Annotated in this window: 204 protein-coding genes, 5 pseudogenes and 2 riboswitches (1 of these 211 running past the window's edge); of the genes and pseudogenes, 109 read left to right on the plus strand and 100 right to left on the minus strand. The window is 73.6% G+C overall.

What is annotated here, in order from left to right:
* Positions 1-153: 153 nt before the first annotated feature.
* Entirely contained in the window at positions 154-735 is a 582-nt protein-coding gene (locus CFP65_RS31705; protein WP_104819403.1) for a GNAT family N-acetyltransferase, read from the plus strand.
* A gap of 43 nt (positions 736-778) precedes the next feature.
* Here CFP65_RS31705 and CFP65_RS31710 read toward each other — a convergent pair whose 3' ends face one another.
* Together CFP65_RS31710 and CFP65_RS31715 are read right to left on the minus strand one after the other, a co-directional pair.
* Positions 779-1432 carry a hypothetical protein gene (locus CFP65_RS31710; protein WP_104819404.1) on the minus strand — a complete coding sequence of 218 codons (654 nt, stop codon included), beginning with the start codon at positions 1430-1432 and terminating at the stop codon, positions 779-781.
* 52 nt (positions 1433-1484) lie between these two features.
* On the minus strand, positions 1485-2291 hold the full coding sequence (locus tag CFP65_RS31715) for an SDR family NAD(P)-dependent oxidoreductase (protein WP_104819405.1): 807 nt from the start codon (positions 2289-2291) through the stop codon (positions 1485-1487).
* A gap of 121 nt (positions 2292-2412) precedes the next feature.
* On the opposite strand from CFP65_RS31715, the gene CFP65_RS31720 reads away from it, so the two are divergent.
* Positions 2413-3024, plus strand: a complete 612-nt coding sequence (locus CFP65_RS31720) for a TetR/AcrR family transcriptional regulator (protein WP_254552668.1) — start codon at positions 2413-2415, stop codon at positions 3022-3024.
* A 95-nt stretch (positions 3025-3119) separates the two neighbouring features.
* On the opposite strand, the gene CFP65_RS31725 is transcribed toward CFP65_RS31720, so the two are convergent.
* Together CFP65_RS31725 and CFP65_RS31730 are read right to left on the minus strand one after the other, a co-directional pair.
* On the minus strand, positions 3120-3491 hold the full coding sequence (locus CFP65_RS31725; protein WP_104821269.1) for a VOC family protein: 372 nt from the start codon (positions 3489-3491) through the stop codon (positions 3120-3122).
* Positions 3492-3553: 62 nt separating this feature from the next.
* Positions 3554-3883, minus strand: a complete 330-nt coding sequence (locus CFP65_RS31730; protein WP_104819406.1) for an adenylate cyclase — start codon at positions 3881-3883, stop codon at positions 3554-3556.
* Positions 3884-4131: 248 nt separating this feature from the next.
* Positions 4132-4275, plus strand: a riboswitch (cyclic di-AMP (ydaO/yuaA leader).
* A 2-nt stretch (positions 4276-4277) separates the two neighbouring features.
* Here CFP65_RS31730 and CFP65_RS41410 point away from each other — a divergent pair.
* On the plus strand, positions 4278-5468 hold the full coding sequence (locus CFP65_RS41410) for a glycoside hydrolase family 16 protein (protein ID WP_104819407.1): 1191 nt from the start codon (positions 4278-4280) through the stop codon (positions 5466-5468).
* A 3-nt stretch (positions 5469-5471) separates the two neighbouring features.
* Here CFP65_RS41410 and CFP65_RS31740 read toward each other — a convergent pair whose 3' ends face one another.
* Entirely contained in the window at positions 5472-5933 is a 462-nt protein-coding gene (locus CFP65_RS31740) for a hypothetical protein (protein ID WP_158702451.1), read from the minus strand.
* A gap of 101 nt (positions 5934-6034) precedes the next feature.
* On the opposite strand from CFP65_RS31740, the gene CFP65_RS31745 reads away from it, so the two are divergent.
* A complete protein-coding gene (locus tag CFP65_RS31745) occupies positions 6035-6346 on the plus strand; it encodes a hypothetical protein (RefSeq protein WP_104819409.1) in 312 nt (103 codons plus the stop codon).
* 15 nt (positions 6347-6361) lie between these two features.
* On the opposite strand, the gene CFP65_RS31750 is transcribed toward CFP65_RS31745, so the two are convergent.
* The gene (locus CFP65_RS31750; protein WP_158702452.1) at positions 6362-7150 is read right to left on the minus strand and encodes an IclR family transcriptional regulator; all 789 of its coding nucleotides are present in this window, start codon (positions 7148-7150) and stop codon (positions 6362-6364) included.
* A gap of 191 nt (positions 7151-7341) precedes the next feature.
* On the opposite strand from CFP65_RS31750, the gene aceB reads away from it, so the two are divergent.
* The 4 genes and pseudogenes from aceB to CFP65_RS31770 all read left to right on the plus strand — a co-directional run.
* Positions 7342-8994, plus strand: coding sequence for a malate synthase A (gene aceB, locus CFP65_RS31755; RefSeq protein ID WP_104819411.1), 1653 nt, complete (start codon positions 7342-7344; stop codon positions 8992-8994).
* 142 nt (positions 8995-9136) lie between these two features.
* Positions 9137-9523, plus strand: coding sequence for a gamma-glutamylcyclotransferase (locus CFP65_RS31760; RefSeq protein WP_104819412.1), 387 nt, complete (start codon positions 9137-9139; stop codon positions 9521-9523).
* Positions 9524-9570: 47 nt separating this feature from the next.
* On the plus strand, positions 9571-10107 hold the full coding sequence (locus CFP65_RS31765; protein ID WP_104819413.1) for a DinB family protein: 537 nt from the start codon (positions 9571-9573) through the stop codon (positions 10105-10107).
* A 6-nt stretch (positions 10108-10113) separates the two neighbouring features.
* Positions 10114-10392 (plus strand): annotated as a pseudogene (locus CFP65_RS31770) (ADP-ribosylglycohydrolase family protein); the annotation flags it as partial.
* A gap of 29 nt (positions 10393-10421) precedes the next feature.
* Here CFP65_RS31770 and CFP65_RS31775 read toward each other — a convergent pair.
* Together CFP65_RS31775 and CFP65_RS31780 are read right to left on the minus strand one after the other, a co-directional pair.
* Positions 10422-10715 (minus strand): putative quinol monooxygenase, encoded by a 294-nt coding sequence (locus CFP65_RS31775; protein ID WP_104819414.1) that lies wholly within the window; start codon positions 10713-10715, stop codon positions 10422-10424.
* Between the two features lie 29 nt (positions 10716-10744).
* Positions 10745-11551 carry a helix-turn-helix domain-containing protein gene (locus CFP65_RS31780; RefSeq protein ID WP_158702453.1) on the minus strand — a complete coding sequence of 269 codons (807 nt, stop codon included), beginning with the start codon at positions 11549-11551 and terminating at the stop codon, positions 10745-10747.
* 237 nt (positions 11552-11788) lie between these two features.
* Here CFP65_RS31780 and CFP65_RS31785 point away from each other — a divergent pair, with 237 nt between their 5' ends.
* Entirely contained in the window at positions 11789-11992 is a 204-nt protein-coding gene (locus CFP65_RS31785; RefSeq protein ID WP_045694210.1) for a cold-shock protein, read from the plus strand.
* On the opposite strand, the gene CFP65_RS31790 is transcribed toward CFP65_RS31785, so the two are convergent.
* Entirely contained in the window at positions 11943-12845 is a 903-nt protein-coding gene (locus CFP65_RS31790; RefSeq protein ID WP_104819416.1) for a PhzF family phenazine biosynthesis protein, read from the minus strand. The genes CFP65_RS31785 and CFP65_RS31790 overlap by 50 nt on opposite strands.
* A gap of 171 nt (positions 12846-13016) precedes the next feature.
* Between CFP65_RS31790 and CFP65_RS31795 the strand changes: the two genes are divergently transcribed.
* On the plus strand, positions 13017-14222 hold the full coding sequence (locus tag CFP65_RS31795) for an acyltransferase (RefSeq protein WP_104819417.1): 1206 nt from the start codon (positions 13017-13019) through the stop codon (positions 14220-14222).
* 6 nt (positions 14223-14228) lie between these two features.
* Here the strand turns inward: CFP65_RS31795 and CFP65_RS31800 are convergent, their stop codons facing one another.
* Positions 14229-14717 carry a GNAT family N-acetyltransferase gene (locus tag CFP65_RS31800; protein ID WP_104819418.1) on the minus strand — a complete coding sequence of 163 codons (489 nt, stop codon included), beginning with the start codon at positions 14715-14717 and terminating at the stop codon, positions 14229-14231.
* Positions 14718-14986: 269 nt separating this feature from the next.
* Here CFP65_RS31800 and CFP65_RS31805 point away from each other — a divergent pair, with 269 nt between their 5' ends.
* Positions 14987-16156 (plus strand): alpha/beta hydrolase, encoded by a 1170-nt coding sequence (locus tag CFP65_RS31805; protein ID WP_104819419.1) that lies wholly within the window; start codon positions 14987-14989, stop codon positions 16154-16156.
* Positions 16157-16223: 67 nt separating this feature from the next.
* Here the strand turns inward: CFP65_RS31805 and CFP65_RS39345 are convergent, their stop codons facing one another.
* From CFP65_RS39345 to CFP65_RS31855, 10 genes are all read right to left on the minus strand, one after another.
* On the minus strand, positions 16224-17222 hold the full coding sequence (locus CFP65_RS39345) for a hypothetical protein (RefSeq protein ID WP_158702455.1): 999 nt from the start codon (positions 17220-17222) through the stop codon (positions 16224-16226).
* A gap of 27 nt (positions 17223-17249) precedes the next feature.
* Complete coding sequence (locus CFP65_RS31815) at positions 17250-17759, minus strand: SigE family RNA polymerase sigma factor (RefSeq protein ID WP_104819420.1); 510 nt, start codon at positions 17757-17759, stop codon at positions 17250-17252.
* A gap of 75 nt (positions 17760-17834) precedes the next feature.
* On the minus strand, positions 17835-19250 hold the full coding sequence (locus CFP65_RS31820) for an amino acid permease (RefSeq protein WP_104819421.1): 1416 nt from the start codon (positions 19248-19250) through the stop codon (positions 17835-17837).
* Between the two features lie 211 nt (positions 19251-19461).
* Complete coding sequence (locus CFP65_RS31825) at positions 19462-20844, minus strand: 8-oxoguanine deaminase (protein ID WP_104819422.1); 1383 nt, start codon at positions 20842-20844, stop codon at positions 19462-19464.
* Between the two features lie 120 nt (positions 20845-20964).
* Entirely contained in the window at positions 20965-22359 is a 1395-nt protein-coding gene (locus CFP65_RS31830; RefSeq protein WP_104819423.1) for a nucleobase:cation symporter-2 family protein, read from the minus strand.
* 187 nt (positions 22360-22546) lie between these two features.
* Complete coding sequence (gene pucL / locus CFP65_RS31835; protein WP_104819424.1) at positions 22547-23467, minus strand: factor-independent urate hydroxylase; 921 nt, start codon at positions 23465-23467, stop codon at positions 22547-22549.
* 28 nt (positions 23468-23495) lie between these two features.
* A complete protein-coding gene (uraH, locus tag CFP65_RS31840) occupies positions 23496-23831 on the minus strand; it encodes a hydroxyisourate hydrolase (RefSeq protein WP_104819425.1) in 336 nt (111 codons plus the stop codon).
* Positions 23832-23879: 48 nt separating this feature from the next.
* Entirely contained in the window at positions 23880-24398 is a 519-nt protein-coding gene (gene uraD / locus CFP65_RS31845; protein WP_104819426.1) for a 2-oxo-4-hydroxy-4-carboxy-5-ureidoimidazoline decarboxylase, read from the minus strand.
* Between the two features lie 193 nt (positions 24399-24591).
* Complete coding sequence (locus CFP65_RS31850; RefSeq protein ID WP_174805588.1) at positions 24592-24972, minus strand: helix-turn-helix domain-containing protein; 381 nt, start codon at positions 24970-24972, stop codon at positions 24592-24594.
* Positions 24969-25247 carry a thiamine-binding protein gene (locus CFP65_RS31855; RefSeq protein ID WP_174805672.1) on the minus strand — a complete coding sequence of 93 codons (279 nt, stop codon included), beginning with the start codon at positions 25245-25247 and terminating at the stop codon, positions 24969-24971. The genes CFP65_RS31850 and CFP65_RS31855 overlap by 4 nt, the downstream gene beginning before the upstream one ends.
* A 171-nt stretch (positions 25248-25418) precedes the next feature.
* Here CFP65_RS31855 and CFP65_RS31860 point away from each other — a divergent pair, with 171 nt between their 5' ends.
* The 11 genes and pseudogenes from CFP65_RS31860 to CFP65_RS31910 all read left to right on the plus strand — a co-directional run bounded on the left by CFP65_RS31860 (position 25419) and on the right by CFP65_RS31910 (position 37257).
* Positions 25419-26285, plus strand: a complete 867-nt coding sequence (locus CFP65_RS31860) for a TIM barrel protein (protein WP_104819428.1) — start codon at positions 25419-25421, stop codon at positions 26283-26285.
* Between the two features lie 30 nt (positions 26286-26315).
* A complete protein-coding gene (locus tag CFP65_RS31865) occupies positions 26316-27212 on the plus strand; it encodes a 2-hydroxy-3-oxopropionate reductase (RefSeq protein WP_104819429.1) in 897 nt (298 codons plus the stop codon).
* Between the two features lie 404 nt (positions 27213-27616).
* Positions 27617-28759, plus strand: a complete 1143-nt coding sequence (locus CFP65_RS31870) for a glycerate kinase (RefSeq protein ID WP_104819430.1) — start codon at positions 27617-27619, stop codon at positions 28757-28759.
* Positions 28760-28920: 161 nt separating this feature from the next.
* Positions 28921-30261: an allantoinase AllB gene (gene allB / locus CFP65_RS31875; RefSeq protein ID WP_104819431.1), complete on the plus strand. Its 1341-nt coding sequence runs from the start codon at positions 28921-28923 to the stop codon at positions 30259-30261.
* A 13-nt stretch (positions 30262-30274) separates the two neighbouring features.
* Positions 30275-31321: pseudogene (gene alc, locus CFP65_RS31880) on the plus strand (allantoicase); the annotation flags it as partial.
* A gap of 255 nt (positions 31322-31576) precedes the next feature.
* Entirely contained in the window at positions 31577-33034 is a 1458-nt protein-coding gene (locus tag CFP65_RS31885) for a catalase (protein ID WP_104819433.1), read from the plus strand.
* A gap of 247 nt (positions 33035-33281) precedes the next feature.
* Positions 33282-34061, plus strand: coding sequence for an IclR family transcriptional regulator (locus CFP65_RS31890; protein WP_104819434.1), 780 nt, complete (start codon positions 33282-33284; stop codon positions 34059-34061).
* A gap of 28 nt (positions 34062-34089) precedes the next feature.
* Entirely contained in the window at positions 34090-34470 is a 381-nt protein-coding gene (locus tag CFP65_RS31895) for a VOC family protein (RefSeq protein WP_254552670.1), read from the plus strand.
* A 55-nt stretch (positions 34471-34525) separates the two neighbouring features.
* Positions 34526-35368 (plus strand): annotated as a pseudogene (locus CFP65_RS31900) (alpha/beta fold hydrolase).
* Between the two features lie 89 nt (positions 35369-35457).
* Positions 35458-36354: a DUF6528 family protein gene (locus tag CFP65_RS31905; protein ID WP_104819436.1), complete on the plus strand. Its 897-nt coding sequence runs from the start codon at positions 35458-35460 to the stop codon at positions 36352-36354.
* 87 nt (positions 36355-36441) lie between these two features.
* A complete protein-coding gene (locus tag CFP65_RS31910; RefSeq protein ID WP_254552671.1) occupies positions 36442-37257 on the plus strand; it encodes a metallophosphoesterase in 816 nt (271 codons plus the stop codon).
* A gap of 139 nt (positions 37258-37396) precedes the next feature.
* On the opposite strand, the gene CFP65_RS31915 is transcribed toward CFP65_RS31910, so the two are convergent.
* Together CFP65_RS31915 and CFP65_RS31920 are read right to left on the minus strand one after the other, a co-directional pair.
* Positions 37397-38092, minus strand: coding sequence for a response regulator (locus CFP65_RS31915; RefSeq protein ID WP_174805589.1), 696 nt, complete (start codon positions 38090-38092; stop codon positions 37397-37399).
* Between the two features lie 59 nt (positions 38093-38151).
* A complete protein-coding gene (locus CFP65_RS31920) occupies positions 38152-39771 on the minus strand; it encodes a sensor histidine kinase (protein ID WP_104819438.1) in 1620 nt (539 codons plus the stop codon).
* A 267-nt stretch (positions 39772-40038) separates the two neighbouring features.
* Between CFP65_RS31920 and CFP65_RS31925 the strand changes: the two genes are divergently transcribed.
* Both CFP65_RS31925 and ftsX read left to right on the plus strand, forming a co-directional pair.
* Positions 40039-41337 (plus strand): cation:dicarboxylate symporter family transporter, encoded by a 1299-nt coding sequence (locus CFP65_RS31925; protein WP_254553180.1) that lies wholly within the window; start codon positions 40039-40041, stop codon positions 41335-41337.
* A gap of 507 nt (positions 41338-41844) precedes the next feature.
* A complete protein-coding gene (ftsX, locus tag CFP65_RS31930) occupies positions 41845-42753 on the plus strand; it encodes a permease-like cell division protein FtsX (protein ID WP_104819440.1) in 909 nt (302 codons plus the stop codon).
* 261 nt (positions 42754-43014) lie between these two features.
* On the opposite strand, the gene CFP65_RS31935 is transcribed toward ftsX, so the two are convergent.
* Positions 43015-44238, minus strand: coding sequence for an MFS transporter (locus CFP65_RS31935; RefSeq protein WP_104819441.1), 1224 nt, complete (start codon positions 44236-44238; stop codon positions 43015-43017).
* Positions 44239-44399: 161 nt separating this feature from the next.
* On the opposite strand from CFP65_RS31935, the gene CFP65_RS31940 reads away from it, so the two are divergent.
* The gene (locus CFP65_RS31940; RefSeq protein ID WP_104819442.1) at positions 44400-44660 is read left to right on the plus strand and encodes a hypothetical protein; all 261 of its coding nucleotides are present in this window, start codon (positions 44400-44402) and stop codon (positions 44658-44660) included.
* Here the strand turns inward: CFP65_RS31940 and CFP65_RS31945 are convergent.
* From CFP65_RS31945 to CFP65_RS31955, 3 genes are all read right to left on the minus strand, one after another.
* Positions 44630-45289: a DUF6000 family protein gene (locus CFP65_RS31945; RefSeq protein ID WP_158702456.1), complete on the minus strand. Its 660-nt coding sequence runs from the start codon at positions 45287-45289 to the stop codon at positions 44630-44632. The genes CFP65_RS31940 and CFP65_RS31945 overlap by 31 nt on opposite strands.
* A gap of 170 nt (positions 45290-45459) precedes the next feature.
* The gene (locus CFP65_RS31950; protein WP_104819444.1) at positions 45460-46125 is read right to left on the minus strand and encodes a hypothetical protein; all 666 of its coding nucleotides are present in this window, start codon (positions 46123-46125) and stop codon (positions 45460-45462) included.
* Positions 46126-46307: 182 nt separating this feature from the next.
* Positions 46308-46889, minus strand: a complete 582-nt coding sequence (locus tag CFP65_RS31955) for a DinB family protein (RefSeq protein ID WP_104821272.1) — start codon at positions 46887-46889, stop codon at positions 46308-46310.
* 224 nt (positions 46890-47113) lie between these two features.
* Here CFP65_RS31955 and CFP65_RS31960 point away from each other — a divergent pair, with 224 nt between their 5' ends.
* The 4 genes from CFP65_RS31960 to CFP65_RS31975 all read left to right on the plus strand — a co-directional run bounded on the left by CFP65_RS31960 (position 47114) and on the right by CFP65_RS31975 (position 51852).
* Complete coding sequence (locus tag CFP65_RS31960; protein WP_104819445.1) at positions 47114-48004, plus strand: metal-dependent hydrolase; 891 nt, start codon at positions 47114-47116, stop codon at positions 48002-48004.
* Between the two features lie 220 nt (positions 48005-48224).
* Positions 48225-49295 (plus strand): PDR/VanB family oxidoreductase, encoded by a 1071-nt coding sequence (locus CFP65_RS31965; protein ID WP_174805590.1) that lies wholly within the window; start codon positions 48225-48227, stop codon positions 49293-49295.
* Between the two features lie 11 nt (positions 49296-49306).
* Complete coding sequence (locus CFP65_RS31970; protein WP_104819447.1) at positions 49307-50152, plus strand: M24 family metallopeptidase; 846 nt, start codon at positions 49307-49309, stop codon at positions 50150-50152.
* Positions 50149-51852: an SDR family oxidoreductase gene (locus CFP65_RS31975; RefSeq protein WP_104819448.1), complete on the plus strand. Its 1704-nt coding sequence runs from the start codon at positions 50149-50151 to the stop codon at positions 51850-51852. Before CFP65_RS31970 ends, CFP65_RS31975 begins: the two co-directional genes overlap by 4 nt.
* 30 nt (positions 51853-51882) lie before the next feature.
* Here CFP65_RS31975 and CFP65_RS31980 read toward each other — a convergent pair whose 3' ends face one another.
* Complete coding sequence (locus CFP65_RS31980; RefSeq protein WP_104819449.1) at positions 51883-52320, minus strand: PIN domain-containing protein; 438 nt, start codon at positions 52318-52320, stop codon at positions 51883-51885.
* Positions 52317-52565: a CopG family transcriptional regulator gene (locus CFP65_RS31985; protein WP_104819450.1), complete on the minus strand. Its 249-nt coding sequence runs from the start codon at positions 52563-52565 to the stop codon at positions 52317-52319. Before CFP65_RS31985 ends, CFP65_RS31980 begins: the two co-directional genes overlap by 4 nt.
* Positions 52566-52668: 103 nt before the next feature.
* On the opposite strand from CFP65_RS31985, the gene CFP65_RS31990 reads away from it, so the two are divergent.
* Both CFP65_RS31990 and CFP65_RS31995 read left to right on the plus strand, forming a co-directional pair.
* Positions 52669-52872 carry a cold-shock protein gene (locus CFP65_RS31990; protein ID WP_104819451.1) on the plus strand — a complete coding sequence of 68 codons (204 nt, stop codon included), beginning with the start codon at positions 52669-52671 and terminating at the stop codon, positions 52870-52872.
* Positions 52873-52884: 12 nt separating this feature from the next.
* Complete coding sequence (locus tag CFP65_RS31995; protein ID WP_104819452.1) at positions 52885-53505, plus strand: LysE family translocator; 621 nt, start codon at positions 52885-52887, stop codon at positions 53503-53505.
* Positions 53506-53535: 30 nt separating this feature from the next.
* Here CFP65_RS31995 and CFP65_RS32000 read toward each other — a convergent pair whose 3' ends face one another.
* On the minus strand, positions 53536-53838 hold the full coding sequence (locus tag CFP65_RS32000) for a hypothetical protein (RefSeq protein ID WP_104819453.1): 303 nt from the start codon (positions 53836-53838) through the stop codon (positions 53536-53538).
* Positions 53839-54025: 187 nt separating this feature from the next.
* Entirely contained in the window at positions 54026-54427 is a 402-nt protein-coding gene (locus CFP65_RS32005; protein WP_104819454.1) for a RidA family protein, read from the minus strand.
* A gap of 118 nt (positions 54428-54545) precedes the next feature.
* Here CFP65_RS32005 and CFP65_RS32010 point away from each other — a divergent pair, with 118 nt between their 5' ends.
* Together CFP65_RS32010 and CFP65_RS32015 are read left to right on the plus strand one after the other, a co-directional pair.
* Positions 54546-54983: a hypothetical protein gene (locus CFP65_RS32010; RefSeq protein ID WP_104819455.1), complete on the plus strand. Its 438-nt coding sequence runs from the start codon at positions 54546-54548 to the stop codon at positions 54981-54983.
* A 9-nt stretch (positions 54984-54992) separates the two neighbouring features.
* Positions 54993-55646 carry a trans-aconitate 2-methyltransferase gene (locus tag CFP65_RS32015; protein ID WP_254552672.1) on the plus strand — a complete coding sequence of 218 codons (654 nt, stop codon included), beginning with the start codon at positions 54993-54995 and terminating at the stop codon, positions 55644-55646.
* Between the two features lie 5 nt (positions 55647-55651).
* Here the strand turns inward: CFP65_RS32015 and CFP65_RS41415 are convergent.
* Together CFP65_RS41415 and CFP65_RS32025 are read right to left on the minus strand one after the other, a co-directional pair.
* Positions 55652-55759: pseudogene (locus CFP65_RS41415) on the minus strand (XRE family transcriptional regulator); the annotation flags it as partial.
* Between the two features lie 132 nt (positions 55760-55891).
* Complete coding sequence (locus CFP65_RS32025; protein WP_104819456.1) at positions 55892-56875, minus strand: GNAT family N-acetyltransferase; 984 nt, start codon at positions 56873-56875, stop codon at positions 55892-55894.
* 189 nt (positions 56876-57064) lie between these two features.
* On the opposite strand from CFP65_RS32025, the gene CFP65_RS32030 reads away from it, so the two are divergent.
* Positions 57065-57421 carry a barstar family protein gene (locus CFP65_RS32030; protein ID WP_256387289.1) on the plus strand — a complete coding sequence of 119 codons (357 nt, stop codon included), beginning with the start codon at positions 57065-57067 and terminating at the stop codon, positions 57419-57421.
* A 48-nt stretch (positions 57422-57469) separates the two neighbouring features.
* On the opposite strand, the gene CFP65_RS41900 is transcribed toward CFP65_RS32030, so the two are convergent.
* The 6 genes from CFP65_RS41900 to CFP65_RS32055 all read right to left on the minus strand — a co-directional run bounded on the left by CFP65_RS41900 (position 57470) and on the right by CFP65_RS32055 (position 64484).
* Positions 57470-57598, minus strand: a complete 129-nt coding sequence (locus tag CFP65_RS41900; protein WP_256387290.1) for a hypothetical protein — start codon at positions 57596-57598, stop codon at positions 57470-57472.
* A 156-nt stretch (positions 57599-57754) separates the two neighbouring features.
* Positions 57755-58936: an XdhC family protein gene (locus tag CFP65_RS32035; RefSeq protein ID WP_104819458.1), complete on the minus strand. Its 1182-nt coding sequence runs from the start codon at positions 58934-58936 to the stop codon at positions 57755-57757.
* Between the two features lie 80 nt (positions 58937-59016).
* On the minus strand, positions 59017-60498 hold the full coding sequence (locus tag CFP65_RS32040; RefSeq protein ID WP_104819459.1) for an NCS2 family permease: 1482 nt from the start codon (positions 60496-60498) through the stop codon (positions 59017-59019).
* A 259-nt stretch (positions 60499-60757) separates the two neighbouring features.
* Complete coding sequence (pucD, locus tag CFP65_RS32045) at positions 60758-63118, minus strand: xanthine dehydrogenase subunit D (RefSeq protein ID WP_174805591.1); 2361 nt, start codon at positions 63116-63118, stop codon at positions 60758-60760.
* Positions 63115-63600: a (2Fe-2S)-binding protein gene (locus CFP65_RS32050; protein WP_104819460.1), complete on the minus strand. Its 486-nt coding sequence runs from the start codon at positions 63598-63600 to the stop codon at positions 63115-63117. The genes pucD and CFP65_RS32050 overlap by 4 nt, the downstream gene beginning before the upstream one ends.
* A complete protein-coding gene (locus CFP65_RS32055; RefSeq protein ID WP_104819461.1) occupies positions 63597-64484 on the minus strand; it encodes a xanthine dehydrogenase family protein subunit M in 888 nt (295 codons plus the stop codon). The genes CFP65_RS32050 and CFP65_RS32055 overlap by 4 nt, the downstream gene beginning before the upstream one ends.
* 409 nt (positions 64485-64893) lie before the next feature.
* Here CFP65_RS32055 and CFP65_RS32060 point away from each other — a divergent pair, with 409 nt between their 5' ends.
* A complete protein-coding gene (locus CFP65_RS32060; protein WP_104819462.1) occupies positions 64894-66486 on the plus strand; it encodes a PucR family transcriptional regulator in 1593 nt (530 codons plus the stop codon).
* 64 nt (positions 66487-66550) lie between these two features.
* Here CFP65_RS32060 and CFP65_RS32065 read toward each other — a convergent pair whose 3' ends face one another.
* Entirely contained in the window at positions 66551-67525 is a 975-nt protein-coding gene (locus CFP65_RS32065; RefSeq protein WP_158702457.1) for a glycoside hydrolase family 16 protein, read from the minus strand.
* A gap of 233 nt (positions 67526-67758) precedes the next feature.
* On the opposite strand from CFP65_RS32065, the gene CFP65_RS32075 reads away from it, so the two are divergent.
* The 7 genes from CFP65_RS32075 to CFP65_RS32105 all read left to right on the plus strand — a co-directional run bounded on the left by CFP65_RS32075 (position 67759) and on the right by CFP65_RS32105 (position 77873).
* A complete protein-coding gene (locus CFP65_RS32075; RefSeq protein WP_104819464.1) occupies positions 67759-68202 on the plus strand; it encodes a hypothetical protein in 444 nt (147 codons plus the stop codon).
* Positions 68203-68311: 109 nt separating this feature from the next.
* A complete protein-coding gene (locus CFP65_RS32080) occupies positions 68312-70387 on the plus strand; it encodes a bifunctional polysaccharide deacetylase/glycosyltransferase family 2 protein (RefSeq protein ID WP_104821275.1) in 2076 nt (691 codons plus the stop codon).
* Between the two features lie 62 nt (positions 70388-70449).
* Positions 70450-71652 (plus strand): acyltransferase, encoded by a 1203-nt coding sequence (locus CFP65_RS32085; protein ID WP_104821276.1) that lies wholly within the window; start codon positions 70450-70452, stop codon positions 71650-71652.
* 277 nt (positions 71653-71929) lie between these two features.
* The gene (locus tag CFP65_RS32090; RefSeq protein WP_104821277.1) at positions 71930-73471 is read left to right on the plus strand and encodes a glycosyltransferase family 2 protein; all 1542 of its coding nucleotides are present in this window, start codon (positions 71930-71932) and stop codon (positions 73469-73471) included.
* Positions 73468-74508, plus strand: a complete 1041-nt coding sequence (locus CFP65_RS32095) for a glycoside hydrolase family 26 protein (protein ID WP_104819465.1) — start codon at positions 73468-73470, stop codon at positions 74506-74508. The genes CFP65_RS32090 and CFP65_RS32095 overlap by 4 nt, the downstream gene beginning before the upstream one ends.
* A 503-nt stretch (positions 74509-75011) precedes the next feature.
* Complete coding sequence (locus CFP65_RS32100; protein ID WP_254552674.1) at positions 75012-77132, plus strand: glycosyltransferase family 39 protein; 2121 nt, start codon at positions 75012-75014, stop codon at positions 77130-77132.
* 75 nt (positions 77133-77207) lie between these two features.
* Positions 77208-77873, plus strand: coding sequence for a dihydrofolate reductase family protein (locus CFP65_RS32105; RefSeq protein ID WP_104819466.1), 666 nt, complete (start codon positions 77208-77210; stop codon positions 77871-77873).
* 103 nt (positions 77874-77976) lie between these two features.
* Here CFP65_RS32105 and CFP65_RS32110 read toward each other — a convergent pair whose 3' ends face one another.
* The 3 genes from CFP65_RS32110 to CFP65_RS41905 form a co-directional block, all read right to left on the minus strand.
* The gene (locus CFP65_RS32110) at positions 77977-78375 is read right to left on the minus strand and encodes a hypothetical protein (RefSeq protein ID WP_104819467.1); all 399 of its coding nucleotides are present in this window, start codon (positions 78373-78375) and stop codon (positions 77977-77979) included.
* A gap of 562 nt (positions 78376-78937) precedes the next feature.
* Positions 78938-79210, minus strand: coding sequence for a hypothetical protein (locus CFP65_RS32120; protein WP_158702458.1), 273 nt, complete (start codon positions 79208-79210; stop codon positions 78938-78940).
* Between the two features lie 101 nt (positions 79211-79311).
* Positions 79312-86760, minus strand: a complete 7449-nt coding sequence (locus tag CFP65_RS41905; RefSeq protein ID WP_104819470.1) for a DNRLRE domain-containing protein — start codon at positions 86758-86760, stop codon at positions 79312-79314.
* Between the two features lie 391 nt (positions 86761-87151).
* Between CFP65_RS41905 and CFP65_RS32130 the strand changes: the two genes are divergently transcribed.
* A complete protein-coding gene (locus CFP65_RS32130; RefSeq protein WP_158702459.1) occupies positions 87152-87523 on the plus strand; it encodes a hypothetical protein in 372 nt (123 codons plus the stop codon).
* 111 nt (positions 87524-87634) lie between these two features.
* Here the strand turns inward: CFP65_RS32130 and CFP65_RS41430 are convergent, their stop codons facing one another.
* Together CFP65_RS41430 and CFP65_RS42645 are read right to left on the minus strand one after the other, a co-directional pair.
* Positions 87635-88210: a hypothetical protein gene (locus CFP65_RS41430; RefSeq protein WP_254552675.1), complete on the minus strand. Its 576-nt coding sequence runs from the start codon at positions 88208-88210 to the stop codon at positions 87635-87637.
* 354 nt (positions 88211-88564) lie between these two features.
* Positions 88565-88999: pseudogene (locus CFP65_RS42645) on the minus strand (helix-turn-helix domain-containing protein); the annotation flags it as partial.
* On the opposite strand from CFP65_RS42645, the gene CFP65_RS39350 reads away from it, so the two are divergent.
* The 3 genes from CFP65_RS39350 (at position 88998) to CFP65_RS32145 (ending at position 90196) form a co-directional block, all read left to right on the plus strand.
* Positions 88998-89360 carry a hypothetical protein gene (locus tag CFP65_RS39350; protein ID WP_158702461.1) on the plus strand — a complete coding sequence of 121 codons (363 nt, stop codon included), beginning with the start codon at positions 88998-89000 and terminating at the stop codon, positions 89358-89360. The pseudogene CFP65_RS42645 and the gene CFP65_RS39350 overlap by 2 nt on opposite strands.
* Positions 89361-89474: 114 nt before the next feature.
* On the plus strand, positions 89475-89798 hold the full coding sequence (locus tag CFP65_RS32140) for an alpha/beta fold hydrolase (RefSeq protein ID WP_104819473.1): 324 nt from the start codon (positions 89475-89477) through the stop codon (positions 89796-89798).
* An 11-nt stretch (positions 89799-89809) separates the two neighbouring features.
* Positions 89810-90196 (plus strand): hypothetical protein, encoded by a 387-nt coding sequence (locus CFP65_RS32145; RefSeq protein WP_254552676.1) that lies wholly within the window; start codon positions 89810-89812, stop codon positions 90194-90196.
* A gap of 51 nt (positions 90197-90247) precedes the next feature.
* Here CFP65_RS32145 and CFP65_RS32150 read toward each other — a convergent pair whose 3' ends face one another.
* Positions 90248-91381: an esterase family protein gene (locus CFP65_RS32150; protein ID WP_104819475.1), complete on the minus strand. Its 1134-nt coding sequence runs from the start codon at positions 91379-91381 to the stop codon at positions 90248-90250.
* A 289-nt stretch (positions 91382-91670) separates the two neighbouring features.
* Here CFP65_RS32150 and CFP65_RS32155 point away from each other — a divergent pair, with 289 nt between their 5' ends.
* From CFP65_RS32155 to CFP65_RS32170, 4 genes are all read left to right on the plus strand, one after another.
* Positions 91671-92678 (plus strand): sugar ABC transporter substrate-binding protein, encoded by a 1008-nt coding sequence (locus CFP65_RS32155; RefSeq protein ID WP_254552677.1) that lies wholly within the window; start codon positions 91671-91673, stop codon positions 92676-92678.
* Positions 92675-93694: an ABC transporter permease gene (locus tag CFP65_RS32160; protein WP_104819476.1), complete on the plus strand. Its 1020-nt coding sequence runs from the start codon at positions 92675-92677 to the stop codon at positions 93692-93694. Before CFP65_RS32155 ends, CFP65_RS32160 begins: the two co-directional genes overlap by 4 nt.
* Before the next feature lies 1 nt (position 93695).
* Positions 93696-94520, plus strand: coding sequence for an ATP-binding cassette domain-containing protein (locus CFP65_RS32165; protein ID WP_104819477.1), 825 nt, complete (start codon positions 93696-93698; stop codon positions 94518-94520).
* A 68-nt stretch (positions 94521-94588) separates the two neighbouring features.
* Entirely contained in the window at positions 94589-95641 is a 1053-nt protein-coding gene (locus tag CFP65_RS32170) for an ROK family glucokinase (RefSeq protein ID WP_254553186.1), read from the plus strand.
* 112 nt (positions 95642-95753) lie between these two features.
* Here the strand turns inward: CFP65_RS32170 and CFP65_RS32175 are convergent, their stop codons facing one another.
* The 3 genes from CFP65_RS32175 to CFP65_RS32185 all read right to left on the minus strand — a co-directional run bounded on the left by CFP65_RS32175 (position 95754) and on the right by CFP65_RS32185 (position 97875).
* Positions 95754-96473 (minus strand): TauD/TfdA family dioxygenase, encoded by a 720-nt coding sequence (locus CFP65_RS32175; RefSeq protein ID WP_158702462.1) that lies wholly within the window; start codon positions 96471-96473, stop codon positions 95754-95756.
* A gap of 237 nt (positions 96474-96710) precedes the next feature.
* A complete protein-coding gene (locus CFP65_RS32180) occupies positions 96711-96989 on the minus strand; it encodes a DUF3761 domain-containing protein (protein ID WP_104819479.1) in 279 nt (92 codons plus the stop codon).
* 79 nt (positions 96990-97068) lie between these two features.
* Positions 97069-97875, minus strand: coding sequence for an FHA domain-containing protein (locus CFP65_RS32185; protein ID WP_254552678.1), 807 nt, complete (start codon positions 97873-97875; stop codon positions 97069-97071).
* A gap of 239 nt (positions 97876-98114) precedes the next feature.
* Between CFP65_RS32185 and CFP65_RS32195 the strand changes: the two genes are divergently transcribed.
* The 8 genes from CFP65_RS32195 to CFP65_RS32230 all read left to right on the plus strand — a co-directional run bounded on the left by CFP65_RS32195 (position 98115) and on the right by CFP65_RS32230 (position 107420).
* Positions 98115-99293, plus strand: coding sequence for an AAA family ATPase (locus tag CFP65_RS32195; protein WP_104819480.1), 1179 nt, complete (start codon positions 98115-98117; stop codon positions 99291-99293).
* Positions 99290-100150, plus strand: coding sequence for a hypothetical protein (locus CFP65_RS32200; RefSeq protein ID WP_104819481.1), 861 nt, complete (start codon positions 99290-99292; stop codon positions 100148-100150). Before CFP65_RS32195 ends, CFP65_RS32200 begins: the two co-directional genes overlap by 4 nt.
* 147 nt (positions 100151-100297) lie before the next feature.
* Positions 100298-102058 carry an alpha/beta fold hydrolase gene (locus CFP65_RS32205; RefSeq protein ID WP_104819482.1) on the plus strand — a complete coding sequence of 587 codons (1761 nt, stop codon included), beginning with the start codon at positions 100298-100300 and terminating at the stop codon, positions 102056-102058.
* 86 nt (positions 102059-102144) lie between these two features.
* Positions 102145-102849 carry a hypothetical protein gene (locus CFP65_RS41435; protein ID WP_254552679.1) on the plus strand — a complete coding sequence of 235 codons (705 nt, stop codon included), beginning with the start codon at positions 102145-102147 and terminating at the stop codon, positions 102847-102849.
* A gap of 21 nt (positions 102850-102870) precedes the next feature.
* Complete coding sequence (locus CFP65_RS32215; protein ID WP_104819483.1) at positions 102871-103767, plus strand: serine hydrolase; 897 nt, start codon at positions 102871-102873, stop codon at positions 103765-103767.
* An 81-nt stretch (positions 103768-103848) separates the two neighbouring features.
* Positions 103849-105639: a gamma-glutamyltransferase gene (gene ggt / locus CFP65_RS32220; RefSeq protein WP_104819484.1), complete on the plus strand. Its 1791-nt coding sequence runs from the start codon at positions 103849-103851 to the stop codon at positions 105637-105639.
* A gap of 173 nt (positions 105640-105812) precedes the next feature.
* On the plus strand, positions 105813-106613 hold the full coding sequence (locus tag CFP65_RS32225) for an exodeoxyribonuclease III (protein WP_104821283.1): 801 nt from the start codon (positions 105813-105815) through the stop codon (positions 106611-106613).
* Positions 106614-106745: 132 nt separating this feature from the next.
* Positions 106746-107420, plus strand: coding sequence for a hypothetical protein (locus CFP65_RS32230; protein WP_104819485.1), 675 nt, complete (start codon positions 106746-106748; stop codon positions 107418-107420).
* Between the two features lie 24 nt (positions 107421-107444).
* Here the strand turns inward: CFP65_RS32230 and CFP65_RS32235 are convergent, their stop codons facing one another.
* Positions 107445-108146 (minus strand): lysoplasmalogenase, encoded by a 702-nt coding sequence (locus CFP65_RS32235; protein ID WP_254552680.1) that lies wholly within the window; start codon positions 108144-108146, stop codon positions 107445-107447.
* On the minus strand, positions 108143-109003 hold the full coding sequence (locus CFP65_RS32240; protein WP_104819486.1) for a sterol desaturase family protein: 861 nt from the start codon (positions 109001-109003) through the stop codon (positions 108143-108145). The genes CFP65_RS32235 and CFP65_RS32240 overlap by 4 nt, the downstream gene beginning before the upstream one ends.
* Positions 109004-109149: 146 nt before the next feature.
* On the opposite strand from CFP65_RS32240, the gene CFP65_RS32245 reads away from it, so the two are divergent.
* Positions 109150-110520: a DUF2398 family protein gene (locus tag CFP65_RS32245; protein WP_158702463.1), complete on the plus strand. Its 1371-nt coding sequence runs from the start codon at positions 109150-109152 to the stop codon at positions 110518-110520.
* Between the two features lie 12 nt (positions 110521-110532).
* On the opposite strand, the gene CFP65_RS32250 is transcribed toward CFP65_RS32245, so the two are convergent.
* The 4 genes from CFP65_RS32250 to CFP65_RS32265 form a co-directional block, all read right to left on the minus strand.
* On the minus strand, positions 110533-110718 hold the full coding sequence (locus tag CFP65_RS32250; protein ID WP_104819487.1) for a hypothetical protein: 186 nt from the start codon (positions 110716-110718) through the stop codon (positions 110533-110535).
* Positions 110719-110753: 35 nt separating this feature from the next.
* Positions 110754-111923: a hypothetical protein gene (locus CFP65_RS32255; RefSeq protein WP_104819488.1), complete on the minus strand. Its 1170-nt coding sequence runs from the start codon at positions 111921-111923 to the stop codon at positions 110754-110756.
* 157 nt (positions 111924-112080) lie between these two features.
* Positions 112081-113721 carry a BCCT family transporter gene (locus CFP65_RS32260; RefSeq protein ID WP_104819489.1) on the minus strand — a complete coding sequence of 547 codons (1641 nt, stop codon included), beginning with the start codon at positions 113719-113721 and terminating at the stop codon, positions 112081-112083.
* A gap of 58 nt (positions 113722-113779) precedes the next feature.
* Positions 113780-114568, minus strand: a complete 789-nt coding sequence (locus CFP65_RS32265; protein ID WP_104819490.1) for an alpha/beta fold hydrolase — start codon at positions 114566-114568, stop codon at positions 113780-113782.
* 173 nt (positions 114569-114741) lie between these two features.
* On the opposite strand from CFP65_RS32265, the gene CFP65_RS32270 reads away from it, so the two are divergent.
* The gene (locus CFP65_RS32270; protein WP_104819491.1) at positions 114742-116010 is read left to right on the plus strand and encodes a sulfite oxidase; all 1269 of its coding nucleotides are present in this window, start codon (positions 114742-114744) and stop codon (positions 116008-116010) included.
* Positions 116011-116089: 79 nt separating this feature from the next.
* Positions 116090-116707 (plus strand): TetR/AcrR family transcriptional regulator, encoded by a 618-nt coding sequence (locus CFP65_RS32275; protein WP_158702464.1) that lies wholly within the window; start codon positions 116090-116092, stop codon positions 116705-116707.
* A gap of 80 nt (positions 116708-116787) precedes the next feature.
* Here the strand turns inward: CFP65_RS32275 and CFP65_RS32280 are convergent, their stop codons facing one another.
* The 5 genes from CFP65_RS32280 to CFP65_RS32300 all read right to left on the minus strand — a co-directional run bounded on the left by CFP65_RS32280 (position 116788) and on the right by CFP65_RS32300 (position 121181).
* Positions 116788-117492, minus strand: coding sequence for a DUF2510 domain-containing protein (locus CFP65_RS32280; protein WP_104819493.1), 705 nt, complete (start codon positions 117490-117492; stop codon positions 116788-116790).
* Positions 117493-117565: 73 nt separating this feature from the next.
* Entirely contained in the window at positions 117566-118480 is a 915-nt protein-coding gene (locus CFP65_RS32285) for an acyl-CoA thioesterase II (protein WP_254552681.1), read from the minus strand.
* A 177-nt stretch (positions 118481-118657) separates the two neighbouring features.
* Positions 118658-119893, minus strand: a complete 1236-nt coding sequence (locus CFP65_RS32290; protein WP_254552682.1) for an MBL fold metallo-hydrolase — start codon at positions 119891-119893, stop codon at positions 118658-118660.
* A gap of 252 nt (positions 119894-120145) precedes the next feature.
* A complete protein-coding gene (locus CFP65_RS32295) occupies positions 120146-120601 on the minus strand; it encodes a MaoC family dehydratase (protein ID WP_104819496.1) in 456 nt (151 codons plus the stop codon).
* A gap of 145 nt (positions 120602-120746) precedes the next feature.
* Entirely contained in the window at positions 120747-121181 is a 435-nt protein-coding gene (locus CFP65_RS32300; protein ID WP_104819497.1) for a pyridoxamine 5'-phosphate oxidase family protein, read from the minus strand.
* Between the two features lie 220 nt (positions 121182-121401).
* Here CFP65_RS32300 and CFP65_RS32305 point away from each other — a divergent pair, with 220 nt between their 5' ends.
* The 13 genes from CFP65_RS32305 (at position 121402) to CFP65_RS32360 (ending at position 135642) form a co-directional block, all read left to right on the plus strand.
* Positions 121402-122223 (plus strand): hypothetical protein, encoded by an 822-nt coding sequence (locus CFP65_RS32305; protein ID WP_104819498.1) that lies wholly within the window; start codon positions 121402-121404, stop codon positions 122221-122223.
* A 437-nt stretch (positions 122224-122660) separates the two neighbouring features.
* Positions 122661-123020, plus strand: coding sequence for a hypothetical protein (locus CFP65_RS32310; protein ID WP_104819499.1), 360 nt, complete (start codon positions 122661-122663; stop codon positions 123018-123020).
* The gene (locus CFP65_RS42235; RefSeq protein ID WP_104819500.1) at positions 123014-123982 is read left to right on the plus strand and encodes a hypothetical protein; all 969 of its coding nucleotides are present in this window, start codon (positions 123014-123016) and stop codon (positions 123980-123982) included. The genes CFP65_RS32310 and CFP65_RS42235 overlap by 7 nt, the downstream gene beginning before the upstream one ends.
* A gap of 198 nt (positions 123983-124180) precedes the next feature.
* On the plus strand, positions 124181-124924 hold the full coding sequence (locus CFP65_RS32320; protein WP_104819501.1) for an SAF domain-containing protein: 744 nt from the start codon (positions 124181-124183) through the stop codon (positions 124922-124924).
* Positions 124924-126351: a hypothetical protein gene (locus CFP65_RS40055; protein WP_174805592.1), complete on the plus strand. Its 1428-nt coding sequence runs from the start codon at positions 124924-124926 to the stop codon at positions 126349-126351. Before CFP65_RS32320 ends, CFP65_RS40055 begins: the two co-directional genes overlap by 1 nt.
* Complete coding sequence (locus tag CFP65_RS32330) at positions 126341-127966, plus strand: CpaF family protein (RefSeq protein ID WP_254552683.1); 1626 nt, start codon at positions 126341-126343, stop codon at positions 127964-127966. The genes CFP65_RS40055 and CFP65_RS32330 overlap by 11 nt, the downstream gene beginning before the upstream one ends.
* A gap of 28 nt (positions 127967-127994) precedes the next feature.
* A complete protein-coding gene (locus CFP65_RS32335; protein WP_104819502.1) occupies positions 127995-128999 on the plus strand; it encodes a type II secretion system F family protein in 1005 nt (334 codons plus the stop codon).
* A complete protein-coding gene (locus tag CFP65_RS32340; RefSeq protein WP_104819503.1) occupies positions 128996-129883 on the plus strand; it encodes a hypothetical protein in 888 nt (295 codons plus the stop codon). Before CFP65_RS32335 ends, CFP65_RS32340 begins: the two co-directional genes overlap by 4 nt.
* A 60-nt stretch (positions 129884-129943) precedes the next feature.
* The gene (locus CFP65_RS32345; RefSeq protein WP_158702465.1) at positions 129944-130225 is read left to right on the plus strand and encodes a hypothetical protein; all 282 of its coding nucleotides are present in this window, start codon (positions 129944-129946) and stop codon (positions 130223-130225) included.
* A gap of 71 nt (positions 130226-130296) precedes the next feature.
* The gene (locus CFP65_RS39355; protein WP_158702466.1) at positions 130297-130659 is read left to right on the plus strand and encodes a TadE/TadG family type IV pilus assembly protein; all 363 of its coding nucleotides are present in this window, start codon (positions 130297-130299) and stop codon (positions 130657-130659) included.
* 47 nt (positions 130660-130706) lie between these two features.
* Positions 130707-131120: a TadE/TadG family type IV pilus assembly protein gene (locus CFP65_RS39360; RefSeq protein WP_158702467.1), complete on the plus strand. Its 414-nt coding sequence runs from the start codon at positions 130707-130709 to the stop codon at positions 131118-131120.
* A 68-nt stretch (positions 131121-131188) separates the two neighbouring features.
* Positions 131189-131626: a hypothetical protein gene (locus CFP65_RS32355; RefSeq protein ID WP_104819505.1), complete on the plus strand. Its 438-nt coding sequence runs from the start codon at positions 131189-131191 to the stop codon at positions 131624-131626.
* Complete coding sequence (locus tag CFP65_RS32360) at positions 131626-135642, plus strand: LysM peptidoglycan-binding domain-containing protein (RefSeq protein ID WP_104819506.1); 4017 nt, start codon at positions 131626-131628, stop codon at positions 135640-135642. Before CFP65_RS32355 ends, CFP65_RS32360 begins: the two co-directional genes overlap by 1 nt.
* A 61-nt stretch (positions 135643-135703) precedes the next feature.
* Here CFP65_RS32360 and CFP65_RS32365 read toward each other — a convergent pair whose 3' ends face one another.
* The 8 genes from CFP65_RS32365 to CFP65_RS32400 form a co-directional block, all read right to left on the minus strand.
* Positions 135704-136549, minus strand: coding sequence for an alpha/beta fold hydrolase (locus CFP65_RS32365; RefSeq protein WP_104819507.1), 846 nt, complete (start codon positions 136547-136549; stop codon positions 135704-135706).
* Between the two features lie 78 nt (positions 136550-136627).
* Positions 136628-138286, minus strand: a complete 1659-nt coding sequence (locus CFP65_RS32370) for a thiopeptide-type bacteriocin biosynthesis protein (RefSeq protein ID WP_104819508.1) — start codon at positions 138284-138286, stop codon at positions 136628-136630.
* Between the two features lie 27 nt (positions 138287-138313).
* Entirely contained in the window at positions 138314-140215 is a 1902-nt protein-coding gene (locus CFP65_RS32375; RefSeq protein WP_104819509.1) for a TOMM precursor leader peptide-binding protein, read from the minus strand.
* Positions 140212-141966 carry a hypothetical protein gene (locus tag CFP65_RS32380; protein ID WP_104819510.1) on the minus strand — a complete coding sequence of 585 codons (1755 nt, stop codon included), beginning with the start codon at positions 141964-141966 and terminating at the stop codon, positions 140212-140214. The genes CFP65_RS32375 and CFP65_RS32380 overlap by 4 nt, the downstream gene beginning before the upstream one ends.
* Positions 141963-143138 carry a lantibiotic dehydratase C-terminal domain-containing protein gene (locus tag CFP65_RS32385; protein WP_104819511.1) on the minus strand — a complete coding sequence of 392 codons (1176 nt, stop codon included), beginning with the start codon at positions 143136-143138 and terminating at the stop codon, positions 141963-141965. Before CFP65_RS32385 ends, CFP65_RS32380 begins: the two co-directional genes overlap by 4 nt.
* Positions 143135-145843 carry a lantibiotic dehydratase gene (locus CFP65_RS41910; protein ID WP_104819512.1) on the minus strand — a complete coding sequence of 903 codons (2709 nt, stop codon included), beginning with the start codon at positions 145841-145843 and terminating at the stop codon, positions 143135-143137. Before CFP65_RS41910 ends, CFP65_RS32385 begins: the two co-directional genes overlap by 4 nt.
* Before the next feature lie 172 nt (positions 145844-146015).
* On the minus strand, positions 146016-146192 hold the full coding sequence (locus tag CFP65_RS32395; protein WP_104819513.1) for a thiazolylpeptide-type bacteriocin: 177 nt from the start codon (positions 146190-146192) through the stop codon (positions 146016-146018).
* A gap of 37 nt (positions 146193-146229) precedes the next feature.
* Positions 146230-146412 (minus strand): thiazolylpeptide-type bacteriocin, encoded by a 183-nt coding sequence (locus CFP65_RS32400; RefSeq protein ID WP_104819514.1) that lies wholly within the window; start codon positions 146410-146412, stop codon positions 146230-146232.
* 270 nt (positions 146413-146682) lie between these two features.
* On the opposite strand from CFP65_RS32400, the gene CFP65_RS32405 reads away from it, so the two are divergent.
* The 3 genes from CFP65_RS32405 to CFP65_RS32415 all read left to right on the plus strand — a co-directional run bounded on the left by CFP65_RS32405 (position 146683) and on the right by CFP65_RS32415 (position 151275).
* Entirely contained in the window at positions 146683-147558 is an 876-nt protein-coding gene (locus tag CFP65_RS32405) for a hypothetical protein (RefSeq protein ID WP_104819515.1), read from the plus strand.
* Positions 147559-147650: 92 nt separating this feature from the next.
* On the plus strand, positions 147651-148700 hold the full coding sequence (locus CFP65_RS32410) for a S66 peptidase family protein (RefSeq protein WP_104819516.1): 1050 nt from the start codon (positions 147651-147653) through the stop codon (positions 148698-148700).
* A 262-nt stretch (positions 148701-148962) separates the two neighbouring features.
* Positions 148963-151275, plus strand: a complete 2313-nt coding sequence (locus CFP65_RS32415; RefSeq protein WP_158702468.1) for a tetratricopeptide repeat protein — start codon at positions 148963-148965, stop codon at positions 151273-151275.
* Positions 151276-151285: 10 nt separating this feature from the next.
* Here CFP65_RS32415 and CFP65_RS32420 read toward each other — a convergent pair whose 3' ends face one another.
* Positions 151286-151939, minus strand: coding sequence for a hypothetical protein (locus tag CFP65_RS32420; protein WP_104819518.1), 654 nt, complete (start codon positions 151937-151939; stop codon positions 151286-151288).
* A 156-nt stretch (positions 151940-152095) separates the two neighbouring features.
* Here CFP65_RS32420 and CFP65_RS32425 point away from each other — a divergent pair, with 156 nt between their 5' ends.
* Entirely contained in the window at positions 152096-153094 is a 999-nt protein-coding gene (locus tag CFP65_RS32425) for a GlxA family transcriptional regulator (protein ID WP_104819519.1), read from the plus strand.
* 111 nt (positions 153095-153205) lie between these two features.
* Positions 153206-153946, plus strand: coding sequence for an MBL fold metallo-hydrolase (locus tag CFP65_RS32430; protein WP_104819520.1), 741 nt, complete (start codon positions 153206-153208; stop codon positions 153944-153946).
* A gap of 59 nt (positions 153947-154005) precedes the next feature.
* Here the strand turns inward: CFP65_RS32430 and CFP65_RS32435 are convergent, their stop codons facing one another.
* The 4 genes from CFP65_RS32435 to CFP65_RS32450 form a co-directional block, all read right to left on the minus strand.
* Positions 154006-155391: a S8 family serine peptidase gene (locus CFP65_RS32435; RefSeq protein ID WP_104819521.1), complete on the minus strand. Its 1386-nt coding sequence runs from the start codon at positions 155389-155391 to the stop codon at positions 154006-154008.
* Positions 155392-155616: 225 nt separating this feature from the next.
* A complete protein-coding gene (gene fabG, locus CFP65_RS32440; RefSeq protein ID WP_104819522.1) occupies positions 155617-156375 on the minus strand; it encodes a 3-oxoacyl-ACP reductase FabG in 759 nt (252 codons plus the stop codon).
* A 47-nt stretch (positions 156376-156422) separates the two neighbouring features.
* The gene (locus tag CFP65_RS32445; RefSeq protein WP_104819523.1) at positions 156423-157610 is read right to left on the minus strand and encodes a thiolase family protein; all 1188 of its coding nucleotides are present in this window, start codon (positions 157608-157610) and stop codon (positions 156423-156425) included.
* Positions 157611-157691: 81 nt separating this feature from the next.
* Positions 157692-158843 (minus strand): acyl-CoA dehydrogenase family protein, encoded by a 1152-nt coding sequence (locus tag CFP65_RS32450; RefSeq protein ID WP_104821288.1) that lies wholly within the window; start codon positions 158841-158843, stop codon positions 157692-157694.
* A gap of 168 nt (positions 158844-159011) precedes the next feature.
* Between CFP65_RS32450 and CFP65_RS32455 the strand changes: the two genes are divergently transcribed.
* Entirely contained in the window at positions 159012-159644 is a 633-nt protein-coding gene (locus CFP65_RS32455) for a TetR/AcrR family transcriptional regulator (RefSeq protein ID WP_104819524.1), read from the plus strand.
* Positions 159645-159646: 2 nt separating this feature from the next.
* Here CFP65_RS32455 and CFP65_RS39365 read toward each other — a convergent pair whose 3' ends face one another.
* The 10 genes from CFP65_RS39365 to CFP65_RS32500 all read right to left on the minus strand — a co-directional run bounded on the left by CFP65_RS39365 (position 159647) and on the right by CFP65_RS32500 (position 169818).
* Positions 159647-159811 (minus strand): hypothetical protein, encoded by a 165-nt coding sequence (locus CFP65_RS39365; protein WP_158702469.1) that lies wholly within the window; start codon positions 159809-159811, stop codon positions 159647-159649.
* A gap of 47 nt (positions 159812-159858) precedes the next feature.
* Positions 159859-160590 carry a hypothetical protein gene (locus CFP65_RS32460; RefSeq protein ID WP_104819525.1) on the minus strand — a complete coding sequence of 244 codons (732 nt, stop codon included), beginning with the start codon at positions 160588-160590 and terminating at the stop codon, positions 159859-159861.
* A gap of 5 nt (positions 160591-160595) precedes the next feature.
* Entirely contained in the window at positions 160596-161240 is a 645-nt protein-coding gene (locus tag CFP65_RS32465; protein ID WP_104819526.1) for an RNA polymerase sigma factor, read from the minus strand.
* A 338-nt stretch (positions 161241-161578) separates the two neighbouring features.
* A complete protein-coding gene (locus tag CFP65_RS32470) occupies positions 161579-162772 on the minus strand; it encodes a phosphotransferase family protein (protein ID WP_104819527.1) in 1194 nt (397 codons plus the stop codon).
* 64 nt (positions 162773-162836) lie between these two features.
* On the minus strand, positions 162837-163934 hold the full coding sequence (locus CFP65_RS32475) for a nitric oxide synthase oxygenase (protein ID WP_254552684.1): 1098 nt from the start codon (positions 163932-163934) through the stop codon (positions 162837-162839).
* A gap of 228 nt (positions 163935-164162) precedes the next feature.
* Positions 164163-165137, minus strand: coding sequence for an L-histidine N(alpha)-methyltransferase (egtD, locus tag CFP65_RS32480; protein WP_104819529.1), 975 nt, complete (start codon positions 165135-165137; stop codon positions 164163-164165).
* A 25-nt stretch (positions 165138-165162) separates the two neighbouring features.
* Positions 165163-165906, minus strand: coding sequence for an ergothioneine biosynthesis protein EgtC (egtC, locus tag CFP65_RS32485; protein ID WP_104819530.1), 744 nt, complete (start codon positions 165904-165906; stop codon positions 165163-165165).
* Positions 165906-167240: an ergothioneine biosynthesis protein EgtB gene (gene egtB / locus CFP65_RS32490; RefSeq protein ID WP_104819531.1), complete on the minus strand. Its 1335-nt coding sequence runs from the start codon at positions 167238-167240 to the stop codon at positions 165906-165908. Before egtB ends, egtC begins: the two co-directional genes overlap by 1 nt.
* Positions 167237-168547, minus strand: coding sequence for an ergothioneine biosynthesis glutamate--cysteine ligase EgtA (egtA, locus tag CFP65_RS32495; RefSeq protein WP_254552685.1), 1311 nt, complete (start codon positions 168545-168547; stop codon positions 167237-167239). The genes egtB and egtA overlap by 4 nt, the downstream gene beginning before the upstream one ends.
* 161 nt (positions 168548-168708) lie before the next feature.
* Entirely contained in the window at positions 168709-169818 is a 1110-nt protein-coding gene (locus CFP65_RS32500; RefSeq protein ID WP_104819533.1) for an aminotransferase class I/II-fold pyridoxal phosphate-dependent enzyme, read from the minus strand.
* A gap of 178 nt (positions 169819-169996) precedes the next feature.
* On the opposite strand from CFP65_RS32500, the gene CFP65_RS32505 reads away from it, so the two are divergent.
* On the plus strand, positions 169997-170608 hold the full coding sequence (locus CFP65_RS32505; protein ID WP_254552686.1) for an antibiotic biosynthesis monooxygenase: 612 nt from the start codon (positions 169997-169999) through the stop codon (positions 170606-170608).
* 12 nt (positions 170609-170620) lie between these two features.
* Here the strand turns inward: CFP65_RS32505 and CFP65_RS32510 are convergent, their stop codons facing one another.
* Together CFP65_RS32510 and CFP65_RS32515 are read right to left on the minus strand one after the other, a co-directional pair.
* Positions 170621-171778: a winged helix DNA-binding domain-containing protein gene (locus tag CFP65_RS32510; protein ID WP_104819535.1), complete on the minus strand. Its 1158-nt coding sequence runs from the start codon at positions 171776-171778 to the stop codon at positions 170621-170623.
* 23 nt (positions 171779-171801) lie between these two features.
* Positions 171802-173583, minus strand: coding sequence for a glycoside hydrolase family 15 protein (locus CFP65_RS32515; protein WP_104819536.1), 1782 nt, complete (start codon positions 173581-173583; stop codon positions 171802-171804).
* A gap of 129 nt (positions 173584-173712) precedes the next feature.
* On the opposite strand from CFP65_RS32515, the gene CFP65_RS32520 reads away from it, so the two are divergent.
* The 11 genes from CFP65_RS32520 (at position 173713) to CFP65_RS32570 (ending at position 187791) form a co-directional block, all read left to right on the plus strand.
* On the plus strand, positions 173713-174519 hold the full coding sequence (locus CFP65_RS32520; protein WP_104819537.1) for an SAM-dependent methyltransferase: 807 nt from the start codon (positions 173713-173715) through the stop codon (positions 174517-174519).
* Positions 174516-176615, plus strand: a complete 2100-nt coding sequence (locus tag CFP65_RS32525; RefSeq protein ID WP_254552687.1) for a bifunctional diguanylate cyclase/phosphodiesterase — start codon at positions 174516-174518, stop codon at positions 176613-176615. The genes CFP65_RS32520 and CFP65_RS32525 overlap by 4 nt, the downstream gene beginning before the upstream one ends.
* Positions 176616-176843: 228 nt before the next feature.
* Complete coding sequence (locus CFP65_RS32530) at positions 176844-177653, plus strand: glycosyltransferase family 2 protein (RefSeq protein WP_104819538.1); 810 nt, start codon at positions 176844-176846, stop codon at positions 177651-177653.
* Positions 177653-178972, plus strand: coding sequence for a glycosyltransferase family 2 protein (locus CFP65_RS32535; protein WP_104819539.1), 1320 nt, complete (start codon positions 177653-177655; stop codon positions 178970-178972). Before CFP65_RS32530 ends, CFP65_RS32535 begins: the two co-directional genes overlap by 1 nt.
* Positions 178969-180144 carry a glycosyltransferase family 2 protein gene (locus CFP65_RS32540; RefSeq protein WP_254552688.1) on the plus strand — a complete coding sequence of 392 codons (1176 nt, stop codon included), beginning with the start codon at positions 178969-178971 and terminating at the stop codon, positions 180142-180144. The genes CFP65_RS32535 and CFP65_RS32540 overlap by 4 nt, the downstream gene beginning before the upstream one ends.
* Positions 180144-181502: a lipopolysaccharide biosynthesis protein gene (locus CFP65_RS32545; RefSeq protein WP_104819540.1), complete on the plus strand. Its 1359-nt coding sequence runs from the start codon at positions 180144-180146 to the stop codon at positions 181500-181502. The genes CFP65_RS32540 and CFP65_RS32545 overlap by 1 nt, the downstream gene beginning before the upstream one ends.
* On the plus strand, positions 181499-182482 hold the full coding sequence (locus CFP65_RS32550) for a glycosyltransferase family 2 protein (protein ID WP_104819541.1): 984 nt from the start codon (positions 181499-181501) through the stop codon (positions 182480-182482). Before CFP65_RS32545 ends, CFP65_RS32550 begins: the two co-directional genes overlap by 4 nt.
* Positions 182479-183291, plus strand: a complete 813-nt coding sequence (locus CFP65_RS32555) for a polysaccharide deacetylase family protein (protein WP_104819542.1) — start codon at positions 182479-182481, stop codon at positions 183289-183291. The genes CFP65_RS32550 and CFP65_RS32555 overlap by 4 nt, the downstream gene beginning before the upstream one ends.
* Before the next feature lie 41 nt (positions 183292-183332).
* The gene (locus tag CFP65_RS32560; protein WP_104819543.1) at positions 183333-185231 is read left to right on the plus strand and encodes a glycosyltransferase; all 1899 of its coding nucleotides are present in this window, start codon (positions 183333-183335) and stop codon (positions 185229-185231) included.
* Complete coding sequence (locus CFP65_RS32565) at positions 185228-186535, plus strand: glycoside hydrolase family 16 protein (RefSeq protein WP_104819544.1); 1308 nt, start codon at positions 185228-185230, stop codon at positions 186533-186535. The genes CFP65_RS32560 and CFP65_RS32565 overlap by 4 nt, the downstream gene beginning before the upstream one ends.
* Positions 186536-186561: 26 nt before the next feature.
* Complete coding sequence (locus CFP65_RS32570; protein ID WP_174805593.1) at positions 186562-187791, plus strand: ATP-grasp domain-containing protein; 1230 nt, start codon at positions 186562-186564, stop codon at positions 187789-187791.
* On the opposite strand, the gene CFP65_RS32575 is transcribed toward CFP65_RS32570, so the two are convergent.
* Positions 187755-188948: an FAD-dependent oxidoreductase gene (locus CFP65_RS32575; protein WP_104819545.1), complete on the minus strand. Its 1194-nt coding sequence runs from the start codon at positions 188946-188948 to the stop codon at positions 187755-187757. The genes CFP65_RS32570 and CFP65_RS32575 overlap by 37 nt on opposite strands.
* A gap of 215 nt (positions 188949-189163) precedes the next feature.
* Here CFP65_RS32575 and CFP65_RS32580 point away from each other — a divergent pair, with 215 nt between their 5' ends.
* Positions 189164-190336 (plus strand): family 16 glycosylhydrolase, encoded by a 1173-nt coding sequence (locus CFP65_RS32580; protein WP_104819546.1) that lies wholly within the window; start codon positions 189164-189166, stop codon positions 190334-190336.
* Positions 190337-190460: 124 nt separating this feature from the next.
* Positions 190461-191141, plus strand: a complete 681-nt coding sequence (locus tag CFP65_RS32585) for a family 16 glycosylhydrolase (protein WP_104819547.1) — start codon at positions 190461-190463, stop codon at positions 191139-191141.
* A 17-nt stretch (positions 191142-191158) separates the two neighbouring features.
* Here CFP65_RS32585 and CFP65_RS39370 read toward each other — a convergent pair whose 3' ends face one another.
* The 3 genes from CFP65_RS39370 to ribA all read right to left on the minus strand — a co-directional run bounded on the left by CFP65_RS39370 (position 191159) and on the right by ribA (position 194282).
* Positions 191159-193018 carry a DUF4157 domain-containing protein gene (locus CFP65_RS39370; protein ID WP_217368207.1) on the minus strand — a complete coding sequence of 620 codons (1860 nt, stop codon included), beginning with the start codon at positions 193016-193018 and terminating at the stop codon, positions 191159-191161.
* A 183-nt stretch (positions 193019-193201) separates the two neighbouring features.
* Positions 193202-193531, minus strand: a complete 330-nt coding sequence (locus CFP65_RS32595; RefSeq protein ID WP_104819548.1) for a hypothetical protein — start codon at positions 193529-193531, stop codon at positions 193202-193204.
* Positions 193532-193655: 124 nt separating this feature from the next.
* The gene (gene ribA / locus CFP65_RS32600) at positions 193656-194282 is read right to left on the minus strand and encodes a GTP cyclohydrolase II (RefSeq protein WP_104819549.1); all 627 of its coding nucleotides are present in this window, start codon (positions 194280-194282) and stop codon (positions 193656-193658) included.
* A gap of 285 nt (positions 194283-194567) precedes the next feature.
* Here ribA and CFP65_RS32605 point away from each other — a divergent pair, with 285 nt between their 5' ends.
* Positions 194568-195488, plus strand: a complete 921-nt coding sequence (locus CFP65_RS32605; RefSeq protein WP_104819550.1) for an NADP-dependent oxidoreductase — start codon at positions 194568-194570, stop codon at positions 195486-195488.
* Between the two features lie 52 nt (positions 195489-195540).
* The gene (locus tag CFP65_RS32610) at positions 195541-196302 is read left to right on the plus strand and encodes a VOC family protein (protein ID WP_104819551.1); all 762 of its coding nucleotides are present in this window, start codon (positions 195541-195543) and stop codon (positions 196300-196302) included.
* Between the two features lie 15 nt (positions 196303-196317).
* Here CFP65_RS32610 and CFP65_RS32615 read toward each other — a convergent pair whose 3' ends face one another.
* From CFP65_RS32615 to cobN, 7 genes are all read right to left on the minus strand, one after another.
* The gene (locus tag CFP65_RS32615; protein WP_104819552.1) at positions 196318-196758 is read right to left on the minus strand and encodes a VOC family protein; all 441 of its coding nucleotides are present in this window, start codon (positions 196756-196758) and stop codon (positions 196318-196320) included.
* Positions 196759-196801: 43 nt separating this feature from the next.
* A complete protein-coding gene (gene lnt, locus CFP65_RS32620) occupies positions 196802-198427 on the minus strand; it encodes an apolipoprotein N-acyltransferase (protein WP_104819553.1) in 1626 nt (541 codons plus the stop codon).
* 97 nt (positions 198428-198524) lie between these two features.
* Complete coding sequence (asnB, locus tag CFP65_RS32625; RefSeq protein WP_104819554.1) at positions 198525-200366, minus strand: asparagine synthase (glutamine-hydrolyzing); 1842 nt, start codon at positions 200364-200366, stop codon at positions 198525-198527.
* A gap of 50 nt (positions 200367-200416) precedes the next feature.
* Positions 200417-201682, minus strand: coding sequence for a nucleotide sugar dehydrogenase (locus CFP65_RS32630; RefSeq protein WP_104819555.1), 1266 nt, complete (start codon positions 201680-201682; stop codon positions 200417-200419).
* 85 nt (positions 201683-201767) lie between these two features.
* Positions 201768-203237 carry an MFS transporter gene (locus tag CFP65_RS32635; protein WP_104819556.1) on the minus strand — a complete coding sequence of 490 codons (1470 nt, stop codon included), beginning with the start codon at positions 203235-203237 and terminating at the stop codon, positions 201768-201770.
* On the minus strand, positions 203234-205108 hold the full coding sequence (locus tag CFP65_RS32640) for an NAD(P)-dependent oxidoreductase (protein WP_254552689.1): 1875 nt from the start codon (positions 205106-205108) through the stop codon (positions 203234-203236). The genes CFP65_RS32635 and CFP65_RS32640 overlap by 4 nt, the downstream gene beginning before the upstream one ends.
* Before the next feature lie 506 nt (positions 205109-205614).
* On the minus strand, positions 205615-209235 hold the full coding sequence (gene cobN / locus CFP65_RS32645) for a cobaltochelatase subunit CobN (protein WP_104819558.1): 3621 nt from the start codon (positions 209233-209235) through the stop codon (positions 205615-205617).
* A 217-nt stretch (positions 209236-209452) separates the two neighbouring features.
* Positions 209453-209526: riboswitch (cobalamin riboswitch) on the minus strand.
* A 147-nt stretch (positions 209527-209673) separates the two neighbouring features.
* Here cobN and cobG point away from each other — a divergent pair.
* The 10 genes from cobG (at position 209674) to CFP65_RS42240 (ending at position 219984) form a co-directional block, all read left to right on the plus strand.
* Positions 209674-210921 carry a precorrin-3B synthase gene (gene cobG, locus CFP65_RS32650; protein ID WP_254552690.1) on the plus strand — a complete coding sequence of 416 codons (1248 nt, stop codon included), beginning with the start codon at positions 209674-209676 and terminating at the stop codon, positions 210919-210921.
* Complete coding sequence (locus CFP65_RS32655) at positions 210918-211544, plus strand: precorrin-8X methylmutase (RefSeq protein ID WP_104819560.1); 627 nt, start codon at positions 210918-210920, stop codon at positions 211542-211544. Before cobG ends, CFP65_RS32655 begins: the two co-directional genes overlap by 4 nt.
* Positions 211541-213076, plus strand: coding sequence for a precorrin-2 C(20)-methyltransferase (locus CFP65_RS32660; protein ID WP_104819561.1), 1536 nt, complete (start codon positions 211541-211543; stop codon positions 213074-213076). Before CFP65_RS32655 ends, CFP65_RS32660 begins: the two co-directional genes overlap by 4 nt.
* 237 nt (positions 213077-213313) lie before the next feature.
* Complete coding sequence (gene stsA / locus CFP65_RS42650) at positions 213314-213433, plus strand: StsA family sactipeptide RiPP (RefSeq protein ID WP_371682485.1); 120 nt, start codon at positions 213314-213316, stop codon at positions 213431-213433.
* A gap of 122 nt (positions 213434-213555) precedes the next feature.
* Positions 213556-214974: a StsB family radical SAM/SPASM domain sactipeptide maturase gene (gene stsB, locus CFP65_RS32665; protein ID WP_104819562.1), complete on the plus strand. Its 1419-nt coding sequence runs from the start codon at positions 213556-213558 to the stop codon at positions 214972-214974.
* A 10-nt stretch (positions 214975-214984) separates the two neighbouring features.
* Complete coding sequence (locus CFP65_RS32670; RefSeq protein ID WP_104819563.1) at positions 214985-215296, plus strand: PqqD family protein; 312 nt, start codon at positions 214985-214987, stop codon at positions 215294-215296.
* Complete coding sequence (locus CFP65_RS32675) at positions 215289-215978, plus strand: S24/S26 family peptidase (RefSeq protein ID WP_158702471.1); 690 nt, start codon at positions 215289-215291, stop codon at positions 215976-215978. The genes CFP65_RS32670 and CFP65_RS32675 overlap by 8 nt, the downstream gene beginning before the upstream one ends.
* On the plus strand, positions 215975-216916 hold the full coding sequence (locus tag CFP65_RS32680) for an ABC transporter ATP-binding protein (RefSeq protein ID WP_254552691.1): 942 nt from the start codon (positions 215975-215977) through the stop codon (positions 216914-216916). The genes CFP65_RS32675 and CFP65_RS32680 overlap by 4 nt, the downstream gene beginning before the upstream one ends.
* Positions 216906-217784, plus strand: a complete 879-nt coding sequence (locus CFP65_RS32685; protein ID WP_254552692.1) for an ABC transporter permease — start codon at positions 216906-216908, stop codon at positions 217782-217784. Before CFP65_RS32680 ends, CFP65_RS32685 begins: the two co-directional genes overlap by 11 nt.
* A gap of 100 nt (positions 217785-217884) precedes the next feature.
* Positions 217885-219984 carry a tetratricopeptide repeat protein gene (locus tag CFP65_RS42240; protein ID WP_104819565.1) on the plus strand — a complete coding sequence of 700 codons (2100 nt, stop codon included), beginning with the start codon at positions 217885-217887 and terminating at the stop codon, positions 219982-219984.
* 38 nt (positions 219985-220022) lie between these two features.
* Here CFP65_RS42240 and CFP65_RS32695 read toward each other — a convergent pair whose 3' ends face one another.
* On the minus strand, positions 220023-220478 hold the full coding sequence (locus CFP65_RS32695) for a HEAT repeat domain-containing protein (protein WP_104819566.1): 456 nt from the start codon (positions 220476-220478) through the stop codon (positions 220023-220025).
* A gap of 169 nt (positions 220479-220647) precedes the next feature.
* Here CFP65_RS32695 and CFP65_RS32700 point away from each other — a divergent pair, with 169 nt between their 5' ends.
* Together CFP65_RS32700 and CFP65_RS32705 are read left to right on the plus strand one after the other, a co-directional pair.
* Positions 220648-221223: a hypothetical protein gene (locus CFP65_RS32700; protein ID WP_158702472.1), complete on the plus strand. Its 576-nt coding sequence runs from the start codon at positions 220648-220650 to the stop codon at positions 221221-221223.
* Between the two features lie 60 nt (positions 221224-221283).
* Positions 221284-221766 (plus strand): DUF4231 domain-containing protein, encoded by a 483-nt coding sequence (locus CFP65_RS32705; RefSeq protein ID WP_104819568.1) that lies wholly within the window; start codon positions 221284-221286, stop codon positions 221764-221766.
* Between the two features lie 3 nt (positions 221767-221769).
* Here the strand turns inward: CFP65_RS32705 and CFP65_RS32710 are convergent, their stop codons facing one another.
* From CFP65_RS32710 to CFP65_RS32725, 4 genes are all read right to left on the minus strand, one after another.
* Complete coding sequence (locus CFP65_RS32710; protein ID WP_104819569.1) at positions 221770-222747, minus strand: alpha/beta fold hydrolase; 978 nt, start codon at positions 222745-222747, stop codon at positions 221770-221772.
* Between the two features lie 82 nt (positions 222748-222829).
* Positions 222830-223690 (minus strand): oxidoreductase, encoded by an 861-nt coding sequence (locus CFP65_RS32715; protein ID WP_104819570.1) that lies wholly within the window; start codon positions 223688-223690, stop codon positions 222830-222832.
* Entirely contained in the window at positions 223687-224334 is a 648-nt protein-coding gene (locus tag CFP65_RS32720; protein WP_158702473.1) for a TetR/AcrR family transcriptional regulator, read from the minus strand. Before CFP65_RS32720 ends, CFP65_RS32715 begins: the two co-directional genes overlap by 4 nt.
* Positions 224335-224402: 68 nt before the next feature.
* On the minus strand, positions 224403-225239 hold the full coding sequence (locus tag CFP65_RS32725) for a cobalt-precorrin-6A reductase (protein ID WP_104819572.1): 837 nt from the start codon (positions 225237-225239) through the stop codon (positions 224403-224405).
* A gap of 95 nt (positions 225240-225334) precedes the next feature.
* Between CFP65_RS32725 and CFP65_RS32730 the strand changes: the two genes are divergently transcribed.
* Positions 225335-226050, plus strand: the 5' portion of a protein-coding gene (locus CFP65_RS32730; protein ID WP_104819573.1) for a cobalt-precorrin-5B (C(1))-methyltransferase. It continues 421 nt past the right edge of the window; 716 of the gene's 1137 nt are visible here — the first part of the coding sequence; the start codon lies at positions 225335-225337; the stop codon falls past the right edge of the window.

Raw genomic sequence — 226050 nt, forward strand, 5'->3', positions numbered from 1 at the left:
GCCGTTCCGGTTGCACCCCGGCTCCCAGCACGTGCCCGGCGGCTCCCACCGGGGGCTAAGTATGCACCGGTTCGGTGAAGCCCCGACGGCGGGTGCGGGCGGCCCGTTCGGTGCCGGGAAACGCGGTTGACGAGCGTCCGTATCCTCAAGCTCATGATCAACGGCACCCTGGTCCGGCTGCGCGCCCTGCGTCCCGAGGACCTCGAACAGCACCTGGCCTGGCGCAACGACCCCGAGGTGGTGCACTGGGCCACCGGTGGCGACCCGTTCTTCGGGCCGGTCACCCGGGAGGCGTTGGAGATCGCCTTCGCGGCCAAGCTCCGTCTGGTCCCGCACCAGGCCGGGGTGCTGACGGTCGAGAGCACGGCCACCGGGCAGCCGATCGGCCTCGTCGACTACCGGGACATCGACCCGCTGGTCACCCGGGCCACCCTGGGCATCACCATCGGCGACCGCCCGCACTGGGGCCGGGGCCACGGCACGGAGGCGCTCGGACTCCTGGTCGGCCACCTCTTCACCACCATGGGCCTGCACCGGCTCGAACTCGACACCTGGGCCGGCAACGAGCGGGCCCAGCGGACCTTCCGCCGGCTCGGCTTCCGGGAGGAGGGCCGCCGCCGCTCGGACGCGCTGGTGGCGGGGGAGTGGCAGGACCGGGTGCTGTTCGGGCTGTTGCGCTCGGAGTGGGCCGGCGAGGCTGCCAAGGTCGCCGTGGCCGCCGAGTCCGCCGGGTGAGGACCGGGCGGGCGGACGCCGCAGGGCCGGCCCGGCAGCGTGGTCAGCCCAGGGCGGCGGCCAGGATCAGCAGGGCCACCATCGCCGCGCCGACCCCGGCGGCCGTCCAGCCCGCCGCCTTGCGCAGGCCGACCCGGCGGCGGGCGAACCAGCCGAAGGCCCCGGGCCAGCGGTGGTAGGCGGCCCCGAGCGGGGCGCCCACGCCCACGGCGTAGAGGCCGATCATCACGTAGACCAGGGCCACCGCGCCGACCAGCGCGTGGCTGCCGGTGCGCACGCAGTCGTCCCCGGCGGCCGGGCAGTCCACCGCCACCGTGCGCCCGCGCAGGTCGTCGCGCTCGCCGCCGATCCAGACCACCCCGCGGACCGCCCCCGGCGCCGCCGAGGCCGGCTCCACCGGGCCCGAGCAGGTGTAACTCACCGCGCCCTTGGGGCTCTTGTGCGGCTGGCAGTCGGTCACCCGCAGGGTGCCCTCGGCACCGGACCAGCCGGCCGTGGCGGCCAGGTGGTCGAGGTTGCCGGGGGTCCACTGCCAGGCGCCGATCACCAGCACGCCCCCGAAGAGCAGCGCCAGCAGGAAGGTCAGCGGCCCGAGCCGCCCGGGCACCCGGGGCGGCTTGCCGCCCCGCCGGGGCGTCGGGCCGGTCTTGGTCCGGTCCCGCGCCCCGCTCTTCCGCTTCGCGTTCTTCCCGGTCATCCGCCGCCCCCCGTCGATCGGCGGCCAGCGTACCGGGCGGCTCCGTAGCCGCTCAGGCGTGGGTGCCGCCGTCGATCCGGATCTCGGTGCCGGTGACGAAGGCGCCGTCCTCGGAGGCCAGCATCGCCACCACGCCCGCCACGGCCTCCGGGCCGGCGAAGCCGTAGGCGCTGTCGGCCGGCTTGAGGGCCGGGCTGAGCTTGGCGAAGAGGGACATGTCGGCGTCCTCGGGGATGCCCGGGCCGCGGTTCTGGCCGCTGGCGCCGGAGGCGTCCGTCATGCCGCTGCTGATCGAGCCGGGGGCGACCGAGACCGCACGCAGGCCCTGCGCGGCGTACTCCAGCGCGATCGCGTGGGTGAAGGACTGGATGCCGCCCTTGCTGGCCGCGTAGGCCGCCATGTACGGGTGGGCGAAGGTGGCCGAGGTGGAGCTGAAGTTGACCACCACGCCGCGGCCCGACGCGAGCAGCGCGGGCAGCGCCTCGCGGGTGACCAGGAAGGTGCCGGTCAGGTTGACCGTCAGCACCCGGTTCCAGAACTCCAGGGTGGTCCGCTCGGTGTGCGCGGAGCGCAGGATGCCGGCGGCGTTGACCACCGCGTCCAGCCCGCCGAGCACCCGCACGGCCTCGGCCACCCCGGCGACCACGGCGGCCTCCTCAGCGATGTCCAGCACGGCGGTGGTCAGCCGCTCGGCGGTGCCGTCCTCGGCCGCCAGCTTCGCCGTCGCGGTCAGCCCGGCCTCGGCCACGTCCACGCCGACCACCCGGCCGCCCTCGGCGAGGATCCGGCGCACGGTGGCCTGGCCGATGCCCGAGCCCGCGCCGGTGATCAGTACGCGGCGGCCCTCGAAGCGGTTCATGGTGCTCTCCTGCAGGTTCTGTGCGGCTGGGGCGGATTGCTGCCGCTCCTGCACCGTACGCCTGAATGACACGTCGTGCCACTTCTGCACCGGGCGTCGATCTGACGGTTAGACTGCAGTCGTGCCAGAGACCACCCAGCGCCCCTCCCTGACCGAGCGCCGCAAGGCCGCCACCCAGCAGGAGATCGCGCTCGCGGCCGCGATGCTCTTCGCCGAACACGGCCCCGAGGCGACCACCGCCGAGGACATCGCCCGGGCGGCCGGGATCTCGCTGCGCACCTTCTACCGGTACTTCCGCACCAAGGAGGACGCCGTCGCCCCGCTGCTCTCGGCGGGCGTGCGGGACTGGATCGAGGAACTCGCCGCCGCCCCGGCCGAGTCTGGCCTCACCGAGGCGCTGGAGCAGGCCGCCGGGCGGGCTCTCACCCCGGCCCCCGGCCGCCCGGCCGAGGCGCTGGACTGGGTGCGCGGGCTGCTCCGGGTGATGGCGGACGCCCCCGATCTGCTGGCCGTCTGGCACCGCGTCCACCACGCCTCCGAGCTGGCCCTGATCCCGGTGCTCGCCCCGCGCACCGGCGCCGACCCGCTGGAGGCCCGCCTCGCGGCGGCCGCCGCCAACACCGCCATGCGCGTCGCCCTGGAGACCTGGGCCGCCTCCGAGGCCCCGGCCGCCGAGGCCGCCGCCCTCGCGGCCCGCTGCCTGCGCGAACTCACCGCCGGCCTGAAGCCCTGACCCCGGGGCACGAACCCGCAGTCTTGACCCCGGTCAACGAAGAAGCGCCGCCCATCGACGGCAGGTCGAAGGGCGGCGCTCAGGCGTGCGGGGGTTCAGAGGCTCTCGGGTGTGACCAGGCAGAACGGGTGGCCGACCGGGTCGGCGTAGACCCGGTAGCCGACCGGCTTGTCCGAGCCGTCCAGCAGGGTGGCACCCAGGGCGAGCACCTTCGGCTCGGCCACGTCCAGGTCGGGCACCAGGACATCCAGGTGCAGCTGGGCCGGGTGGGCCGCCTCCGGCCAGCGCGGCGGGTGGTACTCGGGCACCTGCTGGAGCGCGAGCACGGCCCGGCCCGCCGGGTCGGCCAGCACCACGTACTGGCCGGTGTCCACGGTCGGGGCCAGCCCGAGCAGCTCGCGGTAGAACCCGGCCAGCGCGGCCGGGTCGGGGCAGTCGACGGTGACGACGTGCAGTTCTCCGATCATGGGCAGCACTCTGCCCGAACCGGTGATCACCGCACCAGGGCCGCTCCGGGCCCGACGGCCCGTCAGGCCAGCTGCTCCAGCTTGCCGGTGTGCAGCTCGCCGACCCGGCCGCCCTCGCCCTCGTACGTCCAGAACGCGCGCACCGTCATCTCGTTCAGGTCCATCAGGTGGCTCACCGTGATGCCGCCCGCCTCCGTCCAGCTGACGAAGTACAGCTCGGGGCCGACCTGGGCCACGTGCAGCGCCACGTCCTCCCACTGGCCGGCCGACTCGCCGAGGCCCTCCCAGCGGAGCCGGGTGCCGTCGGCGGAGTAGGCGTTGCGGAAGGCCGCGCCGTTGTCGACCTGGAACAGGTAGGTGTGTCCGGCGAAGCCGGGCAGGGGCGCGGTCATCTGCGGGGTGTCTCCGTCTCGGGCGGTGGCGGCCTGCGCCGGTGTGGTCGGACGCAGGCCACCAACTTATCCGAACCGGCGGTGTGAGGTGCGTCGCTTCGCCATCGAACTCCTTGGCCGGGCTCCGACGAGCTGCGTACCTTTCACAGGTCGTCCGCCTCCAGCGGACCCTGCCGCCGGGACGCCGAATCCCACCCACCCGACGGCCGGTACCCGAGCACAGAGAAGAGCGGGCGGGAGCGGGGGAACCAGGTAAGTCGCCGTATCCCCCTGCCCCGCTGCCAGCGGGCGCCGCCGGGCCGGCTAGGGGTGAAGCCGCTCCCACACGCGGCCGGGCTACCCGTGTGCCCGAACCCGACAGCTCACCTCGCAGGCGTTCACAGGGCTGACCACCATGCGCATATCCATCACCCCTGCCCGCTTGGCCGCCGTGGCCGGCACCGCCGCCCTCGTGGCCGTCCCGCTGGCCGGCCAGGCCCAGGCCGCCGTCGGCGTCTCCCCGGACCGGCTGACCCCGACCGCGCTGACGGCGGGCCGGGCCGGCACCGCCTCGCTGACGGTGCACTCCACCTCCTGCTTCACCGCCAAGACCCTCGGCGTCGGCGTCCGCGACGCCGCCGGCCAGAACCTGGACTTCCCCGGCTCCGCCTCGAACGTGCGGATCTGCCCCGGCGGAGTCTCGATCACCACCGGCGCCCGCGCCCTCCCGGCCGGCAGCTACACCGAGTTCGGCTTCTGGCAGGACCTGTCCGGCGGCTGGCACAACCTGCCCGCCCGCACCCTCACCGTGTCGGGCGCCACCGTGGCCCCGACCCCCACGCCCACCCCGACGCCCACCCCGGCTCCCGCGCCCACGCCCACCCCCAGCCCGACCCCCACGCCGTCCACCGGCTCGCCCGTCCCGGGCAAGCAGCTGACCTGGTCGGACGAGTTCAACGGCCCGATCGGCTGGGGCTCGCGCTGGGTCGGCGACAAGACCAGCGCCTACCGCTACGGCAACCACAACCCGGACGACAACAAGCTCGACTGGCTGGCGCCGAACAACGTGAGCGTGGCCGGCGGCGTGGCCACCTTCACCGCCACCCCCTCCAGCCACACCCTGGAGAACGGCAGGCAGGCCTGGGACACCGGCTTCCTCACCACCGAGGGCTCGACCGAGGGCTTCCAGGTGAAGACCGGCGACTACGCCGAGACCCGGGTCAAGCTCTCCGACGGCCTCGGCGCCTGGCCCGCGCTCTGGACCTGGAAGAACGGCAACGGGGAGATCGACTCCTTCGAGTACCACCCCGACAACCCGAACCTGCTGGAGCTCACCAACCACGTGAAGTCCGGCCAGAAGTACTACACCGACGCCAGCGCCATCGCCAAGGACCAGTGGGTCACCGTCGGCACCTACTACGGCGCCAACTCGGTGGACTGGTACGTCAACGGGGTCAAGGTCTTCTCGGACCAGACCGGGGTGGGCGCCGACTGGTCGGCCTACCTCAACCTCAACCTCTCCGTCGGGGCCGGGGAGTACCACCCCGGCCCGTCCGGCTCGGCGCCGCTGACCATGGCCGCCGACTACGTGCGGGTCTACCGCTGACCGTCAGCTCACCCGCAGGGTGAACGGCGTGGTGTTGTTGCCGGGGTGCCGGTCGTCCGCGCTGATCACCCGGACGTGCCCTTGGGTCACCGTGCCCGGGGGCACGCTCGCACCCGCCTCCACCGGGACGAGGGCGGTGGCGGTGCGGCCCTGGGCGAGGCCTGGCCCGAAGGTGCAGCTCACCAGGAGCGGGGTGGTGGTGCAGCCGGCCGGGAAGGTCGGGGGCAGCAGGGTGAACCCGGCCGGCACCTCCACCTCCAGCGTGAACGGGGAGGCCGTGGTGGCCGGCCCGTCGTTGGCGACGAAGGCGTGCACCACCGTCTGCCCGCCGGGGGCCACCGCATCAGGATCGATCCTGACCACTTGGAGGTCGGAGTTCGAGGGCAGCGCCTGCGCCCCCGCAGGGCCGGCGCCGAGCGCCGCCAGGGCCAGCGCCGCCGCTGCCGCCATCGCCAGACGGACCATGCCGTTCACCTTTCACTTCCAGCACCCGATCGACTACCCAGTGTAGCGGCGTAGGCTGGTTCGTGTCCGGTTTTTTCCGTGGACCGGTGGAGGTGGGCGACATGGGCGGACAGGTGTTGAGCGAGGTCAGCGCGGTGGTGCCGAACGACCGCGAGGCCGAACTGGTCACCTCCTACCGGGAGCTGATCGCGGGCCCGCTGCCGGACGGCCTGGTCCGCACCGAGCTGCTGCGCGGCGCGGACGGGGCGTGGCGGATCCAGAGCCTCTGGCGGGACAAGGCGGCGCTGGAGGCCGTTCGGGCGAACCCGAAGCTGGCCGCCGCGCCCAAGCTCTTCCGGGACGTGGGCGCGGAGCCGCAGCTGTCCGTCTACCAGGTGACGGCCACCCAGACCGGCGCCCTGATGATCTCGTAGCCGCCCGGCCCGGCCTCAGGGGGCCAGGACCTGACCGAGTCTGGTCGCGATGTGCCGCATCACGGCGACCAGCCCGGCGCTGCCGGACTGCTCCTCCAGGGCCTGGATCCGGGCCTCCGGGCCGGAGACCGAGAGGGCGGTCGGGGTCGGCGCGCCCGGCACCGCGACGGCGATGCAGCGCACCCCGATCTCCTGCTCCTGGTCGTCCACCACGTACCCGCGCTCGCGGGCCACGGCCAGCTGGGCGAAGAGCGCGTCCGGGTCGGTGACGGTGTAGGGGGTGTGCGACTGGAGCGGCTGGGTGCCGAGCACCGCGCGGGCCTCCTCCTCCGGCAGCTGGGCCAGCAGCGCCTTGCCGACCCCGGTGCAGTGCGGCTGCACCCGGCGGCCGACCTCGGTGAACATCCGCATCGAGCGGCGCGACTGCACCTGCCCGACGTAGACCACCTCGCCGCCCTCCAGCACCGCGAGGTTGGCCGTCTCCCCGGTGGCCTCCATCAGCTCGGCCAGGTACGGCCGGGCCCAACTGCCCAGCAGCCGGCCCGAGGTCTCGCCCAGCCGGATCAGCCGGGGGCCCAGGGTGTACCGCCGGGCGGTGTCCTGGCGGACATACCCCTGCTGCACGAGGGTACGGATCAGACGGTGGATGGTCGGCATCGGCAGGCCCGAGACGGTGGAGAGCTCGCTCAGGGTGGCGACCCCGGCCGAGTCGGCCAGCGCCTCGAGCAGCAGGAAGGCGCGCTCGACGGACTGGACGCCGCCGGTGGCGCGGTCGGTGCCTGGGGTTCCGGAGGTGCTGGACACCGGCGTTCCCTTCACTGTCGGGGGAGGAGTACAGTCCCAGCGATCACTCTCAACAAACCGTTGAAATTCTGTATCGCGGAAACTAGTCTCCACCTTACAGAACAGAACCCGCCAGTAGGTGGGTTCGGATCAAGGAAGTTCCCACCGGAGCTGCCTTCGCTGGCTCGAACCGTCCAAGGAGTGTCCTGCCCATGGCTACAGATCAGGGACCTGACGCCGCTTCCGCCGCTGCGCCGGTCGTCACTGTCGCCGGTCCGCGCGTCCCCCGCGCCGAGGAGGTGCTCACCCCGGAGGCGGTCGCCTTCGTCGTGGGTCTGCACCGCGCCTTCGAAGGCCGCCGGCAGGAGCTCCTGGCCCGACGAAAGACCCGGCGCGCCGAGATCGCGGCCGCCGGCACCCTCGACTTCCTGCCCGAGACCGCCGCCGTGCGGGCCGGCGACTGGAAGGTGGCCGAGGCGCCGCGCGCTCTGCAGGACCGCCGGGTGGAGATCACCGGCCCCACCGACCGCAAGATGGTCATCAACGCGCTCAACTCCGGCGCCAAGGTCTGGCTCGCCGACTTCGAGGACGCCACCGCCCCCACCTGGGAGAACGTGGTCAGTGGCCAGGTCAACCTGATCGACGCCTACGAGGGCCGGATCGACTTCACCACCTCGGCCGGCAAGTCGTACGTGTTGAAGCCGGCCGCCGAGCTGGCCACCGTGGTGGTCCGCCCCCGCGGCTGGCACCTGGACGAGAACCACCTGCTGGTCGACGGCGTCCCGGTGGCCGGCGCCTTCTTCGACTTCGGCCTCTACTTCTTCCACAACGCCGCCCGGCTGCTCGCCCGCGGCGCCGATGACCCGAACTCGGGCCCGTACTTCTACCTCCCGAAGACCGAGAGCCACCTCGAGGCGCGCCTCTGGAACGAGGTCTTCACCCACGCCCAGGCCGCCCTCGGCATCCCGCACGGCACCATCCGGGCCACCGTGCTGATCGAGACCATCACCGCCGCCTTCGAGATGGACGAGATCCTCTACGAGCTGCGCGACCACGCCGCCGGCCTCAACGCCGGCCGCTGGGACTACCTCTTCTCGATCGTCAAGAACTTCCGCGACGCCGGTGAGGCCTTCATCCTCCCGGACCGCAACAGCGTCACCATGGCCGCGCCGTTCATGGCCGCCTACACCCGCCTGCTCGTGCAGACCTGCCACAGGCGCGGCGCCCACGCGATCGGCGGCATGGCCGCCTTCATCCCGTCCCGGCGCGACGCGGAGATCAACGCCGTCGCCTTCGAGAAGGTGCGCACCGACAAGGACCGCGAGGCCGGCAACGGCTTCGACGGCTCCTGGGTCGCCCACCCTGACCTCGTCCCGGTCGCCCGCGCCTGCTTCGACGCCGTGCTGGGAGAGCGCCCGAACCAGAAGGACAACCCGGGCCCGACCACACCCGTCACCCCGGCCGAGCTGCTCGACATCGCGGGCGCGGGCGGCAGCTGCACCCAGGCCGGCCTGCACAACGCCGTCCAGGTGGGCGTCCGCTACATCGAGGCCTGGCTGCGCGGCCTGGGCGCCGTCGGCATCTTCAACATGATGGAGGACGCCGCCACCGCCGAGATCTCGCGCTCGCAGATCTGGCAGTGGATCCACAACGGCGTGGTGCTCGCCGACACCGGCGAGAAGGCCACCGCCGAGCTGGTCCGTCGGCTGGTGGCCGAGGAACTCGCCGCTCTGCGGGCCGAGTTGGGTGCCGAAGCATACGCCGGTGGGCGCTGGGCCGAGGCCGCCAAGCTGTTCGAGCAGGTCTCGCTCGCGGAGGACTTCGCGGACTTCCTGACGCTGCCCGCGCTCGCCCTCCTGGGCTGACACCCAACCTATCCGTCCGGCCCGCGATCGCCGTCTGCCGTCCTGGAGCACTGGCGGCGGCGATTGCTCCGGTCCGTACGTCGCGGCCGAGCGGGTCCGCCCGCTCGGCCGCACCCCTTCCCCCCCTCTGGAGCACTCCCTGATGACCCGTATCTTCTTCAACGGCCAGGCCATGGTCGGCGGCCCGTTCCACGCCTCCGTCGCCGACGCCCTGATCGGCCCGGTCACCACCGCCCCCGGCTACCGCTTCTTCTCCATCCGCGACGTCTGCCCGGGCCTCCTCCCGGACCCGTCCGTCAGCACCGCCATCGAGGGCGAGCTCTACGACATCACCCTCGACCACCTGCGCGACGTGATCCTCCCCGGCGAGCCCGCCGAGCTCGAACTCGGCGTCATCAAGCTCGCCGACGGCACCGCCTGCCTCTCCATGCTGCTCGCCCGCGGCGAACTCGACCGCGGCGTCCACCAGGAGATCACCACTTACGGCGGCTGGCGCCCCTACCTCGCCACCCTCGGCCGCACGGCCTGACGGAAATCTGCTCGCCCCACCCCGGCCGGCCCCGGCAGGATGACCCGATGGACGATCATCAGCCCGTACCGGATCAGGCCGTACCGGACCAGCGCACCGAACCACCCCGCCTGGCCGGCGACCGCGAGTCCCTCGCCGCCTTCCTCCAGTACCAGCGAGACACCCTCGCCTGGAAGTGCGCCGGCCTGACGGAGGCCCAGCTCAAGCAACGGGCCGTCGCCCCTTCCGGCCTCTCCTTGCTCGGCCTGGTCCGCCACCTCGCCGAGGTCGAGCGCAGCGCCTTCCGCAACGTGATCGCCGGCGCCTCGGCCCCGGCCCACTGGCCCGGCCCCGAGCCCGGTTCCTTCGCCGAATTCGACGTGGACGGGGCCGACCCGGCCGAGGCCTTCCGCATCTGGCACCAGGAGTGCGACCGCTCCCGCGCCATCGTCGCCGCCGCCGACTCCCTCGACACCCCCGTCCACTGGCGCGACCAGGTCTTCACCCTCCGCTACCTCCTCACCCACATGATCGAGGAGTACGCCCGCCACAACGGCCACGCCGACCTGCTCCGCGAGTGCATCGACGGCACGACGGGGGAGTGACGGCAGATGGACCGAGGCGAGCGGGCGGTCGGCGCCGTGGTCGGCTCGGCGGTCGGGGACGCCCTGGGCGCCCCGTTCGAGTTCGGGCCGGCAGGGCAGTACTCGGCGCGCTTCCCGGACGGGCACGGCGAGCCGGCCGGGGGCGGCGGCTGGGATCCGGGGGAGGCGACCGACGACACGCAGATGGCGGTGCTGGTCGGCCAGTCGCTGGTCGAGTGCGGCGGGCTCGACCCGGCGGACCTCTTCGCCCGCTTCCGGCAGTGGGCGGCGGCCGAGCCCAAGGACCCAGCTGACCGGCCTGCCCGTCCGCGGGCTCAGCTGACGAAGCCGGTGACCACCTCGCTGAGGTCGACCTGGGGCTCGGCGGCCAGGAGTTCGGTGAAACGGGCCAGCAGGTCGGTCACGTAGAAGGACGCGAAGTGGGTCTCGCAGGCCTCCCGGTCGAGATAGCGCTCGGTGACCAGGAAGCGGCCGCCCGCTTGGCGGCCGACGGTGTAGGTCAGGACGCCCGGCTCCTCCCGGGTGCGTTCGGCTACCTCGGAGAGGGCCTCCTCGAGGGCCTCCTCCTGTCCGGCCCTGGCCTGTAGGACCGCCACCACCATCGTCATCGCTCTGCCCTTCCACTTGGTCGTCGGAGTCAGGGCCCAGCCTGGCCAGGGGCGGGCAGCTGCGGATAGTAGAAATGCGACAGGCCCTGCCCCAGTACGGCGGTCGGGCGCCGGCCGGTGAAGCTGCGGAACTCCCGGATGAAGTGGTTCTGGTCGTAGTAGCCCGCCGCCAACGCCTCGGGGAGGTACGTGCGTTGGTCGGCCAGCAGCAGGGCACGGGTGAGCCGCTGGAACCTGGCCAGCCGCTGGAACTCCTTCGGGCCCACCCCCACCGCCGCGGGGAAGGCCCGTTGCAGCCGCCGGGGCCCGACGCCGAGCCGCTCCGCCAACCGATCCACCCGCAGCCCACCGGGACGGCGGTACACCAGCTGTACCGCCGCGTCCACCCACGGGTCCACGGGCGGCCGTCGGGCGAGCAGCCCGGTGAGGAACCGGTCGAGCACGGCCACCCGCGCCCCCGCACCGCCCGCCAGCCCCACCTCCTCGACCAGCCGCCGCCCGTCCGGCCCCCACAACTCCGCCGCACTCACCACCCGGTCGGTCACCTCCACCACGCCCACGGGCAGGAAGTGCCGCAGCGCCCCGGCCCTGAACCGCACCGCCACCAACCCGACGGCCCCCGGCGCGCTCAGCTCCCACCGCGCGCGCCGCAGACAGACCAGATGCGCAGCAGGCAGGGCCTCGGCCAGCTCCACCCCACCACCCCAGTGCACCCACAGCTCCGCCCCCGTCCCGGGCAGCACCGCCGGCAACCCGCCACCCTCGCCCTCAGCCCACCAGTACCGCTCGACGAACGCCCGCAGCGCCGGCGCCGGTGAGGCGTGCTCGATCCGCATGCGCTTCCTCCGTCTCGTGACCTCACGGTCGAATCGGTCGAGGATGTCCGTCCGTTTCGGATCCGGGCCTGTTACAGTCGTTGTAGTTGCAGTAGTGGTTCCCATGAACTTCGTGTGCTCCTGCTGATGTATCGCAGGCATATTTTTGTTTCCCGGCTCGTCCCGGGTGGGTGCTCATCGCGGCGACTCGGAGCTCGCGCAGTGTGAGTTCCGGACAGCCTCTGAAGGAGATTTTTAATGGCTAATGGCACCGTGAAGTGGTTCAACTCGGAAAAGGGCTTCGGCTTCATCGAGCAGGAGGGTGGCGGCCCGGACGTCTTCGCCCACTACTCGAACATCAACGCCAACGGCTTCCGTGAGCTGCTCGAGGGCCAGAAGGTCGAGTTCGACGTCACGCAGGGCCAGAAGGGCCCGCAGGCGGAGAACATTCGCCCGCTGTAGTTCTTACTGCTGAAGGCACCCGCCTGGCAGCGAAGGGCCCGCACCGCGTATCCACGCGGTGCGGGCCCTTCGGCGTGTCCGCCACCCGGGCGGTGGCGGTGATGGTGGTGGGGGTGGCCGTGAGGGTGGCGGGGGCGGAGAGGGAGTCGCCCATCTGGACGGTGAGGGTGGGGAGGCCGAGGTGGGCGGCCAGGCAGGCGGTGCTGTTGGCGTTGGCGATGTCCTCCGGGACGCCGATGGCGGGGGCGAACATGCGGGCGGCGAGGTGGTGGCGGGGGTCGGGGGCGGTGTGGAGGTAGCACCCGAGCAGGCCCAGGCGGTGGGTGGCGGCGCCCAGCGCCGCGAAGTCGGGGGAGAGGGCGGCCAGTCGGGCGCGGGAGTGGAGGGGGAGCAGCAGGCGGGGGCGGCCGAGGGTGGCGAGGCGGGCGCCCGGGGCGAGGTCGGCGGGGGCGAGGCCGAGGGCGGCGAGGACCGGGGTGAGCTCGGCCGGGGTCGGCGGGCGGAGGGTGACCGGGCCGGGGGTGAACTCCACGGTGTGGTGGTCGCCTTGGCGGCGGACGCGGCTGCCGGGCAGCGACCGGTGCCCCGGCCGGGTGGCGAGCCAGGCGAGGGCGGCGACGGTGCCGTGGCCGCAGGCGGGGAGTTCGCCGGCGGTGGTGAAGAACCGCAGCCGGGCGGTGGCCGGTTCGACGAAGACGGCGTGCGAGGTGCCGGCGAGGGCGGGGACGCGGCGCCGCTGCTCGTCGGTGAGGGACGGATCCTCGGGCAGCACGGCCGTCGGGCTGCCGCCGCGACCCTCGCGCAGACAGGCGTGCACCAGGGTCACGGACGGGCCGGAGGCGGAGGCGGGCATGCGGCCAGCGTAGGGCGAACGGGTGCAAGAGGCGTGACGGATGTGGGAGGAGGGGGTGAAGGGGCTGGGGAGGTGAACATCTCCTGGTAATGGAATATGACTTCGGCAAAATCGGACCGGATGTGACGGCTGCTCACTACGGTGACGGCCAGTCGGATTCGGAGGCCGAACATGAGCAATGTCGTACCAGCCGGTGGGCCGTGGGGCCCCTCGGCGGGAGTGCTGTCAGCAGGCAGGTCCGTCCGGGCGGCGCTGTCGTCGAGGCTCACGCCGCGGCGGGGGCGGCCCGGGCCGGTGCCCGCGGGTGGGCGGCTGCCCTCGCTGTCGGGGGCCAGGGTGCCGGCCGCGATCCTGGTCTTCGGGTTCCACATGCAGATCGCCGGGCTCTACGCCAAGGGCTCGGCGGCGGACGCCACTTCGGCCGAGCTCTTCGAGCACGGCACGATGCGGGTCTCGTTCTTCTTCCTGCTGAGCGGCTTCGTGCTGGCCTGGGCGGCCCGGCCGGGCGAGGCCAAGCGGCGGACCTGGCGCAAGCGGGCGGCCCGGGTGTTCCCGATCCATGCCGTCACCGCGCTGGTCGCGCTGGCCGGTGCGGCGGGCGCCTCGGCGGCAGCGGGGGCCCATTCGCTGGGAGTGGTGCTGCCGGGGCTGTTCCTGGTGCAGTCCTGGGTGCCGGACCAGCGGGTCTACTTCGGGCTGAACACCGTCTCCTGGTCGCTCTCCTGCGAGGCGTTCTTCTACCTGGTCTTCCCGTTCGCGATGCGGGCCCTGACCCGGCTGGACCCGCGCCGGCTCTGGCCGGCGGCGGCCGCGCTGGTGGCCGTGGTCTGGTCGCTACCGGTGCTCACCAGCGGCTGGTCGCAGCCGCTGGCCTACTGGTTCATCTACGTCTTCCCGCCGGTCCGGGCGCTGGAGTTCGTGCTCGGGATGGTGATGGCGCAGATCGTGCGGCAGGGCCGCTGGGTGCGGCTGCCGGTCTGGGTGCCGACCGTCACGGTGCTCGCCGTCTACCTCGGGGTCGGCTACCTGCCCGTCCGGATCGGGTACGTGGCTGCCGCGCTCGTCCCGCTGGCGCTGCTGGTGCCGGCCCTGGCCCAGGCCGACCTGGACGGTCGGCGCTGGATCTGGGCCCACCCGAGGATGGTCTGGCTGGGCGAGCTGACCTTCGCCTTCTACCTGGTGCACCAGCTGGTCATCCGGTTCACCCTCAAGCTGCTGCACGTGCCGCCCACCGGCACCGTCGGCTGGGACACCGCGCACTCGGCGACCGTGGAGCTGGCGGCGCTGCTCTGCGCCTTCACGGCCGCCCTGCTGCTGAACCGGGGCGTGGAGCTCCCGCTCAACGACCGGCTGCGCGGCAGGGCGGCCCCTGCGTAGCGGCGGTCACGGGAGCCGGAGGCACCAGTCGTTGGACTGCTTGAACGAGCCCTTGGGGTACTCGAACTCGACCACGCCGAGCAGGGTGAAGCCGGCCTTGCCGGCCACGGCGTTGGAGGCGGGGTGGTCGACGCCGGGGTAGGCGTGCAGCGGGCGGTGCAGGCCACGGCTGCGGAGGTGGTCGACGAGGGCGGTGACGGCGAGGGTGGCCAGGCCGCGGCCCTGGTGGGCGGGCAGGACGCCCCAGCCGAGCTCGTAGACGTCCTCGCCCTGCCAGTGGCGGTGCCAGTAGCCGACCGAGCCGACGGTCTCCGCGCCCTGGTGGACGGTGAACATCCGCCCCACGGTCTCGTCCGTCATCGCGACGTACCGCTCCTGGCGGGCCAGCACCTGCTCCCGGGTCTCCGGGCCACCGAGGTGCTCGGTCATCTCGGGCAGGTTCTTGGCCTCCAGGACCCACAGGTCCCCCGCCGACCAGGGCTTCAGTTCCAGCATCCCGCCGCTCCTCCCGTGACTGTCACGTCCCGGGACTCTGCCAGCAGCGGGGCCGTAGTGACAAACGATTACCCGCTGCTCGGCAGGCGCCTGGGCCGCCCGCCCGGCGGTGGCGAACATCCGGGCCCGGTGGCGGCGGGTGGGGGCCGCCTCAGGGGTGTCCACCGAGCGGAGTACATCCCCGGGTGGAGGGGTGCTAACCCCGGGGGTGGAGGTGGTCGTCCGCTGAGGTGATGTCAGGAATACGGCTGTTCCTTAGCGTTGGGGGCATGAAGACGAACATGGTGCGACGCGCCGCAGCCGCCGCTGTCCTGGCCCTGATCCTCCCGCTGCCCCTGGTCGTGGCCGGCGCCGCCCAGGCGGCCGAGGCCGCGCAGCCGAAGAGCTCCGCCACCGCCGCCCCCTCCACCCAGCTGCCGAAGCCGACCGGGCCGTACGCCGTCGGCCGCCAGATCCTGCACCTGACCGACACCGCCCGGACGGACCCGTGGGTGCCCGCCGCCGGGGCACGGCAGCTGATGGTGTCGATGTACTACCCGGCCCGGCCGGGCACCGGCGGGCCGGCGCCGTACATGACCGATGCCGCCGAGAAGGCGATGATCACCTTCAAGGCGCCGGGGTACCCGGTGGACCCGCTGCCGCAGGTGGGCACCTGGTCGCACACCGACGCCCGCCCGGTGGGCGGGAAGTACCCGCTGGTGCTGCTCTCGCCCGGCTTCACCATGCCGCGCACCGAGATCAGCGGCCTGGCCGAGGACCTGGCCAGCCGGGGGTACGTGGTGGCGCTGGTCGACCACACCTACGAGAACTCGGGCACCACCTTCCCGGACGGGCAGACCCTGACCTGTGCGATCTGCGACGCCCCGCCGCCCGGCGGCCCGGCCGTGATCGAGCAGAGCCGGGCCAAGGACATGTCCTTCGTGCTGGACGAGCTGACCGGCCCGGGCAAGCGGGCCTGGGGCTACGCCCACCTGATCGACGCCAAGCGGATCGGCATGGCCGGCCACTCGATCGGCGGCGCTGCCACCGTGAGCACGATGGCGGCCGACCAGCGGGTGCGGGCCGGGGTCAACCTGGACGGCACGATGTTCGACCCGGTGCCCGCCGCCGGGTTGGGCGGGCGGCCGTTCCTGCTGATGGGCCACCCCAGCGACCTCGGTGAGGACCCGAGCTGGACGGACGGCTGGGCGCACCTGGACGGCTGGAAGCGGTGGATCACCTTCGCCGGCTCCAACCACAGCTCCTTCACCGACGTGCCGCGCCTGGCCGAGGTGCTCGGGGTGCCCAACCCGCCCGGCACCACGCTCTCCACGGCCCGTGGCGAGCAGCTGACCCGCACCTACGTCGGCGCCTTCTTCGACGAGCAGCTGAAGGGCGAGGCGGAGCCCGTCCTGGACGGCCCGTCGGCGGCCGACCCCGAGGTCAGCTTCCACTCCTGAGGCGGGCGCTTGGGAGGGGCGGAGCAGCGCAGGGGAGTGCTCCGCCCCGAGGGCGGCCCCGCCAAGGTCAGTCGATCACGCAATCGGCCGGCTTCACGTCCTCGGGGCAGGGGAAGCGGGGCACGGACGGTGCGAAGGCCAGGCCCGCGTCCACCACCGACTGCGGCACCTTGAGCTGCCACTGCGGGCTCTTGACGATCGCCTCCCAGCCGTCCAGGCCGAGCGGCGGCCGGTCGCGGGTGACGGTGATGGCCGGGCCGGTCTGGCCTGGGTGGTTCTGGTCGAGGGTGGCGTTGGCGGCGATGACCGAGACCGTGACGCCGTCCGCCCGGTAGAGGTCGACCCGCTCGTCGTAGAGGCCGACGACATCGGTGCCCGTCACCGTCGACATCAGCTTGCTGCCGTCGGGCAGGGTACTGGACCGGCAGGTCGGGGCCTCGTACCCCGGCTTGCGCGGGCCCTCGTCCCCGAGGGCCGTCCAGCCGGTGCAGTCGGTGCGCGGCTGGAACTGCGAGCCGCTCGCCCCGGGGGAGGGGTGGCCCTGGCCGTTCTTGAGCACGGGGATCCTGGTCGGTTCGACCATGACCATCAGGGTCGAGGCGCCGCCACCGTCGTCGTACTGGAGCTCCAGGTAGCCGCCGCCGAGCTGGGCGCGGAACTTGATCGCGTACGGGTCGAGGTTGAAGAGCCTTCCCCCGGCGGGCAGTTGGCCGTGCAGGATGCCGAGCATCGCCTGCCAGCTGAGGCGCGCCGTGGCGGGCTCGGTGGGTGTCGGGGTCGGCGTCGGGGTGGGTGTCGGCCGCATGGAGGCGGTGGCCGCGGAGGTGCCGGTGGCGGCCGGGGCGGTGGTGGTGCTCGGCCGGCCGTGGCCGGTGGTCAGTACGGCGGCGGTGCTCAGCACGGCGGCCACCGCCACCGCCGCGCCGGCCGCCCGGCCGGCCCGGCGCAGGCGGCGCTTGCGCAGGCCCGTCCGGCCGCCCTCGGCGACCAGGGTCTCCACCGAGGGGTGGAGGTCCTCGGCGCCGGCGGTGAGCAGCCGGCTCAGTTCCTGTTCGAATTCGTCCATGGGGGTGCCCCCTTCCTCCGCTGCCGGTCAGTCCCGGAGCAGGAGCTCGCTCTCGGATCCCAGCACTTCGCGCAGCTTGGCCAGCGAGCGCACGCTGAGGCTTCTGACGGCGTTCGGAGTGGCTCCCAGGGCCTCGGCGGTGGCCTCGACGCTGTAGTCCTCCAGGTACCGGAGCACCACCACGGCCCGGTTGCGCGGCGGCAGCTGCCGCAGCGCCGCGACCAGGGTGAGCCGCAGCTCGCTGGCGGTGACCGGCTCGGCCACCCGCTCGGGCAGCTGAGCCACCGTCAGCTCGCCGGAGCGGCGGAGCCGACGGTGGCTCAGGTAGGTGCGGAGCAGTGCCTTGCGGGCGTACGCGTCCAGGTGCTCGACCTGGCCCTGGCGGCGGAGCCGGGGCCAGACCGCGAACAGGTTGCCGAGGGTGGTCTGCACGAGGTCGTGGGCCTGGTGCCAGTCCCCGCAGGTCAGGTAGGCGACCTGGAAGAGCTTCCGGGCCCGCGAGGAGGCGAACTCCTCGAAGGTCGGCACCTCTGACATACGTTCCCCCTGTGTCCGGTCAGCTGATCCGATCAGCCGTCACAGGTAGGAGACGCACCGTCAGCGGAGGATGTGTCACCCGGATTTGCCGAGATCCACGGGAGTGGCCGCCTGGCGCCGGCGGCCGACCACCCAGGAGGCGACCAGGGCCACGGCGGCGGCCACCAGGGAGAGGGCCATCTGCTCGCGGCCGTCGTGGTCGGTGCACATGTAGATCATCACGAAGGCGATCAGGCCGATGGTGGCCCAGGTCAGGTAGGGGTAGAGCCACATCCGCACGGTCAGCCGCTCGGGGGTCTCCCGCTCCAGCACCCGGCGCAGCTTCAGCTGGGAGCAGCAGATCACCAGCCAGACGAAGAGGGCCACCGCGCCGGAGGAGTTGAGCAGGAACTGGAAGACGGTGTCCGGCCACTGGTAGTTGAAGAAGACCGCGAGGAAGCCGAAGGCCACCGAGGAGAGGATGGCGATGCGGGGCACGCCGCGATCGGTGACGGTGGCGAAGGCGCGCGGGGCGTCGCCGCGGCGGCCGAGCGAGAAGGCCATCCGGGAGGCGGTGTACATCCCGGAGTTGAGGCAGGAGAGCACGGCGGTCAGCACGATGACGTTCATCAGCTGGGCGGCGCCGGGGATGCCGACGTGGTCGAGCACGGCCACGTACGGGCTGGCCTTGACCTCGGCGGAGTCCCAGGGCAGCAGGGTGACCACCAGCAGGATCGAGCCCAGGTAGAAGATGCCGATCCGCCAGATCACGCTGTTGGTGGCCTTGGTGACGGCCCGCTCGGGGTCGGCGGATTCGCCGGCGGCCAGGGTGACGATCTCGCTGCCCATGAAGGCGAAGACCACGGTCAGCATGCCGGTGAAGACGGCGCCCACCCCGTGCGGCAGGAAGCCGCCGTGGCCGGTGAGGTTGGTGGCGCCGACGGCGTGGGTGCCGGGCAGCAGGCCGAAGACGGCCAGCGCGCCGATCACCAGGAAGGCGGCGATGGCGACCACCTTGATGCCGGCGAACCAGAACTCGAACTCGCCGTAGGAGGCGACCGAGAAGAGGTTGGTGGCGGTCAGCACGGCCATCACCAGCAGGGCGAAGGCCCACTGCGGCACGCCGGGCAGCCAGCCGTGCAGGATCTTGGCCCCGGCGGTGGCCTCGACGGCGAGCACCACGACCCAGAAGAACCAGTACAGCCAGCCGATGGTGAAGCCGGCCCAGCGGCCGAAGGCGCGGTCGGCGTAGGCGGAGAAGGAGCCGGACTGCGGGTCGGCCGCGGCCATCTCGCCGAGCATCCGCATCACCATGACGACCAGCACCCCGGCCAGCAGGTAGGAGAGCAGGATGCCCGGACCGGTGGAGGCGATGCCCGCGCCGGAGCCGACGAACAGGCCGGCGCCGATCACGCCGCCGATGGCGATCATCGAGAGGTGGCGGTTCTTCAGCCCGGCCTGGAGCTGGGCACCCTCGGCCGGAGGTGCACTGGTGGGGGGTTCGGTCTTCATGCTCATGCGGAGCAGGTAACCCGGATTGCCACCGATATGTAACCCCATGGCCGATTTCAAGAGCTTCTTTTGAGGGTTACCCGTCAGTATGGACACAGAGTGACAGCCCCGGACTCTCGCCGTGAGTCCGGGGCTGCCCTCCGCCCCCGGTGAGCGGGGGCGGAGTCCGGGTGGCGCGTCGTCCCTGACGCGGCCCGGAGTCTTCGGCCGGTCACCCGCGGGCGGCGAGCTCCTTGGCGGCCTTGGCGCAGGCCTGGGCGATCCGGTCCTCGTTGACGGTGGTCAGCTGGCCCTTCTCGACCACCGGGTTGCCGTTGACCAGCAGCAGGGCCAGCGGCGGGAGGGCGCCGAGGGTGAGGGCGGCCACCGGGTCGGCGATCGAGGAGTGCATGATGCCGTCGATCTTCCAGAGCGCCAGGTCGGCGAGCTTGCCCACCTCGATCGAGCCGATCTCGTTCTGCCGGCCGAGCACCCGGGCGCCGCCCATGGTGCCCAGGCGCAGCGAGGAGCGGGCGGTCAGCGCGTCCGGGCGGCCGTGCAGGCGGTTGATCAGCAGCGCGTTGCGCAGCTCGGTGCCCAGCTCGCCGCTCTCGTTGGAGGCGGTGCCGTCCACGCCGAGGCCCACCGGTACGCCGGCCTTGAGCATGTCCGGCACGCGGGCGATGCCGGCCGCCAGACGGGCGTTGGAGGAGGGGCAGTGGGCGACACCGGTGCCGGTCTCGGCGAACTTGGCGATGTCGGAGTCGTTCATGTGGACGCAGTGCGCCATCCAGACATCCTCGCCCAGCCAGCCGGTGGACTCGAAGTAGTCGGTCGGGCCCATGCCGAAGAGCTCCTTGCAGAACTGCTCCTCCTCGGCCGTCTCCGAGCCGTGGGTGTGCAGCCGGACGCCCTTGCGGCGGGCGAGGAGGGCGGCCTCGCGCATCAGCTCGGTGGAGACCGAGAAGGGCGAGCAGGGGGCGATGGCGATCTGCAGCATCGAGTCGAAGGAGGAGTCGTGGTACCGGTCCACGGCCGCCTCGGAGGCGATCAGGATGTCCTCGGTCTTCTCCACCGCGTGGTCCGGCGGCAGGCCGCCGTCCTTCTTGCTGCGGTCCATCGAGCCGCGCAGCGCGGTGAAGCGCATGCCGAGCTCCTGGACGGCCTCGATCTCGGCGCCGAGGATGTCGCCGCCGTCCTTGGGGAAGACGTAGTGGTGGTCGCTCGCGGTGGTACAGCCGGACTTGAGCAGCGCGGCGGTGGAGCCCTGGGCGGCGGCGTGCACCAGCTTGTCGTCGATCCGGGCCCAGGTCGGGTAGAGCGCGACCAGCCAGTCGAAGAGGATGTTGTCCTGGGCCAGCCCACGGGTGATCCACTGGTAGAAGTGGTGGTGGGTGTTGACCAGGCCGGGGGTCACCAGGTGGCCCTCGCCGTTGATCCGGCGCACCACGTTGTCCAGCCACTGCGGGGCCGGGCCGTTGCCGACCGACTCGATCTTGTTGCCGAGCACGACCACGTGGCCGCGGGCGTACTCGGTGTCGTTCGCGTCGACCGTCGCGATGGCGACGTTCTCGATCACGATCCGCTGGTCGGCGGGCGGGGGCTGGACTGCCATGGTGTGACTCCTATGGGGGAGAGAGGTGTCGCGCGCAGCGCGTCGTACAAGGGTGGCGGCGGGCGACGGGTGGGCCGCCAGGGAGCGCGCATTGAGCGGAGCGCGCTCCCTGACAACCGGTCAGGACGGTGTCGCCGTTGGCACCGTCGAGCTCGGTGCCGTTCCGGTTGGGGACCGGCGGGCGGCACCGACGTGGTGGAACAGCAGGTTGAGCAGGACCGCCGTCACGCAGCCGGCCGAGATCCCCGAGTGCATCAGGGTCCGGACGGTCTCCGGGAAGGCGTTGTAGAAGTCGGGGGCGGCGATCGGGATGATGCCGACCCCGAGCGAGACGGAGACCAGGATGGTGTTGCCGCCGGACTCCATCCCGGCCTCGGCGAGGGTGCGAATGCCGCTGGCCGCGACCGTGCCGAAGAGCACGATCCCGGCCCCGCCCAGGACGGGCTGCGGCACCAGCGAGACCAGCGACCCGAGCACCGGGAAGAGGCCCAGCAGGATCAGGATGCCGCCACCGGCCGCCACCACGTACCTGCTGCGGATGCGTGTCAGCGCCACCAGCCCGATGTTCTGGGCGAAGGCACTGCAGGCGAAGCCGTTGAAGACCGGGCTGAGCGCGGTGGCCAGCCCGTCGGCCCGCAGACCCGCCGTCAGCACCCGCTCGTCCGCCTCGCGTTCGACGATCCGGCCGAGCGCCAGCATGTCGGCGGTGGACTCGGTCATCGAGACCACCATGACGATGCAGAAGGAGGCGATCGCACCGGCGTCGAACATCGGGGCGCCGAAGTGGAACGGGGACGGGAGCGCGAACACCTCCGCGTCCCGCACCGCCCCGAAGTCGGCCAGGCCGAGCGGGAAGGCGAGCAGGGTGCCCAGGGCCAGGCCGACCAGCAGCGCGAGCTGCTGCCAGAAGCCGCGGAGCAGCCTGTTGCAGAGCACCACCGCGACCAGGGTGAACGCGGCGAGGCCGACGGCCCGGACGGAGCCGAAGCCCGGAGCGGTGGGTGCGCCACCACGGGCCCAGTTGACCGCGACCGGCAGCAGGGACACCCCGATGAGGGTGATCACGGTGCCCTGCACGACGGGCGGGAAGAACCGGATGAGCCTGGAGAAGTACGGTGCCGCGAGGAGACACAGGACCCCCGCGACGATCACGGCGCCGAAGATCACCGGGAGGGCGGTCTTCGGTCCGTGCTCCTTGGCGATGGCGAGCATCGGGGCGACCCCGGCGAACGACACGCCGTTGACGAAGGGGAGCTTGGCGCCTATCCGCCAGAGCCCCAGCGTCTGGAGCAGGGTGGCCAGGCCCGCGGTGAACAGGCTGGCCGAGATGAGCAGGGCGAGTTCGGTGGGGGAGAGCCCCACGCCGGCGCCGACGATGAGCGGGGGAGCGACGACTCCCGCGTACATCGCGGCGACGTGCTGCAGACCGGTGCTGACGAGCTTCACCGGGGGCAGCAACTCGTCCACGGGATGGATGGAACCGCCGTCAGGCTTACGGGTAGAGCGCAGTGCCATGTCGAGCTCCTCTTGTGCTCGTGGCTCCGGCGCGCCCGTGGCGCTGGAGATCCCGGGGGCGGGGACGGCGGTGCAGAGGTCCCCCGGGGGGTTCCTCCAGCTCCCCGGGCCGGCCGTGCCGTGAGCACGATCTCCGGAAGGTGGGGGATGGAGAAACGGGTGGAGCGGGTGCGGCCGTGGGCAGGGGTCAGGCGACCGGGATGACCGGGGTGACGCCCTCGCGGTGCACGGTGCCCTCGATCAGGCCGTACATGCGGTCCGCCGCGTAGTACACCTCGTTGTCGTTCTCCAGCCCGAAGGGGGAGAGGTCGACGAGGAAGTGGTGCTTGTTCGGGAGCTCCAGGCGGACCTCGTCCACCTCGGCCCGGTTGTTCAGCACCCGGGTGCCCATCGCGTGCAGGGTCTGCTGCAGCGAGTAGGAGTAGGTCTCGGCGAAGGCCTCCAGGAGGTGGCGCTTCACGTGCTGGTAGGAGCGGTTCCAGTTCGGCTGGGCCTCGCCGTCACGGCCGCTGAAGCCGTACTTCCAACGGGCCGTCACCTGGGTGGCCAGGATCCGGTCGTACGCCTCCTGGAGGGTGGTGTACTTGTCCTTGATGTAGCCCCAGAACTCCGAGTTGGTGGAGTTCATCACGACCAGGTCCTTCAGGCCCGAGACGACCTGCACGTTCGTGCCGTCGTAGACGATCTCGCTGGTGCGGGTCTCCTGGCCGGTGCGGACGAAGGAGTGGCCGACCTCCTCCGAGCCGATGAAGCGCGCGCTGCTGTCGGGCGTGCGGATCCGGTCCCAGGAGTACTCCTCGATCCGGATCCGGGCGCTGTGCACCACGCCGCGCTCGGTGTCGTCCACGAAGTGGCGGGCCAGCAGGATGCCGAAGGCCTCCGCCGACTCGATGCCGTACTCCTTGGCGAAGGCGTACACGGTGTTCTTGGTGGTGTCGGTGGGCAGGCAGTTGGCGTTCGACCCGGTGAGGTGCACGTCCTCGAACTCGCCCTGGAGCGAGACCGAGACGTTGAGGTCTTTGATCTCGTGGCGGGTCGAGTCGCGGTAGACGCGGACGATGCGGTTCTCCGCCTTGCCGTACTGGTTCTGACCGAGCACGTGGGCCATGGCTGGCTCCTAAAGCTGTCGAGCGGTCTTAGCTTCCGCGGTAGACCGAGTAGCCGAACGGGTTGAGCAGCAACGGCACGTGGTAGTGGTGCTGCGCGGGCGCGACCGTGAAGACGATCGAGACCTCGGGGAAGAACGGCGCCTCTTCGGACTTGCGCGCGTAGTAGGCCGCGGTGTCGAAGAGGAGCCGGACGACCGAGCCCGCCTCCACGGCCGGCAGGTCCTTGGCCCGGCCGTCGGAGTCCGTGGCGGAGGTGCCGAGCACCTGCCAGCCACCCTCGGTGTGCAGTCCGAGCTCGACCGGCACACCCTCGGCCGGGCGGCCGAGGCTGGTGTCGAGCACGTGCGTGGAGATGCCAGTCATGGGTGAAGTGACCTTACTGATGGCAGGGGTGACGCTTGCTCAGGGAGCTCAGCCCTCGTCGAGCAGGCGGTTGATGCGGATGTCGTTGATCTTGCGCAGCTCGCCCCGGACGATCTCCGCCTCGGTGGCGGCGTCGTTCGGGTACCGCTCCTGGAGCGAGGCGAGCATGGTGCCGGCCGTGCGGCCGGTGGCGCAGATCAGGAAGACGTGGCCGAACTTCGCCTCGTAGGCGGCGTTCGCCTCGGCCAGGTCGGCCAGGAGAGCGGAGCTCACTCCCTGGATGCCGGCCTGTTCGCGCTCGGAGGTGGCGTCGCCCGCCTTGGGCGTGCCGATCCGGGCGTGCCCGGCCATGGCGTCGGCCAGGTCGGCGGTGGAGAGCGAGGCCATCGCGGCCTCGTTCGCCGCGAGCAGTGCCGCCCGGTCGGCCCAGGGTCGGGCACCGGCGACGGCCGTCGCCCAGCTGGGGCTGGAGCAGATCTCCAGCAGGGTCTCCGTCAGGTCGGCGGCGGGAGCCGCCGCCAGGGCCTCGAGGGCCGCCTGGGGAGACGAATGGGGGTGGTTGGCCACGGGTGGACCTCCTGAAGAGTGGTGCCACCCGCAAAAGCTAGATCGACCACCCCCGGCCGTCAACAGTTTGTTGAACGGTTGGTTGTTACGTTTTGAGTCAACCCCGCTGACCGGCCGTTTTCGTGTGTGATTCGCCAAATGTGCCCGAAGAGTCCGTCAGGACAGACTGGGCACCACCGGCGGGGCCGCCCGCTCAGCCGGACTTCGACCCGTCCTGGCGGTTCAGATAGTTGTACACCGTGAACCGGCTGACGCCGAGGGCCGAAGCCACCGTCTCGACTCCGTGTCGGACGGTGAACGCGCCGCGCTCCTCCAGGAGCGCGACCACGCGCTGCTTCTCCCACCGGTCCAGCTCGGTCAGCGGCCGACCCTCGAACTGCCGGGTCATCTCCGCCAGCAGGCGGTCCAGGGCGCTGCTGAGGTGCGGGAGGCGGACGGCTATCGCCGGGGCGCCCTCCCACTCCAGCACCACGTCCTCGGGGCGGGCCTCCGCCACCGGGAGCGGGGTCGCGCCGACCGCGTCGAGCAGCGGCTTCATCGCTGCGGCGAGCGGGTGCTCCAGGTACTCGCTCACTGCTTATCCACTCCTTCGGGCCCGTCCGGGCGCACCTCGTCGGCCTTCTCGTCGAGGACGCTCACCTGGACGGAGATCCGGGTCGCCCCGGCGGCCAGGGTCTCGTGCAGCAGCTTGGACACCGCCGCCAGGATCTGCTCGGCCTCGCCCTCGGCGCCCGTGCCGAACGGGCCGACGGCGACGGCCAGGCCGGCCTCGTCGACGACCCGCTGCGCGGCCACCGCGTGCTCGGGGAACGTGTCCAGCTCGAACGGTTCTGTCGTGAACTCCACCATCAATCGCACTCGCTCACTGTAGCGAGAGCTCCCACCAGGGCGTTCCGCGCCGTACTCGTTTCAACAGATTGTTGCAGCGGCCTTGACACTCGATCGAGTGGCGGAGCAAGCTTCCACCAGACAGAATCTCGCTTCCGGATCGTGGAAGTGGGATCGTCGAAAGAGTGAAAGGTGACGCACGTGAGTGCCGCTTCCCAGCACAGCTACACGGTCAACCTGTCGATCCTGTTCAGTGAGCTCCCGCTCCTGGAGCGGCCCGCCGCCGCCGCGGCCGCCGGGTTCACCGCCGCCGAGCTGTGGTGGCCCTTCGGGGAGAACCACACCCCCTCGCAGGCCGAGCTGGACGAGCTCCGCAAGGCCTTCACCGACGCGGGCGTGCAGCTCACCGGGCTCAACTTCCTGGACGACCTGAGCAAGGGCCAGCGCGGTACGGTCTCCGTGCCCAGCCAGCGCGAGCGCTTCCGCGAGAACATCGCGGTGACGGTCTCGCTCGCCGAGTCCCTCGGCACCAAGGCGCTCAACGCGCTCTACGGCAACCGGGTGGCCGGGGTCGACCCGGCCGAGCAGGACGAGCTCGCCCTGGAGAACCTGACGCTGGCCGCCCAGGCCGCGCACTCCATCGGCGCGATCCTGCTGGTCGAGGCGCTGAATCGGCCCGAGTCCCCGGACTACCCGCTGGTCTCGGCCGCCGCCGCCGTCGAGGTGGTGGACAGGGTCAACGCCGCCACCGGCCTCGGGAACGCCAAGTTCCTCTGCGACCTCTACCACCTGTCGATGAACGGCGAGGACCTGGCCGCCGTGATCGACACCTACGCCGACCGCTTCGGCCACGTGCAGATCGCCGACAACCCGGGCCGCAACGAGCCGGGCACCGGCTCGCTCGACTTCGAGGACCTCTTCGCCCGCCTGACGGCCGCGGGCTACGGCAAGGCGGGCGGCTCCGCCGCTGGGGGCCGCATCGGCCTGGAGTACCGCCCCGCCGGCGGCGTCAGCGCCGACAGCTTCGAGTGGCTCCCGCGCGACCTCCGCGCCAACTGATCATTTTTTAGACCCTAAGGACGTAACGCGATGAGCGACTCCCGCAAGATTGCCTTCATCGGCCTCGGCATCATGGGCAGCCCGATGGCCGCCAACCTGGTCAAGGCCGGCCACCACGTGACCGGCTTCAACCTGCAGCAGGCCGCGATCGACGCCCTGGTGGCGGCCGGCGGCCACGGCGCGACCTCGATCGCCGACGCGGTCAAGGACGCCGAGGTGGTCATCACGATGGTGCCCGCCGACCCGCAGGTCGAGCAGGTCATCCTCGGCGAGGGCGGTGTCCTGGAGAACGCCAAGCCGGGCACCCTGGTGATCGACATGTCGAGCATCACCCCGCAGACCTCGATCAAGGTCGCCAAGGCCGCCAAGGAGAAGGGCATCCGCACCGTGGACGCCCCCGTCTCCGGCGGCGAGGCCGGCGCCGTCGAGGCCGTCCTCTCGATCATGGTCGGTGCCGACGACGCGGCCGACTTCGCCGAGGCGAAGCCGCTGTTCGACGCGCTCGGCACCACCGTCATCCACGTCGGCCCGGCCGGTGCCGGCCAGACCGTGAAGGCGGCCAACCAGCTGATCGTGGCCGTCAACATCCAGGTGCTGGCCGAGGCCGTGGTCTTCCTGGAGAACGCGGGCGTCGACCTGCCGGCCGCGCTCGACGTGCTCGGCGGCGGCCTGGCCGGTTCGACCGTGCTGAACCGCAAGAAGGCCAACATGATCGACCGCCAGTTCGCCCCGGGCTTCCGGATCGACCTGCACCACAAGGACATGGGCATCGTCACCGACGCCGCCCGCGCGGTCGGCGCCGCCCTGCCGGTCGGCGCCGTGGTGGCCCAGCTGGTCGCCTCCGCCCGCGCCAACGGCGACGGCTCGCTCGACCACTCCGCGCTGCTGCGCGGCGTCGAGCGCCTCTCGGGCCGCGAGGTCAAGTAACCCGGTAGCTCCTCCTGGTGGCGTGTACCTGTCCGGTCGTGCCCGCGCCACCAGGAGGGTAGTTCCGGCAGGCGGGGCGGGCTGAGGGCTCATAACGCCCACCCGCCTGCCGTCCCAAACCGGCGACGCGCGCAACCCTCCCGGGGGCACTTCGGTCGTGCCGCGAGCGTCGCCCGGCCCCCTCCCTCGCCGAGGGGAGCCCCTCGTACGTCGGAAGCGGGACGAGGGGAACGGCGGGGAGGGGGTCGCACCCCTGACTCTTGAGGGATGGTTCACCACCGGGGGCGCGGGGAACCGCGCGACCAGCCCGCGACGAAGGTGCACGGTTGCGCGCGCCGTTCCTCGCATCCCTGATGTGGTTAGCCGACTGCACACGTTCTCCGATCCGAAATGAGGCCCACGCCATGCCCGCCACCCCCACCCAGGGTCATGTCGTCGTCGCCCCCGACAAGTTCAAGGGCACGCTGGAGGGCGCGGAGGTCGCCGCCCACCTCGCCGCGGGGATCCGCCGGGTGCTGCCCGGTGTCGAGATCCGCGAGCTGCCGGTCGCCGACGGCGGCGAGGGCACGCTGGCGGCCGCGCTGGCGGCGGGCTTCCGCCGGGTGCCGGTGAAGGTGGCCGGGCCGACCGGTCTGCCGGTGGACGCCGCGATCGCCGTCCGGGACGAGATCGCCGTGGTCGAGCTCGCCCAGGCCAGCGGCCTGGCCCGGCTCCCCGGCGGTCGGACCTCGCCGCTCGGCGCCGGCTCCTACGGGGTCGGCCAGCTGATCGCCCGGGCGGTCGCGCAGGGCGCGAAGACCGTGGTGATCGGCCTCGGCGGCTCGGCCTGCACGGACGGCGGCGCGGGCATGGTCCAGGCGCTGGGCGTGGGGCTGTACGACGCCGAGGGCGTCGAGCTCGGGCCCGGCGGCGGCGCGCTGCGCAGGCTGGACCGCCTCGACCTCGGCTCGCTGGCCGACGGCCTGGCGGGGGTGGAGGTCGTGGTCGCCTGCGACGTGGACAACCCCCTGCTCGGCCCGCGCGGCGCCGCCGCGGTGTACGGCCCGCAGAAGGGCGCGGACGAGGAGGACCTGGTCGTCCTGGAGGAGGGCCTGACCCGGTTCGCGGACGTGGTCCGCGAGGTGACCGGTCGGGACGTCCGGGAGGCCCCGGGCGCTGGAGCGGCGGGCGGAGTGGGCTTCGCGGCCCTCGCCCTGCTCGGCGCCACCATGCGACCCGGCATCGAGCTGCTGCTCGAGCTGCTGGGTTTCGACGAGGCCGTGCGTGGGGCACGCCTCGTCGTGACCGGCGAAGGCTGCCTGGATGCTCAGACGCTCCATGGCAAGGCACCCGCCGGGGTTGCCGCGGCGGCCACTCGGGCGGGGGTTCGGGTGGCCGCTGTGGCAGGGCGGCTGGAGCTGTCCGAGAGCCAGTGGCGGGCGGCCGGCTTCACCGCCGCGTACGCCCTGACCGACCTGGCCGAACAGCCCGGCGACAGCATGACCAGGGCCGGCGAGCTCGCGGAGGTGGCCGGCGAACGTCTGGCGACCGACCTGCTGAAGCCCTGACCGGTCGTACGTTCCTCCATTGACGTTTTGTTGAAGGCGGGCCTAGGCTCCGAGCAATCGCAGCTCCGATCGGATCATCAGATCGGCTCAACTGTCGTACCGGCAGCGCCTGCCCGCCCTCAGCGACCCCCACCCTTCTTGACTTCCCGGAGGTCCCCCAGATGTCCCCCAGCCAGGTGGTGCGCTCCCGCCGCGTGGTCCTCCCCGAGGGAGAGCGCCCCGCCGACGTCCTGATCCGGGACGGCAAGATCGCCGCCGTCGGCGAGTACGGCTCGCTGAGCGCCGACACCGTCACCGAGCTCGGCGACACCGCCCTGCTGCCCGGCCTGGTCGACACCCACGTGCACGTCAACGAGCCCGGCCGCACCGAGTGGGAGGGCTTCGCCACCGCCACCAAGGCGGCCGCCGCCGGCGGGGTCACCACGATCATCGACATGCCGCTCAACTCGGTGCCGCCCACCACGACCGTGGACGGGCTGGCCGCCAAGCGGAAGACCGCCGAGGGCCAGGCCTGGGTCGACCTCGGCTTCTGGGGCGGCGCGATCCCGGGCAACGTGCCGGATCTCGCGCCGCTGCACGAGGCCGGCGTGTTCGGCTTCAAGAGCTTCCTCGCCCCCTCCGGGGTGGACGAGTTCCCGCACGTGGAGCAGGCCGACCTGGAGCTGGCCCTGGCCGAGCAGGCCCGGATCGGCGCCCTGGCGATCATCCACGCCGAGGACCCGGCCGTGCTCGAGGCCGCCCCGCAGACCCCCGGCGTGCACTACCGCGACTTCCTCGCCTCCCGCCCGGACGACGCCGAGGCGGCCGCCGTGGCCCGGCTGCTCGACACGGCCCGCCGCACCGGCGCCCGGGTGCACATCCTGCACGTCTCCTCCGCCGCCGTGCTGCCGCTGCTGCGCCAGGCCCGAGAGGACGGCGTGCAGGTGACGGCCGAGACCTGCCCGCACTACCTCACCCTCGCGGCCGAGGAGGTGCCGGACGGCGACACCGCCTTCAAGTGCTGCCCGCCGATCCGCGACGAATCCAACCGCGACCGGCTCTGGGCGGCCCTGGCGGCCGGCGAGTTCATCGCGGTGGTCTCCGACCACTCGCCCTCCACCCCCGACCTCAAGCTCCTCCAGCGCTACGGCGGCAGCGGCGACTTCGCCGCCGCCTGGGGCGGGATCGCCTCGCTGCAGCTCGGCCTGCCGGCCATCTGGACCGAGGCCCGGCGACGCGGCCACTCGCTCGCCGAGGTGGTCCGCTGGATGTCTTCCGGGCCCGCCTCGCTGGTCGGCCTGACCGGCACCAAGGGCGCGATCGCCGTCGGCTGCGACGCCGACCTGGTCGCCTTCGACCCGGACGCCGACTTCGCGGTGCACGCCGAGGAGCTGCACCACCGCAACCCCGTCACCCCGTACGCGGGCAAGACGCTGAGTGGCGCCGTCCGCACCACCTGGCTGCGCGGCCGGGTCGTGGACGTGGCCGCCGCGCCCTTCGGCCGCCAGATCACCCGTTCCTAGGAGAGAGACGCAGATGAGCACCAGTCAGAACCCGAGCGCTCCCTTCACCGAGCTGGTCGACCTGGCCTCGCGGCTGCTGGGCGCCGGCGTGGTCGCCACCAACGAGGACACCTTCGCCGACGCGGAGAACCTGCTGGTGGCCAAGCCCGCCGAGTTCCGCCCGCACACCTTCGGCCACAAGGGCCAGATCATGGACGGCTGGGAGAGCAAGCGCCGCCGCGGCGTGAGCGCCGAGCAGCCGCACCCCACCGACGAGGACCACGACTGGGCGATCGTCCGCCTCGGCGTCCCGGGCGTGATCCGGGGCGTGATCGTGGACACCGCGCACTTCACCGGCAACTACCCCGAGACCGGCTCCGTCCAGGGCGCCTCGATCCCGGGCATCCCCTCGGTGGAGGAGCTGGCGGCCGCCGACTGGGTCGACCTCGTCCCGCGCACCGCGCTCCAGGGCAACACCGCCCACGAGTTCGCCGTCGCCGACGAGACCCGCTACACCCACGTCCGGCTGAACATCTGGCCCGACGGCGGCGTGGCCCGCCTGCGCGTGCACGGCGAGGTGCTTCCCGACCCGCGCGACCTGGACGGCCTCACCTTCGACCTGGCCGCCCAGGAGTACGGCGGCGTGGCCGAGGCCGCCTCGGACCGCTACTTCTCCTCCCCGCACAACCTGAACGCTCCCGGCCGAGCCTCCGTCATGGGCGAGGGCTGGGAGACCCGGCGTCGGCGCGACAAGGCCAACGACTGGGTACAGATCGCCCTGGCCGGGGGCGGCGAGGTCCTGGCCGCCGAGGTGGACACCACCCACTTCGTCGCCAACGCCCCCGGCTGGGCCGACCTGGTCGGCTTCGACGCCTCCGACGGCGCGGACCCGGCCGAGGGGGAGTGGTTCGAGCTGCTGCCGCGCACCCGCCTCCAGCCCGACACCCGCCACCGCCTGCGCCTCGCCGGCGGCCGCCCCGTCACCCACGTGCGGATCAACGTCTACCCCGACGGCGGCCTGGCCCGCCTGCGGCTGACCGGCAGGCTCACCGAGGCCGGCCGCGCCGCCCTCGCCCTGCGCTGGTTCAACGCCCTGCCGGCCGCCGAGGCTTCGACCGCTCTGGTCGAGGCCGGTCTCCTCCAGGCCGAGGCCGCCGCGCTGACCGCCGCCCGCCCGCTCGCGGACGCCGCCGCGACCACCACCGCCGTCGCCGCGCTCCACCCGGCCGACGGCCCGGACGGCGAGCACACCTCCCGCCGCCGCTCCGCCGTCTGGCGCCTGCTTGGCGTCTGACGCCTCGTCACTTCCTCGCACCGCTGCTACTGAAGGACCCCCATGTCGAAGATCCTGACCACCGAGTCCGGCGCCCCGATCGCCGACAACCAGAACTCGGCCTCGGCCGGCGAGTACGGCCCGCTGCTTATCCAGGACCAGCAGCTCATCGAGAAGCTGGCCCGCTTCAACCGCGAGCGAATCCCGGAGCGCGTCGTGCACGCCCGCGGCTCCGGCGCTTACGGCTACTTCGAGGTCACCGACGAGGTCTCGCAGTACACCAAGGCCGACTTCCTCTCCGCCGTGGGCAAGCGCACCGAGGTCTTCCTCCGCTTCTCCACCGTCGCGGGTGCCCTCGGCTCCTCGGACGCGGTGCGCGACCCGCGCGGCTTCGCGCTGAAGTTCTACACCGCTCAGGGCAACTACGACCTGGTCGGCAACAACACCCCGGTGTTCTTCATCAAGGACCCGATCAAGTTCCCCGACTTCATCCACTCGCAGAAGCGCGACCCGTTCACCGGCGTGCAGGAGGCGGACAACGTCTGGGACTTCTGGGCCCACTCGCCCGCCTCCACCCACCAGATCACCTGGCTCTTCGGCGACCGCGGCATCCCGGCCTCGTACCGCCACATGAACGGCTACGGCTCGCACACCTACCAGTGGGTCAACGAGGCCGGCGAGGCGTTCTGGGTGAAGTACCACTTCAAGACCAACCAGGGCATCCGCTCGCTGGACGGCTCGCAGTCGGCCGAGGTGCTCGGCGCCGACGCCGACAGCCACCAGCGCGACCTGCACCAGGCGATCGAGCGGGGCGTCTTCCCGTCCTGGACGCTCTACGTGCAGCTGATGCCGGTGGCCGAGGCGGCCACCTACCGCTTCAACCCGTTCGACCTCACCAAGGTCTGGCCGCACGCCGACTACCCGCTGGTCAAGGTCGGCCGCCTGGTGCTCAACAAGAACCCCGACAACGTCTTCGCCGAGGTGGAGCAGTCGGCCTTCTCGCCGAACAACTTCGTGCCCGGCATCGGCGCCTCCCCGGACAAGATGCTCCAGGGCCGGCTCTTCGCCTACGCGGACGCCCAGCGCTACCGTCTCGGTGTCAACCACACCCAGCTGGCCGTCAACGCCCCCCGGGCCACCTCGGCGGACAACTACGGCCAGGACGGCTTCTCCGCCGTCAACAACGGCCGCCGCAAGAACTACGAGCCGAACTCCTACGACGGCCCGACCCAGACGGACGAGGCGCTGGCCGCCCCGACCCGCCTGGACGGCTACACCGGCACCTACACCACCCCGGCGCACTCGAAGGACGACGACTTCTTCCAGGCCGGTGAGCTCTACCGCCTGATGTCGGAGGGCGAGCAGGAGCGCCTGATCAACAACATCGCGGGCTTCCTCTCGCGGGTCTCCCGCGAGGACGTGATCGAGAAGAACCTCGCGCACTTCCACGCCGCCGACCCGACCTACGGCGCCCGCCTGGCCGCCGCCGTCGCCAAGCTCCGCGCGGGCGACGAGGGCTGAGCTTCCTGACCCACCCTCACCGGACGGGCCGTTCCCCCAGGGCAGTGGGGAGCGGCCCGTCCTCCTTTCCGTGCCTCTCTCGCCCGCGGGGCCCCCGGTGGCATATGCCATCTGACAGAGCCTCGGGAAAGGGGTCAATTACCCGCGAGACGGACGTGCGACGGGCCCACCATGGCTAGGCTGGAACGTGTCCGCCGGGTGGTACCCGCCTGCGGCACGTGCACCACGCTCCTTGGAAGGGGTCGCCATGTCGGCACAGCGTCGAGGCAGTCGGGCCACGCTGGCACCGGGCGGCCGGGGCCCGTACGCGGTGCTCCAGCGGGCCCTGCGGCTACTGGAGGCCGTCGACCGGCACCCCGCGGGCGTCTCGCTCGGGGCGCTGGCCCGGGAGCTCTCGCTGCCGCTGACCACGGTGCAGGAGCTGGCCGAGGTGCTGGAGACCGAGGGCTACCTGGGGTACCAGGACGGCGAATGGGTGCTGGGCGGCACCTTCTCGCTGCTCGGCCGGCAGAACCGCGAGGACCTGCTCCGGTCCCGCTTGGAGCGCCAACTCCTGGACTTGCGGGACGAATTGGGTGCGGCGGTGTACTTCAGCCGGTACCACGAGGGCGAGCTCTCGGTGGAGGCGGTGGCCGCCTCAGAGGAGGCCCCGGCGGTGCACGAGTGGGTCGACTTCCGGGCCACCGCGCACGCCAGCGCGATCGGCAAGTGCCTGCTCAGCCAGCTCGACCACGACGGCCGCCGCGACCACCTCGCCCGGCACCCGATCGCCCGGCTCACCGCCCGCACCATCACCGACCCCGAGCAGCTGATGCACCGTCTGGAGCGCCAGCCCTCCACCGTCCCGGTGCTCGACCTCCAGGAGTACTCGCTGGGCACCGTCTGCGCCGCCGTCCCGGTCACGGCCGGCTCCACCGTCGGCTGCCTGGCCACCTCGCTGCCGGTCAGCCAGGTGCACCGGCTGCGCGCCGCCGCCGAGCTGCTCGCCGACCGCGCCGCACCGCTGATGGTGGCGATGGCCGTCTGAGGCGGCCCGCCGTGCCATCATCCCGACCATGAGATCCCGTACCGCCGGCATGTGGTGGGGCCCGGCCCTGGAGGCCCCAGACCCGGCCGAGCTCGCCCGGTTCTACCACCAGCTGCTCGAGTGGCCGATCGTGCACGAGGAGCCCGGCACCTCCGTGCTCGGCGCCCCCGGCGGCGCCTTCCTGGTCTGCCAGCAGGCCGCCGGCTACCAGCGCCCGGTCTGGCCGCCCGTCCCCGGCGCCCAACGCCCCATGATGCACTTCGACTTCCAGGTCGGCGACCTCGCCGAGGCCACCGCCGAGGCCCTCGCCCTCGGCGCCACCCTGGCCGAGCACCAGCCGCAGGACCACGTCCGGGTGCTCCTCGACCCGGCCGGCCACCCGTTCTGCCTCTGCCTCGACCAGGGCTGACCTCGCACTCTTATCCGCTTGCCTTCCGACCCGGCCGCCGCCAGGCTCCGGTGCCATGCCTACCTTCACCGCGCCCGACGGGACCGTGCTCGCCTACCACCTCAAGGGCGCGGGCGCACCGCTGCTCGTCCTCCCCGGCGGCCCGATGCGGGCCTCCGAGTACCTCGGCGACCTGGGCGGGCTGACGGCGCACCGGCAGCTCGTGCTGCTCGACCTGCGGGGCACCGGGGACTCGGCCGAGCCCGCCGACCCGGCGAGCTACCGGTGCGACCGGCAGGTCGGCGATGTCGAGGCGCTCCGGTAGCACCTGGGCCTGGCCGAGTTCGACCTGCTGGCGCACTCGGCCGGCGGCGACCTGGCCCTGCTCTACGCCGCCCGGCACCCCGAGCGGATCCGCTCGCTCACCCTGGTCACCGGCCGGGGCCGGGCCGTCGGGGTCGAGTTCACCCCGGAGCAGCGGGCCGAGGCCCGTGCCCTGCGGGCGGGGGAGCCCTGGTACGAGGCGGCCTGCGCCGCCTTCGCGGCGGTGGACGCCGGCTCCGAGGCCGACGAGGACTGGGCCGGGATCGTGCCCTTCTACTACGGCCGCTGGGACGAGGCCGCGCAGGCGCACGCCCGCGAGGACGACCGGCAGTGCAACTACGAGGCGGGCGACCGCTACCCCGCCGAGGGCGCCTTCGACCCGCCCGCCACCCTCGCCGCCCTGGCCGCCCTGAAGGCCCCCGTCCTCCTGCTGGCCGGCGAACTCGACGGCGGCCCCCGCCCGGCGGCGGCCGCCCGGATGGCCACCTTCTTCCCCACCGCCACCGTCCACGTCCTGCCCGGCGCCGGCCACTTCCCCTGGCTCGACGACCCGGCCCACTTCTCCGGCGTCATCGCGGAGTTCCTCAGCCGCTGACCGGGCCGCTGACCGGGCCGGTGCCACCCGCGTCGGTCCGGGCTCGGGCCGGGCGGTCGTGGTTGCATGGCCGGGTGCGGAGTCGAGCGGTGTCCCGGCGGGTGGTGCTCGGTGGGGGCGTGGCGGCTGCGGCCTGGGCCGGGCTCGGGCGGGGGGCGGCGGCGCAGGGGGTGGCGGCGGTCGACCGGAGCCTGGTGCTGGCGGTGGACCAGGGGAGCCGGCGGGTGCTGGTGGCGGACGCCAACGAGCTGCCCTGGCAGGGGGAGCGTCCCGGGCTCTGGGGATGGTCGGCGGATGACGTGCCGGGGCTGGGCGGGGACGCCTGGTGGGCCGTCAGCGAGGCGAAGCACCGGCGGTGGCGGGGGCAGCGGTGGCTGGTGGTCTGCGCGACCGGCGGGCTGGCCGCGCTGGTCTCCTTCCCCGAGGGCCGGGTGCACTGGTCGGCCCGCCCGGGCGGCAACCCGCACAGCGTCGAGCTGCTCCCGGACGGCCGCCCGGTGGTCGCGAGCGCCGACGGCTTCCTCACCCTGTACGGTGCCGACGCCACCCCGGTCCGCCACGCGTTCGCCGGGGCGCACGGCCTGCAGTGGGACGCCCGGCGCCGGCTGCTCTGGGCCCTCGGCGACACCGCGCTCACCGCGTTCACGGTCGGTGCGAGGCTGGAGGCCGTCCGGTCCGTCCCCCTGCCCACCCCGGGCGGCCACGACCTGGCCCTGGTGGCCGCCGACCCCGACCTGCTCTGGGTCACCACCAACCGGCACGTGTACCGGTACGCGATCCCCACCGGTACCTTCCTGGCCGCGCCCGCCGACGGCCCGGGCGTCAAGAGCGTGGGCGACGACCCCCGCAGCGGCCAGCTCCTCACCGTCCACCCCGAGCCCGGCAACCCCTCGCCCTGGTGCACCGCCACCCTCACCTTCACCCGCCCCGACGGCACCGCCCGCCTCGCCCGGGCCAGCCTCTACAAGGCCCGCTGGCTGGCCTGAGCCCGGCCGGTGGCTGTCCGGGGCCCTCCCTAGACTGGAGAGATGGCCCCGATGGAAGAAGTCAGCCCGGCATCAGGTGCGTGCTACGTGATCAGTGACGTGCACGGCCACCTGGCCGACCTGCTGGCGGGCCTGCGCGGGCACGGCCTGCTCGACGAGGGCGGGCACTGGAGCGGCGGCGAGGCCCGGCTCTGGTTCCTGGGCGACCTCACCGACCGCGGCCCGGACGGCCTCGGCGTGATCGACCTGGTGCGGCGGCTCGGCACGGAGGCAGCCGCGGACGGCGGCCGGTGCGAGGTGCTGCTCGGCAACCACGAGGTCCTGTTGCTCGGCGCCCGCCACTTCGGCGACCGGCCGTTCCAGGGGCGTACGGGCGTCGCCACCTCCTTCCTCGGTCTCTGGCTGCGCAACGGCGGTCGGCCGAGCGACCTGGCCGGCCTCGACCAGGACCGGATCGACTGGCTCTCCGGGCTGCCCGCGATGGCCCGCGAGGGCGGCCACCTGCTGGTGCACGCCGACAGCACCGCGTACCTGGAGTACGGCCGCACGGTCGAGGCGGTGAACGATGCCGTCCGCACCGTGCTGGCCGCCGCCGACATCCACGCCTGGCGGGACTGCTTCAGCCGGCTGACCAGGCGGTTCGCCTTCCGCGGCGAGGAGGGGCCGCAGCAGGTCGGGGAGGTGCTGGCGGTCTTCGGCGGCGACCGGCTGGTGCACGGCCACAGCCCGATACCCGTGCTGCTCGACCGCTTCGGCCCGGCGGATCTGGACGGCCAACGGGAGCCCGAACTCGGCGGTGCGCTGGTCTACGCGGCCGGCCTGGCCCTCGCGGTGGACGGCGGCCGGGGTACGGAGGACGCCGAGGGGCGCCTGCTGATCGTCCGCCTGCCCGAGCCGGTCTGAGCCGGTCGGCTCCTGCCCGAGCCTGTCTGAGCCTGCCTGAGCGGGGCCGAGCCTGCTGGCCCCTGCCCGAGCCTGCCTGAGCGGGGCCGGGCCTGCCTGATCCTGCCGGAGGCCGCCTGATCCTGCCGGGGAGGCGGCCTCAGAGCCAGTGGTAGACCAGCTCCGGGCGGCCGACCTGGCCGTACTGGGGGGCGCGGCGGGCCCGGCCGGTGGTGGCGAGGTGTTCGAGGTAGCGGCGGGCGGTGATCCGGGAGACGCCGGTGGCCGTGGCCGCGGTGGCGGCGGAGAGACCCTCGGGGGCGGTGCGCAGCACGGCGGAGAGGGTGTCGAGGGTGGTCTGGCTGAGGCCCTTGGGGAGGGCGGTGCGGTCGGGGGTGCGCAGGGCGGCGAAGGCCTGGTCCACCTCGTGCTGGCCGGTCGCCTCGCCCGCGCCGGCCAGGCTCTCGCGGTAGCTGGCGTAGCGGTCGAGCCGCTCCCGCAGGGCCGCGCCGTTGAAGGGCTTGAGCAGGTACTGCACCACCCCGACCGAGACGGCCTGCCGGACGGTGGCCAGCTCGCGGGCGGAGGTCACCGCGATCACCTCGGTGGCATGCCCGGCCGCCCGCATCCGGCGGCAGAGCTGCAGGCCGTGGCCGTCGGGCAGGTTCAGGTCGAGCAGCACCAGCTCCACCGGCTCCCCGGCGAGCCGGGCCCGGTCGAGCACCCGCAGCGCCTCGCCGCAGCTGTGCGCCACCCCGGCCACCGTGAAGCCCGGCGCGCGCTGCACGTACAGCGCGTGGGCGTCGGCCGCCACCGGATCGTCCTCGACCACCAGCACCCGGATGTTCACGCTCACACCGCCATCTGCAGCCGCTGCCGCATCGGATCGTCCTCCACCATCAGACACCCGGATGTTCACGCTCCCACCTCCAGCGGCAGCCGCACCGTCAGCACGGCCCCGCTGGCCCGCCCGACCTCCACCCGGCCGCCGTTGCGCCGGGCGGTCTGCGCCACCAAGGCGAGGCCGAGGCCGCGTCCGCCGCTCTTGGTGCTCCAGCCGCGTTCGAAGACCTCGGTGACGTCCCCCGGCGCGATGCCGGGGCCCGAGTCGGCCACGCCGAGCAGGAGTTCGGCACCGTCCACCCGGGCGGTGACGGCCACCTCCGGGGCGCGGACGGCGGCGTGGCCCAGGGCCGCGTCCACCGCGTTGTCGATCAGGTTGCCGAGCAGGGTGACCAGATCGCGCGCGGTGAGGCCGGGCGGCAGCACCCCGTCGTCGATCCGGCTGTCCGGGGTGAGGGTCAACTCGACGCCGCGCTCGGCCGCTTGGGCTGCCTTGCCGAGCAGCAGGGCGGCCAGCACCGGCTCGCTGACGGCGGCCACCACCCGGTCGGTGAGCTGCTGGGCCAGCTCCAGCTCGGCGGTGGCGAACTCCACCGCCTCGGCCGTGCGGCCGAGTTCGATCAGCGAGACCACGGCGTGCAGCCGGTTCGCGGCCTCGTGCGCCTGGGCGGCGAGTGCGTCGGCGAAGCCGCGTACCGAGTCCAACTCGCCGGAGACGGCCTGGAGTTCGGTGTGGTCCCGGAGGGTGACCACCGAGCCGAGCCCGTCCCCGACCGGGGAGGTGTTGACCACCACGACCCGTTCGCTGGCCAGGTGCAGCTCGTCCCGGACGGGCCGGGAGAGCGCGGCGGCCAGCGGCCCCGGCAGGCCGAGGTCCGCGACCTCCGCTCCGGCCAACTCGCCGGTCAGCCCGAGCAGTTCGCGGGCCGCGTCGTTGCAGAGCACCACCCGGCGCTCGGCGTCGAGCAGCACCAGCCCCTCGTGCACCGAGTGCAGCGTGGCCTGGTGGTAGTCGTACAGCGCGCTCAGCTCGGCCGCGCCCATCCCGTGGGTGTGCCGCCGCAGCCGGACGGTGACCAGGTAGCTGGCCGCCCCGCCCAGCGCCAGCGCGCCGAGCGCGACCCCGGTGAGCGCGAGCAGCGGCATCCGCAGGCCCGCGCTGATCGACTGCACGGTGATGCCGACGCTGACCAGCGCCACCACCCGCCGCTGCCCGTCGAAGACCGGGGTGACCACCCGGACGGAGGGGCCGAGCGTGCCGGTGTAGGTCTCCTGGACGTCCTGGCCGCGGAGGGCCGGCTCGAAGTGGCCGAGGAAGGGGCGGCCGATCTGCGCCGGGTCCGGGTGGGCCCAGCGCACGCCGTGGGTGTCCATCACGGTCACGAAGGCCACCCCGCTGTCCTGGCGGACGCGTTCGGCGTAGGGCTGCAGCACGGCCGAGGGGTCGGGCGCGAGCGCTGCCTCCCGTACGGTCGGCGCGTCCGCCACGGCGTGGGCCGTCGCGGTGACCTCCCGGCGGGCGGCGTCCTCGGCCTGGCCGGAGGCGAACAGGTAGGCGAGCACCGCGCCGCCCGCCACCACCACGGCGACGATCACGATCTGCACCACGAAGAGCTGGCTCGCCAGGCTGCGGCGACGGCGGCGCGGTGCGCGCGGACGGCCGGCGGCGGCGCGGCGGAGGGTCGGGGGCATGCCAGACAGTGTGCCCTGCGCGCGGGGGGAACGGCGCCGCGCGTCCACCGGGAGCGCCCGTGGGCCCGACCGCGCCGCGTGAACTCTATGAACGCAAGCGTGACCCGGCTCACGCCACTGGCCATAGTCGGACGACCCCACCCGGTCCCCACCCAGAGCCCGCCAGGAGCCCCCGTGTCCTTCCCGCTCACCTCCGACGAACCCTCCGGTGCCGCCCAGGACAGACCCGCCCGTCCGCCCCGGCACGACCGCACCCAGCGGCTCTACCTGGCCGTCCTGCTGGCCGTGCTGGCCGGCATCCTGGTCGGGCTGGCCGCGCCGGACTTCGCGGTGCAGCTCAAGCCGGTCGGCACCGGCTTCGTGAACCTGATCAAGATGATGATCAGCCCGGTGATCTTCTGCACGATCGTGCTCGGGATCGGCTCGGTCTCCAAGGCCGCCAAGGTCGGCCGGGTCGGCGGGCTGGCCCTCGGGTACTTCCTGCTGATGTCCACCGTGGCGCTCGCCCTCGGCCTGGTGGTGGGCAACCTGATCGAGCCGGGTTCGGGCCTGCACCTCACCCAGGCGCTCGCCAAGTCCGGCCACGCCCAGGCGGCGGCGGGCGGCTCGCAGGGCACCGCCGACTTCCTGCTCGGGATGATCCCGACCAGCTTCTTCTCCGCCCTCACCGAGGGCAAGGTGCTGCAGACCCTGTTGGTCGCGCTGCTGGCCGGCTTCGCCCTGCAGGCGCTCGGCCCGGCTGGCGCGCCGGTGCTGCGCGGGGTCGAACACCTGCAGAAGCTGGTGTTCAAGGTGATGTCGATGATCATGTGGGTCGCCCCGGTCGGCGCCTTCGGGGCGATGGCGGCGCTGGTCGGCGCCACCGGCACGGCCGCGCTGAAGAGCCTGGCGGTGGTGATGCTCGGCTTCTACCTGGCCTGCGCGCTGTTCGTGGTCGTGGTGCTCGGGCTGCTGCTGCGCCTGGTCGCCGGGGTGAACGTGTTCGCCCTGCTGCGCTACCTCGGGCGGGAGTTCCTGCTGATCCTCTCCACCTCCTCCTCCGAGAGCGCGCTGCCCCGGCTGATCGCCAAGATGGAGCACCTGGGCGTCAGCCGCCCGGTGGTGGGCATCACCGTGCCGACGGGCTACAGCTTCAACCTCGACGGCACCGCGATCTACCTGACCATGGCCTCGATCTTCGTCTCCCAGGCGATGGACAAGCCGATGGACTTCGGCCAGCAGCTCTCCCTGCTGCTCTTCATGATCATCGCCAGCAAGGGCGCCGCGGGGGTCACCGGCGCCGGCCTGGCCACCCTGGCCGGCGGCCTGCAGTCGCACCGCCCCGAACTGGTCGACGGCGTCGGCCTGATCGTCGGCATCGACCGCTTCATGTCCGAGGCGCGCGCCCTCACCAACTTCGCAGGCAACGCGGTGGCCACCGTGCTGATCGGCCACTGGACCAAGGAGCTCGACCACGACCGCCTGCACCTGGTGCTGGCCGGCGGCGCCCCCTTCGAGGAGGCCCCCGCCACCCCCGCGATCCCCGCCCAGCAGGCCGCCGGGCACGACCTGGCGGAGACCCCGTAGCGCCGCATCTGGCAACGTTCGCCCGGTCTGGGCTCAGGGGGGGGCGGCCTGTGCGATCGACAGTGCGGCACGGTCGGGGTCGGTCGGGGGAGCGGGGTCTGTGATGGCGGTTCAGACGGGTGTGTCCGGCTACGGGTCGGTCGTGGATGACGATCGGATGCTCTTGATGCGTCGCTCGGAGCGTTCTCCGGTCTTCGCTCCGGGCCGGTGGCACCGTCTGTCGTGCCGGGCGCCGCGATCGCTCTTTCGGACGGCTCAATCATCCCGCAAGTGCAGTGAACACTGCCCTGACGCTTGCGATGCAGGCATGGTCACGCCTTGTCGAGATGGGTATGTTGATCGCGGAGGGCATGCCCTGGCTCGCAGTGCGGCCCCGGGGGCCCCGGCTGCGGGCCGACGGACGCCCGCTTGGCCAAGCCTCCGATGCCCACGGCTGTCCCAGCAGATGCGGCCGATGCACCCGGTCCGGCGCGTCGCCCGCAACGTGCCAGCAGGAGTTGCAAGCGTATGCGCGCCCAGTTCGCCCTGTCCGAGATCGGTGTCGGCCTGCGCCGCAATCTGACGATGACCGTCGCCGTCGTCATCAGCGTGGCAGTCGCCCTCGCCCTTGCCGGCGCCAGCCTCCTCGTCCGCGCCCAGGTCGACTCGATGAAGGGGTACTGGTACGACAGGGCCGAGGTGGACATCTACTTCTGCACCAGGGCGGATGCCCTCTACACGCCGCAGTGCGTGGCCGGCGCCGCCACCGACCGGCAGATCGCCGAAGTCAAGGCCGAGCTGGACAAGATGGCCGTGGTGCGGTCCTCGACCTTCCTGAGTGCCACGGAGGGATACCGGCGCTGGAAGGCCATGAACCCGGACAACCAACTCGCCGCCGTGGTCGGCCCGGAGGCGATACAGCAGGCATGGCAGGTGAGGCTGACGGATCCGGCCAAGTACGACCTCATCAGGTCGGCCTTCACGGGACAGCCCGGCGTCCACTCGGTCGCCGATCAGCGGTCGGTCATGGAGAACGTGTTCCTGCTGCTCAACGCGCTGCAGACGGCGGCGCTCCTGCTGACAGGTCTGATGCTCTCCATCGCGCTCCTGCTGATCGTCAACACCGTCCGGGTCTCCGCCCACAGCCGCCGACGTGAGACCGGCATCATGCGGCTGGTCGGAGCCTCCAACTTCTACGTCCAGATACCCTTCGTCGCCGAAGCCGTGTTCGCCGCACTACTCGGTGCGGCGCTGGCATCCGGACTCCTGCTCGCCGGCCACTACGTCATCAGCCACCTCATCGGCAGCCGCATCGCGTTCATCCACCTCATCGGCATCTCCGCCGTCTGGTCGGTGATCCCCCTGCTCGTCCTGGCCGGTACCGGAATGGCGGCAGGCGCAGCTCTCGTCACGCTGCGCAAGCACCTGAAGGTGTAGGGGGCACCGTACCGATCGCGAACGGAGCGGGCGAACGTTGCCTGATGCGGTACCGGCTCGGAGCTCAACAGGACCTATGGCCGGCGCTCCATCCCGTCCCGTAGCCGCCCGGCGAACGCGCGCGCGGCGGCCAGGTCGGCCCCACTCCGCCGCTGTTCCCACGGTGTCGGCCCCGACCAGCTCCGCCTGCTCGGGTCTCATGATCCCTTCTCCGGCTTCTGCGGGGAGGACGGCGCAGCGGCGTCGGATGTCACGCCGGTACTACTGCGACCGCGCCTCTGGACGACGCCGGGCGACCAGCGGCAGGGCCAGGGCGGCGGTGCCACCGAGCAGTAGGAAGACGGCGGTGGGGCCGAAGCGCTGCTGGGCGAGCGGGATCAGCAGCGGTGCGAGCAGCAGCGGCAGGCCGGTGACCAGGTTGAACAGCCCCTCGGCCCGGCCGAGGACTTCGGCGGGCAGGCGGCCGGTGGTGAGGGCGGCGGTGGTGGCGGTCAGGGCCGAGCGGGCGGCGAGGAAGGCCGTCAGGCAGAGCGCCAGCACCGGCGTGGGCGCGAAGGCCATCAGGAGGGGAGCGGCCGTCATCACCACCGCCGCCACCGCCAGCACCCGCTGCGGGCGGAGCCCGGCCCGGCCGGCCACGTACGCGCTGCCGGCCAGCGCCCCGAGGTTGGCCAGGCCCTGGGTCAGGCTGACGGTGCCGGTGGAGGCGCCCAGTTCGCTGCGCAGGTACCAGACCAGGAAGGCCAGCAGGCCGACACCGCTGACGAACTGGAGCGGCACGGAGGCGAGTTCGGCATGCAGCACCTCCCGCTCGGCCCTGATGACCCGCCAGCCGTCCAGGAGTTCGCGGCCCAGGCCGGGCCGGGTCGCAGCGGCCGCCCCGGCCTTCGCCGGCGGGTGGACGCCCAGCAGCCAGACGGCGATCGGCGCCAGGAAGGTCGCGGCGTCGAACCAGAGCAGCCCCTGGTACCCGACCAGCCCGAGGCCGCCGGCCACCAGCAGCGGGCCGGCGATGTTCGAGGCGGTGAAGAGGCTGCTCAACACGGCCCGCGAGCGGCCCGGGTTCGCCGGGAACATCCCCCGCACCCCGGTGATCCACCCGCACCGGTACAGCTCCCCGCCGAACTGGACCAGCGCCGCCAGCGGGAACAGCACCCCGAGCGAGACCCGCCCGCCCAGCAGACAGAGGTTGAGCCCCACCGCCCCGATCACCTGCACCAGCAGCCCCGGCACCACGAACGGCCGCGCCCCCCACCGGTCCACCAGCGCCCCCACCCACGGGCTCACCAGCAGCACCGCCGGCGCCAGCGCGGCCGTCCAGGAGATCACCGCCAACGACCCGGTCAGCTGGTACAGGTAGAGCGGCAGCCCCACCTTGTACGCCGACTCCCCGAGGTTGTTGACGAAGTTCCCGAGCGCGAAGACCCGGAACCGCCGGTCCCGCCAGGGTGGAGCCTCGATGCGCGGGGGGTCGAGTGTCTGCATGCGGAGCAAACTAGGCGCCGCCCGCACGGCCGGGCATCGGCCGGAGGGACCAACCCCCGCTCGGGCCCGCGGCCTACGACGTGGCGGACGTTCCCCGAGGTGGCGCCGGTAGTCTCTCGACTTCCGGAGACGGCGGCGCCGCCTTCAGTGGTGCCGATTCGGTGACCCTCCTGCTCATCCTCGTCAGCGGGGTGAGCTGCGCGATCGGTACGCTCCGCCTGATCGCCGACCCGCCGGCCCGGCTCACCGCACCCCTGCTCTGCGCGGCCATCGCCCTGGTCACGGTCGTCGGTGCGGACGGCCTCGACCACCTCGGCGCGGGCATCGCCGCCAGGACCGAGGCCCGCTACGCGTACGCGTTGGACAGCGACTGCCAGTACCCGCGGCCCTCTTACGACGAGACTCCGGGCTGGTTCTTCTGACTCCGGGGAGCCGGGTCCGCGCCGCAGGCGAAAGCCACCGCAGTGGCGATCTCCTGCTTCTCCTCCTCCACGGAGGTGCCTGACGAGCCCGGCCACCGTGCCCAGGGCCCGCCCTCGGTGAGGAGCGGCCCGGAGTAGTCGGTGCCGAGGCGCTGATCGAGATACAGCAGCGCCCCCATCGCAGCGGCCCGGCAGCGCCGGTGTTCCTCCCGGCCCTCGACGGCCAGTGCCAGGGACTTGACCAGATGGTCCCTCAGGATCCGGGCGTCCTGTTCCGTGCCCAGGCAGGCCAGCGCGACGCAGTACGAATCCAGCTGCGCCTGTGGCTCGGGATCGCTCAGCTCCTGCGCGAGGCGGGGCCGCAGTTCGTTGCGGCCCCCGGCCGCGATCAGCCAGCCGGCCACCAGGCGCTCCCGCCACCCGTAGTCGAGCAACTCCACCAGGTCCGCCACCCTGGCGCGTCGGGCGCAGCGCCGCAGGCCCCATTGGAACACCCGCCGACGCGCCCGGGGCAGGACGAACGCATGCCCCATCAACTCCCGGTAGCGCCACACTCCGCACCGCCGCCGTACCCGAAGCTGATGCCGTGCCGCCGAATCGAGCATGACCAGCCCGATGGCGAAGCGCACTGCCCGGGCAACCCAGCCGAAGCCACCCCCATAACTGGGCTCCTCCTGCGGTCTGGCACCTGTCGGGCTCCTGATGAAACACAGCAACCCGCTGCCGGAGCAAGCTCAGGGCGTGTCCGTCCGGGCCGCCCGGCCCGCCGAGTGCTTCGGCGGCCCGGCGTGCAGTGGGTTCATCCTGTCGGGGCGTCGCGCCACCGGGCGCTGCCGCCCTCGACCTCCGCGATGCTTGGGTGGCGGACGGCGTCCAGGCCGTCGTCGGCGAGCAGGTCGGCGATCAGGGCGGCGGGGCCGAAGACCTCGGTCGCGCTCAGGCCCCAGTTGGTCAGGACGAACCAGGAGCCCGCCACGGGCCACCAGTGCGCGGGGAACTGGGTGCTGATGGTTCGAGCGGGTCCTGTGGATGCGTCGTGGTGGGCGAGTGCCTCGTCCAGTCGGCCCCGGCGTGCCGGGATCGGACTGCCCACGTCCTCGATCCAGGCCTGGGTCCAGTAGCAGTCCGTCCGCAGCCCGTCCGGGCTGTGCCGGGCGAGGACGGCGATCAGACTGTCCAGGCTGCCTCGGTCGATCTCGCCGAGCTCCGGGCCTTCGAGGCCCTCGGGCAGGTCCAGTCCTTCGAAGACGCGGAAGGAGGGGGTGTACTGCCAGTCCGCCAGGCGTCTGCCGGCGTGCGCCACCACTTCGTCCCACCGAGCCCTTCGGCTCTGCACGGTGACGGCGTGCAGGACCCAGCAGCGGTCCGCGAACCCCTCCTGCGGCTCGTAGCCGAGGGCGGCGCCGCTCCCTTCCAGGAGTGGGCGGAGACCACCCAGTGGATCCTCGTCCGGCAGGAGCTCCATGGTGCAACCTTCCCGGGTGCCTGCGGTGAGTGACCTGCGATCACTATGGGGTAGGCGGTGCGACTTCAACGGACAGTTTGCGAGTCCGCCCGTCCGTGACTGGGGTTTCGACGTAGTTTGCGAGCCCTTCCGAGGGCTACGTAGCGAGGCGCCGTCCGGCGGTGGTGACCGTCGGTGACAGATCAGATTATTGGTGCGGCCGACCTGGCAGCCTGCTCGATCTTCGCGCAGTAGGCCGCACGGGCTTCCTCGTCGATCTGGTTCTCGTGTTCGGCGCGCAGCCCGGTCCGGCCGTCGAGGCCCTCACGCAGGATGTCGGCGTGCCCGGCGTGCCGGACGGACTCGCTGAGGACGTGGACCATGACGGCGAACAGGTTCGTATTGGGGGCAGGCTCCGCCCACCACGGCACGTGACCGGGGGCATTGAGGGGAAGCGCGCTGATCGTCGCGTCCGCGTGTTCCCATGTGCGCCGGTAGAACCCGATGATCTGATTGCGGGTCTCGTCCTCGGTCGCCCACAGGTCGCTGCCGTTGGAGTCCTGCCATCGGCACAGCGGTTCCGGGGAAGGGCGGTCGAAGACCTCGCCGAAGTACCTCGCCTCGACGGTGGCCACGTGCTTGACCAGCCCGAGGAGGTTGGTCCCGGTCGCTGTCAATGGTCGGCGGACGTCGTATTCGGACAAGCCGTCGAGCTTCCAGAGCAGCGCCTCGCGGTCCCGCCGCAGTCTCCCGTGCAGGTTGTCCTTCGCGAATTCATCGATCATGCGGCACGAGCCTGCCATGGGCCGCTCGTGGTCTCAAGATCCCGTACGTGGTCGGCATGCTCATGGCCATTGCTCAACGTGACTCGACTGGCCCCGGCCGTTCGACGTGATCGGTGTTATTAGACTCGGTGTCGATAAGAATCGCCGAAACCCTTGTGGGGTGGTGTACCCGCGAGTAGTTTGCAGGTGGTCCCGCCGCCGTCAGCAGGTCAGGAGGCTCGCACATGTCCCAGTCCGTCGAACCCACCCGGGTGCACGAGAGTCTCGTGCTGGAACCCCGGGACGTGCACTTCGACTGGGGGCAGCTGCCGCTGCACTGGATCCCGGACGAGCCGATGGCCACGCACACGATCAACGTGCTGCACCTGTTGCTGCCCGAGGGTGAGCGGTGGTTCGTCCGGCTGTTCAAGCAGGCGCTGCCGATGGTCACCGACGAGCAGCTGCGGGAGGAGGTGCTCGGGTTCATCGGCCAGGAGGCGATCCATGCGGAGGCGCACCAGGAGGTGCTCGACCACCTGCTCGGGCAGGGGCTCGACCCGCGGCCGTACATCGCGCAGGTGAGCTGGCTGTTCCACCGGGTGCTCGGCGACCGGCCGGAGCTGTCGCCGCTCCAGCAGCGGGAGCACGTGATCGAGCGGGTCGCGGCCGTCGCGGCGATCGAGCACTTCACGGCCTTCCTCGGCAACTGGATCCTCAACTCGCCCGGGCTGGACCGGGCGAAGGCGGATCCGACCATGCTCGATCTGCTGCGCTGGCACGGCGCGGAGGAGGTCGAGCACCGCAGCGTGGCCTTCGACCTGATGCGGCACCTCGACCCGGGGTACCTGCGGCGGATGCGGGGGATGGCGATCGCCGGGCCGGTGCTCTTCCACCTCTGGGTGCGGGGGGTCCGCTTCCTGATGGCCGCCGACCCGAGCCTGCGCGGCCGGGAGAAGCCGACCTGGCGCGAGGCCCAGGCGGTGGCCCGCCGCGGGCTGCTGCCCGAGCCGGGGCGGATGGCGCGGTCCGCGCTGCGGTACTTCCGGCCGGGCTACCACCCCACGCACGAGGGCTCCTCCAGCCAGGCGCTCAGTTACCTCGCCACCTCGCCGGCCGCGCGGGCCGCTGCGCACTGAGCATTTGCACTCCCAGCCAGTTGCACTACCAGGGGCGCGGGGAACTGCGCGACTGCGGAAGGTGCCGGGCCTGCAGCAAGCGCGCTCGCGTCGTTCGGCAGGCCCGTTGATGGTGCAACTGGCTCAAAGCGGAAGCTGACTGCTCCGCTGCTCCCGACCTCGCGCAGTTCCCCGCGCCCCTGAAAGCCAAAAGCCAAACGCCAAACCGGAGCCCATGTCGATGGATCTTCAGAGCCCACCCCCCGACCTGTACGGCCGTCCGCGGGCGGATCGTTTCATCCAGCGGCTGACCGCGTTCAGTGACTGGTACAACCCCTTGGTGGCGCGGCGCGCGGTGCCGCGGCCCACGGCGGTACAGGGGGCGACTGCGGTCCAGCTGGTGGTGGTGCGGCACGAGGTGGTGGCGGACGGGGTGGTGGAGCTGCGGCTGGCCTCGCCGTACGGGGAGGTGCTGCCCGCGTGGCAGCCGGGCGGGCGGGTGCAGTTGATCCTGCCGTCGGGGCGCAAGCGGCACTACTCGCTCTGCGGCGACCCGGCCGACCGGCACGGGTACCGGATCGCGGTGCGGCGGATCGAGGGCGGCGGCGGTGGGTCGGTGGAGGTCCACGACGAGCTGTTCGTCGGGGCGCGGCTGGCCGCGCGGCCGCCGCGCAACGGGTTCGCCTTCTGCGGGGAGGGGGCCGTGCTGCTGCTCGCCGGCGGGATCGGGATCACCCCGCTGCTGCCGATGGCGTACGAGGCGCGGCGCCGCGGGCTGGACTGGCAGCTGGTGCACACCGGGCGGGACGCGGCCTCGATGCCGTTCGCGGCCGAGCTGAAGGCGCTCGACCCGCGGCGGGTGGTGCTGCTCAACGACGCCGAGCACGGGGTGCCGGAGGCCGCCGAGCTGATCGCGGCCGGGCCGAAGGGCGCGGCCGTCTACTGCTGCGGGCCGGCCCCGATGCTGGCCGCCGTCCGGGCCGCGACGCCGGGGGACCGGCCGCTGCACTTCGAGCGGTTCGGCGCCGCGCCGATCACCGACGGGCACCCGTTCACCGTGCAGCTGGGCGAGGAGGGGCCGATGGCCGAGGTGCCGGCCGACCGGTCCGCGCTGGACGTGCTGCGCGAGCTCCGGCCCGACCTGCCGTACTCCTGTCACCAGGGGTTCTGCGGCACCTGCGAGGTGCGGGTCAAGGCCGGCACCCCCGAGCACCGCGACCGCCGGCTCACCGCCGAGGACCGGGCCGCCGGTCTGCTGCTGCCCTGCGTCTCCCGTGCCGCCGAGGGCGAGACCCTCGTGCTTGACCTCTGAGAGGACCGACCGTGTCGAAAAGCTTCGCCTTCGACGAGCACGACCTCGACCGCTTCCGGGAGACCCAGCAGCTCGCGTACGCCTGCGCGGAGCAGGTGGCGGCCTGGATCGAGCCCGGGGTGACGGAGCGTCAGGCCACCGCCAAGCTGCGCTCCTGCCTGGTCGCGGCCGGTGTGCAGGACTTCTTCCACGTGCCGTTCGCCTGGTTCGGCGACCGCACCGCCTTCCGGCACTTCCACACCCCGCTGCAGTTCTTCGCGGGCGGCAAGGTGCTGGAGGAGGGCATGCCGTACGTGCTCGACTGCGCGCCGGTGGTGGACGGCTACACGGCCGACATCGGCTACGGCGGCAAGGTCGGCGAGAACCGGATCTGGGACCGGCTGGCCGCCGACCTGCAGGTCTACCGGGAGCTGATCCTGCGCGAGGTCAAGGCCCGCAAACCGCTGAACGAGGTGTACGCGGCGGTGGACGCGCAGATCGCCGCGCACGGCTACGACAACCGGCACCAGGTCTACCCGGGCCGGGTGATCGGCCACCAGGTGACCCGGAACACCGCGCGCGGACCGGCCGGGGTGAACCTGTTCGGCTTCGGGGTGCGTACGCTGCAGACCCTGGGCCGCGAGCTGATCAGCGAGCGCCTGCACGGCCGTTCGCCGCTCTGGGCGGACGGCAAGTCCTCCCGGCACGCCCCGACCCCCGGGCTCTGGGCGGTCGAGCCGCACATCGGCTTCCGCGAGGTGGGCATCAAGTTCGAGGAGCTGCTGGTGGTCACCGAGGACGATGCCTTCTGGCTCGACGACGACCTGCCGCACGTCCGCCGCTGGGCCGCCCAGCCGATCGAGGAGCTAACCCGATGACGATCCGCCGCCGTACCGTGGAGGCCACCGACGGGCTGCCGCTGGCCGTCTTCGAGCAGGGCGACCCGGCCCGCCCGACCGTGCTGCTGGTGCACGGCTACCCCGACACCCACGTGGTCTGGGACGACGTGGCCGAGGACCTCGCGGCCGACCACCACGTGGTGCGCTACGACGTGCGCGGGGCCGGGGATTCGGGCGTGCCGCGCTCCCGCGAGGGGTACCGGCTGGCCCAGCTGGGCGCCGACCTGTTCGCGGTGGCCGAGGCCGTCAGCCCGCAGGCGCCGGTGCACGTGGTGGCGCACGACTGGGGCTCGGTGCAGTCCTGGGAGGCCGTCACCGAGCCCGGGGCCGAGCGGTTCATCGCCTCGTACACCACGATGTCCGGGCCCTCGCTCGACCACGTCGGGCACTGGATGCGGCACCGCTTCCGCCGGCCCACGCCCCGCCACCTCAAGCAGCTGCTGGTGCAGGGCGCGCACTCCTGGTACATCACCTACTTCCACCTGCCGCTGCTCGCCCCGGCGACCTGGCGGCTCGGTCTGGCCCGGGTCTGGCCCCGGGTGCTGCACGACCTGGAGGGCGTCGACCCCCGGCCGGGCCACCCGCAGCCGACCCTCAAGCGGGACGCCGTGCACGGCCTGGAGCTTTACCGCGCCAACATGCGGCCCACCGTGCGGCACCCGCGCGAGCGGCGCACCGACCTGCCCGTCCAGCTGATCACGCTGGCCCGGGACAACTACGTCTCCGCCTTCCTCTCCGAGGGCCTGGAGCGCTGGGCGCCGAGGCTGACCCGGCGCACGGTGAACGCCACCCACTGGTCGGCGCTGCTGCAGAAGGGGTCGATGGTGGCAGGGATGGTGCGGGAGTTCATCGCGGAGGAGGCACCCAAGCCGGCCGGTGAACTGGTGGTGATCACCGGGGCCGGCAGCGGGATCGGGCGGGCCACCGCGCTGGCCTTCGCCGAGCAGGGCGCCCGGGTGGTGATCGCCGACCTCGACCTGGCGGCGGCCGAGCGGACGGCCGAGCTCTGCGGGCTGGTCGGCGGGCACGGGTACGGCTACCGGCTGGACGTGAGCGACGGCGCCGCCTTCGACGCCTTCGCGCAGACCGTCGCCGCCGAGCACGGCGTGCCCGACGTGCTGGTCAACAACGCCGGGATCGGCCACTCCGGCACCTTCCTGCAGACCACCGAGAAGGAGTGGCAGCGCGTCCTGGACGTCAACCTCTGGGGTGTGATCCACGGCTGCCGCGCCTTCGGCACCCTGATGGCCGAGCGCGGTCAGGGCGGCCACATCGTCAACCTCGCCTCGGCCGCGGCCTACCTGCCCTCCAAGCTGCTCGCCGCCTACGCGACCAGCAAGGCGGCCGTGCTGATGCTCTCCGACTGCCTGCGCGCCGAGCTCGCCCCGGCCAAGATCGGCGTCTCGGCCATCTGCCCCGGCATCGTCAACACCAACATCACCCGTACCTCCACCTTCTCCGGCCTCTCCGCCGAGGAGCAGGCCGCCAAGCAGGCCCACGTCTCCAAGCTCTACGCCCGCCGCGGCTTCCCGCCCGAGAAGGTGGCCACCGAGATCCTGCACGCCGTCCGCACCGGCAAGCCCTTCGTCCCCGTCACCATCGAGGCCAAGGCCGCCCGCCTGCTCGGCCGCCTCAGCCCCGCCCTGCTCCGCCGCGCGGCCCGCTTCGACCTGGGCTGAGCCCGGCCGAGTCCGGCCCGGCGGCGTCGTTCACAGGTCGTCGGGCAGGACGCGGAAGGCCTTGTGCGTGGTCAGCGGACGGACGGCCCGGAAGTCCCGGTGATCCAGCGTCAGCAGGCTGTCCGTCCGATACTCGGCGGCCAGGGCGACGTTGACCGCGTCGGCCAGGTCCAGCCGCAGCCCGGCGTAACGGGCCCGGACGGCCTGGGCGGTGTCGAGGGTGTCGGCGGTGATCTCGGGCAGCACGGCGCGCCCGGCCCGGGCCCAGCGCCGGATGTCGTCGACGGCGCGGAGCGCGGCCTGCTCGCCGAGCACGCGCCGGGCCAGGCGGTCCAACTCGCTCAGCAGCACCGGGGAGACGACCAGCGTGCCGGCCGTGCGCAGCACCTCACGGGCGGCCGGGCCGGCCGGGTGGCTCGCGTCGAGTGCGGCGAGCAGCCCCGAAGTGTCGGCGATGACGACGATCACCCGCTGCTCCGCTTGGTCGCCTCGTACGCGCGGACCCGTTCGTCCCAGACGTCCTCCGCAGCCTGGCCGATGGCCGGATAGGTCGCGCTGAAGAAGGGCTCGTCCCAGACCCGGTTCGCCATCGCCGCCAGGTGGATGGCCTCCCGGATGATCTCGGCCTCCGCTATGCCGCGGCGGGCGGCGGCCTCCTTGATGACGGCCAGGTCCTCGGACTCGGCGTAGACCGTGGTGCGCTTGAGAGCCATATGCGTATGGTACTGCACGCATACGTGTGTCCTCCGGGCTCGGAAGGCTTCCGTTTGGTACTGCTGGGGGGAGGGTTTTCGGCACGGAGGAGGAGGCACGTCCATGGCCACCGGAGTCGTGAAGTCGTACAACGTCCACCACGGCTACGGGGTGATCACCCCCGACGACGGGGGGCCCGAGGTGAAGGTGTACTTCGACTCGATCCAGGGCGAGGGGGCGCGCGAGCTGGCCGAAGGCCAGAAGGTCGAGTACGACCTGACGGAACAGGAGGGGCGGGCCGTTGCGGAGCACGTGCGGGCGCTGTGAGGATGGGCGGCCATGGGGATAACCACGGCACTCTGGTCCTTCGCGCTGGTGGTGGGGCTGCTCACGCTCACGCCCGGCCTCGACACCGCGCTGATCCTGCGGACCGCCGCGCTCGGTGAGCGGCGGCGGGCCTGGGGCGTGGTGCTCGGCATCCAGACCGGCACGCTGCTCTGGGGCACGCTCAGCTCGCTGGGCGTCAGCGCGATCCTGACGGCCTCGCGGCTCGCGTACGAGACGCTGCGCTGGGCCGGGGTGGTCTACCTGCTCTGGATGGGCGTGCAGTTGGTGCGCAGCCGGGGCGCCGCCGCCGAGGCCGCCCCCGAGCCGGGCGGCGGCGGGTTGCTGGCCGGCTGGCGGCGCGGGGCGCTGACCAACCTGCTCAACCCCAAGGTGGGCGTCTTCTACGTGGCCGTCCTGCCCCAGTTCATCCCGGCCGGAGCGCCGCACCTGGCCACCGGTGTGCTCCTCACCTGCGTCCACGTGCTCGAGGGCACCCTCTGGTCGGCCGTCCTGGTCGGCTTCGCCCGGGTGCTGAGCGGCTGGCTGCGGCGGCCGGTGGCCCGGCGCGTGCTCGACCGGATCACCGGCGCGGTCGTGGTCGCCTTCGGCCTCCGGCTGGCCCTCGCCGACTGACGGCTCCTCAGGGAGCCACTCAGGATCCGCTCAGGCCTGGCCGGCCAGGAAGCGGCCGATGCCGGTCGTGAGGTCCTCCGCGTTCATGCAGGGCACCATCGTGACCTTGGCGTTGGCCTGCGTCCAGAACGGCTCCACCGAGGTGACCAGCGCGGCCTCGTCCGCGAGGTCGACCACCAGGAACATCGCGCGGTGCCCGTTCAACGGGAAGAAGTACGCCGCCTCCGGCTTGAGCTGCTCCAACGTCTTCCCCATCAAGTCGCCGATCCGCCCCTCCGCCATCAACTGGTTCGACGCGGCGGTGTCCAGCTCGACCTGGATCAGAGTGCGCATGGCCGTCACCTACTCCTCAGGCGTCCCGACCGGCCTCCGACACCGCCCGGCACGGCGGCCGGCCCTTGTATCCAGCCTCCGACCGCTCCCGGGCCCCCGCAACACCGGACGGGGTGCCCGGGCGGGCACCGGCGACTCAGCCGGCGGGGACGGCCGCCGACCGGCTGGTTGAGGCGCGTTCAGCTGTTCACGGCTGGTCGGTGATGGCGTCGAGTTCGAGCTCGACCAGCCAGGTGGGGTCGATGAAGCGGGAGACCTCGACGAAGGTGCAGGCCGGGCGGGTGTCGGCGAAGCGTTCGCCGTGGGCGCGGGCGGCGTCCTTCCACCGGGTGATGTCGGTGAGCATGACGCGGGTGCGGGTCACGTCGGCGAGGGTGGCGCCGGCCTCGGCGAGGGCGGCTTCGGCGATGTCGAGGCAGCGGACGGTCTGGGCGTAGACGTCGCCGGGCCCGGCGGTGGAGCCGTCCGGGGCGATCGGGGCGGTGCCGGCGACGGCGACGTGGGGGCCCTTGCGGACGGCGCGGGAGAAGCCGATCTGCGGTTCGAGTGGCGAGCCGGAGCTGATCAGGCGGCGGGGGTGCGTGGTCATCGGCCCATCGTGTCAGGCGGGCGCCGGGAAGGGGGTGGTGTTTTGGCGGGGGAAGGGTGGGAGTAGATTTTGAACGCGTTCAAGTTGAACGTGTTCAAAACGATGTGGGGGAGCTCCCATGCTGTTCGAGGCGTACGAGCCGTGGGCGGGCCGGGCGAGGCTGCGGGCCCGCTGGGTGGTGGCGGTGGCCGGGGTCAGTTGGCTGCCGTTGCTGGGAGTGCCGCTGGCGGCGGGCCCGACGGGGGTGCGGATCGTCTGCGGCGTCCTGATCGGGCTGACCCTGCTGCCGCTGGTCACCAGGGAGCGGCCGGCCTTCCGGCGGATCTGCTGGACGGTCTCGGGGCTGATGTTCGGTGCGCTGCTGATCACCGGGCCCTACGTGATCCTGCTCTGGCCGGCCTTCGCGGTGGTCTGCCCGGCGGGTGTGCTGCTGCTGGTCGCGGCCAAGCGGGAGGTCGGCCGGGTCGCGCTGGCCGTGGCCGGTGGGTACGCCTGCGTGCCGCTGGTGCTCAGCCTCGCCACCGACTACCACTTCGGCTGGGGCTTGGTCGGATAGGTTCCCGGGGTGACCGAACCTGACTACCTCGCCGGACTCCGGGCGTCCTACGACGCCGTGGCCGCCGACTACGCGGCGAACGTGCCGCCGCCCGCCGAGATGGACCCGCTGGGGCGGGCGATGCTGGGGGCGTTCGCCGAGCTGGTGCGGGAGGCCGGGCTGGGGCCGGTGGCGGATCTGGGGTGCGGGCCGGGGAAGGTGACGGCGTACCTGGCCGGGCTGGGGGTGGCGGCCTTCGGGGTGGACGTGTCGCCGGAGATGGTGCGGGTGGCGCGGGCGGCGTACCCGGGAACGCGGTTCGAGGTCGGTTCGATGACCGGGCTGGCGGCGGGGGACGGGGAGTTGGGCGGGATCCTGGCCCACTACGCCGTGCACCACACGCCGCCGGAGCTGCTGCCGGGCGTGTTCGCGGAGTTCCACCGGACGCTCGCGCCGGGCGGGTGGCTGCTGCTGGTGACCCGGGTGGGGGAGGCCGAGCACGTGCGGCTCGCCACCGGGTACGGGGGCAGCCGGGCGGTGCCCTTCGAGAACCACCTGCTGCCGGCCGACCGACTGGCCGAGCTGCTGGCGCAGGCCGGGCTGGTGGTCACCGGTCGGCTGGTGCAGCAGCCGGGGGAGGGGATGAAGCGGCAGGTGGTCAGCTTCCTGGCGCGGCGGGAGTAGGGGGCGCGGGCTTTGAGGTGGGCGCGTTCGCCCTGGCGGCGGAAGAGGACCAGGAGTTGGGCGGTGTGGTCGTCGTCGGGGCCGGGCCAGTGCGGCACGTGGGTGTCGAACTCTGTGCGCCTCGACGTGGTACCCCAGTGCACTGCCGCCGCTCCCCCGAGGGGAGACCGTCACTGTGACGGACCACATCATCGGGAGGAATTGTCAATTCTGTGGATCGACCGGACAGTTCCATGGCTGGTCGATCAAGTGAGCGGCTTGCGGTAGCGGACATACTCGTTCCGTCTCCGGAACCCCACGCTCTCGTAAAGATCGTAGGACCGGTGGGGATTCGCTGTGCCGGTGTACAGCCTCGCCGTTGTTGCACCCTGCGCGCGAAGGCTTCGCAGCCCTTCCAGCAGCAGGATCCGGCCGATTCCGAGGCGTCGCTGGTCCGTTCGTATGCTCAGCTCTTCCACCTCGCCCACGGTGTGGTCGTGGCCGCGGATGGCGCAGAGGGCCACGCCGAGCATGTCCTGCCCGTTCCACGCAGCCCTCCAGCATGCCGGGTCGGCGGTGTCGACAAAATCCTGGAAGGACCATTTCTGAGTGAAACCGGTAGCCGCATACGAATCGACGACCGTCCTCCAGGCCGCACGGTAGTGGCTTGCCCCGATCGGCCCCGTCCGTATCCCGGCTGGGAGCTCGCTGCCCGGCTCGGGCAAATGCTGCAGATCGCTCAGCTCCAGTTCGACCAGACTGAAGACACGTCGGTAGCCGGCTGCGAGCAGAAGCGCCGTGGCGTCCTGCTCGGAGACCATGGCATTCGCACCTATCACTGCCGTCCGCGCCGTGCCATGGTCTTCGGTGAGCCGGCGGATCCGCTCTTCGGCCCAGCTCAGCATGGCTGACCCGGCGCCCTGGTCGCGATGTTCGGGCAAGAGGTAACCGCGGTGCAAGTACAGCCACGTATCGTCCCGCTCCTGCCACCACCGGATCGTCGAGTAGCCGACGACGCTCCCGTCGCGCACCACCAGGACCTGGTTCTTGGACGGCTCGTCGAGCTTGGCAGAGGCCTCGGCGATCTCGGCCGCTGTCGGGAGCCCTTCCACAACCGAACGGGTGTCGACCCGGTCCCGTTCGACACACCCCAGCCGCACCGCGGCCATGGGGCCGTGGTCCTCCTCGCCCCGATACGGCCGGAACCCGAAGCGGGCTGGTAGGTCCTGTCCTGACGTGTCGTCCGGCATGGTCGGATGATCTCGAACTTCGAGGCAGGTCCGCCATCCTGTTTCGCGCATGATTCAGGAGCCGGGGGGCGGCGCTGATCCGGCTAGCGCCCACCCTGCAGAGCTATCGTGTCGCGGACAGGCTTGACACGGTGAACCGGGCGGAAGATGAACCACTACTGGACTGGCGAAGCTCCCTGGGTGCACCGCGTGGCGGAGGAGACCCGGCGCTCCTCGTTCCTCTTGCCACCACCGGGGACCAGCTACGTGGCGTGGCTGGATGGTGCCAGGATGGGCACCGAGCAGGGCCTCCTCGAAGAGACAAGCACCCGCCTCGGATTGCCGGTCTACTTCGGCTGGAACTGGGATGCCCTCTCGGACTGCCTCCGTGACATGGCGTGGGCACCCGCCGACCACTACCTGCTGGTCATCGAGCGGTCGGCACTCGTGCTGCGGGAGTGCACCGAGGCCCGTCAGATCTTCCTCGGGATCCTCGACACCGCAGGTCGGTACTGGGGGCTGGGACTGGACCATCCTGGCAAGTCGTTCAATGCGCTGCTGCTGTAGGCGTTCTGTAATCGGCGGGGCTGCTGCCGCAGACCCTCGCCCGGTCGGCTACGCGTAACCGATCCCGGTGATGTCCTCGGTCAGGTCGGCGAGGGTGAGGTCAGGGTTCAGAGCGGCGACGAGTTGCGGGGTCAGTGGTTGGGAGGTGTAGACGGCGCCTACTGCTGCCAGGTCCACGGAGACCTCGTGGTAGTCCTCGGCGAAGCGGTGGAACGCCTCCGGTGACGGGTTGACCAGGAGGGCGAAGAGGCCGTCGAAGCCCGTCGTGGACGGTCATGGGCCCGCCCCACCGGATGCCGCTGACAGCCGGGCAGCACGGGGCCGGTGGCGGCGTCAGGCCGCGTGGCGGGCCTCGGTGGGGGGAGGGGGTGCGGGGTGGTCGCGGTCGTGGTGGATGGGGCCGGTGGCGGTGGAGAGGGGGAGGCAGCTGCCGCCGCGGCGGTGGGCGATGATTTCGGCGGCCACGGAGACGGCGGTCTCCTCCGGGGTGCGGGCGCCGAGGTCGAGGCCGATGGGGGAGCGGAGGCGGGAGATCTCGGCCTCGGTGAGGCCGACCTCGCGGAGGCGGGTGTTGCGGTCCTGGTGGGTGCGGCGGGAGCCCATGGCACCGATGTAGGCGACGGGCAGGCGCAGGGCGCGCTCCAGCAGCGGGATGTCGAACTTGGCGTCGTGGGTCAGGACGCAGAGCACGGTGCGGCCGTCGACCCGGTCGAGCTGGGTGTCGAGGTAGCGGTGCGGCCAGTCGACGACGACCTCGTCGGCCTCCGGGAAGCGGCGCTCGGTGGCGAAGACCGGGCGGGCGTCGCAGACGGTGACGTGGTAGCCGAGGAACTTGCCGATCCGGACCACGGCGGCGGCGAAGTCGATCGCTCCGAAGACGAGCATCCGGGGCGCGGGCACGTGGGATTCGACGAAGAAGGTGACGGTGCCCTGGCCCGCGTCGTCGCAGGGGCGGCCGTCCAGACCGAGGACCAGCCTGCCGGTGCGGCCGGCGTCGAGCATGGCCCGGGCCTCGGTCACGGCGGCGCGCTCCAGTGCAGCGGTGGTGCAGGGGGCGGGGGAGAGCGAGCCGTGGTGGGTGTCGGCGGTGACGGCGACGGTGGCGCCGAGCAGTCCGGCCGGGCCCTCGATGACGCGGGCGAGTGCGACCGGCGTGCCGGAGGCGATGTAGGTGACGGCGGCGTCCAGGCCGGGGTCCGCGCCGGGGACGACGGGGTGGACGAAGACGTCGAGCAGGCCGCCGCAGGTCAGGCCGACGGCGAAGGCGTCCTCGTCGCTGTAGCCGAACCGCTCCAGGGTGGGACAGCCGGAGGCGATGGCCTCCTCGCAGAGGGCGTAGACCGCGCCCTCGACGCAGCCGCCGGAGACCGAGCCGATCGCCTCGCCGGACGCGTCCACGGCCAGCGCGGCGCCCGGGTCGCGCGGGGCGCTGCCGGAGACCCCGACCACCGTGGCCACCGCGAAGGCGCGCCCGGAGGAGTGCCAGGCGAGCAGCTGCTCGGCGATGTCCTGCATGTCGGGTGCTCCTGTCGTCGACGAGCCGAAAGCGGGGGTGCCGCCGGTACGGACGGGGTCCGTACCGGCGGCGGTCGAGGCTAGTGCACGCCCAGCCAGGACTTGATCGGGGTGAGGGCGAAGTAGACCACGAAGACCGTGGTCAGGATCCACATCAGCGGGCCGGGCTCGCGCCACTTGCCGGTGCCGGCCTTGATGACGGTGTAGGAGATGACGCCGGCCGCGACGCCCGCGGTGATGCTGTAGGTGAAGGGCATCAGGACGCAGGTGAGGAAGGCCGGGATGGCCACCTCGCGGTCGGACCAGTCGATGTGCCGGGCCTGGCTCATCATCATCGAGCCGATGACGACCAGGGCGGCGGAGGCGACCTGCACGGGGACGACCGCGGCGACCGGGGAGAAGAAGAGCATCAGGGCGAACACGCCACCGGTGACGGTGGAGGCGAGGCCGGTGCGGGCGCCGTCACCGACGCCGGTGGCGGACTCCACGAAGACGGTCTGGCCCGAGGCGCCGGTGAGGCCGCCGATCGCGCCGCCGGCGCCGTCGATGAACAGGGCCTTGGAGAGACCGGGCATCTTGCCCTGCTTGTCGGCCAGGCCGGCCTCGGTGCCGACGCCGATGATGGTGGCCATCGCGTCGAAGAAGCCGGCGAGGACCAGGGTGAAGACGGCGACCGAGGCGCTGATCGCGCCCATGCCCTTGCCGCCGAAGGCGCCGAACAGGTCGACGTGGCCGAAGAGGCCGAAGTCGGGGGCCGAGACCGGGCTGCCGGGCCAGTTCGGCGCGGAGCCGCCCCAGTCCTTGGCGGTCAGGCCGGCCGCCTTGTTGACGATCAGGGCGACCACGGTGCCGGCCGCGATGCCGATCAGGATCGCGCCGCGGACGTTGCGCGCCAGCAGCACGAAGATGGTCAGCAGGGTGAGCGCGAAGATCAGGACGGGCCAGCCGGCCAGCTCGCCGAAGGGGCCGAGCGAGAGCGGGGTGGGGCCGCCGGTGTGCACGAAGCCGGCCTTGTAGAAGCCGATGATCGCGACGAACAGGCCGATGCCGATGGTGATCGCGTGCTTGAGCGGCAGCGGGATGCCGTTCATGATCTTCTCGCGGAGGCCGGAGACGACCAGCAGCACGATCAGCAGGCCGTAGATCACGCACAGGCCCATGGCCTGGGACCAGGTGGTGTGCGGGACGACCAGGGCGGATATCGCGCCGGAGACGGAGAGTCCGGCGGCGACGGCCAGCGGTACGTTGCCGACCACGCCCATCAGGATCGTGGTGACGGCGGCGGCCAGCGCGGTGGCGGTGGTCAGCTCGGCGTGGCCGAGCTTGTGGCCGGTGACGTCCGCCCCGCTCAGGATGATCGGGTTCAGCAGGACGATGTAGGCCATCGCCATGAAGGTGGTGAGGCCACCGCGGATCTCGTTGCCGAGGGTCGAGCCCCGGGCGGAGATCTTGAAGTAGGCGTCCAGAGCGTTCTTCGGCGCGACGGCCGGAGTCGACGTGGGGGCGTCGGACTCGGCCGGTGGCTCTTCGGTGGTGCCGGGCTCCGTGGAGGTCCGGGTCATGTCCACTCCCAAGGTTCAAAGGGGGTTGGGGTGGGCGAGTCGACCTGATCTGCGGATAGGGGAGCAGGCACAGGGGGACTGATTCGACTCACTTCGTGCACTCGATGCGTGCGGGCGGTGCGGGGTGGTGCGCACCGCTGCGTGGCCCCGGCGTGGGAGAGGCAGCGGGTGGTTGGTGCACATGATGATCTTCTTCGGTGCGATGGTGGTGCTGCCCCGGGGCGGCGGGGGAAGACGTGACCGCCGCCCCGGGGAGGTATCAGAGCGTCCCGGTCAGGTGCTCGGGACGGACCGGAATGCGGTTGAGCGCGATCCCGGTGGCCTGGCGGATGGCCGCGACGATGGAGGGCGTGGCGGAGACGGTGGGGGCCTCGCCGACGCCGCGCAGACCGTACGGGGCGTTGGGGTCGGGCAGCTCCAGGACGTCCACCGGGATCGGCGGGGTGTCCAGGATGGTGGGGATCAGGTAGTCGGTGAAGGAGGCGTTGCGCACCTTCCCGTCCTTGACGATGATCTCCTCCATCACCGCGAGGCCCAGCGCCTGGGTGCAGCCACCCTGGATCTGGCCCACCACGGAGAGCGGGTTGAGCGCCTTGCCCACGTCCTGGGCGGCGGTCAGCTCGACCACCTTGACCAGGCCGAGCTCCACGTCCACGTCGACCACCGCGCGGTTGGCGCAGAAGGTGTACTGGACGTGGCCGAAGCCCTGACCGGTCTCCTTGTCGAAGGGGACGGTCGGGCGGTGGTGGTGCTCGCGGGTCAGGTCGATCGCCTCGTCGCCGAGCAGGTCGACCAGCGGGATGAGCGCGCCGGCCGATTCGGAGACGACCTTGCCGCCGATAAGCTGGAGGTCGTTCTGGGTCCAGCCGTAGCGCTTGCGGCCGCGGGCGAAGACCTCCTGCTTGACCGCCTCGGCCGCGAGCTTGACGGCGCCGCCGGTCATGTAGGTCTGGCGGGAGGCGGAGGTGGAGCCCGCCGAGCCGACCTCGGTGTTGGCCGGGTGGATGGTGACCTGCTCGACGCCCAGCTCGGTGCGGGCGATCTGGGCGTGCACGGTGACGCCGCCCTGGCCGACCTCGGCCATCGCGGTGTGCACCATGGCGACCGGCTCGCCGCCGATGACCTCCAGGCGGACCCGGGCGGTGGAGTAGTCGTCGAAGCCCTCGGAGAAGCCGACGTTCTTGATGCCGACCGAGTACCCGATGCCGCGGACGATGCCCTCGCCGTGCGAGGTGTTGGAGAGCGCGCCGGGCAGGGCCCGGACGTCCAGGTTGGTCAGGTCCAGCGGCGGGGGCAGCGGCATGTCCTTGACCCGCTGGAGCAGCTCGGCCACCGGCGCGGGGGAGTCGATCTGCTGGCCGGTGGGCATGTAGTCGCCCTCCGACATCGCGTTCAGCTGGCGCAGCTCGACCGGGTCCATGCCCAGCTTCTCCGCCAGCTTGTCCATCTGCGACTCGTAGCCGAAGGCGGCCTGCACCGCGCCGAAGCCGCGCATCGCGCCGCAGCTCGGGTTGTTGGAGTAGAGCGCGATGGCGTGCATCTTGACGTTCGGGATGACGTACGGGCCGTGGCCCAGCGAGGCCGCGTTGCCGACCACGGCCGGGGAGGCCGAGGCGTACGCGCCGCCGTCGAGGACGATCCGGCAGTCGGCGAAGACCAGCTTGCCGTCGGCGGTGGCGCCGTGCTCGTAGTGCATCCTGGCCGGGTGGCGGTGCACGTGGCCGTAGAAGGACTCGTCCCGGGCGTAGACGATCTTGACCGGCTTGCCGGTGTGCAGGGCGAGCAGCGAGGCGTGGATCTGCATCGAGATGTCCTCGCGGCCGCCGAAGGCGCCGCCGACGCCCGCGAGGGTGAGGCGGACCTTCTCCTCGGGCAGGGCGAGCACGGGGGCCATCTGCTGGCGGTCCACGTGCAGCCACTGGGTGGCGATGTAGAGGTCGATGCCGCCGTCCTCGGCGGGTACGGCCAGGCCGGACTCGGGGCCGAGGAAGGCCTGGTCCTGCATGCCGACCTCGTACTCGCCGGAGACGATCACGTCCGCCAGCGCGCGCACCTCGTCGGTGACGCCGAGGCCCGAGACGAGCTTCTGCTCGTGGCAGATGTTGCCGTAGCCGTGCGACTTGAACTCGTGCGGCTCGTGCACGTAGCCGTGGGTCTCCGGGTCGAGGCACTGCTCCTCGGTGACGATCGGGGTGAGCACCTCGTACTCGACCTTGATCTTCTTCACCGCACGGCGGGCCGTCTCCGGGTGGTCGGCCGCGACGAGGGCGATCGCCTCGCCGTGGTAGCGCACCTTGTCGATGGCCAGGGCCGGCTGGTCCTGGATCTCCAGGCCGTAGAACTTGGAGCCCGGGATGTCCTGGTGGGTGAGCACGGCGTAGACGCCGGGCAGCTTGAGCGCGTCCGAGATGTCGACGCTCACGATGTTGGCGCGCGGGTGCGGCGAGCGCAGCGCCATGCCCCAGAGCATGTCCTCGTGCCACAGGTCGGAGGAGTACGCGAACTCGCCCTTGACCTTGAGGTTGCCGTCCGGGCGCAGCGGCGAGCCGCCGATGCCGTCGGGGGAGGACTGCTTGATGTCCTGGAGGTTCTTCTGACCCTGGATGGTGCGGGTGCTCATGCCTTCGGCCCCTTCGCGCACGTGCGGGCGGAGGCGAGCCGCACCGCGTCCATGATCTTCTCGTATCCGGTGCAGCGGCAGAGGTTGCCCGACAGCGCCTCGCGGATGTCGTTGTCGCTCGGCTGCGGCTCGCGCTCGAGCAGGGCGTCGGTCTGCACCAGCAGGCCGGGGGTGCAGAAGCCGCACTGCACGGCGCCCGCGTCCACGAAGGCCTGCTGGACGAGGCCCAGCTCGCCGTTCTCCTCCGCAAGGCCCTCGACGGTGCGCACCTCGCGGTCCTGCACCTGGCCGGCCGCGACCAGACAGGAACAGACCGGCACGCCGTCCAGGTAGACGGTGCAGGAGCCGCACTCGCCCTGCTCGCAGGCGTTCTTGGAGCCGGGCAGGCCGACCCGCTCGCGCAGCACGTACAGGAGGCTCTCGCCCTCCCAGACGTCGTCCGCCTCGACGGGCTTGCCGTTGGCGGTGAAAGTGACCCTCATGCCGCGCTCCTGATCTGCTTGCTGTAGTCGTTCCAGGTCCAGGTCAGCGTGCGGCGGGCCATCACGGCCAGCGCGTGGCGCCGGTAGTCGGCGGTGCCCCGGACGTCGTCGATCGGGGAGGCGGCGGCCTTCACCAGCTCGCCGAACTTCTGGATCACCTCGGTGCCCAGCAGGTCGCCCGACTCCCACAGGCCGCGCTCGGCGAGCACGCCCTGCAGGTACTCCTCGGCCTCCACCGCGCGGCGCGGGGTGGGTGCGGCCGAGCCGATGCCGGTGCCGACGGTGCCGTTCTTGGGGTGCAGCGCGAAGCCGAAGGCGCAGACCGCGATGACCATCGCGTTGCGGGTGCCGATCTTCGAGAACTGCTGCGGGCCGTCGGCCACCGGGATGTGCACGGCGCGGATCAGCTCGTCCTGGGCCAGCGAGTTGCGCTTGACGCCCACGTAGAACTCGTCGATCGGGATCATCCGGGTGCCCCGGACGGAGGCGGCCTCGACGAAGACGTCCCGGCCGGCCGCGAGCAGCGCGGGGTGGGCGTCACCGGCGGGCGAGGCACCGCCCAGGTTGCCGCCGACGCCGCCGCGGTTGCGGATCTGCGGCGAGCCGACGGTGTGCGAGGCCAGGGCCAGGCCCGGGAGCGGCTCGGAGAGCTCGTCGATGATCCGGCTGTAGGGCACCGAAGCACCCAGACGGACCACGGATCCGTCGTTCGACCACTCGGTCAGCTCGGTGATGCGGTTCAGGTCGAGAATCGCGGATGGCCTGTGCACGTCGAAGTTCATCTCGACCATGACGTCCGTGCCGCCCGAGATGGGCAGCGCGGCCGGGTACTCAGCCTTCGCCGCGAGTGCCTCGTCCCACGTAGCGGGCCGAAGGAACTCCATGCGGTGTCTCCTCAAGTCGTCGCCGAAACCGGACGGCGGGCACAGCGCCCACCCGGTGTTCTCGGACTGTGCCACTGCGATGTCGCCTGCGTGTCAAGTCCTGGTCACCGGCGTGTTGTCCGGCGGCGTGTTTGCCAGTGAACCGCTGTGACGGGGCCCACTGGCAGTCACCGATGGCATGAGCCCCGACTTCACCGTCGCCCGGCATCCTGTACGTTCGTCCAAGCGGGACAATTGCCCTGTACAGGCCTGCCCGCAGCACTACCTACGACCGTAATCCGGCCGTGATTCCAAGGCTATGGGCCCGTGATCCGGGAGCCGGTTGATACGTAACACCCAGCGCGCCGAGTCGTGCACACTGTGAGCCCCCCACCCCTGCGAAGCCCCCCACTGTTCAGGAGGAGTTCGGATGCGTGTCCGTGACCTGCTTGCCCCCGGCGCCCCGCGGCTACGGCTGCTGGCAGCCGAGGACGAGCTCGACCGGCAGGTCAGCGGCGTGATGACCACCGACCTGCACGACCCCGGCCGCTACCTGCACGGGGGGGAGCTGGTGCTCACCGGGATGCTCTGGCGCACCGCGCCGGAGGACTCCGAGCGGTTCGTCCGCACCATCGTGGCGGGCGGCGCCGTGGCGCTGGCGGCCGGCGAGGCCGAGGTCGGGCCGGTGCCCGAGGACCTCGTCGAGGCCTGCCGCCGGCACCGGATGCCGCTGCTCGCGGTGCCCGACGACATCGCCTTCGGCTCGGTGGTCGAGTACATCGGCCGCCAGGTCTCCGCCGACCGCGCCGCCGACCTGGCCGCACTCGTCGACCGGCACCGGGTGCTGGTCTCCGCCGCGGGGGGCGGCGGGCTCGACGCGGTGCTCGACCTGCTCGGCGGCGACCTCGACCTGGACTGCTGGGTGCTCGCGCCCACCGGCCGGGTGGTGGCCGGGCCGGCCGACCACCTCTCGGCGGAGGACCGCGACCAGCTGGTCCGCGCCCACCTGGCCGCCCAGCGCCAGCGCCGCAGACCCCCGCACCGGGCCCGGCTCGCCTCCGGCGCGTACTCGCTGCTGCCCGCCCCCGGCTCGCCGGAGACCGAGGCGCCGCTGGCCGACTGGGTGCTCGCGGTGGCCGGTGACGTCACCGAGTGGACGCCCAAGCGCCAGCAGCTGGCCGAGAACCTGGCCCGGCTGGTGGCCGCCGAGCGCACCCGCCGCGACGAGGGCCGCCGGCTGCGCCGCCGGATCGCCGACGAGGTGCTCGCGCTGCTCCAGCGCGACGCCGACCCGGCCGAGCTGACCAGGGCGCTGGACGCCTCCACCGCGATGGCCGCCCGCGACGAGCAGGCGGACCCGCAGTCGGCGGAGACCGAGCGCAGCTGGCTGGTGGCCAGCTGCGAGGGCACCGGGCTGCCCGAGGGCACGGTGCGCGCCGTGCTGGAGGAGGCGCTCACCGACGCCGCCGACCGGGCGTTGGTGGCCGGCACCGGCACCGGGGCCGTGGTGGTCTGCCCGGCTCCGGGCGGCGCGGTGCCGGCCGACGCGCTGCGCGAGCTGCTCGCCCCGCTGGAGGCCGGCCTCGGCTCCGAGGGCCGGATCACCGTCGGCGTCTCGGCCCCCGCCCAGGAGGCGGGCGGCCTGCGCGGCGCCCTGGAGGAGGCCCGGCACGCCCGCCGGATCGCCGCCGCCCGGGTCGGCCGGGTCTGCGTGGCCGGCCCGGAGGAGCTGGCCAGCCACGTGCTGCTGCTGGCGGCCGTGCCGGACGAGGTGCGGCGGGCCTTCCGCAGCCGGCTCCTCGACAAGGTGATCGGCTACGACATCGAGCACCAGGCCGACCTGGTCCGCACCCTGGAGGCCTTCCTCCGCTCGGACGGCTCCTGGACGCGCTGCGCCGCCCAGCTGCACGTGCACGTCAACACGCTCCGGTACCGGATCGGCCGGATCGAGGAGCTGACCGGGCGTGACCTCTCCCGGCTGGAGGACCGGGTGGACTTCTACCTGGCCCTGGAGCTGGCCTGACGCGGATCGGTCCCGGGGCGCCCCGCCCCGGGACCGAAGGCGTTTCAGGACTTCGGCACGGCGGTCAGGACTTCGGCACGGTGTTCACGTAGTCGGTGCCGGCCGCGTAGAAGCCGTCCACCGTCTTCTGCACGTCCGCCGGTGACACGGCCTCACCGGCCTTGTAGTAGAACCAGTTGATCTTCATGTCCCAGTTGCGCGCGGCGCCGGTGAACGGGAGGTCGATGAACCAGTCGCTGAAGTGCACGTCCATGGACTCGCGCGGGACGTACTTGCCGTTGCTGGTGAACAGCTCCTTGCCGTCCAGGGTGTAGGTGGCCTTGCCGTTCACGGCGGTGACCATCATGGTGTGCCAGCCCTTGAGGTGCTGCTTGAGCGCGTGGGTGACCCGGTCCGGCGGGTCGGACTTGAACCAGCTGGTGGTGTCGAGCTGCGGGCCCACCGAGCCCCAGCCGCCGTTGGCCATGTACTCGTAGTCGAGCTCGCTGTAGTTCGCCGAGGTGTCGTCGGGGGAGATCGCCGAGAAGGACTGGACGATGTGGTCGCCGTTCTTGCCGCTGGCTGGCTCGTCGCCGAGGTAGATCCGGGCGGCGAAGGTGCCGTTCTTGAAGGCGGTGCCGGTGGTCGAGACCTCGGTCTGCCTGGTGCCCTGCTTGGTGCCGTCGGTGGTGGCCCGCAGCTGGAGGATCCGGCCGCCCTGGGCGGTGGAGTCGGCGGGGAAGGAGGCGCCCGCCGGCGACCAGGTGTCCTTGATGCCCGGGGTGCCGCCGTCGGTGCGCACCTGCCAGCCGTGGGCGGCCAGCTGCGGGTCGTCGGCGCCGCTGTAGCGGAAGGTGTCGAACAGCGTCCCCGGCGGGCCGGTGGGGGTCGGCGAGGCGGCGGCAGCGGCGGCGGAGCCGGTCGAGCCGGCGGGCGCGGCGGCGCCGGCCCGGCCGGCCGGGGTCGGGTCGGCGGAGCAGGCGGCGAGCAGGCACCCCAGGGCCGGGAGCGCGAGCACCGTCCACGCGCGGCGACGGGGGGTGCGGCGGGGCTGGCTCATCGGGCTCCTCGGAGGGCGGTTCACAGGGGGGAGCGGTAATCCTAACGAAGGCTGATAGTCAGCTAAGTGTGATGTGTAGATCGGCATTGCGATCCGATTACGACACCTGAACAGATCGCTCCAAATGCGGACATCAGGCCCAGAACGCCTCAGGTCGGTGCCCTAGTGTTCCCTCTACGCTTTCGCGACTCTTACGTACCTGCACTGAAAGGCCCCGCCGGGTGCGCCCTGTCATGTCCTCCACCGCATACGAACCGGTGCACCCGGTGCATCCCGGCGGCTACGGGGCGAGTGCCGAAGAGCCCGCCGCCGCACCGGTGTTCGTCGACCAGTCGGGCCAGCGCGGGCGGATGTTCCGGGGCCTCGGCTGGCCGGTGACGGTGGCCGGCGGGCTGTTGGCCGCGGCCATGGCCGGCAGCCTGATCGGCGTGCAGTCGGACGCGCCGGCGATGGGGATACCCGCGCAGCCCACCTCGGCCCCCACCCCCTCCGTCACCCCGGCCCCGGCCCTGCCGGTCACCCCGGCGGCGCCGAGCTCCGCGCCGCCCGCGCCGAGCGCCTCGGCGACCCCGCACGGGAAGAGCGCGACCACCACGCCCAAGTCGGGCACCAGCTCGAAGCCGGGTACCACCACGCACCGGACGGCGCCCGCGGGCCAGCCGACCAAGCACGCCTGATCCTCCGCACCACCCATCTCCAGGAGCGCCCTTGTCCCGCCACCAGCGCCGCCGCCGGCAGTCCCTGCTGCGGTCGCGCCGCCTGGCTGCGCCGCCACTGCGCTTCGTCATGCCGCTCTCCCTGCTGGCCTGCCTGCTCGTGCTGCTGGTGCTGCGCGGCCTGGCCAACAACGAGGTGTTCCACGACACCCGGATCGCGGTCTCGGTCGACAAGACGACGGTGCCGGAGAACCTGCTCAAGGGCGGCCCGGTCATCGACGCGCGCGGGGCCAAGAACGCGCACCCGGTGAGCTACCGGATACCCGACCGCACCGTGGTGCTGAGCTTCGACGACGGCCCCTCCCCGCAGTGGACGCCGAAGATCCTGGACCTGCTCAAGAAGTACGACGTCAAGGCCGACTTCTTCGTGACCGGCTCGATGACCACCCGCAACCCGGAGCTGATCCGGCAGATCGTCGCGGGCGGCCACGAGCTCGGGGTGCACACCTTCACCCACCCCGACCTGGTCTACCAGTCGCACGCCCGGATCGCCTGGGAGCTGGCCCAGACCCAGGTGGCGCTGGCCGGCGTGGCGGGCGTGCACAGCGCGCTGTTCCGCCCGCCGTACTCCTCCGACGCCTCGGCGCTGGACGACTGGAACTACCCGGTGATCAAGTACGTGGGCGCCCACGGCTACCTCACCGCCTTCATCGACGCCGACACCGACGACTGGAAGCGCCCCGGCGTGGACGCGATCGTCAAGGCGGCGCTGCCGCCCCAGCCCGGGGCCGGCCGGCTGGTCCTGCTGCACGACGCGGGTGGCGACCGGGCCGAGACGGTGGCCGCGCTGGAGCAGATCATCGTCAAGCTGAAGGGCGAGGGCTACCGCTTCACCACCATCTCCGACGCGCTCGGCGCCTCCAGCGCGATGGTGCCGGTGCACGGCTACCAGCTCTGGGTGGGCAAGGCGTTCATCGGGGCCACCCAGGTGGCCGTGTACAGCCTGCCGGTGCTGGTCGGCCTGCTGGCCGTGGTCGGCTTCCTCAACTTCGGCCGGTTCGGGCTGATGCTGCTGCTCGCCCCGGTCCACGCCCGCCGCGCCAAGAAGCCGGGCCTGTGGGGGCCGCCGGTCACCGCGCCGGTCACCGTGCTGGTGCCGGCCTACAACGAGCGCGAGTGCATCGCGCACACGCTCAACTCCCTCGCCGCCAGCGACTACCCGATCGAAGTGATCGTGATCGACGACGGCTCCACGGACGGCACCTCGGAGATCGTCGAGGAGATGAACCTGCCGTTCGTCCGGCTGATCAGGCAGGTCAACGGTGGCAAGTCCACCGCGCTCAACACCGGGATCGCGGCCGCCTCCCACGACATCATCGTGATGATGGACGGCGACACCGTCTTCGAGCCCGCCACCGTGCGCGAGCTGGTCCAGCCCTTCGCCGACCCGGCGATCGGCGCCGTGGCGGGCAACGCCAAGGTGGGCAACCGGGACAGCCTGATCGGGGCCTGGCAGCACATCGAGTACGTCCTCGGCCACAACCTGGACCGCCGGATGTACGACATGCTCAACATCATCGTGACCATCCCCGGCGCGGTCGGCGCCTTCCGCCGCGAGGCCCTGGACCAGGTCGGCGGGATGAGCGACGACACGCTGGCCGAGGACACCGACGTCACCATGGCGGTGCTCTGCCAGGGGTGGCGGATCGTCTACGCCGAGCGCGCCCGCGCCTGGACGGAGGCCCCGGCCAGCATCCAGCAGCTCTGGTCCCAGCGGTACCGCTGGAGCTACGGCTCGATGCAGGCGATGTGGAAGCACCGCCGCGCGGTGACCGCCAAGGGCCCGGCCGGGCGGTTCGGCCGGCTCGGCCTGCCCTTCGTCGTGCTGTTCGGCGTGGTCGCCCCGCTGCTGGCCCCGCTGGTCGACCTGTTCTTCCTCTACGGGGTGCTCTTCGCCGACGCCCCGGCCACGCTCTACAGCTGGGCCGGCTTCATCCTGCTCCAGTGCGTGCTGGCCTGGTACGCCTTCCGGCTCGACCGCGAGAAGCCCTGGCACCTGATCACCCTGCCGATCCAGCAGCTGGCCTACCGCCAGCTGATGTACGTCGTCCTGCTGCAGTCCTCGATCACGGCGCTGACCGGTGGCCGGCTGCGGTGGCAGAAGCTGCGGCGCACCGGCGAGGTCGCCGCGCCGGTGGAGGTCTGACCGTGACTGCACCGACCGAGTACGGGTTCAGCCAGGACACCGTCCAGCTGCGCGTCCCCGTGATGCACCTGCCCGAGCCCGACTTCGACCCCGAGCCGGTGGCGCCGCCCGCCCGCAAGGGCGGCCGCGACCGCTACCTCGACCTGCTGCGCGCGCTGGCGCTGGTCCGCGTGGTGCTCTACCACAACTTCGGCTGGTTCTGGCTGCCGATCGTCTTCCCGTCGATGGGCGTGATGTTCGCGCTGGCCGGGATGCTGATGGCCCGCTCGCTCGGCAGCCGCCCCGCGATGGGCGTCATCCGGGGCCGACTGCGCCGCCTGCTGCCCCCGATGTGGCTGTTCGGCGCGATCGTGGTCACCGCCCAGCTCGTGGACGGCTGGGGCCCCGACGCCGACGGCCACCCCGGCTGGTGGTGGGGCGAGCTGACCTTCTGGATCCTGCCGCTGAGCACCCCGCCGTACGCGAACCTGCTGCACGGCTTCAGCGGGCACCTCGACCACACCTGGGCCGAGCAGATCGTCGTCCCGCTCTGGTACCTGCGCGCCTACCTCTGGTACGTGCTGCTCTCCCCGCTGATGCGGTGGGCGCTGCGCAAGCAGCCATGGCTGACCCTGTTCGCCCCGCTGGCGATCTCGATCGCGATGAACTCCCTCTTCGCCGACCAGGACTTCGTCTACGGCCGGGTCTGGGAGAACGCCACCGACTTCACCACCTTCGGCTCCTGCTGGATCCTCGGCATGGCCTACCAGGAGGGCGTGCTCAAGCGGATCCCGCAGTACGTGGTGCCCTCCATCGCGCCGCTGGTCATGGTGGCCGGCTGGTGGTACCTGCACACCCGGCCGGTCGACCCGAGCAGCCCCACCGACATCGAGAGCTGGCCGATCGCCCAGGCCCTCTGGTCGCTGGGCTTCGTCGCCATCCTGCTCCACGTCAGCCCGTCCTGGGAGCAGTGGCCGAGGCCGCTGGAGCGCTGGAACGGCCTGGTCAGCCTGCTCAACGCCCGTGCCGTCAGCGTCTACCTCTGGCACCAGAGCGCCCTGGTGCTCGCCATCCCCCTGATCGACCCGCTCTGGACGGTCGACTTCGTCTACAAGCACATGCAGTGGCTGCTCACCAGCCAGTGGTTCCCGCTGATGGTGGCCGTCCCGCTGATCGCCCTGCTGGTGCTGCTCTTCGGCTGGATCGAGGACGTGGCCGCCAAGCGCAGGCCCCGGCTCTTCCCGTACCCGCGCCGCAAGCGCGGCCGACGGCGGGCGGCCATCTGAGCGCCGGATCCCCGCCGGGCCGTCCGGGCGTGCGGGCGTCGGGGCGTGGGGGCGTGGGGGCGTCGGAGCGTGGGGGCGTGCGCCCCGGCGTGAAAGTTGCCCGGTAGTTTGGCAAAGGGCCAGCGAGTCGAGCGCGCCTTCGCTAGATTCCTCGGATTAGACCAATTCTCCGGGGTGGCTCGTGCGAACAGCTCACCATGTTCCGGCCCGAGTCCCGCCCCAACGGGCCGCGTTGCACCAGGGCGGGCGGCGCCGGCCGCGGCGCAACCCGCCGCCCGTGGCGTACCGGGGCGGGCTGCTCCCCGCGCCGCCCGACGACCGCGAGAAGTACGGCTACGTCAAGCGCCACAGCTGGGTGCTGACGCTCTCCTCGCTGCTCGGCTTCGCCTGCGTGCTCTACAGCCAGGTGGACACCGCCCGGCACAGCCTCTGGATCTGGGTGTTCTCCCCGGCCCTGCTGCTCTCGGTGGTCGGCTTCCTGATCGGCCTGCGGCTGGAGGCGCTCACCCCCAGCTTCGACCTCAAGGCCCACCGCCGCCTGGTCCGCTCCTGGTACCCCGGCGACCACCACCCCCACGTGGACGTCTTCCTCCCGGTCTGCGGCGAGCCGGTGGAGCTCCTGCACAACACCTGGCAGTACGTCCGGCTGATGGCCGGGCACTACCGCGGCACCGTCACGCCGATCGTGCTCGACGACGGCGACAGCCCCGAAGTGGCCGCGATGGCCGCCGACTTCGGCTTCCGCTACCTGGTGCGCCCCAACCGCGGCTGGTACAAGAAGGCCGGCAACCTGCGGCACGGCTTCGAGCACTCCGACGGTGAGGTGATCCTCATCCTCGACGCCGACTTCGCCCCCCGGCACGACCTGCTCGACGAGCTCCTCCCGTACCTGGACGACGACGAGCGCACCGCCATCGTCCAGTCGCCCCAGTACTTCCGGGTGCTCGACCAGCAGAACTGGATCGAGCGCGGGGCCGGCGCCGTCCAGGAGCTCTTCTACCGCTCCGTCCAGGTCTCCCGGCAGCGCAGCGACGGCTCGATCTGCGTCGGCTCCTGCGCGATCTACCGCCGCGCGGCGCTGGCCGAGATCGGCGGCACCAGCCTGATCGAGCACTCCGAGGACATGCACACCGGCTTCGACCTGCGGGCCCGCGGCTGGGACCTGCGGTACGTGCCGCTCGCCCTCTCCACCGGCGTCTGCCCCGACACCATCGGCGCCTACTACAACCAGCAGTACCGCTGGTGCATGGCCTCGATGAGCATGCTCGGCAGCCTGGAGGCCTTCTGGCGGGTGCCGATGCGGTTCGCCAGCCGGCTCTGCTACATGTCCGGCTTCGTCTACTACGTCGAGACGGCGCTGCTCACCTTCACCGGCCCGCTGATCGCGCTGGCCCTGCTGCTCTTCTTCCCCGACCAACTCCAGGCCACCAACATGTGGTTCGTGCTGCCCAGCGTGGTCCACCTGACCGTGGTCTACCCGCTCTGGCACCGCAACCCCTACCGGCTCGAGGCCTGGGCCACCCGGGTCACCTACGGCTGGGCCCACACCTTCGCCATCTGGGACCTGCTCCGCCGCCGCCCGATGGGCTGGCAGCCCACCGGCTCGGCCGGCGCCAAGACCAACCGGACCCGCCGCTTCTGGATCGGCATGTGGGGCTGGAGCCTGCCCACCGCCGTGCTCTGGATCGGCGCGGCCGTCTGGCGGATGGCCACCATGGTGCCGGAGAACTTCGCCCTGATGCTCGGCTCCGGCGTCTTCTACGCCGTGGCCGTGGCCCGAGTGCTCGTCCAGCCGCGAACGGAGACCGCATCCTCATGACCATCGGCCGACGTTCCCTCCTGCTCGCCGCGATCGGCTTCGGCGCCGCGGCCTGCGCGCCCAGTGCCTCCGCCCCGATCGGCGCCGGCGGCCAGGGCGCCGCACCCGTCGGCGCGACGGTCGGCGGCGGGGGCGGTGGCGGTGGCGGGGCTGTCTCCGCCTCGCCGGTCGCGCCCCGGGTGCCGTACGACATCACCCCGCTGCTGCTGCCGAAGAAGAAGTACCTCGGCGCCACCTTCGACGGCGTCCCGGTCTCGCTGGCCCCGGCGGACGCCTGGACCGGCCTGGTCGGCAAAGCACCCAACCTGCTGGTCTACTACCTCGGTTGGGGCGACGAGTTCCAGACCGACCAGACCCGGGCGGTCTGGGAGAAGGGCATGCTCCCGTACCTCGCCTGGGAGCCCTTCAAGAAGACCCTCACCGAGATCGCGGCCGGCGGCGAGGACGACTACATCACCCGCACCGCCCTGGCCGTCCGCGACCTCAACGTGCCCGTGGCGATCAGCTTCGGCCACGAGATGAACGGCGGCTGGTACCCCTGGGGCACCAAGCAGAGCACCCCGGAAGCCTTCGTGAAGGCCTGGAAGCACGTCCACGACCGCTTCCAGGACGCCGGCTGCTCCAACGTCATCTGGGTCTGGAGCCCGAACGTCACCAACCCCGTGCCCGACGTGCGGCTGGCTCCCTACTACCCCGGCGACGGCTACGTGGACTGGCTCGGCGTGGTCGGCTACTACGCGCGCACCGGCCCGCACACCTTCGGGACGCTCTTCGGCCCCACGCTCAAGGAGATCCGCGCCTTCTCGGCCAAGCCCGTCCTGCTCGCCGAGACCGGCTCCGAACCCACCGCCCGCAAGCCCGCCGACATCGCCGACCTCTTCGCCGGCGTGCTCGCCGACCCGTCCGTGCTCGGCTTCGTCTGGTTCGACCTGAAGAAGGAGGCCGACTGGCGGGTGAACAGCGGCCCCGACTCCCTGACCGCGTTCCGCTCCGCCGCCGCCGACACCCGCATCGGCTTCGACGTGGCCCACCCGTGACGCGCGAGCGTGGCGACCGCTGGACCGGGTCGGGGGATACCTCGGAGTCGGGGGAGCCGGGGGAGCGGGTGGAGCAGGTGGAGCGGGTGTGGGTGGTGGATCCGCTGGGGGTGGCGGAGGCCGTGGACCCGGGGGAGCTGGCGCAGTCGGCGGGTTCGGCGGGTTCGGCGGAGCCGGTGGGTCCGGCGGAGCCGGTCGAGCCGGTCGAGCCGGTGGGACTGCTGGGGGCTGTGAGCTCGGCAGAGCCGGTGGAGCCTGCGGAATCGGCTGGCCCGGGGGCGGCCGTGCGGTCCTGGTTCACGCCCAAGGCGCAGCCACCGCCCCGGACGGACCGCCCGTCGCCCGCCTTGCGCATGCTCCTGGCTCGGGGTCCGTCGTCGGCTTCGCGGCCTGCCGCTGGTCGGCCGTACGCGGTGCCGTCGCGGCCGGTGGGGCCTGCGGCTGGCCGCCCGTACGCGGTGCCGTCGCAGCCGGTGGGGCCCGACGCCGGTCGGCCGTACGCCGTGCCGCGCCAGCCCGTCCGGCCCGACCCGGTGGACGAGGACACCAGGGTGCTGCGCCGCATCGACCCGGCGGCCCTCGCGGGGCGCACCGAGACCGGTGCCACCGCGCTGCGCCCACCGACCGCACCGGCCTGGCCCGGCCCGCCGACCGCACCGACCTGGCCCGGCCCGCCGACCGTACCGGCCTGGCCCGGCTCGCCGGTGGGATCGTCCTCGCCCGGCTCGCCGGTCGGACCGGCCTCTCCCGTCGTCCCGCCGACGGCGACCGGAGCCGGCACCCTCGTCCCGCCGACGGCGGCCGGGGCCGCCACCGCCGGGCGGGCTGCCTCGCCGCCGACCGGCTCCGTCCCGTTGCCCGCCGTCCCGCTGCCGTCGCCTCCGCCGTCCCGCTCCGGCCCACGGTTGCCGTCGCCCGGTCCGGAGCCCGGCGGGATCCCGCCCCGGCAGCGGGATCCCGACAGCATCTGGGCCCCCGACGAGACCGTCCAACTGCGTCTGCTCCCGCTGCCGGAGGTCGAGGCCGACCCCGGCTTCGCCTTCGCCGAACCGGTGCGGCCCGGGTGGACACTGCCGCCCGTCCCGGACGTGGCCTGGTCGGCGACGGCCAGCCGGCGGCGGACCTGGATCAGCCGGGGCCTGCTGCTCGCGCTGCTGATCGTCCAGGCCGTGCTGAGCTTGCGGCTGCACAACTCCGCGTTCGAGGACGAGGCGCTCTACCTCTACGCCGGGCACGCCGAGATCGCCCAGATCTTCCACGGCGCCCCCGACTACGGCGGGTTCGCGAGCTACTTCTCCGGCGCGCCCACCCTCTACCCGGTGCTGGCCGCCGCCGTGGACTCCCTCTTCGGCCTGGCCGGGGCCCGGGCGTTGAGCCTGCTCTTCATGCTGGGCGCCAACGCCCTGCTGTACTCCTTCACCCGCCGCCTCTTCAACGAGCGGGCCGGCCTCTGTGCCTCGGTGCTGTTCGCCTTCGCCCAATCCACCCTCTTCCTCGGCAACTTCGCGACCTACGACGCGATGGCGGTCTTCCTGCTGGCCCTGGCCACCTGGATCGTGGTCCGCAGCGGCCACCGCCACTGGGCCCTCCCGCTGCTCGCCGCACCGGTCGCGGCGCTGGCCGTCGGGGTCAAGTACGCCTCCGCGCTCTACCTGCCGACCGTCGCACTGCTGCTGCTCCTGGTCGCGTACCAGCGGCACGGCATCCTGCGGGCCCTGCTCCGCACGGCGCTGTTCACGGCGCTGGTCGGCGGTCTGCTCGCGGCCGCCGTCCTCAGCACGGACTACCTCACCGCCATCAGCAGCACCACCACCGCCCGGGCCCACGGCGACACCCCCACCCTCGCCATGCTCCAGGACAGCGCCCGCTGGGGCGGCCTGCTCTTCCTGGTCGCCTGCCTCGGCACCGGCCTCTACGCCCGCCGGGCCCGGCTCAGCGAGGTGCCCGGCTGGCGGCAGGCCGTGCCCGGCGCCCGCTGGCGGCTGGCCCTCGGTCTGCTGCTCACCGGCACGGCGCTGCTCGCCCCCGCCTACCAGATCCACCTTCAGACCAGCACCTCGCTGCACAAGCACGTCGGCTTCGGCCTGCTCTTCGCCGCCCCGATGGCCGGGGTCGGCGTCACCCGGCTGATGGGCGCCCACTTCAAGTTCCCGCAGTTCGCGATAGCCGTCAGCGTGTTGGCCCTGACCATGGGCATGTCCCAGTCCGCCAAGAACTACGGCATCTGGCCCGACACCAAGTACCTGATCCAGGACCTCTCCTACAAGGTCCAGCCCGGCCAGCGCTGGCTCGGCGAGCCGCACGAGGGCCCGGTCTACTACCTCTCCGACCTCGGCCGCACCAGCTACCCCCAGTGGACCTCGGTCTACTACATCGACTACACAGGCCGCCCCGGCCCGCACCTCTCCGGCATCCCCGGCTACCGCGCCGCCCTCCAGGACGGCTGGTTCGACGGCGTCGTCCTCGACTGGTCCGACAACCCGGGCGCCGTCCCCCGCGCCATCCGCGACGAACTCCGGGCCGGCGGCAAGTACCGCCTCTCCTCGGCCCTCCCGTACCAGACCTCGGCCGGCAAGGGGCACTTCGAGGTCTGGCTCAAGCAACAGACCCTCCCCGCCAAGTAGCCCGCGCGTTGTCGGTGGCTGCCGCTACGGTCGGCATAGGCTGGCGCCAGACCAGTACCGGGGAGCGGAGGACCGATGGCCGGCAAGGTGTTCTTCAGCGTGTCGATGTCGCTGGACGGGTACGTCGCGCCGGTCCACCCGGCCGCGGAGCCGCTCTTCGCGCCGGAGAACCGTGACGATCCCCAGGTGCAGCGCTGGCTGTCCCAGTGGGGCGAGCTCCAGAGTTGGGTCTTCCCGCAGCGCTTCTTCCGGGAGAACACCGGCTTTGGCGAGGGCGGCGAGGAGGGCCGTGACAACGACCTCCTGCGTCAGACCTTCGAACGCACCGGCGCGAGCGTCCTCGGCAAGCGGATGTTCGACCTCGGCGAGCAGTCCTGGCCCGAGGACGCCCCCTTCCACACCCCGGTCTTCGTCCTCACCCACACCGCCCGCGCGGACTGGGCACGCCCCGGCGGCACCACCTTCCACTTCGCCACTGAGGGCATCTCGGCCGCCGTGGCCCGCGCCCGCGAGGCCGCCGGCGACCGCGACGTCCGCATCGGCGGCGGCGCCGAGACCATCCTCCAGGCCCTCAACGCCGGCCTGGTCGACGAGTTCTCGGTCACCGTCTCCCCGGTCCTCTTCGGCGCCGGAGCCCGCCTCTTCGAGGGCATCGACGCCGACCGGATCGCCCTGGAGCCGCTGCGCTCGGAGTCGGTCTCCCGGGTCACCCACCTGAGCTACGCGGTGAAGCGGCGGTAGTCAGGCTCGTGTCTGATCGGAATGACGTCGGGAACGTTCATGGACGAGCCGCAGGGTCTACTTGGGACAACGGGCGGACTTGAGTTGCTTGATCCTCGTGGAGCTAACCGACGAGGAAGCGGAACGACACCTCCCAGGCCCGGAACTTGCACTGCAATGTGAGGGACTGGATCTCGAAAACGGGGGGAAGCTCGGCTCCGTACTCGTAGTACCGCACCTGGTCAATCCCCTCCGGCTCCTTCTCAGGGGGCTCGCTCCAGCAGTCCGAGCTCACCGCGTCCTGCAGGAGCACGAGCTCGCCGACATCGTGGAACTCGAGGAGGAACCGCCCGGCCGTCACGTGCTGGAACTCCAGCCGGAGCACTGTTTTCGGGTGGCCCGTCAGTGTTAGGTCGAGGAGCGAGCAGTCGTTGTGGAGGTCAATGTAACCGTCGCCGACGTACAGCTCGATGTGGTCGCCCGGCGCACTCCATGGGTGGAGACCGGTGAATCTGGCTTGCATGATGTCTCGCTTCGGGATGGTGTTCAGTAGGGGGCCGGGGCAAGCAGTCGAGTGGTGCCCGTCAGCGGGGCTGCTCCTCTCTTCTTTGGAGCTTCAGTCAACGAGGCTCACGATTAGCTGAACGGAGTCGGACACCACTCCCAGAAACCGAAGGTGCAGAGATACGCCCGCCATGCTGCGGTGAGGAACGGCCGCCTCAGTGTCAGTTGGCAGAACATGATGAGTAGGAACGGGATGCCGGACAGCCCCAGCACGAACAGCGCTGGCTCCGTGCCGGCTGCCCAACCGGCGAAGACGGAGAACAGCAGAGTGGTCGCCAAGCCGATGTGGGCGTCGCCCGGATCAGGTGTGCGCGTTCTCCGAACCGGAGAGGTTGCTCTGGTTTCATGGTCTGCCAGCACTACAGCGTCGCGCTCGTTTCTTGTCTTTGATCGGTGCGCCGCCGACAGCCTTGGGGTCGGGGCGGTCGAGTGGACGCGGCCGAGGCGAGAGCCTAGGCCCAGCGGTCTGATGCCCTAGGAGCGGAGCTCCCATGGTGAGGGCGTCCAGGAGCGACTGACGTCTAGAACCATTGGAAGATCCCGAAGGTGTACAGGTATGCCCGCCGTGTCGCCGTGCGGAACGGCCGCTTCATCGCGAGTTGGCAGATCAGGATGATCAGGAAAGGGCAGCCGGAAATCCCCAGGATGAACAGTGCCGGGCCCGCCCCGGCCATCCAGCCGATCACGGCGGAGGCCATCACGGCGATCACCACGCCGAAGTGGGCGTCACTCGCGTCGGGTTTCAGTATTTCGCGGACTGGTGAGACTTCCTCGGTGCGACGGTCTTCCGTCATCGGATCCACACTCGTTTCTTCCCTCTGATCGGTGGGTCGCTGTCGACCGAAGCCGTTGGCGACGCGCCAGTTGAACGTATACGACTCGACAGGACGCTTGGCTACCAGCCCCACCGGTGACGCCAGATCCGGGAGACGATGGTCCGCACCGAGCGCCGGGCGGACGTACCCCCGAACGGACTCTTGGGCCTGGGCTTGAACCAGCCCGACAGGCAGCTGCGGCCCATCAGATAACCGCAGGCGACGCCCTTTCCGAGCGAGGTCGCGGTCGATGGCACCCATCGGCCCATCCCGGCCTTGCGCTCTGCCCGGTTGGAGACCGCGTAGTGCGCGCCCAAGCCGCCCGCGAAGACCGCGCCCGCGCCGATCGCGAACACGGCACCACCGCACACCACTGAGATGACGCAAGCGGCGGTACCGGTCGCGGCCGCTGCGGTGACCCCCCAGTTCACCGCTGTGTGCTTCCAGGTCGAACCCTTTTCCCGTATCTGCTTCTTGGCCCATTTGCGGAAGCTTCGCCGCCCGTCCAGGTCGTAGCAGTTCAAGCCGTCGCCCCGGCAGTACTCGTAGGCGTTGGCGTTGCCGCCCGGGATCGGGTCGACCGAGAGGAAGCGGCCGAGGGAGGGGGCGTAGAGGCGGACGCCCATCAGGACCAGGCCGCCGAGGGTGTCGGCGGCGCGCTGCTTGGCGCCGATCCAGCCGTAGCGGGTGGCCGACTGGCCCTCGCGGGGCCGGCCGTACTCGTCGTAGTCGAGGACGGTGGGGGCGGTGGCTGGGTCGAGTGGGTACTGGACGGTGATGTCACCGTGCAGGTTGGCGAGTTGGAGGACGGTGCCGCCGTCCTTGGCGGTGGTGGCGGCGAGGTCGCCGGTGGTACCGGGGACGTTGCGGGTGACGGTCCCGATAACGTCCTCGGTGGTCCAGCGCGGGGAGTCGGTCTCGTTTCCGTAGTGGTTGGTGGTCGAGCCGGTGCGGGTCCAAGTGTCGGGGCCGCCGGTCTCGGTGGTGCGGGTGCGGAAGCGCTGGGCAGGGTCGAGGGTCCAGGTCAGCCGGGCGCTGCCGGCGGTCTGCTGCTGGACCAGGTCGGTGACGTAGTAGGTGAGGGCGGAGTCGGGCAGTGTGGTCGTCCGGCCGAAGGTGTCGTAGGTGTAGCCCGGGTCGGTGAGGCGGTCGGCGCTGTCGTAGGTGTGGGATTCGGTGGTGGGGTTGTCCGGGGCGCAGGCACCCGTGGGGGCGGCGGGGGAGGTGGACTTGGTCAGGCGGTTGGAGTGGGTGTCGAAGGTGTACTGGCGGGTTATGCAGCCGGCTGCGGCTGTGCGCTGTTCGGCCTTGGTGAGGCGGCCGAGGCGGTCGTAGGTGTAGTTGCGGGTGGCGGTGGAGGAGGCGTCCTTGGCGATGGCGCCCTGGGTGGAGACCTCGATGGACTGGGACCAGACGACGGAGTTGTCGGAGGTCCGGGTGTAGACGCGGCCGGTGGCGTTGCCCGTGGCGTTGAAGGAGTCCTTGCGGAGGATCCCGCCCGGATAGGTCTGCTCGACGAGCTGGCCGTCGGGGCCGTAGGAGGCGGTGAACTCGCCGGCCACGCTGTCGTTGACGGAGGTGACCATGCCGCGGGGTTCGCGGGCGCGGTCGTAGGTGTAGGTGGTGGAGCCGGTCGGGTCGGAGACCTTCACGGGCTTGCCGTACGTGTCGAACTCGGTCGTGGTGGTGGCGCCGTCGGCGTCGGTGTAGGAGATCAGCCGGCCGAGGGCGTCCAGGACGCGGGTGAGGGATTTGCCGCCGGAGGTGGTCTTGATCGAGTCACCGGTGGCGGGGTCGTACTCGGTGGTCACGGGCGGGAGGGGGAGGCCCTCGTCGGAGGTGATCTCGGTGGAGACGATCCGGTCCGCGCCGTCGTAGGTGGTGACGGTCTTGCGCGACTTGCCCGCGTTGGTCTCGGTCGTTTCTTCGGCGTCGCCGAAGCGGGAGTAGCGGGTGATCCGCTTCACCGGGAGGGTGGTCGGCATCCGCGAGGCGTCGGCGCCGGTGATGGCGCCGCCCGGGAGGGTGAGGCAGGGGCTGCCGGCCCACTCCGGGTGGTTGCCGCAGGCGGCGTCGTCCGGGCTGGCGCCGGCGGTGTAGAAGGCGGTCCGGACGGTGGTGGCGTCCGAGCCGCTCGCGCCGGGCTTGCGGGACTCCAGGGCACGGCCCGAGGGGTCGTACTTGATCGTGGCGGTGAGGTTGGCGCCGAGGGCGTCGGTGGTGACCGAGGTCGCCGTCTTCAACGTCCAGCCGGGGGTGCCGCCGATCGGGGTGTCGTAGCCGTTCTTGGTGACCCGGAGCTCCACGTCGGCGGCGTAGCCGTCGATGCGGGCGCCGTCGGTGGCGGTGGTGACCAGGTGGTAGGCCCGGCCGTCCGGCTTGCCCTCGTCGTAGGTGTTGGTGTTGTGGTCGCGGACGAGCACCGGGGTGCCGGCGGTCAGCGAGGGGTTGAGGGTGGTCTTGGTGAGGGTGAGCTTGTCGATGCCAGCCTGGTAGAAGGGGGTGGTGGCGGAAGGGTTCCTGCCGGTGACGGTGAGGCGGAGCTCGTGGTCACCACGGGCCAGGCGGATGGTCGAACCGGCGTTGAACGGTGTGGAGGTGACGGTCGGGTTGTAGCCGTCGAAGGTGCCGCCGACGTTCCGGCCGTCGATGGAGAGCTGGACGATGCCGTAGTCCACGGCCTTGGTCAGCACCGCGCCGAGCTGGTACTCGCCCTCCTCCGGCACCGAGACCCGGAAGGAGGCGTAGTCCCCGACCTCGTTGGCCATGAAGAAGAGCTGGGTGTCACCGGACCAGGTGGTGTTCGCACAGCTGCCGCAGCTCGACTTGGTCTGCGCGCGCAGGGTGTCGGTCGCCCCGAGCTGGACCAGGTTCTCGCCCTCGGCGGTCCAGACCGCCGGGGTGGTCTGGCCGGTCACCGGCTCGGCGAGCGAGGCGCGGTAGAGCGGGCCGAGGGTCTCGGTCACGTCCAGGCCGTCGGCCGTGTACGTGGTGCGGGAGTCGAGCAGGCGCGAGCGCGAGGCGGAGTCGGCCGGGAGGCCGAGTTCGGCGGCGAAGCGGTCGGCCTCCGGGTGGGTGCCGAGGGCGATGGCGCGGTTGGTGGCCTCCAGGGTGCGGACGACGTGGCCGAAGCGGTCGTACTCGCTGGTGTCGACGTCCCCGCCCGGGGTCACCGAGGGGGTCGCGGTGTTGACCTCGTTGCCGGAGGCATTGAGGTAGTGGACGGTGGCCGGGCGGTAGCCGTCCGGGCCGGGCTTGGCGGCGGTGGCGGTGTGGGTGCCGGGCTCGTCCTCGGGGCCGAAGACGGCGGTGGCGTCAGTGGGGGCGTCGGTCTGCGCCCACTTGGCCACGTCAGCGCCCGACAGGTCGTACGGGCCGCCCGCGACACGGGTCAGCGGGGTGTCGTAGACCACCTTGGTGGCGGCTTCGCCGTTCACCTGGTCCCTGCTGCCGGGGGCGAGCGTGCCCCGACGGACCTTCAGGAGCCGGCCCGGGTCCTGGTCGGAGCCCGCCTTGCCGAAGTCGAAGTCCCAGGGCAGCTCACCGGCCGGGGCGATCCGGGTGACCCGGCCCGCCTCGTCGTAGCTGTACGTGGTCTTCAGCGGGGTGGCCAGCCGCGGGTCCCAGACCTGCACCAGTCGGCCGCGCTCGTCGTACAGGTACCGGGTGACCTCGACGGCCTCCTGGCGGGAGGTGGCCGGGTTCCAGGACCAGACCTTGACCGCGCGCATCCGGTCGGCGAAGTCGCCGGGGGTGCCCGGCGCGGCCGTGGTGGCGGTGGCGTAGTCGTAGTCCATGACCTCGCAGCCGCGCGGCAGCGGGTCGACGGTGCAGCCGTTGGTGTCGTCCACACCCGGTTCGACCGGGGCGATCACGCGCTTGACCAGCGAACGCAGGTCGGTGGAGTCGTAGACGTACCGGGTGGTCGACGCGGCGTCGGGGCCGGCGGTGGACTGGACGGTGTAGACGTCCGAACCGGGCTGGCGGGCGAAGACCGTGGTGCTGCCGTCGAGCGCGGTGAGCGTGTAGGTGGAGCCGGTGGCCTTGAGGCTGAGCTCCTCGGCGCCGGGCTCGGGCCAGAGCGTGCCGTCCTGGGCCTTGGCGAAGGTGAGCGAGGTGTCGTCGGTGGACTTGATCACCGCCGAGTCGGCGCTCGGGAAGGAGAGCGAGGTGTGGTCGCTCGCCTCGCCGGCGGCGCCGCCCGCCCACTCCGGGCCGAACGGGGCGATCAGCTCGCGCACCGACATCGCGTCGAAGTACACCGGCTTGTCGGCCCGGTTGGCGTGGCCGTTGTAGAGCCGGACCTGGGCCTCGGTGGCGTCAGCCGGCACGGTGACGTCGACCGTCAGCTCGGCCCAGGCGTCGGTGTACGGCGCCTTGCGCGAGGTGGTCGCGGTCAGGGTGCCCGGCTTGCCGGTGAGCACCGCGATCCGCATGCCGCGGTCCTGGTAACCGGCCGTCAGACCGGTGGTGGCAGGCACGTAGACCCAGGACTTGACCCGGTAGGTCTTGCCCGGCTTCATGCCCAGTTGCAGGCCGCCGCTGCCGCCGAGCAGGGCGTAGGTGTCGCCCTGCGCGTCCGCGTCGGGCAGCACCTTCAGCGAGTCGGTGGACCCGCCCTGGCCCCGGTCGGTCACCCGCAGGGCGGTGCCCGGGGAGGCCAGGAAGCCGGTGGTGTCGGTGGAGACCTGCTGCTGGTTGGCCGTCAGGCGCTCGCCCTGCTCCTGCCAGCCGCGCTGGGTGCCGCGCGAGGAGGAGCTGCGCTGGGCGGACATGCCGAACTCGTCGGCGTCGGTGACCTCGGTGGAGTAGTCACCGGTGAGCAGGTTGACCGAGCCGGGGCCGATCGAGGTGCCCGCTGCGCCGTCGGCGTTCCGGTCGGCGGTGAAGGTGCGCCACTCGGTCGGGTAGGACGGGTCGCTGTCCTTGTCGGTGAAGAGCACCGCGCGGACCTGGACCACGCCGCCGACCTGGCCGAGGGATTCGAGCACCGACCAGTTGGCGTGGCCGCCGAGCTCGGCGAGGCGCGGCTTCGGCCCGCTGACCGGGGTGTTGTCGGCCTTGGCGAGGTGGGCGGCCGGTACGTCGAACTCGGTCGCGCCCGGCCCTCGGCGGTACTGCCAGGTGACCCGGGTGTACTGGGTCTGGGCGTCCACGGCTAGCTTCACGCGCTTGGCGGCCTGGGTGCCGTCCACCGGGGAGGTGACGCCGGCCTTGCCGCTGCGGAAGGAGTAGCCGGTCGGGTCGGAGAGGTTGTCGGCCCGGTCCTTGGCCTGCACCTTGAGGGTGTGCAGCCCGTCGGTGGCCGGGGTGATCGCGGTGGTGGTCGCGCCGGTGGCGTCCACCGTCACGGGGGCCTTGCCGTCCAGGGTGTAGACGAAGCCGACCAGGTCGTTCGTCCCGGCGGGCGGGGTCAGGGTGAACCGGCCGGACTGGCCGGAGGCCCCGTGCCAGAGGCCGTCGGCGGGGTACTCGGCGGAGGTGACGAAGGGAGCCCCCGGCTTGGTGGTGTCCGCGACGACCACCGTGTCCTGGGGTGCCCAGGGGGAGTTGTCCGTGCCGTCCCAGAGCCGGGCACCGATCGAGTAGCTGACGCCCTCGTCGAGCTTGGCCAGGCCGAAGTCGGCCGGCTTGACCTGGGCGTAGGTGCCGTTCGGCGCCTCCTTGTAGACCCGCTTGACGAAGGTGCCGGCCCGGTAGAGGTCGAAGTCGACGCCGACTCGGCCGCCCGCGTCCGGGTCAGCCGCCAGTACCTGGAAGGTGGGGGTGGCCGAGGAGGAGTAGCGCGGGTTGCCCTGACGGGCGGGGAACACGTCCACGGCTGACGGGGCGTCGGGGACGGTGTTGTAGGTGACGGAGAGCCGGGGCGGGAAGGAGCCCTCGGCGGAGTCGAAGCGCTTGTACGAGTACGGGCTGCTCTCGGTGGAGGCGCGCAGCCCCATCGCGTTGTTGCGGTAGCCGTTGTCGGACCAGGCGGTGACCAGCTTGGTCACGTCCTGGGTCACCCAGGCGTTGCCGCAGCCCGCGCCCTCGTTGCCGGCCGTCTGGTTGGTGACGGCCCACATGCCGTTCCAGGCCGGCTGGTCGGTCCAGCGGGTGGCGGTGGAGGCCATGCCGGTGTCCCAGACCTCCCAGGATATCGGGTCGCAGGACCAGGAGTACCAGTTGAAGAGGTTCAGCTTCGCCGAGAGGATGTGCTTGCCGTGGATCGGCGCCTCGGGGAAGTGCAGGAACGAACGGGCCACCTGGCCGCTGCCGTTGTTGCCCAGCTTGAGCTCGGCGGCCGAGGACTGGTCGGTGGTGTACCCCTGCTGGACGAAGGTGTCGAAGGACGGCCCGATCTCCACGGCCGGGTCGATCGTCACGGGGTAGGTGGTGGCGGGGTCGGCGAGGAAACCTGCGTCCGGGGTGAACACCAGCTCGGTGTCGGCGCCTTCGCCGCGCAGCTCCATCGTCACGGCGGCCCGGCGCAGGTGCTCCTGCGACTTCGGGTCGACGGCGGCGTCCCACATGACCGGGGCCGGGATCCGGCCGGCGGGCTTGCCGGTGCCGATGTCGAGCAGGTCGATCGAGCCGTCGTCCTTGCGGACCACCTTCAGCCCGGTGGTGTCGAGCGGCAGCGTGACGGTGCCGGCCTGGGAGACGGCCGAGCGGTCCTTGACGATCAGGAACTGCTCGAAGCCCGTCCGGGTGGCCCGGAGTTGGAGGTCCACGCCCGGGCGGGCGTCGACGTAGGTGGCCGTGCTGCCGTCCAGCTTGGGCTTCGGCAGCTTGCCGAGCCAGCCGAGCTGGACCCGCTGGTCGCCGGAGCCGAGCTTGACCAGCTCGCGCTCGGCGGGCTGGAGCGGGGGCTGGGACTGGAGCTGGGGCGGGGTGTCGGCAGGCAGGGCGAGGCGAGCTGCGCTCCGGGCGGCGCGGTCGGCGGGGGCCGAGGCGGAGGCCGATGCGGAGGCTGAGGCCAGCGGCGACGGCGTCGCGGTGGCGCTGGGACTCGCGGCGGCAGAGGCGCTGGCGGTCGACAGCGCACTCGGCGCACTCGGCGCAGCGGTCGGTGCGGCGCTCGCAGCGGCTGACGGTGCGGCGGTCGGGGAGGCGGTGGGCGGCGTCGACGGCGGCGAGGTCGAGGTGCCGGGGGCGGCGTCGCCGGTCGTCACTCCGGTGTCGCCGCCGGCGAAGACCAGGCCCTCGGGGTGGGCCTTCGGTGCGACCGTGCCGTCGGCCTGTTCCACCAGCGTGGTGTCGACCGGTATCCAGGCCTCGCCCACCCGCATCCGGAGCGGGCCGGAGAAGACGTCCTGGGTGAACGTCCCGTCCGGGTTGGCCCAGAGGGTGACGGTCGCCGTACGGGCGTTGGCCACCTCGACGCGGTGGCCCTGCAGGCGGGCGGCGAGCAGGGCTGACGCCTCGTCGGGCGCCTCCGTGCTGGTGGCCGGGGCGGGTGCCTGCGGTGCGGCGGCGGCCGGCGTGGCCGCCGTCAGCGCATCGAGCGCCACCCCCGTCTCCACCAGCAGGCCGAGCGCTGTCAGCACCGCGATGCGGCGCGTCCTGCGCAGTGTGAAGGCCCCGCCTGCGAACGCACGCGGGGCCCGGGACTTGCGTAGCAAAGCTACTCCCAAGAACTTTCCGTTTACTGGTCATGAGATAGCAAAGATCTCCTAATGAATTTCTCATGCGCGATCGGGGGGGATGGTTCGTTCTGATATCAATCCCACAACGGATGCGGACCGGCGCGCCCATATGTGACCTTTGGTCATATATGGCTCGTGCGGGTTGTTTGCCCGATTTGACCCGAAGGGTGCCTCAGTGTTGGGGAAGGAGAGCCCGAGGTAAGGGGGCGGTAAGGAGGGGTCGGCAGAGTCTGCGGTGGCCGAAGTGGTCGGCTCGCCTCCTCGGAGGCTTCGTCACCTTAGGAGAGTTCAGATGCGCGTTGCACGTGCGGCCCGGGCGTCCGTGATGGCTGGTGCGGTGCTGGTGGGGGCGCTGGGGCTGGCGGCCCCGTCGGCTCAGGCGAGCTCCGGGTGTTCGGATACCTCGAAGCCCTTCTACGTGTGCGTGGACAGCAACACGTACTTCCGGTACCTGGGTTACTCCAGCTACTCGCTCTCGCTGCACTCGAGCCGGCCGTCCACCGACTACCGGATCACCACCAACACCGGCTTCAACCAACTGGAGTACCCGGGCTGGAGCCAGTCCTTCACCGGCTCCGGCGGCAGCATCCAGGTCTGCGGCAGCGAGGCCACCTACGGCAAGTACTGCGTGACGGTGAGCCCGACGGTGTCGAACGCCACCTGAGCGACCTGAGGTGAGGTGACGGGGTGTCGGGTCGGGCGGCGGCCCGGCCCGACACCCCGTGCCTGGCGGTGCGGGAACGTCCGATGGCGGCGGCCGACTCGGCCTTCACGGTCAGGCGTGGTGCCGACCGGTGAAGACCACGGCCGCAGCCATCCACTGATGGTCGCAGGTGCCGGCCGCTGCGTAGGTGCCGGCGGCGGTGACCTTGCGGTAGCCGGTGGCCAGCTGATCGTGGGTGACGAGCAGTGTCGGCAGGGCGGTGAATCCGTTCGACCAGGTCGTCGGCGCACCGCCCTGAACGCCCGCGACACCGAATACCAGCTCGGGGTCGGCGGTGTTGGTCGTTGTCGGTCCGGAGTTGAAATCGGTGCCTGCGGCGCCAGTCGCGGCGGCGTGACTGGCGATCGTCTCGACGTTGGTCAACTCGTCCACTGCCAGATGGTGTTCGCCGGTGTAGGGATAGCCGACGGTGATCGTGTCCGAGGTTGACAGTGCCTTGACCGCGGTCGCGGTGACGATCAGGGTGCGGTCGTCTGCGCCGTCGAGCTGGTCCGCTGCCGTGGTGTAGGTGTTGCCCTGGCTGTCGGTCGCACTGACCGTCCCGGCATGGGTGTTGGTAAGCATGATGGCCACCACGAGGGTGTCGCCGGCAGTGACCGCGTGCCCGACCGGCAGGTTCGTCGACATCCCGTACGCGTCTCCGGTCGCCGAGGCGATGCGCGCGACGTAGCCGGGCGCGCCCGGTGACGCCGGTGCCGGGAGTGACGAGGCCGGGAGTAACGAGGCTTGGTGCGTCCAGGTGCCGATCCCCAGGGTCGCGCATACACCGACCACGACCCCCGCCAGCATCGCCGGCAGAACTGCCGCCCGGGACCTCGGCCACGGGTGCCGACCCCCGGATACCGGAGCCGGCGGGCCCGGTGGTACCGGTTCCTGGGCCGTCGTCGTGGCCTCCACCAGGACGGCCACCGGGTACGGAACGTCCTCCTCGGGCTGGCACGCTCGCGCGGCTCTGGACCACTGGTGCTGCCACTCGCCGCTGTCGCCCCCGCAGGCCTCGACGAACGCCCTGACCGTGGGCCAGGTCGGGAGCCGGGTACCGCTGACGGCGTCGTGCAGGGTCGTGGCCGACACCTTCCCCGAAGCCTTGGCCATGGCTCGGAACGAGGGCTGTCCCGCGTCCGCGCGTAGTGTGCGCAAAGCCCGTACGAGTTCGTCGATCGCTGCACGACGTGCCTGAACACCGCCGTCAGATGCGCCTGTCCGAGCCACCAGACATCCCCCCGCCCGCTGTTTTTTGTTGTACGACGCTGTCCGGCCTACCGGACAACACGACGTGCTCCGATCGTAGGTCTCAGCCGGGGACCGCGGAATGGTGCCGGGCAACGGCCGGGTGGAGAAGGTCGACCCGGCAGACCGCAGCACGCACACCGGACACCGAGTCCGGTGCCGAACCGTCAACAGGGGGTTGTCCATGAAGAAGACATTCGCCGCACTCACCGCGAGCAAAGCAGCCCGCCGCACCGCCGCCCTGGTCGCCGCACCGGTGCTGGCCCTGACCGTCGCCTCCGGTACCGCCTTCGCCTCGGACCCCGTCGTCAGCAACACCTCGGCCTGCGTCGCCACCCTGCAGCACAGCGGTAGCAGCGTCCGGATCGACCCCAACCGCAACAACTGGACCTGCGCGTTCGGTATCTGGGACTACAGCATCGGTGGCTGGGTCGCGTACCAGACCACCGGCAACTACTCGGCGTGGGTCTACAACGACGGTGCCTTGCAGATGGGCGTCTACTCCAGCGCCACCGGCTACTGGAACTGGGGCCCGTACAACGGCTGACCTTCGGAGCAGGAACACGGGGGTGGATCCTTCGACCCCCGGAGCGTCCAGCGGTCCTCCCAGGGGCGACCGCTGGATGCTCGGCGCGGCGGGGCGTCAGGGATAGTGGGGCGCATGGAATTCAGGGGTGGTGACGGGGTCGGGCTGGCGTACCGCGAGGTGGGGCGGGGGCGGCCGGTGGTGCTGGTGCACGGGCACATGTCACGGGGGCTGCACTGGGAAACCCCCACCGGGGGCGATCCGCAGGCGCTGCTGGCGGCCGTCCCGGTGCCGACGCTGGTGCTGACCGGCCGGGAGGAGTCGCACAACCGCACCGCGAAGGAGCTCGCGGCGGCGCCGGCGCACGGGGTGCACCTGGAGGTGCCCGGCGACCACTTCACGGCGCAGGAGTCCCCCGAGTACCGGGCGGCGCTGACCGAGTTCCTGGCCGGGGCGTGAGGGGGTTGTACGTGCGGTTCGAGGCCGTGGAGCCGAATCGGCGGGGGACGTACCCGGGGGTGTTCGCGCTGCTCAACGGGCTGGCGGCCGAGGGGCGGCTCAGTGCGGCGGAGGAGGCCGGGCGGCGGGCCGGGTACGACTGGTACGACGCCAATCTGGTGGATCCGTCGACGGTGGATCCGGGGGTGTACGACCGGGAGCGGCATCCGGGGGCGCGGGCCTGGTTCAAGGCCTCGGCGGTGGAGCACATCGCGCGGGCCGAGGCCTGCCGGGCCGTGGTGGAGTCGCACGGGGTGGGCTGCGCGGTGGTGTGGGCCCAGAGCCCGGGGGTGGTGGTCTACGAGGACCAGCACCAGGTGGTGGCCCTGCCGGAGCAGCCGAACGGCACCGCCGGCTGAGCAGCGGGCGGTGGCCCTGGCCGGGGAGTGAGACCGGCCAGGGCGGTGGGGTCAGTGCTGGGCCGGGATGACGCCGGTGAGCCAGCGGAAGATCTCCGGGACCATCGGGCCCCAGACGTCGCTGCTGTGGGCGCCGCTGGTCTCCTGGACGGTGACCGTGGTGGGGGACTTGGCGGCGGCCTTCAGGGCCATCGCGCCCTCGTAGCCGTCGCCCTTGTTGCCGGAGAGGAAGAGGGCGGTCTTCGGCGGGGTGGCGGCGGTCTTGAGGATGTTGAGCGGGTTGGAGATCTCGCGCAGGTGCGGGTCCTTCGCGGTGAGCGAGGCGCTCTCCGAGCCCGGGTCGTTGTAGCCGGAGAGGCTGATGCCCGCGCGGTAGCGGTTCGGGTGCTCCAGGGCCAGCTTGGCCGCGCAGTGGCCGCCGGCCGAGTAGCCGGCCACGGCCCAGCGGTCGGCGGAGGGGTCGACCCGGAAGTTGTCGAGCATCATCTGCGGGACGTCCCGGGAGAGCCAGGTGTCGGCGTTGACCTTGCCGGGCACGTCCGCGCAGCCGGTGTCGGTGGTGTTGCCGAGCAGCAGGGTGCGCGGGGAGATCAGGATGAACGGGGCCACCTGGCCGGAGGCCATCAGCGGCTTGAGCTGCTCGGAGACCTTGAGCGTGCCGTACCAGGTGGAGGAGGAGCCCGGCCAGCCGGGGAGCAGCTCGACCACGGGGAAGGTCTTGTCCTTGTAGGACGGGTCGTCGTACTGCGGCGGGGTCCAGACCAGCACCTCGCCGTCCACGCCGGAGAGCCGGCCCTTGAGCTCGGTGCGCTTGACGTCCTTCGGCACCTTGCTGTCGTCCACCCCGGTGAACTGCTGGATGACCTTCGGCTCCTGCTTGGCGTCGTTGCTGCCCTTGCCGCCACCGGTGGTGCCGCTGTCGGCGGGCACCTGCGGCACCGCCCGGACGTGGTTGCCGGTGCCGAGCAGGTCGTCCCATGTCCCGTAGATCAGGTTCGCGTTGTTGACCATGACGAAGACCATGGTCACGGCCGTGGCCTGGGCGAAGAGGATCATCACCAGCCGGGAGAGCAGCTGCACCGGCTTCGGTCCGCGCACCCGTCCCCAGAGCAGCAGCGCCGCCGCGATGGAGAGGGGGACCAGGATGATCGTCAGGATCAGGAAGGGGGTGCCTGTGAGTTGCATCGAGCTCTCGTATCCGGGTGGGCAGGGGTGTGGACGGCCATTCGGTCAGACGCCGTCGAACGGTTGATCAGTTGCCGATGGACCTCGGGGAGACCTGAGAGGAACATCACGTTTTTCTGAGAATCGGCTGTTAAGGCCGAGTGCAAGTGTGCCATCCGCGCTGGGCCATCCGGTGAACGGGCCCAGCGATCCGTCAGCGAGTCTCGGTGGCCTCTCATGCCCGGCGCCCCGAGACTGGGAGTCACGGCTCCGGGACCGGGAGTCAGGTGACAGCCGATCAGGAGGGCGGGTGGGGGCGGTGCGGCGAGCGGTGGCACTGGCGGCGGCGGCGTTGCTGGCGGTCGGGGCGGCGGCCGGGTGCAGCAGCACCGGCGGGCTGCGGGCCGAGCGGGCGAGGGAGAAGGCCTCGGCGGCGGCCGGGGGAGCGGTCAGCACGCCGCGCTGGAAGGTGGCGATGGTCACCCACGCCGGGGCCGGCGACTCGTTCTGGGACACCGTCCGCAAGGGCGCCGAGCAGGCCGCCGCCAAGGACAACATCACCTTCCTCTACTCCAACGACGCGCAGACCCAGGGGCAGGTGCAGCTCGTCCAGGCCGCGATCGACCAGAAGGTGGACGGCCTGCTCGTCACCCTGGCCAAAGGCGAGGCGATGGCGGAGGTGCTGGGCAAGGCCAAGGCCGCCGGCATCCCGGTGATCACCGTCAACTCCGGCCAGGAGCTCTCGGCGAAGTTCGGCGCGCTCACCCACATCGGCCAGGACGAGACCACGGCCGGCCAGGCCGCCGGCACCGCGCTGACCGGCCGGGGCCGGCACTCGGCGCTCTGCGTCATCCACGAACAAGGCAACGTGGGCCAGGAGCAGCGCTGCGCCGGCGCGCACGCCACCTTCCAGGGCGGCCTGCAGACGCTGTACGTGACCGGCACCAACCTGCCCGACTCGCGGGCCGCGATCGCCGCCAAGCTCCAGGCCGACCCCGGAGTGGACACCGTGCTGACGCTGAGCGCCCCGCTGGCGGCCACCGCGCTGCAGGCCGTCCAGGACGCCCGCCGCCCGGTGGAGACCGACACCTTCGACCTGGGCACCGAGGTGGTGGCCGGGCTGGCCGCGGGCACGGTGGGCTTCGCCGTCGACCAGCAGCCCTACCTGCAGGGGTACGAGGGGGTGGACCTGCTCTGGCTCTACCGCTCCAACCTGGACGTGCTCGGCGGCGGCCACCCCGTGCTCACCGGGCCGCAGGTGCTGACCAAGGAGAACGCGCCCGCGCTGGCCGAGTACGTGGCGAGGGGGACCAGGTGAGTACCGAGGTGCTGGAACGGGCGCCGAAGCGGGGCGGGCGGCGGGCCAGGCCGGAGCTCGGGGCGCTGCTGGCGGCCGTGGTGGTGTTCCTGTTCTTCGCCGTGGTGGCCGACAGCTTCCTGCGGGCCTCCTCGATCGGCACGGTGCTCTACGCCGCCTCGACCATCGGGATCATGGCGGTGCCGGTGGCGCTGCTGATGATCGGCGGCGAGTTCGACCTCTCGGCCGGGGTGCTGGTCACCACCGCCGCGCTGAGCTCCGCGATGGTCTCCTACCAGCTGACCGCCGTGACCTGGGTGGGCGTGCTGGTCTCGCTCCTCGTGGCGCTGGCGGTGGGCTGGTTCAACGGCTGGATGCTGGGGCGGACGCGGCTGCCCAGCTTCATCGTCACGCTTGGCACCTTCCTGATGCTGACCGGGGCCAACCTGGGCGTCACCAAGCTGGTCTCGGGCACGGTGAGCACCAAGCCGATCGCCGACATGCAGGGGTACGAGTCCTGCCGGCTGCTGTTCGCCTCCGAGTTCACCGTCGGCGGGCTGACGGTGAAGGCGACGGTCTGGTGGTGGCTGGGGCTGGTCGCGGTGGGCAGCTGGGTGCTGCTGCGCACCAGCTTCGGCAACTGGATCTTCGCGGTGGGCGGGGACGCGGCGGCGGCCCGCGCGGTGGGCGTGCCGGTGGCCCGGACCAAGACCTGCCTCTACCTCGGGGTCGGCTTCTGCGCCTGGGTGCTCGGACAGCACCTGCTGTTCTCCTTCGGCACCGTGCAGTCCGGCGAGGGGGTCGGCAACGAGCTGATCTACATCGTGGCGGCCGTGATCGGCGGCTGCCTGATCACCGGCGGGTACGGCTCGGTGGTCGGTTCGGCGCTCGGCGCGCTGATCTTCGGGATGGCGAGCAAGGGCATCGTGTACGCGCAGTGGGACCCGGACTGGTTCAAGTTCTTCCTCGGCGCGATGCTGCTGCTGGCCGCGCTGCTGAACAGCTGGGTCAAGCACCGCGCCGAACGGGGGCGGTGAGGTGGCGGCGCTCCTGGAGCTCACCGAGGTGGGCAAGACCTACGGATCGGTGCGGGCCCTGGAAGGGGTCTCGCTGACGGTGGAGGCCGGCCGGATCAGCTGCGTGCTGGGCGACAACGGCGCGGGCAAGTCCACCCTGATCAAGATCATCTCTGGGCTGCACCGGCACGACGAGGGCCGGTACGCGATCGAGGGCGAGGAGGTGCGGCTCGGCTCGCCCCGGGAGGCGCTGGACCGGGGCATCGCCACCGTCTACCAGGACCTCGCGGTGGTGCCGCTGATGCCGGTCTGGCGCAACTTCTTCCTCGGCGCCGAGCTCGGCCGGCTGCGGCTGGACAGCGCCCGGATGCGGCGGACCACCCGGGAGGCGCTGGCCCGGATGGGCATCGACCTGCCGGACGTGGACCGGCCGATCGGCACCCTCTCCGGCGGGCAGCGCCAGTGCGTGGCGATCGCCCGGGCGGTGCACTTCGGCGCGAAGGCGCTGGTCCTGGACGAGCCGACGGCCGCGCTCGGGGTGCGGCAGTCCGGGGTGGTGCTCAAGTACGTGGCCGCGGCCCGGGCCGAGGGGCTGGGCGTGGTGCTGATCACCCACAACCCGCACCACGCGTATCTGGTCGGCGACCACTTCACCCTGCTGCGACGGGGGAGGATGGCCGGTAGCCACCCGCGCGCGGAGATCAGCCTGGAACGGCTGACCACCGAGATGGCGGGCGGCTCCGACCTGGCCGAGCTCTCCCACGAGCTCTCCGGGTACGTCCGGGGCGGCCAGGCCCCGGACGGCCCGGACGCGCCCGACGACCCCGAGGAGCGACCGCAGCCGTGACCACGCAGAACCCTTCCGCCCGTCCGGCGCCGGGCCGCACCACCGCCGCGCTGCCGACGCTGCTCGGGATCGGCATCGGCCCGCGCGCCGAGCGGCGGCGCCGGGCGCTGCCCGCGAGCCTGCTGCGGCTGCCGACCGTCGGCATCGACATCGGCGGCACCAAGGTCGTCGCCGGGGTGGTGGACGGCGAGGGCAAGGTGCTGGAGAAGCTGCGCACCGACACCCCCGACAAGAGCAAGAGCCCCAAGGTGGTCGAGGACGTGATCGTCGAGCTGGTCCTCCAGTTGGCCGACCGGCACGACGTGCACGCGGTGGGGATCGGGGCCGCCGGGTGGGTGGACGCGGACCGGTCGCGGGTGCTCTTCTCCCCGCACCTGAACTGGCGGAACGAGCCGCTGGAGGAGGCGCTCAGCCGGCGGCTGCGCTTCCCGGTGGTGGTGGAGAATGACGCCAACGCCGCCGCCTGGGCCGAATGGCGGTTCGGCGCCGGGCGCGGCGAGGACCACATGGTGATGCTCACCCTCGGCACCGGGATCGGCGGCGCGGTGGTCCGGGACGGCTTCGTGGACCGGGGCAAGTACGGCCTGGCGGGCGAGTTCGGCCACATGCAGGTGGTGCCCGGCGGGCACCGCTGCCCCTGTGGGAACCGGGGCTGCTGGGAGCAGTACTCCTCCGGCAACGCGCTGGTGCGGGAGGCGCGCAGCCTGGTGGCCGAGGAGTCGCCGGTGGTCGAGCCGCTGCTGGCCCGGGCCGGCGGCACGGCCGCCGGGATCACCGGCCCGCTGGTGACCGAGGCCGCCCAGGCGGGCGACGCGGTGGCGGTGGAGCTACTCTACGACATCGGCACCTGGCTGGGCGTGGGCATCGCCAACCTGGCCGCCGCCCTCGACCCGGGCCGGTTCGTGATCGGCGGCGGGGTCTCCGAGGCCGGCGAGCTGCTGATCGCCCCGGCCCAGGAGGCCTACCGGCGCACCCTCTCCGGCCGGGGATTCCGCCCCGAGGCGCAGATCGTGCACGCGGCCCTAGGCAACGAGGCCGGGCTGGTCGGCGCCGCCGACCTGGCCCGGCAGGTGGCGCGGCGGTTCCGGACCATCAAGCGGCACCGCGTCGAGCGGGGGTAGACCCTGCGGGGCGTCCGGTCTGGCGGGGGTGAACCCTGCGGGGCGTCCGGGCGGGCGGGGGGTGGACCCTGTGCGGCGTCCGGTCGGGCGGGGGTGTTGCGGCGTTGCCGGGTCAGTCGAGCCAGATGCGGGCCAGGCAGCGGCCGGGGGCGGGTGGGGGCGGGTCGGTGTAGGCGGTGCGGCCGTGCAGGACGGTGAGGTTGTCGACCACCAGCAGGTCGCCGGGGCGCAGGCGGAGGCGGAGGGTGGTGCCCGGGGCGGCTGTCGCTCGGTCGAAGGCGTCGAGGGCGGCGAGTTGGGTCGGGGTGAGCGGGGCGTCCTGCTCCTGCTGGCCGCGGGTGATCCAGTAGCGGTTGTACTGCATCCGGAGGCGGCCCTCGCGGGGCTGGAAGACCGGGTAGTGGCGGTCGAAGGCGGGGGCCCCGGCGGTGGGCGGCTCGCTGCCGAAGTGGACCGGCCGGTAGAGGATGGCGAGCGCTTCGGGGGCGGTGGCGAGCAGGGCGTCGTGCACGGTGTGACCGCTGACCAGCAGCGAATCCCCGCCCTCGGCGGCCGGACGGATGCAGAGCAGGGCCAGCAGGCGGGGCGGCGCGGGCCGCATGCCCCGGTCGCTGTGGGGGCCGAGCCGGCCCTCCTGGTGATCGGCCGGCGGAGCGGTCAGCAGGCCGTCCAGGGAGTGGGCGGCGCCGAGCGGCGCGAGCAGGCGGTGGGCGGCGCGGAGGCAGTCGGCGTCGGTCAGGCCGGCGAGGTCGAGACCCCGGATCAGCGCGAACCCGAGTCCGTGGCGCAGCAGTTGGTCGGCCCGGGCCACCCCGGCGGGGTCGGGTGCCACCACCCAGTCCGCCTCGGAGAGTTCGACGGCCCGCCAGGCCGAGGGTCCCCCACGGGGCGCAGCATCGAGGGTCCCGCCACCGGTTGCTGCATCGAGGGGCCGCCTTCCGCGCGCTCGGTCGAGCCGGACACCGGCGAGCGTACGGCCTCCGGCCCGGTCGGTCAGCGGCGCGAATTCGCCAAGCCGGAGCGGGGTGCGGGGGCCGGTGCCGCACTGGGGCCGACCCCCGTCGGCGGCCTACTTGAACCAGTAGCGGACGCCGCGGTGGTACGAGCAGGTGCCGCTGGAGTGGGCCGAGTAGGACCGGCTGCCGTCGTAGCAGGCGGCCGTCTCGTACCGGTTGGCCGGGCGCACGCCGACGTTCCAGCCGCAGACGCCGGTGGTGTGGCGCACGCAGTGGTGGGCGGTGTTCATGGTCGGCAGGGTGGTGGTGGCCGCCGAGGCACTGGTGGTGGCCGTGCCGGCCAGGGTGAGCGCCAGGACGGCGGCGGCCGCCACCTTCTGTGTGATCGTCATGGCGCGGAACGCTAGCAGGCGGCACTCGGCGGGGTGGGTGGTATCCGAAGAACGGGTCGGGCCGCCTGCCGAGGCACGGTCAGAGCGGATCCGCCAGCAGGGCGAGGTCGCCGGGGAGGAGGGTGGCGGAGGTGAGGAGGGCCTGGATGAGGTTGTGGTTGAGGGTGTTGCCGACGGGCTCGCCGACGCCGTCCTCGCGGAGGAGGCCGGGGACGGGGTGGGGGCCGGTGGCGAGGCGTTCGCGGACGGTGCTGACCAGGTGGGCGGTGGACTTGGGGGTCCATTCGCGGTCGGGGTGGGCGCGGTTGAGGTCGTCGGCGACCTGCTTCCAGGAGACCGGCTGGGGGTAGCGCTCCTGGCGGAGGTAGCGCTGGGCCAGCGCGGTCAGCACCAGGCGTTCGACCGGGGTGAGCACGTGGATCTCGGCCGAGCGGGTGGCGGCGAGGGAGCGGTCGGCGCCGTCGGGGGCGAGGGCCCCGACCACGTAGACTTCCAGGAGGTGCGAGCGGCGGCCCGGCGAGCCGATCAACAGGGGGGTGTAGCCGGGGGTGAGGGGCTGCTCGTGGCCGGAGAGCAGCAGTGTCTCACCGGGCAGGCGGATCGGCAGCCGCCCGGTGTTGCGCAGCCACCACTCCGGGCGGGCCGCCTCCCCGTCGCAGCTCAGCGTGCCGTGCCGCCGGCTCACGTACGGGTCGTCGGTGCCGATCGCCACGTGCACGTCGGCCGACCCGCGGCCGAAGTACAGCGTGAACCGCCGCGGCGGCACCGCGAACCCGCCGTCCGCCGCCAGCGCGAAGACCGTGCCGGCCGGCGCCTCCGGCACCCCGCCCGCCAGCCCCCGCATCGAGGCGGGCAGCACCTGCGGCATGAACTCCCTGGTCTCCAAGGTCGTTTCCCCCCTCCTGGTCCCGCATCCCAGCGTACGCGCGCGCTCCGGGACCGGTCCCGGAGCGGCGGATCTACGCTCCGGGCAGCGGTCGACCGGCCGCAGTCGGAACGGCGGGGGAGGAGAAGCGGGATGAGGTGGCAGCGGGCTCGGCGCAGGGCCGGGCGGAAGGTGCGGGGGCGGGCGCAGCTGCGGGTGCGGCGGGCGGCGCGGCGGGGCGTGGCGGGGGAGGTGCGGTGATGCGGGCGCAGGCGCGGGCGGAGATCGAGGAGATCGCCGGGGAGGTGGCGCGGGAGGTCTTCCGGCGGGTCGGGGAGCCGGCGCTGGACCAGGCCGTCGGGGATGCGCTGGGGCGCGAACTGCCTGGTCTGGCGGAGCGGTTGGGGCGGGACGTGCGGCGGGAGGTGGCCGAGGCGATCCGGACCGCCGACGCCGAGGAGCTGCGGGCGATCGACGCGATCGCCGGCGAGGCGGTGGAGCGGCTGCTGGACTTCCGGCTGACCGAGTACGAGCTGCGGGTGCGGCGGATCGCCGGCGGTGCGGCCCGCGAGGTGCTCCAGGCGGCACTGCCGGCGGCGGTGGACCGGCTCAGGGCCGAACTGGCCGAGGCCACCCCGCCGGTCGTGCGGGTGGTGCTGCCGACCGGGCGGACCGTCCGGCTGGAGGCGGACACCCACCGGATGCTGCCGGAGCTGCTGGTCGCGCTGCGGGCCCGCTGCCACGTGCTGCTGGTCGGCCCGGCCGGGACGGGCAAGTCGATGCTGGCCAAGCACGCCGCCGAGGCGCTGGGGCAGGAGTTGCAGACCCTCTCGCTCGGGCCGACCACGCCGATGAGCAAGGTGTTCGGCTACTACGACGCGCACGGCAACTACCACGACACCCCGTTCCGCCGGGCCTTCGAGCACGGTGGGGTGATGCTGCTCGACGAGCTGGACAACGGGCACCCGGGCCTGCTCGGCGAGCTCAACCAGGCGCTGGCGCTGCGGGTCTGCGCCTTCGCCGACGGCATGGTGGCCGCGCACGAGGACTTCCGGCTGGTCGCCACCGCCAACACCTACGGCCACGGCGCCGACCACCGGTACGTGGGCCGGCAGGCGCTGGACGCCGCCACCCTGGACCGGTTCACCGTGCTGGACGTGCCGATCGACGAGAAGCTGGAGCACCGCCTGGTGCTCGGCCACGCCCCCTCACACCAGCAGGAGGCCCGCCAATTGCTCAATGAGGTAAGGCGGTTGCGCCGGATCGTGGCCGAGAAGGGGCTGCCGCTGGTCTTCTCGCCGCGGGCCGGCATCGACGGGGCCCGACTCCTGGAGGCCGGGGCCAGCCTGGACCAGGTGCTGCGCTGGCGGGTCACCCGCGGCCTGTCGGCCGCCCACCGCACCGCGCTGGGCCTGGCGGAGCCGAAGGCGGCGGCATGAGCGGCCCGGTGGGGGTCCAGCTGGCGCCGATGCTCTCCTGGCAGGAGTTCCTGGATGCCGCGCAGGCGCCGGAGTCGATCCCGGACGGCTCCGGCCGGCACGGCGACTCCGCCTGGTCCGGGGCGAGTTGGGCCGATGCGCTGCGGCTGGCCGCCGAGGGCTGGCAGCAGCCGCTGAGCGAGGAGCGGGTGAGCGTCGCCGCCCTGCGCGAGCGGGCCGGGCTCACCGCCCCGCGGCTGCGGCTCGAACCGGTCTGGGACGTGACCGGCGCCGAGGTGGACATCGGCGCCTACCTCGGCGGAGAGCCCGAGTGCATGGTCGACCTGATGCCCCGCCGGGTCTCCCGGGTCGGCAAGGTGGTGACCTTCCTGATCCCGGCCGTGTACGCCAACACCACCCCGCACGCGGCGATCCGGCACCGCGGCCTGGCGCTCGCCGCGCTCAGCGCGGCCATCGTCGCGGCCGGCCACAGCGTGGAGATCTGGTCCGGCTACGCCGTGCACCACGGCAGGCCGGCCGCCCGGTACACCGCGATGGCCAAGGTGATCTCGGCGGGCGAGCCGCTCGACATCGGCCGACTGGTCTTCGCCGCTGCCCATCCGGCGATGCTGCGCCGGCTCTGGTTCGCCGTCTGGGACGGCCAGGAGCGCGAGCTGGCCCGGCGGTTGAAGGAGGACCGGTACGGGCGGCCGGGCTACGACTGCCGGGCGGAGGACCTGCCGGCCGAGAGCGCGGCCGAGGCGTACGTCTTCCCGTACCTGGTGCCCGAGCACGCCCAGTGGCGGGAGCTCGGCTCCGCGCTGGCCTGGTGCCGGGAGCTCTTCGCCGACCTGGGGTTGCTCAACTCGACTGACTGACGCCCTGGTTGCGCGTCAATCATCTGACGACCCGTCAGCATTTCGAGTGAAGCCGACGGGAATCGGTAGGTATACGGACCGGGCTCGTCAATCATGGCACGTGCGCACGTACCCCCTGATCACGTCCTGACGAGAGGGAGCACAGCCATGACCGAGAACGAGGAGAACCAGACCACTCCGGTCACCGCGGCCACGCTGGCCCAGATCGCCGAGCACGGCCTCTGGGCCCAGGGCCCGGCCGTCAACCCGGCGGCGGCCACGGTGGGTGAGGCGCTGGTGGCCACCATCCAGGGCACGGCCGAACGACCCCTGCTCACTCCGGAGTTGCAGCAGCTGGTCCAGGAGGTCCAGCAGATCTCCGAGCTCGACTTCCCGTACGTCACGGCGCACGACGGCATCCGGCTCTCGGCGCACAGCATCAAGCTCAGCGGTGGCGAGCCCCGCCCGGTGGTGATCGTCCCCGCCGGGTGGACGCCGCTGGGCTGGGTGATCTTCGAGTACCTCTACCTGCAGCTGGCCCAGCGCGGCTACCACGTGCTCGCCTACACCCCGCGCGGCATCGGGCAGACGGTCAACCTCGGCAACGGCGCCTTCCTGGACATGTTCTGGACTTCCCAGGGGTACGTGGACGTGGCCGGCCCGAACGACTGGTATGACGCCTCGACGATGATCGACTACGCCCAGCAGTACTTCGAGCCGAGCAAGGTGGTCTTCTTCGGCGAGTCCTACGGCTCCGGGATCAGCCAGCTGGCGGCCGCCCACGACTCGGCCGCCCGGGTGGACGCCGTGGTGGCGCTGAGCACCTGGGGCCACCTGGGCACCGCGCTGCTGGGCAACGACACCCGGCACCTGGAGGCCGTCAAGGCGCTGGTCGGCTTCACCGGCGGCCCGGAGGAGCGGAAGTTCGACCCGGCCACCCGGGAGATCCTCCGCTGCTTCCGCGAGGGCGAGAACCTCGACTACGTCCGCGCGTGGGCCGACGAGCGCTCGCCGCAGCGCTACGCGGAGGAGACCAACACCCGGCAGGTGCCGACCTTCTTCTCCAACACCTGGCACGAGACGCTCTTCCCGGTCAACGAGGTGCTGGACGTCTTCAACGCGCTGACCGTGCCCAAGCACCTCAACCTCTGGATCGGCGACCACGCCGCGCCCGAGGGCGCCGGGCTCTCCATCCCGTGGTCCGGGCCGAACCTGCCGGTGGAGGAGGCGTTCGCCTGGCTGGACCACCACGTGCTCGGCAAGCGGAACGAGGTGCCCGGCTGGCCGCAGGTCACCAGCCAGGTGATGTTCACGCCCGAGGTGCGGGAGGGCAAGGGCAGTTGGCAGGAGGTGACCACCGGCACGGAGAGGCTCTACCTCGGCGCCACCCGGCCCGGCAGCCAGGACGGCCCGCTCGCCCCCACGCCGACGGCCGGCTGGACGGTGCCGTTCACCACCGGCACCTACACCGAGGCCAACGCCGGTGAGCTGCTGACCAGCGGTCAGGCCGAGTGGAGGGGCGAGCCGGTGGTCTACCAGACCGGCAAGTTCGACCCCCGGTACCTCGGCAGCTGGGTCTCCGAGCCGGGCGCCCGCCGCCTCCGCGGCATCCCGAAGCTCAGGCTCACCGTGACCGGGGTCGGCACCGAGCTCACCCTGGTGGCCTACCTCTTCGACCTGGCACCGGACGGCACCGCCCGGATCATCACCCACGAGCCGTACACCCTGACCGGCGCCACGGCGGAGCAGCCCGTCACGGTCGACTGGGCGCTCCAGGCCGCGGCCTACGACCTGGCGGCCGACCACCGGGTGCTGCTGGTGGTCAACGGCAAGGACAAGCTCTACTCGGACGCCAACCTCGAGTACAGCACCCTCAAGATCGGCTCCCCGGCCGGCGGCGAGTCCTTCGTCGAGCTCCCGCTGGGCTGACCGAGGGCTGCGGCGGACTGCCCGGACGGGCAGTCCGCCGCGTATTGGGGTGTCCGGCGGGGCCGGTGGCGTGCGAGCATCGGCGGATGATCGACAACGGGGATCTCACCGCCCGCGACCTGCTCGGTCGGCGCCTGCTCCGGGTGACCGCGGCCTGGCACCACTGCTCGGCCGACGTGCCGTCACTGGTGCACCTCTGGCTGCACCTGGAGGGCCTGGGCCCGGTGTTGATCGACACCCCGGGCACCGGCCTGGTGCTGCGCGGCGACGAACCGCACGAGCCGTACCCGATCAGCGCGCGCGGCCGGGTCTCGGTCAGCCACGACGCCCCCGAGGTGCCGCTCAGCCGGTACGTGGGGCAGCCCGTCCGCTCCGTCCGCGAGATCCGTGCCACCGGCGCCGCCGCACCGGTCGGTGCCACGCTCTGCTTCGCCGGGGGAGGCGTCCGACTGCTCGGGCTGGCCGACGAGTTGGTGCTCACCGAGGAGGAGCCCACGGGCGAGCTGTACGAGGACGTGGTGCTCGCCCGCGTGGTGCAGACCTGCCCCGCCGCGCCCTCCCAGTGGGACGCCTGGACCACCCACGGCCAGTACCTCCACCTGCGCTACCGCCACGGCGAGGGCAGCGTGGAACAGCACCCGAGCCCGGACGTGGAGACCTGGGACAGCGGTGAATCCCACCTGATCACCGTCTGGGAGGACGGCACCGAGGACTGCGCCATCGCCCTCGACGCCTTCCTCGCCGAGGCCGGCCTGAGCCTGGCCCCGGGTGCCGAACTCCTCGGCGGTTGACCGGCGTGCGAGGATCGCCGGGTGACCGATGACATCCGCGAGATCTTCGAACGGGCCGGCTGCACCGGGGTGTTGTGCGTCCGCTCGCTGCAGGACGACGCCGAGGTGGCACTGGGCGCCGACGGGCCGGTGGTGCTCGCCTCGGTGTCCAAGGTGCAGATCGCCCTGGAGGCCGAGACCTGGTTCGCCGAGGGTCGGTTGGACCCGCGCGAGCCCGTGCGGCTGACCGGGGCCGACCGGACACCGGGGCCGGTCGGCACCTCCCTGTTCAGCGACGAGGCCGTGGTCTCCTGGCGGGACCTGGTCGTGCTGATGCTCACCATCAGCGACAACCTCGCCACCGACGCCCTGCTGGGCCGGTTCGGCGTCGAGGCGGTCAACCGGACGGCGGCCCGGCTCGGCCTGAGCGCCACCGTGCTCGACTCCGACCTGCGCACCATGCTCGACTCCGTCGGCCGGGACCTCGGCCATGCCGACTGGGCCGCCGCCTCGGCCTGGGCGGCCGGCGCCGGGCCCGAGGAGCACGCCCGGCCCGACGAACTCCTGCTCGGCTGCCGGGCCCTCGACCCGGAGCGCGGCACCCGCAGCACGCCGCGCGAGATGACCGAGCTGCTGCGGCTGATCTGGACCGACCGGGCCGGGCCGGCCGAGGCCTGCGCCCGGGTGCGCACGGTGATGGCCCGCCAGCTGACCCGGCACCGGATCGCGAGCGCCTTCCGGCCGCCGGTGCAGGTCGCGGCCAAGAGCGGCAGCCTGTTCGGCGTGGTGCGCAACGAGATCGGCGTGGTCACCCACCCCGACGGCGGGCAGTACGCGGCGGCGGTCTTCACCCGGGCCCGGCCCGGCTCGGACGAGGCCGCCGTCAACCGCGCGATCGGTGCCGTCACCGCGCTGGCGGTGGCCACCCTGCGGGGCTGACCGGCCGTTCGGCGAGGCCCTGTTGTGGATGTTACAAAAGGTGTGTAGGAACGGGGAGTTGACCACGGCTCAGGAGGACATATGAGAACACTCGGCCGTCTCGCCCCCGCTGCGGCGCTGGCCGCCGCGCTGATCGGGGGCACCGTCGTGCCCGCCCAGGCGGACACTGCGACACCGAAGAGCCCGGAGGCGGTGGGGTACGGCGGGGCGGTGGCCAGCGTGGACGCCGACGCCACCGCGGCGGGGATCGAGGTGCTGCGCAAGGGCGGGAACGCGGTGGACGCCGCGATTGCCACGGCGGCGGCGCTCGGGGTGACCGAGCCGTACTCCGGCGGGCTCGGCGGCGGCGGGTACTTCGTCCACTACGACGCCCGGACCGGGAAGGTGGAGACGCTGGACGGGCGGGAGACCGCCTCCCGGACGGCCGACCAGTCGCTCTTCCTGGAGAACGGGAAGCCGCTGGCCTTCGCCGACGCCGTGACCAGCGGCCGGTCGGTCGGGGTGCCCGGCACGCCGGCGGTCTGGTCCGAGGCGCTGAAGAAGTGGGGAACCCGCTCGCTGGGCGAGGTGTTCAAGCCGGCCGAGAAGATCGCCGAGCAGGGCTTCGTGGTCGACCAGACCTTCCAGGACCAGACCGCCCTCAACCAGGCCCGGTTCAAGGACTTCCCGGCCACCAGGGCGCTCTTCCTGCCCGGCGGGCAGCTGCCGGTGGTCGGCAGCCGGCTGAAGAACCCCGACCTGGCCGCCACCTACCGCGAGCTCGGGCGCCAGGGGGTGCAGGCCTTCTACCACGGCCCGCTGGCCGCCGAGATCGCCGACACCATCGCCCACCCGCCGGTCGACCCGGCCTCCGGCCGGAACGCCCGGCCCGGCACGGTGGACACCACCGACCTGGCGGCGTACCGGGTGCGGGCGCAGGCGCCGACCCACGTGAAGTACCGGGGCGACGACGTGTACGGCATCGCGCCCTCCTCCTCCGGCGGCACCACCACCGGCGAGGCGCTGGGCATCCTGGGCACCTTCGACCTGGCCTCGATGAGCCAGACCCAGTACCTGCACCACTTCCTGGAGGCCAGCCGGATCGCCTTCGCCGACCGCAACCGCTGGGTCGGCGACCCGAAGGCGGTGGACGTGCCGACCAGGCAGCTGCTCTCGCCCGCCTACGCCAAGGCCCGGGCCTGCCTGATCGACCCCGGGCACGCGCTGACCAGCCCGCTGGCCCCCGGTGACCCGTACCACCCCGCCGCCTGCGGCTCGGCCGGCCCGGCCGTGCCCACCGGCTACGAGGGCCCCAACACCACCCACCTGACGGTGGCCGATCGCTGGGGCAACGTGGTCTCGTACACCATGACGATCGAGCAGACCGGCGGCAGCGGCATCACCGTGCCGGGCCGGGGTTTCCTGCTCAACAACGAGCTGACCGACTTCAACTTCACCCCGCTGGTGGCCGGCGTGCCGGACCCGAACCTGCCGGGGCCGGGCAAGCGGCCGCGGTCCTCGATCTCGCCGACCATCGTGCTCAAGGACGGCAAGCCGTTCTTCGCGGCGGGCTCGCCGGGCGGGGCCACCATCATCACCACCACGCTCCAGGTGCTGCTCGGCCGGATCGACCGGGGGCTGACCCTGGAGCAGGCGATCGCCGCTCCGCGGGCCAGCCAGCGCAACGCGGTGACCAGCGGCGCGGAGCCGGCGTTCTTGAACGGGCCCGATGTGGCGGGGTTGCAGGCGCTGGGGCAGAGCTTCACCAATGCGGGGGAGATCGGGGCGGCCACGGGTGTGGAGCGGCTGCCGGACGGGCGGTGGGTGGCCGCTGCCGAGCCGGTGCGTCGGGGCGGGGGCTCCGCTGCGGTGGTCTGGCCGAGCAGGCGATAACCCGGGCAGGGCGGGGGAGCCGGGGGCGCAACAGTCTGCGATGAGGGTGGCTGGGCGCGCAGTTCCCCGCGCCCCTACCAGTGCTGTCAGGGGTGGGCGGTATGTTCGGGGTGGGCCGCCCGTGGGTGGCTCGCCCCGTCCGTACCGCTGTGGGAAGGCCGTCCCTCGTGACCATCCGCGTCGCCACCTGGAACATCAACTCCGTCACCGCCCGGCTGCCCAAGCTGCTGGAGTGGCTGGCCTCGGCGCAGCCGGACGTGCTCTGCCTGCAGGAGCTCAAGTGCGCCTCCGACGCCTTCCCGTACGAGGCCGTGAAGGAGCTCGGGTACGAGACGGCCGCCTACGGCACCGGGCGGTGGAACGGGGTGGCGATCCTGTCGAAGATCGGGCTCGAGGACGTGGTCCGTGACGTGCCCGGGCAGCCCGGCTTCCTGGCCGACGGCGCGCTGCTGCCGGAGACCGAGCCGCGGGCGATCGGCGCGGTCTGCGGGCCGGTCAAGGTCTGGTCGGTGTACGTGCCGAACGGGCGCGAGGTCGGCCACGCGCACTACCACTACAAGTTGGAGTGGCTGGAGGCGCTGCGCACGGCCGTGGCGGCGGACGCGGCGGGCGAGCGGCCGTTCGCGGTGCTGGGCGACTTCAACGTGGCGCCCACGGACGAGGACCTGTACGACCCGAAGGTGTTCGAGGGCCAGACGCACGTGACGGAGCTGGAGCGGGCCGCGCTGACCGCGCTGCGCGAGACCGGCCTGGCCGACGTGATGCCGCGGGCGCTGAAGTACGACCGGCCGTACACCTTCTGGGACTACCGCGGGCTGGGCTTCCCGAAGAACCTGGGCATCCGGATCGACCTCACCTACGCGAACAAGGCCTTCGCCGACGCGGTGACCGACAGTTACGTGGACCGCGAAGCCCGGAAGGGCAAGGGCACCTCGGACCACGCGCCCGTCGTGGTCGACCTCGACCTCGGGTAACGCCTCGAACGGGTGTCGAACGGTGGCCGGGGCGGGTGCGGGTGCCTAGCGTCTTGAGGTGACAGGGTGTAGCCGTTCGCTCACCGGGACGACGGAGTCCCCCGGCGGCACCCGAGAACCTGGAGGTAGGCCATGGGCCTCACGCGGATGGCCATCGCCGGTCTCGTCGGCGCCGGGACGCTGGTCGGAGCGCCGCTGCTCGGCTTCGGCAGCGGCTCGGCGGCGCCGAACAGTCCGGGCAAGGACGTGGAGCCGGCCTGGGTCAGCCCGGCCGAGGCGTCGCCCGGGCAGAGCGTGCAGGTGAGCGTCACCTGCGAGACCAGCTCGGTGAAGACGATCACCGCCAACTCGCAGGCGTTCTCCACCGGCTCGGCCACCCTCACCGTCGGCCCCGACGGCAAGTACGCGGGCTCCGCGCTGCTGGCCTCCAAGGAGGAGTTCGCCGGGAAGGGCCCGGACAAGGCGGGCAAGGGCAACAGCTGGGGCATCGACGGCAGCTGCCCGAACGGCGACACCTTCACCGGGGCCGTCCAGGTCAACCTGGCCGGCAAGGGCTCCGGCGGTACCGGCGGCACCGGCAGCTGGAGCCCGGACACCTCGACCGGCTCCTCCGGCTCGTCCAACTCCTGGAGCCAGGGCTCCAGCGGCGGGGAGAAGAGCCCGCACGGGGCCGTGCACACCGGGCTCGGCGGCTCGGTCGGGGCGCCGGCCGGTCAGCTGGCCACCGGCGGGGCGCTGCTGGCCGCCGGGGTGGGCGGCTTCTGGGCGCTGCGCCGCAGGAACGGGGACGACGGGGCCCGGCTCTGAGCCGAGCCCCTGGCCGTTCCGAGCTCAGCGTCCCGTGGCGACCGCCGGGGCGCTGAGCTTCGCGTGCGGCTCGGCGGTCTCGGCCTGGTGCTTGAGGGCGCCGGTGGCCAGCAGGTACTGGGCGACCACGTAGGTGGCCATGATCCAGAACTCGTGACCCGGCAGCTCCTTCCACTTCGCCAGCTGGGTGGCGATCAGGGTGTCGGAGAGCAGGAAGAGCCCGCCGCCCAGGCCCGCCCGCCAGTTGATCCCGGCCGAGGTGACGGCGGTGGAGGCGAGCAGCAGGCTGTAGAGCGCGACCGGCAGCTTGAGGTCGCCCAGGCCCGGCCAGAGCTGGGTGATCATCACGGCCCAGGCCGCCGCGTAGGCCGCCGCGACCAGCGCGCTGCGCTTGCGGTCGGAGAGGGCGCCGCGCTTGACGAACATGGTCACGTAGCAGACGTGCGCCGCCGCGAAGGAGCCCATGCCGGCCAGGAAGGCCGTGTCGTGGCCGAACTGCAGCGCCACGTCGCCGCCCGCACTGAGCAGCAGGGCCGGGGCGAGCAGCTTGGGGGCGTCCTCGGCGGTGGCCAGGCTGTGCGCGGCGAGCAGCGGCATCAGCGCGGGCTTGGTCGCGTTCTGGAGCAGGCCCGCCCCGGTGACGATGGCCCCGAGGTGGGCGGCCGAGGCAGCGGCGTAGCCGGAGAGCAGGCCGCGGGCGGCGCGCAGGCGTCGGGTGATGGTCATGCGGGGGTGCCCTCCGGGCGGTCGGTCGGGCCGGGCTGCCAGCCCGGACCCTTGACGAGGTAGCGCAGCTTGTCGCCCCAGGCGGGCGTGGCGGCGATGTCGCGGGCGATCGAGGCGTACTCGTGGGTGGCCACCCGCAGCGGGTTGTAGGTCTCGATGTTCTTGGTCAGGCCGAAGACCGGCTTGGTGGTCTCGGGGGTGAACGAGCCGAACATCCGGTCGAACACGATCAGGATGCCACCGAAGTTGCGGTCCAGGTAACCGCCCTGCGAGGCGTGGTGGACGCGGTGGTGCGAGGGGGTGTTGAAGAGGAACTCGAACGGCCGGGGCAGCTTGTCGATCCGCTCGGTGTGGATCCAGAACTGGTAGACCAGGTTGGCCGAGGAGCAGAAGGCCAGCGCGGCCGGGTGCACGCCCAGCAGGATCATCGGCACGTAGAACACCCAGACCGTGGTGCTGGTCCAGGGCTGCCGCAGCGCGGTGGAGAGGTTGTAGTGCCTGCTGGAGTGGTGCACCACGTGGCAGGCCCAGAGCACCCGGATCACGTGGTGGCCCCGGTGCGACCAGTAGTAGCAGAAGTCCTGGGCGAGCAGCATGAGCGGCACCGTCCACCAGAGCACCGGCACCCGCAGCGGCGTCAGCTCGTAGAGGGCGGAGTAGATCAGCGCGATCGGGATCTTCCACCCGGCGTCGAAGAGCAGGCTGCCGATGCCCATGGTGAGACTGGTCGCGGTGTCCTTGGCGCCGTACCCCTGCTCCTCCTCGTCCGGATGGAACCGGAGGGAGACGATCTCCAGGACGGTGAGCAGCACGAAGGCGGGTATCGACCAGAGGACGACGTTGGGCAGGTTCGGCATGACGGTGACCATAAGCGACGCCGCCGGGGTGGGGGAAGGGGTTGTTACTGGCGCGTAGCCAGGGTGCTTCCTGACGGGGTGCCACGGCCCGGTCGGAGGGGGAGTGCCACGGGCGGGGCGGGTCAGCGTCTAGTCTGGTGGGCGACATGGAGCAGTACGAGTACGCGACCGGCCCCGGGGAGGGCGCCGGGGGCGTGACAGGTGGTCGCGGGGCGGGGGCGGGGCAGCTCACCGCCGCCGTGCGGGCCGACGTGCACCTGGCGCTGGCCGAACGGCTGGCCACCGCCGAGGCGGAGGCCGCGCACGAGCTCTTCACCGCCGCCTTCGGGCTCTACGGCGCCCGCCACCTGGGCGGCACCGCCGGGGCCGAGGCCGCTCAGCTCAGCTGGTGGCACGGGCCGACCGTCCGGGTGCCGCAGCCGCGCCGGGCCGGGCGCGGGGCCCGCCGGGCCGAGCGGGACGTGGTGCCCGCCGCCGAGCTGCTGCCGGCCGGCAGCCGGCGCGGCCGGCACCGCAAGCCCGAGCAGGCCCCCGGCTCCACCCCGCACGCCACCGCGGTCGAACGCCGCACCGCCGCCCGGCTGCTGGCGGCCCATCCGCTGGTCACGGCCGCCGGGCCGCACGGCGCCGGCTTCCGACTGATCCGCCGTCACGCCGACTGGCTGGCCGAGCGCTTCCTGACCGTGCTCGGCTACCCGCTGACCATCGGCGACTCCTACGCCCGGCTGCACAAGGCCGGGCTGCCTGGGCGCGGCCTGGCCGGCTTCGGCCCGGCCGGGTACGCGGAGCTGGTGCGGGCGCTCGGCGCGCTGGCCGAGGGCCGGCCGGCCGAGATCACCGACGAGGCCGTGCGGCGGCTGTTGGCCCACTGGCGGGTGCTCACCCAGCACGGCGCCGACCACGAGCTGGCCCGGGCGCTCGGCCCGCTGGCCGCCCCCGCCGCCGGCACCCCGGCGCTGGCCGTGCGGCGGCGCCTGGCCGAATCGCCGGTGGTGCTGCTCGACGAGCTCTCCGGCCCCGAGCGGGCCTGGTTGGCCGGGCGGGAGGCGGCCGAGGCCGCGCTGTTCGCCGACTTCCTCGGCCTGGAGGCCGAGATCCGGGCCGAGGGCATCGCCCTGCTCGACCCGGCCGACGAGCTCACCGACCTGGCCGGCGGGGACGGCGGCACGCTGACCCAGGCCGCCCTGCTGCTGGTCGAGCGGCTGGTGGAGGAGCTGCGCCCGCTGCCCGAGGAGAGCGCGCCGCCGGCCGTGCTCATCCCGGACGCGCTGATAGACGGCGCGCTGGGCGACGTCACCGACGAGCACGGCGCCCAGTGGAGCCGGGGCTACCTGGCCGACCTGGCCGGCTTCCGGCGGGACGCGCTGGAGCTGCTGCGCCGGATGGAGCTGATCGCCCCGGCCGGGCGGGCCTGGGTGCTGCGGGCCCCGGCGGCGCGGTACGCGGCCCCGCTGGAGGTGCAGCCCGGCCCCGGGCCCGGCCGGCACTCGCGGCGGGAGCTGAACGCGGCGGGCTGACCCGTCAGCGGGTCATCTGCTCGCGGCGACGGCGCTGGTGGCCTGGCCGACCGTCTCCACGGTCGCGGCGACGCCGAGCGTACCGAGGGCGATCGAGGCCGCGACGGCGGCGCAGGCGAGCACACGGCGGTGCCGCTGGGGGAGCGGGAAGCGCTCCGGGAGCGGGGCCGGGGCCACCGCGGAGGACTGGGCGTTCATGTCAGAGAGCATTCCAGGGTGGTGTTAAACGGTGACTACGCGTGGGTGAAGTCTGGGCGGGGGCTTAGCGTCGGGACATCTCCGCAGGTCGCGGCGGTGGTCGCCGCAGGGCCCGGGCGGAGCGTCGGAACGGCGCCGAAGGCGTCCGGGCCCGGTCGGGGGCGGAGCAGGCGGGGCAGGCAGGCGGCGAGCAGCTGCTGGGTCGCGCCGTAGAAGAAGATCGGCAGCAGCACCGCCGGGTGGCCGGTGAACTGGCAGCCCGCCAGGGCCGCCGCCGCGCTGGTGTTGTTGAGCCCGCTGGCCAGGGTGAGGGTGGCCGCCGCGTCGCGGCGGGCCCGGGCCCGGCGGGCCGTCAGCCAGCCGGCCAGGAAGGGCAGGGCGCAGACGGCGGCGCCGGCCAGCAGGGCCGGGCCGACCAGGCGCGGGTCCGGCCGGTGGCCGATCGCCCCGGCCACGCCGGCCGCGTTGAGGAAGGTCAGCCCGAGCGCGTTGGCCAGGCCGAGCAGGCGCAGCCACGGCAGCGCCGTCTCCCGGGCCCGGCCCCGGGTGAGCCGGCGGGCGGCCATCCCGGCCAGGCAGGGCGCGGCCACCCAGAGCGCCATGAAGGCGCAGGTGGAGTCGGCCTGGGCCAGCGCGTCGAGCACCGCGCGGGGGCCGGAGCCCTCCGGCTCCTCGGCCAGGGCCAGGCCGAGCGGCACGGTGAGCGGGCTGGCCAGCGTGGTGGCGAGCACCAGGCCCACCCCGAGCGGGGCGTCCGCCTGGGCCTTGGCGCCCCAGGTCTGGGCCGCCCCGGCCACCGGCATGGTCGCGGTGAGCGAGAGCCCCACCACCAGCCAGAGCGCCTCCCGGTGGTCCGGCCAGCACCCCACCGCCCGCTCGGCGCCCAGCAGCACCACCATCCGCAGCAGCAGCGCCACCGCGAGACCGCTCAGCAGCAGGCCCGGCCGCAGCAGCGCCCGCCCCAGCTCCACCGCCCGCACCTCGTACCCGCCGACGAACATCGCCACCAGCAGCATCAGCATGGGCGGGGTGACCCCGGTGGCCGGGTGGCAGTGGCGCAGGCTGTCGGCGAGGCCGGGCAGCGCGGCGCCGAGGGCGCAGGCCGGCAGGGTGGCGGCGGCCAGGTGGGCGCGGAGCGCGCGGTCGGTGACGGTGGCGGGGTGGCGGCGGGCCGCTGGGCGGCGGCGGGGGGTGGACCGGGACATCGGGACTTTCCGGAGACGGACGGCGGTGTGGGCCGTCCGTCAGCATGCCATCAATCTGACTGTGGGTAATGGTGAATTGCTGTCCGTAGTCGGAGTGCGGCGGGCCGCTCGGCCAGGCGCGGCACGGGTGGTGCCACGGGTGGCCGAGCGGCCGGAATCACTCGGACGGGGGAGTGCGCCCGCGCCCCTGGTCGGCCATGGCCTCGCCGACGGCCACCCGGACGGCGTCGCGTAGGCCGTGCGCGGCCTGGAACCGGGAGGGGCCGGCCGCCGGGTCGGTGCGCAGCTCCTTGACCAGGGCGAGGCAGAGCAGCAGCATCACCACCACGAAGGGCAGGGCGACCAGGATGGTGGCGTTCTGCAGGGCGGTGAGCCCGCCCGCGAGCAGCAGGGCGGCGGCCACCCCGCCCATCAGCACGCCCCAGACCACCACCAGCCAGGTGCGGGGGTGCAGCGAGCCGCGGCTGGAGAGCGAGCCGAGCACCAGGGAGGCGGAGTCGGCGCTGGTGATGAAGAAGGTCATCACCAGCAGTACGGCGACCACGCTGGTGACCCCGCCCAGCGGCAGCGCCTTGAGGGTCTCGAAGAGCGAGGCCTCGGCCCCCTGCGAGATGGTGCCGACCAGGTCGGCGGCGCCGGTGGCGTCGAGGCGGATCGCGGTGCCGCCCATGACGCAAAACCAGATCACCGTCGCGCCGCTGGGCACCAGCAGGACGCCGAGCAGGAACTGCCGGATGGTGCGGCCGCGCGAGATCCGGGCGATGAAGGTGCCGACGAAGGGCGCCCAGGAGAGCCACCAGGCCCAGTAGAAGATGGTCCAGGAGCCGAGCCACTTCTCGTCGGTGAAGGCGCCGGTCTGGCTGGCCATGGTGGTGAGGTCGGTGAGGTAGCCGCCGACGGTGGCCGGGATGGCGTCCAGCACGTAGACCGAGGGCCCGAAGACGAAGACGAAGAGCATGATCACGCAGGCCAGCACCACGTTGGCGGTGGAGAGCCACTTGACGCCCTTGTGCACCCCGGAGAAGGCGGAGAGCACGAAGGCCGCGGTGAGCGAGCCGATGATCACCAGCTGGACGTTCTGGGTGGAGCGGATGGAGGTGATGAAGCCGAGGCCGTCGGCCACCTGGAGGGCGCCCAGGCCCAGGCTGGTGGCCGAGCCGAAGACGGTGGCGAAGACGGCCAGCAGGTCGATCGCCTTGCCCGGCCAGCCGTCGGCCCCGCGCTCGCCGATCAGCGGCACGAAGGCGGCGCTGATCCGGTTGCCCCGGCCCTTGCGGAAGGTGGTGTAGGCGAGGGCCAGGCCGCCCACGGCGTAGATCGCCCATGGGTGCAGCGTCCAGTGGAAGAGCGAGAACTCCAGGGCCTGCTGGGCGGCGGCGGGGGTCTGCGGGTCCAGACCGGAGCCGGGCTGCGGGGTGGCGTAGAACTGGAGCGGCTCGCCGACCCCGTAGAACATCAGGCCGATGCCCATGCCGGCGCTGAACATCATCGCGATCCAGGCCAGGGTGGAGAACTCCGGCTCCTCGCCGTCCCGGCCGAGCCGGATCCGGCCGAAGCGGCTGAGCGCGAGCAGCACGGTGACCACCAGGAACACGTCGGCGGCCACCACGAAGAGCCAGCCGAAGTTGTGCAGCACCCAGCCGAGCGCGCTGGCGGAGGTGCGGCCCAGGGAGTCCTGGGCGAACACGCCCCAGGCCACCACCCCCAGCACCAGGGCGGCGCTCACCCCGAAGACCACCCGGTCGGTGGGGAGGGTGGCCTGGGGGTCCCCGGCCTGGTCGGTGGTCTGGCTGGTCATGGGACTCCACGGTGACGACTCGTCAGGGTATGTCCTGCTCCGTCGTACTATGCGGTAGTCAGTCGAGTCGGGCCAGGAAGGCGCGCAGGGCGGCCAGCAGTTCGGTGCGCCGCTCGGTGGGCACCAGGTGGCCCGAGCGCAGCTCCAGGAGTTCGGCCCCGGGGATGCCCTCGGCCAGGGCCCGGTGCTGGGCGGGGTCGATCAGCGCGTCGGCGGTGGGGCTGACCACCAGGGTCGGGACGCTCAGGTGCGGCAGGTCCGGGCGCACGTCCACCTCGGTGACCAGCTCGAACTGGCGGTGGAAGCCGGGCGGGGTGGTGGCCGCCATCAGCTTGGCCAGGGCGGCGAGGTCCTCCTCCGGCTGGGTGTTGATCCACTCCGGGCTGAGCAGCAGCGGGATGGCGAGGCGGGCCTGGTGCAGCGGGTCGAAGCCACGGGCCGTCAGCAGGGTGTCCGTCACCAGCCGCAGGTGCGGGGTGGTGTGGGCCAGCCCGGCGACCAGGGTGAGCGAGCGGACCCGCTCGGGGTGACGCCGGGCGGCCCGGACGCTGATGGTGGCGCCCAGCGAGAAGCCCACCAGGTCGAAGCTCTCCCGGCCCTCCTCGACCGCGGTGGCCACCAGCCGGTCGGCCAGGTCGTCGAGCCGCAGCGGCCCGGGCTCCAGCGGGGTGCGACCGGAGCCGGGGAAGTCCGGGGCGATCACGGTGTGCCGCTCGGCCAGCGCCGGGATGAAGGTGCCCCAGTTGAGCTCGGCGCCGCCACCGCCGCCGTGCGCCAGCACCAGGCCGGGGCCGTTGCCCCGGACGATCCGGCCGAGCGGGCGGCGGTGGGCGAGGGTCTCGGTCACGGCGGGCTCCTGTCACGGTCTCATGATCCGTTGATCATGACGGCAGAGTTGCGAGGCTGTGTCAAGGCTCGCCGTTCGGCGGACACCGACCGCGAAGATCCGTACGATCGGGTACCGCCCAGGCGGGTGCCGCCCAGGCCCAGCCGTCCGCCGGTCCCGAACGGAGCCCGCCCATGCACGAGTTCGAGTACGACCGCCGTCGTCGGCGGCAGTGGCTGGCCGGCCAGGCCCGGGCCGAGGGCGTCGAGCGGCGCACCCTGCTGCGGATGATGGCCGCGACCGGGGTGCTCGGCGGTACGGCCGCGGCCGCCGCCCCCCGGGCGATGGCGGCGGCCGGCTCCCCGGCCGCCGGCGGCCCGGTGCCCGGCATCGTCAAGCCGCTGCCGCCCGAGTGGTTCGTGCCGCGCGGCACCAACGCCGAGATGCGCTGGGACACCTTCCCCGCCGACGAGTTCCAGGTGCCGGTGGAGCGGTTCTTCGTCCGCAACCACACCAGCACCCCGGTGCTCGATCCGGCCGCCTGGCGGCTGCGGGTCTTCGGCAGCGGCCTGCGGGCCGGCGAGTCCGGTTACGGGCTGGACGACCTGCGGGCGATGCCCAGCCACACCGTCAGCGCGATCGTCGAGTGCGCGGGCAACGGCCGCAGCTTCTACGCCAGTCAGCAGCACCAGAGCGTGCCCGGCACCCCCTGGCAGCTCGGCGGCATCGGCTCGGCCCGCTGGCGCGGGGTGCGGCTGGCCGACCTGCTGCGCCGGGCCCGGGTCGGCCGACACGCCGTGGACGTGATGCCCGTCGGCCTCGACCCGGAGTACGTCACGGCCGACGGCACCGTGCTCGGCCACGTCCGCCGCCCGCTGCCGATCGCCAAAGCGCTGGACGACGCGCTGCTCGCGTACGAGATGAACGGCGAGCCGCTCACCCCGGACCACGGCGCGCCGGTGCGGCTCATCGTGCCCGGCTGGGTCGGGATCGCCTCGATCAAGTGGATCGGCAGCCTGGAGGTCTCGGCCGAGCCGCTCTACTCGCCCTGGAACACCGACTTCTACCGCCTCTTCGGCCCCGACTACCCGGCCGGGGGCACCGCCCCGCTGGCCACCCAGGTGGTCAAGAGCGCCTTCGAGCTGGCGCTCGGCGCGCAGCTGCCGCTCGGCGGGCCGCACCGGCTCACCGGCCGCTCGTGGTCGGGCGCCGCCGCCATCCGCGAGGTGGAGATCTCCACCGACGGCGGCACCCAGTGGCACCGCGCCCACCTGCGCGACCACCCCAAGGCCGACACCTGGACCCGCTGGAGCTTCGACTGGCACCCCGAGACCCCGGGCCGGTACGAGCTGCGCGCCCGGGCGACGGACCGTCAGGGCAACACCCAGCCCGTCACCGCCGTCTTCAACCGCGAGGGGTACCTGTTCGGGGCGGTGGTCGCGCACCCGGTCACGGTCGGCTGAGCCCGGCCCGAGGACGGCAGCCGGTCACCCCGCGTGCACACGGGTTCGCAGCGGGGTACCCGGCCCGTATCATTGACAGGTGACCAAGGTTGACCTGTCACCACGGCCGGTCGAGGCGATGTCGCCCCGTCAACTCGAACGCCGCCGGGCCCTCATCTCCGCAGCACTCGCATTGGTGACCGAGACCGGGGTCGAGCGACTCCAGATGAAACAGGTCTGCGAACGCTCCGGCGTCGCGCTCGGTACGGCCTACCGGTACTTCTCCTCCAAGGACCACCTGCTCGCCGCGGCGATCGCCGACTGGCACCGGCTGCTGCTCAGCGACCTGACGGCCGAGCTGCGCCACCCGAGGGCGGGCCTGAGCGGGACGGACCGGGCCGTGCGGTTCGTCCGGCACGGGATGCGGGCCTACCAGCGGCAGCCGCAGTTCGCCCGGCTGCGGGTGGCCGTCTCGGCCTCCACCGACCCGTTCGCCAGCGAGGCGCTGCAGGCGATGGCCCGGGCCGACGACGCGGCGCTCGGGGCGGTGATGAGCGGCCTGCCGCCGGCCGGCGGCGAGCTGGTGCGCCACATCGTCGGCCACGCCTGGCAGGGCGAGCTCACCGCCTGGGTGACCGGCCGCACCACCCTGGACGACGCGCGGCGCCGGCTGGAGGACGTGGTGCGGCTGGTGCTGGCGCCGTACGAGCTGGTCTGACGGGCCGTTCCGGTCCGACGGACCGTTCCGGTCTGACAGGCCGTCACTGCGGGTGCGGGCCGAGCTGCTCCGAGCGGCGGCTACTGCGGGTGCGGGCCGAGCAAGGTGTCGGCGGTGAGTGCCGCCGCGAGGGCCAGCGAGCGCAGTGGCTCGGCGAGCGGGAAGCGGGTCTCGTAGCGGCTGCCGTCCGGGCCGTCCGCGGTGATCCGGCCGACCTCGGTGCCGGTGGTGTCGGTGAGGATCAGCACGGGCGGCGCGTCCGCCCGGAGCCGGCCCGCCGGCAGGCCGTCCGCGAGCAGCTCGAACTCCGGGTGGCCGGGCGCCGCTGAGGGGAGGAGCTCGCCGAGGGGCCGGCCGTCCGGCCGGCTGACCGTGGTGGCCCCGGGGTTGGTCTTGCCGCCCTGGCCGACCAGCAGCAGGGGCATGCCGGTCGCGTCCCGGAGCTCGAACTGCCGGGCCGGGTGCCGGTCCTTGCCGCCGAGGAAGCGCAGCGCCTTGCGCGGGCCCGACTGCCCGGTCTCGACCACCGAGCCGCAGGGGGTGCCGCCGGCGTCCAGGACCTCGCCCGTCCGGCTGAAGGTGAGCAGGGGCGCCGCGAGCAGGGCCTCGGGCCCGGCCTGCTGGGGCGCCGCCGGGGCGGCGGGCGGGGCGGGCGGGGTGGACGGCGGGGGCGCTTGAGGGTGCGGCTGGGTGTGTTCCGTCCAGGCCGCGCCGTCCCACCAGCGGACGGCGGTGGGGGCGAAGGGGTCCTGGTACCAGCCCGGGGCTGCGGCCGTCTGCGTCACGGATCGAGCGTACCCGGACCGGTGGGGGCGCTCACGGAGGTCGCTGGGGCACTCACGGAGGTCGCTGGGGCACTCACGGGCGTCGCTGGCGCAGCAGGGTCTCCTGGACGGCGGAGGCCACCAGCTCGCCCTCGCGGTTGTAGAACTCGCCGAGGGCCAGGCCCCGGCCGTCCGAGGCGGAGGGGCTGCGCTGGGCGAAGAGCAGCCAGTCGTCGGCTCGGAACGGGCGGTGGAACCACATCGCGTGGTCCAGCGAGGCGAGCAGCACCTGCGGCGCCTCCTTGTGCGCCGCCCCGCGCTGCACGCGGTGCGGCTGCAGGTGCAGCGCGGTGGTGGAGGCCAGCGTCAGGTCGGAGAGGTAGGTGAGTGCGCAGACCTGGAGCAGCCCGTCCTCGGCGGGCAGCGGGCTGCCGGCCCGCAGCCAGACGAACTGCTGCGGCACGCCGGGGATCTCGGCGGGCATCCCGGGGGCGTCGGCCGGGATGAACCGCATCTGCATGGTGCGGAAGATCGTCGCCCGCTCGTACCCCTCCGGGTCGGCCTCGGCGAAGGCCGGCAGCGGGTCGGGCAGCTCCTCCGGGCCGGGCACCGGCGGCATGGTGCGCTGCCGCTCGGGGGTCTCCTCGGCGGTCTTGAACGAGGCGGAGAGGGTGAAGATCACCTCGCCGCGCTGGACGGCGGTCACCCGGCGGGTGGCGTACGAGAGCCCGTCCCGGACCCGGTCCACCTCGTAGGCGATCGGCAGGCTCGGGTCGCCGGGCCGGATGAAGTAGCTGTGCAGCGAGTGCACGTGCCGCTCGGCGCCGAGCGTCTGCCCGGCGGCCGTCAGCGCCTGCGCGGCGACCTGGCCGCCGAAGGCGCGCATCGGGGCCCCGGCGTGACAGCGGCCACGGAACAGGTTCTCGTCCAGCCGCTCGATCCGGAGCAGCTCGGCGAAGGCCCCGGCGGTGCTGGGGGCGGGGGTCTCCTGGCTGAGGGCATCGGTCACCCGCCCATACTGGCAGACCGGTGGCCCCCGCCGGTGGGGCGGGGGCCACCGGGTGTGTGGTGGAACGGGTTGCAGATTTGCCGTTTGGTGCGCCGGTCGGAGCGGTCGGAGCGGTCGGAGCGGTCGGAGCGGTCGGAGCGGTCGGAGTCGTCGGATCCGTCGGATCCGTCGGAGCGGTCAGACCGGGACGCCGTCGTCCTCGGCTGACGGCCGGCCACCGGGGGCCGGGGTGGCGGCGGGAGCGGAGTCGGGCGCGGCGGGCCGGCCCGGGATGGTGGCGCTCGCGGGGAGCGGGGCGTGCAGGGGCGCGGTGCCCCGGGGGACGGCGGCCACCGCGCGCCACCAGAGCTGGAGGGCGGGCGGGGCGGCGGGCTCGAAGGAGGCGCCGGGGCGCGGCATCGCCAGCTCGGCGCCGAGCGCTCCGGCGGCTGCCAGCGAGCGCTCCGGCGGCTCCTCCCAGGGGTGCGGGGCGAGGTTGAAGGTGGCCCAGTGCACCGGCAGCATCAGCCGCCCGCCCAGGTCGAGGTGGGCCCGGACGCCCTCCTCTGGGGTCATGTGCACCTCGGGCCAGTACTCGCTGTACGCGCCGACCTGCATCATGGTGGCGTCGAAGGGGCCGAGCCGGCGGCCGATCTCGGCGAAGCCGGGGAAGTACCCGGTGTCACCGCTGTGGAAGACCCGGTGCTCGGGCCCCGCCACCACCCAGGAGGCCCAGAGCAGGTGCGGGCTGGTGCGCGGGCCCCGGCTGCAGTAGTGCCGGGCCGGGGTGGCGGTCAGGGTGAGTCCGGCCACCCGGGCCGACTCCCACCAGTCCAGCTCGACGATCCGGTCGGGGGCGATGCCCCAGTGCTCCAGGTGGGCGCCCACGCCCAGCGGCACGGCGAAGGTGGTGCCGAGCGCGTCCAGCGCCCGGACGGTGGGCAGGTCGAGGTGATCGTAGTGGTCGTGCGAGATCACCACCACGTCCACCGGGCCGAGCTCGGCCAGGCTCAGCGGCACCGGGTGCAGCCGCTTGGGCCCGATCCAGCCGAACGGGGAGCAGCGCTCGCTCCAGACCGGGTCGAAGAGCACCCGGCGCCCGTCCAGCTCGGCCAGCACGGTGGCGTGCCCGAGCCAGGTGAGGCGCAGGCCGGAGGCGGGCTGGGTGGCGAAGTCGATCGACTGCGGGCGGTGCAGCGGGACGGCGGCGGCGGGCACCCGGCGGGCCCGGTCGCCGGTCAGCTGGGCCCGGGTGATCTCCAGCGGGGTGCGCTCGTAGACCAGGCGCCTGGTGGGCACCGGGTTCTGGAAGCCGCCGTCGGCGAAGTGCGGGGAGGCGAGGATGCGGGCCAGCCGCTCGCCCTTGGGGTCGGCCCCGAAGGGCTCGGTGCGGACACGGTGCCAGGCGGTGCGGTACCAGGGGGTGGCGGGCACGGATCCTCCACGGTCGAGACTGTCCGCAACGGCGTGCGAGGCGGCGTGCGTGGCGGCGCACGGCGGCGCCGTGGGCGGGCGCCGTCGTACGACAACCATCTCAACGGGACATTACCGCTCAAGCCCGGTCAGGACCCGGCAGATTCGGGCAGCCGGGTGGCGAGGCTGATCGGTCGGTGCCCGGACGGCCGGTCGGGTCGCCGGTCGGGTCGCCGGTCGGGTCGCCGGTCGAGCTGTCGGGCGAGCTGTCGGTCAGGCTGCGTAGAACCGGGTGATGGTCTCCGCCACGCAGTGCGGCTTGGTGCCGCCCTCGCTGGTGATGGTGTACCGGACCAGGGCCTGCACCCCGCCGGGCACCTCGTCCGCCGAGAGCAGCACGGCGGTGGCCCGGACGGCGGTGCCGACCGGGACGGGGGCGGGGAAGCGGACCTTCTCGGAGCCGTAGTTGAGCGCCATCCGGACGCCCTCCACCGCGTAGCACTCCTTGGCCAGCACCGGGATCAGCGACAGCGTCAGGTAGCCGTGCGCGATGGTGCCGCCGAACTGGCTCTCCTTGGCCCGCTCCGGATCGACGTGGATCCACTGGTGGTCGCCGGTGGCCTCGGCGAAGAGGTCGACGCGCTGCTGGTCGATCACGTGCCAGTCGCTGGTGCCCAGCTCGGTGCCGACGGCGGCGGTGAGGTCGGCGAGGGAGGCGAAGGTGGTCACAAGGTGCTCCTGTGGGGCTGCTCCGGGGCTTCGGCTCAGCAGTATGCCTACTGGGGAGTCACTTGTCAGGGGGCAGTCCGGGGCACCTGCGCCGCGCTGCGGGTCGGCCGGCGTCTGTCGGTCGGTGCCGGTCAGCCGGCGCGGTTCAGCCGGCGCGGTGCACGGCCTGGCCGGCCGGGAGCAGGCGGCGCCCGCTGAGCAGCTCCGGGGTGAGCAGCACGAACAGTTGCGGCTGGCCGTCCACCCAGGGGCGCGGGCCGGTGCGCAGCAGGTGTTCGTGCAGTGCCGGGTCGCGGACCAGCTCGGTGCGGCCGTGCACCAGGACGCTCCAGCCGGTCCGGGTGGCGGGGTCGAGGTGGTCGGCCTGGAAGGCGGCCACGGTGCCGTCCAGGGCCCGGGAGACGGTGCTGCCCTCGCGGAGCGCGAGGACCAGCCGCCCGTCCGCCCCCACCTCGAAGGCGACCGGCAGCACGGCGGGCAGCGCGTGCTCGGTGTACACCACGCGTCCCACGGGCACCGTCCGGAGCAGGCTGAGGCACTGCGCCTCGCTCAGGGTGTCCACACGGTTGTCACGGTCCATGCCTCTGATGGTGCCCGCCCGGGCCGGTGCTAGACAGGGCCCATGGTCCCGGGAGTGGACCGAGTCGGTGGGCCGATGGTCCTTGGTCGCTTTGTTGCCCGTCGAGGGCTCCCGTCCGGGTGAGTTGACGGCGGGCGGGGCCGGGGCGGGCGGGACAGCGATACCTTGGCGGCCGGACGGGGCGGCGTGCCCCAGGGGCGAGGGGGAGGGGCGGGTGCGGATGAGCGGCGGCATCGAGTTGGTGGTGATCGGTGCGGACGGCGGGCCGGAGCGGGGGTACGCCGGCTCGGCCCGGGCCGGCGAGGGGGCCCGGCTGCTGGCCGACACCCTGCCCGGCCGCACCTTCGACGCCGGCTGCCGGGTGACCGAGGTGCCGCCCGGGGCCGACGCCAACGCGATGCTCACCGCGCTGCGCGCCGCCGCCCAGCGGCCGGCCCGCTGGCTGGTGGTCTGCCTGCTCGGACAGCTCACCGTCGACCCGCGCGGCAGACGCCTGGCCCTGGTGACCGGCGGTTCCACCCCCGACAACGCCTACCGGCGCGGGCTGGCCTGGGACTGGGTGGTCTCCACCATGGTGCACGGCGACCAGGAGGACACCCTGCTGCTGCTCGACGCGGTGGCCGACCGGGAGACCTGGGCCGCCCTGGAGCGCGGCGGCGAGGATGGTGCGGGCGAGCTGCTCAGCCACTCCCGGGTGCCGCTCTGGGGCCGGCTCGGCCGCTACACCCCCGGTCGGCGCGGCCGGGACGCGGTGCTGCCCGGCGGGCCGGGCTCCTTCAGCCAGGCGCTGGCCCGGGTGGTGGAGCACGGCGTGCCCGGCGCCCCCGCCGCCGTCGGCCCGGTCGAACTCCAGCCCGCCGTGGAGGCCGAACTGGCCGAGAGCGGGGAGGCCGCCCGATTGCTGACACCTGGCGAGAACGGGCGCCTTCTGATGCGCAATCGGGCCTCGGTACGCGGTGCATTGGCCGGATTGTCGCTTTCGGAAGAACTGTTGGCAGTTCTGTGGCGCGAAAACGCCCCAACCGATCCGCCTTCCGCGTAAGGTCAGGTGGCCCGAGGTGTTGCCGGGGCGGGGCAGGTTGGCGAAGAATCGCTGCCCCCGACGGCGCCCGACGGGAGGGAGTGGCACCGAGGGACGACGGATTTCTTCTGGCGGCACGATCTCGGTTCCCGGCTGTCTGCCGGGAGTTGGGGCGGCCGCGATGAGGTGGGGCGATGCGGCAGCGCGGAATTGTGGTGCGCCCTGGGGTGGTCGGGGCGTGCGGGGTGTCACTGCTGGTTTTCCTGACGGCTTGTGGGGCGAGTGGTGAGTCCGGTGCCGCCGACCGGGTCACCGGTTCCGGTGCACTGCCCAGTGCCGTTGCTCCGTCCGCTCCTTCGGGTGATTCGGGTACCGGCGGTCTGCCGTCTACCGAGGGTGTGCAAGGCGCCTACGGGCGGGTGGTTCTGAGGGCTTATCAGAACTGGTGGGACGCCCAGGTGAAGGCTTTCGGCCAGACCGGATCGGACAGTTCCTGGCTCAGCGGGGTCGCCTCGGGCAAGGCGCTCAGCGATTCGGTGGCCACCATGAAGCAGCTCCACGAGGCCAAGCTGGTGATGAAGGGCGCGCCGCGCACCGCCCCGGTGGTCAGCACCCTCACCCCGGCCGACAAGCCGACGGCCGCGACCGTCAAGGACTGTCTGGACGTCTCCGGCTGGCACCAGGTGGACGCCGCCAACGGCGCCCTCAAGGACCCGGCGCAGCGGCTGAGTCGGTACCCCGCCACCGTCAAGCTCAGCCAGGTGAACGGTAGTTGGATCGTCATCGACGTCACCCGTGAAGTGGGGAAGACATGCTGAGGACACTGCGGAGCATCCCGACCGCCGCCGTGCTCGCGCTCGCCCTGACCGGCGCGTTCGTCCAGGCCGCCGCGGCCGACCCGACCGACGACCCGAGCGGCGGCGTCTACGAGTGCGACAACCGCAACATCTGCATCATCGTCACCGAGCCCGGCGGCAACCCCAGCCCCGGCTCGACCACCCCCGGCACCGGGGGCGGAGGTGGCGGCGGGGTGCAGACCTGCATGTGGAACGGCAAGCAGTGGCCCTGCTGGGACGACGACCTCGGCTGGTTCAACTCCTCGAACGGCTGCTACTACAAGCGCTCCAACCCCCAACCGCCGGCCGGTGACCCGGAGTGGGGCACCCACGACCCGGCCAAGGGCGCGATGTACGACGTCACCTGCCGCGGCGCCAACGACCAACTGACCCCGCTGGACCCGCAGTACTTCGCCGCCCCGCCCGGCGGCGCCCCGCCGCCGCCCACCCCGCTGGCCGTGGCCACCGAGCTGGTACGGGAGTTGAAGATCGGCGACCTGACGGTGCACGCCGCTCCGCTCACCACGGCCGTGGTCGGCGCCCCGGTCTGGCTCTGGTACGACCGCACCGACGACAACGCCGGTGATCTGCGCAAGACCGCGCAGGGCACCGGGTTCTCGATCACCGCGGTGGCGAAGTACCAGGGCGTCACCTGGGACACCGGCGAGTCCGACGGCATCGGCGGCACCCACCAGGTGAGCTGCACCGGGGCCGGCACCCCGTGGACCTCGGGCTCCACGGCCCGGTCCGACTGCACCTACGCGTACACCACCTCCTCCGTGCGCCAGCCGGACACCGCCTACGCCCTCACCGCCCGCGCCTGCTGGACCATCGACGCCCGGGTCGACCAGACCGGCGTGAAGGTGGGCAACTTCCCGCCCGTCTGCCGGACCAGCGAGCCGATCGAGCTGCGGGTCGGCGAGGTGCAGGTGCTCAACAACTGAGGCCCCGAGGCCTCTTGGCGCCCGAGCAGCCGAGTTCCACGCCCGAGCACTGCGAGTCCCACGACCGAGCACCCGAGTCCCACGACCGAGCACAGCGAGTTCCACGACCGAGCACAGCGAGTTCCACGACCGAGCACACCGACCGGCGGGCACACCCCCCGTAACCCGCCGGCACCCCGTACGAAAGGCCGAAGCCCGGTGGAGAACCGAACCTTCCCGTCGCCGAGCACCGGCACCGCCACGCTCGCGCCCGAATCGGCGCGCCCCGCGCCGCACGCGCCCGCCCGGGCGCTGCGGGCGCGGCGGCGTCGGCCCGCCGTGCTCGCGATGGCGGTCGCGCTGATCTCGGCCGGCGGGCTCGGCGGGGCGGTGCTCTACAACAGCACCGGTCAGCGGATCGCCGTGCTCGCGCTGGCCCGGGACGTGCCGATGGGGCAGGCGCTCACCGCCGACGACCTGGTGGTGGCCCGGATCGCCGGTGACCCGGCGCTGCACCCGCTGGACGCCCGCGACCTCGGCAAGGCGATCGGCCTGCGGGCCACCGCCGACCTGCGCCAGGGCGGCCTGCTGGTCAACGGCGACCTCTCCAACGCACCGCTGGTGGGGGCCGGCCAGATGACCGTCGGCCTGGCCGCCCGGCGCACCCAACTGCCCGCCACCAGACTCCAACCCGGCCTGCGGCTGGTGGTGGTCTCCACCGCCGACGGCTCCACCGCCGGCTCCAGCCGCACCCCGGACACCCTGACCGCCACCGTGGTCACCGTCGGCCGGGCCGACTCCGACGGCAGCACGGTGGTGGACGTGGCGGTGAGCCCGGGCGACGCCACCAAGCTGGCCGGCTGGGTGGCCGGCGGCAAGTTCCAGGTGCTGCTCGCCCCCCGGGACGGTGCGGGTGCCGCCTCGCCCGCCCCCTCGCCCTCCGCCTCCGGGGGTGGGGCCTGATGGCGGTGATCGCGGTCGTCGGCGGGCCCGGCGCCCCCGGCGCCACCACCACCGCCCTGGCCCTGCTGCTCGCCTGGCCGCTCCAGCCGGGGCGCCGACTCCTGCTGGTGGAGTGCGACCCGGACGGCGGCGCCGTGCTGGCCGGCGCGCTGGAGGGACGGGTCGAGGCCGTCTACGGCCTGCGCAACCTCGCCGTGGCCGACCGGCGCGGGCTGCTCGCGCAGGCGATCTGGGAGCAGCTGATCGACCTCTCCCCGGCCGGCAACGGCGAGCGCCTGCTGCTGCCCGGCCTCACCGACCCGGCCCAGGCCCCCGGCCTGGCGTACACCTGGGAGCCGCTGGTCGAGGCGCTGCACGCGCTGGAGCCGCAGGGCTACGACGTGCTGCTCGACCTCGGCCGGTCCGGCGCCCACGGGGCCGGCGCGGTGCTCACCCGGCGGGCCGACGCGGTGGCCGTGACCGTCCGCTCGACGCTGCGCGGCCTCAGCTCGGCCCGGCCCCGGCTGGCCGCGCTACGGGAGGACCTGGAGCACCAGGGCACCGGCGCCGACGCGCTCGGCCTGCTGCTGATCGCCGAGGGCCCGTACCCGGCCGCCGAGGTGGCCCGCCAGTTCGGCGTCCCGGCGCTCGGCCTGCTCCCGCACGCCCCGCGCACCGCCCGGATCCTCTCCGACGGCGGTGACACCACCGACCGGCGGTTCGTCCGCTCCGAGCTGATGCGGACGGCCCGGACGGCCGCCGACCAGCTGCAGCTCCTGGTCCGCCGACGCCGCCAGCGGCTCGCCCCGGGCGCCGCCCAGCCGGGCCCGGTGCCGGCGTCGCCCGCTCCGATACCGGGCGTCGGTCAGCCGTACCAGGCCGACGGTCAGCCGTACTCGAGCCAGTCGAACCCGAGTCAGCCGTACCCGAGTCAGCCGTACCCGAGTCAGCCGTACTCGAGCCAGCCGTACCAGAGCGCCGGCCTGCCGGTGGAGAGCGCGGCCGGGTATCCGGGTGCCGCGCCCGCTCCCGTGCCGCCCGGCGGTGGCTACGGCGGGTACCAGGGCGAGGGTGGCCACCCGAGCGGGAGCGGGTATCCGGCCGAGGGCGGCTTCCCGCCGGAGCCGCACCCGCTCGCGTACCCGCAGACCGGGGGCTACCCGGGGGCGTACCCCGTGCCGCGACCGCCGCAGCCGGCCGCGCCCGCGCCGTTCCCGGGGGCCCCGGGCGCCGCAGCGGAGGCCTCGGCCTCGTGGGGACCGTCGGGTTCGCCGGGCTCATCGGTTTCGTCCGGCTCACCGAGCTCTCCGAGTTCACCGAGCTCCTCGGGCTCGCAGGTCCCGGCAGACTCGCCGGCATCGCCGGCCGAGGCCGGGGAGCCGGTGGCGCCCGGGACGGACCAGGGCGGGCCGCAGATCACGTACGGGGAGGTGCTCCGTGCGCGGTAGTCCACTGCACCAGCGCCCGCCGCAGGGCGATCCGGCCGCGCTGCCCTGGGCCGTCAGCGCCGAGCCGGCCGGGTTCGGCGCGGCCCAGGCACATCCTGCTCAGCCGCACCAGGGCGGCCCGGCCCACGAGGGCGGGGCGGCGTACTCGGGCGGTCAGCAGACCGCCGCCGGGCGGGGGTTCACGCCCGGGCCGGTCAAGGCCGTGTCCGCGCTGCAGCCGGTCGGGGTGCGACCGGCCGTCGATCCGCAGGTGGCCCGCGAGCTCAAGCGGCAGGTCGCCGCCGAGCTGCACCAGCAGCTCTCCCGGATGGAGGGCGGGGCCGGCCTGGAGGCCGACCGGGCGACCCGCCGTCAGCGGGGGCGGGCGCTGATCGAGGAGGCGGTGGCCCGCTGGTCCGACGCGTACGCGCAGACCCACGGCATCCCGCCCACCCGCGAGCAGGACCGGGCACTCGCCGAGGCCGTCTTCGACCTGCTCTTCCGGGCCGGCCGGCTCCAGCCGTACCTGGACGATCCCGAGATCGAGAACATCCTGATCAACGGCTGCGACGACGTCTGGATCTCCCGGGTGCACCAGCCGCTGCGCCAGGTGCCGCCGGTGGCCGACAGCGACGAGGAGCTGATCGAGCTGCTCCAGGACCTGGCCCGCCAGCACGGCGGCGGCGAGCGCAGCCTCTCCACCGCCAGCCCCACGCTCGCGCTGCGGCTGGAGGGCGGCATGCGGCTCCAGGCGCTCACCGAGGTGACGCCCAGGCCGTACGTGGCGATCCGCCGCCACCGGGTGGCTTCGGCCACCCTGGCCGACCTGGTCGCGCTCGGCACGGTGGACTCGACCCTGGCCGCCTTCCTGGCCGCCGCCATCCGGGCCCGGAAGAACGTGATGATCACCGGCACCCAGGGCGTCGGAAAGACCAGCCTGCTGCGCGCGATGGCCGCCGAGATCCCGCCGGACGAGCGGATCGGCACCCTGGAGTCGGAGTTCGAGCTCTGGCTGCACACCCTCGGCCACCTGCGCCAGGTGGTGCCGATGGAGGCCCGCGAGGGCAACGGCGAGCGGGTGGACGGCCGGATGGCGGGGGAGCTGAGCATCGGCGAGCTGATCCCCGCCGCGCTCCGGATGACGCTCTCCCGGATCATCGTCGGCGAGGTGCGCTCGGGCGAGGTCGTGCCGATGCTGCGGGTGATGACCAACGGCGAGGGCGGCTCGATGTGCACCCTGCACGCCCGCGCCCCGCACATGGTGGTGGACCGGATCGCCGAGCTCTGCCTGGAGTACGGCGCCCACATGACCGACAGCCTCGCCTACCGGCTGACCGCCAACGCCGTGGACCTCATCGTGCACGTGGCGATGGTGGACGAGACGGCCGTCGGCGGCCGGCGCCACCGCTTCGTCTCGCACGTCCTGGAGGTCACCGGCCTCGGCGAGAACGGCCGCCCGGCGATGAACACCGTCTTCGGCCCGCGCCCGGACCTGGGCGAGCCGCGGGCGGTGCCGCACACCCCGCCGCAGTGCCTGGACGACCTGCGGCGCACCGGCTTCGACGCGGGCAGGCTCCAGTCCCCGTACGGTAGTTGGAGCGCGCCGCTGGCCCTGCGGATCGGCGGGGTGCGCTGATGGACTTCTCTCCTGGCGGGGTGCGCTGATGCTGCTCTTCGTGATCTGCGGCCTGGCGATCAGCGGCGGCCTGGCCGCGCTGGTCTTCTGGCTGGTCGGCAGCGACCGGGTCGAGCAGGACGACAATCCGCTGACCGGGCGGCTGCACACGCTCTGGTACGGCGCGCCCGGCGCCGCCGCGCCGCGGATGGTCCGGCTGCGCCGGATCCAGGTGGCGGTGGCGCTGATCGGCGCCCCGCTGGCCTGGCTGTTCACCGCGATCCCGCTGGTGGCCCTGTTGGTGGTGCTGGCCGTGTTCGGGGTGCCCTGGCTGGTGGATGCGACCCGCTCCGACACCCGGCGGATCGAGCGGCTGGAGGCGCTGGCCGAGTGGACCCAACGGCTGGCCGACGTGCTGCTGTTGGGCGTCGGCCTCAACCAGGCGCTGCTGACCAGCCGCCGCACCGCGCCGCCCGCACTGGAGGCCGAGATCGCCGAGCTCACCGCCCGGCTGCAGTCGCGCTGGCGCCCGGAGGACGCGCTGCGCGCCTTTGCCGACCAACTCGCCGACGCCACCTCGGACAAGGTGCTGGCCGCGCTGGTGCTGCGGGCGGGCGACAGCGGCCCCGGCCTGGCCCGGGCGCTCGCCGACATGGCCGAATCGGTCCGCGAGGAGGTGCGCCAGCGGCGCACCATCGAGGCCGACCGGGCCAAGCACCGGGCCACCGTCCGCTGGCTGGTCGGGATCATCCTGCTGGTGATCACGGCCGGGCTGTTCAACCCCCGGTACAGCCAGCCGTACACCTCGTACACCGGCCAGGTGGTGCTCGCCGTGGTCGCGGCGGGCTTCGTGGCGGTGATCGCCTGGATGCGGTCGCTGGCGAGCCACACCCCGCTGCCCCGCCTGCTCGAACCCGACCGGCGGAGCAAGGCCGGGCCGCTGCCTGGCAGTTCGGGCGCGGGTGCGGGCTCGGGCTCGAGCTCGGGCGAAGAGGCCGGCGAACAGCCGTCCGGCTCGGCCGCACCGGCCGCCGGGATCAAGGAGCTCCGATGATCTCGCCCTGGGCCGTGCTGGCCGGTGGCGTCGCCGCCGCCGGTCTCGCCCTGCTCGTCTCCGAACTCCGCCCGTCGCCACCGGACTTGGGCCAGGCGCTGGACCGACTGCACCGCTCGCCCGCCGACCGGCGGGCCGAGCAGGAGGGACAGCGGCTCTCCTGGTACGACCGGGTCGGCGACAGCGCCCTGCGGCTGCCCGGGGCCCGGATCCCGCACCAGCAGCTCGCCCTGGTGGGCCGCACCCCCGCGCGGTTCATGGCGCACAAGCTGCTGTTCGCGCTGATCGGGCTGCTGCTACCCGGCTACCTGCTCGCGATCGCCGCCTTCAGCGGATTCCAACTCCCCTTCGTGCTCCCGATCGTGGTGGCCCCCGCGCTGGCCCTGCTCGGCTGGCTGGTGCCGGACGCGATCGTGTCGGCGGAGGCCAAGGAGGCCCGGACGGAGTATCTGCACGGGATCGCCGCCTTCCTCGAACTCGTCGCGCTGGAGCGGGCCGCCGACCTCGGCCCGGCCGAGGCGCTACGCCGGGCGGCGGCCGTCGGCCGGGGCACCGTCTTCCGCCGGATCCGCGACAGCCTGGAGCGGGCCGCCACCGACCGGCTGCCCCCCTGGGACGGCCTGGACGCGCTGGCCGCCGAGTTGGGCCTGGCGCCGCTCCAGGACGTGGCCGACATCATGCGGCTCTCCGGCACCGACGGCGCCGCCGTCTACGACACCCTCCGGGCCCGGGCCAGGGGCCTGCGGGGCGAACTCCTCTCCGCCGACCTGGCCCAGGCCAATGTCGACAGCGAACGCATGGTCGCGCCCGGCACCCTGCTGACCCTGCTGATGACCGTCCTGATCGTCTTCCCGGCCCTCTACAAGATGATGGGCTCCGCCTGATCCGCGCGGCGGGGCCCCGCTCCCTCCCCCCCCCGACCTCCTCCCCCGAAGGAATGTGACATGAACCGGATCCGTCCACTGCTTGGCGCGGTAATGCTGCCCCTGATCGGCGCCACCCTGCTGCAGCTGAAGTTCGGCGCTCAGCTGTTCACCTACCGGATCGGCCGGGCCAAGGCCGCCCGGGTGGCCGGCGACCGAGGCGCGATCAGCATCGAACTCGCCCTGGCCGTCGTCGCGTTGGTGCTGATCGCGGGCGTCATCATCGTCGCCCTGAACACCCTGGCGAAGGACAGCGCCGACAAGGTCAAGCAGGTGCCGCTGCCGGCCCCGGCCAACACGTGATCCTGCCCCAGTCGCACCGCGCCGCCGGGCGGCCTCGCGCCCCCCGGCGGCTCCGCGGTGACCGGGGGTCGATGTCGATCAGCCTGGCGATCATCTTCCCGGTGCTGCTGACCATCGTGCTGCTCGTGGTGCAGGCCGCGCTCTGGTGGTACGCGAGCCAGGTCGCGCTCAGTGCGGCCCGCGAGGGCGCGGACGCGGGGCGGGTGCTCGGCGGCTCGGCGGCGGCGGGGCAGCGGCAGGCGGAGACCTTCGTCCGGAGCTTCGACAACCTGGCGGAGTACCGGGACGTCACCGCCACCCGCAGCGCGGTGAACTGCCAGGTCGTGGTCAAGGTCCGGCCGTTGGGCATCCTGCCGCTGATCGGCATGCCCGACATCACCCGCCAGGTGACCGCCCCGGTGGAGCGGTTCGTCAGCCCGGTGGCCGCACCGTGACGGGCCGGCGCACCGGCGCACTCCGGGGTGACCGGGGGAGCGTCGCGGTGGAGGCCGCGATCCTCGCGCCCGCCGTGGTGCTGCTGGTGCTGTTCGTCACCCTGGTCGGGCGTATTCAGAGCGCCCAAGGGGTAGTTGATGCGGCAGCCCGGGCAGGTGCCCGGGCCGCCACCATCTCGGTGCGGCAGGACCCGGAGACCGCCAAGCAGCAGGCGGAGGATGCCATGAACGCGGTGCTCAAGGACGGCGGCGTCAGCTGTGCGCCGTTGACCGTGGGCGACCCGACGTTCCGGCTCGACGGCCCGGACGGCCTGCAGACGGTCGAGGTGACCATCGGCTGCGACGTACCGGTGGGCGATCTGCTGCTGCTGAACGGGGGTTGGGGCCACAAGCACCTCGCCAGCGGGTTCGTGTCGGTGGTCGACCGCTACCGGGAGCAGCCCGGCCGGGCTGCACCGTGAGCAGTGATCTGGTACCACAGAGTGAGCAGGAGTCGTACGGAGGTGGGGAATTGAGGACAGGGCGGCGGATGCCGGTCGGCTGGGGGGCCGACCGGGGGGCGGCCTCCGTCTTCGTGGCGATCAGTGTCGCCGCGTTGGTGCTGGTGGCGGCCATGGTGCTCGACGCCACCGAGAAGATCCGGATGCGGGTGGGCGCCGACTCGGTCGCGCAGGAGGCCGCCCGGGCCGCCGGTCAGCAGCTCGACCAGGCCGCCCTGCGGGACGGCCGGTACCAGGTCGACCAGACCGCCGCCCGGCGGGCGGCGCAGGACTACCTGGACGCCTACGCGCACGGCGCCACCGGCGACACCGAGTTCAACAGCGACGACCGCACGATCCCGGCCGGGACGGTCCGGGTCAAGATCGAGAAGCACTACCGTCCGCTCCTGTTCGGCGGGGACACCGTCGTCCCCGGGATCGGGTTCGCCACACTGGTGCACGGAGTCACGGAACCGGAGAACGGCTGATGGCCGCGCCACGAGCCAAGGACCAGAAGCGCACCGGGACAGCCGGTGCCCAGACCGAGAACGCCGGTGGCCGCGGTGCCGAAGCCGGCGGCCGCAGCGCGAGCGCCGGTGGCCGTACCGGTGCCGCCGGTACCCGGTCCGGGGCTGCGGGCGCTCTCGTCCCGGCCGGGCGCCGGGCCGCGCCGGTGCGCCTGCGGCGGCGCCGCACGGCCGGCTCGGTGTTCACCGCCCTGGCCGCGCTGGTGGCGCTGATCGGGCTGCTGATCGGTCTGCCCGCCGTGCTGCTCTACGGCACCGGCGCGGTGGCCGCGATGGGCGGCCCGAGCAGCGCCGGCCTCGGCGACCTGCTGACCAGCCCCGACGACGGGCGGCTCTTCCTCTGGGCCCTGGTCGCCGTCGGCTGGGTGGCCTGGGCCTGTTTCGCCCTCTCCGTGCTGCTGGAGATCCCGGCCCAGCTGCGCGGGCGGATCGCCCGCCGGCTCCCCGCCTTCGGCTGGAGCCAGCGACTGGCCGCCGGCCTGGTCGGCTCGGTGCTCGCGCTGCTCCCGGTGGCCGGGGCCTCCTTCGCCGCCACCCCCGAGCGGGCCCCCGCCGTCTCCGCCCCTGCCGGCCTGACCGCGGCCCCCCGGTACGCGGCGCTGCCCGCCGCCGCAGCCGCCCCCGCGCTGGCCCCGGCCGCCGACCAGCTCCCCGGCTACACCGTCCGGGACTCCCGTCCGGCCGACAGCCTCTGGTCGATCGCCGAACGCCAACTGGGCTCCGGCGAGCGCTGGGTGGAGATCGCGAAGCTCAACAACGGCCGGGTGATGGACGATTCCGGCATCCGCTTCGACGCCGACCGCCCGATCCAGCCCGGTTGGCAGCTGCTGATGCCCGCCGACGCCAAGCCCGACCAGGCCGGCCGGCCCGCCACCCCCGCCCCCGCGCCCGCCACCGGGCAGCAGTCGGGCGGCGCAGCTGCGCACCAGGTGACGGTCAAGGACGGCGACAGCCTCTCGGCCATCGCCCAGCGGGAGTTGGGCAGTGCGGAGGACTGGCCCCAGCTGTTCGAGGCCAACAAGGGGATCGGCGCCCCCGACGGCGAGAAGCTGACCGATCCGGACGTGGTGATCCCCGGCATGGTGCTCACCATCCCGGGCACCTCCGCCGCGCCTGCTCCGGCCCCCGCTCCCGCCCCGGCGCCGACCCCGGTCACCCCGCCGGCGGCCACCGGTGGCGACACCGCCACGCCGCCCGCGAGCACACCCGCCACCCCCGGGGCGCCCACCCAGGGCCCGGTGGTGCCCACGGCTCCGGCACCGGCCCCGTCCTCGGCCTCGCCCAGTCACGCTCCGCAGTCCGCGCCGCCGAGCCAGGGCGCCACGCACCTGCCGAGCCAGACCCCGAGCCACGCCTCGCCGGCCCCGGCGCACGCCACCGCCAAGGTCACCCCGAGCAACGACTACACCGGCGCGCTCACGGCCTCCGCCGTCGGCGTGCTGCTTGCCGCCGTGATGATCGGCACCGTGCAGCGCCGCCGGGGCGACCAGCAGCGGGCCCGCCGCCCCCGGCACCGGATCACCCTGCCGCCGGCGCCGATCGCCGCCTTCGAGGCCGAGCTGAAGGTGCGGCAGAACGCGGCCGGGATCGACCTGCTGGACCGGGCGCTGCGCACGATGGCCCGCAACACCGTCCGCACCGGCAAGCGGCTGCCCGCCCTGGTCGCCGTCCGGGTCACCCCCGGCCGCACGGTCGAGCTGCACCTGGCCGCGCCCGCCGCGCCGATCGCCCCGTTCCGCGCGGCGCACGCGCCCAACGTCTGGTGGTGCCCGGAGGACTCCTCCGAGCTGCTCTCCGCCGGCCAGGCCGCCAAGGCCAACGCGCCCTACCCCGCCCTGGTCACCCTGGGCAGTGCACCGGACGGCTCGGTGGTGCTCGCCGACCTGGAGACGGTGCGCCTGATGCACCTGTCCGGGCACCCGGACGACGCACGGGACGTGCTGCGCACCCTGGCCATCGAGCTCGCCCACAGCCCGCTGGCCGACCGGCTCCACCTGCACCTGGTCGGCATCCCCGACGACCCCGCGATCAGCGGCCCGGCCGCCGAGCGGGTGCACCGCTACGACACCCTCCAGCAGGCCCTCACCGCCCTCGGCCCGCGCACCGCCCGTGCTCGCGCCACCCTGGTGGCCGCCGAGGCGAGCAGCCCGCGGGACGCCCGCAGCCGGGGCCACGCCGACGAGTCCTGGGTGCCGGAGATCGTGCTCTCCGTCCAGCCGCCGAGCGGCACCCTGCCCGCCGAGCTGGGCCGTCTGCTCGACGGCACCCCGCGCACCTGCCTCGCCGTGGTCGCCCGCGCCCCCGAGCGCGGCAGCGGCCCGGTCGCCCGCTGGACCCTCCCGAGCACCGGTCTGGCCACCATCCCCGGCCTGCACCTGGGCGTGGAGCTCCAGCGGCTCACCCCGCAGCAGTACGAGCAGTGGGGCGAACTGCTCAGCAGCGCCGAGGACCTGACCCAGCACCCGGCCCCGGACTGGACCCTGGACGGCCCTGAGGAGGACGACCTCCCGCTGCCGGTCCCGGCCCTGGTCGGAGCCGGCCCGCAGGCCGACACCGCCGCCACCGCTGCCGTCAACGGCCACCCGCCGCAGACGGTCAGCCGGGTGATCGCCTCCGGCACCAGCCCGTTCGCGGGCATCAGCCCGGTGGCCAACCCCGGCCAGCGGAACGGCCGGCACAGTGCGAACGGCCTGGGCCTGGGCCTCAGCGCGGCCAAGTCGCTGCCCAGCGGCAACGGTTCCGGCGCGAAGGGGCTGGGGCCGGCCTTCGGGCTGATGCCGGAGGGCAGTGAGCCCGTGGCCGCCATCGAGTCGCCGGCCGAGCAGACCGCCGAACTGCCCCTGCCGGTCGCGGAGCTGGTCGAGCCCGAGCCGGAGGTGGCGCCCGTGGTCGAGGTGCCGCCGATGCCGACGGCTCCGCCGGTGGTGCCCGAGCCGGTGGCACCCTCGCACGAGGCCGGCCTTCCGTCGGCTGAGGCGCCGTCCGGATTCCCGCCGGTCGACGAGGTGTTCACCGCTCCGCCGCTCCAAGAGCCGGTCGAAGTGCTGGTCGAGGTGCCGGTGGAGGTGCCGGTGGAGCCGGCTCCGGTGCACGATGCGGCCCCCGCTCCCGATGCCCGGCCGAGTGAGTCGCGGCCCGAGCCGATGGAGTACGCGGCGCCGCCGGCGGCTCCCCGGACGGACAGCGACGAACTGCTGGCCATCCTGCGGTCGCCGGAGGCACACAGCACGCGGACGGCGCCCCGGGTGCGGCTGCTCGGGCCGGTGGACGTGCTCGGGGCGACCGGGCCGGCCGACCCGGCGAAGCTGGCCCAGCTCACCGAGCTGGCCGCGTACTTGGCGCTGCGGCCCGGAGTCGAACGGGCCGCGCTCGACCGGGCGCTGCACCCGGCGGGGGCGCACCTGGTGGACGGTTCGGAGTCGCCGCTGCCCGGTCGGGTGACGGAGCTGGCGGCCTGGCTGGGCGTGCTGCCCGACGGGCGGCCGTACCTGCCGGAGGGTTCGGCCGAGGGGTACTCCTTCGCACCGGCGGTGAGCTGCGACTGGGACGAGTTCCGCAGTCTGTACCGGCGCGGGATGCGCAGCACCAGCAGCACGGCCGACGCCGCGCTGGCGCACGCGCTCGCGCTGGTGCGGGGGGCGCCGTTCGCGGAGGCCCCGGGCGGGGCGTACACCTGGGCGGAGGCCGAGCGGCAGGACATGCTCGCCGCCGTGGTGGACACCGCCCACGAGCTGGCCGCCCGCCGCCTCCAGTACGGCGACCACCGCAGCGCCGAGGCCGCCATCTTCCGCGGCCTGGCCGTCGCCCCGGACGTGGAACTGCTCCACCGCGACCTGTTCTACGCCTACGCCTCGGCCGGCGCCCGCGACCAACTCGTCCGCGCCGTCAACCGCCTGGACGCCCTCAGCCGCCGCACCGGCCGCGACCTGGACCCCGACACGGTGGCCCTGCTCCGCGACCTGCTGACGGGCCACTGAGCACACCCGGCACGCGAAGGGCCCCGGACCGCCGTCCGGGGCCCTTCGCGCGGGTCGGGTCTCAGCCGGCGAGCTCGGCGAGCACGCGGGCGGCCTCGGCCGGGGCGGTGAGCCACTTGAGGTGGCTGCCCGGGAGGGTGCGGACCTGGTAGGGGTTGTCGGGGGTGAGGGCGTCGCCCTCGCGGATCAGGCGGTCCTGGAGGGCGAGGGGGAGGCTGGCGTCCTCGGTGAGGCGGACGTAGGCCTTGGGGATCCGGCCCCAGGTGTCGGCCTGGGCGCGGTCGTCGGCGGTGCCGGTGTCCAGGTTCTCGTCGGGCTGGAAGGTGTTGAGGAAGGTCAGGAACTCCTCGTCCGTGCCGTCGGCGAGGAAGGCTGCCTTGAAGGCGGCCAGGGCGGCCGGGTCGGCGGTGCGGAAGTTGACCCGGAGCAGGCCGAGTTCGGCCGGGTTGCCGGCCAGGGCCAGGGCGAGCGAGGCGGGGTCGACGGTGGCCATCTCGGGCTCGGCGTAGTAGGCGCCGACCTCGAGGTCGACCGGGGCCCAGGAGGAGACGTAGACGATCCGGTCGATCAGGTCCGGGCGGGCGTTGGCGGCGGCGGTGGCCGTGAGTCCGCCGCGGCTGTGCGAGACCAGGATCACCGGCCCGTGCTGCTTGGCCCGCTCGAGGACGCCGATCAGGTGCGCGACGTTGTCGGCGAGCGTGACGCCCTTGATCGCGCCGGGGGCGCTGGCCAGGCCGGCGGCGTCCTGCGGGGCCTGGTAGGCGTGGGTGAAGGTGGCGGCGAAGCCGTGGCCGGGCAGGTCGACGGCGACCGACCGGTGGCCGAGCAGGCCGAGCTCGGCCTGCAGGGGCGCGAAGGAGAAGGAATTCGCGAAGGCTCCGTGCACCAGCACGAACGTCGGTGACATCTGGTTGTTCTCTCCCCGTGAATCAGGCGGCGCCCGCTCGGCGCCACCCGATGATCATGACCGTTCGACGGCGATGGATCAAGGGCCGGCCGGTGCGGTGCGGCCGAGGGGGAGCAGGTACTGGAGGGGCTGGTCGAGGTCGCTCAGGCCGAGCAGCTCGTGGGCCAGATCGTCGTGGAAGCCGCCGAGCGGGGTGGTGGCCAGGCCCAGGGCGGCGAGGCCGAGCAGCAGGTTCTGGGCCAGGTGGCCGGCCTCCAGCAGGCCCAGCCGGAGCGCCCGGAGGCCGTACCGCTCGCGCAGCAGGCCGTAGTCGAGGTAGAGGCCGAGCAGGGCGGGGGCCTCCTCCAGGCCGATCCGGTCGGGATCGGTGGCGGGGCGGGAGAAGTAGGTGGAGAGCGCCTCGAGTTCGTCCAGCGTGGGGGCCGGACCGATCGGGCGGAGGGTGCGGCGCTCCGGGTAGACCTCGTAGGTACCGGGGGCCAGCCCGTCCACCGAGCGGGCGACCAGCCGCAGCCGGGCGGTGTAGAGCGCGCCCGCGCTCGGGTAGGGCCGGTGGGCGAGTCGGCGCAGGCCGCCGGCGGCCAGCGGCTGGTCGGTGCGGTGGCTCTCGGCGAGCGTCTCCCAGAGCAGCCCACCGAGGGTGGCGGCGTCCAGCGGCCCGGTCAGCGGGCCGCGGGCCGAGCGGCGGGTGGCCAATGCGGTGCGGAGCGTGGTCTCCGGCAAGGGTCGGGCGGCCAGCGGGAGTTCGGTGGGTGAGGGCTCGGGCGGGGTGCCGGCGAGCGGACGCAGGGCGGTGTCCTCGTTGCGGCCGATCTGGAACTTGCTCCGCTCCAAGTACTGCCGGTCCGGCGCCCGGTGGCCCTCGGGGAAGAAGGAGGGCGGCTCGCCGGAGTCGAGCAGGGTGCGGGCGGCCAGTCGGCAGACCGCCCGCTCCTCGTCCGGGCTGACGCCCAACCGGTTGAAGAGCATGTGGAGTTGGGAGCCCCAGGCCCAGCCGAGCCGACTGCTGTCTGGGTCGGGCAGGGCGCGGAGCTCCTGGTCCGCTGCGCGGACCTCGGCGACCCAGTCGGCCAGCCAGGGGGCCGCGCTGCCCTCGGCGAGCTGCCCGTGGAGCGCGTCGGCGCGGCCCAGCAGGGAGGAACGCTGCTGCGCGTAGACGGAGTTGACCCGGGAGTGGACGGCTGCGGCGGCCAGCAGCGGCACCTCGGTGACCCAGCGCCAGCCCGCCGCCTGGCCGCGCAGCCAGCGGGCGGCGGCCAGGCGGTCCAGACCGAGTGCGTGGGCGGTGGCGTGGGCGAGGTCGGCGGCGAGGACCAGGCGGGTGGTACCGGCGGCCAGCTGGTGCAGCGCCGCTACGGCGGTGCGGGTGGAGACGGTGAAGAGCCGCTCGGCGATCGGGAGCGCGGCCGGGCCGCCGTAGCGGTCGGTCTCCGGAAGGTACGGCACGGCGCTGACCTGGCCGTGCGGGGTGGGCCAGGGGCCGCTCTCGGCTGGGCACTTGGCGGCGAGCTCGGCCAGCCGGTCGGCCAGCCGGCCGGGAAGTGCGGGGGAGCGGAGGCCGCGGACCCGGATCCGCAGGTGCGGGCCGCCCTCGCCGTAGCGGATGAAGAACCACTCCTCGGCCGTGCCGGCGCTGATGAACTCTTCGAGGAGCGGGGCGAGTTGCCCGGTGACGAAGGCGTCCGTCCCCGCCGTGCCGGCGTCCAGGGAGAGGTGCAGGCTGTGCCAGTCGGCCACGGTGGTCCCTCCGGGGGGCGGGAACGGTCAGGGGAAGGGGTGCGGGTGGAGGGCCAGGTCCTCGTAGCGGAGCGGGCGGGCGGTGCGGCCGAGGCGGTGGGGCACCTCCAGCAGGCGGGGCAGGCCCAGGGTGCGGTGGTGGACGTGGCCGAAGGTCATCGGCAGGGTGCCGGGCACTATCACCTTCACGGTGTGCAGTCCGAGCCGCTCGCGGACACCCGCCTCCTCCTGGCGGACGGCGAGCACCTCCAGGCCCAGGCCGGCCAGCCGGTCGACGGTGCCGGCGAGCAGCTCGGTCAGGTCCGACACCGGTGCAGCGGTGCCGAGTTCGCGGTGGTCCACGGGGGCGGAGGTCTCGGCGAAGAGGAAGTCCAGGCGCGGGGCGGCCTCCGGGAGGGTGCTCAGGCCGACGTGGTCGTCCAGGGTGCGGACCAGCTCCGGCCGGTCGAGCATCGGCAGCAGCCGGGCCCGGTCCCAGGGCCGGTCGGCCGAGCGGGCCCGGTGCGGGGCGGCGTGCACATTGGTGACCACCTCCGCCATCGCGGAGCGGATCGCGGTGAGCGGGTCGTGGTGCGCGCCGGCGGCGAGGAAGACCCTGGGCGCCTCCGGGTGGCCGCCCCGGTAGCGGTAGACGGCGAGCACGGCCGGGATGCCGAGGTCGTTGGTGGCGTCCAGCAGGGTGAGGCGGTAGCCGGCCAGCTCGGTCCGGGCGTCGAGCGCGGCCAGCTCCGGGTCGGCCGGCAGCGCGATCCGGCGCAGCGGCGCCGCCGCGTACCAGGCCATCAGGAAGGCGTCCCGCTCGGCGACCTCGAACAGCCCGTAGAGCGCGGCCTCCTGGGGGCTGTTGCCGAGCCCGCAGCCGTTGGAGGACTCGTAGACCACCCGGGGTCGGTGGGCCGGGGTGCCCTCCCAGTAGGCGACGTGTTCCGGTACGGCGAGCGGCCGTTGGCGGGTGAGCGACCAGCCGTGCACCCAGTCGAGTTCGAGCTGCGGGTGGTAGGGCACGGTGAAGGAGTCCGGGTGGCCGTGCCAGCGCGGGTCGGGCAGACCGAGCCGCTCGGGGTCCACGGCCCGCGCCGGCCCGAGCTCGGCGAAGGAGGCCCGCAGCGAGGTCCGGCGGCCGGTCGGCCGCATCCCGGTCAGCCGCTCCACCCCCTCGAACAGGGCGATCCGTTCACCGCTGTCGAAGTCCGCCGCGCGCCCGTACCCGCCGTCGTCCAGCAGCCGCCCGTCCGTGACGTGGGCCGTGCTGAGGCAGTGCACCGAGTCCTCCGCGCGGAGCAGCCGGCGGACCGGCCCGAAGCGGTGGTCGTACAGCTCGCGGCGCAGATTCTCCCGGGTGGTGGCCGGGTTGGGGCCGCGGAGCACCCTCGGGTCGGGCAGCGGGCGCGGTGTGTACGGGAGCCGGGCGGCCTCGGCGGAGTCCGGCGGCAGCGGCGAGCAGACGGCGCAGCCGCCGAAGGGCCGGACCCGGTGGGTGGACCAGGTGGCCCGGCTCTGGTGGAGCAGGTGGACGGTGGGGCCGGCCGGGTGGCCGTCGGCGGTCTCGGTGGTGCGGAGGAGGTCGGTGGCGAGGGCCTCGGCGGCCGCGGTCAGGGCGGGGGTGAGCAGGCCGGAGAACTCCAACGACCTGCTCTGCCAGGGCACTCGGCCGCCGAGGGTGGCGAGGCGCTGGTACTCCACGCAGGAGAGGCAGGCTCCGGCGCCCGGGTGCAGGACGGGCCCGATCACGGCGAGGGCGCCGTCGCAGCGGATCACCACCTGGCGGACGGGATGGGTCAGCGCGTGTCGGCTCAACTCCTCGGCCAGGCCGAGGCTCCAGCTCTCCAGCAGCACGAGGGCCGGGCCGGCGGTGGCGGCGAGGGCCTCCTGGGCGTCAAGGAGGGGCAGGCCGGTCGTGGCGACGGGGGTCGACCGGGGGGCCGTCACGGGTGGCCTCCCGGGGTGGGCAGCACGGTGTAGCCGACGGTGCGGAGGGCGGTGGTGAGGGCGGTGGTGAGGGGGCCCGGTGGGACGGGCCCCGGTATCGGGTCGGTGAGGGCGTGGAGGGCCGCCTGGAGGGCCCGTTCGCGGGCGGCGACCTGGGCGAGCCAGCCGGTGGTCCAGCCGGTGTCCTCCCAATCGGCCGGCTGCTGACCGGCGGTGACGAGTGGGGCGGTGGCGCCGGAGGGGATCAGTGGGGCGGGCACGGGGGAGAGGGCGTTGAGGGTCGCGAAGGTGACCGCGTCGGCCGGGGTGGCCTCGACGGCGCGGCCGATCGGGGTGCGGCCGTCCAGGACGGTGGCGCGGTGGACTCCGTCGGCCAGCCGCTCGACCCGCAGACGGGTGGAGGGGCCGAGCTGGGTGACGGCCGTGCGCCACCAGTGGCAGGCCTGCGGGTCCTCGCCCCAGGCGGTGGTGGGCAGGCCGTGGCGGGGGAGGCCGAGGGTGGCGCGGCGCAGGGCGAGCCCCCGGGCGTGGGTGGGGTCCGCGCCGACGGTGAACCGGGCCTCGGGGGAGGAGAGTTCAAGTTCGGCGGCGTGGCAGGTGGCGTCGAGACGGGCGAGGTCGAGGCGGAGGCCGCCGAGGCGGAGGAGCCGGCCGGCGGCGGTCGTCTCCACCTGGGCCAGCGGGAGTTGGGGCAGCCGGCCGGGCCGGGGTGCGGCGAGGAGGCCGGTGCGGGGGTCGGTCAGGGCCGAGGCGCGGTGCAGGGCGGTGGCCAGATCGGGCGGAGGCGCGAGCTCGGTCCGCCGGTCCGGATCGAGCCGGTCGGGCCCGAGCCAGGGGTGGTACATCGCCTGCGGGGGTTCGAGCTCGGCGATCAGGACGGCGGGCAGGCCGGGGAGCAGCCGGGCGTCCTCGCCTTCGGCGGCCGGATCCGGCAGGCCGGCGAGGGCGCAGAGCAGCCGGTGGGCGGCGGCGCCCGCGAGGAGGTCGGCGAGGAGGGGGGAAGCGGTGTGGTCGGGCTGGTCGGGATGGAGGGCGGCGGCGTCGGCGAGGGCTTGGGCGGGGCTGCCCGGGTGGGTGACGTAGCCGCCGGTGGGGGTGGTGGCGAGGGCGACGGCGACGGGGTGGGCGGAGTCGGCGAGCAAGAGGACCCGGCCCGGCGCGAGTTGGGGGGCCGGGCCGCTCGGGGCGGGGGTGGTGCCACTCCGGGTGAGGGCCTGGGCGGCGGCCCGGGCGAGGGGGTGGGCGGGGTCGGCGGCGAGGACGGTGGGGGTGGCGTGGGCGAGAGCGGTGGCGGCGGCGTCCGGAGCGTCGGCGAGGGCGCGGAGCCAGGGCGGGGCGGTGGTGCTGGGCACGAGCAGGTCGTGGGTGTGGAGGTGGGTGATCAGCTGGGTGAGGGCGCGGCGCAGCGGCGAGCCGGGTGGGGCCTGGCTGGTGAGGGGGCTGGTGTCGCCGGTGCGGAGGGGCTGTTCGAGCAGCCGCCAGAGGCCGGGGAGGGCGGCGCTGCCCTCCAGCGTGACGGTGGCGCGGCGGCCGCGCAGGTGCAGCCCGTTGCGGAGCGGGGTGAAGGCGACGCCCGGGCGCAGCCGCCAGTCGGCCAGGGTGTCGACGGCGTCGGGGGCGGTCGGGGTTTCCGGTGCGGTCAGGGTTGCCGGTTCGGCCGGGGTTGCCGGTTCGACGGGGGCGTCCCGTTCGGCGAGGGCGGCGAGGGCGGTGGGGTTGGTGAGGGCGGTAGGGTCGGTGAGCCGCTTCACGAGGGCCGCTCCACGGCGTCGATCACGGCCTGGACCTGGCTGCGCCAGTCCTGGCCGGTGAGTGCCGGGACGGCGCGGACGACCAGGTGGGCGGCCAAGTACCGTTCCAGGGGCCGGATGTCGCAGAGGGTGAAGAGGCGGTAGAGGGCGTTGGTGCAGGCCCGGTAGATCAGGTAGTCCGGGCGGCTCCACATCGCGCCGGTCGGGTCGGAGCGGCGGAGCAGTCGGTGGAATTCGCTGTAGGTGGTGCGGATGTCCTGGTTCCACCGTTCGACCGCGCCCGGGTCGCCGGTGGCGGCGGCGCGTTCGCGGTACTCCAGGGGCAGGCCGTGCAGGTCGGCCCCGGCGTTGTGCCGCTCCTCCGTCAGCTCCCAGGCCGCCGTGGACCAGTCGGCCCAGCGCCGCTCCCAGCTGGTGAGCCGGCCGCCGGAGACCCGGCCGACCAGGGCGGTGACGGTCTCGCGGGAGCTCTGCCAGCGGCGGTCGAAGGCCAGGCGGAGGGAGCCGTCCTGGTCCTCGTAGACCAGGAAGTCCTCCAGGTGCGAGACGTACGACCAGTGGCCGCCGGCCAGCCCGTCGGGGTGGGCACAGGCGTGGGCGGTCAGGGCGGCGACGGCGAGTTGGACCCGGGCGGCCGCGCTGTCGCCGTGCTCGCCGAGGAAGGCGGCGGCCGAGCGGAGCGCGGGCAGGCCGGCGCGGAGCAGGTCGTCGCGCAGGGCCACCCCGTCCGGGCCGAGCAGGCCGCGCAGGGCGGTCAGGTCGACGGGTTCGATCCGGACGGTGTTGTCGGGGTGGATCGGCCCGTATGGCGGGGCGATCAGCTCGGCGCGGCCCGCGCGGGCGGCCTCGACGAGGAGTTCGGCCTCGGTGCGGTCGCTGACCGAGGGGTGGGCGGCGAGCCAGTCGCGGAGCTCGGCCGCTGCGTGCTCGGCGGTCGGGCCGAGCCGGTCGGCGGGGCCGCGCAGGCGCAGGCGCAGGTGCGGGCCGTGCAGCCAGTGGCGTTCGAGGTGGGCGGTGAGGCCGGCCTCGGCGCAGCGTTCGGCGAGCGGGAGGAGGATGCCGCGGAGCAGCGCGGCCTTGACCGGCTGGTGGTAGGAGACGACCACGTCGAGTGCGTCGGCGTCGGGGTGAGCGACGGCGGGGTCTGGTGGGGTGGGGGCGGGCTCGGTCATGGCTGCCGTCCGGGGCGGTGGGTTTCGATGACGAACTCGACCGCCTGGGTGGGGCGGTGCTGGGCGGCGGGGGCCGGGAGGGCCTCCTCGAGGATGACGCCCTCGGGGTGGCGGGCCAGCCAGCGGGCCAGGCAGCGGAGGTGGAGGGCGTTGCCCAGGTCGAGGAATTGTGGCTTGGGGCGGCCGAGTTGGATCAGGAAGTCCTCGGCGGGGCGGCCGACCGGCGCGGCCGTCGCGGGGTGCAGGAAGAGCTGCTCGGGCAGGTCGAGCAGGGCGCGCCAACGGGCGGCGGTGGCGGCGGGCACCTGGTGGTCGGCGGCCAGTTCGGCCCGCAGGGCCTCGGTCACGCCGGGCGGCAGGTGCCAGCGGCGGCGGAGCAGCACGAGGTGGCGGTGGCGCAGTCGCGGGGTGTGGAAGGCCCGGCCGCCGGGGGCCTCGATCGGGTGGTGCGGGAGGAGCGGGCGGAAGTCGACCACGCCCTCGGGGTGGTCGCTGAGGTGGGCGGCGATCCGGCAGGGCAGCATGATCGGGGCGAGGAAGCCGCTGTAGAGCAGGTCGAGCAGCTCGCCGGTGGCGGTGCGGCGCAGCCGCAGCTGGTCGGTCGGCAGGTCGTGGACCAGCTCCAGTTCGTGTTCGCCGAGGGTCACCTGGCCGGGGTGGGTGCCCAACTCCTCGGTCGTCAGCCGGGGGTGGAGGTTGGCGTTGAAGCCGCCGACCGGCCGCAGCTGGACCGCGCCCGGGAGGTGCCTGTCCAGCTCGGCGCGGATCGCCGGCCCGGCCTCCGGTGGGAGGGTGTCGAGGAATCGGCTGGTGAACCGGCCCCAGCCGCCGTACAGGTGGTTGAGGCAGAGCAGCCCGGCTGCGTCACGCTGGAGGAAGTACGCGTAGCCGAGCGGCCGTTCCCGCACCCAGGCGGGCAGCCGGGCGCCGAGCCCCTGGACGAGATCGGCGGGCAGTACGACCTCGGCGGCCCGGGTGGCGGCCGGCAGGGCGGCCCGCACCTGCTCGCGCAGAGCGATGAACTCGGCCAGGCCGGGTGGTAGTCCGTCCCCCGGGGTGGCGACGGTCAGCTGACCGGCCTGCTCCCAGGCGGCGGTGATCTCGGTGCCGAACTCCCACGGGTGTCGGCAGACGCCGCCCGGGCCGTAGCGGGCGAGGAAGCGGGCGAGGGCGGCGCGACGCACCAGGTGGCCGAGGTCGAACAGCTCGGCCAGCGCGGTGGTTTCGGCGAGCACCCGGTGGTCGGTGGTGTCGAGCAGGCCGGCCAGCGGGAGCGGGCCGGGGCTGACCACGTCCTCGGAGAGCACGTTGAACGGCACGGGAGTGGTCGGGTCGGGGTGGCCGGCCAGGGTGAGGGTGGTGCGCCACTGCTCGGCCAGGTCGGCCAGGGCCGCCGGGCGGGCGGCGGCCGGGGTGTCGGCGAACTTGGTCGTGTCGTGGTCGAGTTGGTCGATCCGGTCGGCCAACTCGGCGTTCTCGGCGGGCTCGGTGTCCTCGGGCCGGCTGCGGAGCCAGTCGGCCAGCCGGGGGAGCGGGTCGGTCTCCTGCGGGGTGACCGGCGGGACGGGCAACAGCAGCCCGGCGGTGGTGAGCTGGTCGAGGTAGCGGAGGGCCCGTGCGCCGCCGAGATGGTCGGCGAGCTCCCCGAGGCCGGTGCCCCAGGCGGCCAGCTCGCCGACCAGCCGGAGCGCCTCGGTGTCGGCGACCTCGATCTCCTCGTCGGTGGGCACCAGGTAGCGGCCGCCGGCGAAGACCGCGCCGTCGCGGACGTAGGCGGCCCGGCCGTCAGTGCGGCGGGCGGTGCTGGTGATCCGGTGCGGCAGGTGGGCCCGCCGGCCGGGGTGCTCGGTCAGCGCGTTCACCAGCGCGGTGACCAGGGTGCGGTTGGCCCGGACCACCGAGGTCAGCGGGCCGTCGAAGAAGTCCTGTTCGACGTGGGCCGGTCGGCCGGCCGGCCCGGTCAGGAGGCCCCAGCCGACGGCCGTGAACCAGGAGAGCGGGCTGGTCTTGGTGGCGGCGCGCAGCGCGTACCGGAGCACCCCGGCTTCGTCCTTGCGGGCCCGGCGGTCCGTGGCGCCGGTCGCGGTGCGCTGGATCGCGCGGAGCAGCTCGGCGCTGGTGAGGGAGACGGCGCGGCCGAGGGCGGGGTGACGGCAGAGCGAGGCGAGGGCCGCGCGTTCGGCGGCCAGGGCGGCGGGGGTCAGCGGCTGCTCGGGTGAGGTCAACTCATCGAGCAGCAGGGCCCGTTCACGGTGGAGGTCGAGCCAGGCGGCGAGCAGTGGCACCCGTTCGGGGAGGTCGCCGAGCCGGGCGAGCAGGGCCGGGCGCACCTCGCGGCCGTTGTGGAGGGCGCGGCGCAGCGGCAGCACCACCTCGCGGTGGAAGACCGGGGAGTGGCCGGGGCGGCTGTCGTGGAGTGCGTCGCCGAGCGCGGGCAGCAGGGCCGTGGCGGCGACGGTCACGCCGGTGAGGCGGGCCACTCGGGCCCGGAAGGCGGCGGCGGGCGGCGACTGCGCGGGGTGGCGCAGCACGGTGGCCCGGACCAGGGCGTACGGGGCGGTGACGATCCGGTAGTCGCCGGAGTCGAGCGAGCCGGAGTCGAGCGAGCCGGAGTCGAGCGGGCCGGAGTCAGGTGGGCCGGAGCTCGGCAGGGGGGAGATGAGGCGGGGCCGGTCGGCGGTGCCTGGTCGGGCGGGGTGCGACACGGCGGGGGCTCCCTCCGGAAGCGGGCCAGGCGGGCGAGGTGGGTGGCCGGGGCCGTCGTGGGGGAGACGGCCCCGGCCTGTGGGGGGTGGGGGGTGAGGCTGTGGGGATGGGGTGAACGCTCGGGGGCGAGCGGGTCGGCGCCGGTGTGTGGCGGGCCGGCGCCGGCGGGGGTCAGTACTGGTGGATGGGCAGCTGCGGGACGGCGCAGGAGGACGAGCCGCAGGAGGTGGAGCTGCCACCGTTGGAGGCGCCGCCCTCGGGGAGGGCGATGGTGTCGCGCATGGAGGTGACGGTGAGGTCGCCGAGGTCGAGGTCCTCGAGCTCGAAGGCGGGGGCAGGCTCGATCATGTCGGTCTCCCTGGGTGGTTGGGGGGAGTGGCGGGGGTCAGACGGGCAGAGTGGGGGGTTGCTGCACCGGCTGGCAGGAGGAGGAGCCCTGGCAGGAGCAGGAGCCCCAGGACGCGCCGCCCTCGGGCAGGGCCGAGGAGTCGCGCATCGAGCTGACGCTGATGTCGCTCAGATCGAGCTCCTCGAGCTCGAACTCAGCACCGTTGGTGTTCTCCGACATGGTGGCCTCCCTGCTGTTCGGCGACACTTCCGAGGTGCTTGCAGACATGATGGTCTTCGAGCGGATGGACAATTCCGTTGCTGCTGCGATCCGCTGATGATGTGTCATATCGCTGCGAGCTTGCGCCGGGGTCCTTGCGGCCGCCTTGGGCCCGCTGAGGAGGGGCGCGGGCCCGCCCGCACGGCCCGTCCGCCGCCCGTCAAGCGGAGGCAAAATCCGGCCCCGGGCGGTGGCTCGGAGTGGGGGAGGAGCTGTGCCATCCTGTCCGCCATGACGACAGGCACCACCGGCCCGGCAGCCGCCACGGGCCCCGCCGGCGCGCCCGCGCCCGACGCCCCGCACCCCGTCCACCCGGCCGCCGCAGGGTCGGCTCCTGCAGGGCCGGCCGCCGCAGGCCAGGCCGCCGCCCGGGCGGCGGTGAGCAAGGTCCCCGAGGTGACGGCCCTGTTCTGGCTCGTCAAGGTGCTGACCACCGGCATGGGCGAGACCACCTCGGACTACCTCGCCAACCAGCTCCTCACCCCGCCGGTGGCGGTGGGCCTGGCCGGTCTGGTCCTGGTCGCCGTGCTGGCGCTGCAGCTGGGCGTCCGCCGGTACGTGCCGTGGATCTACTGGACGGCCGTGGTGATGGTCAGCGTCTTCGGCACCATGGCGGCCGACGTGCTGCACGTCGGCCTCGGGGTGCCGTACCCGGTGTCGACCGCGGGCTTCGCGGTCGCGCTGGCGGCGGTGTTCGGCCTCTGGTACGCGACCGAGCGGACGCTGGCGATCGACAGCGTGCACACCCGGCGGCGCGAACTCTTCTACTGGGCCACCGTGATGGGCACCTTCGCGCTCGGTACGGCGGCCGGGGACCTGACCGCCGGGACGCTGAGCCTGGGCTACTTCTCCTCCGGCCTGCTCTTCGGTGGCCTGATCCTGCTGCCCGCGCTCGGCCACTGGAAGCTGCGGCTGAACGCGATCTTCGCCTTCTGGGCCGCCTACGTGCTGACCCGGCCGCTCGGCGCCTCCTTCGCCGACTGGGCCGGGGTGCCGACCAAGCGCAGCGGCCTGGGCTGGGGCACCGGCCCGGTCAGCCTGGTGCTCGCGGTGGTGATCGTGGTGCTGGTGGGCATGCTCTCGGTGCGCCACCGCCGCACCGCCTGAGACCCGGTCGGGCCCGCCCGAGCGACTCGGGCGGGGCCCGTCGGGGCGGATATTCCCGGCTGGCCGGCGGCTCGTCCCACTACGATCCGTCCATGACCGAACGATCACGCACCGTACCGCCCAAGCCCGTACCCGGTGACCGGGTGGCGTTGCTCTCGCCCGCCGCCGGGCTGCCCGCGGTGTACCCCCGCCCCTTCGAGGAGGGGGTGCGCCGCCTGATCGAGGACTTCGGCCTCAAGCCGGTCGAGTACCCGACCACCCGGACAATGGGCGCCACCCCGCAGGAGCGCGCGGCCGACCTGCACGCGGCCTTCGCCGACCCGGAGATCAAGGCGATCATCGCCAGCATCGGCGGCGACGACCAGATCACCGTGCTGCCGTACCTGGACGCGGAGCTGATCCGGGCGAACCCGAAGCCCTTCTTCGGCTACAGCGACAACACCAACCTGCTGATGTACCTCGCCGAGCTCGGCATTGTCGGCTACCACGGTGCCTGTGTGATGGTCGAGTTGGGCCGCCCGGGGGCGGTCCACCCGCTCACCGAGGAGTCCTTCCGGGCCGCGCTGTTCACCACCGGCGAGTACGAGCTGACGCCCGCCGCCGAGTTCCACGACGTGGAGCGCGACTGGGCCGACCCGGCCACCTTCGACTCCGAGCCGGAGATGGAGGCCGGCCAGGGCTGGCACTGGCACCGGCCGGACCGGGTGGTGGAGGGCGCCGCCTGGGGCGGCTGCCTGGAGATCGTCACCGACCTGCTGATCGCCGGCCGGGCCGTGCGCCCGGTGGAGGAGTTCGAGGGCGGGGTGCTCTTCCTGGAGACCTCCGAGGAGATGCCCTCCGCCCGGCGCGTCTACCGCTCGTTGCGCGCGATGGGCGAGCGCGGGCTGCTCCGCCGCTTCCCCGCGCTGGTGATGGGCCGGGCCCGCGCGTGGTCCTTCGAGCAGCCGCTGGACGAGGCCGGCCGCGCCGCCTTCCGCGCCGACCAGCGGGCGGCCGTGCTGCGTGCCCTCGCGGAGTACGCCCCCGACACGATGGCCGTCTTCGACGTGGACCTCGGCCACACCGACCCGCAGCTGGTCATCCCGTACGGCGGGCTGGTTCGGGTGGACGGTCCGGCACGGCGGATCACCGTCCGGTACTGAACCGGGCCCGGGGCCGGCCGCACCGGGCCCGAGTCGGCCGCGAATCGGCGGAGAGCCGGTGGGGCCCGTTCTCGAGCCCTCGTCTGCGGGGCGCGGGCGGACGGCGGGGGCCTGAAGACGGGCCCTGGGGCGAGATCCGGCCCGGCGTGGATCGGGCCCGCTCGGAGGCCGTAAGGTGACAGTCACGGGTCGTGGTGACGGACTGGCACCACACAGGGGCGGACGGACGTCGCGGGGCGGCGGGGCGGGGCGGTGACCGGCGGTGGCTGACACGACTTCTTCCTCCGGGGGCGCCGGCTGGCTCTCGCCGCTGGAGGAGACCACTGTGCTGCCGCCGTTCGACGAGTCGGCGCTGGAGCGCACGGCGGTGCTGCCCCCGATAACCGACGGTCCGACGGCCCCCGGGGCGGACCCGTTCGCGATGACGGTGCGTAACCTCGACCCGTTCGGCGAGTCGGCCCTGGGCCTCCGGGAGCGCGTCGAACCGCCGGTGCCGGCGGACCCGTTCGCCGTCACCGTCCGCACCGCCACCCCGCCGCCGCAGCCCGTGGGCGCACCGGTCGACATCCTGGGCGTACCGGCCGGCCCGCTCACCGCGCAGTCGGCCACCCCGCTCGGGGTGCCGACCACCCCACTCGGCGTGCCCGCGCAGCCGCTTGCCGTGCCGCCCCCGCCCGCGATGCCCCCCGCCGTCGGCGTGGCGGGCCCGGCGCACCCGTCGGCCGTACCGGCCCAGCCGCCCGCTCCGCCCCGGCAGCCGCCGCCCGGCGGCGGGTGGCCCGCCCCGCAACCGCTGCCCCCGCAACCGATGCCCTCACAACCGATGACCCCGCAACCGTTGACCCCTCAGTCGCTCTCCCCGTCACCGCTGTCCCCGCCACCCCTCGGCGCGCCACCGCCGGCCGGGTCGCCGCTCGCGAACCCGCCGGGCGTCCAGGCCACTCCGGGTGGGCAGGCGCCGCCGGCCGTGGTCGGTGGCGGTGCGCGCGGCCGGATCCTGGTGGTCGAGGGCGGGTACGGCGGCAGTGCCGGGCGTCGGCCGTGGGGGCGGGCCGGGGCCGGGCAGGCGCCCGTGCTGTCGGCCATGCTGGCCGCCGTCTCGCCGCAGATCCTGTTGGCCGCCGAGGCGGTGGACGCCGTCCACCTGCCCGGGGCGGCCGACCCGCAGAGCGTGCTGGCGCACCTGCGGGCCGCCTCTCGGCACGTCGGCCCGCTGGTGGTGCACCTCGGTGGCCACCTGGTGGCCGACCGGCGCGGCGAGCACCTCTACCTGACGCTGCGCGACTCCAAGCCCGGCACCGTCCGGCAGGACGGGCTGCCCTGGCAGGCCATCGCGGACGAGCTGCGCCACCGTTCACCCGAGTGGGACACCCTGGTGATCGCCGACCTGAGCGCCGACCAGTCGGCCTGGCCGCAGGTGCAGAGCGCGATCTCGCCGCTGATGGACGGGGTGCCGCTCTGGGCCGCCGTCAGCCCCGACCCGGAGCAGATCGGCACCTTCACCCGCGCGTTGATCGAATCCCTCCACCGGGGCACCGCCGGAGCGGGCGAGGTGCTGGCGCCCGAGCAGTTGCGCGGGCAGGTGCACTCGGTGCTGCGCCCGGACGCGATCATCCTCTCCTCCTACCCCGCCGACCGGCCGGTGTTCCGAAACACCGCCCGGCGCGGCGAGGGCGTGATCGACCCGGAGACGCTGGCCGGTCCGCGCCCGGCGGCCGTCATGCCCAAGCCGCCGACCCGGGCCGTCCGCCCGCGCCCGGGCACCCCGAAGGTCCAGCTCGCCAAGGCCGCCGAACCGACCGCGGCTCCGGCCGCCCGTCCGCCGGTCACCCTGCTCAAGGCGGGCGTGCCGCCGACCCCTCCCCGACCGGCCCGCCCGGTCTCGCTGCTCAAGTCCGGTGCGCAGCTAGCTGGTTCGCTGGTCGACCTGGCCAAGTCCGGCTCCCGGCCCGAGGATCCGCTGGACGCCGCCGAGGCTGCCCTCGTTGCGGCCTCGGCCGGCCTGGGCGTCCCGCTGCCCGCCGCAGAGGCCGAGCCGGTCGCCGGTGGGGCGACGGGGGCCCGACCCAAGGTGCCGCTGTCGAAGTCCGGTCCGGGAACGCCTGATTCCGCCGCAGCGGAGACGACCGGGGCGGCCGAGGCGGACTACCGGGAGCGGGCCGGCCGGATCGTCGCCAGCGCCGAGGCCGGTGAGCACCAGCTGGCCGACGAACTGGCCCGCGAGCTGGAGGAGTTGGCCCTGGCCGCACACGGCCCGGTGGCCGCACCCGTGCTCCAGGCCCGCCAACTGCGGGCCCACGTCGCACGGTTGGCTGGCCGGACGGCGGCTGCGGCCGAGCTCTACCGCGAGGTCGCGCTGACCCTGCTCCGCTCCCACGGCCCCGAACACCCCGAGACCCAGCAGGCCGCCACCAATGCCGAGGCCTGCTGGCGGGCCGTCGAGGACCGCGCCGAGGCGATCCGGATCGCCCCGGAGATCATCGAACTCCGGGCCCACCTCCCGGGCCCCGACGGCCGCAAACTCCGTTCCTCCGAGCGCTACTTGAAGCAGCTGGTGGCCGCCCAGCAGAGCTAGCGGCCAGGCCCTAGACCAGCCCGAAGCGGGTGGCCAGTCGGTCGGCCAGGGCGGCGGCGGGGGTGCTGCCGTCGACGGTGAGGGTGTCGAGGCCCTGGTCGGCCGCCTGGCGGCGGATCTCCTCGTCCCAGAGGGCATCGCGCTCCAGGCGTCGGGTGAGCACGGACTCGGGGGCGTGGCTGCCCCAGGTGGCCCGGGCCCGGGCCGGGTCGGCGTAGCGGGTGGTGAGGGCCGCCTGGCGGAACTGCGGAGTGGGCAGCAGGAAGACGGCCTGCTCGGGGTGGTGCAGCAGGGGGCCCATGTGGGTGGGCAGGATGCCGAACCAGTCGACCAGGACGGGGCGGTCGCTCGGCAGGGCCAGTAGGTCCGCCACCAGGAATTCGGTGGTCTCGCCGTGCAGGCTCGGCATCGCCTCGAACACCTGCCGGGCGGTGCGGCCCTGCCACATCCCGCCCGAGCGGGCCTCGCGCAGGGCCGACAGGTGCGGGTGGTCCTGCGGGGTGCACCGGGTCAGCCAGTCGTGTTCGGCGCGGTCGCCCTCGTAGAGCGTGAGGTCGTGGCGGTCGGCGAGGAGTCGGGCCAGCGTGCTCTTGCCGGCGCCGGTGCCGCCGAGGAGCCAGCGGACGTGGGTGAGGAACGGGCGAGCTGGTGAGAGGGGAGGCATGCGAGAAATGGTCCCTGTCCAGGGCCGAAAATTGCAGTCTTGTTCTTGGGCGGCCGTCACGGTGAAGATGGAAGGGAGGGGGAGCCCCGAGGCGTGGCCCGATGTGACAGATCCTGGTCGTTGCGGCCGTGCCCGGTCGGGCGGAAGGATCAAGGCATGCCCTCACCGCACCGTGTCGTGATCGTCGCCTTCCCCGGGATCGAACTGCTGGACGCCACCGGGCCGGCCGAGGTGTTCTCGGTCGCCACCAGGGTGGCCGGCCCCGGCCGGCCGGGTTACCAGGTGCAGATCGCCACGCCCGACGGCGCACCGGTGGCCACCTCCGCCGGGGTGCGGCTGATGGCCGATCTGTCCTTCGCGGAGGTGGCCGGCCCGATCGACACGCTGCTGGTGTCGGGGGCGATCGACCTGGTCGACGGCGTGGTGGAGCCGGTGATCGACCGGGCGGTCACCGAGTGGCTGCGGCAGGCGGCGCCCCGGGCCGGCCGGACCGGTTCGATCTGCGCGGGAGCCCATCTGCTGGCCGCCGCAGGGCTGTTGGACGGTCGCCCGGCCACCACGCACTGGCTCACCGCGGGCCGGTTGGCCGCCGAGCACCCGGCGGTGCGGGTGGACGCCGACCCGATCTTCATCCGAGACGGACGGGTCTGGACCTGCGCCGGGGTCACCTCGGGGCTGGACATGGCGCTGGCCATGGTCGCCGAGGACCACGGCCGGGAACTCGCCCTGGGCACGGCCCGGATGATGGTGATGTACGTCAAACGATCCGGCGGCCAGAGCCAGTTCAGCGTGCCGCTCTCGGTGCAGAGCAGCGCGGCGGAGGAGGGCGAGCGCCGCAACGGCGACCGGATCGACGAGCTGCGCCGCTGGATCGCCGAACACCCCGCCGAGGACCTGTCCCTGGAGGCCCTCTCGGCGCGCACCCACCTGAGCACCCGTCACCTCACCCGGCTGTTCCACCAGCGCACCGCCACCACCCCGGCCGCCTACGTGGAGGCCACCCGGCTGGAGGCGGCCCGCCGCCTGCTGGCCGACACCGGCCGCAGCCTGCCGGAGGTGGCCGCAGCGAGCGGCCTCGGCTCGGTGGAGACCCTGCACCGCGTCTTCCGCCGCCGCCTCGGCACCACTCCGGCCGAGTACCGCCGCCGCTTCTGAGCCCCCGGCTCCCCCGCGCACCAGATCACCGGCGGCCCGCCGCACCCCGCCGCACCCCGCGCGCCGGCCGGGCTCCGCCCTGCCCTTTTCGCCCCCTCCGGAGGAGAACCCGTGTCCCGTACCAAGGTCGTCCCGATCCCGGTCATCGGCCGGCACACCGTCAACGCCTACCTGCTGCTCGGCCGCCGACCGGTGGTGGTGGACGCCGGGATCCCCGGCAGCGGCCGGCGGATCCTCGACCAGGTGACCGCCCACGGGGTCGACCCGGCCGACCTGGCGCTGATCGTGCTCACCCACGGCCACATCGACCACTTCGGCTCGGCCGCCGAACTGCACCGGCTCACCGGCGCGCCCGTGGCCGGCCACGTGGCCGACCTCGGGCCGTACCGTTCGGGCCGGGTCCGCGAACCGTACCTGCCCACCGGCCCGATGGGGCGGCTGATGGCCCGCCACCGGAAGCTGCACGTGCGGGCCGAACCGGTGGAACCCACCGTGCTGGTCCGGGGCGAGACCGACCTCGCGGAGTACGGCGTGGCGGCCCGGATCATGCCCACGCCCGGGCACACCGCCGGCTCGGTCTCCGTGCTCACCGAGGAGGGCGACCTGGTCGCCGGTGACCTGATCGCGGGCTCGTTCATGGGCCTCGTCCCCGGCCGGCCCGCCAACCCGCCGTTCCACGACGACCCCCGGCAGAACCTCGCCAGCCTGCGCCGGATGCTGGCCCTGCGCCCCACCAGCCTGCACGTGGGCCACGGCACCGGGCTGGACCCCGAGCGGGTGCGCCGCTGGGCCGAGCGCGAGCACGCTCACCTGGTCCGCCTGCACGCCGCCGGCCGCCTCACCAGCCGCTGACTCCACGGGACGGTGGAGCCCGGCGGGCTGCCCGGCTCCACCGCTGCGCGTGGCGCCGGCTACCGGCCGGCGAGCGCGTGGACGAACTTCGCGGCGTCGATGGTGCCGAGGCCCGAGGCGAGGTCGTAGCCCTTGCCGGCCTGCTCGCCGGTGACGCCGTTCCAGCCGTTGTCGCCGGTGGTCACGTCGATGATGCCGCTCCACTTGGCGGGGAGGTTGGCCAGGCCGTACATCCGCCAGTTGAGCTGGCCGAGGCGGTGGCCGGCCAGCTGGTCGGCGAGGGCGGTGATGCCCGAGAAGATCGGGGTGGACTCGCTCGTGCCGCCGGTGAGGTGCCAGCCGGCCCGGGTCGGGTCGTAGGACTCGTACGTCCAGGCGGCGCCGTCCACCGCGGCGCTCATCGAGATGTCCGGGGTGCCGCGGTGGTTGCCGGTCACGCCCTGGACGCCCCACTGGTACCACGGGCGGTCGAAGACGGCGGAGGCGCCGCCGCCGGCCGCGCCGTAGGCGTCGTGCCAGACCTGGTCCGGGGCGGTGCGCTTGCCGTCGTTGTCCAGGGTCAGCTGGGTGCCGCCGACGGAGGTGACCAGCGGGTCGCTGGAGGGCCAGGAGTTGGCGGCGTACGGGTAGAGGTTGCCGTCGTTGTCGGGGTTGGTGATGCCGTCGTCGCCGGAGGCGGCGAGCACCGTCACGTTGTGGTCGGCCGCGGTCTGGAAGGCGTAGCGCAGGTCGGTGAGGGACTTGTGGTCGCCCTGGTCGAAGCCGGGGAAGGTGTTCTCGGTGGCGCCGAAGCTCTGCGAGATGACGTCGGCCCGGCCGGCCTTGATCAGGGCCTGCTCGGCGTCCATCATCTCGGGCAGGCCGGTGACGCCCTCGGTCTCGGCCACGGCCGTCTCGACCAGCACGATGTGGGCGTCCGGCGCGATGGCGTGCGCGTACTCGACGTCCAGGGTGGTCTCGCCCGCCCAGCCGGTCTGGGTGGAGTCGGTCGGGTCGAAGACGGGCACGTCGCCCCACTTGACCACCTCGACGTCGGTGTCGGGCAGGCCCCACTGGTGGTCGAAGGTCTCCAGGTCGTGCTGGATGCTCGGCGAGCCGTAGGAGTCCACGATCACGATGGTGCGGCCCTTGCCGGTGACGCCCTGCCGGTAGAGCGGGTCCAGGTCGTAGGCCTTGCGGTACTGCAGCGGGGAGTAGCAGTGGATGCCCAGCTGCGCCACGCAGTCCGAGGTGGATATCGGGGCCAGCCGGGAGGTGGCGTCGATGTGCCCGGCCGAGGCGGGCCGGACGTGCACGGTGGGCACCCCGGCGCGGTGGGCGGCCGGCGCCGTGGACTGCGCGGTGACGCTCGCGCCGGTGAGGGCGGTGGCCCCGACGGCGAGCAGTGCCAGTGTGCGGGTGGACGGGGAGCGTCGGGTGCCCGCGGTGGCGGGGGAGAGGCCCATGAGACTCCTTCGGGGGACAGAACCGATCGCGCGATCGGCCCCGTCATCCCACCGGCCCGGGCGCGAACCCGCCATAGTCAGAACGGGGTCTGGCGGGATGGCCCGTCCCGGCCACCGGAACGGGTAATGGCCGCCCCAGCAACGGGTAATGACCCTGCTGGGACGGCTACTTGACCTGCCGTCAATTCTTGATCGATGCTACCGCGGGCCGGGCCCGGGGTGCGGTCAGCGCGCCCCGCCGTTCACGTACAGCGTCTGTCCGCTCACGTAGCTCGCGTCCTCGCTGACCAGGAAGGCCACCACCGAGGCGATCTCCTCCGGCTGGCCGACCCGGCGCAGGGGGGTGCGCTCGGCCACCTGCTCCTGGTGCTCGGCGGGGGTGGCGCCGACCCGCTCGGCGGTGGCCGCCGTCATCGAGGTGGCGATGTAACCCGGGGCCACCGCATTGACGTTGATGTTGAACGGACCCAGCTCGATCGCCAGGGTGGCGGTCAGGCCCTGGATGCCGGCCTTGGCGGCGGCGTAGTTGGCCTGGCCCCGGTTGCCGAGGGCCGAGCGGGAGCTGAGCGAGACGATCTTGCCGTACTTCTGCTTCACCATGTACTGCTGCGCCACGTGGCTGCAGTTGTACGCGCTGGTCAGGTTGACCGTCAGCACCGAGTTCCACTCGGCCGGCGACATCTTGAAGAAGAGGTTGTCGCGGGTGATCCCGGCGTTGTTCACCAGGATGTGCACCGCGCCCAACTCCTCGACCAGGGTGGCGAAGACGGCCGCCACCGCGTCGTAGTCGGCCACGTCGCAGCCGTACGCGCGCGCGGTGCCGCCCTTGGCGGTGATCGCGTCCACGGTGGCCTGGGCCCGCTCGGCGGTGAGGTCGAGCACGGCCACGGCCGCGCCCTCCTCGGCGAGGCGCAGCGCGGTGGCCGCGCCGATGCCCTGGGCTGCGCCGGTGACCACGGCCACCTTGCCTGCGAAACGAGTCATGGTCCCTGTCTCCCTTGACAGTAGATAGCGTGCGAGTTGGAGGACGGTCAGCTGTTCTCGACCAGCACGGCGGTGCCCTGGCCGACGCCCACGCACATGGTGGCCAGGCCGCGCCGGGCGCCGGTGCGGCGCATCCGGTGCAGCAGGGTGGTGAGGATCCGGGCGCCCGAGCCGCCGAGCGGGTGGCCGAGGGCGATCGCGCCGCCGGTCGGGTTGACCAGCTCCGGGTCGACGCCCAACTCCTTGACGCAGGCCAGGGCCTGGGCGGCGAAGGCCTCGTTGAACTCGGCCTCCCCGAGGTCGCCGAGCTGCCAGCCGGCCCGGCCCAGCACCTTGCGGGTGGCGGGCACCGGCCCGATGCCCATCACATCCGGGTGCACCCCGGCCGAGCCCCCGGCCACGTACCGGCCGAGCGGCTCCAACTCCAGGTCGCGCAGGGCCTCTTCGCTGACCAGGAGCAGGCCGGCCGCGCCGTCGTTCATCGGCGAGGCGTTGCCGGCGGTCACCGTGCCGCCGGCCCGGAAGACCGGCTTGAGCTTGGCCAGGCGCTCCAGGGTGGTGTCCTCGCGGATGCCCTCGTCCTGGGTGACCACCACGCCGTCGGGGCGCTCGACCGGGATCAGCTCGGCGTCGAAGTGGCCGTCCTTGCGGGCGGCGGCGGCCAGTTGGTGGCTGCGCAGCGCGAAGGCGTCCTGCTGCTCGCGGCTGACGCCGTACCGCTCGGCCACCTCCTCGGCGGTCTCGCCCATCGAGAGCACGCCGTGCAGCTCGTGCATCCTCGGGTTGGTCAGCCGCCAGCCGAGCCGGGTGTCGAAGGTCTCCAGCTTGTGCGGCAGCGCCTCCTCCGGGCGGGGCAGCACGAACGGGGCCCGGCTCATCGACTCGCAGCCGCCGGCCAGCACGACCTCGGCCTCCCCGGCGGCGATGGTGCGGGCGGCCATGGTGACGGCCTCCAGGCCCGAGGCGCAGAGCCGGTTCACGGTGGCACCGGGCACGGTCTCGGGCAGCCCGGCCAGCAGCACGGCCATCCGGGCGGCGTTGCGGTTGTCCTCGCCGGCCTGGTTGGCGGCGCCCCAGTACACGTCGTCGATCCGGGCCGGATCGAGCTGCGGCACCTCGGCCAGCAGCGCGCGCAGCACGGCGGCCGAGAGGTCGTCGGGGCGGACGGTGGAGAGCGCGCCGCGCAGCCGCCCGATCGGGGTGCGGCGGGCGGCGGCGAAGTAGACAGGACGCACGGTGGTGGGCTCCTCATCCAAGGGTGGTGCTCGATCCGAGGGTGGTGCCGGCACAGCGAGGGGTGGTGCTGGGCCGGCGGACTACTGGAACGCGTTGACGCCGGTCAGGGCACGGCCGATCAGGAGCTTCTGGATCTGGCTGGTGCCCTCGTACAGGGTCATCACCCGGGCGTCGCGCAGGTACTTGCCGGCCGGGTACTCGTCGATGAAGCCGTAGCCGCCGAAGACCTGCAGCGCGTTGTTGGCCGCGCGGACGGCCGCCTCGCTGGCGAAGAGCTTGGCGGTGGAGGACTGGGTGGCGAACGGCAGCCCCCGGTCGATCAGGTCGGCCACCTGCCAGGTGAGCAGCCGGGCCGCCTCCACGTCCACCGAGATGTCGGCGAGCAGCTCCTGCACCAGCTGGTACGAGGCGATCGGCTTGCCGAACTGCTCGCGCTCCTTGGCGTAGCGGACGGCCGCCTCCAGGCTGGCCCGGGCGATGCCCACGCAGCCGGCCGCCACCGACATCCGGCCCTTGGCCAGGGCCGACATCGCCACGCCGAAGCCCTTGCCCTCCGCGCCGAGCCGGGCCGTGTCCGGCACCCGCACCCCGTCGAGGACCAGCTCGGCGGTGGCCTGGCCGCGCAGGCCGAGCTTGCCGTGGATCTCCCGGCGCTCGAACCCGGGGGTGTCGGTGGGCACCAGGAAGGCGGTGACGCCCTGGTGCCCGGGCCCGCCGGTGCGGGCGAAGACCAGGGCCACCTGGGCCCAGGTGCCGTTGGTGATGAACATCTTGCTGCCGGTGATCACCCAGTGGTCCCCGTCCCGCACGGCCCGGGTGGCGAGGTTGGCGGCGTCCGAGCCGGTGCCGGGCTCGGTGAGCGCGAAGCAGGCCAGCGCCTCGCCGGAGGTGAGCCGCGGCAGCCAGTACCGCTTCTGCTCCTCGGTGCCGTAGCCGTTGACCGACTTGCCGACCAGGCCGAGCGAGACGGAGACGATGCCGCGCACGGCCGAGTCGCCCCGGCCGAGCTCCTCCAGCACCAGGCAGTACGCGAGGTGGTCGCCGCCGCTGCCGCCGTACTCCTCGGGGATGGTCAGGCCGAGGAAGCCGAGCTTGCCCAGCTTGCCGATGATCGCGCGGTCCACGCTCTCGGCCCGGTCCCAGTCGGCGGCGAAGGGCACGATCTCGCGGTCGGTGAAGTCGGCGGCCAGCTCGCGCACGGCGGCCTGCTCCTCGGAGAGCTCAAGGTTCACGGCGGCGGACACCTCGTCCCGGTAGGGGGTAGCCTCGATAAACTAGCAGTGCAAGTTTTACGGTGACTGTAACCCCCAGCCGGGAGGGCAGGGAAGAGGGGCCTGCCAGAATGTCGATCAGTTGATGTCGATCAGTCCATATGACCGAGACCGAACGAGGAGGGGCCGGTGGCCCGACCGCGCACCCCGCTGCTGAGCCGCGAGCGCATCGTGGCGGCGGCCCTCGTCCTGGTCGACACCGAGGGCCTGGCCGCGCTCTCCACCCGGCGCCTCGCCGCCGGGCTCTCGGTCAGCGGCCCCTCGCTCTACAACCACTTCGCCACCAAGGACGAGCTGCTCGACGCCGTGGTGGACAGCGTGATGGGCGAGGTCGACCTGTCGATGTTCGGCCCCGGCGCCGAGTGGCGCGCCGCGCTGCGCGACTGGGCCCGCTCCTACCGCGCCGCGCTGGCCGCCCACCCCAACATCGTCCCGGTGCTCGCCCAGGGCCCGGGACGGCGGCCCAACGCGCTGCGCCTGGCCGACGCCGTCTACGGCTGCCTCACCGCCGCCGGCTGGCCGCGCGGCCAGGCCACCAGGATCGGCGCCCTGATGCGGTACTTCATCACCGGCTCCGCCCTGGCCTCGTTCGCCGCCGGCTTCCCCGAGGACGCCCAGCTCTACACCGCCGACTACCCCCACCTCACCGAGGCCCACCGCCTGGCCGAACACCACCGCACCATCGACGAGGGCGCCTTCGAAACCGGCCTGACGGCCCTCCTCGACGGCCTGGCCCTGCGCTACGAGGCCCTGGAACGGTGAGCTCAGCTCCGGCGCCCCAGCAGGAGCGCCAGGGTGCGGCGGGCCTCCTGACGGGCGGGGGTGCGGGCGGCGACGGTGGTCAGCGCGAGGACCGTGACGGTGGCGAGGTAGCCGGAGGCCGCGACGGTGGTGGCCAGCAGGCCGGGGTCGAGCGGGGAGGTGGGCATCGGACTGGTCCTTTCGGGAGGGGGAGGGGAACGGCTGGCTGGGTGGGTCAGTTGGAGATGAGGACCTGCATGCTGTCGGCGATGTCCCCGTTCTCCGGCTCGGGCGGGAGGCTGAAGCAGCCGACCGTCTCGTCGCGCAGCACCCGCCGCGCGCCGAGCGGCCCTTGCAGCGCCTTCTCGCGCAGGGCCCGGCCGGGAGGGACCGCCCGCTCGCCGGCCTGGACGTACTGGCAGAGCCACTCGGCGTCGGCGAAGTAACCCGGCAGCGCGGGCAGCGACGGCGGGATCACGGTCGCCCGGTCGGCCTCGGCGTCGGACGGCTCGCTTCTCAGGCTCGTCGCCAGCTCGAAGTAGTGCTCGGCCTCGCGCAGTTCGCCCAGGCGGATGTGGTGGAGGTAGAGGCAGAACACCGCGTCGCGCTCGCCCGCGCCGGCCGCGAACTGGAACCACCACTGCGCTTCCTGGGGCTGGTTGGTCAGGTGCAGTAAGCAGGCGAAGACCAGGCCGCCGCGCGGGTCGACCGCGGAGCTGTCCAGGCTCGCGAGCTGCTCGGCGGCCCCGGGGTCGCCGATGACCATCATCGCCAGCGAGCTCAGGTCCCGCTCCGCGTGGTCGTGGAAGTTCAGGCCGCTCCCGGTGTCGGCGCGCTGCTGGCGGGCCTGGTGCTCGGTCAGGCGCTCGGCCGCCCGCCGGCGCCCCAGCGCGAAGTCGTACCGGGGGCGCGGGGCGAGGGGGGTCGGGCGGGCTGCGGCGAGCAGGCGGTCGAGGTGCTCGGACATGGCGGTCACTCCTCGTCGGCCGTGGCAGGCCGGCCGTCGGCGGACGTGCGGGGCGGGTGCCCGGCGGTGCGGTCCCTGAGGACCCGCCGGGGCTTGAGCTGGGCGGCGAGGCGGGTCCGGGCCTGGGAGAGGAGCGAACGCACCGTGGCCTCCTCGACGCCCATCTCGGCGGCGATCGCGGAGTCGGTCATCTCCATCAGGTAGCGCATCACGACGACGTCGTACTTGGCGCCGGACAGGCTGCGGATCGCGGCACCGAGCGCCATGCCCTCCTCCAGGTGGTCGGCCGGGGTGAGCGTGTCGAGCATCTCCTCGACGATCTCCTTGGTGGCGGCGACCGAGAACGCCACCCGCTCGATGAGCTGGAGGTGCTCCTCCCGCCGGCTGCGCTCGGCCTCGACGACGTGGCGCATCAGGCGCCAGCAGTAGGCCGCGTAGCTGGGCTGGGCCAGAACGTGCTCCCAGCGGGTGGCGAGCCGGCTCAGGACGTCGTCGACGACGTCCTGAGCGAGGCCGGAATCGCCGAGGGCGAGCTCCGCGTACTCGAAGTACGGCTGACCGTGGCCCTCCAGGAAGGCCAGGAAGGTGGTGGGGAGCACGCTGGTGCCGGGGCGGATGCCCGCCGGGTCCAACGGGGCGGCGTCGTTCACCTATTCCTCCCCGAGGCCCGGTACGGTGCCGCGCGGGCGGCCGGGGGCGGGCAGTCCGGTCGTGAGGCCGGCCGGGCGGTGGAGGGGCCGGAGCAGTCCGGCAGGAAGGAAGGCGTTCACGGGGGGAGTCCTCGGATCGGGTGGCGGGGGCACGTGCAGCTGTGCGATCGGAGGACCGGATCGCACGTACGCATGAATCACACCCCACGAACCCGCCACGTGTTCACGCCCCGAATGCAAAGAAATACGGATCGTGGAAGTCCATCTGACGGGGCGTCAGTGACGGCGAAGGGGGTGCGCGGCCCGGCCGCGCACCCCCTTCGCCGTAGACGGCCCGCTCAGCAGCGCAGGGCGCCGCGGAGCTCGGCGGCCGGGTCGCCCTCGTGGTATATCCGCTCGCTGGCCTCGATGTTGTCGAGGAACTCCTGGTAGCGGACGGCGTAGCCGATCCGCATCAGGGGGCGGGCCAGGGCGAGGGCACGCTCGGGGTCGCTGCCCGGGGCGGCCTTGCGCCAGGCGGCGCACCAGAGGTCGCGGACCTCGGCCCAGCGCTCGGGGGAGAGGAAGGGGGCCGGGCGCAGGCCGTCGAAGGCCGGGTGGCCGATGCAGGCGTCGGAGAAGTCGACCACCACGGTGCCGTGGCCGTCGGAGCGCCAGTTGCCGGGGTGGAAGTCGCCGTGCAGCACGGTGGTGGGCAGGCCGCAGTCGGTCAACTCCTCCGCCAGCGCCGGGAGTCCGTCGACCAGCTGTCGGGCGGCGGCCAACTCCTCCGGGGTGAGGCCGAGTTCGCGCTCAAGCAGGGCGCTGGCCTGCTCGGCCAGCCGCTCCGGGGTGCGCACCGGCAGCCCGGCCCGCTGCGCGGCCTGCTCGGCGGTGGCGGCGAGCGCGGCCTGGGCGGTCACCCAGCGCTCGATCACCGGCAGCATGGTGTTCTCCGGCAGGCCCCAGCAGTCCTCGCCGGGCACGTGGTCGAGCAGCACCCGGCGGAGCTCGGAGTCGGCGCCGAGCAGGCCGGGCACCAGGCCCGGGTCCACCGCGCCGAACAGCTCGATCACCCCGGCCTCGCAGGCGCCGAACGGCGGGGTGTGCTTGAGCCAGGCGGGCCCGGCGGCGGTCGGCAGGCGGAAGATGCCGGAGAGGTTCCAGGTCTTGATCTGCTCCGCCGGGCCGGTCAACGGCCGGCCGGCCGCCGCCAGCTCCCGCTCGGCCCAGCCGAGCGAGTCGCGCAGGCCCTCGGCGGTGGCCCAGTCGGCCCGGTGCAGCGGGTCGCCCAGCTCGCGGGCGGTGGGCGCCAGGGCGGCGGCGGGCCGGCGGACCGCCTCGACCTGGTAGGTGACGTGGCCGTCCTGCCCGCCCGCGCCGCCCTCGACCGAGACCAGGCGCAGCACGAGCACCGGCACCCCGAGCTCCGCCTCGACGGCCCGGCTCACCGGGCCGACGTCCTGCCAGCGCCGGGTCTCCACCGGGAAGGGCCCGAACTCGCCGAGGACATCGCCCTCGTGCGTCACCACTGCGGTCACCGTACGGTTCATCTCAAGATCCACTGGCGCATTGTCAGGGCAGCGGTGCTCGAACGCCAGTGAATATTCCGGGAGCTCAGCCGGTGCGGGGCAGGAAGGCGGGTCGCAGCTCGGGATCCACCGGGTCGTAGTAGCGGTGGTAGACCGGGGTCAGGCCGCCGGAGACCGGGGGCACGATCCAGCTCCAGTCGGCCGGGGTGGGCCGGCCGAGCCGGGCCTCCTGGGCGATGTGGCGCAGGAAGCGGTCGGATTCGGTGTGGTGGTCGGCCATCGTGACGCCCGCCTCCTGGAAGGAGTGCAGCACGGCCAGATTGAGCTCGATCAGCGCCCGGTCCCGCCAGAGGGTGCGCTCGCTGCTGGTGTCCAGCCCCAAGTGCTCGGCGATGACCGGCAGTTGGTCGTAGCGGTCGGCGTCGGCCAGATTGCGGGCGCCGATCTCGGTGCCCATGTACCAGCCGTTGAACGGGGCCGCCGGGTACCGCACCCCGCCGATCTCCAGCACCATGTCGCTGATCGCGGGCACCGCGTACCAGCGCAGGCCCAGCTCGGCGAACCAGGCGTGCTCGGGGTGGCGCAGCTCCACCTCGAGGGTGGTGTCCTCGGGCAACTCGTACCAGCGGGGGCGGAGTTCGCCCCGGCCGGTGACCAGCAACGGCAGCACCTCGAACGGCTCCTGGCCGCCCTTCCAGCCCAAATCGCGGGCCAGGTCGGTCAGTTCGGCGGTGGCCGGGTCGCCGATCCGGCCACCGTCCGGCTGCCGGTGGCCCGCGTAGCGGATCAGCTGCGGGTTCTCGATCCGGGGGCCGGGCCCGTCCGGGCCGTCCGGGGCGAAGACGGAGACCACCGGGCGGATCCGGCCCCCGTTGCCGGCCAGGCGCAGGTGCTCGAAGCACTCCCGGGCGATCTCCTCCGGCCCGTCCAGGTGCCGCAGGTCGCGGACCACCAGGCTGCGCCAGTAGAGCCGCCCGATGCAGCGGGCGGCGTTGCGCCAGGCCACCCGGGCGCCGAAGGCCAGCTCCTGAGGGGTGTGCCGGTAGCTGCCGGTCCGTTCGATCTCCGCGAGCACCTGGCGCACCCGCACCGCCTCGTCCCCGGCGGCCGGCTGCTCCCGGTGGTACTGCCGCACGAAGGCCACGGCTTGCCCGACCAGCGAACCCGCTTCGGGTTCGACCACCGCTGCGACCGGCCCTGCTGCGACCGGCCCCGGCTCGACCACCGCCGGGGGCTGAGGCGCGTGCGGGCAGCCCCGGGCCGCCGACCGTCCGGCGCGTATCCGACTGAAGATCAAGGAATCACCCCTCCCGCACCCATGAGTACCGGAGGTGGTGACCCCTGCGCACGGAGTGACCGATTCCACCCCGCCCGCCGAAGATCGGGGCTACAGTGCCCCCGTCGGCAGCGCCTACACCGGCTCGGCCAGCGAGAGGCCGAATCGTCCTTCCCGGTCGGTCCACCACTGGGTGAGCCGCAGGCCGGCGGCGGCCAGCTCCTCGGCCACCCGCTCGCGGCGGAACTTGGCGGAGACCTCGGTGCGCAGCTCCTCGCCCGCCGCGAACTCCACGGTCAGGCCCAGCTCCTGGATCCGCACGGTGGTGGCCGCCACGGCCCGCAGCCGCATCTCGATCCACTCCTGCTCGGCGTCCCAGAGCGCGTGGTGCTCGAAGCCGTCGGCGGGGAAGTCGGCCCGCAGTTCGCGGTTGAGCACCTGGAGCACGTTCTTGTTGAACTCCGCCGTCACCCCGGCCGCGTCGTCGTACGCGGCGACCAGCACAGCCGGGTCCTTGACCAGGTCGGTGCCGAGCAGCAGGGCGTCGCCGGGGGCGAGGCCGGCCCGCAGGGAGCTGAGGAACTCGGCCCGCTCGGCGGGCAGCAGGTTGCCCAGGGTGCCGCCGAGGAAGGCCACCAGGCGGGGGGCGGGGGAGTCGGCGGAGAAGCCGAGGCCCTGGGTGAAGTCGGAGACCACGGCGCGCACCGCGAGGTCGGGGTACTCGGTGGTGAGGGCCTTGCCCGCGCCCTCCAGGGCGCTCTCGCTGACGTCCACCGGCACGTACTCGCCCAGGGTGCCGAGCGAGCGCAGCGCGTCCAGCAGCAGCCGGGTCTTCTCAGAGGAGCCCGAGCCGAGCTCGACCAGGGTGCGGGCCTTGGTGAGGGCGGCGATCTCACCGGCCCGGGCGGTGAGGATCTCCCGCTCGGCCCGGGTCGGGTAGTACTCGGGCAGCCGGGTGATCTCCTCGAACAGCTCGCTGCCCCGGGCGTCGTAGAACCATTTGGGCGGCAGCCACTTGGGGCTGGCCGTCAGACCGTGCCGTACGTCGTGGCGCAGGGCGTGGCTGAAGTAGTCGGCGGGCAGCAGCCGGCTGAGGTCGAACTGGCTCACGGGAGGTGGTCCTCTCAGAAAACGGTCAGGGCAGCAGCGTGCGGACGGTCTGCCGCTCGGCGGTGGCCAGCAGCAGGCTGCGGTCGGGCAGGTGGCGCCAGCCGGGGGCGTCGTCGCTCGGTTCGGAGGCGACGACCAGGCCCGGGCCGGGCTCGGCGCGGTAGCAGAGGGTGTCGCCCCAGGCGGTGGCGGCGATCGAACTGCCGTCGATGAGCAGCAGGTTGAGCCGGGCGTCGGTGTGCTTGGCGATCTCGGCGCAGACCTCCGCCAGCGCCTCGCCGGGCCCGGCCCCGGCCCGCAGCCGGTGGTGCACCAGGCCCCAGACCAGGGCCGAGTCGGTGCGGGCGGGCAGGTCGAGCAGCTCGGCCGGCGGTAGACCGGCGGCCAGCGCGCCGAGCCGCTCGGGCCAGCCGGGCAGCACGCCGTTGTGGCTGAACAGCCAGCGGCCGGCGGTGAACGGCGCCACCGCCGCCTCGCCCGCCGCGCAGCCGGCGGTGGCCGAGCGGACGTGGCCCAGCAGGGCCCGGGTGCGCACCACCCGGGCCAGGTCGGCGAAGTTCTCGTCGGCCCAGAGCGGCCCGGCCCGCCGGTACCGGGCGGGCAGCTCCGCGCCGTCGGCGTACCACCCCACCCCGAAGCCGTCCACGTTGACGGTGCCGTACTGCTGGAGCCGGGGCGCCCAGGCCTGCCGCCCGAGCCCGTACGGCGGCTCGACCAGCATCTCGCCAAGCGTCACCTCGGGCCCAAGATAAGCGAGATGACGGCACATCAGCTCGGCTCCGCGTCGCGCGCGGTGCGGAAGCCGGCGAAGATCTGGCGCCGGATCGGGTAGTCCCAGTTCCGGAAGGTGCCCCGGCAGGCCACCGGTGCCACGGCGAAGCAGCCGCCGCGCAGCACCTTGTACTCGGGGCCGAAGAACACCTCGGAGTACTCCCGGTACGGCCAGGCCCGGAAGCCCGGGTACGGCAGGAAGTCGCTGGCCGTCCACTCCCAGACGTCGCCGATCAACTGCCGGGCGCCGTACGGGGACTGGCCCTCGGGGTAGCTGCCGACCGGGGCCGGCTGGAGGTGGCGCTGGTCGAGGTTGGCGTGGTGCTCGGCGGGCGGCTGGTCGCCCCAGGGGTAGCGGCGGGAGCGGCCGGTGGCCGGGTCGTGCCGGGCGGCCTTCTCCCACTCCTGCTCGGTGGGCAGCCGGCGCCCGGCCCAGCGGGCGTACGCCTCGGCCTCGTACCAACTCACGTGCAGCACCGGCTCCTCGGCGGGCACCGGCTCGACGGTGCCGAACCGGCGGCGCAGCCACTCGCCGCCGTCGTGGTGCCAGTACAGCGGCGCGGTGAGGCCGGCCTGCTGCCGGTGGGCCCAGCCCTGCGGGCTCCACCAGCGCTGCTCCTGGTAGCCGCCGTCGGCGATGAACCGCTGGTAGGCGCCGTTGCTGACCGGCGCGGTGTCCAGCCAGTAGGCCGGCAGGTCGACCCGGTGGGCCGGGCGCTCGTTGTCCAGCGCCCAGGGCTCGGTGTCGGTGCCCATGGTGAACGGGCCCGCAGGCACCAGGACTTCGGCGGGCAGCTGCTCGAGGTGGGCGGGCGGGGCGGGGGCGACCAGGGCGGCCGGGCCCTGGCGGAGCTGGTGGGTGATCAGCATGGTCTCGTCGTGCTGCTGCTCGTGCTGGGCGATCATGCCGAAGGCGAAGCCGGCCGCCAGCAGCGGGCTGCCCTCCAGCGGGCTGGCGCCGAGCAGGTCGATCACCCGGCCGCGCACCTCGTGCGCGTAGGCGCGGGCCTCGGCGGGCGGCAGCAGCGGCAGGCTGGGGCGCTCGGCCCGGGGGTGCTCGAAGGCGTCGTAGAGCGGGTCGATCTCGGGGTGCATCGGGTCGCGGCCGCCGATGTTGCGCAGCAGCCAGAGCTCCTCCTGGTTGCCGATGTGCGCCAGGTCCCAGACCAGCGGCGACATCAACGGCGAGTGCTGGGCGGTGAGGTCGCGGTCGTCCACGCAGTCGGTGAGCGCGGCGGTGCGGGCCCGGGCGGCCAGCAGCTCGTCGGCGATCCGCTCGCGCAGCTGCTCCGGGCCGAGGTCGGCGTGGACGGGGCCGAGGGTGTCGGTCATCGTGCGTCCTCCGGGGAGAGCGGGGCCGGATCGGCCGGGGCGAGCGGGTCGGCGCCGGTGCGCAGGGCGTCCAGCTGGTCGTCGGCCGGGCAGCGGCCCCGGACGGGGTACCGCTCGGCGAACCGGCCCAGCGCGGTGCGCAGTTCGGCGGCGCCGGGGCGGCGGGCGAGGGCCTGGTCGGCGATCGCGAAGCAGGCCAGCGCGGCCCGTTGCAGTTCGGGGTCGGTGAGGGCGAGGGCGGCGGCGCGGCGCCAGAGGGCGGTGCGCGGCGGCCGGGTGCCGTTGGCGTGGCCGAGCGGGGCCAGCGCGGCCAGCGCCGCGTCGGCGGCGACCGGGTCGTCCAGCAGGGCGGAGGTCAGGGCCAGCGGGGCCAGCCAGCCGTCCCCGGGCTGGGCGTCGATCATGCGCAGCTCCAGGTGGCCGCGCGGGCGGACGGGCGGGAAGAGTGTGGTGCGGTGGTAGTCCAGGTCGGCGGCCAGCGGCGGCCGGTCGCCCGCGCCGCGCAGCCACTGGCGGAAGGTCAGCCCGTCCGGGGCCGTCCACGGGCTGCCCTCGGGGCGGCGCACGCAGAGCACCCGGGCGTCCAGCACGTACTGCGCCCAGGCCGCGCGCGGGTCCGCCAGGGCTGCGGGGGCCAGGGTGCGGCTGGCGTCCATCCGGGACCAGACCAGCTGGCGGGTGGACCGGTGGCCGGTCGGCTTCCCGTCGAGCAGCGGGGAGTTGGCGAAGGCGGCGACCAGCACCGGGCCGAGCCGGTGCACCAGCTCCCAGCGCGCGGCCAGGCCCTGCGGGCCGCTCTCGGTGCCCGCGTCCAGGTTGACCTGCACCGAGGCGGTGCCGCACATCATGATCCGGCCCCAGGGACCGCGCCGGTCGAAGTAGCGCTGCATCGCCCGGTAGCGCGGCAGGTCGAGCTGCATCCGGCGTTCGCGCGGGTACGGGTCGGTGCCGGTGCCGGTGAGGCGCAGGTCCTGGGTGGCGAGGGCGGCGGCCAGGGCGGCCTGGTCGGCCAGCAGGCCCCGCGCGCAGTCGGCGGGGTCGGTGGCGGGCGGGGAGCTGAGCTCGACCTGCCCGCCGGGTTCGCGGGTGAGCCGGGAGCCGAAGGGCAGCTGCGGCTCGCTGCTGCCGGGGCGGAGCGGGAGGGTGGCGAGCGCCTCGGCGACCCGCTCCGGGGCCACCGCCCGCTCGGGACATCGGGTGTCGTGGATGAACCACTCGGCCTCGACCCCGGTGAGGCGGGGCGGCCCGATCTTGAAGCAGATGCCGAGCAGATGGTCCTCGGCGGTCGACTCCGTCAGGGGCGTCACGCTGGGTGGCGACTGACTCGGCTGCGGCTGAGCGGTCACTTGGTGTGCGCGTACGGGTATCACCGGACTCACCATCCTCGGTTCGCGATTGCGGCCCGGTTCTTCCTGCTCAGTCTGCTACGAACCAAACATGAACGCTTGATGTACGTCGTCCATGCAGGTCAGGGCTGGGTCAATCGGGTGAGCGCGGCCGTCAGGCGCTCGGTGGGCAGCGCGTAGTTGAGCCGCAGGCAGCGGCCCCAGGCGGCGCCGAAGTCGGTGCCCGCCGAGAGCTCCACCTCACGCTCGGTGAGCAGCAGCTCCCGGGCTCCCTCGGCCGGCAGGCCCAGCGCGGGGGCGTCCAGCCAGAGCAGGTACGAGGCCTCCGGCCGGGAGAGCACCGCCGGGCCGAGCGCCGCCAGGGCCAGCTCCCGGTGCTCGACCAGCCGGGCCAGCAGCGCGTCCAGCCAGGGCCCGCCGTGCTCCAGCGCGGCCCGCTGCACCAGCTGCGGCAGCAGCCCACCCTCCCAGAGCCCGTAGCCCGCCATCAGGGTGAGCAGCCGCTCGCGCAGGCCCGGGTCCGGCACCAGGGCGAAGCAGCTCGGGATGCCGGAGGTGTTGAAGGTCTTGCCCACCGAGTTGAGCGTCACGGTGTGCCGGGCCGCCTCGCCCGCCACCGCCACGGCCACCGGGTGGCGCAGCCCGGTGCCGGGGTGGGTCAGGTCGCCGTGCACCTCGTCCGAGACCAGCAGCCCGCCGCGCCCGGCCACCTGCTCGGCCAGGGCGCGCAGCTCCTCGGCCCGCCAGACCCGCCCGGAGGGGTTGTGCGGGTTGCTCAGCAGCACCAGCTCCGCCTCGGCGTACGCGGCCACCGGCAGCCGGTACCCGGCCTCGTCCCGCTCCATCGGCACCGCCCGGTACGCCACCCCGGCCACCCGGCAGAGCTGCTCGAACCCGCCCCAGTCCGGGGTCGGCGCGCAGACCGGGCCGCGCGGCCGCACCAGCGCGAGCAGCAGCCGCAGCGCGGTGCGGGCGCTGAACGGCAGCAGCAGCACCCAGTCCGGATCCACCGCGACGTGGTGCCGCTCCCGGTACCAGCGGGCCACCAGCTCCCGGCCGCCCGGATCGCAGACGGTGTACCCGTACGCGGGGTGCCCGGCCCGGGCGGCCAGCGCCGCGCCGATCTCCGGTGGCCCGGGCAGGTCCATGTCGGCCAGCCCGAGCGCGATCCGCCCGGCGCCCGCCCGGGCCCACTTGACGCTGCCGGTGCCACTGCGGTCGAAGGGTGTCATCCGAGCTCCCGGGTGGAGGCGCGTGCGGTGCGGACCGGCTCACGCTACCCGCGCACGGGGGCTCCCATGCTGCTCGCGCGCCCGAGGTGGTGACATAGTCGGGCACGGAGGGATCATCCGAAAGGCTGCTGGTCAGACGGGCGGCCTAGGGTGAAGTGATTGGACAATGGGGGTAGTGATGACTGACACGTCGCAGGCCGGAGGTGCCGTCACCCTCCTGGTCGCGCACCAGGTGGACGAGGGCTACGAAGCCACCTTCGAGGAGTGGGCCCGCGGCATCCTGGCCGCCGCCGCCGCCCAGCCGGGCAACCTGCGCACCGGGCTGCTGCGCCCGGCCGGCCCGGCCGAGCCGTGGCAGCTGGTGATGCACTTCAAGGACGCCGAGTCCTTCCAGGCCTGGCAGGACTCGCCCGAGCGGGCCGAGCGGCTCGGCTCGATCGACGGGCACCACGCGATAGACCGGCACGAACTCCGCGGCCTGGAGGGCTGGTTCGTCAGTGCGCCGACCGCCGCCGAGCGCGGCGGCCCGCCGCGCTGGAAGATGGCGGTGGCCGCCGCGATGGCGATCAGCCCGCTCACCGTGAGCGCCAACCTCTTCCTCACCCCGCACCTGCACATGCCGGTGGTGCTCCGCTCGATCATCCTCGGCTGCGTGCTGAGCAGCCTGATGGTGTACCTCATGCTGCCGCTGGTCAACGGGCTGCTCAAGCCCTGGCTCTTTCCCAAGGACGCGAAGACCGCCAAGAACGCGAAGGCCCCGAGGGGCGGCAAGCGGGCCAGGAAGCACTGACCGAGCGCGAGTTCAGGCGACCAGCCGGCGCTCCAGCGGGGTGCGGAACCTCGGGGTCACCCGGCTGTCGCCCAACCACGCCCGCAGGCGGTCGAGTTCGGCCGTGACGGCCTTCTCGGCCGCCCGGCCTGCCTGCTCCAGCGGCTCCCAGGCCAGCTCGCCGCTCGGGCGCTGGGCCCAGCCGCCGACGATCCGGCCGCACCACCAGACGGTCGGGCCGATGTTGCCCGAGCGGTCGAAGAGTTCGGCCCGGTGCTCGGTGGGCAGGTAGAAGTCGCGCTGCTGCCAGCCCATCGCCGTCGGGTCGAGCGCGGGCAGCAGGGCCGCCCAGGGCTCCGGCGGCTCGACGGGGTCCACGTCCTCCGGCAGCACCCAACCGGGGCCGGCCGCGAGCTCCACCGGCACCGCCGCGCAGGCGGCCAGGGCGGCCCGCACCTCGCGCAGGCCCCAGCCCGTCCACCACTTCAGATCGGCCTCGGTGGCCGGCCCGTACGAGGCCAGCCAGCGCCTGGCCAGCTCGGCCTGCGCCTGGGCCACCGGCAGGTGGGCCGGGGCCTCGTGCGGCTCCCAGTGGTGGGTGCCGCTGGTCCAGCCGCCGACCGGGCGCCCCCGGACGACGGTGCCGTCCATGCCCAGCACCGTCAGCAGCCGGCTGCCGACGCTCTGCCGCGCCTCGTACGGCTTGCCCGCCGACATCAGCACGCTCTCGCGCAACTCGGTCACGCAGTCGCCGAGTTGCTTGAGGTTGGCCTCGCCGAGCTCGGCCAGGGCGGCGAGGGTGCGGCGCTCGACCTCGGCCAGCCAGGCGGCGTCCCAGCCGCCCTCGGCGAGGAAGGAGAGCAGGCCGCGCCGCTCCTTCTCGGCCACCTTGCGGGTGGTGGAGGAGTGCACCAGCGGGGCCAGGTCCTCGGGCAGCACGAAGAGGGTGCGGCGCATGCCGTGCATCCGCAGCAGGGTGCGGTCCCGGTAGAGCGCCCGCTCCAGGTCGGCCACGTGGGCGTCGGCCGAGCGGGCGGCGGTGGAGAGGAAGACGGTGGCCGGGTCGCTCGCGTGCAGCACCAGCACCGCCTCGGCCACCTGCTCGGGCGAGCCCGCCCGGTGGGCCGGGCCGAGCAGGTGGCGGCGGGCCAGGCGGGCGCGGCGCTGGTCGTCGTCGATCGCGAGGGTCATGTGCGGTCCTTCGGCTCCGGGGGTCAGGAGTCTGCCAGGGCGAAGGCGGTGTTCACCAGCGCGACGTGGGTGAAGGCCTGCGGGGTGTTGCCCAACTGGCGGCCGGTCACCGGGTCGTACTCCTCGGAGAGCAGGCCCAGGTCGTTGCCGAGTGCCACCACCCGGCCGAACAGCTCCCGGGCCTCGCCGGTGCGGCCGGTCAGCGCCAGCGCGTCGGCCAGCCAGAACGAGCAGGCCAGGAAGGCCCCTTCGATGCCGCGCAGGCCGTCCGGCCCCGGCCGGCCGGTGGCCCGCGGGGACTCGTAGCGGCGGACGAACCCGCCGTGGTCCAGCCCGTTGCGCACCGCGTCCACGGTGCGCACCACCCGGGCGTCGTCCGGCGGCAGGAAGCCGGTCTTCACCACGAAGAGCACGGCCGCGTCCAACTCCCGCCCGCCGTAGTGCTGGACGAACACCCCGCGCCCGGCGTCGTAGCCGTGCGCCAGCACGTCCGCGTGCACCGCCGCGCGCAGCGCGCGCCAGCGCTCCACCGGGGCGGGCAGGCCGGTGGCCTCTGCCATCTTCAGCGCGCCGTCGGCGGCCACCCAGGTCATCACCTTGGAGTGGGTGAAGTGCCGCCGCTCGCCCCGGATCTCCCACAGGCCCTCGTCCGGCTCACGCCAGTGCTTCTCCAGGAAGTCCATCAGGGCCAGCAGCAGCCGCCAGACCTTGCGCTCCATCGGCAGCCCGGCCGCCAGGGCCAGCTGGAGGGTGTCCACCACCTCGCCGTAGACGTCGAGTTGGAGCTGGTGCACGGCCGCGTTGCCCAGCCGCACCGGGGCCGAGCCCCGGTAGCCGGGCAGCCAGTGGGCCACCGTCTCGGGCAGGCCGCGCTCGCCCGCCACGCCGTAGACGGTCTGCAGGTCGCCCGGATCGCCCGCGATGGCCCGCAGCAGCCAGGTGTGCCAGGCGGCCGCCTCCTCGCGGTAGCCGCCGCGCAGCAGGGCGGAGAGGGTCAGGCTGGAGTCGCGCAGCCAGCAGAACCGGTAGTCCCAGTTCCGTTCGCCGCCGAGCACCTCGGGCAGCGAGGTGGTCGGGGCGGCCACGATGCCGCCGGTCGGGCCGTAGGTGAGCGCCTTGAGGGTGAGCAGCGAGCGCAGCACCTGCGGTCGCCACTCGCCCCGGTAGCGGCAGGCCGCCGCCCAGCGGCGCCAGTACTCCAGGGTGCCGGTGAGCACCCGGTCGGCCTCGGCCCGCGGCGCGGCGGCCAGGTGGGAGGGCTGCCAGGTCAGCGTGAAGGCCACCCGCTCGCCCGCCCGGACGGTGAACTCCGAGACGGTGGCGCCCTGTTCGCCGTAGGTGTGCACCCCCGGCGGCACCCGCAGCCAGGCCGAGTCCGGCCCGGCCACCGCCACCCGGTGGTGGCCGGTGCGCCGCACCCAGGGCGCCACCCGACCGCTGTTGAACCGCAGCCGCAGCTCGCCGCGGACGGCCACCTGGCCGGCCAATCCGTCCACGATCCGCACCAGTTGCGGCGCGCGGTGGCGCCGGGGCATGAAGTCGGTGACCCGGACGGCCCCGGTCGGGGTGTGCCAGTCGGATTCCAGCACCAGGGTGTCGCCCCGGTAGCGCCGGGCGGTGCACGGCCCGCCGCCCGCCGGGGCCAGCCGCCAGCCGCCGTGGGCGTCGGTGCCCAGCAGGGCGGCGAAGCAGCTGGGGGAGTCGAAGCGGGGCAGGCAGAGCCAGTCGACCGAACCGTCCCGGCCGACCAGGGCGGCGGTCTCCAGGTCTCCGATGAGGGCGTAGTCCTCGATGAGTCCGGCCATCGCCCACCCATTCTCCCCGCCCGGCCCGGTCTCCACCCGTTTGCTCCGGCTTGCGGCGGACTCGTTCGAATAGGAAGATCTTTATGCCTGTTGTCTCCTGCGGGCCCGGAGCCGGAAAGGGGTGTCGGCATGCGACGACCGAACTGGGTACCCCCCGGTACCGATCTCGACAAGCCCAATGCCGCCCGGGTGTACGACTACTACCTGGGCGGTTCGCACAACTTCGAGGCCGACCGCCGGATGGCCCGCCGGGCGATGGAGCTCTGGCCGGACCTGCCCGCGATCATGCGCGCCAACCGGGCCTTCCTGCGCCGCTCGGTGCAGTACCTCGCCGACCGGGGCCTGACCCGCTTCCTGGACGTCGGCTCCGGCATCCCGACCTTCGGCGCGGTGCACGAGGTGGCCCGGGTCACCGCGCCCGGAGCCCGGGTGGTGTACGTGGACCGCGACCCGGTGGCGGTGGCGCACAGCCGGCTGCTGCTCAAGGACGACCCGCTCTCCAGCGTGGTCGAGGCCGACCTGCGCGACCCGGCCGACCTGCTGGCCAGGCCCGAGGTGCGCGAACTGCTGGCGGCCGGCGAGCCGGTGGCGCTGATGCTGGTCGCGGTGGTGCACTTCGTGACCGACGCCGAGGAGCCCGCCAAGGTGCTCGCCACCCTGCGCGAGGCCCTGCCCGCCGGGAGCGCGCTGGTGCTCTCGCACGCCTCCCTGGAGGGCCGGCCCGACCAGGCCGGGCCGCACCAGGACCTCTACCGGCTCACCCCGACCCCGCTGACCATGCGCAGCCGGCAGCAGATCACCGACTTCTTCGAGGGCTTCGAGCTGGTCGAGCCCGGCGTGGTCTACCTCCCCGAGTGGCGGCCGGAGAATCCGGAGGCCGTCGGCCCGCACCCCGAGCGGATGACCGGCATGGCGGGCGTCGGATTCCTCCGGTGAGCGCCGACCGGCCCGCCGGGCCCACCGCCGAGGACGGGCACTTCCAGCAGGAGTGGGCCCGGCTGCTGGAGAGCGGCCACGGCGTGGTCGTCCACCCCGGGCTGCTGCGCCGGCTGGTGCAGCGCACCCTGGCGCTGCTACACCAGGCCCAGCACGAGGAGCCGTTCCAGGCCGGCCCGGCCGCCGAGGCCGGCGCGCTGCTGGTCGAGGAGCACTTCACCGACCCGGCCGTGCTGGCCCGGGCCGTCGAGCTGCTGCACGAGGCGCCCCAGGGGCGCGGCCCCGCGCTCTGCGGCGCCTTCGCGGCCGGCTGGGCCGCCGCCCTGCGCGAGCGCACCCTGCGCGAGCAGGAGTCGATCCGGATGGCGGCCGACATCGCCCGCCAGGAGGTCGAGAAGGCGCTGCGCGCCTCGGAGAACCGCTTCCGCGCCCTCTTCGAGAGCGCCGCGATCGGCATCGGCATCGGCGACACCGAGGGCAACATCCTGGCGGTCAACCGGGCGCTCCAGGACATCTTCGGCGCCCGCCCGGAGGACCTCCAGGGCCACCGGGTCGACGAGCTCGTGCACCCCGAGGACACCCCCGGGGTCTGGGAGGCGTACGAGGAGCTGATCACCGGCAAGCGCGAGTACCTCCAGTTCGACAAGCCGTACTACCGCCGGGACGGCGAGGTGGTCTGGACCCACCTGACCGTCTCGCTGATCCGCGACGACGAGGGCCGCCCGCAGTACCAGGTGGCGATGCTGGAGGACATCACCGACCGGTACCGCCTCCAGGAGCGGCTGCGCCACCAGGCCACCCACGACCCGCTGACCGGCCTGCCCAACCGCTCGGCCTTCTTCGAGCGGCTGGAGCGGCTCTTCGAGGAGCCGGAGGCGGGGGCCAGGTTCGGCCTCTGCTACGTGGACCTGGACGGCTTCAAGGTGGTCAACGACAGCCTCGGCCACGACACCGGCGACCAGCTGCTCGCCGCCGTGGCCGGCCGGCTGGAGGCGGCCCTCACCCCGCTCGGGCACATGGTGGCCCGGCTCGGCGGCGACGAGTTCGTGGTGCTGCTGGAGAACTGCCGGGGCGAGCAGGAGGCGGTGGCCGCCGCCAAGACGGTGCTCGCGGCGCTGGACAGACCGGTGCTGATCGGCGACCACAAGCTGGCCGTGGGCGCGAGCGTGGGCGTGCTCGAGCGCCGGGTCTCCACCACCACGCCGGGCGCGGCCGTCCGGGCCGCCGACCTCACGCTCTACCGGGCCAAGGAGGCCGGGCGGGGCCGCTGGACGCTCTTCGACCCCAAGGAGAACGCCCGGTCGGTCAGCCGGTACGCGGTCTCCGTGCGGATGCCGGCCGCGCTGGACCGGGGCGAGTTCTTCATCGACTACCAGCCGCTGCACTCGCTGGCCGACGGCTCGCTGGCGGCGGTGGAGGCGCTGGTGCGCTGGCGGCACCCGCAGCTGGGCGTGCTCGGCCCGGAGGAGTTCATCGGCACCGCCGAGGAGACCGGGCTGATCATGCCGCTCGGCCGGTGGGTGCTGGAGCAGGCCTGCGGCCAAGCGGCCGACTGGGTCAGGCGGTTCGGCCCGGCCGCGCCGCAGATGAACGTCAACCTGGCGGTCCGTCAGGCCCGCAACGCCGGCCTGGTCGGCGACATCGACCGGATCCTGCGGGCCTCCGGCCTGGACCCGGCCAAGCTCCAGCTGGAGATCACCGAGAGCACCGTGGTCGGCCCCGAGGACGAGGCCCTCAAGGCCCTGCACGGGGTGGTGGACATGGGCGTCTCGCTCGCCGTGGACGACTTCGGCACCGGCTGGTCCAACCTCGCCTACCTGCGCGACCTGCCGGTCTCCGGTCTCAAGATCGCCGGCTCCTTCGTCGGCGACCTGCACGACCCCACCAAGGACGCCCACCTCGGCTGGCGGATCGTCAGCGGCCTGGTCTCGCTCGCCCACAGCCTCGGCCTCACCGTCACCGCGGAGGGCGTGGAGACCGCCGCCGACGCCGACCGGCTCCGCCTGATGGGCTGCGACTGGGCCCAGGGCTGGCACTTCGGCCGCCCGATGCGGCCCGCGGAGATCGCCAGAAGGATCTCCGCCGACAGCCGGTAGGGCCTCCCGGGTGGGGGCGAATCGGGCATGGCGTAGGAAAAGCTACGTAATGCGGACATAAGGGTTGACAGGCCCTCGGTAGGGCGCGAATGATGGGCTCAACCAGGGGGTGGCAGGGGGTTCCGGGGGATCGTATCGGGGGCCGTTGTATCGCCCGGGGCTTCGCGCCCTGTCTCCGCGTACGCCTGAGTATCCGGCGTACCCCCGCCTCAGGAGAGGCCGTCCGTGATGAGCAGCACTCTGCCTCCCAATGTCCGACCGATGCGCCGGGCCGAGGACCTCGCGGCGCCGCACCGCCGGCCCATGCGCCGTGCGACGGACGGCTACGTCAGCCGCCACACCGTCAGCCTGGTGGTCCCGGCGCGCAACGAGGCCCGGAACATCCCGTGGGTCTTCGAGCAGATCCCGCGCTGCGTCGGCGAGGTGATCCTGGTCGACGGGTCCTCCACCGACGCGACCGTGGCGATCGCCAGCCACTGCCTGCCGAGCGTGCGCAGCGTCCAGCAGAGCGGCCCCGGCAAGGGCAACGCGCTGCGCACCGGCTTCGAGGCCGCCACCGGCGAGTACATCGTGATGATGGACGCCGACGGCTCGATGTGGCCCGGGGAGATCCCGCACTACCTGCACTTCCTCGACAACGGCTACGACTTCGTCAAGGGCTCGCGCTGCATCGCCGGCGGCGGCTCGCTCGACTTCACCCGGGTGCGCTCGCTCGGCAACCGGGCGCTGCTCGCGCTGGTCAACCAGCTCTACCACACCCGGCTCACCGACCTCTGCTACGGCTACTGCGCCTTCCGCCGCAGCTTCCTGGACACCCTGGACCTGCGCTCCTCGGGCTTCGAGATCGAGGCCGAGATGATCGCGCACGCCCTCCGCTCGGGCCTTCGGATCGCCGAGGTGCCCAGCCTCGAACTTCCCCGCCGCAGTGGCCGCTCGCACCTGCACGCCGTCTCCGACGGCCGCCGGGTGCTGCGGACCTTGCTCGCCGAGCGCCCCGGTGCCCGGTCCGCGGCGCTCCACGCCGTGGGGGAGCGATGATGAATGGCTCCGACCGGCGCACCGCAGCAGCCTGCCCGCGCCCCGCCGCCCGTGACTCGCTCCGCACCCCCGTCGGCGTCGCCGAACTGGACCTGGACGCGCCCGGTGAGCTGCGCTCGCCCGGTGGCCTCGGGCCGGCCGACCCGGGCGGCCGCGTGCTGGCGTTGGTGCGGCTGCACGGACACCCGCTCGGCTTGGTCACGGCCACCGGCACCCCCGGCGACACCGCCGGGCTGCGCCGGGCGCTGGTCGATGCCGCCTACCGGGAACTGCCCGTTCCCGCCCTGTCCACCGCGACACCCGCGGCGCGCCGAAGTCGGGTCGGCCGCGCCCGGGTGCCGGCGGACCCTCCGACCGTCAGTGTGGTGGTCTGCACCCGCGACCGGCCGGGGATGCTGCGACAGTGCCTCGACTCCCTGCTGCGGACCGGCTACCCGCGGGTCGAGGTCATCGTCGTGGACAACGCGCCCGGCGACGATGCCACGAAGGAACTCGTCCAGGCGTGCTACCCGGGCCTGGTCCGCTACCTGCGCGAGCCGGTGGCGGGCCTGGCCCGGGCCCGGAACACCGGGCTCGCCGCCGCGAGCGGCGAGCTCTGCGCCTTCGCCGACGACGACCTGATCGTGGACGCCGGCTGGGTGCAGGCCCTCGCCGAGCGCTTCGGCGAGGACGAGGGCGTCGCCTGCGTCACCGGGCTCGTGCTGCCCGCCGAGCTGGAGACCGAGGCGCAGGCCACCCTGGAGCGCTACGGCGGCTACTCGCGGGGCTTCACCGCCCGCAGCTGGTCGCTGCGCGAACTCGCCGAGGACCCGCTGCTGCGGTTCTCCGTCGGCCGCTTCGGCTCCGGGGCGAACATGGCCTTCCGCACCTCCGTGCTGCGCCGCCTCGGCGGCTTCGACCCGGCCACCGGCACCGGCACCCCCGCCCGGGGCGGCGAGGAACTGCTGGCCTTCTTCCGGGTGTTGGGCGCCGGGCACACCATCGCCTACCAGCCCGACGCGATCGTCTGGCACCGCCACCCGCGCACCCGGCAGGACCTGGTGGACCACGTCTTCGGCTTCGGCGTCGGCTTCGGTGCCTACCTGGCCGCGGCCGTCACCCACCAGCCCGCCGTACTCGCCGAGTTGGTGCGCCGGCTGCCGCTGGGCGTCCGGAAGTGGTACGCGGCCCGGCGGGCCTGCCCCCCGGCCGCCGTCAACGCGGTGCACGACGGCGCGCTGGCCCGGCTGGAGTTCCGCGGCCTGCTGTACGGGCCGGTCGGGTACCTGCGCAGCGTGCACCGCCAGCACGCGTCCCTGCGGGCCGGTGAGCCGTCATGACCCTGGTGGTCGAGCCGGCCCGGGTGGTCGCGTACGAGTTGGACGAACCGGCCGTGCTGCGCGCCCCCGGCGGGCTGCCCACCACGGTGGGCGGCGGGCCGGTGCTGGCGCTGCTGCGGCGGCACGGGCACCCGCTGGCGCTCACCCGGGCCGTGGGCGGTGCGCCACTGATGGACGAACTCGCCCGGGCCGCCGGTGAGTTGCCCGAGCCCGGGGCCGCCGTGGCGGCCCTCGACGGGCCCGCGGTGAGCGTCATCCTGTGCACCCGGGACCGCACCCCGCTGCTCCCCGGCTGCCTGGACGCGCTGCTGCGCACCACGCACCGGCCGTTCGAACTGCTGCTGGTCGACAACGCTCCCGGCACCGACGCCACCGAGCGGCTGGTGCGGGAGCGCTATGCCGGGAGCGTCACCTACCTGCGCGAGCCGCTGCCCGGTCTGGCCAGGGCCCGGAACACCGGGCTGGCGGCCGCGCGGGGCGAGGTCTGCGCCTTCACCGACGACGACGCCGTGGTGGAGCCCGGCTGGGTGGGGGCGCTGGCCGCGACCTTCCGGGCGGAGCCCGCGGTCGGGTGCGTCACCGGCCTGGTGCTGCCCGCCGAGCTGGAGACCGAGGCGCAGGTGCAGTTCGAGCGGGACTTCGGCTTCGGCCGGGGCTTCGCGCCCCGGCGCTGGTCGCTGCGCGAACCGCCCGGTGACCCGCTCTTCCCGTTCGCGGGCAGCCGGTACGGCACCGGCGCCAACATGGCCTTCCGGACCTCCGTGCTGCGCGGCATCGGCGGCTTCGACCCGGCCACCGGCACCGGCACCCCCACCGGCGGCGGCGAGGACCTGCTCGCCTTCCTCCAGGTGATCACCGCCGGGCACACCCTGGCCTACCAGCCGGACGCCCTGCTCTGGCACCGCCACCGCCGCACCGGCGCCGCCCTCGACACCCAGCTGCACGGCTTCGGCGTCGGCTACGGCGCCTACCTGACGGCGGCCGTGCTCGACCGCCCCCGCCTGCTCCTGGCCCTGCTCCGCCGCCTCCCGGCCGGTCTCCGCCAGGCCCGCCGCGGCGACACCCCCGCCTCGCTCGACCGGATCGACCTGCGGGGCGTCCTGCAGGGCCCGGCCGCCTACCTGGCCAGCCGCAGACTGCAGCGCCGCATGGAACGAAGGGGTGAGCGGTGATGACCGCCGGGCTGGCCGCGCCGCGGGCTCGGGAGTGCTCCTGTCCGGTGCCGCTGCCGTGCCAGTGCGGGTTCGCCACGCTGCTGCTGGCCCGGCTGCGGGCGCTGCGCCCGGGGGAGCCGCTGGTGCGCAACGGGCAGCTGCTGGCCGCCAGTTCGGTGGTGGCGGCGGCGCTCGGGTCGGTGTTCTGGGTCTGCGCCACCCGGTGGTACGACCCCGCGACGGTCGGCCGCAGCTATGCCGCGATCTCCGCCGTCGGGCTGCTCTCCGCGCTCGGGCGGTTCAACCTCGACCACGTGCTGACCAGATTCCTGCCCACCGCCGGGCGGCACACCCGGCGGCTGGTGCTGCGCTGCTACGCCGTCAGCGCGGCGGCCAGCGCGCTGGCCGCCGCGCTCTTCCTGCTCGCCGTGCCCTGGATCTCCCCGGCCCTGTCCTACCTGCGCACCCCGGGCCTGGCCGTCGCCTTCACCGGCGCCGCCGCCGCGTTCTCCCTCTTCGTGCTGCAGGACGGCGCGCTGACGGGGCTGGGCCGGATGGGCTGGGTGCTCGGGGAGAACTCGGTCTTCGCCCTGGCCAAGGCCGTCCTGCTGGCCGCCTGCGCGGCCCTCGCCGTGACCAGCGGCATCCTGCTCTCCTGGGCCGGCGCCATGGTGGTGGCCATCGCGCTCACCAACGTGGTGCTGTTCCGCCACGCGGTGCCCGCCCACCACCGGGCCGACCGCACCGGCGCCCCCGCGCCCGAGCGGGTCGCCCGCTACGCCACCGCCGACTACCTGGGGAACCTGGCCGGGATCGCGGCCAGCAGCACCGTGCCGCTGCTGGTCCTCGGCCACCTGGGCGCCGAGCAGAACGCCTACTACTCGCTCGCCTACGTCATCTCCGACACCCTCTACGTGATCGCCTTCTCGATGGGCGGCTCGCTGGTGGTCGAGGCCGCCCGGGCCCCCGAGCGGCTCGGCGAGCTGGCCCGCCGGATGCTGCGGCACAGCGGGCTGCTGCTGATCGTGGCCACCGCCACCGTCGCGCTGGCCGCCCCCTGGATCCTGCGGCTGTTCGGCCCCGGCTACGCCGAACACGGCGCCACCGCCCTGCGGCTGATGGCGCTCTCCGCCCTGCCGAACGCGGTGCTCGCCGTCGCGATCGGCGCCGCCCGGGTGCGCCGGGCGCTCGGCTGGCTGTTCGGCGCCCAACTGGCCTTCGCAGCCATGCTGCTGAGCCTGGTGCTCACCCTGCTGCCGGCCCTCGGCCTGACCGGCGTCGGCCTGGCCTGGCTGCTCACCTCCAGTCTGCTGGCGCTCGGCCTGCTACTCACCCTGCCGCGCTGGCTGCCCTCACCCTCCCGGAGCACGCGATGACCACCCCGACCCTCTCCGTCGTGATCTGCAGCTACACCATGGCCCGGTGGGACGACGTCCGCGCCGCCCTGGCCTCCGTGCGGGCCCAGCAGCGGCCGCCCGAGGAGATCATCCTGGTGGTGGACCACTGCCCCGAGCTGGCCGAGCGGCTCGCCCGGCACGACCCGCAGGCCCGCCTGGTGCTCAGCGCCGAGCGGCCCGGCGTCTCGGGGGCCCGCAACACCGGACTGGCCGCGGCGGGCGGCGAGATCCTCGCCTTCCTCGACGACGACGCGGTGGCCGAACCGGACTGGACCGAGCAGCTGGTCGCCCCCTACGCGGACCCCGCGGTGCTCGGGGTCGGCGGCCTGGTCACCTCCTGGTGGGAGCGCGGGCGGCCGAGCTGGTTCCCGCCCGAGTTCGACTGGGTGGTCGGCTGCTCCTACCCCGGCTCGCCCGAACACACCTCCGCCGTACGGAACTTCATCGGCGCCAACATGTCCTTCCGGCGCGCCGCGGTGGCCGCCGCCGGCGGCTTCCGCAGCGACCTGGGGCGGGTCGGCACCAGCCCCTACGGCTGCGAGGAGACCGAGCTCTGCCTGCGGCTGACCGCCCTGCACCCCGGCGCCGAACTGCGCTACGAGCCGCGGGCGGTGGTGCGCCAGCACGTGCCGCCGGCCCGGGCCAAGGTCTCCTACTTCGTCAGCCGCTGCTACGCCGAGGGCCGCTCCAAGGCCCGGGTGGCCGGGTACACCGGCACCCGCTCGGCGCTCGCCAGCGAACGGCGCTACCTGCGCCGGACCATCCCGGCCGCCGTGGGGCGCTCGCTCGCCCAGCGGCGCTGGTCCGCGGCCGGCGCGCTGGTCGGCGGCGTCTCGGCCACCGTGGTCGGCTACGCGGGCGGCCGGCTCGCCCCGGGCGTCAAGCCCGCCGCCGATCCCCGGCCGGCGGCGCCCGAGGCCGTGCGGGTGAGCGAGGACGCGAGGGGGCGGCGGACATGAGAGCCGTGCCCGTCTTCCTCTACCACTCGGTCTCCGACGACCCGCCCGCCTGGATCGCCCCGTGGACGGTGCGCCCGGCCGCCTTCCGGCAGCAGCTGGCCAGGATCGTGGACAGCGGCCTGGAGGTGGTGCCGCTGCGCCGCCTGGTCGCGGCCGTCCACGGCGGCCCGGCGCTGCCCGCCAAGGCGGCGGTGCTCACCTTCGACGACGGCTTCGCCGACTTCTACTGGACGGTCGCCCCGATCCTGAACGACCTCGGGCTGCCCGCGACGCTGTACCTCACCGTAGGCGCGATCCACCCGCCCGGCGGGCGCCCCACCGGCAGCCTGCTGCCGCCGGCGCCGATGCTCAACTGGCGGCAGGTCACCACCCTGGACGCCACCGGCATCGAGATCGGCGGCCACTCGCAGACCCACGCCCAGCTGGACGTCATCAGGGGCGCGCAGGTCACCGATGAGATCGTCACCAGCAAGCACCGCCTGGAGGAGGCACTCGGCCACGAGGTCTCCGCCTTCGCCTACCCGCACGGCTACTCCAGCCCCGCCGTGCGACGCACCGTCCGGGAAGCCGGCTGGCACTCGGCCACGGCGGTGGAGAACAGCTTCAGCTCGGCCGACGACGACCCCCTGCGGATCAGCAGGCTGATGCTGCACCACGACACCCCCACGGAGGTCTTCCAGCACTGGACCGAGGGCCTGGGCGCCCGCACGGCGCCGTTCAACGAGACCCTCTACACCCGCTACTGGCGCACCTACCGCCGGTTCCGGGCGGCGATCGGCAGCCCCGTCGGCGGCCCCTCGCAGAGCTGAACCGCAGTGAGCTGACCCGACAGCCCGAGGAGGGCATCCCGATGGTCGATCAGCAGACCGCGGACGCCATGCGTCCCCCGGCCGTTCTCGCGGCCCCCGCCCGTGGGCACCCGCCCACCAGCCGTGCGGGGTGGGCGGCCCGGGTGCTGCTGCCGCTGGCCCTGCTCCTGTGGGCCCTCGCCCTGAGCGGCACCCGGCTGAGCCGGATGGGCGACCTGGGCCTGATCCAGGCCCTCCCCCCGACGTACTGGGCCGCGGTGGCCCTGCTCACCGTCGGCTTCGCCACCGCGCTGCGCGAGCCGCGCACCTCCCGGCGCTGGCCCGCCGCCTACGTCTGCGCGCTGGTCGTGGTCATCCACGCCACCCCGAGCCTGCTCTACCCGACCGTGCGCTACGCGTGGTCGTGGAAGCACCTGGCGATCATCGACGCGATGCTGCGGCACGGCGGCCCGGTGCCGAACGCCGGCCACCTGGACGTCTACAACCAGTGGCCCGGCTTCTTCGAGCTGAACGGCGCCGTGCTCCGGGCCACCGGGCTCTCCTCGGCGGCCGGCCTGGCCGCCTGGTACCCCCTGCTGGCCAACCTGCTGCTGATCGCGCCGCTGCTGCTGGTCTTCCGGACGCTCACCGGCGACCGGCGGCTGGTCTGGGGCGCGGTGTGGCTGTACTTCGCGACCTCCTGGATCGGACAGGACTACTTCTCACCGCAGGCCTTCGCCTACCTGCTGTACGTGACGGTGATCGCCCTGGTGCTGCGCCGCCTGCCGCAGCCGGGCGACCCGCAGGGCGGAGCGGCGTCCGGGGCCCGGGCGCTCAGCCGGCCCCCCGGGAGCGGGTGGCGGCTCGGGCCCTTCCTGGCGGTGGTGGTGCTGATCGCCGCGATCGTCTGCTCGCACCAGCTCACCCCGCTGATGCTGATCAGCACGCTGGCCCTGCTGGCGCTGCGGCGCCGCTACCGGAGCGTCGTGCTGCCGGTGCTCGGTGCGGCCGTGGGCCTCACCCTGGCCTGGGACGCGACGGTGGCCCGGCCCTACATCAGCGAGAACCTCACCAAGCTGATCGCCGCTCTGGCCTCACCGGACAACAACGCGCTGCCCGGCATCGCCCGGATGGCCGCCCCGGCGCCCGCCCAGGTGATCGCCTCCTGGGTCGACCGCGGTCTCACCGCCGGGGTGCTGCTGCTCGCGCTGTTCGCCCTGCTGCGGCACCGGTGGACCAGGCGCACCCCGCTGCCCTGGCTGCTGCTCGGCCCGCTGCCGCTGCTGCTGGCCAACAACTACGGCGGCGAGATGGTCTTCCGGGCCTACCTCTTCGCGCTCCCCGCCGCCGCCTTCCTCGGTGCCACGCTGGTCGTGCCCACCAGCCGCGGCCACCTGCTCCGGGTCTGGTGCTCGGTCGGCACGATCCTGGTGCTGCTGGCCGGTCTGTTCGCCGGCTACTACAGCAAGGAGGCGATGAACTACTTCACGCCGCAGGAGGTCGCCGCCGCGCAGTACGTCGCCCGGACGGCCCCGGCCGGCTCGCGGATCGTCACCGTGACGGCCGACCTGCCCGGCGGTGAGGACCGCTACGACGAGCACCAGTGGCTGGTCCTGGCCCAGGCCCCGCTGCCCGACCTGAAGCGGCTGCTCGCCGACCCGGCCGCCGAGCTCGTCGCCGCTCTGGACGACCGGACCCTGACCGGGCCCTCCTACCTGGTGCTCACCCGGGCCCAGGCCGCCGAGTGCCGGCTGACCGGCGTCCTGCCGGCCGACACCGTGGACCGGGCGCGCGCCGTGGCCGCCTCCTCCCCGGACTACCGTCCGGTCTTCGCCAACCAGGACGCCGTCGTCTACCTGTACGCCCCCGGCACCCCCGCCGGCACCGGCACCGCCCCCGTGAGCCCCTCGTCCGTCCCGGACAGCCTGGGCTCGGCCCCGATCGGGAGTGACCAGCCATGAACGCCTCTGCGCTCCAACCGAGACCGTGGCGGCTCACTCCGGCCCTCGGGCTGCTCGCCGCCTCCGGATGGTCGGCGCTCGCGGCCACCGCGCTCGACCCGGGCAGCCCGCTGCGGGCTCTCGTGACCGGGCTCTTCCTGCTCGGCTGCCCCGGTGCTGCCGTGGTGCGCGCGGCCTGGCCCGGAGCGGGCGGCCGCTCCTTCGGGCCGCTGGGCGCGGTGGTGCTGAGCGTGACGCTCAGCAGTGCGCTGTCCGCCGTCACCGCCGTGGGCCTGTACCTGGCCGGGGCGTTCACCCCGGGGCGGCTGATCGTGCTGCTGGCCGGGCTCACCACCGTGCTGGCCCTGCTGCGGCGGCGGGGTGGACCGGTGCTCGCCGTGCCACGCCTGCCATCCGGCGCGCGGCAGCGCCGGCACCTGGCCGAGTTCGCCGGGGCGGCGCTGCTCGCGCTGACCGCCGCCTGCAGCGGCAGCCCGATGGCAGAGCAGCCGACGGTCGCCCCGAAGGGCGCCGTCTCCCGGCCGCCGAACGCCACCGCCGACGCGACGGCCAGCACCGACCCGGTCGATCAGCCGGCCGTGCCCGGGCCCTGGCACCCGGTGCTCCACGACGCGTTCTCCGGCCCCACGCTGGACCCCAGCACCTGGACCACCTGCTTCGACTGGAACGACGGCGGCTGCACCAACCAGGGCAACCACGAGGACGAGTGGTACCAGCCGGGTCAGGTGCAGGTCGGCCAGGGCGGACTGACCCTGACCGCCACCCGGCAGCCCACCCCGGGCAGCGACGGCATCGTCCACCCGTGGACCTCCGGCATGGTCAGCACCGGCCGGGACTCCTGGAACGGCACCCCCCGGCGTACCTTCACCTACGGCTACTTCGCGGCCGCCATCAAGGTCCCCGCCGATGCCGAGGGGCTGTTCCCCGCCTTCTGGCTGATCCCCGCCGAGTCCCGCAGCGCCCCGCCCGAGCTGGACATCGCCGAGTTCATCAACACCAACCAGCACGTGGACATGAACCTGCACTGGCAGACCGCCGACGGCGGTGACGGGCACGTCGGCCAGACCACCAGCGCCGCCGACTTCTCCACCACCTACCACGTGTTCGCGATGGACTGGGAGCCGGACTCGGTGACCTGGTACGTGGACGGGGTGCAGCGCTTCCAGGTGACCAAGCCCTCGATGATCCCGCACGTGGCGATGGAGCTGGTGCTCGACCTCGCGGTCGGCTTCCAGGAGGCCCCGCCGGCCGGCGTGGACTCGGCCCAGCTGCACGTGGCCTGGGTCAGCGTCTGGCAGCACTGATCAGGCAGCACTGAGAGGAAGTCGACATGTCGCCCGAACTCGACCGCGAGGTACCGGTGTTGCTGGTGAAGGTGGGCCACTATCCGCAGTCGTACAGCACGCTGGGCGTGGTCCGCTCGCTCGGGCGGCTCGGGGTGCCGGTGCACGCGATGGTGGAGGACCGGTACACCCCGACCGCCCTCTCGCGCTACCTGGCGCGGGCCGTGGTCCGCCCCAGCACCGGCCGGGAGCCGCCCGGGCAGCTGCTCGCCGGGATCACCGCCGCCGCGCAGGCGGTCGGGCGCCGCAGCGTCGCGGTGGCCACGGACGACGAGGCCGCCGTGCTGCTCGCCGAGCACGCCGCCGAGCTGTCGCCGTACCTGCTGCTGCCGCCGGTGGCCGCCTCGCTGCCACGCCGGCTGGCGGACAAGGGCGGCCTGTACGGGCTCTGCCGGGCGCACGGGGTGGCCGCACCGCACTCCGGGGCGGCCGGCAGCAGGGAGGAACTAGTCGTGCTGGCGAGGGAGTTGGGATACCCGGTGGTGCTGAAGAACCTGGCGCCGTTCGCCCGGCTGCGTCGGCCCGCGGTCGGGCACACCACGAAGGTGGCGGACGAGGCCGAGCTGCTCGCCGCCTGCCCCGCCGACGGCGGCGTGCTGGTCCAGGAGTACCTGCCCGCCGAGTCCGCGCAGGACTGGTTCACCCACCTGTGCTGCGGCCCCGGCGGTACGCCGCTGGCCGTCTTCACCGGCCGCAAGTACCGCTCCTGGCCGCCCGACGGCGGGGTGACCGTCCGGGCCGCTGCCGAGCCCAATCCCGAACTCGCCTCGCTGGCCGCCGAATTCTGCCGCCGGATCGGCTACTGCGGTACCGCCGACCTGGACTGGCGGTTCGACCTGCGGGACGGCCGGTACAAGCTGGTGGACTTCAACCCCCGGGTGGGCGCGCAGTTCCGGCTCTTCGAGACGGTGCGCGGCGTGGACGTGGTCCGCGCCCTGCACCTCGACCGGACGGGTCGGCCGGTGCCGCAAGGGCCTCAGCTGGAGCGGGACTTCGTGGTCGGCCAGCTCGATCTGATGACCTCGGTCGCCTCCCGCTCCCTGCCGGCGCGGCTGCCGCGACAGCCGCGCCGCTCCCGGCAGCGGGCCTGGCTCAGCGCCGACGACCCGGTGCCGGCCCTGGCGGAGGCGGCCCGGTTCGGCGGCCGGGCCGTGGCGCACCTGGCCCGCAGCACCGGCACTCAGGCCAGGGCGGCGCTGATCCGGCGGGCGGCGTAGCCGGTGCCGGCCACGAAGCGCATCAGCGGGCCGAAGGCATCGGCCGCCGAGAGGCCGGTGAAGTAGAGCCCGGGGATGGAGGATTCGAAGCTCGGGGCGAGCCGGGGGGAGCCGCCGGGGGAGCGGCGCAGGCCGCGGCGCAGCGCCGGGTCGAGCAGGGTGAGGCGGTCGAGGTCGACCCGGTAGCCGGTGGCGGCGAGCACGTGGTCGGCCTCGACCATGGGCGTGGTGCCGTCCAGGTGGAGCCGGGCGGTGCGGCCGGCCGCACCGGCCGAGCGGAGCCGGTGCGAGGTGAGCACCTTGAACTGCCCGTCCACCCGCTCGCGCAGCCACCAGGCGCCGGCCGGGCCGAGCACCGTCCGCACCTTCTGCGCCCGGATGTCGTCCGGCAGGTGGCGGAAGGCCCCGGGCAGCCGGCTGTAGGCGAGCAGCGGCCAGCCGGGCCCGAGCGAGGAGCCGGGGTGGCTCAGCCGGGCGCGCAGCGGCCGGTAGCGGTTGCGCTCGCGCTCGGGCGGGACGCCGAAGACCAGCTGCGGGGCGCGGGCGATCACGATCGGCTCGGCCCCGGCCTCGGCCAGCAGCGCGGCGCTCTCCAGCGCCGACTGCCCGGCCCCGAGCACGGCCACCCGCCGCCCCGCGAACTGGGCCAGCGAGGCGTGCTCGGCCGGGTGCGAGGCCAGCCCGGCCTCGACCAGCGGGGCCAGCTCGGGCGGTACCCAGGAGTACGGCCCGAGCCCGGTGGCGAGCACCACTGCCCGGCTCGGGTACTCCTCCCCGTCCGCCAGCCGCAGCCGCAGCCCGCCGGGGCCGGACTCCACGGCCGTCACCACCGTGCGTTCCAGCTCGGGTACGCACTGACTCTGGAACCACTCTCCGTAACGGATGAACTCCTCGACCGGGATGGCGTACCGGTCGCCGACCCAGCCCTCCCCGGTGTGCGCGCGGAAGTCCAGGAAGCGGTGCCGCCCCAGCGGATCGGAGATCGCCGAGGCGAGCGGCGTGGATTTCAGGTACATCCCGGCCGGCATCCGGTCGCGCCAGCTCTCCATCGGCTCGCCGAAGACCCGCAGCGGGACCTGACGTGCTTTCAGGTGGGCGGCCACGGCCAATCCGTACGGACCCGCTCCGACCACGGTGACCGGCTGTTGCTGCGCCATGGCGCACTCCCTCGGCGGCGTGACCCCCGTCTCTCCAGGGTGCACCGCCGAGCGCGGCCCGGCACATCGCGTGGCCGAGGTCACGCTCCGTTCCCTTGCCCGGGCATGGACACTTCACGCAGGCTCCAACAGAACGAGCCCCCAGCTCCCCTGCCGGAGCCGGGTGGGCTCCGTCCTGTCCGAGGGGGGAACGAGGAAGGGCCGAACCCCACTCCATGCCCCCGCACGCCAGACACCGCCGCCCCACGGCCGGCCGCCGCCGCGCCGCCGTGCTCGCCGTCGCCCTGCTCGCCACCGGTCTCGGCACCGCCGCCTGGGCCGCGCCGGCCCGGGCCGGCGCCCCGGTCACGGTCGACGCGCTGACCGTCTCCCCGCCGGCCCCCGGCGCCCCGGTCACCGCCACCGCCAAGCTGCACGCGAGCCAGCGCACCAAGGTCCAGTCGCTCACCATCGCCGTCCGCTCGGCGAGCGGCGCCACCTACGACTTCCAGGGCACCGGCGCCACCACCCTGACCGCCCAGCAGCGCACCTTCACCCCGCCCGCCCGCACCTTCCCGGCGGGCAGCTACACCTACTTCGTCGCCTACGAGAGCGGCAACACCTGGCACCAGCTGAGCCCGGTCAACGGCTTCACCGTCGGCGCTCCCACGCCCACGCCCACCCCGACGCCGACCCCGACTCCCACGCCGTCGCCGACGCCTTCGGGTACGGCGCCGACCGGGATCCCCGGCAGCTGGCGGTCGGTCTTCGCGGACGAGTTCGACGGCTCGGCTGTGGACGGCTCGAAGTGGACGGCGAACTGGTTCGGCTGCCCGACCTGCACCACGGTGCCGGTCAACAGCTACGAGAAGGCCGCCTACGCACCCTCGCAGGCCACCGTGGGCGGTGGCAGCCTGCACCTGGACGTCACCCAGCAGCCGACCACGGTGGGCAGCACCACCTTCCCGTACAAGTCCGGCATGGTGAGCAGCAACGGCAAGGCGCAGTTCACCTACGGCGCGTTCGAGGCCCGGATCTACCTGCCGGCCTCGGGCAGCTCGATCGCCAACTGGCCGGCCTTCTGGACCGACGGACAGAACTGGCCGGCCGACGGCGAGATGGACGTGATGGAGGGCCTGGGCGGCAACGCCTGCTACCACTACCACTCGCCCGCGGGCGGCCCCGGCTCCTGCGCCTCCGGCAGCTACACCGGCTGGCACACCTACGGCGCCGACTGGGAGCCCGGCTCGGTGACGTACTACTACGACGGCAAGCAGGTCGGGCAGATCACCTCGGGGATCTCCTCCTCCCCGCAGTACCTGATCCTCGACAACGCCGTCTACGGGGACAACCTCACGGTGGCCCCGGCCGACATGCAGGTGGACTACGTGCGGGTCTGGCAGCACTGACCCCACGGGCGCCGGGCGCACGCCCCGGGGCTGCCGGCCGGGCGGATACGCCCGGTACCGGCGGTTACCCGGGGCTCGGTGGTTACTCTTCCACCTCCACCACCGTGCCCCGGAGGACACCGCCATGGCTGAAGTGGTCTTCGACGCCCCCTTCTCGGACCGTACCCAGTGGGCGGCGGGCGTCAGCTCCGCCTATCCGCCGAGCGGCCGGAACCCGGGCGACAACAAGCTGGACCGGATCGTGCCCGGCTACGGGCCGGACGGGAGCCGGTTCACCGCGGTCCGCCAGCCCTCGCGGGGGCGCGGGTGGTGGAAGACCCCGCTGGTCACCACCGAGGGCACGGCGGGCGGGTTCGAGCTGCTGCCCGGTGACCAGCTCACCGCCGAGTGCCAGGTGCTCGCCCAGCAGGGGGCCTGGCCCGCGATCTGGACCTGGGGCCGGGACACCGCGCCCGGCCGGCCGCAGCCGGGCCACGGCGAGGTGGACGTGTTCGAGTACCACGACGACCACCCCAGGATGCTGGAGCTGACCAACCACGTCCGGCCGCAGGCCTCCGAGTACGCGGACGGGGTGGTCACCCCCGGCACCTGGTTCACCATCGGCTGCGTGTTCGGGGCCGATTCGGTGCGCTGGTCGGTGGACGGCACCGAGGTCTACGCCGACGGGGTCGGGGTGGGCCCGGACTGGCGGGCGTACCCGATCGTCAGCCTCTCGGTGGCGGCCGGCCAGTACGGGCACCGGCGCCCCGGCCCCGCCCAGCAGCAGATCAGCTGGCAGTGCCGGGGGCTGATGGTGCGGCGCTGAGCCCGGCCGCTCCGGGCTCAGACCATGTCGCGCAGGGCGATGATCCGGGCCAGGGTGCGGTCGGCGGCCTGCATGTTCTCCTGGAAGCGCTGGCCCGCGATCACCGCCGTCAGGGCGTGGATCCAGAGCGTGAGCCGGGCGTTGGTCTCGTGGGTGTGGGCCGCGATCCGGGCGTTGGCCAGGTAGAGGCCCTTGAGGATCTCGCGGACCTCGGCCTCGGCGGTCGGCGTGGCGGCGATGTTGCCGTGGTGGTCCTGCACGGAGTCGGGGGTGACCCCGCCGTGCATCGCCGTGGCCCGGGCGTCCCAGCGGTCGGGCAGCGGCGCCACCCGCATGGTGATCGGGTTGACGAACCCGCGCTGACCGGGGGAGGCCGGGCGGTGGGTGGGCGCCAGGTGCGGCGGGGGCACGGCCGGCACCGGTGCCGGGTAGGCGATCATCGGCGGGTCGGCCCAGCTCTGGTGCCAGGTCAGGCCGCCGGCCGGAGCGGCCGGGTCGGTCTGGTACATCTGGAAGTAGTACCGGGTGTCGTTGCCAGCCAGCGCGTCCTCGGTTTTGCGGGCGTAGTTCTCCAGCGTGATCACGTCCGAGCCGTCCCGGGCGATCACGGTGCCCCAGTGCGAGCCCCAGGTCAGGTTGCTCATCACCACCGGGTTCGCCCCGCCGATCAGGGTGTGGAAGTCGGTCTGGGAGGGCGGGTTGTTGCCGAGCACCAGGCTGGAGCCGGGCACCCCGGACATCAGCGTGCAGATCACGAAGCCCTCGCCCACGCCCGGGTTCGCGTACTGGTTGAGGCCGAAGCTGCGCAGGTTGGCGGTGAAGGCGGCGGTCGGCGCGAGGGTCGCGGCGCCGAAGGCCGCCCCGATCTGCCGGGCGGTGGTGTGCCGGGTCACCGGCGTGGTGTCGTCGAGCACCGGCAGCGGCGCGCCGGGCAGTGCGGCCCGGGCGGCGTGGTACTCGACCATGAGGTGCGGCGGCACCGCCGGGTTGCCGTCGAAGCGCGGCTGCGGCGGGGGCAGCACGGAGACCAGCACCTGGGAGATCAGCGCGTCGCAGCTCTGCGCGGCGTCCATGGTCAGCCCGGAGGTCGCGTTGCCGAGGTTCTGCGGGGTCACCCGGAAGAGCTGGTTGCCGCCGGCCGTAACCGTCTGCTGGTTGGGGCCCGGAGCGTCCGGCAGCAGCCGGATCGGTGAACCGATCAGCGTCAGCCGGGCGTTGGAGGCGTTGATCATCGCCATGGTGGCATACAGGACCTTGGGCTGCCGGTTCGTCAGGTCGGCGTCCTCGACCGCCAGCCGGCGGTTCTGCGAGAAGCGCAGCGCGACGGCGGCCGGGTTGGCGGAGACGGTGTTGACGGCGCCCCCGGCGGTCAGGAAGGAGCTCGCCGCCCCGCCCACCGCGCCCTTGGTCTGGCCGATGAAGCTGTCCTGGTTCTGGACCGGCGCGTGGCTCTGCGGGTTGACCACCGCGATGCCCTGGGCGGCGAAGTTGGCGGCCGCGATCACCGTGTAGTGCTGTACAGCCCGGTGCGGCCGCGGGTCGGTGCGGCCCGGCAGCCGGACCGGCTCGCCGAGGCCGGCCCGGCGGCCGGCCTCGACCGCCTCCAGCTCCAGGGCGTGCGGGTCGGTGTCGGCGGTGCGGCCGTGGCGCTGCTGGAGCACGTGGGCCAGCTCGTGGCCGAGCACCTCGCGGCCCTGCCGGGTGTGCGGATCGTAGCCGCCGTACGCGAAGTCGATCTCGCTGCCGTAGGTGCGGGCGAGGTGCTGCGCCGGTTCCCCCCGGCCCTTCTGGCGTATCGTCACCTCGGCGAAGCTCGCGCCGAAGATCTCCTCGAATTCGCCGCGCAGCGCGCGCGGCAGGCTCCTGGCCAGGGTCATTCCCAACTCCCCACTGGGTGAACTCAGGCTCTCCGCAGTGAAGTTACGGCAGTCCCAGGAGATCGCGCGTGGTTTCGTCGGCATTGCCGAGCTGACTGAGCGTCAGGAGGAAGGCTCCGGCGGGCGATCGGCTCCGCCGGAGCGTGCGCCGGGAGTGCGGGGCTCCCGGCGGGCGTCAGTGGCTCAACAGGTGCAGGTGACGGTCACCTTGATGTCGGCCGGCGGGGTCGGCGAGCCGTTGTAGGGGGCGATCCAGGCGGCGAAGCCGTTGGGGACGCTGCCGGAGCCGAGGGCGGTGGTGTCGACCCGCTGCTTGGGGTCCAGCGGGCTGCCGTCCACGTTGGTCACGTGCGGATTGGTCACCTGCATGCCCTCCGGGCACCAGATGGAGACGCCGCCCGAGCCGCCGGCCGCGGCGATGGTGAACGAGTCGGCGGCCTGGGCGGGCAGGCTGAGGGCGCCGCTGAGGGCGATCGCCACGGCACCCGCACCGAGGAAACGCTTGATTCGCATGGATGTTCTCCCGTCGAACGGACCCCGGGGGTCGGGGTCTGATCGGGTACATCCTGCGGGCCGTCGGCGTACGTACCGGTGTGTCGCCACGCGGTCTCACCCGTCCGGCGGATGGGCGGTGGGCTCAGGCGCCGAGGGGGAGGTGGTGGGCGTGGGTGGTGGCTGTGCCGGCGGCCTTGGTGTGCAGGTAGCGGAGGTTGCTGGGGGAGAGGTGCAGGCCGGTCGGCTGGCGCTCGGTCACGGTGAGGCCGTGGGTGGTGAGCTGGGCCGCCTTGTCGGGGTTGTTGGTGAGCAGGCGCAGGGTGGTGGCGCCGAGGGTGGTGAGCATCTGGGCCGCGGCGGTGTAGTCGCGGCCGTCCTCGGGGAGGCCGAGCGCGGCGTTCGCGGCGTAGGTGTCCAGGCCGGAGTCCTGCAGCGCGTAGGCGTCCAGCTTGTTGTAGAGGCCGATGCCGCGGCCCTCCTGGCGGAGGTAGAGCAGGTAGCCGCCGGTCTCGGTGATCCGCTCGGCGGCCTCGCGCAGCTGCGGCCCGCAGTCGCAGCGGGCGGAGCCGAAGACGTCGCCGGTCAGGCACTCCGAGTGCAGCCGCACCAGCGGCGACCGGCCCGGGTCGGGGGCGCCGAGGGCGAGGGCGAGGTGTTCGAGGCCGTCGGTGAGGCCGTGGAAGGTGAAGACCTCGGCCTCGGTCCGGTAGCCATCGGGGAAGACGAGGGGGATGTGCACCCGGGAGCGGATGGTGGCGGCGTTCGGCATGGGGCTGACGGTACTCCGTAGTTCCAATTTGAACAACTATGTTGCGTGGGGATGACGCGGGGTCGCGGCAGCTGATGCAGGAGGGGATGGGGGGTGGAAGGGGGAGACGGCGGGTGGCTGCGGCAGCGGGGGCAGGAGGGGTGGGATCCGTGGGAGTGGGAGGGGCTGGGGTGGCGGGGCGGGGCGGGGGAGGCGGTGGGTGGCTGCCTCGTTCGGCGCAGCTTGGGCGCCCGTGGTGGGGGTCGGGCCCGCAAGCTGGGCGGGGGGATCGAGAGGAGACGGGTGGTGTCGAAGGCGTACGCGTTCACGGCGTTCGGTGGGCCGGACGGGCAGGCGTTCGTCGAGCGGCCGGTGCCGGTGCCCGGTGTGGGTGAGCTGCTGGTGGAGGTGCGGGCGGCCGGGGTTAATCCGGTGGACTGGAAGGTGCGGCGCGGCCTGCTCGGCCGGGAGGTGCCGCTGCCGCACGTGTTCGGGGGTGAGGTGGCGGGGGTGGTGCGCGGGCTCGGCGACGGGGTGGCCGGGTTCGCGGTGGGTGACCCGGTTTTCGGGCGTCCGCTGGCCGGTGGGTACGCCGAGCACACCCTGCTGGCCGCCGGGGAGGCGGCGCGGGTGCCGGACGGGGTCTCGGCGGTGCAGGCCGCCGCCCTGCCGGTGGCGGCCGGGACGGCGTACGACGCGCTCGCCCAGCTGGGGCTCGCCGCCGGGGAGACGGTGCTGGTCCTCGGGGTGGCGGGCGGGGTGGGCAGCGTGGCCGCGCAGCTGGCCCGGCGGGCCGGGCTGGTGGTGCTCGGTACGGCGAGCGAGGGCAAGCGGGCGTACGTGGAGTCGCTGGGCGCGCGGGCGGTGGCGTACGGGGAGGACGTGGCCGAGCGGGTGCGGGCGGCTGCGCCGGGCGGGGTGGACGGGCTGCTCGACCTGGTGGGCGGGGATGACCTGCGGGCGGTGGCGCCGCTGCTGCGGCCGCCCGGGAGGCTGGTCTCGACGGTGGACCCGGTGACGGCGGTGGAGCTGGACGGGGCCTTCGTACGGCGCACCCACGGGGCGGAGACCTTGGTGGCGCTGGCCGCGCTGGTCGCCGCCGGCGAACTGGACCCGATGGTGGGGCAGACCTACCCGCTGGCGGAGGCCGGGCGGGCGCTCGCGGAGGTGGAGGCGGGGCACGCGCGCGGCAAGGTCGTGCTGCTGGTCCCGGGCGGGGCCGAGTGATCTTGCGTGACCGGTGAGCTCACGTGACCGATGTGGAGAGGAACGGAACGGTATGAAGCAGACCGAGGTGGAGACCGGCGGGCCGTGCTGGGTCGAGTTGTCGACATCGGACCCGGAGGCGGCGAAGTGGTTCTACGCGGAGCTGTTCGGCTGGCGGGTGGAGACCGACCCCCGGCCGGAGGCGGGCGGGTACAGCTCGCTGCTGCTGGGCGAGGCGCCGGTGGCGGGGCTCGCCCCGGCCTACCCGCCCGGCCGGCCGACCAGTTGGACGGTGTCGTTCGCGGTGGCGGACGCCGACGCGGTGGCCGAGCTGGCCCGGGCCCGGGGCGGTTCGGTGGTGATGGAGCCGATGGAGGTCTTCGACCTGGGGCGGTTCGCGATCCTGGCCGATCCGGCCGGGGCGGTGTTCTCGGTCTGGCAGGCGCGGGCGTTCGGCGGCGCCGCCGTGCTGAACGAGGCGGGCTCGCTGGGGTGGGTCGAGCTGGCCACCCGGGACACCGCCGGGGCGAAGGAGTTCTACACCCGGGTCTTCGGCTGGAGCGTCACCCTCGGCGGGAGCTACACCCAGTGGGGCCTCGCGGGCCAGGACTTCGGCGGCATGCTCGAGATGGGCGAGCAGTACCCGCCGGAGGTGCCGCCGCACTGGATGCCGTACTTCGCTGTCGCGGACGTGGACCTGACGGCCGAACGGGCCGCCGGGCTGGGCGCGGAGGTGGTGCTGGCCCCCGTCCAGATGGACGGGGGCCCGCGGCTGGCCGTGCTGCGGGACGCCCAGGGCGGGGTGTTCGGCATCCACGCTGCCACGGGCGAGTAGTCCTGCCGGGCCGGGTCAGCCGATCTGCTCGGCCAGGGCGAGGATGATCCCGCTCGGCCCCCGCAGGTAACAGAGCAGATAGCTGTCCTCGAACCTGGCCACCTCGCCGACCAGTTCACCACCGAGCGGGCGGAGCCGGTCGAGGGTGGCCGCCAGGTCGTCCACGGCGAACATGACGCGGTGCAGCCCGAGCGTGTTCGCCGGGGCGACGGCCGGCTCGGGGGTGATCAGCCCCGGCGCGTGGTACGTCGCCAGCTCCAGCCGCCCCGGGGCGCCCGGGATCCGCATCATCGCGATCTCGCTGCGCATCCCGCTCAGCCCGACCACCTTCCCGGCCCACTCCCCCTCGATCGCCATCCGCCCCTCCAGCTCCATCCCGAGGGCGGTGAAGAAGGCCACTGCGGCGTCGAGGTCGTCCACCACGATGCCGACGTTGTCCATGCGCTGAATGGTCATGGGGCAAGCGTAGGACCGGAGTTGCCCTGATGAGCCGACGGTCTCACCGGCGGGTCGGCTGCGGGTGGCGGGAGTCCGCGCCCCGCGGGGTGGGGGAGGAGCGGCGGGGGGTGTAGGTGCGGAGGGTGGCGAGGAGGGTGAGGAGGACGGCGGTGACGGGGGTCCAGTCGCCGAGGCGGTCGTACCAGGTCCGGGCGGTGGGGGTGGCGAGGGGGAGGGTGACGGTGAGGGCGCCGGTGGCGGTGGTGGGGAGGTGGGCCAGGCGGCGGCCCTGGCGGTCGTAGGCGACGGAGACGCCGGTGAGGGAGGCCTGGACGACGGGGCGGCCGGTTTCGGCGGCGCGCAGGGCGCCGAGGGAGGCGTGCTGTTCGGGGGCCCAGGTGGATTGGAAGGTGGAGGTGGCGGACTGGTAGACGAGCAGCCGGGCGCCGTCGTCGGCGGCGGTGCGGGACATGTCTGGGAAGGCGGATTCGAAGCAGATCAGGGCGCCGACCGGGAGCGGGCGGCCGGTGCGGTCGGCGGTGGGGAGGAGGTGGAAGGCGGTGCCGGAGGCGCGGTTCTCGCCCGCCGCGCGGCTGACCCCCGCGATCCAGCCGAGCAGGGGCCGCAGCGGGATGTACTCGCCGAAGGGGACGAGGCGGATCTTGCGGTAGCGCGCGGCGATGCCGTCCGGGGTGACCAGGACGGTGTCCTTGGAGATCCGGCCGTCGGCCTTGCGGGCGTCCTCGCCGGCGAGCAGCTGGGCGCCGGTGGTGGCGGAGAGCCGGCGGAGGCTGTCCAGGGCCGGGCGGTCGCGGTCGAGGTCGGCGGTGGAGCTGCTCTCGCCCCAGACGATCAGGTCGAGCGGCTGCCCGGTGAGCGAGGCGGTGATCCGGGCGCTGGCGTCGAACCGGGCCTGCGGGTCCTCGACGATGCCGGGCTGGACCAGGGCCACGGTGGCCGTGTCGCCCGGGGAGGGCTGGGTGCGGAAGGCGAAGAGGACGGGCCCGGCGGCGAGGGTGCAGGCCAGGGCGCCGGCCGCCAGGGCCTTGAGGCGGAGCGGGCGGGCCGTGAGGAGGATGACCACGGCCGTGTTGGCCGCGACCACCGCCGCGCTGAGCAGCCAGGCCCCGCCGACCGAGGCGAGGGCGAGGATCGCCGGGTGCTGCCACTGGGTGGCGCCGAGCAGGGCCCAGGGCCCGCCGAGGGCGTGCCAGGAGCGGGCGTACTCGGTGGTGACCCAGACCGCCGGGACGATCACCAGGGCGGTGAGGGCCCGGCGGGCGGTGACCGGCGGGTGGAGCAGGTGGTGGACCGCCAGGCCGACGGCCGCCGTGAGGGCGCCGAAGAGCAGGGCGATGGCCAGCAGGCCGGGGCCGACCGAGGGGATCAGCCAGTACATCCCGGTGAGGATGAAGCCGGCGCCGAACCACCAGCCCCGGACGGCGGCCTCCCGGGCGGTCGGGGCCCGCTGCATCAGCAGGAACCCCGGCACCAGCGCCACCCAGGCCAGGGCGGCCAGCCCCGGCTTCGGGAAGGCCAGCACCGGGACGGCCCCGGCGAGCAGCGCGGCGTACCGGGGCGGCCGGGAGAAGACGGCCCGGAGCCGGGGGAGACGGCCCCGGCCCGGGGCGGCCTGGGCCTGGGGGGAGGCGGCCCGAGTCCGGGGGAAGGCGGCCCGAAATGTCATGCACCGATTGTGTGCTTTTCGGGCCGCCAGCACCCGCGTCTTCGCAGGTGTTTCCCCCGAAACCGTCAGATTCGACGGAACGGGGGCGCAGCGGTGATCAGAGCACCACCTCGACCTCGTAGCCGCCCAGCCACTCGTGCAGCTGGAGCGTCGTCTCCAGGGCCGCCCGGCTCATCCCCTGTTCGAGCGCCGCCGCGCCCTCGCGGGCGACGGCCTGCTTCAGCTGCTCGGAAAAGAACGGCGCCAGCCGGCTCTCGCCCGCCCGGACGGTCTCGGCCAGCCGCTCGCGGAGCGTCCGGTCGTAGGCCTCGGCGCGGATGGAGGGGTAGGGGGTCTTGATCCGCTGGGCCACCGCCTCGGGGAGGAGGTCCCGCATGGCGGCCCGCAGCAGGCTCTTCTCGCGGCCGTCGAAGCTCTTCATCGCCCACGGGACGTTGAAGGTGTACTCGACCAGCCGGTGGTCGGCGAACGGCACCCGGACCTCGAGCCCGCAGGCCATGCTCATCCGGTCCTTGCGGTCGAAGAGCACCTGGGCGTGCCGGGTGAGCGCCAGGTAGGTGACCTCGCGGTAGCGTGCCTCGGCCGGGTCGGCGAGGTGCTCGTGGGCGGAGATCTCCGCGACGGCGGCGCTGTGACTGTCCCGCTCGTACGCAGCCAGGTCGAGCTTGGCCAGCAGGTCGGGCGCGAAGACCACCTCGTTGCCCTGGTAGGCGGCCCGACCCTCGTGGACCCACGGGAAGGTGGGGGAGAACACCGTGTCCCGCTCGCGCTGCCAGCGGTAGCCGCCGAACACCTCGTCGCCGCACTCGCCGGAGAGGGCGACCGTGGAGTGCTGGCGGACCAGGCGGAACAGCAGGTGCAGCGAAGCGTGCTCGTCGCCCTTGGCGATCGGCAGGTCGTAGGCGGTGAGCACCGAGGCGCGCAGCGCCGGGTCGAGCAGGTCGGGCGCCCTGAGCGGCAGCTCGCTGTGGAGCGAGCCGACGTGCTCGGCGAGGATGCGGGCGTAGACGTGGTCCTCGTTGGCCGCGCTGCCGCCCGTGCCGTCGAGGTCCGGGTCGCTGACCGAGCAGGAGCGGATCCGGTCGCCGCCCCGGGCGGTCGAGATGCGGGCGGCGAGCGCGGTCAGGGAGGAGGAGTCGAGGCCGCCGGAGAGCAGGGTGCAGAGCGGCACGTCGGCCACCATCTGCTCGGTGACCACGGTCTCGAGCAGATCGCGGACGGTGCCGATGGTCTGCTCCAGCGAGTCGGTGTGCTCGGCGACCCGCAGCTGCCAGTAGCGCTGCTCCTGCACGCCGGCCCGGGAGACGCGCAGCGTGCAGCCGCCGGGGAGTTCGCGCATGCCCCGGAAGACGGCCCGGCCCGGGACCTTGGCGACCGAGAGCACGTCGCGCAGCCCGTCCGCGTCGAGCACGGCCTTGAAGTCGGGGTGGGCGAGGATCGCCTTCGGCTCCGAGCCGAACAGCACGCCGTTCGGGGTGGTCGCGTAGTACAGCGGCTTGACGCCCATCCGGTCCCGGACAAGCAGCAATTCCTCGCGGTCGGCGTCCCAGATGGCGAAGGCGTAGATGCCCTCCAGCCGGGTGACGAAGCCGGGCCCCCACTGGAGGTAGGCGCGCAGCACCACCTCGGTGTCGCTGCGGGTCTTGAAGCGGTGCCCCAGGGTGGCGAGTTCGGCGCGAAGCCGCTCGAAGTTGTAGGTCTCGCCGCTGTAGGTCAGCGCGGCACGTCGCGCGGGGCCCTCGTCGGCCGCCATGGGCTGGCAACCGCCCTCGAGGTCGATCACGGAGAGCCGCCGGTGGCCGAGGGCGACGTGCCGCCCGTACCAGGTGCCGGCGGCGTCCGGGCCGCGCCGGGCCATCGTGGCGGTCATGGCCTCCGCGATGTCCCGGTACCGGGCGACGTCCCGGGAGTAGTCGACCCAGCCTGCGATACCGCACATGTCAGTTGCTCCTCTGGAAGTAGGGGGAGTTCGGGTTAGGCCGGTCGGTCTTACAGGCGTTCGACGTGCGCCTGCGGGGTCAGTGCGCCGCGGGTGTCGAGCAACAGCGGGGCGTGGTCGGCGAGTTGGTCGAGGTCGTACGTGCGGTGGCGCTGGAGCAGGACGGCGATGTCGGCGGCGGCCAGCGCCTCGGGCAGTTCGGCGGTGGCGGCGGTGACCGGTGCGCCGTCGACCTCCCAGGCCGGCACGTACGGGTCGTGGAAGGCCACCTCGGCGCCGAGGGCGCGCAGGCGGCGGACGACGTCGCGGGCCGAGGTCTCGCGCTGGTCGGCGATGTCGGCCTTGTAGGTGACGCCCAGGAGCAGCACCCGGGCGCCGCTGAGCGTGCGGCCGGTGCGGTCGAGCAGCTGCTGCACCCGCTCGACCACGTACCGGGGCATCCGGGTGTTGATCTCCTGGGCGAGCTCGACCATCCGGAACGGGTAGCCGAGGGTACGGACCTTGTGGGCCAGGTAGTTGGGGTCGATCGGGATGCAGTGGCCGCCGACGCCCGGGCCGGGGCGGAAGGCTTGATAGCCGAAGGGCTTGGTGGCGGCGGCGGAGATCGCGTCCCAGAGGTCGATACCCAGCTCGTGGCAGAACACCGCCATCTCGTTGACCAGCGCGATGTTGACGTGCCGGTAGGTGTTCTCGATCAGCTTGGCCATCTCGGCCTCGCGGGTGCCGGCGGCCTGGACGACCTCGTCGACCAGCTTGCCGTAGAAGGCGGCGGCCGCGGTCGTGCAGCCGGGGGTGTGGCCGCCGACCACCTTGGGGGTGTTGCGGATGCCGTAGACCTCGTTGCCGGGGTCGACGCGCTCGGGAGAGAAGGCCAGGTGGAAGTCGGCCCCGGCCGTCAGGCCCGAGAGCCTCTCCAGGATCGGGCGGACCACCTCGTCGGTGGTGCCCGGGTAGGTGGTGGACTCCAGCACCACGAGGGTGTCAGGCCGCAGGTGGCGGCCGACGGCCGCGCAGGCGGACTCCACCATGGCCAGGTCCGGCCCGCCGTGCTCGGCGAGCGGGGTCGGCACGCAGATCACGACGGCGGCGGCGCCGGCGACCACGCTCTCGTCGGTGGTCGCGGTGAAGCCGGCCGCACGCATGGCGGCGACCTCGGCGTCGGTGATGTCGTCGACGTGCGAGACACCGGAGTTGAGGCGCGCGACGAGCTTGGCGCTCGTGTCGAGCCCGGCCACGGTCAGCCCGGAGGCGGTCGCCTCGCGGGCGAGCGGCAGCCCGACGTAGCCGAGACCTATGACGACCAGATCAGTGCGCACAGTGGTCCTCTCCAGAGGTGATGACGCTGAGGTGGTGGTGATGCTGGGGTGGTGACGCTCGCGTGGTGCGGGCGGTGGGCGGCGCTCAGGTGGTGCGGGCGCGGCCGGCGAGCAGGGCGACGAGGGCCATCGGGAGCAGGAGCAGCGTGAAGGCGGCGGCGTACCCCGGGAGCTGTGAACTGCCGGATGAGAGAGAGCCGTTGAGTACGACGGAGGCCGAGGCCAGCAGGACGACCTGGCCGAGGTTCATGGTGGTCTGCATCACGCTCGTCACCCAGCCCTGCCGGCCGGTCGGGCTGTGGGCCAGGGACAGCACGGTGACGCAGGGGTCGAGCAGGCCCATGCCGACGGCCGACAGCGGCATGGCGGCGGCCGCCGTGAGCGGGGGCACCCCGGGCAGCGAACCGGCGGCCGCGAGGCCGACCGAGACGGCCATGATCACCGCGCCGACCACCACCAGGCGATGCCGGGCGACGTGTTGGAGCAGCTTGCCCTGCACCCAGGAGGCGCCCGACCAGACCACGGCGGAGGCGGTGAACGCGACGCCGGTGACCGCCGCCGCCACGTGCCGCTCGGTGATCAGCATCAGCGGCACCAGGGCCTCGACCGTGAAGTACGTGCCGGCGGTGAGCCCGCGCAGCAGCACCGCCGTCGGTAGCCCGCGCCGGGCCCGCCAGGTGCCCGCAGGCAGCAGCCGGGGTGCGAACACCGCGAGCAGGCCGAGGCCGGCGGCGGCGAACGGCAGGTGCCGCGCGTCCCAGGCCGCGACGCCGTACTGGCCGAGGGCCGCGCCCAGGCTGAGCAGGGCGGCGAGCAGCACCGGCGGTCGCGAGGCGGTCGTGCGGGGAGCGTGAGGCTCGGTCGACGGGCCGGCGCGGAGGACCAGGACGAGGGCGAGGGCCGGGAGCACGGTCAGTGCCGCCAGGCCGTAGAAGACGACCCGCCACGACCAGCACTCGGCGACCAGCACGGCCAGCGGCGGGCCCGCGAGCGAGGGGATGATCCAACTGGTGCTCAGCAGGGCGAGCATCCGGGGGCGCAGCTGCTCGGGGTAGGCCTGGCCGATCGCGGTGGTGACGGAGACGGCGACCATCCCGGCCGCCAGGCCGTCGAGGAACCGGCCGGCCGCGAGCTGCCAGATCGAGCCGCTGGTGGCGGAGACCACCAGCGTCAGGACGGACAGGACCATACCGGCGGCCAGCGGTCGGCGTGCGCCCGAGCGGTCCGCCCAGTGCCCGCCGAGCACGCCGCCGAGCAGGCTCGCGGCGACGAAGCACCCCGCCACCACGGGGAAGAGCGCCACGCCGTCCAGCTCCCGGGCCGCCGTCGGCAGGATCGGCAGGACGGCCAGCGCCGCGAAGCCGGTCAGGAACATCACGGCCGTGAAGGTGGCCGACGTGGCGGCGTGGGGGCGGGTGAAGAGGCCTGCCGCCTCGGGCCGGGAGTCGGGCCGGGAGTCGGGTTGGGCCTCGGGTTGGGGCGTCGCTTCGGGGTGGACGGTCGTCTCGGAGTGAACGGTGGTCTCGGGGCGGGCCAAGGCTGGTCGGTCGGTCATCGTGTCGGACCGCCGAGTGGGCTGGTGGGTGTGTCGTGGGTGTCGCAGGCCAGCCACTGGGCCTGGGCGCGGGCGGCCCGGACGAGGTCGGCGGAGGGGGTCCAGCCGAGCTCGGCGGTGATCCGGGCGGTGGACACCGGCGGGGTGTGCGGGGCGGGTGCGGCCGTCTCCTCCCAGGGGGTGCGGCGGGCCACCTGGGCCACCAGTTCGGCGAGTTCCTGCTCGGTGCGGGTGGCGGAGGCCACGTTGAGCACCGCCGGGCCGGCCGGATGGGCCAGGGCGGCGGCGAGCGCCCCGGCCTGGTCGCGGTAGTCGGTCAGCTGGTGGGTGCGCGGGGCCTCCGCCACAGGCAGCGGGAGACGTGTCCAGGCCCGGTGCATCCAGGTGGCGAGGACGCCCGCCAACGGAGCGTGGGGGCCGACCAGTTCGGCGAAGCGGAGGATCTGGACGGGGACGTCGTGCGCCCGACCCCAGGCGAGGCAGGCCTGTTCCTCGCTCCACCAGGCTGCCGCTGTACTGTCCCGCGGCAGTTCGGTGGGGCCGTCCTTGGTGCCGTCCGGTGCGCCACGGTAGACGGCGGTCGATCCGGCGTAGACCAGCCGGCGGACGCCCGACTGCCGGGCAGCGGCCAGGACTTCGGTGACCGGCCGGGTGAGTGGATCGCCCAGGTGGATCAGGGTGGTGGGGCCCGGCGTGCCGAGCAGGGTCGCGGGAAGGCCCAAGTCACCCAGCAGGCCGATGAGTTGGGTGGCGTAGCCGGGCTGTCCGCTCACGGCGACGGTCGCCGGTGCAGCGGGCCGTCCGGTGGTCTCGGCGGCTCGGCCCGCCGCCAGGGCGGCCAGGGCGAGGTCGCGGATCGGCGGGATCATCGGCAGCAGTTCGGCGCGGGTGTACTCCTCGCAGAGCCCGCCCGGGCCGAGTGACTCCATCACGGCGGCGGCGACCTCCGGTGCCGGGTCCTGTTCGGTCAGCCCGGCCAGCACGAGACCGGTGGCGAAGCCGGTGAGCCAGACCTCGCGGCACACCTCGGCGGGCAGGGCGGGCCGCGCCGCCGCTTCGAAGGCCGCCAGGCAGGCGTCGAGCACGCCGGCCCGGCGCAGGTACCGCTCGGTCTCCAGGTACTCCCACCCGGAGTCGTGGCGGACGGCGCAGCGGGCCCAGCCGTACTGGTAGAAGGGCACCACGGAGAAGTTCGCGCAGCCGGCCGGTCCGCCCGGTCCGCCCGGTCCGCCCGGTCCGCCCGGTCCGCCCGGACCGGTGACGGCGGCTTGCTTGGTGAAGTACGTGGCGCAGCGCCAGCCGTGGGAGCTGTTGCCCGCGATGCTGGGCATGTCGTCGTGGTCGGCGGTGCTGGGGACGGCGATCCGGACGGGGATGCCGAGGTGCTTCAGGTAGCGCTGGATCACCACGTCGTAGGGCCAGCCGTCACCGTGGGCGGCGGCGAACTCCCGGTAGCCGCGGGCGGCTTCGGCCGGCAGCAGCAGGGCGAGCGAGGGCACGTGCTCGTCGATGGCGTACGCCCAGTCGGCGCCGAGCAGCGCCCCGAGCCGGACGACTCCGCTGTTGCGGCCGTCCCAGCCTTCGTAGCAGGCCACCGCCTCGCCCGGGGCGGCCGCGGCGGCCTGTTCGAGGTGCTCGAAGAACCCGGCCGCGAGCAGCACGTCGTCCTGGAGCACCAGGTGGTGGGTGGCCTCCGGGGCGACGCAGCTCCAGGACGGGTCGGCGACCCGCAGGGCGGTCGGCGGGCCGGCGGGATCGGGGTCGGCCACGACGCGGATGCGTCCCTGCGGGTCCGCCGCGGCGAGGGCCCGGGCCGCCTCGATTCGTCTCGGATGGGTCATGACGGCGCCGGACAGGAAGACAGGACTCAAGGGGGTTCCTTCACTCTGAGCGTGCACCGGTCTCCGGTGGCGATTTCGCCGCGCAGAAAGCGGTCGTGGATATCTCGGTGCACCACGAGATCTTCGGGGGATGGAACTCCCCGACTGATTCGAAGCATTCGGCGGTGAATTTCCTGGACATCGTCAAAAACGAGGGGGCGACCGATTTCGGTGACCCTGTCGCTCATTCCTGGATGTGGAGGTGCTGTGTTGAATCGGCCCTGACCCTACGAGGTGGATCGAGGCCCGGTCAAGGACTGATCGCCGCTCGACGGCACGTCAGGAAGCTGCCAGGGCAGGGCTTGACGCGGCGCCGGATGCCCTTGCATGCTTGGTCTAGACCAGTCCTCCGGGAGGGGCGGGCGATCCGTTCGGGTGGGGTGATTCCGCGCGCATTTCCTGCTGCGCGACAACGGAATTGCACGGTGGTTCGCAGACGTGAAAAGCCCCGGCCCGCGAGCGGGTGCTCGCGGGCCGGGGCTCGGGGACGGCTGGGGTCAGGCTTCGTCGCCCTCGAGGTCGCCCTCGGTCTCGAGGAAGGCGGTGCGCAGGGCGTCGAGCAGGGCCGGGTCCGGCTCGGCCCAGAGCTTGCGCTCGGCGGCCTCCAGCAGGCGCTCGCTGATGCCGTGCAGGGCCCAGGGGTTGACCGAGCCGAGGAACTCGCGGTTGGTGGGGTCGAGCACGTACTCCTGGGTGAGCTTCTCGTACATCCAGTCCGCGACCACGCCGGTGGTGGCGTCGTAGCCGAAGAGGTAGTCGACGGTCGCGGCCATCTCGAAGGCGCCCTTGTAGCCGTGGCGGCGCATGGCCTCCATCCAGCGCGGGTTGACCACCCGGGCGCGGAAGACCCGGGCCGCCTCCTCGGTGAGGGTGCGGGTGCGGACGGTCTCCGGGCGGGTGGAGTCGCCGATGTAGGCGGCCGGGGCCTTGCCGGTGAGCGCGCGGACGGTGGCGACCATGCCGCCGTGGTACTGGAAGTAGTCGTCCGAGTCGGCGATGTCGTGCTCGCGGGTGTCGGTGTTCTTGGCCGCCACGGTGATCCGCTTGTACGCCGTCTCCATCTCCTCGCGGGCCGGGCGCCCGCCGAGGTCGCGGCCGTAGGCGTAGCCGCCCCAGAGCGAGTAGACCTCGGCCAGGTCGGCGTCGGTGCGCCAGTCGCGGCTGTCGATCAGCTGGAGCAGGCCGGCGCCGTAGGTGCCCGGGCGGGAGCCGAAGACGCGGACGGTGGCCTTGCGCTCGTCGCCGTGCACGGCCAGGTCGGCCTGGACGTGGGCCCGGACGAAGTTGTCCGCGTCCGGCTCCTCCTGACGGGCGGCCAGCCGGACGGCGTCGTCCAGCAGGGCCACCACGTGCGGGAAGGCGTCCCGGAAGAAGCCCGAGATGCGCAGCGTGACGTCGATCCGGGGGCGGCCAAGCTCGGTGAGCGGGACAGCCTCCAGGCCGGTGACCCGGCGGGAGGCGTCGTCCCAGACCGGGCGGACGCCCAGCAGGGCGAAGGCCTCGGCGATGTCGTCGCCGGCGGTGCGCATCGCGCTGGTGCCCCAGAGCGAGAGGCCGACGCTGGGCGGGTACGCGCCGTCGTTGTCGGCGCGGTAGCGCTCGATCAGGGAGTCCGCGAGGGCCTGGCCGGTCTCCCAGGCGAGGCGGCTGGGCACGGCCTTCGGGTCGACGGAGTAGAAGTTGCGGCCGGTGGGCAGCACGTTGACCAGCCCGCGCAGCGGGGAGCCGGAGGGGCCGGCCGGGACGAAGCCGCCGTTCAGTGCGTGCAGTACCGCGTCCAGCTCGTCGGTGGTCCTGGCGAGGCGGGGGACGACCTGGGTGGCGGCGAAGGTGAGCACCTCCGCGACCTGCGGGTTGTGCCCGGCGGCGACCTTCTCGACCGCCTCGGGGGCCCAGTCCAGGGCCTCCATCGCCTCGACCAGCTCGCGGGCCTTGGCCTCGGCCGCGTCGGTGGCGCCTAGGGTGAGCGCCGCCTCGTCCAGGCCCAGCGCCTCGCGCAGGCCGGGCAGCGCGGTGACGCCGCCCCAGATCTGGCGGGCGCGCAGGATGGCCAGCACGATGTTGACCCGGTCGGTGCCGGCCGGGGCCTGGCCGAGCACGTGCAGACCGTCGCGGATCTGCACGTCCTTGATCTCGCAGAGCCAGCCGTCGACGTGCAGCAGGAAGTCGTCGAAGCCGTCGTCCTCGGGCCGCTCGTCCAGGCCCAGGTCGTGGTCGAGCTTGGCGGCCTGGATCAGCGTCCAGATCTGGGCGCGGATCGCGGGCAGCTTGGCCGGGTCCATCGCCGCGATGTTGGAGTGCTCGTCGAGCAGCTGCTCCAGGCGGGCGATGTCGCCGTAGGAGTCGGCGCGGGCCATCGGTGGCACCAGGTGGTCGACCAGGGTGGCGTGGGCGCGGCGCTTGGCCTGGGTGCCCTCGCCCGGGTCGTTGACCAGGAAGGGGTAGACGAGGGGGAGGTCGCCGAGTACCGCGTCCGGCCCGCACTCGGCGGAGAGGGCGGCGGTCTTGCCGGGCAGCCACTCCAGGTTGCCGTGCTTGCCGAGGTGGATCACGGCGTGGGCGCCGAAGCCGTTGTCCTCCTGGGCCGCCGCGATCCAGCGGTAGGCGGCCAGGTAGTGGTGGGAGGGCGGGAGGTCCGGGTCGTGGTAGATCGCGACCGGGTTCTCGCCGAAGCCGCGCGGGGGCTGGATGAGGACCAGCAGGTTCCCGGAGCGGATGCCGGCCAGGACGATGTCGCCGTCCGGGTTCTGCGAACGGTCCACGTACAGCTCGCCGGGGGCCGGGCCCCAGTGCTCCTCGACCTGCTCGCGCAGGCCGGCCGGCAGGGTGGCGTACCAGCGGCGGTAGTCGGCCGCCGGGATGCGGACGGGGTTGCGGGCGAGCTGCTCCTCCGTCAGCCAGTCCTGGTCGTAGCCGCCGGCCGCGATCAGGGCGTGGATGAGGGCGTCGCCCTCGTGGCCCGAGTCGGTGTCCGGGTCGACGTCCAGGCCGGGGAGGTCGGTGCCGAGGTCCATGCCCTCCGCGCGCAGGCGGTGGAGCAGGCGGATCGCGCTGGCCGGGGTGTCCAGGCCGACGGCGTTGCCGACCCGGGCGTGCTTGGTCGGGTACGCGGAGAGGACCAGCGCCAGGCGGCGCTCGGCGGCCGGGGTGTGGCGCAGGCGGGCGTGGGCCACGGCGATGCCGGCGACGCGGGCGGCCCGCTCGGGGTCGGCGGCGTAGACGGTGAGGCCGTCCTCGTCCAGCTCCTTGAAGGAGAACGGAACGGTGATCAGACGACCGTCGAACTCCGGGACGGCGATCTGGGTCGCGGTGTCCAGCGGGGAGAGGCCGTCGTCGCTGCCCTCCCACTGCTCGCGGGACCAGGTGAGGCAGAGCGCCTGCAGGATCGGGCGGTCCAGGGCGGCGAGCGCGCCGGCGTCCCAGGCCTCCTCGTCGCCGCCGGCCTGGGCCTCGGCCGGCTTGGTGCCACCGGCGGCGAGCACGGTGGTGACGATCGCGTCGGTGTCGGCCAGCTCGGCGAGCAGCTCGGGGGCGGCGCCGCGCAGGGAGGAGCAGTAGAGCGGCTTCGGGCGGGCGCCCTGGGCCTCGATGGCCTGGCAGAGCGTCTCGACGAAGGCGGTGTTGCCGCTCATGTGGTGGGCGCGGTAGTAGAGGACGGCCACGCTGGGGCCGGCCTCGTTGGCCGCCTCACGGTCGAGCGGGCCCCACTCGGGGGCGGAGGCCGGGGCGGCGAAGCCGTGGCCGGTGAGCAGCACGGTGTCGGAGAGGAAGGCGCCGAGCTCGGCCAGGTTGGCCGGGCCGCCGTGGGCCAGGTAGGCGTGCGCCTCGGCGGCGATGCCGGCGGGCACGGTGGAGAGCTCCATCAGCTGGGCGTCCGGGGCCTGCTCACCCGTCAGCACGATCACCGGGCGCGGACCCGCCAGCAGGGCGTCCAGTCCCTCCTGCCAGGCGCGGCGGCCGCCGAGCAGGCGGACGACCACCAGGTCGGTGCCGTCGAGCAGCTCGGGGAGCTGCTCGGGGCTCAGGCGCGCCGGGTTGCCGAGGCGGAAGCCGACCGGGCCCTGCGAGGCGCGGGCGCTCAGCAGGTCGGTGTCGGAGGTGGAGAGGAGCAGGATCATGCGGCGGGCCTCCCGGCCGGGTGGGTGGACAGCTCAGAGCAACCACAGCGGGGGCGCGGGGAACGGCGCGCGCAACTGGGTACGACGGAGGGCGGTTGGGCGCGCAGTTCCCCGCGCCCCTGAACTTCACGCCCCAGAAGGGAGCGCCCAAGCACGGGCAGCATTGGTCGAGCCTTCCTCGGGGTCCGCGCCCCGTGGGGTGAGTCGTGGACGGCTGGAGTTCCTGACTTCCCCGGCTGGTGAGCCGAGGTCACAGTGGCGGGACCGCACCGGGCTTGCACCGGTTTCCTCCGTTGTGCGCCGTCGCTGGCGTGGGCGCCCGCGAGGGCGGCCCGGTGGCATCGTACGGGGTGTCGCGTGACGGGGACAGAGCGTACGGGGGTGGGTGTGATCCACACGGCAGCGGTGGGCGGGCGGATCGTGGGTATGCTCGCGGCCATGTCATCCCGACCCCCCGCCGGCGAAGCGGGCTCCGAGCTGCCCGGCAGGGGCGCGGCGGACGCCTGCCCCGGTGCGTTGCGGCTGCACGCCGCGGATGACGGCCACCTGGCTCGGGTACGGATACCGGGTGGGTTGCTGACGGATCGTCAGGCCTTGGTACTGGCGGATGCGGCGGCCGAGCTGGGCGACGGGCAGTTGGAGACGACGTCCCGGGGGAACGTCCAACTCCGCGGTCTGGCCGCCGATTCGGGGCTGGAGCTGGGGCGGCGGTTGCGGGCTGCGGGGCTGCTGCCCTCGGACACGCACGAGCGGGTGCGGAACATCGTGGCTTCGCCCGGGGCGGGGCTGGACGGGTTGGGTTTCGCCGACGTGCAGGGGTGGGTGCGGGAGCTGGATGCTGCGCTCTGTGCGTCGGATGTGGCTGCTGGGCTCTCGGGCAAGTTCCTCTTCGCGTTGGACGACGGGCGGGGGGATGTGGCTGCCCTCGATGCCGATGTGACGTTGATCGCAGTGGCCGGGGGCGGGGCCCTGCTGCGGCTCGGGCGGGCTCGGACGGCGCGGGTGGTTCCGGCGGGGGGCGAGGTCGCGGCTGCTCTTGCGGCGGCGGTGGAGTTCCTGGGGGTGGCCGATGGGGCTTGGCACGTGCGGGAGGTGTCTTCGCTGGCGCTCGGGCGTGAGCCGATACCGGGGTTCGGGGGGCGTCCCGTGGGGGTCGGTCTGTTGCCGGGTGCGGGAAGGCTCTCTGCCGGAAGCGCGCAGTTCCCCGCGCCCCTGGGTAGTGCAACTGAGTCTTTGTGCGTCGGGTTGCCGTTCGGGCGGGTGACTGTTGCGCAGTGGCGGTTGATGGCTTCGGTGGGGCGGGAGCTGCGGGTCACGCCGTGGCGGTCGGTGGTGTTGCCTGGGGTCGGTGCTGAGGTGCTGGCTGAGCTGGGGGCGGCCGGGCTGCGGGTCTCGGGGGAGTCGGCCTGGGCCGGGGCGAGTGCCTGTACCGGGGCGCCGGGGTGCGGGAAGTCGGTGGCGGACGTGCGGCGGGATGCCGCTGCGGCGCTGGACGGGATGGCGGCCGGGGGGCTGCCGGTGCACTGGTCGGGGTGTGAGCGGCGGTGCGGGCACCCCTCGGGGGTGTGGGTGGATGTGCTGGCGACGGGGCCCGAGGGGTACCGGGTCGCCGGGGGTGCGAGTTTTGTCGATGTGACGAGAGAAGAGATGGCTGCGGCGGTGGCCGAGGCCCGGAGGACGAAGTGATCGAGTACGAGAAGGACGGCGCCGCGATCTACCGGCAGTCCTTTGCCACCATCCGGGCCGAGGCCGATCTGGCGGGGCTGCCGGAGGACGTCGCGCGGGTCGCCGTGCGGATGATCCACGCCTGCGGAATGACCGACCTGGTGAGGGACATCGCGTTCTCGGCGAAGGCGGTGGCCGATGCGCGGGCCGCGCTGCTCGCCGGGGCGCCGATCCTCTGCGACGTGTCGATGGTGGCGAGCGGGGTGACCCGCAAGCGGCTGCCGGCCGACAACGAGGTGGTCTGCACGCTCTCCGACCCGTCGGTGCCGGCACTGGCCAAGGAGATGGGCAACACCCGGAGCGCGGCGGCGATGGAGCTGTGGCTGCCGAAGCTCGAAGGGGCCGTGGTGGCGGTGGGCAACGCGCCGACCTCGCTGTTCCGGCTGCTGGAGATGGTCGCGGCCGGCGCGCCGCGGCCGGCGGCCGTGATCGGGGTGCCGGTGGGCTTCATCGGGGCCGCCGAGTCAAAGGAGGCGCTGGCGGCGAACGAGCTGGGGCTCGAGTACCTGGTGGTGCGGGGCCGTCGGGGCGGCAGTGCGATCGCCGCCGCCGCGATCAACGCGATTGCGAGTGAGGAAGAGTGACGGAACGTCAGACCGGACGGCTGTACGGGGTCGGCCTCGGGCCGGGTGACCCGGAGTTGGTGACCGTCAAGGCCGCCGGGCTCATCGCCAAGGCCGACGTGATCGCGTACCACAGTGCGCGGCACGGCCGTTCGATCGCCAGGTCGATAGCCGAGCACTACCTGACGGGCGGCCAGATCGAGGAGAAGCTGGTCTACCCGATCACGGTGGAGACCACCGACCACCCGGGCGGGTACCGGGGGGCGCTGGACGACTTCTACGAGGAGGCCGCGGCCCGGCTCGCGGCGCACCTGGACGCCGGGCGGGACGTGGTGGTGCTCGCCGAGGGCGACCCGCTGTTCTACGGCTCGTACCAGCACATGCACAAGCGGCTCGCGCACCGGTACCCGACCGAGGTCGTGCCCGGGGTCACCTCGGTGAGCGCGGCGGCGGCCCGGCTGGGCAAGCCGCTGGTGGAGGCCGAGGAGGTGCTCACGATCATTCCGGGCACCCTGCCGGAGGAGGAGCTGACGGCGCGGCTGGCCGCGACCGACTCCGCCGTGGTGATGAAGCTGGGCCGCACCTTCCCCGCCGTGAAGCGGGCGCTGGAGCGGTCCGGGCGCCTCGCCGAGGCGCAGTACGTGGAGCGGGCCACCATGCCGGGGGAGCGGACGGCGCCGCTGGCCGAGGTGGACGAGGAGGGCGTGCCGTACTTCTCGGTGGCCGTGCTGCCCAGCCGGGTGGCGCAGCTGGACACCAAGGGGCAGTCGTACGACGGCAGTTCGCCGGTGGTGGACGAGACGGCCGGCGAGGTCGTGGTGGTCGGCACCGGGCCGGCCGGGCCGCTCTGGCTGACACCGGAGGCGCGCGGGGTGCTGGCCGGGGCCACCGACCTGGTCGGGTACACCACGTACCTGGACCGGGTGCCGGTGCGGGCCGGGCAGCTGCGGCACGGCTCGGACAACAAGGTGGAGGCCGAGCGGGCCGAGTTCGCGCTCGACCTGGCGCGGCGGGGCCGGAAGGTCGTGGTGGTCTCCTCCGGTGACCCGGGCGTGTTCGCCATGGCCACCGCCGTGCTGGAGGCCGCCTGCGCCGAGCCGTACCGCTCGGTGCCGGTGCGGATCGTGCCCGGGATGACCGCCGCGCACGCCGCCGCCTCGCGGGCCGGCGCGCCGCTGGGGCACGACTACGCGACCGTCTCGCTCTCCGACCGGCTCAAGCCGTGGGAGGTGGTGGCCAAGCGGCTGCGCGCGGCGGCCGAGGCCGATCTGGTGCTCGCGCTCTACAACCCCGGCTCGAAGAGCCGCACCACCCAGGTCGGGCTCACCAAGGAACTGCTGCTCGAGTACCGGGAGTTCGACACCCCCGTGGTGATGGCCCGGGACGTGGGCGGCCCGACCGAGCGGGTCCGCACCGTGAAGCTGGGCGAGCTGGACCCGGCCGAGGTCGACATGCGCACCCTGCTGCTGATCGGCTCCTCGCAGACCCAGGCCGTCGCCCGGGACAACGGGACCGAAGTGGTCTGGACCCCGCGGCGGTACCCGGAGGTCTGACCGGTCAGACCCAGCACGGGCCCGCCCCCTCGCCGTACGTCGGCAAGGGGGCGGGCCTGTCACGTTGTGGGTCGCCGATCGCGGTTCAAGCGGCGGGAGTTGATGGTGCATCAGTGGCAACGACCGTTTCCTGTCACGGGTGGTGACCGGTTTTTGAACCACTGTAAATTCCTCTCCGACAGCTGAGATGGACGTCCGGTCCGGATCAGGCGGTCACCGACAGAAGGGATGAGAACCATGGACGAGCTCTCCTGGGTCAAGCCGGAGATCGAATCGGCCGAGTTCGAGGCCGAGATGGACTGCAGCTGCGGCTGCGGCGCGCTTTCGGGCGCCGGCTCCGGCCAGTCGGGCGTCTGATGCATTCGGGCTGCTGCTGACGGCAAGTCAGTGAGCCGTCCGCTGCGCCTGGTTGTCTGACCCGGTCGGTGCCCGACCGTGTGCGGCCGGGCACCGACTCCTCCTGACGGACGAGGTGTCGGATGAAACTGCTCGAACTCTGGGGCGAGTTGATCGTCCCCGAGGATCTGGTCTACTTCAGGAACGGTGCGGACCGCCTGGTCACCAACCCCGAGCTGGCCGCCTGGTGCTTGCTGAGCGAGCCCGAGGCGGCGGTGCTCCGGGCCCTGTCCGGCCCCGACCGGGCTGCGGGCCGGCCGACGGAGGACACCGGGGCGGCCGAACGGACCCTGGCCAAGCTGGTGTTGAACTGGCTGGTCTACCTGCCCGGCCGGCGGCCCGTGGTGCGGGCGCCCGAGCCGGCGCTCTCGATGGTGTACTACGCGATCACCGACGGCTGCAACCTGCGCTGCCCGTACTGCTACGCCTCCTCGGAGAAGCCGCTGCCCGGCGAGCTGACCACCGCCGAATCGCTCGACCTGGTCGATCAGGCCGCGGAGATGGGTGCCCGGACGATGGTCTTCACCGGTGGCGAGCCGATGCTCCGCAAGGACCTGTTCGCGGTGGCCCGGCACGCCCGGGAGCGCGGACTGGCGGCCAACATCATCACCAACGGCACCACCATCCGCCGCCTGGAGACGGCGCGGGAGATGGCCGAGATCTTCAACCTGGTCACCGTCAGCCTGGACGGCGGCACCGTGGAGACCCACGAACGGACCCGGGGCGAGGGCACCTTCGCCAAGACGGCGCAGGCGCTGCGGCTGCTGAACCAGGCCGGCGTCTCGCCGGTGATCAACCACGTGGTGACTCCGGACTCCGTCCAGGTGCTGGACCAACTGGCCGACTTCGTCTCGGGATTGGAGATCCGCAAGGTACGGCTGATGAACCACTCGGACCTGGGGCGCGGGGCGAGCGACCAGTTCGACTACGGCTGGGCGGACTACCAGAAGGTGCTGGACTTCGTCTGGACCCACCCGATCGCCGACAAGCTGCTGCCCGAGGGGCCGAAGGCGGCCAAGCCCTGCTCGGTCAAGGGCAATTGCGGGATGGGCGGCACCGAGATCTACGTCAACTCGCTCGGCACGGTCTACCCCTGCAAGCTGGTCACCGAGCAGAAGCACATCGCGGGCAACCTGCGCAGGCAGCGGCTGGCGGAGATCTTCGCCGCCCCCGTGCTGGCCGACCTGCGGAGCAACAGCGTCTTCGCCGGGGACAACCTCCAGGACTGCCGCCGGTGCTACATCCGGGGTGCCTGCGGGGGTGGCTGCCGCGCCTACCACCTGGCGGAGACCGGCGACCTGAAGCGGAACGGGCGCCACCTCTGCCGCATCCTGCGCCAGTCGATGGTGGCGGGCATGTGGGACGCCACCGGCGTCACCGGGCCCGAACTCAAGGCCGGCCGGGAGGAGTTGTTCCGCCCCTACCTGGTGCGGGACGACTCCGAGCACCCGGTGTACCAGGACTGGAAGACCGCCCGCCGCCTGCTGCCGCTCGCCGACTGAGAGGACCCCGATGCGCTACCTGATCGACCCCGAGGTGGTCTGGATCCCCTCGGACCAGGAGGTGCGGCTCTACTCCGCCCGCAGCGGGGAGTTCCACACCCTCAACCGCACCGCCGCCGAGATCTGGCTCCAGCAGGCCGAGAGCGGCTCGGTGACCGAGGCGGCGGCCGAGCTGAGCCGGCGGCACGGCGCCGAGGACGCCGCGCAGCACGCGCTGATCGCCAAGGACGTACGGGAGTTCGTGGACCGGCTGCTGGCCCAGGAGCTGCTGGTGGTGGAGCCGGTGGAGTCGGCCGGGGCGGCGGGTGCGGCGGATGACTGAGGCGAGTGCGGAAGTCGCCCTGCTGCGTAGAGCGTTGGCCTCGGTGGGGCGGGCGAAGGTGCGGACGACCGGCCGGAGCATGCTGCCCGCGATCGCGCCGGGCACCGTGGTCACCCTGGTGGCCCGGCCGTTCGGTGAGGTGGTGCCCGGGGACGTGGTCATGGCTGTGCTCGGCGGCAGGCTGATCGCCCACCGGGTGGTCCGGGCCACCGGCGCCGCGCTGCTGACGCTGGGGGACAACCTCCCGCTGCTCGACCCGCCGGTCGGCCCGGAGCAGTACCTCGGTGTGGTGCCGGAGTGCCACGGCCCGGTGCCGGTGCGGACGGCCGATCTCGCCGCCTTCCCCGTCCACGGGCGGGGCGTGACCCTGATCCGCACCCCCGGGCCCGCCACCCCGCCCCGGCGGCCCGGGCGGCCGGTGATCGCCGTCACCCCGTACGGCGCCCTGCCGGCCGGGGAGTTGGACGCGCTGCTCGGCGCGGCCGGGAGCCGGGACCTCGACCTGCTGGTCGGGTACGCCTTCGGCTACGCCGGCTCCGGGGCGCGGATGCTGCCGCCGAGCGCGGCCGACTTCCACATCGGGTACGGCTCACCGCTCGACCCGCCCTCGCCGGAACGGACGCTGGCCTTCGTCGAGGAGCGGGTGCGGGCGGCCCGGACGGCCGCGGGGGTGGGGGCATGACGGCCGCCGTGCGGGTCGAGGGCCTGGTCAAGAGCTACCCGGAGATGACCCGCAACGCGGTGGACGGGATGAGCTTCGAGCTGGCCGCGGGCGAGGTGGTCGGATTGCTCGGGCCCAACGGCGCGGGCAAGACCACGCTCACCAAGCTGCTCTGTGGCGTCACCACGCCCACGGCGGGCCGGGTCACCGTGTTCGGCGCCGAGCCGGTGAACGGCAGCGGTGCCAAGCGGGAGATCGGGGTGATGCACCAGGCCGGCCCGTTCGACATGATGCTCACCGTCGAGGACAACCTGCGGATCGCCGCCGCGTTCAAGGACCTCGGCTGGCGTGAAGTCCGTTCCACTGTCAAGGAGTTGCTCGATCTGCTCGGGCTGGGCGGCAGCGCCGGCCAGCTGGTCTTCACCCTCTCCGGCGGCGAGCGTCGGCGGCTGCAGATCATCCGCGCCCTGCTCGGCCGCCCCCGGCTGCTGCTGCTCGACGAGCCCTCGGCCGGGATGGACGTCGGCGGACGGCGGCAGCTCTGGGGCCTGCTCCGGGAGTTGCGGGGGAGGCACGGCACCACCGTGCTCTGGACCAGCCACTACGTGGAGGAGCTGGAGCGCAACTGCGGCCGGGTGCTGATCGTCGACCGGGGCCGGATCCTGGCCCAGGGCGGCCCGCGCGAGCTGGCCGAACGGTACGGCTCGCCGGTGGCCCTGGTGCAGCCGGCCGAGCCCGCCGGGGTCGAGCCGCTGGTGGAGCAGTCCCGGCGGGCCGGGCTGCGGGCGGTGGTGGCCGGCGGCCTGGTGGAGCTCACCGGCGCCGGGGTGCGCGACCGGCTGCCCGCCCTGCTGGACCGGCACCGGGCCGAGGGCCGGGCCGTGACCTCCGTGGACTTCCGCGCCCCGTCGCTGGAGGACGCCTTCGTCGATCTCGTGGAGCGCCGCCGTGACCACTGAAACCCCGACCGGCCCCGCCACCGCCGGGGCCGAGGGCCCCGCCACCGCCGGGGCCGAGGGCCCGGCCGCCGTGCTGGCCGCCGCACCGGCCCCCCGGGGCCGCTGGCGGCAGGACGCGATCGCCACCCTGTACCGCGAGTACTTCCTGCTCACCCGCAACCGGACCAACCTGCTGCTGGCCGTCACCCCCAGCGCCGTCTACCTGCTGCTCTTCGCCACCTCGCTCTCCCATCTGATCGGCCAAGTGCATTACCGGGGACGGAATTTCGGGTACGCCGAGTTCACCGTGCCCGCGCTGCTGCTCTCCGCGATGCTCTCGGCGGCCACCACGGCCGGCACCTCGCTCTTCCAGGAGAAGCTCGGCCAGATGGAGTTGGAGCTCTGGTCGTACCCGCTGCGGCGCAGCAGCTACGTGTTCGCCAAGCTGGCCGCCGGGACGGCACTGGTGCTCGCCCAGACCCTGGCGGCCCTGGTCGTGGCACTGCTCGTCTTCGACTTCCGGTGGCCCGCCGCGCACTGGGCGGCGCTGCTCTGCGGCACACTGCTGGCCTCCTTCGCCTGTAACGGCCTCTACCTGCTGCTGGCCACGCTGTTCACCGACTTCCAGCGGTTCACCGTGACCATCAACGTGCTGGCGCCGGTGCTGCTCTTCGCGGCCCCCTCCTTCTACCCGGCCGACCGGATGGCCCCCGTGCTGCGGGCGCTCTCCTGGGCGGACCCGGTCACCTACCTGGTCGGCTGCCTGCGGGATTCGGCCCTACTGGGCTTCGGGGCCGCCTGGCCGGAGATGGTGGTGCTGGCCGTGCTGGCCGTGGCGAGCAGCGGGTTGATCGCCCGGTCGCTGCTGGCCTGGGCCGCCCGGTTGTGAACAGGTCGGCGGCCGGTCGGGTGCTGCGCGGGTAGTGCGGGGCGCGCCGTCCGCACGCGAGAATGGACCCAAGTGGCCTTGTTCGCGTGGGGGTTGGTGGATGCCGGACAGACGGGGGTGGCTGGCCTACCTGGGCGTGCTGGGGGTCGGCGCGGCGGCTGCGGCCGTCTCCCAGGTGTGGCTCTCGGGTGCTCCGGCGGTGGGCATCGGCGCGCTGGCCTCGGTGCTCGGCTTCGCCGCCGACCGGGTGGCCGAGGGCGGTCGGCGCGCACCCGACCACTCCGCCCCGGGCCGCCGGTCGAGCGGCCGGCGGGTGCCGCTGGTGCGGCAGCTGACCGACCCGGTGGCGGTGGGCGTGCACCCGGCCGAGTGGTCGGCCGAGGGCGCGCCCGCGTACATCGCCCGGGACGTGGCGCCGGAGCTGCGCGAGCTGCTGCGGACCAGCCGGTTCGTGCTGCTGGTGGGCGAGTCGGCGGCGGGCAAGACCAGGCTCGCCTACGAGACGGTGCGCGAGCTCTGCCCCGAGCACCGGTTCGTCCGGCCGCTGGACCGGGCCGACCTCCCGGCGGCGCTGCGGCGGGTCGCGCGGGGCCGGCGGCCGGCGCTGCTCTGGCTGGACGACCTCGAGTGCTACCTCGGCGCGGCCGGCCTCACCGAGGCGATGCTGGGCGCCCTGTTCGCGGCGCGGCCGGGCCGGGTGCTGGTGGTGGCCACCATGCGGGCCGAGGAGCACCGGCGGTACGACGCCCGGGAGGAGAGCCGGCTGACCGGCTCCGACCGGGACCTGTGGCGGACCGAGCGCGGGGTGATCCGGGCCGCCCGGGTGGTGCGGGTGACCAGGCGCTGGTCCGGCCCCGAGTGCGAGCGGGCCCGGCTGCGGGCCGCGGACCCGCGGATCGAGCGGGCGCTGCGCGGCAGCGCCCGGTACGGGGTGGCCGAGGTGCTGGCCTCCGGCCCCGCTCTGCTCGACTCCTGGCGGGACGCCTGGGCGCCCGGCGCCAACCCGCGCGGGGCGGCCCTGGTGGCGGCGGCCGTGGACTGCCGGCGGCTCGGGCTGCGGCGGGCGCTGCCGCAGGAGTGGCTGGCCGAGCTGCACCTGCCGTACCTGGCCGCGCGGGGTGGCGAGGACCTCAAGCCGGAGCCGCTGGAGGCGGCGCTCGCCTGGGCCGGTCAGCCCGCGCACGCGACCAGCAGCCTGCTGGCCGGCAGCCCCGCCACCGGGTGGACGGCCTTCGACTACCTGCTGGACCGCCCCGGGCTGCGGCCGGTGCCCGACCACCTGTGGGAGGGCCTGCTCCGGCTGGCCGGCCCGGCCGACTGCTACGACCTGGGCCTGGTGGCCCACCGGGACTCCCGGCTGGCCCGGGCCGCGCTCGCGCTCGGGCGGGCCCGGGAGGGTGCGGTGCCCGGAGCGGGCTACGCGCTGGCGCTGGTGCTCGGCGACTCCGGCCACCCCTCCCGGGCGGTGGCGCAGCTGGCCCCGATCCTGGCCGCCCGGGCCGCCGAGCTGGGCCCGGACCACCCCGACACCCTGGCGGCCCGGCACCAACTGGCCTACTTCACCGCCGAATCCGGGCGGGCGGCAGAGGCGGTGCCGCTGTTCGCCGCCCTGGTGGCCGACAGTGGCCGGGCCCTCGGCGCCGACCACGCCGACACCCTCGCCGCCCGCCACCAACTCGCCTACTACCTCGGTGAGACGGGAGAGCCGGCCGAGGCCGTCCGGCTGCTGCGGGCCCTGGTCGCTGACCGCGAGCGGGTGCTCGGCAGCCGGCACGCCCAGACCCTGGCCACCCGGCGGGGTCTGGCCTGGAGCCGGGGCCGGTCCGGTGAACTCATGGCCGCCCAGACGGAGTTGTCCGTGCTGATGACGGACGCCACGGCGGCGCTCGGCCGCGACGACCCGCACACCATGGCCGTCCGGGGCGCCTGGGCCTGGTTCGCCCTGCAGACCGGCCAACCCGATGAGGCCGAGGCCGAGTTGGCCGACCTGGCCGGGAGCCGCAGTCGCACCCTCGGCCCGGACCACCCGCACACCCTCGCCACCCGCCTCCACCTCGCCCACGCCTCGGCCGCCCGGGGCGATCCGGCCGCCGCCCGGGCGGCGGCCCGGGAGCTGCTGGCCGACGCCGTCCGGGTGCTGGAGCCCGACCACCCGAGGACCCGGTCGATCCGGGCCTTCCTGGCGAGTTGGGACGAGTGAGGGGGCAGGCGCGGAGGCTGTGTGTCGGCGCCGTGGGCTCAGGCGCGGCGGCTGCGCAGCAGGTGGTCGAAGGTGTCGAGCCAGCCGGCGTCCCGGCTGTAGAGGTTCTTGCGGGCGGCACGGATCCCGTCCAGCACCGGGCGGCCCCGCTCGTCCCCGCGCAGCACCAGGGCTCCGGCGGCCTCGCGGCGGGCGTCGTGGTCCGGGTCGGCGAGATGGGCCACCAGGGTGGTGCGCAGGGCGGGGGTGTCGAGCGGGGAGAGCAGGAAGGCGGAGAGGGCGGTGGCGCGGATGCGCGGCTCCGGGTCCTCGGCGAGGCGGAGCACCGCGGCCAGGACCTCCGGGAGCCGCTCGGCCTCCGGCCGGGGGTGCCCGAGGCCCAGGGCCACCTGCTGCCGGAGGATCGGGTCCGGGTGGTCGAGGTGCGCCAGGTGGGTGGGGAGGCGTTCGGCGTCCGGGCAGAAGGAGAGGAAGGCGGCGTAGGCCGGGCGCAGGCAGCGGGTCCTGCTCGGTGGCCAGGATCGGCCGGAGCAGGTCGGCGGCCTCCCCGGCGTACGGCAGGACGCCGTGCTCGTCGGCCAGTTCCTCCTCCTCGGGCGAACCGAGCCCGAAGCTCAGGAAGTTGAGGGTGTCCAGGCCGAACCGGCGGTGGGCCGGGGAGCGTTGCTCCAGGATCAGCTCGCGGGCCCAGGCGAAGAGGCCCGGGTCGGTGTTGACCCGGCGGCCGAGCTGGCAGAGCGAGTCGAACCAGTCCTCGTGCTCGGGCCGGGCGTGCACCAGGGCGCGGGCCAGCAGTTCGTCCGGGGAGCGGTGGATGCCGAGGGCGGTCTCCAGCTGGCCGATGACGCCCCGGAGGGCGGGCGGCGGGGCGGGAGTCTGCGGCGGCTCGGCGGCCAGGGCGGCTTCGGCGACGCGCAGGGCCCGGCGGTGCGGGCTGTCGGCGGCGAGCGGGTCGCGGTGGCCGGAGAGCAGGGCGTGGAGCACCCAGTAGGCGCCGTGCCCGGCCGCCCAGTCCACCGGATCGATGCCACCGGGCCAGGGCGTGGTCACGTCGGCGCCGTAGACCACCAGGTGGTCGACCACCTCGGCTCGCCCGGCGTACGCGGCGGCGGCCAGCAGGGTGAGCCCGTCCGGTCCGGTGAGGTCGGCTTCGTAGAGGCCCTCCAGGACGGCCGGGTCGTCGCCGCGCTCGATCGCGGCCAGCAGGGTGGGCAGGTGCACCGGTCGATGATCGCATGATCCCCGTGGTGTGAGAGCCTGGCGCCGGGTGCGCTGGGCACCGCGGAGGAGGGGGCGGGGATGGGCAGCGGGGAGCCGTTGGGCGTGGGGTTGGGGCCGGTGGAGACGGCCGGGCACCTGCTGGCGAAGATCCGGGAGGGCAACGCGTACGCCCGGGCCAGGAAGCGGCGCTTCCGTGGCGCCTCCTCGGTGTTGAAGCTGGTGACCCTCGGGCTCTCCGCCGCCTCCACGGTGATCCTCGGCCTGCAGAACCTCGACTTCTGGGCCGGGCTGGCCTTCGCGCTGGTCGCGGTGGTGACCCTGCTCGGAGCGGTGGAGGGCTTCTTCAACTGGCGGGCACGCTGGGTGTTGATGGAGGAGACGCAGTACCGCTTCCAGCGGCTCGCCGACGAGCTCGAGTACCTGGTGGTCTCGACGCCCGCCGGCGAGCTCACGCACGATCAGCTGCGGCCGCTCTTCGAGCAGTACCAGGGCGTCTGGGCACAGCTGAGCGACCGTTGGCTGCAGGAGCGCCGCGGCCCGGCGGCCACGGCGGGGAGTTGAGGCTCAGCCGTCGAGCTGGGCCAGCCAGTCGAGCAGGAGCTGGTTGGTCTCCTTGGGGCGTTCCTGCTGGATCCAGTGGCCGCAGCCCTCGAGGATGTGGGTGCCGAGCAGGCCGGGCATGGTGCTGCCCAGGTCGGCGATGAGCTCGGCGAACCACCGGGTGGGGGCGTCGTGGGTGCCGCCGATGAAGAGCGAGGGCTGGGGCAGCGGGGCGCCGTGGTGGGGCAGCAGGTCCTCGCCGTCCCGGTCCATGCAGCGGTAGCGGTTGAGGCCGCCGGTCAGGCCGGTGCGCTCGAACTCGGCGGCCAGGAAGTCGAGATCGTCCTCGGTGAGCCAGTCGGGGCGCGGGCCGGTGGGGAAGCCGTCGCGCATCCTGGCTCCGCGCGGGATGGCGAACGGGTCCTTCCCGGTGCTCATGCCCTCGGCGGCCAGCGCGTGGTACGCCCCCGCGAGCCAGCCGCGCATGTCCGGCTCGATCTCGCGCTCGGCCCGGCCGGGCTCCTGGAAGTAGGAGAGGTAGAACTCGTGCTCGCCCGCGAGCGGGGCCAGCGCCTCGGTCAGCCTGGCCGGCCCGGGCGGCGCGTACGGGACGCTGAGCAGGGCGACCGCCCGGAACAGTTCCGGCTCGGTGAGGGCGGCGGCGGTGGCGATCGGCGAGCCCCAGTCGTGGCCGATGATCACGGCCTCCTCCGCGCCCAGGGCCCGGACCACCGCCGCGCAGTCGGCCGCCAACTCCCCGATCCGGTAGGCCTCGAGCTCGGTCGGGTGGGAGGAGCGGCCGTACCCCCGCACGTCGATCGCGACGGCCCGGTAGCCCGCCTCGGCGAGGGCGGGCAGCTGGTGGCGCCAGGAGTACCAGGACTCCGGGAAGCCGTGCACGAGCAGTACCAGCGGGCCGCTGCCCTGCTCGACCAGGTGGATCCGGGTGGCGCCCGAGAGCACCACCCGGTGGGTGGGTTCGGTGCGGGAGGACGGGGTCATGGCACGCTCCAGAGGCCGGGGTCGGACGCACCGGAACCTTCCCCGCCGGGCGGGATTCACCCCTGCCGACGGTGAGATCGACTCAACGGGGTGAGGGCACCGGGAAGTTGGCGCGCATCAGCGCGTCGAAGGCGGCGTCCGGCAGCAGCCGACGGGCGATCATGGTGGAGCGGGCCATGGTGCCGATCGCGTAGCGGGCGCGCGGGCGGGGCGTGGTGGCGGCCCGGACGATCACCTTGGTGGCCGCCTCGGCCGGCACGGCGCCGCGCGAGCGGCTGAACGCCTTGCCGTACATGGTGGCCAGGTCGGAGCGGAACCGGCCGTACGGGTCCTCCTGGGCCGGAGCGGCCTGCAGGGTGTCGATCGCGGTACCGGCGAACTCGGTGATGGTGGGCCCGGGTTGGACCACCACGACCTCGACGCCGAAGGGGGCCACCTCCAGCCGGAGCGCGTCGCTGATCGCCTCTACGGCGTGCTTGGTGCCGTGGTAGAAGGCGCCACCGGGCGGGGAGAAGCGGCCGCCCATCGAGGAGATGTTGACGATCCGGCCGCGCCCGGCCCTGCGCATGCCGGGCAGCACCAGCTGGGTCATCCGCACCAGGCCGAAGACGTTGGTCTCGAACTGCGAACGGATCTCCTCGGTGGTGGCCGACTCGACCGGGAGGTAGAGGCCGAACCCGGCGTTGTTGACCAGCAGCCCGACCGCGCCGTGGTCCTGCTCGACCCGGGCCACGGCCTCGGCCATCGAGGTCTCGTCGGTCACGTCGAGCGCCAGCACGGTGAGGCCCTCGGCGGCCAGGTCGGCCAGCGTCTCGGGGCGGCGGGCGGTGGCGTACACGTGGTGGCCCAGCCGGTGCAGGGCGAGGGCGGTGTGGCGGCCCATGCCGGAGGAGCAGCCGGTGATCAGCACGGCGAGCGGGGCGGTGGGCTTGGGCGTGGTCATGTGCGTGCCTCTCGGTGGAGGAGGGCCCAGACGGCCTGTTCGGCCCGGGCGAGTTCTGCGGGGGAGAGCGCGCCGAGGCCGGCCGGGCGCAGGTGCTTGAGCAGGCCGGCGAAGGCGCCGAGGACCAGGGAGATCAGCAACTGCGGCTCGCCCTCGCGGAGTTCGCCGGACTGCTGGCCCCGGGAGATGAAGTCGGCGGCGAAGGCGTCGATCTCGCCGGCCAGGGCCTGGCTGGCCGGGTCGAGGAAGGTGTCGTGCTGCTGGTGTTCCAGGAAGACGAAGGCGTCGTGGTGCGCGGTCGCGTACCGGACGGAGGCGCGCCAGAGCCGGCCGAACTCCTCGCGGGCGGAGCCGGCCGCGCCGCCCTCGGCGAGCGCGGCCAGGTACTCGTCGAGCAGGCCGCGCTTGGCGTACCGGAAGGCGGCGTTGCCCAGCGCCTCCTTGCTCGGGAAGTACCGGTAGATGGTGCCGACCCCGACCTGGGCGCGCTGGGCCACGGCGGGCATCTGGGTGCCCTCGTAGGTGCGCTCGGCGAAGAGGCTGATCGCGGTGTCGATCAGGTGCTGGGCGAGGTCGGCCCGGCGGCCGGGCGGGGGCTCGGCCTTCGATGCCCCGACTTTCGGGGTCACGGCTTTCGGAGTCACGGAACGAATGTTCATTCCGCAGTGGAGAGAAGTCAAGCTCCGCAGGTGGGAGGGGGTTTCGGGTGAGGTCAGAGGGTGGTGAGCCAGTGGACGGCGGCGGGGACGTCCGGGGCCTCGGGCACGCCCGGGGGCGGGGTGGGGCGGCGGACCACCACGACCGGGAGGCCGAGCTCGCGGGCGGCGGTCAGCTTGGGGGCGGTCGCGGCGCCGCCGCTGTCCTTGGTGACCAGCACCTCGATCCGGTGCTCGCGCAGCACGGCGCGCTCGCCGTCCAGGGTGAACGGGCCCCGGTCGAGCAGCACCTCGAGGCGGGCCGGGAGCGGCGCCTCGGGGGCGTCCACCGAGCGGGCCAGGAAGTGCAGGGCGTCGAGGTGGGCGAAGGCGGCCAGGCCCTGGCGGCCGGTGGTGAGGAAGATCCGCTCGCCGAGGCCCGGCAGCAGCTCGGCGGCCTCGGCCAGGGAACCGACCGAGTGCCAGCGGTCGCCCGGAACCGGCACCCAGCTGGGACGACGCAGGGCGAGCAGGGGAACATGGACTTCGGCGGCCGCCAGGGCCGCGTTCCGGCTCATGGTCTCCGCGAAGGGATGGGTGGCGTCGATGAGGGCATCCACGTGCTGCTCGCGCAGCCAGGCGGCGAGACCGGCCGCCCCGCCGAAGCCGCCGATCCGCACCTCCCCGGCCGGCAGCCGGGGCTCGGCGACCCGGCCGGCCAGCGAACTCGTCACCCGCAGCGCCGGGTCGGCGACCAGTTCGGCCGCGAGGCGGCGGCCCTCCGTGGTGCCGCCCAGCACGAGCACGTGGCGGCGCGGGCCCGGCCCGGGCGCGCTCGGCAGTGCGGGTGCGGGCGCGGGCGCGGGCGCATGTGCGGTGGCCGGCGGGCGGCTGTCGGCGGCGGGAACGGACATCAGGACTCCAGGGGAACTTCGTGGTTGAGGTGGCGGGCGGCTCCGGCGGTACCGGATCGACGGATGGCGGCGCACCGGCGGTCGATGAAGCGTCGGTGGCCGGTGGAGCACCGGCGGTCGGTGGAGCCTCGGCGGTCGGTGGGCGGGCCGGGCAGCTGCGGAGCAGCGGGCTGCGGCACGGGTGGACCACCGGGGCCTGTGCGACGGCGGCCACCGCGGCCGCGTACACGGCGCTGCTCGGCGGGGAGTTCCCCGATCCGGTGCGGATCACCCTGCCGAAGGGGCAGACGCCGGAGTTCGCGCTGGCCGTCGAGGAGTTGGCGGCGGGGCAGGCGATGGCCGGGGTGGTCAAGGACGCCGGGGACGACCCGGACGTGACGCACGGCGCGCTGATCCGCTCGACCGTCCGGGCCGGGGCGCCCGGCAGCGGGGTGGTCTTCCGGGCCGGGCCCGGGGTGGGCACGGTGACCAAGGCGGGGCTGCCGCTGGCCGTCGGGGAGCCAGCGATCAACCCGGTGCCCCGGCAGATGATCCGGGACGCGGTGGCGGAGATCGCCGCCGCGCACGGGGTGAGCGGGGACGTGGAGGTGACCGTCTCGGTGGACGGTGGCGAGGAGATCGCCCGCTCCACCTGGAACCCCCGGCTGGGCATCCTGGGCGGGCTGTCGATCCTCGGCACCACCGGCATCGTGGTGCCGTACTCCTGCTCGGCCTGGATCGACTCGATCCGGCGCGGGGTGGACGTGGCTCGGGCGGCCGGCCGCACCCACGTGGCCGGCTGCACCGGCTCGACCAGCGAGAAGGTCGCGGT

Source organism: Kitasatospora sp. MMS16-BH015 (genome assembly GCF_002943525.1).
Taxonomy (GTDB): domain Bacteria; phylum Actinomycetota; class Actinomycetes; order Streptomycetales; family Streptomycetaceae; genus Kitasatospora.

Excerpts from the sequence above, each read along its gene's own strand:
- CFP65_RS31705 (WP_104819403.1), top strand. The coding sequence starts at position 154 with ATGATCAACGGCACCCTGGTCCGGCTGCGCGCCCTGCGTCCCGAGGAC.
- CFP65_RS31710 (WP_104819404.1), bottom strand. The coding sequence starts at position 1,432 with ATGACCGGGAAGAACGCGAAGCGGAAGAGCGGGGCGCGGGACCGGACC.
- CFP65_RS31715 (WP_104819405.1), bottom strand. The coding sequence starts at position 2,291 with ATGAACCGCTTCGAGGGCCGCCGCGTACTGATCACCGGCGCGGGCTCG.
- CFP65_RS31725 (WP_104821269.1), bottom strand. The coding sequence starts at position 3,491 with ATGATCGGAGAACTGCACGTCGTCACCGTCGACTGCCCCGACCCGGCC.
- CFP65_RS31730 (WP_104819406.1), bottom strand. The coding sequence starts at position 3,883 with ATGACCGCGCCCCTGCCCGGCTTCGCCGGACACACCTACCTGTTCCAG.
- CFP65_RS41410 (WP_104819407.1), top strand. The coding sequence starts at position 4,278 with ATGCGCATATCCATCACCCCTGCCCGCTTGGCCGCCGTGGCCGGCACC.
- CFP65_RS31740 (WP_158702451.1), bottom strand. The coding sequence starts at position 5,933 with ATGGTCCGTCTGGCGATGGCGGCAGCGGCGGCGCTGGCCCTGGCGGCG.
- CFP65_RS31745 (WP_104819409.1), top strand. The coding sequence starts at position 6,035 with ATGGGCGGACAGGTGTTGAGCGAGGTCAGCGCGGTGGTGCCGAACGAC.
- aceB (WP_104819411.1), top strand. The coding sequence starts at position 7,342 with ATGGCTACAGATCAGGGACCTGACGCCGCTTCCGCCGCTGCGCCGGTC.
- CFP65_RS31760 (WP_104819412.1), top strand. The coding sequence starts at position 9,137 with ATGACCCGTATCTTCTTCAACGGCCAGGCCATGGTCGGCGGCCCGTTC.
- CFP65_RS31765 (WP_104819413.1), top strand. The coding sequence starts at position 9,571 with ATGGACGATCATCAGCCCGTACCGGATCAGGCCGTACCGGACCAGCGC.
- CFP65_RS31775 (WP_104819414.1), bottom strand. The coding sequence starts at position 10,715 with ATGACGATGGTGGTGGCGGTCCTACAGGCCAGGGCCGGACAGGAGGAG.
- CFP65_RS31780 (WP_158702453.1), bottom strand. The coding sequence starts at position 11,551 with ATGCGGATCGAGCACGCCTCACCGGCGCCGGCGCTGCGGGCGTTCGTC.
- CFP65_RS31785 (WP_045694210.1), top strand. The coding sequence starts at position 11,789 with ATGGCTAATGGCACCGTGAAGTGGTTCAACTCGGAAAAGGGCTTCGGC.
- CFP65_RS31790 (WP_104819416.1), bottom strand. The coding sequence starts at position 12,845 with ATGCCCGCCTCCGCCTCCGGCCCGTCCGTGACCCTGGTGCACGCCTGT.
- CFP65_RS31795 (WP_104819417.1), top strand. The coding sequence starts at position 13,017 with ATGAGCAATGTCGTACCAGCCGGTGGGCCGTGGGGCCCCTCGGCGGGA.
- CFP65_RS31800 (WP_104819418.1), bottom strand. The coding sequence starts at position 14,717 with ATGCTGGAACTGAAGCCCTGGTCGGCGGGGGACCTGTGGGTCCTGGAG.
- CFP65_RS31805 (WP_104819419.1), top strand. The coding sequence starts at position 14,987 with ATGAAGACGAACATGGTGCGACGCGCCGCAGCCGCCGCTGTCCTGGCC.
- CFP65_RS39345 (WP_158702455.1), bottom strand. The coding sequence starts at position 17,222 with ATGGACGAATTCGAACAGGAACTGAGCCGGCTGCTCACCGCCGGCGCC.
- CFP65_RS31815 (WP_104819420.1), bottom strand. The coding sequence starts at position 17,759 with ATGTCAGAGGTGCCGACCTTCGAGGAGTTCGCCTCCTCGCGGGCCCGG.
- CFP65_RS31820 (WP_104819421.1), bottom strand. The coding sequence starts at position 19,250 with ATGAAGACCGAACCCCCCACCAGTGCACCTCCGGCCGAGGGTGCCCAG.
- CFP65_RS31825 (WP_104819422.1), bottom strand. The coding sequence starts at position 20,844 with ATGGCAGTCCAGCCCCCGCCCGCCGACCAGCGGATCGTGATCGAGAAC.
- CFP65_RS31830 (WP_104819423.1), bottom strand. The coding sequence starts at position 22,359 with ATGGCACTGCGCTCTACCCGTAAGCCTGACGGCGGTTCCATCCATCCC.
- pucL (WP_104819424.1), bottom strand. The coding sequence starts at position 23,467 with ATGGCCCACGTGCTCGGTCAGAACCAGTACGGCAAGGCGGAGAACCGC.
- uraH (WP_104819425.1), bottom strand. The coding sequence starts at position 23,831 with ATGACTGGCATCTCCACGCACGTGCTCGACACCAGCCTCGGCCGCCCG.
- CFP65_RS31855 (WP_174805672.1), bottom strand. The coding sequence starts at position 25,247 with ATGGTGGAGTTCACGACAGAACCGTTCGAGCTGGACACGTTCCCCGAG.
- CFP65_RS31865 (WP_104819429.1), top strand. The coding sequence starts at position 26,316 with ATGAGCGACTCCCGCAAGATTGCCTTCATCGGCCTCGGCATCATGGGC.
- CFP65_RS31870 (WP_104819430.1), top strand. The coding sequence starts at position 27,617 with ATGCCCGCCACCCCCACCCAGGGTCATGTCGTCGTCGCCCCCGACAAG.
- allB (WP_104819431.1), top strand. The coding sequence starts at position 28,921 with ATGTCCCCCAGCCAGGTGGTGCGCTCCCGCCGCGTGGTCCTCCCCGAG.
- CFP65_RS31885 (WP_104819433.1), top strand. The coding sequence starts at position 31,577 with ATGTCGAAGATCCTGACCACCGAGTCCGGCGCCCCGATCGCCGACAAC.
- CFP65_RS31890 (WP_104819434.1), top strand. The coding sequence starts at position 33,282 with ATGTCGGCACAGCGTCGAGGCAGTCGGGCCACGCTGGCACCGGGCGGC.
- CFP65_RS31895 (WP_254552670.1), top strand. The coding sequence starts at position 34,090 with ATGAGATCCCGTACCGCCGGCATGTGGTGGGGCCCGGCCCTGGAGGCC.
- CFP65_RS31920 (WP_104819438.1), bottom strand. The coding sequence starts at position 39,771 with ATGCCCCCGACCCTCCGCCGCGCCGCCGCCGGCCGTCCGCGCGCACCG.
- ftsX (WP_104819440.1), top strand. The coding sequence starts at position 41,845 with ATGCGCGCCCAGTTCGCCCTGTCCGAGATCGGTGTCGGCCTGCGCCGC.
- CFP65_RS31935 (WP_104819441.1), bottom strand. The coding sequence starts at position 44,238 with ATGCAGACACTCGACCCCCCGCGCATCGAGGCTCCACCCTGGCGGGAC.
- CFP65_RS31950 (WP_104819444.1), bottom strand. The coding sequence starts at position 46,125 with ATGGAGCTCCTGCCGGACGAGGATCCACTGGGTGGTCTCCGCCCACTC.
- CFP65_RS31955 (WP_104821272.1), bottom strand. The coding sequence starts at position 46,889 with ATGATCGATGAATTCGCGAAGGACAACCTGCACGGGAGACTGCGGCGG.
- CFP65_RS31960 (WP_104819445.1), top strand. The coding sequence starts at position 47,114 with ATGTCCCAGTCCGTCGAACCCACCCGGGTGCACGAGAGTCTCGTGCTG.
- CFP65_RS31965 (WP_174805590.1), top strand. The coding sequence starts at position 48,225 with ATGGATCTTCAGAGCCCACCCCCCGACCTGTACGGCCGTCCGCGGGCG.
- CFP65_RS31975 (WP_104819448.1), top strand. The coding sequence starts at position 50,149 with ATGACGATCCGCCGCCGTACCGTGGAGGCCACCGACGGGCTGCCGCTG.
- CFP65_RS31985 (WP_104819450.1), bottom strand. The coding sequence starts at position 52,565 with ATGGCTCTCAAGCGCACCACGGTCTACGCCGAGTCCGAGGACCTGGCC.
- CFP65_RS31990 (WP_104819451.1), top strand. The coding sequence starts at position 52,669 with ATGGCCACCGGAGTCGTGAAGTCGTACAACGTCCACCACGGCTACGGG.
- CFP65_RS31995 (WP_104819452.1), top strand. The coding sequence starts at position 52,885 with ATGGGGATAACCACGGCACTCTGGTCCTTCGCGCTGGTGGTGGGGCTG.
- CFP65_RS32000 (WP_104819453.1), bottom strand. The coding sequence starts at position 53,838 with ATGCGCACTCTGATCCAGGTCGAGCTGGACACCGCCGCGTCGAACCAG.
- CFP65_RS32005 (WP_104819454.1), bottom strand. The coding sequence starts at position 54,427 with ATGACCACGCACCCCCGCCGCCTGATCAGCTCCGGCTCGCCACTCGAA.
- CFP65_RS32010 (WP_104819455.1), top strand. The coding sequence starts at position 54,546 with ATGCTGTTCGAGGCGTACGAGCCGTGGGCGGGCCGGGCGAGGCTGCGG.
- CFP65_RS32025 (WP_104819456.1), bottom strand. The coding sequence starts at position 56,875 with ATGCCGGACGACACGTCAGGACAGGACCTACCAGCCCGCTTCGGGTTC.
- CFP65_RS32035 (WP_104819458.1), bottom strand. The coding sequence starts at position 58,936 with ATGCAGGACATCGCCGAGCAGCTGCTCGCCTGGCACTCCTCCGGGCGC.
- CFP65_RS32040 (WP_104819459.1), bottom strand. The coding sequence starts at position 60,498 with ATGACCCGGACCTCCACGGAGCCCGGCACCACCGAAGAGCCACCGGCC.
- pucD (WP_174805591.1), bottom strand. The coding sequence starts at position 63,118 with ATGAGCACCCGCACCATCCAGGGTCAGAAGAACCTCCAGGACATCAAG.
- CFP65_RS32050 (WP_104819460.1), bottom strand. The coding sequence starts at position 63,600 with ATGAGGGTCACTTTCACCGCCAACGGCAAGCCCGTCGAGGCGGACGAC.
- CFP65_RS32055 (WP_104819461.1), bottom strand. The coding sequence starts at position 64,484 with ATGGAGTTCCTTCGGCCCGCTACGTGGGACGAGGCACTCGCGGCGAAG.
- CFP65_RS32060 (WP_104819462.1), top strand. The coding sequence starts at position 64,894 with ATGCGTGTCCGTGACCTGCTTGCCCCCGGCGCCCCGCGGCTACGGCTG.
- CFP65_RS32065 (WP_158702457.1), bottom strand. The coding sequence starts at position 67,525 with ATGAGCCAGCCCCGCCGCACCCCCCGTCGCCGCGCGTGGACGGTGCTC.
- CFP65_RS32075 (WP_104819464.1), top strand. The coding sequence starts at position 67,759 with ATGTCCTCCACCGCATACGAACCGGTGCACCCGGTGCATCCCGGCGGC.
- CFP65_RS32080 (WP_104821275.1), top strand. The coding sequence starts at position 68,312 with ATGCCGCTCTCCCTGCTGGCCTGCCTGCTCGTGCTGCTGGTGCTGCGC.
- CFP65_RS32085 (WP_104821276.1), top strand. The coding sequence starts at position 70,450 with ATGCACCTGCCCGAGCCCGACTTCGACCCCGAGCCGGTGGCGCCGCCC.
- CFP65_RS32095 (WP_104819465.1), top strand. The coding sequence starts at position 73,468 with ATGACCATCGGCCGACGTTCCCTCCTGCTCGCCGCGATCGGCTTCGGC.
- CFP65_RS32105 (WP_104819466.1), top strand. The coding sequence starts at position 77,208 with ATGGCCGGCAAGGTGTTCTTCAGCGTGTCGATGTCGCTGGACGGGTAC.
- CFP65_RS32110 (WP_104819467.1), bottom strand. The coding sequence starts at position 78,375 with ATGCAAGCCAGATTCACCGGTCTCCACCCATGGAGTGCGCCGGGCGAC.
- CFP65_RS32120 (WP_158702458.1), bottom strand. The coding sequence starts at position 79,210 with ATGACGGAAGACCGTCGCACCGAGGAAGTCTCACCAGTCCGCGAAATA.
- CFP65_RS32130 (WP_158702459.1), top strand. The coding sequence starts at position 87,152 with ATGCGCGTTGCACGTGCGGCCCGGGCGTCCGTGATGGCTGGTGCGGTG.
- CFP65_RS41430 (WP_254552675.1), bottom strand. The coding sequence starts at position 88,210 with ATGTCGACGAACCTGCCGGTCGGGCACGCGGTCACTGCCGGCGACACC.
- CFP65_RS39350 (WP_158702461.1), top strand. The coding sequence starts at position 88,998 with ATGAAGAAGACATTCGCCGCACTCACCGCGAGCAAAGCAGCCCGCCGC.
- CFP65_RS32140 (WP_104819473.1), top strand. The coding sequence starts at position 89,475 with ATGGAATTCAGGGGTGGTGACGGGGTCGGGCTGGCGTACCGCGAGGTG.
- CFP65_RS32150 (WP_104819475.1), bottom strand. The coding sequence starts at position 91,381 with ATGCAACTCACAGGCACCCCCTTCCTGATCCTGACGATCATCCTGGTC.
- CFP65_RS32180 (WP_104819479.1), bottom strand. The coding sequence starts at position 96,989 with ATGACGATCACACAGAAGGTGGCGGCCGCCGCCGTCCTGGCGCTCACC.
- CFP65_RS32195 (WP_104819480.1), top strand. The coding sequence starts at position 98,115 with ATGCGGGCGCAGGCGCGGGCGGAGATCGAGGAGATCGCCGGGGAGGTG.
- CFP65_RS32200 (WP_104819481.1), top strand. The coding sequence starts at position 99,290 with ATGAGCGGCCCGGTGGGGGTCCAGCTGGCGCCGATGCTCTCCTGGCAG.
- CFP65_RS32205 (WP_104819482.1), top strand. The coding sequence starts at position 100,298 with ATGACCGAGAACGAGGAGAACCAGACCACTCCGGTCACCGCGGCCACG.
- CFP65_RS41435 (WP_254552679.1), top strand. The coding sequence starts at position 102,145 with ATGATCGACAACGGGGATCTCACCGCCCGCGACCTGCTCGGTCGGCGC.
- ggt (WP_104819484.1), top strand. The coding sequence starts at position 103,849 with ATGAGAACACTCGGCCGTCTCGCCCCCGCTGCGGCGCTGGCCGCCGCG.
- CFP65_RS32230 (WP_104819485.1), top strand. The coding sequence starts at position 106,746 with ATGGGCCTCACGCGGATGGCCATCGCCGGTCTCGTCGGCGCCGGGACG.
- CFP65_RS32235 (WP_254552680.1), bottom strand. The coding sequence starts at position 108,146 with ATGACCATCACCCGACGCCTGCGCGCCGCCCGCGGCCTGCTCTCCGGC.
- CFP65_RS32240 (WP_104819486.1), bottom strand. The coding sequence starts at position 109,003 with ATGCCGAACCTGCCCAACGTCGTCCTCTGGTCGATACCCGCCTTCGTG.
- CFP65_RS32245 (WP_158702463.1), top strand. The coding sequence starts at position 109,150 with ATGGAGCAGTACGAGTACGCGACCGGCCCCGGGGAGGGCGCCGGGGGC.
- CFP65_RS32250 (WP_104819487.1), bottom strand. The coding sequence starts at position 110,718 with ATGAACGCCCAGTCCTCCGCGGTGGCCCCGGCCCCGCTCCCGGAGCGC.
- CFP65_RS32255 (WP_104819488.1), bottom strand. The coding sequence starts at position 111,923 with ATGTCCCGGTCCACCCCCCGCCGCCGCCCAGCGGCCCGCCGCCACCCC.
- CFP65_RS32260 (WP_104819489.1), bottom strand. The coding sequence starts at position 113,721 with ATGACCAGCCAGACCACCGACCAGGCCGGGGACCCCCAGGCCACCCTC.
- CFP65_RS32270 (WP_104819491.1), top strand. The coding sequence starts at position 114,742 with ATGCACGAGTTCGAGTACGACCGCCGTCGTCGGCGGCAGTGGCTGGCC.
- CFP65_RS32300 (WP_104819497.1), bottom strand. The coding sequence starts at position 121,181 with ATGGACCGTGACAACCGTGTGGACACCCTGAGCGAGGCGCAGTGCCTC.
- CFP65_RS32305 (WP_104819498.1), top strand. The coding sequence starts at position 121,402 with ATGAGCGGCGGCATCGAGTTGGTGGTGATCGGTGCGGACGGCGGGCCG.
- CFP65_RS42235 (WP_104819500.1), top strand. The coding sequence starts at position 123,014 with ATGCTGAGGACACTGCGGAGCATCCCGACCGCCGCCGTGCTCGCGCTC.
- CFP65_RS40055 (WP_174805592.1), top strand. The coding sequence starts at position 124,924 with ATGGCGGTGATCGCGGTCGTCGGCGGGCCCGGCGCCCCCGGCGCCACC.
- CFP65_RS32335 (WP_104819502.1), top strand. The coding sequence starts at position 127,995 with ATGCTGCTCTTCGTGATCTGCGGCCTGGCGATCAGCGGCGGCCTGGCC.
- CFP65_RS32340 (WP_104819503.1), top strand. The coding sequence starts at position 128,996 with ATGATCTCGCCCTGGGCCGTGCTGGCCGGTGGCGTCGCCGCCGCCGGT.
- CFP65_RS32345 (WP_158702465.1), top strand. The coding sequence starts at position 129,944 with ATGAACCGGATCCGTCCACTGCTTGGCGCGGTAATGCTGCCCCTGATC.
- CFP65_RS39355 (WP_158702466.1), top strand. The coding sequence starts at position 130,297 with ATGTCGATCAGCCTGGCGATCATCTTCCCGGTGCTGCTGACCATCGTG.
- CFP65_RS32355 (WP_104819505.1), top strand. The coding sequence starts at position 131,189 with ATGCCGGTCGGCTGGGGGGCCGACCGGGGGGCGGCCTCCGTCTTCGTG.
- CFP65_RS32360 (WP_104819506.1), top strand. The coding sequence starts at position 131,626 with ATGGCCGCGCCACGAGCCAAGGACCAGAAGCGCACCGGGACAGCCGGT.
- CFP65_RS32365 (WP_104819507.1), bottom strand. The coding sequence starts at position 136,549 with ATGTCACCGACGTTCGTGCTGGTGCACGGAGCCTTCGCGAATTCCTTC.
- CFP65_RS32385 (WP_104819511.1), bottom strand. The coding sequence starts at position 143,138 with ATGACCGAGCCCGCCCCCACCCCACCAGACCCCGCCGTCGCTCACCCC.
- CFP65_RS32395 (WP_104819513.1), bottom strand. The coding sequence starts at position 146,192 with ATGATCGAGCCTGCCCCCGCCTTCGAGCTCGAGGACCTCGACCTCGGC.
- CFP65_RS32400 (WP_104819514.1), bottom strand. The coding sequence starts at position 146,412 with ATGTCGGAGAACACCAACGGTGCTGAGTTCGAGCTCGAGGAGCTCGAT.
- CFP65_RS32405 (WP_104819515.1), top strand. The coding sequence starts at position 146,683 with ATGACGACAGGCACCACCGGCCCGGCAGCCGCCACGGGCCCCGCCGGC.
- CFP65_RS32410 (WP_104819516.1), top strand. The coding sequence starts at position 147,651 with ATGACCGAACGATCACGCACCGTACCGCCCAAGCCCGTACCCGGTGAC.
- CFP65_RS32420 (WP_104819518.1), bottom strand. The coding sequence starts at position 151,939 with ATGCCTCCCCTCTCACCAGCTCGCCCGTTCCTCACCCACGTCCGCTGG.
- CFP65_RS32425 (WP_104819519.1), top strand. The coding sequence starts at position 152,096 with ATGCCCTCACCGCACCGTGTCGTGATCGTCGCCTTCCCCGGGATCGAA.
- CFP65_RS32435 (WP_104819521.1), bottom strand. The coding sequence starts at position 155,391 with ATGGGCCTCTCCCCCGCCACCGCGGGCACCCGACGCTCCCCGTCCACC.
- fabG (WP_104819522.1), bottom strand. The coding sequence starts at position 156,375 with ATGACTCGTTTCGCAGGCAAGGTGGCCGTGGTCACCGGCGCAGCCCAG.
- CFP65_RS39365 (WP_158702469.1), bottom strand. The coding sequence starts at position 159,811 with ATGCCCACCTCCCCGCTCGACCCCGGCCTGCTGGCCACCACCGTCGCG.
- CFP65_RS32460 (WP_104819525.1), bottom strand. The coding sequence starts at position 160,590 with ATGTCCGAGCACCTCGACCGCCTGCTCGCCGCAGCCCGCCCGACCCCC.
- CFP65_RS32470 (WP_104819527.1), bottom strand. The coding sequence starts at position 162,772 with ATGAACCGTACGGTGACCGCAGTGGTGACGCACGAGGGCGATGTCCTC.
- egtC (WP_104819530.1), bottom strand. The coding sequence starts at position 165,906 with ATGTGCCGTCATCTCGCTTATCTTGGGCCCGAGGTGACGCTTGGCGAG.
- egtB (WP_104819531.1), bottom strand. The coding sequence starts at position 167,240 with ATGACCGACACCCTCGGCCCCGTCCACGCCGACCTCGGCCCGGAGCAG.
- CFP65_RS32500 (WP_104819533.1), bottom strand. The coding sequence starts at position 169,818 with ATGACACCCTTCGACCGCAGTGGCACCGGCAGCGTCAAGTGGGCCCGG.
- CFP65_RS32505 (WP_254552686.1), top strand. The coding sequence starts at position 169,997 with ATGACTGACACGTCGCAGGCCGGAGGTGCCGTCACCCTCCTGGTCGCG.
- CFP65_RS32510 (WP_104819535.1), bottom strand. The coding sequence starts at position 171,778 with ATGACCCTCGCGATCGACGACGACCAGCGCCGCGCCCGCCTGGCCCGC.
- CFP65_RS32515 (WP_104819536.1), bottom strand. The coding sequence starts at position 173,583 with ATGGCCGGACTCATCGAGGACTACGCCCTCATCGGAGACCTGGAGACC.
- CFP65_RS32520 (WP_104819537.1), top strand. The coding sequence starts at position 173,713 with ATGCGACGACCGAACTGGGTACCCCCCGGTACCGATCTCGACAAGCCC.
- CFP65_RS32530 (WP_104819538.1), top strand. The coding sequence starts at position 176,844 with ATGAGCAGCACTCTGCCTCCCAATGTCCGACCGATGCGCCGGGCCGAG.
- CFP65_RS32535 (WP_104819539.1), top strand. The coding sequence starts at position 177,653 with ATGAATGGCTCCGACCGGCGCACCGCAGCAGCCTGCCCGCGCCCCGCC.
- CFP65_RS32540 (WP_254552688.1), top strand. The coding sequence starts at position 178,969 with ATGACCCTGGTGGTCGAGCCGGCCCGGGTGGTCGCGTACGAGTTGGAC.
- CFP65_RS32545 (WP_104819540.1), top strand. The coding sequence starts at position 180,144 with ATGACCGCCGGGCTGGCCGCGCCGCGGGCTCGGGAGTGCTCCTGTCCG.
- CFP65_RS32550 (WP_104819541.1), top strand. The coding sequence starts at position 181,499 with ATGACCACCCCGACCCTCTCCGTCGTGATCTGCAGCTACACCATGGCC.
- CFP65_RS32555 (WP_104819542.1), top strand. The coding sequence starts at position 182,479 with ATGAGAGCCGTGCCCGTCTTCCTCTACCACTCGGTCTCCGACGACCCG.
- CFP65_RS32560 (WP_104819543.1), top strand. The coding sequence starts at position 183,333 with ATGGTCGATCAGCAGACCGCGGACGCCATGCGTCCCCCGGCCGTTCTC.
- CFP65_RS32565 (WP_104819544.1), top strand. The coding sequence starts at position 185,228 with ATGAACGCCTCTGCGCTCCAACCGAGACCGTGGCGGCTCACTCCGGCC.
- CFP65_RS32570 (WP_174805593.1), top strand. The coding sequence starts at position 186,562 with ATGTCGCCCGAACTCGACCGCGAGGTACCGGTGTTGCTGGTGAAGGTG.
- CFP65_RS32575 (WP_104819545.1), bottom strand. The coding sequence starts at position 188,948 with ATGGCGCAGCAACAGCCGGTCACCGTGGTCGGAGCGGGTCCGTACGGA.
- CFP65_RS32580 (WP_104819546.1), top strand. The coding sequence starts at position 189,164 with ATGCCCCCGCACGCCAGACACCGCCGCCCCACGGCCGGCCGCCGCCGC.
- CFP65_RS32585 (WP_104819547.1), top strand. The coding sequence starts at position 190,461 with ATGGCTGAAGTGGTCTTCGACGCCCCCTTCTCGGACCGTACCCAGTGG.
- CFP65_RS39370 (WP_217368207.1), bottom strand. The coding sequence starts at position 193,018 with ATGACCCTGGCCAGGAGCCTGCCGCGCGCGCTGCGCGGCGAATTCGAG.
- CFP65_RS32595 (WP_104819548.1), bottom strand. The coding sequence starts at position 193,531 with ATGCGAATCAAGCGTTTCCTCGGTGCGGGTGCCGTGGCGATCGCCCTC.
- ribA (WP_104819549.1), bottom strand. The coding sequence starts at position 194,282 with ATGCCGAACGCCGCCACCATCCGCTCCCGGGTGCACATCCCCCTCGTC.
- CFP65_RS32610 (WP_104819551.1), top strand. The coding sequence starts at position 195,541 with ATGAAGCAGACCGAGGTGGAGACCGGCGGGCCGTGCTGGGTCGAGTTG.
- CFP65_RS32615 (WP_104819552.1), bottom strand. The coding sequence starts at position 196,758 with ATGACCATTCAGCGCATGGACAACGTCGGCATCGTGGTGGACGACCTC.
- lnt (WP_104819553.1), bottom strand. The coding sequence starts at position 198,427 with ATGACATTTCGGGCCGCCTTCCCCCGGACTCGGGCCGCCTCCCCCCAG.
- asnB (WP_104819554.1), bottom strand. The coding sequence starts at position 200,366 with ATGTGCGGTATCGCAGGCTGGGTCGACTACTCCCGGGACGTCGCCCGG.
- CFP65_RS32635 (WP_104819556.1), bottom strand. The coding sequence starts at position 203,237 with ATGACCGACCGACCAGCCTTGGCCCGCCCCGAGACCACCGTTCACTCC.
- cobN (WP_104819558.1), bottom strand. The coding sequence starts at position 209,235 with ATGATCCTGCTCCTCTCCACCTCCGACACCGACCTGCTGAGCGCCCGC.
- cobG (WP_254552690.1), top strand. The coding sequence starts at position 209,674 with ATGTCATCCCGACCCCCCGCCGGCGAAGCGGGCTCCGAGCTGCCCGGC.
- stsA (WP_371682485.1), top strand. The coding sequence starts at position 213,314 with ATGGACGAGCTCTCCTGGGTCAAGCCGGAGATCGAATCGGCCGAGTTC.
- stsB (WP_104819562.1), top strand. The coding sequence starts at position 213,556 with ATGAAACTGCTCGAACTCTGGGGCGAGTTGATCGTCCCCGAGGATCTG.
- CFP65_RS32670 (WP_104819563.1), top strand. The coding sequence starts at position 214,985 with ATGCGCTACCTGATCGACCCCGAGGTGGTCTGGATCCCCTCGGACCAG.
- CFP65_RS32675 (WP_158702471.1), top strand. The coding sequence starts at position 215,289 with ATGACTGAGGCGAGTGCGGAAGTCGCCCTGCTGCGTAGAGCGTTGGCC.
- CFP65_RS32680 (WP_254552691.1), top strand. The coding sequence starts at position 215,975 with ATGACGGCCGCCGTGCGGGTCGAGGGCCTGGTCAAGAGCTACCCGGAG.
- CFP65_RS42240 (WP_104819565.1), top strand. The coding sequence starts at position 217,885 with ATGCCGGACAGACGGGGGTGGCTGGCCTACCTGGGCGTGCTGGGGGTC.
- CFP65_RS32705 (WP_104819568.1), top strand. The coding sequence starts at position 221,284 with ATGGGCAGCGGGGAGCCGTTGGGCGTGGGGTTGGGGCCGGTGGAGACG.
- CFP65_RS32710 (WP_104819569.1), bottom strand. The coding sequence starts at position 222,747 with ATGACCCCGTCCTCCCGCACCGAACCCACCCACCGGGTGGTGCTCTCG.
- CFP65_RS32715 (WP_104819570.1), bottom strand. The coding sequence starts at position 223,690 with ATGACCACGCCCAAGCCCACCGCCCCGCTCGCCGTGCTGATCACCGGC.
- CFP65_RS32725 (WP_104819572.1), bottom strand. The coding sequence starts at position 225,239 with ATGTCCGTTCCCGCCGCCGACAGCCGCCCGCCGGCCACCGCACATGCG.